This is a genomic window from Alteromonas genovensis (assembly GCF_010500895.1).
Classification (GTDB): Bacteria; Pseudomonadota; Gammaproteobacteria; order Enterobacterales; family Alteromonadaceae; genus Alteromonas; species Alteromonas genovensis.
Window position 1 is genome coordinate 1 of record NZ_JAAAWO010000001.1, and the last position, 230,686, is coordinate 230,686.

The 230,686-nt window shown below is 44.6% G+C and carries 184 protein-coding genes, 1 tRNA gene and 2 rRNA genes (1 of these 187 cut by a window edge); 76 read left to right on the forward strand and 111 right to left on the reverse strand.

What is annotated here, in order from left to right; all coding sequences use genetic code 11:
• Both GTQ48_RS00005 and rrf read left to right on the forward strand, forming a co-directional pair.
• Positions 1-116 (forward strand): 23S ribosomal RNA (locus GTQ48_RS00005); the annotation flags it as partial.
• A gap of 140 nt (positions 117-256) precedes the next feature.
• Positions 257-372 (forward strand): 5S ribosomal RNA (gene rrf / locus GTQ48_RS00010).
• A gap of 369 nt (positions 373-741) precedes the next feature.
• Here rrf and GTQ48_RS00015 read toward each other — a convergent pair.
• Complete coding sequence (locus GTQ48_RS00015) at positions 742-3,183, reverse strand: DNA polymerase II (RefSeq protein WP_163104251.1); 2,442 nt, start codon at positions 3,181-3,183, stop codon at positions 742-744.
• Between the two features lie 285 nt (positions 3,184-3,468).
• Between GTQ48_RS00015 and GTQ48_RS00020 the strand changes: the two genes are divergently transcribed.
• Positions 3,469-4,485 (forward strand): MBL fold metallo-hydrolase, encoded by a 1,017-nt coding sequence (locus tag GTQ48_RS00020; RefSeq protein WP_163104253.1) that lies wholly within the window; start codon positions 3,469-3,471, stop codon positions 4,483-4,485.
• A gap of 88 nt (positions 4,486-4,573) precedes the next feature.
• Here the strand turns inward: GTQ48_RS00020 and GTQ48_RS00025 are convergent, their stop codons facing one another.
• The 5 genes from GTQ48_RS00025 to GTQ48_RS00045 all read right to left on the reverse strand — a co-directional run bounded on the left by GTQ48_RS00025 (position 4,574) and on the right by GTQ48_RS00045 (position 9,133).
• Positions 4,574-5,884, reverse strand: a complete 1,311-nt coding sequence (locus GTQ48_RS00025) for a sensor histidine kinase (RefSeq protein WP_163104255.1) — start codon at positions 5,882-5,884, stop codon at positions 4,574-4,576.
• Complete coding sequence (locus GTQ48_RS00030) at positions 5,884-6,468, reverse strand: chemotaxis protein CheX (protein WP_163104257.1); 585 nt, start codon at positions 6,466-6,468, stop codon at positions 5,884-5,886. Before GTQ48_RS00030 ends, GTQ48_RS00025 begins: the two co-directional genes overlap by 1 nt.
• Positions 6,465-6,830, reverse strand: coding sequence for a response regulator (locus GTQ48_RS00035; RefSeq protein ID WP_163104259.1), 366 nt, complete (start codon positions 6,828-6,830; stop codon positions 6,465-6,467). The genes GTQ48_RS00030 and GTQ48_RS00035 overlap by 4 nt, the downstream gene beginning before the upstream one ends.
• 256 nt (positions 6,831-7,086) lie before the next feature.
• Positions 7,087-8,268: a pyridoxal phosphate-dependent aminotransferase gene (locus GTQ48_RS00040; protein ID WP_163104261.1), complete on the reverse strand. Its 1,182-nt coding sequence runs from the start codon at positions 8,266-8,268 to the stop codon at positions 7,087-7,089.
• 43 nt (positions 8,269-8,311) lie between these two features.
• The gene (locus GTQ48_RS00045; RefSeq protein ID WP_163104263.1) at positions 8,312-9,133 is read right to left on the reverse strand and encodes a sulfite exporter TauE/SafE family protein; all 822 of its coding nucleotides are present in this window, start codon (positions 9,131-9,133) and stop codon (positions 8,312-8,314) included.
• A gap of 698 nt (positions 9,134-9,831) precedes the next feature.
• Here GTQ48_RS00045 and GTQ48_RS00050 point away from each other — a divergent pair.
• The gene (locus GTQ48_RS00050; RefSeq protein WP_203565034.1) at positions 9,832-10,839 is read left to right on the forward strand and encodes a LysR family transcriptional regulator; all 1,008 of its coding nucleotides are present in this window, start codon (positions 9,832-9,834) and stop codon (positions 10,837-10,839) included.
• Positions 10,840-10,855: 16 nt separating this feature from the next.
• On the opposite strand, the gene GTQ48_RS00055 is transcribed toward GTQ48_RS00050, so the two are convergent.
• Both GTQ48_RS00055 and GTQ48_RS00060 read right to left on the reverse strand, forming a co-directional pair.
• Positions 10,856-11,566 (reverse strand): endonuclease/exonuclease/phosphatase family protein, encoded by a 711-nt coding sequence (locus GTQ48_RS00055; protein WP_163104265.1) that lies wholly within the window; start codon positions 11,564-11,566, stop codon positions 10,856-10,858.
• A complete protein-coding gene (locus GTQ48_RS00060) occupies positions 11,554-13,761 on the reverse strand; it encodes a VTT domain-containing protein (RefSeq protein ID WP_163104267.1) in 2,208 nt (735 codons plus the stop codon). Before GTQ48_RS00060 ends, GTQ48_RS00055 begins: the two co-directional genes overlap by 13 nt.
• A 251-nt stretch (positions 13,762-14,012) precedes the next feature.
• On the opposite strand from GTQ48_RS00060, the gene GTQ48_RS00065 reads away from it, so the two are divergent.
• From GTQ48_RS00065 to GTQ48_RS00075, 3 genes are all read left to right on the forward strand, one after another.
• Positions 14,013-15,755 (forward strand): PAS domain S-box protein, encoded by a 1,743-nt coding sequence (locus GTQ48_RS00065; RefSeq protein WP_163104269.1) that lies wholly within the window; start codon positions 14,013-14,015, stop codon positions 15,753-15,755.
• Between the two features lie 358 nt (positions 15,756-16,113).
• A complete protein-coding gene (gene katG, locus GTQ48_RS00070) occupies positions 16,114-18,414 on the forward strand; it encodes a catalase/peroxidase HPI (RefSeq protein WP_163104271.1) in 2,301 nt (766 codons plus the stop codon).
• A 256-nt stretch (positions 18,415-18,670) separates the two neighbouring features.
• The gene (locus GTQ48_RS00075; protein WP_163104273.1) at positions 18,671-19,156 is read left to right on the forward strand and encodes a hypothetical protein; all 486 of its coding nucleotides are present in this window, start codon (positions 18,671-18,673) and stop codon (positions 19,154-19,156) included.
• A 260-nt stretch (positions 19,157-19,416) separates the two neighbouring features.
• Here GTQ48_RS00075 and GTQ48_RS00080 read toward each other — a convergent pair whose 3' ends face one another.
• Entirely contained in the window at positions 19,417-20,661 is a 1,245-nt protein-coding gene (locus GTQ48_RS00080) for a mechanosensitive ion channel family protein (RefSeq protein ID WP_420837582.1), read from the reverse strand.
• Positions 20,662-21,311: 650 nt separating this feature from the next.
• Here GTQ48_RS00080 and GTQ48_RS00085 point away from each other — a divergent pair.
• Positions 21,312-22,736, forward strand: a complete 1,425-nt coding sequence (locus GTQ48_RS00085) for a DEAD/DEAH box helicase (protein ID WP_163104277.1) — start codon at positions 21,312-21,314, stop codon at positions 22,734-22,736.
• Between the two features lie 18 nt (positions 22,737-22,754).
• Here GTQ48_RS00085 and GTQ48_RS00090 read toward each other — a convergent pair whose 3' ends face one another.
• On the reverse strand, positions 22,755-23,615 hold the full coding sequence (locus tag GTQ48_RS00090) for a glutathione S-transferase family protein (RefSeq protein ID WP_163104279.1): 861 nt from the start codon (positions 23,613-23,615) through the stop codon (positions 22,755-22,757).
• A gap of 228 nt (positions 23,616-23,843) precedes the next feature.
• Between GTQ48_RS00090 and dld the strand changes: the two genes are divergently transcribed.
• A complete protein-coding gene (gene dld, locus GTQ48_RS00095) occupies positions 23,844-25,577 on the forward strand; it encodes a D-lactate dehydrogenase (protein WP_163104281.1) in 1,734 nt (577 codons plus the stop codon).
• Between the two features lie 212 nt (positions 25,578-25,789).
• Here the strand turns inward: dld and mmsB are convergent, their stop codons facing one another.
• Both mmsB and GTQ48_RS00105 read right to left on the reverse strand, forming a co-directional pair.
• Positions 25,790-26,665, reverse strand: coding sequence for a 3-hydroxyisobutyrate dehydrogenase (mmsB, locus tag GTQ48_RS00100; RefSeq protein ID WP_163104283.1), 876 nt, complete (start codon positions 26,663-26,665; stop codon positions 25,790-25,792).
• Positions 26,666-26,711: 46 nt separating this feature from the next.
• Positions 26,712-28,211, reverse strand: coding sequence for a CoA-acylating methylmalonate-semialdehyde dehydrogenase (locus GTQ48_RS00105; RefSeq protein WP_163104285.1), 1,500 nt, complete (start codon positions 28,209-28,211; stop codon positions 26,712-26,714).
• 98 nt (positions 28,212-28,309) lie between these two features.
• Between GTQ48_RS00105 and GTQ48_RS00110 the strand changes: the two genes are divergently transcribed.
• Positions 28,310-29,197 carry a LysR family transcriptional regulator gene (locus GTQ48_RS00110; RefSeq protein ID WP_163104287.1) on the forward strand — a complete coding sequence of 296 codons (888 nt, stop codon included), beginning with the start codon at positions 28,310-28,312 and terminating at the stop codon, positions 29,195-29,197.
• A gap of 66 nt (positions 29,198-29,263) precedes the next feature.
• On the opposite strand, the gene GTQ48_RS00115 is transcribed toward GTQ48_RS00110, so the two are convergent.
• Entirely contained in the window at positions 29,264-30,196 is a 933-nt protein-coding gene (locus GTQ48_RS00115) for an AEC family transporter (RefSeq protein ID WP_163104289.1), read from the reverse strand.
• 184 nt (positions 30,197-30,380) lie between these two features.
• Between GTQ48_RS00115 and GTQ48_RS00120 the strand changes: the two genes are divergently transcribed.
• Both GTQ48_RS00120 and GTQ48_RS00125 read left to right on the forward strand, forming a co-directional pair.
• Positions 30,381-32,201, forward strand: a complete 1,821-nt coding sequence (locus GTQ48_RS00120; RefSeq protein WP_239059936.1) for a diguanylate cyclase — start codon at positions 30,381-30,383, stop codon at positions 32,199-32,201.
• A gap of 106 nt (positions 32,202-32,307) precedes the next feature.
• Complete coding sequence (locus GTQ48_RS00125) at positions 32,308-33,426, forward strand: adenosylhomocysteinase (protein WP_163104291.1); 1,119 nt, start codon at positions 32,308-32,310, stop codon at positions 33,424-33,426.
• A gap of 156 nt (positions 33,427-33,582) precedes the next feature.
• Here GTQ48_RS00125 and GTQ48_RS00130 read toward each other — a convergent pair whose 3' ends face one another.
• Complete coding sequence (locus GTQ48_RS00130; protein ID WP_163104293.1) at positions 33,583-34,044, reverse strand: hypothetical protein; 462 nt, start codon at positions 34,042-34,044, stop codon at positions 33,583-33,585.
• A 317-nt stretch (positions 34,045-34,361) separates the two neighbouring features.
• Here GTQ48_RS00130 and GTQ48_RS00135 point away from each other — a divergent pair, with 317 nt between their 5' ends.
• Positions 34,362-36,575: a winged helix-turn-helix domain-containing protein gene (locus tag GTQ48_RS00135; RefSeq protein ID WP_338023266.1), complete on the forward strand. Its 2,214-nt coding sequence runs from the start codon at positions 34,362-34,364 to the stop codon at positions 36,573-36,575.
• Between the two features lie 32 nt (positions 36,576-36,607).
• Here GTQ48_RS00135 and GTQ48_RS00140 read toward each other — a convergent pair whose 3' ends face one another.
• Positions 36,608-36,973 (reverse strand): hypothetical protein, encoded by a 366-nt coding sequence (locus GTQ48_RS00140; protein ID WP_163104297.1) that lies wholly within the window; start codon positions 36,971-36,973, stop codon positions 36,608-36,610.
• A gap of 301 nt (positions 36,974-37,274) precedes the next feature.
• On the opposite strand from GTQ48_RS00140, the gene GTQ48_RS00145 reads away from it, so the two are divergent.
• The 3 genes from GTQ48_RS00145 to GTQ48_RS00155 all read left to right on the forward strand — a co-directional run bounded on the left by GTQ48_RS00145 (position 37,275) and on the right by GTQ48_RS00155 (position 40,499).
• Complete coding sequence (locus GTQ48_RS00145; RefSeq protein WP_163104299.1) at positions 37,275-37,808, forward strand: retroviral-like aspartic protease family protein; 534 nt, start codon at positions 37,275-37,277, stop codon at positions 37,806-37,808.
• A 156-nt stretch (positions 37,809-37,964) separates the two neighbouring features.
• Positions 37,965-39,173, forward strand: coding sequence for a M24 family metallopeptidase (locus GTQ48_RS00150; RefSeq protein WP_163104301.1), 1,209 nt, complete (start codon positions 37,965-37,967; stop codon positions 39,171-39,173).
• A 171-nt stretch (positions 39,174-39,344) separates the two neighbouring features.
• Entirely contained in the window at positions 39,345-40,499 is a 1,155-nt protein-coding gene (locus GTQ48_RS00155; protein WP_163104303.1) for an acyl-CoA dehydrogenase family protein, read from the forward strand.
• Positions 40,500-40,566: 67 nt separating this feature from the next.
• Here the strand turns inward: GTQ48_RS00155 and GTQ48_RS00160 are convergent, their stop codons facing one another.
• Positions 40,567-41,778 (reverse strand): saccharopine dehydrogenase family protein, encoded by a 1,212-nt coding sequence (locus GTQ48_RS00160; protein ID WP_163104305.1) that lies wholly within the window; start codon positions 41,776-41,778, stop codon positions 40,567-40,569.
• A 79-nt stretch (positions 41,779-41,857) separates the two neighbouring features.
• Positions 41,858-42,421, reverse strand: a complete 564-nt coding sequence (locus GTQ48_RS00165; protein WP_163104307.1) for a YceB family lipoprotein — start codon at positions 42,419-42,421, stop codon at positions 41,858-41,860.
• A gap of 170 nt (positions 42,422-42,591) precedes the next feature.
• On the opposite strand from GTQ48_RS00165, the gene GTQ48_RS17775 reads away from it, so the two are divergent.
• Positions 42,592-42,720, forward strand: a complete 129-nt coding sequence (locus GTQ48_RS17775) for a hypothetical protein (protein ID WP_275405581.1) — start codon at positions 42,592-42,594, stop codon at positions 42,718-42,720.
• A 40-nt stretch (positions 42,721-42,760) separates the two neighbouring features.
• On the opposite strand, the gene GTQ48_RS00170 is transcribed toward GTQ48_RS17775, so the two are convergent.
• Positions 42,761-43,195, reverse strand: coding sequence for a DUF3010 family protein (locus GTQ48_RS00170; protein WP_032097312.1), 435 nt, complete (start codon positions 43,193-43,195; stop codon positions 42,761-42,763).
• A gap of 381 nt (positions 43,196-43,576) precedes the next feature.
• Positions 43,577-43,975: a DUF3718 domain-containing protein gene (locus GTQ48_RS00175; protein ID WP_163104309.1), complete on the reverse strand. Its 399-nt coding sequence runs from the start codon at positions 43,973-43,975 to the stop codon at positions 43,577-43,579.
• A 310-nt stretch (positions 43,976-44,285) separates the two neighbouring features.
• On the opposite strand from GTQ48_RS00175, the gene GTQ48_RS00180 reads away from it, so the two are divergent.
• Complete coding sequence (locus GTQ48_RS00180; RefSeq protein ID WP_163104311.1) at positions 44,286-46,526, forward strand: penicillin acylase family protein; 2,241 nt, start codon at positions 44,286-44,288, stop codon at positions 46,524-46,526.
• Positions 46,527-46,777: 251 nt separating this feature from the next.
• Here the strand turns inward: GTQ48_RS00180 and GTQ48_RS00185 are convergent, their stop codons facing one another.
• The 5 genes from GTQ48_RS00185 to GTQ48_RS00205 all read right to left on the reverse strand — a co-directional run bounded on the left by GTQ48_RS00185 (position 46,778) and on the right by GTQ48_RS00205 (position 52,998).
• Complete coding sequence (locus GTQ48_RS00185) at positions 46,778-48,184, reverse strand: DsbA family protein (RefSeq protein WP_163104313.1); 1,407 nt, start codon at positions 48,182-48,184, stop codon at positions 46,778-46,780.
• 51 nt (positions 48,185-48,235) lie between these two features.
• The gene (locus GTQ48_RS00190; protein ID WP_203565035.1) at positions 48,236-49,147 is read right to left on the reverse strand and encodes a formylglycine-generating enzyme family protein; all 912 of its coding nucleotides are present in this window, start codon (positions 49,145-49,147) and stop codon (positions 48,236-48,238) included.
• A gap of 13 nt (positions 49,148-49,160) precedes the next feature.
• Positions 49,161-49,994, reverse strand: coding sequence for a type 1 glutamine amidotransferase domain-containing protein (locus GTQ48_RS00195; RefSeq protein ID WP_163104315.1), 834 nt, complete (start codon positions 49,992-49,994; stop codon positions 49,161-49,163).
• A gap of 77 nt (positions 49,995-50,071) precedes the next feature.
• On the reverse strand, positions 50,072-51,217 hold the full coding sequence (locus GTQ48_RS00200; RefSeq protein WP_163104317.1) for a glutathione S-transferase family protein: 1,146 nt from the start codon (positions 51,215-51,217) through the stop codon (positions 50,072-50,074).
• Positions 51,217-52,998 carry an arylsulfatase gene (locus GTQ48_RS00205; protein WP_163104319.1) on the reverse strand — a complete coding sequence of 594 codons (1,782 nt, stop codon included), beginning with the start codon at positions 52,996-52,998 and terminating at the stop codon, positions 51,217-51,219. Before GTQ48_RS00205 ends, GTQ48_RS00200 begins: the two co-directional genes overlap by 1 nt.
• A gap of 304 nt (positions 52,999-53,302) precedes the next feature.
• On the opposite strand from GTQ48_RS00205, the gene GTQ48_RS00210 reads away from it, so the two are divergent.
• The gene (locus GTQ48_RS00210; protein WP_163104321.1) at positions 53,303-54,328 is read left to right on the forward strand and encodes an AraC family transcriptional regulator; all 1,026 of its coding nucleotides are present in this window, start codon (positions 53,303-53,305) and stop codon (positions 54,326-54,328) included.
• Between the two features lie 300 nt (positions 54,329-54,628).
• Here the strand turns inward: GTQ48_RS00210 and GTQ48_RS00215 are convergent.
• A tRNA-Leu gene (locus GTQ48_RS00215) sits at positions 54,629-54,715 on the reverse strand.
• Positions 54,716-55,156: 441 nt separating this feature from the next.
• Here GTQ48_RS00215 and GTQ48_RS00220 point away from each other — a divergent pair.
• Complete coding sequence (locus GTQ48_RS00220) at positions 55,157-57,172, forward strand: GAF domain-containing hybrid sensor histidine kinase/response regulator (RefSeq protein ID WP_163104323.1); 2,016 nt, start codon at positions 55,157-55,159, stop codon at positions 57,170-57,172.
• Between the two features lie 3 nt (positions 57,173-57,175).
• On the opposite strand, the gene GTQ48_RS00225 is transcribed toward GTQ48_RS00220, so the two are convergent.
• The 4 genes from GTQ48_RS00225 to GTQ48_RS00240 all read right to left on the reverse strand — a co-directional run bounded on the left by GTQ48_RS00225 (position 57,176) and on the right by GTQ48_RS00240 (position 63,626).
• Positions 57,176-58,204, reverse strand: a complete 1,029-nt coding sequence (locus tag GTQ48_RS00225) for a methionine synthase (RefSeq protein WP_163104325.1) — start codon at positions 58,202-58,204, stop codon at positions 57,176-57,178.
• A gap of 135 nt (positions 58,205-58,339) precedes the next feature.
• Positions 58,340-59,317: a DUF1852 domain-containing protein gene (locus tag GTQ48_RS00230; protein WP_163104327.1), complete on the reverse strand. Its 978-nt coding sequence runs from the start codon at positions 59,315-59,317 to the stop codon at positions 58,340-58,342.
• Positions 59,318-59,560: 243 nt separating this feature from the next.
• Positions 59,561-62,158 (reverse strand): TonB-dependent receptor, encoded by a 2,598-nt coding sequence (locus tag GTQ48_RS00235; protein ID WP_163104329.1) that lies wholly within the window; start codon positions 62,156-62,158, stop codon positions 59,561-59,563.
• 256 nt (positions 62,159-62,414) lie between these two features.
• Positions 62,415-63,626, reverse strand: coding sequence for an ROK family transcriptional regulator (locus tag GTQ48_RS00240; protein WP_239059938.1), 1,212 nt, complete (start codon positions 63,624-63,626; stop codon positions 62,415-62,417).
• 183 nt (positions 63,627-63,809) lie between these two features.
• Between GTQ48_RS00240 and fucP the strand changes: the two genes are divergently transcribed.
• Together fucP and GTQ48_RS00250 are read left to right on the forward strand one after the other, a co-directional pair.
• Positions 63,810-65,084, forward strand: a complete 1,275-nt coding sequence (gene fucP / locus GTQ48_RS00245; protein ID WP_163104331.1) for an L-fucose:H+ symporter permease — start codon at positions 63,810-63,812, stop codon at positions 65,082-65,084.
• 240 nt (positions 65,085-65,324) lie between these two features.
• A complete protein-coding gene (locus tag GTQ48_RS00250) occupies positions 65,325-68,465 on the forward strand; it encodes a VPS10 domain-containing protein (protein ID WP_163104333.1) in 3,141 nt (1,046 codons plus the stop codon).
• 83 nt (positions 68,466-68,548) lie between these two features.
• On the opposite strand, the gene GTQ48_RS00255 is transcribed toward GTQ48_RS00250, so the two are convergent.
• From GTQ48_RS00255 to GTQ48_RS00280, 6 genes are all read right to left on the reverse strand, one after another.
• A complete protein-coding gene (locus GTQ48_RS00255; RefSeq protein WP_338023267.1) occupies positions 68,549-69,634 on the reverse strand; it encodes a HupE/UreJ family protein in 1,086 nt (361 codons plus the stop codon).
• 89 nt (positions 69,635-69,723) lie between these two features.
• Positions 69,724-70,917, reverse strand: a complete 1,194-nt coding sequence (locus tag GTQ48_RS00260; protein WP_163104337.1) for a hypothetical protein — start codon at positions 70,915-70,917, stop codon at positions 69,724-69,726.
• Positions 70,918-71,046: 129 nt separating this feature from the next.
• Positions 71,047-71,574 carry an Ig-like domain-containing protein gene (locus GTQ48_RS00265; RefSeq protein WP_163104339.1) on the reverse strand — a complete coding sequence of 176 codons (528 nt, stop codon included), beginning with the start codon at positions 71,572-71,574 and terminating at the stop codon, positions 71,047-71,049.
• An 11-nt stretch (positions 71,575-71,585) separates the two neighbouring features.
• Positions 71,586-73,178 (reverse strand): DUF4331 domain-containing protein, encoded by a 1,593-nt coding sequence (locus tag GTQ48_RS00270; RefSeq protein ID WP_163104341.1) that lies wholly within the window; start codon positions 73,176-73,178, stop codon positions 71,586-71,588.
• Between the two features lie 169 nt (positions 73,179-73,347).
• The gene (locus tag GTQ48_RS00275; protein ID WP_163104342.1) at positions 73,348-74,049 is read right to left on the reverse strand and encodes an anti-sigma factor; all 702 of its coding nucleotides are present in this window, start codon (positions 74,047-74,049) and stop codon (positions 73,348-73,350) included.
• Positions 74,046-74,579, reverse strand: coding sequence for an RNA polymerase sigma factor (locus GTQ48_RS00280; RefSeq protein WP_163104344.1), 534 nt, complete (start codon positions 74,577-74,579; stop codon positions 74,046-74,048). Before GTQ48_RS00280 ends, GTQ48_RS00275 begins: the two co-directional genes overlap by 4 nt.
• 632 nt (positions 74,580-75,211) lie before the next feature.
• On the opposite strand from GTQ48_RS00280, the gene GTQ48_RS00285 reads away from it, so the two are divergent.
• The gene (locus GTQ48_RS00285; RefSeq protein ID WP_203565055.1) at positions 75,212-75,655 is read left to right on the forward strand and encodes an RDD family protein; all 444 of its coding nucleotides are present in this window, start codon (positions 75,212-75,214) and stop codon (positions 75,653-75,655) included.
• Positions 75,656-75,723: 68 nt separating this feature from the next.
• Here GTQ48_RS00285 and lptG read toward each other — a convergent pair whose 3' ends face one another.
• Complete coding sequence (gene lptG, locus GTQ48_RS00290; RefSeq protein ID WP_163104348.1) at positions 75,724-76,785, reverse strand: LPS export ABC transporter permease LptG; 1,062 nt, start codon at positions 76,783-76,785, stop codon at positions 75,724-75,726.
• A complete protein-coding gene (gene lptF, locus GTQ48_RS00295; protein ID WP_163104350.1) occupies positions 76,786-77,886 on the reverse strand; it encodes an LPS export ABC transporter permease LptF in 1,101 nt (366 codons plus the stop codon). It abuts the gene before it with no gap.
• Positions 77,887-78,146: 260 nt separating this feature from the next.
• Between lptF and pepA the strand changes: the two genes are divergently transcribed.
• From pepA to GTQ48_RS00310, 3 genes are all read left to right on the forward strand, one after another.
• On the forward strand, positions 78,147-79,652 hold the full coding sequence (gene pepA, locus GTQ48_RS00300) for a leucyl aminopeptidase (protein WP_032097563.1): 1,506 nt from the start codon (positions 78,147-78,149) through the stop codon (positions 79,650-79,652).
• A 6-nt stretch (positions 79,653-79,658) separates the two neighbouring features.
• Entirely contained in the window at positions 79,659-80,081 is a 423-nt protein-coding gene (locus GTQ48_RS00305) for a DNA polymerase III subunit chi (RefSeq protein WP_163104352.1), read from the forward strand.
• A gap of 126 nt (positions 80,082-80,207) precedes the next feature.
• Entirely contained in the window at positions 80,208-82,982 is a 2,775-nt protein-coding gene (locus GTQ48_RS00310) for a valine--tRNA ligase (protein WP_163104354.1), read from the forward strand.
• 272 nt (positions 82,983-83,254) lie between these two features.
• On the opposite strand, the gene GTQ48_RS00315 is transcribed toward GTQ48_RS00310, so the two are convergent.
• The 5 genes from GTQ48_RS00315 to GTQ48_RS00335 all read right to left on the reverse strand — a co-directional run bounded on the left by GTQ48_RS00315 (position 83,255) and on the right by GTQ48_RS00335 (position 89,694).
• Positions 83,255-85,930, reverse strand: a complete 2,676-nt coding sequence (locus GTQ48_RS00315) for a hybrid sensor histidine kinase/response regulator (RefSeq protein ID WP_163104356.1) — start codon at positions 85,928-85,930, stop codon at positions 83,255-83,257.
• Positions 85,931-85,961: 31 nt separating this feature from the next.
• A complete protein-coding gene (locus tag GTQ48_RS00320; RefSeq protein WP_163104358.1) occupies positions 85,962-87,239 on the reverse strand; it encodes an ABC transporter substrate-binding protein in 1,278 nt (425 codons plus the stop codon).
• A 102-nt stretch (positions 87,240-87,341) separates the two neighbouring features.
• A complete protein-coding gene (locus GTQ48_RS00325; protein ID WP_203565036.1) occupies positions 87,342-88,361 on the reverse strand; it encodes a choice-of-anchor H family protein in 1,020 nt (339 codons plus the stop codon).
• A 157-nt stretch (positions 88,362-88,518) separates the two neighbouring features.
• Positions 88,519-88,929 (reverse strand): ribonuclease E inhibitor RraB, encoded by a 411-nt coding sequence (gene rraB, locus GTQ48_RS00330; protein ID WP_163104360.1) that lies wholly within the window; start codon positions 88,927-88,929, stop codon positions 88,519-88,521.
• A gap of 39 nt (positions 88,930-88,968) precedes the next feature.
• Positions 88,969-89,694, reverse strand: coding sequence for a 1-acylglycerol-3-phosphate O-acyltransferase (locus GTQ48_RS00335; protein ID WP_032097338.1), 726 nt, complete (start codon positions 89,692-89,694; stop codon positions 88,969-88,971).
• Positions 89,695-90,046: 352 nt separating this feature from the next.
• Here GTQ48_RS00335 and GTQ48_RS00340 point away from each other — a divergent pair, with 352 nt between their 5' ends.
• Complete coding sequence (locus GTQ48_RS00340; protein WP_163104362.1) at positions 90,047-91,189, forward strand: HD-GYP domain-containing protein; 1,143 nt, start codon at positions 90,047-90,049, stop codon at positions 91,187-91,189.
• A gap of 52 nt (positions 91,190-91,241) precedes the next feature.
• On the opposite strand, the gene glnG is transcribed toward GTQ48_RS00340, so the two are convergent.
• From glnG to glnA, 4 genes are all read right to left on the reverse strand, one after another.
• A complete protein-coding gene (glnG, locus tag GTQ48_RS00345; protein ID WP_163104364.1) occupies positions 91,242-92,651 on the reverse strand; it encodes a nitrogen regulation protein NR(I) in 1,410 nt (469 codons plus the stop codon).
• Entirely contained in the window at positions 92,641-93,726 is a 1,086-nt protein-coding gene (gene glnL, locus GTQ48_RS00350) for a nitrogen regulation protein NR(II) (protein ID WP_163104366.1), read from the reverse strand. The genes glnG and glnL overlap by 11 nt, the downstream gene beginning before the upstream one ends.
• Before the next feature lie 125 nt (positions 93,727-93,851).
• A complete protein-coding gene (locus GTQ48_RS00355) occupies positions 93,852-94,442 on the reverse strand; it encodes a DUF4124 domain-containing protein (RefSeq protein WP_163104368.1) in 591 nt (196 codons plus the stop codon).
• 116 nt (positions 94,443-94,558) lie between these two features.
• Positions 94,559-95,968, reverse strand: a complete 1,410-nt coding sequence (gene glnA / locus GTQ48_RS00360) for a glutamate--ammonia ligase (protein WP_032097343.1) — start codon at positions 95,966-95,968, stop codon at positions 94,559-94,561.
• A gap of 453 nt (positions 95,969-96,421) precedes the next feature.
• Between glnA and typA the strand changes: the two genes are divergently transcribed.
• The 3 genes from typA (at position 96,422) to GTQ48_RS00375 (ending at position 100,217) form a co-directional block, all read left to right on the forward strand.
• A complete protein-coding gene (gene typA / locus GTQ48_RS00365) occupies positions 96,422-98,251 on the forward strand; it encodes a translational GTPase TypA (RefSeq protein ID WP_163104370.1) in 1,830 nt (609 codons plus the stop codon).
• Between the two features lie 288 nt (positions 98,252-98,539).
• Positions 98,540-98,917: a response regulator gene (locus tag GTQ48_RS00370; RefSeq protein WP_163104372.1), complete on the forward strand. Its 378-nt coding sequence runs from the start codon at positions 98,540-98,542 to the stop codon at positions 98,915-98,917.
• 148 nt (positions 98,918-99,065) lie between these two features.
• Positions 99,066-100,217 (forward strand): MalY/PatB family protein, encoded by a 1,152-nt coding sequence (locus GTQ48_RS00375; RefSeq protein WP_163104374.1) that lies wholly within the window; start codon positions 99,066-99,068, stop codon positions 100,215-100,217.
• A 235-nt stretch (positions 100,218-100,452) separates the two neighbouring features.
• Here GTQ48_RS00375 and GTQ48_RS00380 read toward each other — a convergent pair whose 3' ends face one another.
• The gene (locus GTQ48_RS00380) at positions 100,453-101,649 is read right to left on the reverse strand and encodes an Nramp family divalent metal transporter (RefSeq protein WP_163104376.1); all 1,197 of its coding nucleotides are present in this window, start codon (positions 101,647-101,649) and stop codon (positions 100,453-100,455) included.
• 448 nt (positions 101,650-102,097) lie between these two features.
• Between GTQ48_RS00380 and GTQ48_RS00385 the strand changes: the two genes are divergently transcribed.
• Positions 102,098-102,796: a UPF0149 family protein gene (locus tag GTQ48_RS00385; RefSeq protein ID WP_163104378.1), complete on the forward strand. Its 699-nt coding sequence runs from the start codon at positions 102,098-102,100 to the stop codon at positions 102,794-102,796.
• Positions 102,797-102,832: 36 nt separating this feature from the next.
• On the opposite strand, the gene GTQ48_RS00390 is transcribed toward GTQ48_RS00385, so the two are convergent.
• The 3 genes from GTQ48_RS00390 to GTQ48_RS00400 form a co-directional block, all read right to left on the reverse strand.
• Complete coding sequence (locus GTQ48_RS00390) at positions 102,833-103,024, reverse strand: hypothetical protein (protein ID WP_163104380.1); 192 nt, start codon at positions 103,022-103,024, stop codon at positions 102,833-102,835.
• Positions 103,025-103,288: 264 nt separating this feature from the next.
• On the reverse strand, positions 103,289-103,717 hold the full coding sequence (locus GTQ48_RS00395) for a CopD family protein (RefSeq protein ID WP_163104382.1): 429 nt from the start codon (positions 103,715-103,717) through the stop codon (positions 103,289-103,291).
• Between the two features lies 1 nt (position 103,718).
• Complete coding sequence (locus GTQ48_RS00400; protein ID WP_163104384.1) at positions 103,719-105,395, reverse strand: chloride channel protein; 1,677 nt, start codon at positions 105,393-105,395, stop codon at positions 103,719-103,721.
• Positions 105,396-105,514: 119 nt separating this feature from the next.
• Here GTQ48_RS00400 and GTQ48_RS00405 point away from each other — a divergent pair, with 119 nt between their 5' ends.
• On the forward strand, positions 105,515-106,255 hold the full coding sequence (locus GTQ48_RS00405) for a DUF6776 family protein (RefSeq protein WP_163104386.1): 741 nt from the start codon (positions 105,515-105,517) through the stop codon (positions 106,253-106,255).
• 134 nt (positions 106,256-106,389) lie between these two features.
• On the opposite strand, the gene azu is transcribed toward GTQ48_RS00405, so the two are convergent.
• The gene (gene azu / locus GTQ48_RS00410; RefSeq protein WP_163104388.1) at positions 106,390-106,863 is read right to left on the reverse strand and encodes an azurin; all 474 of its coding nucleotides are present in this window, start codon (positions 106,861-106,863) and stop codon (positions 106,390-106,392) included.
• A 310-nt stretch (positions 106,864-107,173) separates the two neighbouring features.
• Here azu and GTQ48_RS00415 point away from each other — a divergent pair, with 310 nt between their 5' ends.
• From GTQ48_RS00415 to GTQ48_RS00440, 6 genes are all read left to right on the forward strand, one after another.
• On the forward strand, positions 107,174-108,568 hold the full coding sequence (locus GTQ48_RS00415) for a class II fumarate hydratase (protein WP_163104390.1): 1,395 nt from the start codon (positions 107,174-107,176) through the stop codon (positions 108,566-108,568).
• Positions 108,569-108,891: 323 nt separating this feature from the next.
• A complete protein-coding gene (gene minC, locus GTQ48_RS00420) occupies positions 108,892-109,662 on the forward strand; it encodes a septum site-determining protein MinC (protein WP_163104392.1) in 771 nt (256 codons plus the stop codon).
• 31 nt (positions 109,663-109,693) lie between these two features.
• Positions 109,694-110,503, forward strand: a complete 810-nt coding sequence (gene minD, locus GTQ48_RS00425) for a septum site-determining protein MinD (protein WP_032097355.1) — start codon at positions 109,694-109,696, stop codon at positions 110,501-110,503.
• The gene (gene minE / locus GTQ48_RS00430) at positions 110,503-110,754 is read left to right on the forward strand and encodes a cell division topological specificity factor MinE (protein WP_032097356.1); all 252 of its coding nucleotides are present in this window, start codon (positions 110,503-110,505) and stop codon (positions 110,752-110,754) included. The genes minD and minE overlap by 1 nt, the downstream gene beginning before the upstream one ends.
• Positions 110,755-110,865: 111 nt before the next feature.
• Entirely contained in the window at positions 110,866-111,210 is a 345-nt protein-coding gene (erpA, locus tag GTQ48_RS00435) for an iron-sulfur cluster insertion protein ErpA (protein ID WP_163104394.1), read from the forward strand.
• A gap of 143 nt (positions 111,211-111,353) precedes the next feature.
• Positions 111,354-111,926, forward strand: a complete 573-nt coding sequence (locus GTQ48_RS00440) for a glutathione S-transferase family protein (protein WP_163104396.1) — start codon at positions 111,354-111,356, stop codon at positions 111,924-111,926.
• 20 nt (positions 111,927-111,946) lie between these two features.
• On the opposite strand, the gene GTQ48_RS00445 is transcribed toward GTQ48_RS00440, so the two are convergent.
• On the reverse strand, positions 111,947-112,924 hold the full coding sequence (locus tag GTQ48_RS00445) for a D-2-hydroxyacid dehydrogenase (protein ID WP_163104397.1): 978 nt from the start codon (positions 112,922-112,924) through the stop codon (positions 111,947-111,949).
• A gap of 164 nt (positions 112,925-113,088) precedes the next feature.
• On the opposite strand from GTQ48_RS00445, the gene GTQ48_RS00450 reads away from it, so the two are divergent.
• On the forward strand, positions 113,089-114,891 hold the full coding sequence (locus GTQ48_RS00450; protein ID WP_163104398.1) for a trans-sulfuration enzyme family protein: 1,803 nt from the start codon (positions 113,089-113,091) through the stop codon (positions 114,889-114,891).
• A 344-nt stretch (positions 114,892-115,235) separates the two neighbouring features.
• Positions 115,236-115,682 (forward strand): SRPBCC family protein, encoded by a 447-nt coding sequence (locus tag GTQ48_RS00455; protein WP_163104399.1) that lies wholly within the window; start codon positions 115,236-115,238, stop codon positions 115,680-115,682.
• 182 nt (positions 115,683-115,864) lie between these two features.
• On the opposite strand, the gene GTQ48_RS00460 is transcribed toward GTQ48_RS00455, so the two are convergent.
• The 3 genes from GTQ48_RS00460 to GTQ48_RS00470 form a co-directional block, all read right to left on the reverse strand.
• On the reverse strand, positions 115,865-116,986 hold the full coding sequence (locus tag GTQ48_RS00460; RefSeq protein WP_163104400.1) for an alkene reductase: 1,122 nt from the start codon (positions 116,984-116,986) through the stop codon (positions 115,865-115,867).
• 180 nt (positions 116,987-117,166) lie between these two features.
• Positions 117,167-118,534 (reverse strand): anhydro-N-acetylmuramic acid kinase, encoded by a 1,368-nt coding sequence (locus tag GTQ48_RS00465; protein ID WP_163104402.1) that lies wholly within the window; start codon positions 118,532-118,534, stop codon positions 117,167-117,169.
• 46 nt (positions 118,535-118,580) lie between these two features.
• Positions 118,581-119,933, reverse strand: coding sequence for an OapA family protein (locus tag GTQ48_RS00470; protein WP_163105054.1), 1,353 nt, complete (start codon positions 119,931-119,933; stop codon positions 118,581-118,583).
• 356 nt (positions 119,934-120,289) lie between these two features.
• Here GTQ48_RS00470 and tyrS point away from each other — a divergent pair, with 356 nt between their 5' ends.
• Entirely contained in the window at positions 120,290-121,489 is a 1,200-nt protein-coding gene (gene tyrS, locus GTQ48_RS00475) for a tyrosine--tRNA ligase (RefSeq protein WP_163104404.1), read from the forward strand.
• A gap of 228 nt (positions 121,490-121,717) precedes the next feature.
• Here tyrS and GTQ48_RS00480 read toward each other — a convergent pair whose 3' ends face one another.
• The 12 genes from GTQ48_RS00480 to gltB form a co-directional block, all read right to left on the reverse strand.
• Positions 121,718-123,058 (reverse strand): NAD(P)/FAD-dependent oxidoreductase, encoded by a 1,341-nt coding sequence (locus tag GTQ48_RS00480; RefSeq protein WP_163104406.1) that lies wholly within the window; start codon positions 123,056-123,058, stop codon positions 121,718-121,720.
• A gap of 20 nt (positions 123,059-123,078) precedes the next feature.
• Complete coding sequence (locus GTQ48_RS00485) at positions 123,079-123,690, reverse strand: GNAT family N-acetyltransferase (protein WP_163104408.1); 612 nt, start codon at positions 123,688-123,690, stop codon at positions 123,079-123,081.
• Positions 123,690-124,073, reverse strand: coding sequence for a DUF2721 domain-containing protein (locus GTQ48_RS00490; protein WP_032097366.1), 384 nt, complete (start codon positions 124,071-124,073; stop codon positions 123,690-123,692). Before GTQ48_RS00490 ends, GTQ48_RS00485 begins: the two co-directional genes overlap by 1 nt.
• 164 nt (positions 124,074-124,237) lie before the next feature.
• On the reverse strand, positions 124,238-124,642 hold the full coding sequence (locus tag GTQ48_RS00495) for a rhodanese-like domain-containing protein (protein WP_032097367.1): 405 nt from the start codon (positions 124,640-124,642) through the stop codon (positions 124,238-124,240).
• 49 nt (positions 124,643-124,691) lie between these two features.
• Positions 124,692-125,717 carry a cobalamin-binding protein gene (locus GTQ48_RS00500; protein WP_163104409.1) on the reverse strand — a complete coding sequence of 342 codons (1,026 nt, stop codon included), beginning with the start codon at positions 125,715-125,717 and terminating at the stop codon, positions 124,692-124,694.
• Between the two features lie 5 nt (positions 125,718-125,722).
• Positions 125,723-126,664 carry a cobalamin biosynthesis protein CobD/CbiB gene (locus GTQ48_RS00505; protein WP_163104411.1) on the reverse strand — a complete coding sequence of 314 codons (942 nt, stop codon included), beginning with the start codon at positions 126,662-126,664 and terminating at the stop codon, positions 125,723-125,725.
• Positions 126,665-126,701: 37 nt separating this feature from the next.
• On the reverse strand, positions 126,702-127,400 hold the full coding sequence (locus GTQ48_RS00510) for a 5'-methylthioadenosine/adenosylhomocysteine nucleosidase (RefSeq protein ID WP_032097369.1): 699 nt from the start codon (positions 127,398-127,400) through the stop codon (positions 126,702-126,704).
• A gap of 226 nt (positions 127,401-127,626) precedes the next feature.
• On the reverse strand, positions 127,627-128,214 hold the full coding sequence (locus tag GTQ48_RS00515) for a DUF2726 domain-containing protein (RefSeq protein WP_163104413.1): 588 nt from the start codon (positions 128,212-128,214) through the stop codon (positions 127,627-127,629).
• A gap of 157 nt (positions 128,215-128,371) precedes the next feature.
• Complete coding sequence (locus GTQ48_RS00520) at positions 128,372-129,769, reverse strand: amidase (RefSeq protein WP_163104415.1); 1,398 nt, start codon at positions 129,767-129,769, stop codon at positions 128,372-128,374.
• A gap of 27 nt (positions 129,770-129,796) precedes the next feature.
• Positions 129,797-130,237, reverse strand: a complete 441-nt coding sequence (locus tag GTQ48_RS00525) for a hypothetical protein (protein ID WP_163104417.1) — start codon at positions 130,235-130,237, stop codon at positions 129,797-129,799.
• A 372-nt stretch (positions 130,238-130,609) separates the two neighbouring features.
• On the reverse strand, positions 130,610-132,025 hold the full coding sequence (locus tag GTQ48_RS00530) for an FAD-dependent oxidoreductase (RefSeq protein ID WP_163104419.1): 1,416 nt from the start codon (positions 132,023-132,025) through the stop codon (positions 130,610-130,612).
• Between the two features lie 13 nt (positions 132,026-132,038).
• Positions 132,039-136,505, reverse strand: a complete 4,467-nt coding sequence (gltB, locus tag GTQ48_RS00535) for a glutamate synthase large subunit (protein ID WP_163104421.1) — start codon at positions 136,503-136,505, stop codon at positions 132,039-132,041.
• A 651-nt stretch (positions 136,506-137,156) separates the two neighbouring features.
• Here gltB and GTQ48_RS00540 point away from each other — a divergent pair.
• The 4 genes from GTQ48_RS00540 (at position 137,157) to GTQ48_RS00555 (ending at position 143,255) form a co-directional block, all read left to right on the forward strand.
• Complete coding sequence (locus GTQ48_RS00540; RefSeq protein ID WP_163104423.1) at positions 137,157-138,179, forward strand: N-acetylmuramoyl-L-alanine amidase; 1,023 nt, start codon at positions 137,157-137,159, stop codon at positions 138,177-138,179.
• A 138-nt stretch (positions 138,180-138,317) separates the two neighbouring features.
• Entirely contained in the window at positions 138,318-140,672 is a 2,355-nt protein-coding gene (gene arcB, locus GTQ48_RS00545) for an aerobic respiration two-component sensor histidine kinase ArcB (RefSeq protein WP_163104424.1), read from the forward strand.
• Between the two features lie 316 nt (positions 140,673-140,988).
• Positions 140,989-141,540, forward strand: a complete 552-nt coding sequence (locus tag GTQ48_RS00550) for a PH domain-containing protein (protein WP_163104426.1) — start codon at positions 140,989-140,991, stop codon at positions 141,538-141,540.
• Positions 141,540-143,255: a PH domain-containing protein gene (locus tag GTQ48_RS00555; protein WP_338023268.1), complete on the forward strand. Its 1,716-nt coding sequence runs from the start codon at positions 141,540-141,542 to the stop codon at positions 143,253-143,255. The genes GTQ48_RS00550 and GTQ48_RS00555 overlap by 1 nt, the downstream gene beginning before the upstream one ends.
• A 47-nt stretch (positions 143,256-143,302) precedes the next feature.
• Here GTQ48_RS00555 and GTQ48_RS00560 read toward each other — a convergent pair whose 3' ends face one another.
• From GTQ48_RS00560 to GTQ48_RS00585, 6 genes are all read right to left on the reverse strand, one after another.
• Positions 143,303-144,553: a diguanylate cyclase gene (locus tag GTQ48_RS00560; RefSeq protein WP_163104428.1), complete on the reverse strand. Its 1,251-nt coding sequence runs from the start codon at positions 144,551-144,553 to the stop codon at positions 143,303-143,305.
• A gap of 98 nt (positions 144,554-144,651) precedes the next feature.
• Positions 144,652-145,833, reverse strand: coding sequence for a 2-methylaconitate cis-trans isomerase PrpF (gene prpF / locus GTQ48_RS00565; RefSeq protein WP_163104430.1), 1,182 nt, complete (start codon positions 145,831-145,833; stop codon positions 144,652-144,654).
• Between the two features lie 578 nt (positions 145,834-146,411).
• On the reverse strand, positions 146,412-149,003 hold the full coding sequence (acnD, locus tag GTQ48_RS00570; RefSeq protein ID WP_163104432.1) for a Fe/S-dependent 2-methylisocitrate dehydratase AcnD: 2,592 nt from the start codon (positions 149,001-149,003) through the stop codon (positions 146,412-146,414).
• A gap of 11 nt (positions 149,004-149,014) precedes the next feature.
• Entirely contained in the window at positions 149,015-150,139 is a 1,125-nt protein-coding gene (prpC, locus tag GTQ48_RS00575) for a bifunctional 2-methylcitrate synthase/citrate synthase (RefSeq protein WP_163104434.1), read from the reverse strand.
• Between the two features lie 273 nt (positions 150,140-150,412).
• A complete protein-coding gene (gene prpB / locus GTQ48_RS00580) occupies positions 150,413-151,288 on the reverse strand; it encodes a methylisocitrate lyase (protein ID WP_163104436.1) in 876 nt (291 codons plus the stop codon).
• Positions 151,289-151,353: 65 nt separating this feature from the next.
• Positions 151,354-152,016, reverse strand: coding sequence for an FCD domain-containing protein (locus GTQ48_RS00585; protein ID WP_163104438.1), 663 nt, complete (start codon positions 152,014-152,016; stop codon positions 151,354-151,356).
• A gap of 897 nt (positions 152,017-152,913) precedes the next feature.
• Between GTQ48_RS00585 and GTQ48_RS00590 the strand changes: the two genes are divergently transcribed.
• Together GTQ48_RS00590 and GTQ48_RS00595 are read left to right on the forward strand one after the other, a co-directional pair.
• The gene (locus tag GTQ48_RS00590; protein WP_163104440.1) at positions 152,914-155,178 is read left to right on the forward strand and encodes a TonB-dependent receptor; all 2,265 of its coding nucleotides are present in this window, start codon (positions 152,914-152,916) and stop codon (positions 155,176-155,178) included.
• A 272-nt stretch (positions 155,179-155,450) separates the two neighbouring features.
• On the forward strand, positions 155,451-155,774 hold the full coding sequence (locus GTQ48_RS00595) for a hypothetical protein (RefSeq protein WP_163104442.1): 324 nt from the start codon (positions 155,451-155,453) through the stop codon (positions 155,772-155,774).
• 27 nt (positions 155,775-155,801) lie between these two features.
• On the opposite strand, the gene GTQ48_RS00600 is transcribed toward GTQ48_RS00595, so the two are convergent.
• Genes GTQ48_RS00600 through GTQ48_RS00615 form a run of 4 tightly spaced genes read right to left on the reverse strand, consistent with a single transcriptional unit; the run spans position 155,802 to position 158,613 of the window.
• The gene (locus GTQ48_RS00600) at positions 155,802-156,407 is read right to left on the reverse strand and encodes a response regulator transcription factor (protein WP_163104444.1); all 606 of its coding nucleotides are present in this window, start codon (positions 156,405-156,407) and stop codon (positions 155,802-155,804) included.
• Between the two features lie 9 nt (positions 156,408-156,416).
• The gene (locus GTQ48_RS17850; RefSeq protein WP_163104446.1) at positions 156,417-157,595 is read right to left on the reverse strand and encodes a histidine kinase; all 1,179 of its coding nucleotides are present in this window, start codon (positions 157,593-157,595) and stop codon (positions 156,417-156,419) included.
• 13 nt (positions 157,596-157,608) lie between these two features.
• Positions 157,609-157,938, reverse strand: coding sequence for a DMT family transporter (locus GTQ48_RS00610; protein WP_163104448.1), 330 nt, complete (start codon positions 157,936-157,938; stop codon positions 157,609-157,611).
• Between the two features lie 24 nt (positions 157,939-157,962).
• Complete coding sequence (locus tag GTQ48_RS00615) at positions 157,963-158,613, reverse strand: DUF7010 family protein (RefSeq protein ID WP_239059939.1); 651 nt, start codon at positions 158,611-158,613, stop codon at positions 157,963-157,965.
• 302 nt (positions 158,614-158,915) lie between these two features.
• Here GTQ48_RS00615 and GTQ48_RS00620 point away from each other — a divergent pair, with 302 nt between their 5' ends.
• The 6 genes from GTQ48_RS00620 (at position 158,916) to GTQ48_RS00645 (ending at position 164,840) form a co-directional block, all read left to right on the forward strand.
• Complete coding sequence (locus GTQ48_RS00620) at positions 158,916-161,711, forward strand: monovalent cation/H+ antiporter subunit A (RefSeq protein WP_163104450.1); 2,796 nt, start codon at positions 158,916-158,918, stop codon at positions 161,709-161,711.
• Complete coding sequence (locus GTQ48_RS00625; RefSeq protein WP_032097389.1) at positions 161,711-162,079, forward strand: Na+/H+ antiporter subunit C; 369 nt, start codon at positions 161,711-161,713, stop codon at positions 162,077-162,079. Before GTQ48_RS00620 ends, GTQ48_RS00625 begins: the two co-directional genes overlap by 1 nt.
• On the forward strand, positions 162,076-163,602 hold the full coding sequence (locus GTQ48_RS00630) for a monovalent cation/H+ antiporter subunit D (RefSeq protein ID WP_163104452.1): 1,527 nt from the start codon (positions 162,076-162,078) through the stop codon (positions 163,600-163,602). The genes GTQ48_RS00625 and GTQ48_RS00630 overlap by 4 nt, the downstream gene beginning before the upstream one ends.
• Positions 163,599-164,099, forward strand: a complete 501-nt coding sequence (locus tag GTQ48_RS00635) for a Na+/H+ antiporter subunit E (protein ID WP_163104454.1) — start codon at positions 163,599-163,601, stop codon at positions 164,097-164,099. The genes GTQ48_RS00630 and GTQ48_RS00635 overlap by 4 nt, the downstream gene beginning before the upstream one ends.
• Positions 164,093-164,362, forward strand: coding sequence for a K+/H+ antiporter subunit F (locus GTQ48_RS00640; RefSeq protein ID WP_100972823.1), 270 nt, complete (start codon positions 164,093-164,095; stop codon positions 164,360-164,362). Before GTQ48_RS00635 ends, GTQ48_RS00640 begins: the two co-directional genes overlap by 7 nt.
• Positions 164,363-164,453: 91 nt before the next feature.
• Positions 164,454-164,840: a Na+/H+ antiporter subunit G gene (locus tag GTQ48_RS00645; protein ID WP_163104456.1), complete on the forward strand. Its 387-nt coding sequence runs from the start codon at positions 164,454-164,456 to the stop codon at positions 164,838-164,840.
• A gap of 423 nt (positions 164,841-165,263) precedes the next feature.
• Here the strand turns inward: GTQ48_RS00645 and GTQ48_RS00650 are convergent, their stop codons facing one another.
• A complete protein-coding gene (locus tag GTQ48_RS00650; RefSeq protein WP_163104458.1) occupies positions 165,264-165,869 on the reverse strand; it encodes a PEP-CTERM sorting domain-containing protein in 606 nt (201 codons plus the stop codon).
• A gap of 402 nt (positions 165,870-166,271) precedes the next feature.
• Here GTQ48_RS00650 and prsT point away from each other — a divergent pair, with 402 nt between their 5' ends.
• Positions 166,272-169,058, forward strand: a complete 2,787-nt coding sequence (prsT, locus tag GTQ48_RS00655) for an XrtA/PEP-CTERM system TPR-repeat protein PrsT (RefSeq protein ID WP_163104460.1) — start codon at positions 166,272-166,274, stop codon at positions 169,056-169,058.
• Between the two features lie 519 nt (positions 169,059-169,577).
• Here the strand turns inward: prsT and GTQ48_RS00660 are convergent.
• The 6 genes from GTQ48_RS00660 to GTQ48_RS00685 form a co-directional block, all read right to left on the reverse strand.
• Positions 169,578-171,314 carry a serine hydrolase gene (locus tag GTQ48_RS00660; RefSeq protein WP_163104462.1) on the reverse strand — a complete coding sequence of 579 codons (1,737 nt, stop codon included), beginning with the start codon at positions 171,312-171,314 and terminating at the stop codon, positions 169,578-169,580.
• 212 nt (positions 171,315-171,526) lie between these two features.
• A complete protein-coding gene (locus GTQ48_RS00665; protein ID WP_163104464.1) occupies positions 171,527-172,882 on the reverse strand; it encodes an MFS transporter in 1,356 nt (451 codons plus the stop codon).
• 40 nt (positions 172,883-172,922) lie between these two features.
• Entirely contained in the window at positions 172,923-173,495 is a 573-nt protein-coding gene (locus GTQ48_RS00670; RefSeq protein ID WP_239059940.1) for a BON domain-containing protein, read from the reverse strand.
• Between the two features lie 19 nt (positions 173,496-173,514).
• The gene (locus tag GTQ48_RS00675; RefSeq protein ID WP_032097399.1) at positions 173,515-174,111 is read right to left on the reverse strand and encodes a phosphoheptose isomerase; all 597 of its coding nucleotides are present in this window, start codon (positions 174,109-174,111) and stop codon (positions 173,515-173,517) included.
• An 87-nt stretch (positions 174,112-174,198) separates the two neighbouring features.
• Complete coding sequence (locus tag GTQ48_RS00680; protein WP_032097400.1) at positions 174,199-174,540, reverse strand: YraN family protein; 342 nt, start codon at positions 174,538-174,540, stop codon at positions 174,199-174,201.
• Between the two features lie 9 nt (positions 174,541-174,549).
• Positions 174,550-176,589: a penicillin-binding protein activator gene (locus GTQ48_RS00685; RefSeq protein ID WP_163104468.1), complete on the reverse strand. Its 2,040-nt coding sequence runs from the start codon at positions 176,587-176,589 to the stop codon at positions 174,550-174,552.
• A 149-nt stretch (positions 176,590-176,738) separates the two neighbouring features.
• Here GTQ48_RS00685 and rsmI point away from each other — a divergent pair, with 149 nt between their 5' ends.
• The 3 genes from rsmI (at position 176,739) to GTQ48_RS00700 (ending at position 179,029) form a co-directional block, all read left to right on the forward strand.
• Entirely contained in the window at positions 176,739-177,575 is an 837-nt protein-coding gene (rsmI, locus tag GTQ48_RS00690) for a 16S rRNA (cytidine(1402)-2'-O)-methyltransferase (protein ID WP_163104470.1), read from the forward strand.
• Between the two features lie 104 nt (positions 177,576-177,679).
• Positions 177,680-177,943, forward strand: coding sequence for a hypothetical protein (locus tag GTQ48_RS00695; RefSeq protein WP_163104474.1), 264 nt, complete (start codon positions 177,680-177,682; stop codon positions 177,941-177,943).
• Between the two features lie 93 nt (positions 177,944-178,036).
• Positions 178,037-179,029 carry an LLM class flavin-dependent oxidoreductase gene (locus GTQ48_RS00700; protein ID WP_163104476.1) on the forward strand — a complete coding sequence of 331 codons (993 nt, stop codon included), beginning with the start codon at positions 178,037-178,039 and terminating at the stop codon, positions 179,027-179,029.
• A gap of 137 nt (positions 179,030-179,166) precedes the next feature.
• Here GTQ48_RS00700 and nspC read toward each other — a convergent pair whose 3' ends face one another.
• The 4 genes from nspC to GTQ48_RS00720 form a co-directional block, all read right to left on the reverse strand.
• Positions 179,167-180,318: a carboxynorspermidine decarboxylase gene (gene nspC, locus GTQ48_RS00705; RefSeq protein ID WP_163105057.1), complete on the reverse strand. Its 1,152-nt coding sequence runs from the start codon at positions 180,316-180,318 to the stop codon at positions 179,167-179,169.
• Positions 180,319-180,385: 67 nt separating this feature from the next.
• The gene (locus GTQ48_RS00710) at positions 180,386-181,588 is read right to left on the reverse strand and encodes a saccharopine dehydrogenase family protein (protein WP_163104478.1); all 1,203 of its coding nucleotides are present in this window, start codon (positions 181,586-181,588) and stop codon (positions 180,386-180,388) included.
• A 174-nt stretch (positions 181,589-181,762) separates the two neighbouring features.
• Positions 181,763-182,173: a hypothetical protein gene (locus tag GTQ48_RS00715; protein ID WP_163104480.1), complete on the reverse strand. Its 411-nt coding sequence runs from the start codon at positions 182,171-182,173 to the stop codon at positions 181,763-181,765.
• A 182-nt stretch (positions 182,174-182,355) separates the two neighbouring features.
• Positions 182,356-183,525, reverse strand: a complete 1,170-nt coding sequence (locus tag GTQ48_RS00720) for a 1-aminocyclopropane-1-carboxylate deaminase/D-cysteine desulfhydrase (RefSeq protein ID WP_163104482.1) — start codon at positions 183,523-183,525, stop codon at positions 182,356-182,358.
• 224 nt (positions 183,526-183,749) lie between these two features.
• Between GTQ48_RS00720 and GTQ48_RS00725 the strand changes: the two genes are divergently transcribed.
• From GTQ48_RS00725 to GTQ48_RS00735, 3 genes are all read left to right on the forward strand, one after another.
• Entirely contained in the window at positions 183,750-184,319 is a 570-nt protein-coding gene (locus GTQ48_RS00725) for a chalcone isomerase family protein (protein WP_239059942.1), read from the forward strand.
• 60 nt (positions 184,320-184,379) lie between these two features.
• Complete coding sequence (locus GTQ48_RS00730) at positions 184,380-184,934, forward strand: DUF3833 domain-containing protein (RefSeq protein ID WP_163104484.1); 555 nt, start codon at positions 184,380-184,382, stop codon at positions 184,932-184,934.
• Positions 184,935-185,415: 481 nt separating this feature from the next.
• Positions 185,416-186,918: a catalase gene (locus tag GTQ48_RS00735; protein WP_163104486.1), complete on the forward strand. Its 1,503-nt coding sequence runs from the start codon at positions 185,416-185,418 to the stop codon at positions 186,916-186,918.
• 169 nt (positions 186,919-187,087) lie between these two features.
• Here the strand turns inward: GTQ48_RS00735 and GTQ48_RS00740 are convergent, their stop codons facing one another.
• The 4 genes from GTQ48_RS00740 to aceK all read right to left on the reverse strand — a co-directional run bounded on the left by GTQ48_RS00740 (position 187,088) and on the right by aceK (position 191,423).
• A complete protein-coding gene (locus GTQ48_RS00740) occupies positions 187,088-187,258 on the reverse strand; it encodes a DUF2986 domain-containing protein (protein ID WP_163104488.1) in 171 nt (56 codons plus the stop codon).
• 127 nt (positions 187,259-187,385) lie between these two features.
• Positions 187,386-188,810 (reverse strand): sensor histidine kinase, encoded by a 1,425-nt coding sequence (locus tag GTQ48_RS00745; protein ID WP_163104490.1) that lies wholly within the window; start codon positions 188,808-188,810, stop codon positions 187,386-187,388.
• On the reverse strand, positions 188,807-189,487 hold the full coding sequence (locus GTQ48_RS00750) for a response regulator transcription factor (RefSeq protein WP_032097411.1): 681 nt from the start codon (positions 189,485-189,487) through the stop codon (positions 188,807-188,809). Before GTQ48_RS00750 ends, GTQ48_RS00745 begins: the two co-directional genes overlap by 4 nt.
• Positions 189,488-189,692: 205 nt before the next feature.
• The gene (gene aceK, locus GTQ48_RS00755) at positions 189,693-191,423 is read right to left on the reverse strand and encodes a bifunctional isocitrate dehydrogenase kinase/phosphatase (RefSeq protein ID WP_163104492.1); all 1,731 of its coding nucleotides are present in this window, start codon (positions 191,421-191,423) and stop codon (positions 189,693-189,695) included.
• 296 nt (positions 191,424-191,719) lie between these two features.
• Here aceK and GTQ48_RS00760 point away from each other — a divergent pair, with 296 nt between their 5' ends.
• On the forward strand, positions 191,720-192,115 hold the full coding sequence (locus GTQ48_RS00760) for a response regulator (protein ID WP_163104494.1): 396 nt from the start codon (positions 191,720-191,722) through the stop codon (positions 192,113-192,115).
• Positions 192,116-192,257: 142 nt separating this feature from the next.
• Here the strand turns inward: GTQ48_RS00760 and arsB are convergent, their stop codons facing one another.
• The 6 genes from arsB to GTQ48_RS00790 all read right to left on the reverse strand — a co-directional run bounded on the left by arsB (position 192,258) and on the right by GTQ48_RS00790 (position 197,188).
• The gene (gene arsB, locus GTQ48_RS00765) at positions 192,258-193,280 is read right to left on the reverse strand and encodes an ACR3 family arsenite efflux transporter (protein WP_163104496.1); all 1,023 of its coding nucleotides are present in this window, start codon (positions 193,278-193,280) and stop codon (positions 192,258-192,260) included.
• A gap of 56 nt (positions 193,281-193,336) precedes the next feature.
• On the reverse strand, positions 193,337-194,008 hold the full coding sequence (gene arsH, locus GTQ48_RS00770; RefSeq protein WP_239059956.1) for an arsenical resistance protein ArsH: 672 nt from the start codon (positions 194,006-194,008) through the stop codon (positions 193,337-193,339).
• A 29-nt stretch (positions 194,009-194,037) separates the two neighbouring features.
• Complete coding sequence (locus GTQ48_RS00775; RefSeq protein ID WP_163104500.1) at positions 194,038-194,520, reverse strand: arsenate reductase ArsC; 483 nt, start codon at positions 194,518-194,520, stop codon at positions 194,038-194,040.
• 53 nt (positions 194,521-194,573) lie between these two features.
• On the reverse strand, positions 194,574-194,924 hold the full coding sequence (locus GTQ48_RS00780) for a metalloregulator ArsR/SmtB family transcription factor (RefSeq protein ID WP_163104502.1): 351 nt from the start codon (positions 194,922-194,924) through the stop codon (positions 194,574-194,576).
• A 185-nt stretch (positions 194,925-195,109) separates the two neighbouring features.
• Entirely contained in the window at positions 195,110-195,790 is a 681-nt protein-coding gene (locus GTQ48_RS00785; protein ID WP_239059943.1) for a protein-tyrosine phosphatase family protein, read from the reverse strand.
• A gap of 240 nt (positions 195,791-196,030) precedes the next feature.
• The gene (locus GTQ48_RS00790; RefSeq protein WP_163104504.1) at positions 196,031-197,188 is read right to left on the reverse strand and encodes an S-(hydroxymethyl)glutathione dehydrogenase/class III alcohol dehydrogenase; all 1,158 of its coding nucleotides are present in this window, start codon (positions 197,186-197,188) and stop codon (positions 196,031-196,033) included.
• 349 nt (positions 197,189-197,537) lie between these two features.
• Between GTQ48_RS00790 and GTQ48_RS00795 the strand changes: the two genes are divergently transcribed.
• From GTQ48_RS00795 to ung, 5 genes are all read left to right on the forward strand, one after another.
• On the forward strand, positions 197,538-198,416 hold the full coding sequence (locus GTQ48_RS00795) for a LysR substrate-binding domain-containing protein (protein WP_163104506.1): 879 nt from the start codon (positions 197,538-197,540) through the stop codon (positions 198,414-198,416).
• A 291-nt stretch (positions 198,417-198,707) separates the two neighbouring features.
• Positions 198,708-201,173, forward strand: a complete 2,466-nt coding sequence (gene thrA, locus GTQ48_RS00800) for a bifunctional aspartate kinase/homoserine dehydrogenase I (protein WP_163104508.1) — start codon at positions 198,708-198,710, stop codon at positions 201,171-201,173.
• A 33-nt stretch (positions 201,174-201,206) separates the two neighbouring features.
• Positions 201,207-202,157, forward strand: a complete 951-nt coding sequence (gene thrB, locus GTQ48_RS00805; protein ID WP_163104510.1) for a homoserine kinase — start codon at positions 201,207-201,209, stop codon at positions 202,155-202,157.
• Positions 202,158-202,257: 100 nt separating this feature from the next.
• The gene (thrC, locus tag GTQ48_RS00810; protein ID WP_163104512.1) at positions 202,258-203,544 is read left to right on the forward strand and encodes a threonine synthase; all 1,287 of its coding nucleotides are present in this window, start codon (positions 202,258-202,260) and stop codon (positions 203,542-203,544) included.
• Positions 203,541-204,200: a uracil-DNA glycosylase gene (ung, locus tag GTQ48_RS00815; RefSeq protein WP_163104514.1), complete on the forward strand. Its 660-nt coding sequence runs from the start codon at positions 203,541-203,543 to the stop codon at positions 204,198-204,200. The genes thrC and ung overlap by 4 nt, the downstream gene beginning before the upstream one ends.
• Positions 204,201-204,261: 61 nt before the next feature.
• On the opposite strand, the gene GTQ48_RS00820 is transcribed toward ung, so the two are convergent.
• The 3 genes from GTQ48_RS00820 to tal all read right to left on the reverse strand — a co-directional run bounded on the left by GTQ48_RS00820 (position 204,262) and on the right by tal (position 207,357).
• Positions 204,262-204,438 (reverse strand): DUF3545 family protein, encoded by a 177-nt coding sequence (locus GTQ48_RS00820; protein ID WP_012519516.1) that lies wholly within the window; start codon positions 204,436-204,438, stop codon positions 204,262-204,264.
• Positions 204,439-204,734: 296 nt separating this feature from the next.
• Positions 204,735-206,384, reverse strand: coding sequence for a glucose-6-phosphate isomerase (pgi, locus tag GTQ48_RS00825; protein WP_163104516.1), 1,650 nt, complete (start codon positions 206,382-206,384; stop codon positions 204,735-204,737).
• Positions 206,385-206,397: 13 nt separating this feature from the next.
• Positions 206,398-207,357 (reverse strand): transaldolase, encoded by a 960-nt coding sequence (gene tal, locus GTQ48_RS00830; protein WP_163104518.1) that lies wholly within the window; start codon positions 207,355-207,357, stop codon positions 206,398-206,400.
• A gap of 299 nt (positions 207,358-207,656) precedes the next feature.
• On the opposite strand from tal, the gene yaaA reads away from it, so the two are divergent.
• The 3 genes from yaaA (at position 207,657) to GTQ48_RS00845 (ending at position 211,977) form a co-directional block, all read left to right on the forward strand.
• Positions 207,657-208,433 (forward strand): peroxide stress protein YaaA, encoded by a 777-nt coding sequence (gene yaaA / locus GTQ48_RS00835; RefSeq protein ID WP_163104520.1) that lies wholly within the window; start codon positions 207,657-207,659, stop codon positions 208,431-208,433.
• Positions 208,434-208,780: 347 nt separating this feature from the next.
• Complete coding sequence (locus GTQ48_RS00840; protein WP_163104522.1) at positions 208,781-210,613, forward strand: DUF885 domain-containing protein; 1,833 nt, start codon at positions 208,781-208,783, stop codon at positions 210,611-210,613.
• Positions 210,614-210,765: 152 nt separating this feature from the next.
• Complete coding sequence (locus GTQ48_RS00845) at positions 210,766-211,977, forward strand: tetratricopeptide repeat protein (protein WP_163104523.1); 1,212 nt, start codon at positions 210,766-210,768, stop codon at positions 211,975-211,977.
• Between the two features lie 39 nt (positions 211,978-212,016).
• Here GTQ48_RS00845 and GTQ48_RS00850 read toward each other — a convergent pair whose 3' ends face one another.
• From GTQ48_RS00850 to GTQ48_RS00870, 5 genes are all read right to left on the reverse strand, one after another.
• Positions 212,017-214,044: an NADPH-dependent 2,4-dienoyl-CoA reductase gene (locus GTQ48_RS00850; protein ID WP_163104525.1), complete on the reverse strand. Its 2,028-nt coding sequence runs from the start codon at positions 214,042-214,044 to the stop codon at positions 212,017-212,019.
• 323 nt (positions 214,045-214,367) lie between these two features.
• Entirely contained in the window at positions 214,368-214,757 is a 390-nt protein-coding gene (locus GTQ48_RS00855) for a DUF4426 domain-containing protein (protein WP_239059958.1), read from the reverse strand.
• Positions 214,758-214,950: 193 nt separating this feature from the next.
• Complete coding sequence (locus GTQ48_RS00860; RefSeq protein WP_163104527.1) at positions 214,951-215,490, reverse strand: YggT family protein; 540 nt, start codon at positions 215,488-215,490, stop codon at positions 214,951-214,953.
• Positions 215,491-215,525: 35 nt separating this feature from the next.
• Positions 215,526-216,347 carry a pyrroline-5-carboxylate reductase gene (gene proC, locus GTQ48_RS00865; protein ID WP_032097431.1) on the reverse strand — a complete coding sequence of 274 codons (822 nt, stop codon included), beginning with the start codon at positions 216,345-216,347 and terminating at the stop codon, positions 215,526-215,528.
• A gap of 236 nt (positions 216,348-216,583) precedes the next feature.
• A complete protein-coding gene (locus tag GTQ48_RS00870) occupies positions 216,584-217,270 on the reverse strand; it encodes a YggS family pyridoxal phosphate-dependent enzyme (RefSeq protein ID WP_163104529.1) in 687 nt (228 codons plus the stop codon).
• 27 nt (positions 217,271-217,297) lie between these two features.
• Here GTQ48_RS00870 and GTQ48_RS00875 point away from each other — a divergent pair, with 27 nt between their 5' ends.
• From GTQ48_RS00875 to GTQ48_RS00885, 3 genes are all read left to right on the forward strand, one after another.
• Positions 217,298-218,341, forward strand: a complete 1,044-nt coding sequence (locus tag GTQ48_RS00875; RefSeq protein WP_163104530.1) for a type IV pilus twitching motility protein PilT — start codon at positions 217,298-217,300, stop codon at positions 218,339-218,341.
• Between the two features lie 61 nt (positions 218,342-218,402).
• On the forward strand, positions 218,403-219,515 hold the full coding sequence (locus GTQ48_RS00880; RefSeq protein ID WP_163104531.1) for a PilT/PilU family type 4a pilus ATPase: 1,113 nt from the start codon (positions 218,403-218,405) through the stop codon (positions 219,513-219,515).
• 33 nt (positions 219,516-219,548) lie between these two features.
• Complete coding sequence (locus tag GTQ48_RS00885) at positions 219,549-219,878, forward strand: putative signal transducing protein (protein ID WP_163104532.1); 330 nt, start codon at positions 219,549-219,551, stop codon at positions 219,876-219,878.
• Positions 219,879-219,953: 75 nt separating this feature from the next.
• Here the strand turns inward: GTQ48_RS00885 and ruvX are convergent, their stop codons facing one another.
• From ruvX to GTQ48_RS00905, 4 genes are all read right to left on the reverse strand, one after another.
• Complete coding sequence (gene ruvX / locus GTQ48_RS00890) at positions 219,954-220,397, reverse strand: Holliday junction resolvase RuvX (protein WP_163104533.1); 444 nt, start codon at positions 220,395-220,397, stop codon at positions 219,954-219,956.
• Positions 220,390-220,956, reverse strand: coding sequence for a YqgE/AlgH family protein (locus GTQ48_RS00895; RefSeq protein ID WP_163104535.1), 567 nt, complete (start codon positions 220,954-220,956; stop codon positions 220,390-220,392). Before GTQ48_RS00895 ends, ruvX begins: the two co-directional genes overlap by 8 nt.
• A gap of 117 nt (positions 220,957-221,073) precedes the next feature.
• A complete protein-coding gene (gene gshB / locus GTQ48_RS00900; protein ID WP_163104537.1) occupies positions 221,074-222,030 on the reverse strand; it encodes a glutathione synthase in 957 nt (318 codons plus the stop codon).
• A gap of 112 nt (positions 222,031-222,142) precedes the next feature.
• Positions 222,143-222,871, reverse strand: a complete 729-nt coding sequence (locus GTQ48_RS00905; protein WP_163104540.1) for a 16S rRNA (uracil(1498)-N(3))-methyltransferase — start codon at positions 222,869-222,871, stop codon at positions 222,143-222,145.
• Positions 222,872-223,865: 994 nt separating this feature from the next.
• Here GTQ48_RS00905 and GTQ48_RS00910 point away from each other — a divergent pair.
• A complete protein-coding gene (locus GTQ48_RS00910; RefSeq protein WP_163104542.1) occupies positions 223,866-224,708 on the forward strand; it encodes a mechanosensitive ion channel family protein in 843 nt (280 codons plus the stop codon).
• Positions 224,709-224,775: 67 nt separating this feature from the next.
• Here GTQ48_RS00910 and GTQ48_RS00915 read toward each other — a convergent pair whose 3' ends face one another.
• Positions 224,776-225,576, reverse strand: a complete 801-nt coding sequence (locus GTQ48_RS00915; RefSeq protein WP_163104544.1) for a M48 family metallopeptidase — start codon at positions 225,574-225,576, stop codon at positions 224,776-224,778.
• Between the two features lie 440 nt (positions 225,577-226,016).
• Here GTQ48_RS00915 and GTQ48_RS00920 point away from each other — a divergent pair, with 440 nt between their 5' ends.
• The 3 genes from GTQ48_RS00920 to prsK all read left to right on the forward strand — a co-directional run.
• On the forward strand, positions 226,017-227,819 hold the full coding sequence (locus GTQ48_RS00920; protein ID WP_163104546.1) for a choice-of-anchor I family protein: 1,803 nt from the start codon (positions 226,017-226,019) through the stop codon (positions 227,817-227,819).
• A 406-nt stretch (positions 227,820-228,225) separates the two neighbouring features.
• Entirely contained in the window at positions 228,226-229,350 is a 1,125-nt protein-coding gene (locus GTQ48_RS00925; RefSeq protein WP_163104548.1) for a beta-ketoacyl-ACP synthase III, read from the forward strand.
• Between the two features lie 172 nt (positions 229,351-229,522).
• Positions 229,523-230,686 carry the 5' portion of an XrtA/PEP-CTERM system histidine kinase PrsK gene (gene prsK, locus GTQ48_RS00930; RefSeq protein WP_163104550.1) on the forward strand. The gene runs 873 nt beyond the window's last position, so 1,164 of the gene's 2,037 nt are visible here — the first part of the coding sequence; it begins with the start codon at positions 229,523-229,525; its stop codon lies off the right edge, out of view.

A 230,686-nucleotide genomic window follows, 5' to 3' on the forward strand; every position in this document is an offset into this window, starting at 1 on the left:
CCCTGAACTTTAAGTTCTGGAAGGGTTGTTATAGACGATGACGTTGATAGGCAGGGTGTGGAAGCGTTGTAAGGCGTTAAGCTAACCTGTACTAATTGCCCGAGAGGCTTAACCATACAACACCCAAAAGGCTTTAGGCTGGTGTGTTGTAAAATGACAAGCACAAAACGAATAAAGCAAGTAGAGTGAAAAGTAAACATGATTACTCTTTGATTGCATTGATATCAGATTTTCCACAATTGTTAACCAGTTTATTCCTGGCAGCCATAGCGATACGGCACCACCTGACTCCATTTCGAACTCAGAAGTGAAACGTATTAGCGCCGATGGTAGTGTGGGGTTTCCCCATGTGAGAGTAGGACACTGCCAGGTCCCATTAAGAAAAACCCGCCTAACGGCGGGTTTTTTGCTTTCTGCCCCAAAAAATAAATGGGGGTCAGGTCCAGATTAATTCCGAACAACTTTCATCACATCCGACTCAATATTTAGGGTCAGATCCCTATTTATCATTATCCACACTGCTTACAGCAGACAAACGATAAAAGAATGCGGTTCTGACTCCCTTTTATCGTTTGATTCTTGCAGCGCATAATGATTAAGCGTGGTTGTCGAACAAAATAGATGGAAGCAGATCTCCACAATTATTTGCCATAACGCGTTAACCACACAAACGGTCAAAGAATGTGAGTCTGACTCCAACCATCGATTTATTGTCGAAGAATACGGACCTGATCCTAATTATTAAAAGAGCATGAGTTGGTCGTCGACGATGTCGCTAAAATCTATTCCGATTAAAGGCAGAATACTTTCTGCTATGGGACGGATTTGTTTTTCAATATAGTGGCTATGATCTAAGGGGGAGCTCACCATATCGCTGGTTTGAGGGCCGTTTAGTGTAATAACATAAGCGATGGTTCTATTACGTTGATATTGTAATGGTGCTTGGCGCTCTGCATTTAACTTATCGGCCAAAATAGCAGCCTTCACATGAGGTGGATGAGATTTTGTATAAGACGATAACGGTTTTCTTAAACGCTTCTTGTAGACCAGCTGTTGGTCTGCTTCTCCGCTGTTTATATTATCAATCGTATCTCGTATAAACTGTTTCACAGGCTGCTGTTTAAACACTTTACTATACAATTCATATTGAAAGTCTTTTGCTAATTGTGTCCAATCAGAGCGAACGTTTTCTAGTCCTTTAAAGACTAACTCCTCGTTTTCATTACTCTCACCGACGTTACTTTCAGAAAAAGTGGTACCGTCAACCTTATTAGCTGCACCTTGAGGCTCAGTATTTTCATTACCGGTATGTCGAATACCGGCGTAACGCTTTTTGCTACCTTCTGATGAACCTCTGATAGTGGGCATAAAGAACTTGGTAAAATGAGATTCAAATTCAATTTCTAGCTCACAGGTTAGGTTAAATTCCTCAGCGATGAGTGTCTGCCACCTCTGATTTATGATTGTAGCAAGCTGCTTACCTGTTTCCTTTGGCGTACCGAGAGAAACATTGTCATTTAAGTGAACAAAAGTTGAGTCTGTATCACCATAGATAACCGTATACCCTAACTCTTCAATCCATTTCGCCGTGGTCTGCATAATGTCATGTCCACGTAGGGTAATTGAACTAGCAAGCCTTGGATCGTAAAAGGGGCAACCGCCACTACCTAAAACGCCATAAAACGAGTTCATTATGATCTTGATAGCCTGAGAGCGGGGTTTGTCTTCTTGACGTTTTGCTTCGTCACGTTGGGCCCATAGACTTTTGATAATGTCGGGTAAGAAGTGTTTGGTACGGCTAAAAACAGCTCCTTTGAAGCCTGGTATGGCCTTTTCGGGAGATAGTAGGCCTTCAGCTAAACCTAAAGGGTCGATATTAAATGTGCGTATTATTGACGGATAAAGGCTTTTAAAATCTAAAACCAGTACATCATCATACAGTCCCGGTAAGGAACGCATTACGTATCCACCAGGGCTTGCAAGCCCGCCATTTGACGGTCGCACGCCAGCAACGTAATGCTCTCTATGCAGCTTTGGTAAATATACGTTTAAAAACGCGGCAACTGACCCACCGGGTCTACCTAACTCAAGTCCCGTCAACGTGCCTCGCAGCGTTAAGAAATCAATAAACTGGGTTTTTTGTTGGATACTGTTTACAAGTTCGCTGTCTTTAAAATTGTAGTTGGCAAGAGACAAGGGCTCGTGCAAATACTGATGCTTGATTGCCTTGAGTTTATCGTCTTCTTGAATAAGCTTATTTTCGTTTAAAAGCTGCTCGGCTACATTGTCTAAAGAAAACGAGTCAAAGTGATATGTCATTGTTTTTAGCGCTTCTATACCGTCGACAATGCAGCGGCCCGGTATATTAACCAGTACTTGGTCATCCCACTCTCTTGCCGTGGCCTCTCTGCCTTGTCGGCCCATCAATAGCTTTTCGTTCTGGCGTTTTGCACGTCGCGCTATGACAGCAAAGTCAAACTGCTTCACATTCCAGCCCAAAATAATATCTGGATCAATGCTGCAAATACGGGAGAAAAACAGGTTGAGAAGTTTTTTCTCGCTATCAACCACCGTCAACGTGTAACACTGATTAGTTGATTCTATGATTTTATTTTCGAAAGTTGGGGGCCTAACTAAGATGACTTCGTTATGACTTTTGCCTGCGATAGAAATGCTAAATAGTGATTCGTTCTCATCACATTCAATATCAATACTCACCCACGTAAATGCCGGCAAATAATTAGATGCTCTAATTCGAGCGTTAATTATTTCATTGTCGTTGTTAGGAGAAACAAACTCTATAGCACCATAAATGAAACGTTCCATAAGGTATCGGTCGGCTAACCGAATATCGGCTTCATAGAGCGTAATACTATTTTCGGTCGCGATTTTTCTAAGCTTGTGCATTTGGCTTTCGGTGTTTGTTTTTACAGTAACGACCGGTATTTGCTCTAGCGTTTTAAAGTGGTCAGAGGGAAAGGACACATCTCGGCGCAATACACCTGAGGCGGCTAAGGCACTAATAAGTTTGTCTTTATTATCCATAGCAACAAAACAAGTGGGCTGCTGAGGCGAAGACACTAACTTTATCGTCTTTTCGTGCGTTTTCACCCATAGCTCAACAAACGCTTTCCCCTTTTCGGTAAACGTACTTTTATTGAGAATATAACCTTGTTTAATCACGCCATGTTTTTCTTTTGTTTATCAACGTTAAGTAATTAGCTACCAGCACTTTTTAAAACCTATTGGTGCTAATTAGGTATTAAAAACCAGGTGCTCAGCCAGAAAAAGCTAAGTATACCGCACCTCGCTGTTGGTTATCCTCATTCCATTAACTACAAAGTCAGCACATTGTTATAACTTACTACTATAGATGTCCATTCGAGAGATACGTTTGTTTTTACGTTTAAGCCGCGTTAGAAGTAACGTCCCGTATAATCAATTTTGTATCTTTAAAAGAGGTATGCCATGCAATATCTAGCAGACAAACAGCCACAGCCTGGTGAACTTGTTGAAATTGCGAACGGTGTTATGTGGCTAACTATGCCTTTGCCGTTTGAACTTGACCACATTAATCTCTATCTCATTAAAGATGGAGACAACTGGGTAGTTGTTGATACGGGTATTGGTACGTCGACAACGAAAGTGTTGTGGCAACAGATATTTGAAAAGCTCAATGGCAATATATCTGCCGTTATCGTCACCCATCTTCATCCCGACCACATTGGGTTAGCGGGTTGGATTGCCGACGAATTTGATGTTCCTTTTTATATGTCACAAACTGAGTACTTCACTGCTAGAGCGTTTTGTGCGGGTAAAAATGGTGCGCCGAATAAAAGAGATGTCCGTTATTTTAGTCAAGCTGGACTAGACAGTGAGTTAGTTGAAAAGCTTACGCAGGGAGATGGCAAGGGGTTTAGCCAGGTTGTATCGCCCATTCCAGTGAGTTATACGCGGTTGAAGCACAACGATGTGCTGTCATTTGATAATAATGAGTGGAAAGTATTGGTTGGAAGGGGACATTCTCCAGAGCACGCTTGTCTGTACTGCGAAAGTAAAGGGGTGTTGATTTCAGGCGATCACATACTACCTATGATAACGCCAAACATAGGCGCTTACTCTACCGAGCCTGACGCGCTTACTTTGAATGACTACCTTACCACGCTCCCTCCGTTCAAGGCGCTCCCAGAAGATACAGTTGTATTACCCGCTCACAAGCTCCCATTTGTAGGCTTGCACCAACGGGTTGATGAATTACTTGCTCATCATCATCAACATCTTAGTGCATTAAAAAGTGCGTGTGCTACCCCTCAAACAGTGGCTGAGCTACTGCCCGTGATGTTCAAGCGAAAGCTCTCAAGCAGAAATATGGTGTTTGCCGTGGCAGAGTGTTACGCCCATTTAAATTATTTGGTTGCCGAGGGAGAGCTAACAAAAACACTAGTAGGTGACAGTGTATTAGTTTACTCAGTGCTCGGCCGCTAAACTGACAGCAACTCACTGAGAGCGGCTAAACTAACCGGCGAATGTATAATAAGAAAATTGCTTATTGCGTGTTTGTTTTTCGTTAGCGCTATTTTGAAAACGCTTCAGTCGCGGGCTCTGAATTATCAGTAGAGAAAGATTGCGGGGGGCTTTTGGGGATCGTAATTTGCACAACGGTGCCTTTTCCTTCTTTACTGCTTATAGACACTTTTCCCTGGTGTTTCTCTATTGCGGTATAGGCAACGGATAAACCCAACCCCTGGCCTTGCCCTTCCGGTTTTGTAGTAAAGAAAGGTTCAAATATACGCTTTAGATTTTGTTCGGCAATACCACATCCACTGTCTAAAATTTTAAACGCGATATCATTGTCATTTTCGATAATGCTTAGCTTTATAAAGCCTTTATCTTCAATGGCTTGGGCTGCGTTAACCATCACGTTCATCAGTGCTTGCTTAAGCGTGCCAGGGTCGCCGATGACTTCTAGCTTTTCCTTAGCACATTCAAACTTATACTCAGGCTTTGCATACTGCGCCGATATTAACGTAATAAGCTGTTTTGCCACGCTGCATACTTCAATGTTTTGATAGCCATCAGCGGTCTCTAAAGAAAAGTTCTTAAGGTTCTCAACGATGTCTCGCACACGACTTAAGCCTTCGCTCGACTCATCAATAAGCTCAGTAATATCGTCTTTTAGCAGAGCATAGTGATTACTTTCAAACAGAGATTGCATCTGCTCTTGCATCTCTTCAGTAAAGTGGGTGATTTGCGATTCTACACCATCACATATCGCTAAAAGGTGAGAGGCATATTGAGACAAGGTATCTAAGTTTGCCGTAACAAAGCCAATAGGATTATTGATTTCATGAGCGATACCTGCAGCTAGCTGTCCCGTAGAGGCCATTTTTTCAGCTTGAATAAGCTGGCTTTGTGCGGTGTCCAGTTTTCTGATGAGTTTGCGCTGTTCAGCGTGTTCTTTTTTAAGCGCTTGAGAAAGCTTTTGCTGGGCACGAAAATAGCTGGCTTGGGCCGTCACATCTTGAAGGAATATACAGGCTAACTTTCTATCAGATGTATTATCTTTTATAGGAATAATTTCCATATTTTGATACATCTGGGTTTCTTCACCCGTAATAGGGCGGCTACTTTTAAACGGGAAAATGTGGGGCCGTTGTTCCCAATAACTAAAGCTGGGGTGTTGCAATACAAACACCGACTTAAGTCGCCGTTTAAGGAACTTTCCTTGGCCTTTGAATAATTCAGTAACAGGCTGTTCTTTGTAATCTTTTCGCAACTCGTGTGGCAAGCGGTCTAAAAAAAAGTCATTCAAGTAAACCACGTTGAATGCTTCGTCAACGATGCCGATCCCGACGGGAAGTTTACTAACGAGTTGCTCGAACATTACCCGAGTAACTCATCCAATGTGTCTTTCATTCTGATGAGAGATTCATCGTCTAAACAAAAAACAACGCGCATACTGAATGATGATATGGCAATGATAAATTGCACCTCCATCACTAAGGTATGCTGCCACTGCAGGTCGCTAAAGTTGGACTTTTCAGGTTGAAATAGGGTTGGCATATTTAAGTTAGTGGTCAGCTCTAGCTGATCAGACAGCCCCGCTAAGCAAGCACCTGCAAGAATGTTACAAAGCTCGAGTATGATTTCTTGAATGTCTTCTTTTGTAAGAGGCTCTTCGTAGTCCATCAACTTTGCCACTTCAACCAGACCAGACTGTGATAGCACCGACATGACTTCGCCATGGATATCACCCAAAAATGACTGGCGCGTATAAAAGGCGTCTTTTGTTTCAAACAGCAAACCATACAGTTCGTTTGGTGTCACCGTAGAAATTTTTGGGATAGAAATGTCAATTTTCGTTTCAATGAGTTGAGCCAGTGAATTTGCAGCTTGCCCCATTGATATATTGAGCAACTCTTGCAGCGCATCTCTTTGATCTTCGTCAAGTGGTAACACAATACTCATAAGTACCCCAATTCGAACATCGCCATAGCGAGCTCTTCTTTGTCTAGTGGTTTTCTCAAAAAGCGTTTTGCGCCAAGGGATATCACAATCTTCTGTTTCTCTGGCTGAAAATCAGCACTGATAACAATGACGTTAAGTGTACTTGCTCGATCATGAAGGTATTCCAACACGCCAACGCCATCTACCTCAGGCATAGTGAGGTCGAGCAATAGTAGATCAAACGTTGTTTCTGCTAGCAAGTTTATGGCCTCTTGGCCATTCGTTGCTTCACTAATGGTATAGTCTAAATCTTGTGGCAATGCACGAATAACACTGCGTCTAGACAGCTTAGAATCATCAGCAACTAAAACAGATATCGACATTAAAAAATCTCCCAGATGGCATCCATCGTGTCTGCACAGTAGTAAAGTATGTGCAAGATTAGCGTTACTGCAACAATCTATGAGAAAAAGTTTGCAGTTAGCCGTACTTTCAACAATTGAGATTATATGGCAAAAGTGACTTTTGTGCGTATTATACTTTAAGTCTAAAAGTGGGGACAAAGGGGCAAATGAAGATGCTTATAGGGGGGCGAATTTGTGCGCCGTGTTATTCAGCGCACATGAATAGGGTTAGTGGTTAAGCGTTTTGGGCTTTTTCCATCTTTTCTAGGGCTTCTGGTATTGCATCAATATACCTTTGCACATCGCTAATTGTGCCCATGCTAACCCGAGACCAATTGTTGTAGCTTCTGTAAATACCTCGGATCAATATGTCTTTTTCAGCCATTGCACGTCTGAAGTGTTCAGCATTTCCACTTCCTAAATTGACAAATACAAAATTAGTACTCGATGATGCGGCTGTCAAACCGTTAGCTTTCACAGCATCCATCACCATAGCGCGTCCCTGTAAAATTTTATCTTTAGAGAACGTGAGAAATGCATCATCGTTGTAGCTTGCAATCGCTGCCGCAAGACCGGCTTGGTTTAACGTGTAATTACCCATCCCGTATTGATTTACCCATTCAGTATTTTGTTCTGATGCTATTAGGTAACCCACCCGCATACCCGCAAGGCCATAAATTTTCGAGAAGGTACGAGCCACGACAATATTGTGGCCAGCTTTAACTAGTGGGATCATGGTGTGTGCCGATGGATCATCGGTAAGTTCGTTGTATGCTTCATCTACCAGCACCAGCGTTTTCTTAGAGGCTTTAATGCAAAACTCTTTCAGCGCTTTAGGGTCTAAAATTTTTCCAGTTGGGTTATTAGGATTACATATGTGCACCATACAAATAGAGCCATCGATAGCGTTGTAAATAGCGTCTAAATCAATATCTAGCGCGGGCGTATTAGCTACGCGGATAATTTCATGACCCCCTTGTTTTTCAGGTGCTTTGGATGTGGTGTCCCAAAATAGATCAGGCCCTAAAATATTGCCCTTTTGACTAGCCGCTAACGCGGTATAAGATAAAATTGGGCTTGAGCCTGCGCTCAACGATATGTTTGTTTTTTCAATGCCGTGTCGCTCTGCAATCATGTCTATTAATCTCATGGCTGCAGGGTAGGCATAGTATGCACCACCTTGCACTGCAGCATCCGATATAGCTTTAAGTGCAGCGGGGCTCGGTCCAAATGGATTTTCGTTGGCATTGAGCTTAGCTACGCCAGGCTTAGGGCCGTAGCGAAGTGGCGGTTGATTTTTTAATGCCTGAGCGGTAGCTGCTTGAGCGCCTAGGGTGGTAATAATGCCGCTTGCTCCTACAGCTGTGGCCGCGGCGCTTCCGCCAAGAAATAAACGTCTTGAGCGATTCATAGTCATGGTGTTATTCCTTTTTCTTCATCATTAATTTTTTGCTTCACGCCTACATTGCTTTATAGAACATAGCGCTAGACACAAGCACGAGATAGATACCAAATAAGCGATTCAGTCTTTTTTCACTAAAGTTATGAGCCATTTTTGCTCCTATAGGCGCGGTAAAAATAGCGCCAATGCTAATAGCCACAAGAGCAGGTAGATTAATGTAGCCTACGGTACCAAACGGCAGTGCGCCGGTTTGGGAATGCGTCATAAATAAAAAACCGATAGCACCGGGCAACCCAATTAAAAAGCCAACGCCTGCAGCGGTAGCTACAGCTTGCTGAATACTGCGTTTGCACATCACCATGGTGATTACGGTTGGTGTGCCGCCACCAATACCCAGCAATGCAGAAAAGCCTCCTAGTACGAAGGCAAGCAACGCTTTACCCTTTCCCGTGGGCATCGCGAATACAAGGCCTGGTCGAACGACGAATTCAGGAAATAAAAAATACACCGAGTACAATAATACTCCGGCCGCGAATACCACGGTGAGGCCGTTAGCGCTGGTATAACTTGCTATCGCCACTCCACCTATTACACCCAGCACAAGCCAAATGCTCCACGAGCGAAGTATGTCGAAGTCCACAGCGCCTTTAGCTTTATGGGCCATGACAGAACGAGCACTTGAAACAACAATAGAGGCTAACGAGGTTCCAATGGCCACTTTTACCAATGCCTCTGAAGGAGGAGTGAAGAAAGGAAATACGGCTAAAAGGGCAGGTACTACAACAAAGCCTCCACCATTGCCGAACAGGCCTGCAGTTATTCCCGCAATTGCACCTGTTGCACACAATGTAACTACAAACAACAGTAGTTCTATTTCCATTAACGCTTTTGCTCCATTGAAATTTGTTGCACTGATAAATTGATGAACTTGAGCGTTTAACAGTAGCCAGGCTTGGCGTTCTTGTATGCGTTCCTATTTGTGCTGTTATAAGTGTCGTTATTCACGTCGCTTATATGCACTGATTTTAAGCAATACATTGCACAACAAAGGCGCTATGCAAAGCGACTATTCCCGTCTACGCCCATTTTAAAAAAATGCGTTTCATGTTCGTAGGCTAAAAGCTCTTTTATCAGCGAGGAAGAAAGAACATTATTTAGGGGTATAAGGAAAGTATTGAGCCTGTCCTCGAACCATTGATTTTATTGGTCTGTAGCTAATTAAATCGATACTTTAAATTTTTAGGGATGAGACGCCAGAAAAAAAACACGTTGTATGTCGTAGTCGATAGATACGGCTGTACGTGAGAGACCTTGTGAAGAAATTTGGGAGCAAATCTGTGAGCCAATTTGGTGGCATATACTTTGCTGCTCTCATCTATACAAAGGAGCAATGCTAGGCATGCTTGCTGTAAACAGCCCTACTGTAAACAGTCTTGCTGTAAACAGCCCTACTGTAAACAGCCCTACTGTAAACAGTCTTGCTGAGAGCAGTCTCTGGCAATAACTGACTTAGCTATAAATTGCCGGCTTATTACTACCTATTCGACACAGCGGCCGCGTGAGCAAGTATGCATTGGTATGTTGATTCATAAATTTCACCGAGGTGGTGTTGTGCATTCAAAACAGTTGGAATATTTTGTTACCGCCGCGAAGAAAGGCAGTATTGCGTCTGCAGCACGAGCGCTCAGTATTGCTCAACCTGCGGTGAGTCAGCAATTGGCAAGCTTAGAAAGAGAGATTAAAGCCACCTTATTCAACCGCAGTTTTGCGGGTATAACTCTTACTGCTGCTGGCGAAATTTTCCTTACTCATGCAACGGCACTCTTAGAGCAAATGGATATTGCCAAAAATGCAGTAAGTGAGGAAAGTCACTCGCAAAATAGAGTGATTAAAATTGGCCTTATTCCCTCTATTGGAAATGTGGTCTCGCTGCCGCTGCTTACTGAAATGGGTAAATCGAGTGAGAGATTAAAAGTAGAAATAAGTACAGGTCCTTCCTACACCATCAAAGACTGGCTTGAATCAAAGCACATCGATATCGCGTTAACTTATCGAGAAGCTGTCGATGAAAAAAGCACACATGCTACCCCTTTGATTCAAGAAGAAATGCACCTGGTGTTTTCTGCATCTACTGAAAAGCGAGAATTTGAGTTTCTTCGTCATCGAGCAGAAGTTTCGTTTTGTGAGTTGCGGCAGGTTCCACTGCTCTCGCCGGGAAAAAAAGATTCACTAGGGCAGTTAATTGCGTATTACGAACAAAAAACAGGTGTAATGTTAAATCATGATCACGCTTATTCCGGACAATTAATGACAGGCTTGCGACAAGTTATTAATGGTGAAGGCGTAATGATTCTGCCTACATCCGCTATTTTTCATCTTAAAGAGTCTGGCCTAGTCGAGTCAGTTAAAATAGTAGAGCCAGATATGCACCGCACGGTGTTCGCATTTACAGACAAAAATGCAGTTAAACAACGGCATATTCAACAAGCCTTGGGTACTATCAAAAAGGTGGTTAGCGCCGAATATGACCTTCAGCACTGGTGCGGCAAGCTTGAATTTGCCACATCAGTTACTAAGTGCAGATAGTGATGATAATTGGTTATTAACCTTGTTCCGGTAATTCGATATCGATAAGCACAGGAAGATGATCTGACATTACAGCGGTTTTCTTGTCCTTAACTTTGCCGTACTTCTGCACGCGAATATCACTTGATACCCATACTCTGTCGAGTGAAAAAACAGGGAAGCTACTAGGAAATGTCGCCCCCATTTTTTGCTGGTGTAGCAATGAATTTAAAGACGTAAACGCTTTTGAGAAAAACTGCCATTCGTTGAAGTCGCCGGCCAGCACCATAGGCGTTGGGTGGCGCTCTAACCGCTGTTCTAAATAGGTATGCAACAGCGAGAACTGAGATTTTCTCTCTTTTGTTTTAAGCCCTTTGTGCGTATTTACCACTGTTAACGGGCCTTTTTCCGTTTGAAGTTCAACTAACTGAACATTTCGCGGTTGCCTACCGTCCTGACTTACATCCAATGTTTCTGTAGACAAAACGTCAAAGCGACTCAACACTGCATTGCCGTACCACCCATCGGGCTCAGTAAGTGCCGGGGATGCAGTAAGACTAAACGCATTGTTGGCGCAGATATCGTTAATATCCTGCGCCGTATCCCTGTCACTTGGACGGGTATCCATTTCCTGCAATAACACAATGTCAGCACCAAGTTGTGTTAGATACTGCCCAATCCTTTTGTAGTCATGCTGCTTATCCGTTCCTATGCCACCGTGAATATTATAAGAAACTATGCGGCACATTCTTCACTCTCACTATTTTCCGATTGTTTATCAGACGCATCGGCCTGTTTCTTCTGTTGATAATAGCGTGCAAATTTTTGCGAACCCCATATCAGAAACGCCCAAAGTAATATGCCTGCTACAAGGTAGCTAATCGACTCAATAGAAGGGTTACGCCAAATCTGAGTAATCGAGTCTCCCACTAGGCCTTTTGCTATCATCGGTGGAAACATACCAAGAAAAGTCCCTACCAAGAATTGAAAGATACCGATGGATGAAATACCCGCCACCAGGTTCACTAAGCTGAAAGGGGCTACAGGCAACATACGTATAGCTGCAACACCTACTATGCCGCTGCGCTTAAGTTTTTCATCAACGGCAGCAACTTTCGGTCCACCCAGTTTTCGTAAGCCGGCATTGCCCGAAAGCTTACCAATACCAAACAGTATGGCCGAGCTTAACAATGCTCCCATCATCCCGTATACAGGGCCCCAAATAGGGCCAAAAATGGCTGCAACGGCGAGGGATAATACGGTCACAGGGAAAAAGAGAATGCCGCCTATTACATAAACAAGAAGCACAGTGGGTAGGGCAAAATAGGTGCCCCGACTTTCCTCTAAAAATGCATTGATGCTATCGGCACTTAGCCAAGAAATAGATTGGCTAGCCCAAAACATAAGACCGCCAAGTACCGCCAATACGGTTAAGCCGATGGCTATCATTATACTGCGGCGTCTTGGGTTTCTAGCAGGTGTTACAGCGCCGCCTAACGTGGGAATAGAAATAAGCGGCTCTTCGGGGTCTGACAATGATCGAAAAAGATTGTTACTCGACTGCTCAGTAAATATTTCATCTCGCACTTCAGTTAAAACGTACCCGTGTGCGATTTGGCCGCGCATAAGGGCGTCAACAGGCTGTGACTCTTTAAGAATCGTTTCCATGTCTTCTATCGTTCTGCCCGTATGCTCTGCTAAAAGGTCATTTCTCACATGGGCAATGCTTTGTCTATTTTGAGGTGTGTTGCCAAACAGTATGGTGTCAATTTCAGTATCTAAGGTCATTGAGCGGTTGCTCAAATTTGATGAGCCAATAACGAGATACTTATCATCAATGGTCATTACCTTTGAATGAATACGCTTGTATGCTCTGCGGCCTTGCATATCTTCAATAGACGAGTAGGTAACTTTTACTCGCTCAGGAGCGATACCTTTTTCTAAGATAGATTTAAACTGTATTCTACTGGCCCAGAACGCTTCACATTCAAACTTTCCCTTTGGCTCGTAAGAACTCACAATACATACGCTCAAGTCAGGCTTTAATTTTAGCTGCTTATTTAATGCTTCTGCAATTTCTTGGCGGGTGGTGAACTGATTCTCAATATAGATAATCGATTCAGCTTCGTTGATGAGGTCGAGCAGCATGTTGCGCACTTCTTGCGCGGGCTCTACTTCATCCATAAATGGGATGGTTCTAGCAAGTGCACACTCAACATTCTCAAAAATCGGCGGATAATCTTGCGGCCACGATGGTGGGATAGGCGCATCTATACTTACATTTGCATCTTCTCTCACCATAATGGGCGTTTCGTTTGCTACTCGCTGCCATCTCCAACGAACGAGTTTAGAGAAGTCGGCCACTACAGGGCCACTTGATACCATTTGAACGTCATGCAGGGGGCCATACTCGCCATCTGGTCCGTCACGCTCTTCAGACACAACAGGATGATCCCTTGTATCCCAACGGTTGGTTGAAACATCCATTCCGCCAGAAAAAACCAACTCATCATCAACAAGTACAATTTTTTGATGCTGACTTCCGCCCATTGGAATGGTGTCGTCGAGTTCGGTTTTTACATTGTCAGGGGTTTTTTCATCCCACGCCTCTTTTGCCCACATTTCTCGTTGAGCAAAAAATGCCAATGAAGAGTCCCAGCGAAGCAAGTAAATCTTCATGTCGGGGTTTTGTTCAGCTTTCCATTTTAGCAAGTCGCTTATTCTACTTGGCGCTTCGCTTTGTTCTTCATCTTCACCACGCAGGAGGCGAATTCGACTATCGATGTCCCAGCCAACGATAAAAATGCTGTGCTTTGCTTTGACAATCGCACTGTGCAACGCTTTGTAATAATTCCCGCAGTCAATCAAGGGCGCAGCAAAAGTGGCATTGCTTTTTACCCAACAGTTTTCACCCGGTTCAAATATATTATTTTGCGATGTCATTGCGTTACCCTCTGACTAATTACTTTTTCTAACAAGTGACGGTTGCAGAAATCATTCCGTTTACTGTTAGTCTAAAATAATTAAACAAATGACTGTTTTTATTGAAATTAATATTATTCCTAGGTGTTTAGGTGATCTGCGTTTACGGTAAAGTTTTGTAATAATTTCACGCTGTTGAGCGTATTTTCGTTCGCGCAAACCAATTTCTTCGTCTATAAACTTCTTTGGTCAAATATCGGAGATTTACAGAGATGGCGTTTTTTTCCCGTGAAAATGCGGCTAAACAAGCATTATCCCAGTCAATACTTGCGGTTGTAACGATAGATGAAAATAATAATATAACGTTTTACAACGACGCTGCGTCGCAGTTATGGGGGTACGCTCCCTCTGAAGTACTGGGCAAAAACATTAAAATGCTCGTACCAAGAGAGCATCAGTCAAATCACGACAGCTATGTGAATACCCACCGTAATACGAATGTGAACAAGATAGTTGGTAGCTCTCGAGAAGTAGAGCTTGAGACTAAGTCTGGGCAGCGGATATGGGTGCAATTAGCACTTTCCCAGGTCATCGTTGGTGGAAAGAAACACTACACCGCATTCGTACGGGACGTTACAGAAGAACGCGAAGCTCGAGAAATTGTAGAGCAAACCCTAGAGCAGGCCCTTGATGCTGTGGTGTGTATTAATGAACGCAACGAGGTGACGTTGTTTAACGCATCGGCTGAAAAGTTTTGGGGATATCGTCGTGAGGAAGTGATTGGGAAAAACGTCAAAATGTTGGTTCCCCAAGCCATTCAGGCAAACCACGACAACTATGTGAACGCAAACAGAGAGACCGGACAGGATAAAATTGTTGGTACTAGTCGTGAAGTACGGGTAGAGCGAAAAGACGGTAAAGAATTATGGGGCAGACTGTCTCTTTCTAAGGTTCGGCTAGCAGATAGAACGCTGTATACCGCATTTGTGAGAGACGTTACTGAAGAAGTAGAGCAACGTGAATTACAGCGCATGCTATCTTTAGTTGCTAATGAAACGGATAACGCGGTTATTATTTCAAACGCCGATGGGCTAATTGAGTATGTTAACAACGGCTTCTATCGTCTTACAGGCTGGAGCTTAGACGAGGTTAAGGGTAAAAAACCAGGTTCGTTCTTACAGGGCGAAGAGACCGACCACAGAACCGTAGACGTTATTCGGCAGAAGCTTAAAAATCGCGAGGCGTTTTACGATGAAATCCTCAACTATCGCAAAGACGGCTCACCTTACTGGACGTCACTGTCTATCAATCCGGTTTTTAACGAAGGCCAGTTAGTTAACTTTATTGCCGTTCAGGCCGACATCACTCGCGTTAAACAAATGGCCCTCGACTTCACGAATAAACTCAATGCTATTGGTAGTGCGCTAGTGCTATTAGAAATGGAACCAGATGGTAAATTAATAGAAGCTAATAAATTACTCAAAGAGACTATTAAAGGTGCTTACGATTCTAAAGATTTTGCACGAGAGCTCATGTCTCGCCTTACCACTGAGGATTTATCGCAGCTGAATTCAACCGGCTTTGTATCTAAGATTTTAGAGTTTAAGAACAATGACAAATACTTAGCGTTTGACGCCAGAGTAAGTGCATTGAAAAACTTTAATGGGCAAATTACCCGTTATGTATTTTTTGCCATCAATGTGTCTTCTCGCAAACAAGCGGTTAACGATACACAAGGGGCAATGCAAGAACTACTCACTACAAGTCAGACCATAAGCACTATTGTCGGTACCATTAACTCTATATCGGAACAGACAAATCTACTGGCGCTGAACGCAGCTATTGAAGCAGCGCGCGCCGGTGAGATGGGAAGGGGCTTTGCAGTGGTTGCTGATGAAGTAAGAACCTTAGCCGGTAATTCTCAATCCTCATCAAATGAAATCGATAATCTTGTTAAAACGACGGTGTCAAAAATTGAGGAACTCGCTAAATTAATTAAAGGCATTGACGGATAAGACCCGCCGCGGCGTGTTAAGCACGCCGTTTTTGTTTTTACTTCTTTTAACAGGTAAGCAAGGAAAAGCAAATCACATTCATGCGTAACCCAGTCGTACTAATCTGTAAACGATAATCTCGATTAAAATGTGAGAATGATGCGAGTCATTGCGTTGGTTTAACTGTAACTTCATGATATTTAATAATAAATTTATTGATTGGAAAATACTATTAGGTGAATCCAATTTATTAACTATCGCAAGCGGAAACTTCTGACTATCTTTATCGTCGTTGAAAGTAAATGATTTGTTAATTGAATTTCGAAAGAAGAATTGTCTTCATTCGTTTTGATACAACTAGCACCAACGGGATGAAAATATGACCATGATAAGGTTTAAAAAAACAACGCTATCTGCACTAGTAGCATTATCGTTAAGTGCAACAGGCGCCATTGCTAATCAAGAAATCAGCAAGCCAGCAGGCGCTAAAGGCACTGGAATGTCCAAACCATTCCAAGCTAAGACCAACCAATTCTGGTGGCCAGATCAACTAGACTTATCTGCGCTTAGAGACCACGACAGCCGGTCAAACCCCCTTGGTGATGATTTTAACTACGCAGAAGCGTTTTCAAAATTGGACTTAGACCAAGTAAAAGCAGACGTTAACGAATTGCTGACCACGTCTCAAGACTGGTGGCCAGCAGATTACGGTAACTATGGTCCGTTCTTTATTCGTCTTTCTTGGCACAGCGCAGGTACCTACCGCACATTAGACGGGAGAGGCGGCGGTGATGGCGGTCAAATGCGCTTCAACCCGCTTAACAGCTGGCCAGATAACGGTAACCTCGATAAAGCACGTCGCTTACTATGGCCAATTAAGCAAAAGTACGGTGAAAGCCTTTCATGGGGTGACCTAATGATACTTGCTGGTACCGTAGGTATGGAAAACATGGGCTTTGACACATACGGGTTTGCAGCCGGTCGTACAGACGACTGGGAGCCGGACATGGTGTACTGGGGTCCAGAAGTGGAAATGCTGGCAAGTGATCGTGAAGAGCGCGATGGCGAGCTAAAACGTCCTTTAGGCGCAACGCACATGGGCCTAATTTATGTAAACCCAGAAGGCCCTAAAGGCGTTCCTGATCCTATGGGCTCGGCGAAAAACATTCGAACTGCGTTTAAACGTATGGCGATGAACGACGAAGAAACTGTAGCGCTAATCGCCGGTGGTCACACCTTCGGTAAAATGCACGGTGCACACAAACCTGCCGATTGCCTAGAAGGCGAGCCGGGTGCTGCGGGTTTAGAAGAGCAAGGTTTAGGTTGGAAAAACAACTGTGGCAAAGGGCATTCGGAAGATACAGTAACCAGTGGTTTGGAAGGAGCTTGGACACAGGCGCCAACTCGCTGGACTAGTTTGTATCTGTCAAACTTGATGGGCTTTGAGTGGAAGCAAACGCGCAGCCCAGCAGGTGCAGTGCAGTGGATCCCTAAAGACGAATCTGCCCATCAATCTGTTCCAGATGCACACGTTGAAGGCAAAAAGCACGCGCCAGTGATGACCACTGCCGACCTTGCATTAAAATACGACCCTGAGTACCGCAAAATTGTGGAACGCTTTTTAGCAGACCCTAAAGAGTATCAAACTGCATTTGCGAAAGCCTGGTTTAAACTTACGCACCGCGATATGGGGCCGAAGGCTCGCTACTTGGGTAACGATATTCCAGAAGAAAACTTCACTTGGCAAGACCCGGTGCCAGTTGCAGATTACAAAGCCATTTCAGCGGATGATGTGAAAGAGTTGAAAGGCGAAATTTTAGATACGGGTCTTTCAATCCAAGAGCTTGTTAAAACAGCATGGGCTTCTGCAGCTAGCTTCAGAGCTTCAGATTACCGTGGTGGTGCAAACGGTGCACGCCTAGCGCTTGCGCCTCAAGCAAGTTGGGAAGCGAACGAGCCAGAATTGGTGAAGTCGGTTATCGCTAAGCTTAAAGAAGTGCAAGACGACTTTAATTCTCAAATGTTTTCGAAAAAGAAAGTATCGTTAGCCGATTTGATTGTTATCGGTGGCGCTGCCGCTATAGAGAAAGCAGCATCGAATGCAGGTGTTAGTGTAGAAGTGCCTGTTGTTGTAGGCCGTACCGACGCCACGCAAGAGCAAACAGATGTGAATGCTTTCTCATTGCTTGAGCCAACAGCAGATGCATTTAGAAACTACTACGATGCAGAAGCAAGCTATCGCTCGCCAACTGAAATGCTAGTAGACAAAGCAGATCAGCTAAGCTTGACTGTGCCAGAGATGACGGCACTTATCGGTGGAATGCGTACACTTGGCGCTAACACTGGAAGTAGCAAGCACGGCGTATTTACGGACAACGTTGGCGCGTTAAGCAACGACTTCTTTGTTAACTTGCTCGATATGTCGACTAAGTGGAGAAAGACCGATGATCCTGCTGTTTACGAAGGCGTAGATCGCAGCTCAGGTGAAGTGGTATACACAGGTACGCCAGTTGATCTTGTGTTTGGTTCAAACAGTGAATTACGCGCAGTTGCAGAAGCTTATGCTTATGACAATGCCAAAGAGCGCTTTGTTACTGACTTTGTCGATGCATGGACAAAGGTGATGACGTTAGACAGATTTGACTTGCGTCACGATGTCACCGCAAAGCTAGAAATGTAATTAAACACTAAGCAGTAAAAAACGGGGCGTTAGCCCCGTTTTCCTTTTCTAGAACAATATAATTTTTCTAAAACCTATGTTCTTTCTAAAACACAGTGCTGCTTTTCAAACGGTGTATTCTGGTTTCAGTTGACCCGCTTTACAGCTAAATGCATGATAGTTACGATTATCATCAATTTATTTAAGGCCTGTGTTATTAATAGGTCGAAGATAGCACTGCATCCGGTGCGTTTGGTAGTTAACAGGCAATAAATTTATGACAAGCCCACAGCGTACGCTCGTCGCGCTAGACATGTTGAGTGACGATATAAATCTACTGAACGACTCACAAGTTAACAGTGAACTTCATTTCAAATTACTCAGCGATTTCTTAGTACAGCTCAATCAATTAAACGATAGTGTGCAGCTAGAATCGGAAGCTGCAATGAAACGCCTCTTTGTCGGCTCTCTTTTTGAACAAGCCATTGGCCGTAAATCCATGGTCACGGTATACATGAAACTGTTGAATTATGTACTTACCGCATGGGACGCAACCCTCAAAGCCGATGCAATTATTAACGATAACTTTGATAACAATGCGGATGTTCGCTTAGAGCTTTTGCAAGTGAAGGCAATAAAGGCTAAATCACAACTAAAAACAGTGGCCTCGGCTATGGGCAAGCAAGACTATGAGGCGTTTTGCAGCTTACTAGGGCTTACTGCTGATAAGTGGCAGTGGGACACACTGCGCGCCCGCTTTTAAGTCTGTAGCGCGCAGGTAACAATGTTATAAACCAGATCTATATAAATAACCTGAATCCTGTTTAAGAAACGGCGCTCAGCACCACTAGAAACGCGAATTGCTGCGTTGCAAAAGCAAGTAATAGAACAACTATTACGTGACTTTTGCGCCTTGCACTTCGCATTTCGAGCAGTACTGAGTTTGAAATTTTAATTTATATTTTATAGAACAAATGCTTGCACCATTCTTTAAACAGGATTCAGATTACCTAGAGCCAAGCGTTATTCAGACGTTTTTATACTCATCTTAGACACTTCGTCACTTTCATTGAGTACACGTACTTCACGTTGAGGGAAAGGTATCTCAATATTGTGTTCTCTCAAGGTTTCAAAAACCGTCAACAGCAAGTCGCCACCCACGCGGTTTTTACCATCGTCTACCCCTTCCATCCAAAACTCAATGAACATATTAACCCCTGAGTCTCCAAAACTATCAATTTCACAGTCTGGCTGTTCTTCAAATGGAATGCCTTCACCGCCTATCACCTGCGGGTGGTCAGCGACAGCAGATTTCACAATTTCAACCATAGAGCGGATATCGGTTTTGTACGCCACTGAAAAATCGATGCGATAGCGCTGTTTTGAATCTTTGTGCGTCCAGTTGATAAGCAGTGAGCTGATGAATTTTTCGTTGGGCACTAAAATATCTTTGCCATCAAAGGTTTCTAATACTGCGTAACGCATCTTAAATTCGCGGACTATCCCTTTTCGTCCGTCCTCTAGCTCTACGTAGTCGCCAACAGTTAATGAGCGGTCGAGTAGAATAATAATGCCCGAGATAAAGTTTGAGGCGATAGACTGTAAACCTAAGCCTAGTCCAACACCCAAGGCTCCACCAAATACGGCTAATGCGGTTAGGTTTATGCCCATCACATTGAGCAACAAAATAAACGCTACGCAAAATAGCGCCACTTCAAAAAGCTTTGCAAACACTTCTTTTGTCGATAAATCTAGCGACTTATGGTTTCTGATAATGTCTTGGCCAATGGCATTGGAGCTTCGGCCTAACCAGAAGAGCAGCCCGCCGAAAATAACAACTCGGGCAACGCCATAGGCAGAAATTTGAACATTGCCTACTGAAATTGCGATAGATGCCAAGGCTTCATTAATTATAGGAAGTAGCCCAATAAGGTGTAAAAACAAAATAGGTAAACCCACAACTCGCATAAGCCGCGCGGTGGATTTATTTTCTACAAAACCGTTAATAATCGAATTCACAAAAATGAGCACGGCAACTACAACGGCGATATCTAATAGCCATGCGTCAAACTGAAACCTTTCTCCAAGTACTGTAGAAAACTTGAGTAAACTAATGGTAATGATAGGGAATAGGGCGCGGCCGACGTTGTACAAAAAACCGTGCAGTGTATGGGCGCCGTGCTGTGGTTCGTTTTTAGTCAATCTAAGAGACTTTTCAATCTGTCTGGAAAACAAAAACGCGCTTAAATAGATAAAAGCAATAATCATCAGCTGAATATAAAAGCTAGTCGACAGCAACGACGACTCAATAATGAGTAGCTTACTTTCTACCGCTTGATAAAAGTGCTCTATGTTCATTCTGTTTATTTCTCCAAAAGCATACGACTATGTATGCAGCAAACGCGTTTTATACTGTATCTTTGATTTGGTAAAGGTTTATTTTTACAGTAGCTGTTTATTTTTATTGCATGCTATTAATACAGAATCATTGCACCTGTGAATACGTAGCGAGAACGCAAAGTATTTAGTTGCCAAAAATGGTTGCCAAAAATAGCTACCAAAATCCGTACAGCACAGATAACAGCCCTTAGTCTAGCACAGTCAATTAATTGCCGAAAAAGCGCTAAATAACGATGCGCAGAAATGCCATGATTAAAAAGTGTGCTGGTTATCACATGCTATAAATGATAGACTCCGCGCGCGCTTTGACAGGATAGTAGCGTGCGTTTATTCCATCTTGTACTATAAATCAAAAGAGCTTTTTAAGTCGCTTCGGTGCCTTGGTCATCCCCTTTATATTTTAAACCCATCGGTTAGCAAAATAGCCCATCGGTTAGCAAAACGGCATTCTCGCTTCACCCACAGGTACCTACTGCTTTATCAGACAAAGCAACAATTTTTCAGGAGTTAGTTAATTAATGTCATTTTCCCATCTAGGGCTTGCCGAGCCGTTGTTGAAAGCAATCGAAAAACAAGGGTTTAGCAAACCATCACCTATTCAAGAAAAAGCAATTCCCGTCGTGATGGAAGGGAAAGATGTACTTGCTGCTGCGCAAACCGGGACCGGAAAAACGGCAGGATTTGGCCTGCCTATATTGCACAATCTATTAGAGGGTAAAAAAGCGTCGGGCAACAACATTAGAGCCTTAGTGCTAACGCCTACTCGAGAGCTCGCCGCCCAAGTTGAAGAAAGTATTCGTTCGTTTAGCACTTTTGTGCCGTTAACGACGGCAGTTGTATTTGGTGGTGTAGGTATAAACCCACAAATGATGAAGTTGAGAAAAGGTGTTGATGTGCTTATCGCCACCCCGGGTCGTCTTCTCGATTTATATCAACAAAATGCTGTGAAATTTTCTCAGCTAGAAGTACTTGTGTTAGATGAAGCAGATAGAATGTTGGACATGGGTTTTATCCATGACATTAAAAAAGTACTTAAGCTGTTGCCTTCCCAGCGTCAAAGTTTACTTTTCTCTGCGACATTTTCGCCAGAAATTACGGCATTAGCGCAAACGATTACTCGCGATCCAGTTCACATTTCTACGGCGCCAGCAAACACTACCGTAGACTCAGTGAAGCAACATTTGATTGCAGTCGATAAGTCTAAAAAGACGTCAGCGCTTATTAGCCTTATAAAGCAGGAAAAGTGGAGTCAGGTACTCGTATTTAGCCGTACCAAGCATGGTGCCAATCGCGTTGCCGACAAACTGTCGAAAGCGAAGATTCCAGCGGCCGCTATTCATGGCAATAAAAGCCAGGGTGCGAGAACCAAAGCACTATCAGATTTTAAATCAGGCGACATTAACGTATTGGTAGCAACCGACATCGCCGCTCGAGGCATCGACATCAGTGAGTTGCCCATTGTTGTGAATCTTGATTTGCCAAATACGCCTGCAGATTACGTTCATCGAATTGGTAGAACAGGACGCGCAGGTTCAAGCGGACAAGCATGGTCTTTTGTGAGTGTGGATGAACTTCAAAGTCTTAAAGATATTGAAACCCTCATTCAAAAACTGCTTCCAAGAGAGACATTAGAAGGGTTTGCTCCTCAGGTGCCGGTTCCAGCCACCACACTGTCTGCGCCGAAAAAGCCTAAGAAGCCTAAAGCGGCAAAAACGTCCGGTAGTGCAAATCGATCTCAGGGTTCTGAGAATGGACGAAGCGCAAATCGAGGCGGTGCTAATAAGAGCGGTGCAAATAAAACTGGGGCTCAGTTTAAAAACAAGAGACGCAGCTCATCAAATACGGAAGGTGGAAATCGCGGTAATTCTGCGGGCCAAAGTCAGTCTAAAGGTAACGGCAGCAGTCATTCTGCCGCCAGACGTTCAAAGCCCCAAAACGCTTAGGGCGCTATTTAGGACGGGTCACTGCCATGAAAAAGGGCCATGCTCAGTGAGTGTGGCCTTTTTGGTTTCTATTGACCCTTCACTTGGGTTTAGCTGTGCTTGAGTTCGCTCCATTAGCTCCTTTTGCAAAGTCGCACGAAACTGGCGAACTTCTCTCCACATAGCGTAAAAATTGTCAGCTGTGTCACCTTCTAATTCACCATTGATATCATCCTTTAACAAAGGCGATAGCGCCTTGTAGGCCGCCTGTAAGCGAGCAGCATACTGCGCGTTATAAGACATCTCTTCAGACGTAGGAGTATAAGACTGCAATACAGCAATCTCTTGCTCACTTAATTCGCCATGAGCGGTAAAATATTCAACATAATCAATAAGCGGAATGCTATCGGCATGTGCCCACCTCGCCATACTGGCGCGGTTAAGTAAGGTTCCTGTGTTAGGTTCAACAATCATCACCGAGGGGGTAGCGTAATAAATGGGGTAATCAAACCGTTCAGTGATGCTGCGTCTATCCTCCAGTAAACCTACATCCACAAGTAGGGTTGTGTAGTACTTTTCTAAGATAGGTTGAAGTGCTTCTGATTCAAAGTGTGAAGCAAGACCTGTGCTGTCATGACACCACTTTGCACCTAACACTACCAACAAAAGCGTGTCGTTATTTTTTGCTTTTTCTTGTGCATCAATCACATCCTGTAAAGGAGATTCACTAGGCGCATAAGAGAGCGTACTTTTATCACTACTTTTGCTATTGGCCGCCATCGTTGATGTAGCAAATAGCAGTGAAGATAGGACGGTTATCACCATTACGGTTAACAGGCGTGCGCTTAATAGGCGTGCGGTTAAAAGGAATAGTACAGGGGGCTGAGCTGTTGATTTCATTTTCTGGTGTCATATGAATATGTTGTCTGCATTCAATGTATCACAACTCAACTAGGAACCGCATATTCAACGCTACGCTTTAAAAAAGCTCATGGGTTTACCGGTTTTAGTCTCATTAAATATAAGTAAATTGTATTAAGAACCTAACGGTTCCCTCTTTGTTCTATTTCGCATTCGTGTATAGTTCCTCACCAGCAAGAAATTCCTGTTTTTAACGTAGAGAGACCCATGGCCGTGCACCTTGATACCCAGTCGTTGATTACGTCTATGCAAAATGTTGTTGGACAATCTTATTTACTAACCGACTCAGCCAAAAAGCAACCTTACTGTAAAGGCATTCGCTTTGGCTCTGGGGAAGCGTTAGCAGTGGTAAGACCGGGTTCGCTGGTAGAAATTTGGCGAGTGTTAAAGCTATGTGTCGATGCAGACGTAGCAGTCATTATGCAGGCAGCAAATACAGGCCTTACTGGTGGTTCTACGCCTGATGGAAAAGAATACGATAGACCCCTTGTTATCATCAGCACCATGCGTATTGACGATATTCAGTTAGTGAACGAGGGCAAGCAAATAGTTGGCCTTGCAGGCAGTACGTTATTCGGTTTAGAAGAGCAGCTAGCGCCTTATGGTCGAGAGCCTCATTCAGTGATTGGTTCTTCATGCATCGGCGCATCAATAGTGGGCGGCATTTGTAATAATTCCGGCGGGGCGCTTGTTAAGCGCGGACCAGCTTATACAGAGCTTGCTTTATTTGCACAAATTGACGCAGACGGCACGCTCTCACTGGTGAATAACCTCGGCATCAAATTGGGCAATGATCCTGAAGAAATCCTTGAGAATCTAGAAAACAAACGTTGGACGGATTCTGATGTAGAGCAGCCTGATGCAAGGGCGTCGGACAATGAATACGATGCTAGGGTGCGAGACGTCGATTCAGACACACCATCGCGCTATAACAACGATGGTCGCAGACTGCATGATGCCTCTGGATGTGCGGGAAAACTTGCTGTATTTGCCGTTCGTTTAGACACCTTCCCCATACCGGATAAAAAGCAGGTGTTTTATGTGGGGTCAAACGATGCGAACGTTTTTACATCAGTACGTAGAGACATTCTTTCTAGCTTTAAGCACTTGCCTGACTCTGGTGAGTATTTGCATCGCGACTGTTACGACGTGTCGAAGAAATACGGTAAAGACATGTTTATTGTTATCAATAAACTGGGTGCAAAGTTTATCCCTCAACTGTTTGCTTTTAAACGTAAGTTCGATGCGTTCGCGGATAAATTAGGTTTTTTACCGAATAAAATGTCAGACCGTGTTATGCAGGCTTTTAGCTATTTATTTCCGAATCATTTGCCTAAACGCATGGATGAATTCAGAGATAAATACCAGCATCACTGGATTTTAGAAATGAGTAATGATGGTGTTGATGAAGCTCGCCAATACCTCAATGAATTTTTCAAAACCAACGAAGGTGGCTATTTCGAATGTACCGAAGATGAAGCCGATAAGGCAATACTTCATCGTTTCGTAGCGGGTGGTGCAATTGGTCGTTATCATATTATGCACGGCAAGGAAGTGGGCGCTATGATGACAATAGATGTGGCCCTTCGTCGTAACGACCCTGCATGGTTTGAAGTACTCCCTAAAGACATTGATGAACAGATAGACACTAAATTGTATTACGGTCATCTGTTTTGCCACGTGATGCATCAAAATTACATCGTCAAAAAAGGCGCTGATGCAAAAGTGCTAAAAAATAAAATATTAACCACCTTTGACGAGCGCAAGGCCGAATACCCAGCAGAACACAATGTGGGGCATGAGTACGCAGCTAAAGAAACACTGCGTAACTTCTATCGAGAGCTCGACCCAACGAATAGCTTTAACCCGGGTATCGGTAAAACCACGAAGTTTAAAAACTGGGCTGACCAAGCTGGTGGCTGTTGTGGCGGTCACGACTAAGCAGCTACAAAGAAGCAGTTTTAAAAGAGCGTTATAAAGAAGCAGGTTTAGCTAAGCGGTGTTAACCAAAAGCCTTAACAACAGACTTCAAACCGTTAAAAATAAAAAAAAGCCGATATTGATATGTCCACAACGTGACACTCAATATCGGCTTTTTTGTGGCCTAGTTTTTCAATATTTCAAACTTTGAAGCGTGAAGTTTACACGTTAGCTTAGGCAAGCTTATTGATAATCGATGAAAAATCGAGTGAGCCATTGCCTTCATCGCAGTGTTGCTCAAACCACTTGGCCGCAAGTTCGCCCATAGGCACTTGAGCATCCACTCCTTCAGCGCCCTGCATGGCTAGCGTTAAGTCCTTAAGCATAAGTGCTGAGGCAAAGCCGCCAGCAAAATCGTTATCAGCTGGACTTTGCGGGCCTACACCTTTTACCGGGCAGTAAGTGGTTAATGACCACGTTTGACCGGAGGCATTAGACGCAATATCAAAAAACACTTGAGGGTCTAAGCCTAGCTTTTGCGCTAGCTGCAGGCTTTCACAAGTGGCTATCATTGAGGCACCTAACAACATGTTGTTGCAAATTTTAGCTGCCTGACCTGCGCCATGGCCTCCTGCATGGACAATTTTCTTGCCCATTGCACCGAGTACGCCCTGCGCTTTTTCAAACGCATCGGCATCACCGCCCACCATAAAGGTAAGCGTTCCCGCCGCTGCCGCCGCTGTTCCACCAGAAACAGGGGCATCCAGCATTTTCAGTCCGCGGCTTTCGGCTAATTCAGATACTGTCTTTGCTGTGCCCACATCAATGGTTGAGCAGTCTACTAGCAACGTATTTTTATCCACATTAGCCAGTATTTGATTGGCGTAGATATCGTGCACATGCTTTCCGGCAGGCAGCATGGTCACCACGATTTCAGCGCCTTTCACAGCGTCAACCGCAGAGGCTGCGACCTTACAGCCAAACCCTTTCGCTTTGTCTAGCGCGGCCTCGCTAAGGTCGAACGCCGTTACATCAAAATTGCCTTTTACCAGGTTGTCGGCCATGCCAGAACCCATGTTACCTAGGCCAATAATTGCAACTGTAGTCATCTTTTACATTCCTTATCCTACGTGTTACCGAGGGCGTGTTATCTCATTAGCCCATGGTAGGGATGACAAACGCGTTATCGTTGGTGTCAGAACCATCAGGCCAACGCTGCGTAATAGTTTTCACTTTTGTCCAGAACTTAACGCCCTCCATACCGTGCTGGTTAGTGTCTCCAAATGAAGAGCGCTTCCAACCACCAAAGGTGTGATAAGCAACAGGCACTGGGATAGGTACATTAATACCCACCATGCCCACGTTGACTCGCTGGGCAAATTCACGGGCCGCGTGACCGTTACGGGTGTACATGGCTACCCCGTTACCGTATTGATGGTCGCTGGCAAGATTAACCGCTTCATTAAAGTCGTTAGCTCGCACAATTTGCAGTACCGGGCCAAAAATCTCTTCTTGGTAAGAACGCATGTCTTTAGTTACATGGTCAAACAACGTAGGTCCGATGAAAAAGCCTTTGCTGTCAGTGGGGATTTGCGAGTGACGACCGTCGTAAACAAGCTCAGCGCCTTCCTCAATAGCAAGGTCGATGTAGCCTTCAATACGCGCTTTGTGCTCACCGGTAACAACAGGTCCGTAATGGGCATTAGGATCTTCAGAATGGCTTACCATAATGTCTTTGATTGCTGGAATGAGTTTTGCCTTAAGCTTCTCAGCCGTTTCTTCACCCACAGGCACTACTACCGGCAGTGCCATACAGCGTTCGCCCGCAGATCCATATGCCGCGCCAACAAGATCAGCGACAACTTGGTCAAGGTCGGCATCGGGCATAATAATGCCGTGGTTTTTAGCGCCGCCCATAGCCTGAACTCGTTTGCCCGCTCGTGCTCCACGCTCGTAAACGTAGTTTGCAATGTCGCTTGAGCCTACAAAGCTCACTGCTTTAATATCTTTGTGGTCTAAAATGCCGTCTACGGCTTCTTTGTTGCCGTGAACCACATTGAGTACGCCGTCGGGTAAGCCAGCTTCTGTCATTAGCTTAGCTAACTCTACCGGTACCGATGGATCGCGCTCAGACGGCTTTAAAATAAACGAGTTACCGCACGCTATTGCCACACCAAACATCCACATTGGGATCATGGCAGGGAAGTTAAACGGTGTTATACCCGCTACCACGCCTAAGGCCTGACGCATAGAGTACACATCAATGCCTGGCCCTGCGCCTTCGGTATATTCACCTTTTTGAGCATGAGGGATGCCGCAAGCAAATTCGATAACTTCTAAACCGCGCTGAATGTCGCCTTGCGCATCGCTCAATACTTTTCCGTGTTCGCTTGATAATAACTGCGCTAGTCTGTCGCGGTTAGCTTCAAGAAGCTCTTTAAACTTAAACATTACCCGTGCGCGGCGCTGCGGGTTAGTCGCTGCCCATTCAGTTTGAGCTGCTAGCGCAGAATCGACAGCTTTTTGTAAGGTATTTTGATTGGCTAAGAATACTTCAGCTTGAACATCGCCTGTGTTTGGTGCGAAAACCGACGCAGTGCTTTCTGACTCGTCGATGTATGATTTACCTGCGATATAATGATTAATTTGTCTCACGTAATTACTCCTAGATTTTTTTACAATATTGAAACCTTGTGTTTGCAAGATCAATACATATACTTACAGCTTGGTGCTGTAAAAATGCAGGTGTATTGATGAATTGGGATGACATGAGGCTGTTTCTCGGGCTGGCGAGAAACGGTCGGGTAGCAATTGCAGCTAAAGGACTTGAGTTAGATCCCACTACACTTATACGCCGTGTAAAAAAGCTTGAGGATTCTCTAAACTGCAAATTATTTGAGTTAACGAACAAGGGTTATGTCTTAACGTCCCATGGCGTTAAGCTAGTTAACTACATTGAGAAAGCGGAGCATTATTTTCTTGAGGCGCAAAATGAGCTGCATGATGAGCGTTCACACCTAGCGGGTACTATTCGAGTCAGTGTATCAGAAGGGTTTGGCAATTGGTTTTTAGCCCCGCGGCTTCCCGAATTTAAGCGTCTGTTTCCTGGTATTTGTATTGAGCTTGTGGCAACGAGCGGTTTTTTGAACTTGAATAAAAGAGAAGCGGATATTGCCATTCTTCTTGAGAAGCCGAGCAAAGGATTACTCGTTACTCAAAAGCTTACTGAATACTGTCTATATTTGTACACCAAAGCGCCTCTAGTCGAAGAGGGGAAGCCAGAGTCTCTTAGTGAACTCGCCCAATTTAACCTAGTTAGTTACGTGCCTGACTTGGTATTTGCCCCACAGCTCAAATTTATCGAGGAAACCGCACTATCTCAACTAAGCGCGTTAAGAAGCACAAGTATTCATGCTCAATACCAAATGTTAATTAACGGCGCTGGGGTAGGCATATTGCCTAAATTCATTGCAGAGCATCAGCAAGGGCTTACTCGACTTTTAGAAAAAGATATCCATATTAAACGCACGTTTTGGTTAGCTACCCACAAAGAAACCCACTCTCAAGCTCGTTTTCAAGCCTTTATTAATTGGCTTACTGACGAGGTGGAAAAGGAAAGTAAACGTTTCTGCGACGGCTAGAAAAACTCGCATTTGTTTTCCCCAAAAGGAGCGAGGAAGAGAGTAAGCGGGCAAACAAATCAAGGGCTACACCAGCCCAAGCGCTGATAAAGTGCCGAATCCCAATGCCGTAATAGGTAAAGAGGCTAGGGTGCTTACTGCAATAATACTTGCGGCTAAACGGTGATCGCCACCTAAATTTCGCACCATGATATAGCTGGCCGCTGCCGTAGGAGCGATAGAAAGTAACAGCAACACGCCCAAACTCATCCCCCTTATGCCCGCCATATATGCCATTCCAACTAACAGCGCAGGGTAGACAATACATTTACTTATTGTCGTCACGACAATGTTGTACCAATCACTAGAGAAAGACCGAAATTGCAACGAAGCCCCAGTACAGATTAACGCGAGCGGTAATGTCAACTGGGCAAAGTATTCCCCAGTTTTAAGCACCACTTCGGGTAACTGCCATTGATAGTACGAAAATGGCAGGGCCATAACGATAGACAAAATGAGCGGGTTTTTCGCAATTCCCTTTATTTGGTTAATTGGCGCACTCAAGCCTATTTGATAAAAATTGAGAATAAAAACCGATAACACGTTGTACAAAATAGTAATACAACCCATGTATACCGAGGCAGTCGCTAGCCCCTCCTGCCCGTAGGTATTAGCCGCATACGCAAGGCCAATAATGCCCATATTTGCCCTAAATCCGCCCTGCACAACAACGCCTTTTGCATTGGTATCGGTAACGGTGAAGTGAGCAAGAACCACAAGGGCAGCAAACATGGCCACTGTACCCACAAGACCGATAGCAACCAATGGAAGATTCGCCGCTTTTGAAAAATCAGACTGACTAATAGAGAGAAACAGCAGCGCGGGTAGGGCTAAGTTAAAAACCAACTTAGACCCAGATTCTACAAAGCCATCGTTAAGCCATTTGATGCGTACAAAGTACCAGCCTAAAAGTAATAGGATGAGAACGGGAAATAAGGTGCTGGTAATGAATGAGAGCATTGGAAAAATTAAGTGGTCGACAGGAATAATCAGAGTACCAAAATTTTGACTTGCACGGAGGTTTTCTCGATAAAAGTGAGTGAGCCCGCACTTAATTTTCTTTTAAATTAACTTAGAGATTAAAAAATATTCACAAATTATTATAAAAAGAGTAAATTTCATTCATCGGCTGTTTTAGGGAAATATGGTGAGCCAGCAAAATAGGTTGAAGGGTGTTCGCGCCTTTTTCACGATGATGATGTATTTTGTTTGTGGGTTTATCTCGTGGTATGCCTCTGCTCAGCCTAATAGTATCAATAGTGATACTAGCTCTAGTTTTAACTCTAACTTAAACACCGATACCGATCCCAAAGGTAGCGTCGACAGTCAGTTCGTAGTTATTTCATCCTCCGACGATCACCGCTCTCTGGTGAACAATAAGCTCTTTTTAAGTAAGCCTGACAATACTATTACTACCGCTCAACAAGCGCTGATGGTATTCAATGAAGGTGAATTCATTGAAAACACCGCTAATCGAGTGAGTTTTGGTTTTACTGAAGAGGTGCTGTGGGCTGTATTACCTATTCAAGCGGATACAACCACGGATGGCGGGCTATCTAGCGTTATCGAAATTGACAATGCGTGGCTAGATGTTGTCGATATCTTTTTTATTTCCGGTAATGAAATAGTGAGGCAGGAGTCGCTAGGCGACACTGAGGCGATAAGCGGGCGTACATACAACGCTAGAATGCCCTCGGTAAGTCATGTCTTTGCACCAGGCAGCACGTATGTGGTGTTTCGCTTCATCTCTCAAGATCCAATGACAATTCCAATCTACCTCTGTAGTGAAAAATCAAAGCAAAGTGTCATGCTTGAAAATGCTTATTTTTATGGCTTTTTGTACGGCGCACTGCTTATTTTGTTGGTGTATAACTTGGTGCTTTACACCTACCTCAAAGAGCGTCGATACTTACTTTATTCCTGCTATTTACTCGCTTTTACTGCCTTTAATTTCACTTATACCGGTCATGGTTACTGGTGGCTTTGGGGTGAAATGCCATCGGTGCAGCAGTGGCTCATGCCCACTCTTATGCTGTGTTACATAACCGCTGGCGTAACTTTCACTATTGAGTTCTTAAATGTTAAGAAATACTTACCTTCATTATTTGCCAGACGCAAATTCATATACGCAGGGTTGCTTGCCTTAGCTGTGGTTATGCTGGCCTATGGTAGTCAGCAATTTGCGATTATGGCGCAGCTGGTTATTTTAACCACACTGTCGTTGTGGATGCTGCTTATTGGCGTGATGTGTTACAAAAACGGTAATGTGTTAGCGGCGTTTTTTGTGCCAGCAATTGTACTTGGCACTGGCGGTGCAACGGTATCGAGCTTGGCAACATGGGGCGTTGTGCCCTACTCACAGTGGGCATTTAGAGGTATAGAGCTTGGTATGTTGCTGGAAATGTCGCTACTGTCAGTTTCCTTAGGGTTTAATTTTAAAGAAGTATATAAAGCTCGGTTAAGCGCAGAATTTACGTCTAGAATCGATCCACTCACTAACCTATATAACCGCAGAGCATTTACGCAATTGGTTTATCCCATCTGGGAGCTGGGCGTTCGTAAAAAGCAGCGTATGTCGATTGTATTAATCGACTTAGATTGGTTTAAACAAATTAACGACGAATTTGGACATGACGCAGGTGACGGTGTTCTAGAGTTAGTTGCTAAAACTATCAAGGCGAGAGCACGCAGTTCTGATTTGGTTTTTCGTTGGGGCGGCGAAGAGTTCTTATTATTCCTGCCAGACACCAGTGTGAGTGATGCCAAAGCACTCGCAGAAACCCTGCGTTTGAGTGTAAAAGAGATAACAAGTGAATCCATTACTACAGTGACTACCAGTATTGGTGTTGCGGCGTTTAACGCTCAAGAATCGGGCGGTACCAAAATTGAAGGGCTTATTAAAGTTGCCGACAAAGCGCTCTATGTAGCAAAGCAGAAAGGAAGAAATTGCGTGGTAGTAGGCTGATAATCGCTTGTAGCGCAAAGTTTTTAGCGCTTTTTATATGTTTGCTCATTGTTGAGCATTGGCGTTCTAGCGTATGCTTTCTTTTTTCTTTCGGTGGCCATCATCCATGTATCAAAATTTTCAAGCCGAGCTAGACTGGGCAAGCCTTCACATGCCTCGTACCAAGCGAGCTGTTTCTTCATTACCCGATTTAAGCAATGTAAAACTAGCCTGTAATATGCATCTTGACTTAAAAATGGCTCCATTAGTTGATGGGCTGTTATCGCAAGGGTGCGAGATATTTTTAACAACCTGTAATCCCACTACCGTTCAAGACGACGTGGTGGATTACTTAGTTGAAAAGGGTGCAAAAGCACATGCATGGCGTGATATGAGCGAGGCTGAGTGGTCGGCGTCCTTTGATAAAGCGTTAAACTGGCAGCCAACGCATTTGTGCGAGATGGGCGCAGATCTCACCACTCGCTTACATGACAATGCCGACAAAGGAAAGTCTACACCCACTATAAAAGCGGGTTTGGAAGCCACAGGCTCTGGTATTAGTCGTTTAAACGGTATGGCACCACGCTACCCTATATTTAACTGGGACGACTTACCCGTGAAAGAGGGGCTACATAATCGGCACATGGTAGGGCTTAGCGCCTGGCAAACCTTTTTTCAAACCACACACCTAACGCTGCACGAAAAAGTAGTGGTAGTGGTCGGTTACGGTTTAGTTGGCCAAGGTGTGGCGGCGTCAGCTAAAGCATTTGGGGCGCAAGTTCAGGTTGCAGAGTTAGATCAAGCTCGAGCGCTGCAGGCAAAATATGACGGCTGGCCGGTGGTAGATTTAACAGAAGCGGTTAAAGACGCTGACATCATTGCCACGGCAACGGGCGCAGAAGGGGTTATTGGCGCTAGGCATTTAGATACCATGAAAGATAACTCATTTATCTTAAATGTGGGGCATGTGGCTAAAGAGATTGACGTTGCCTATCTAAAAAACAATAGCAGTCACAGCGAGCCCATGCCTTATGTCAATGCGTATAAGCTCAAAGACAAAACCATCTTCTTATTAGCAGATGGCTCTATGTTTAACTTAACGGCAGGTTACGGCGACAGCCTGAATGCGTTCGATGTTACACTGGCCGTGATGGCGTCAGGCATAGGGCATATTGTGGGTGAGGGTTCGACACATCAAAGCGGGCTTTACTTATTGCCTGAGAAAGCCTGGAAGTCTGCACTGTAGGCCTTTACTTTAATGCTGCATTTTAAGAGTGTATGTTAAGTTGGTATTTTAACGCATGGCTAGTACAAAAAAGGCAATGACTTACGCCGTTGCCTTATGCTGTTGCTTCACGCCTTTTTTTAAAAAAGCTTCTCAAGCGAAATACAAAACCTTGTGTTAGTTTTTAGAAATTTGAAGACGAGTATTCGCAAGCGTTAGGTTATTTGATGAGAAGCGGTTGAGCTTATTGGCTGCAACCGAACGCTCGAAATTCTCAACACACAGCGTGGCTTTGTTTTCTAAGCAATTCAACACTGCTAGGTTGTTTAGGGCGATACTCTTATTACCTGACTGGTCAACGGCCTTTGCACAATGGGTTTGGGCTGCTTCTAAATTGCCTATTGCGATGTGCGCCACACAAAGGTTTGTGTGCAGTGGAGCCTGCTTGGTCATTACCGTAGTGCGCGCTAGTTGCGCATTTAATTTGCGAATGCCATCTGTATAATTGCCGTTCTCTATTTCCTGAACGCCGTACACATTTTCCACGGTAGTACGAAGCTTATAAACGTTATTGTTATTTTGCGCTAACGCAGTAGTCGCAAAAAGAAGTGTGGCTGCTAGGGTTAAAAGTTTAGTCATGATAATTTTCCACTTGTCGCGCTAGTTGAATTGCTTATAGTCTAATCGCGTTGCCGTGAGTCAGACGCTGGTTAACGTTTTGTTAAACGATGAGTGGAGAATAGTGAAATTCGATTTAATTACATGATGAAAAGATAATTACGAACACATTTCTTTCTAATGAAAACCTAATGTTCATTATTTTTCTGTTTTAGTTCAAACAATTCAATTATTTACGTTTGTTGAAATGAGGTCGCTTGGTGCCGTCTACGCTATTTAGTATTGAAAATTATATTGTTAATACCGCGGATAATACGATCTCCCGCGACGATAGCACTGTGAAAATTGAGCCGAAATGTATAAAAGTGTTAAAAGTTTTGGCAGAACATGCACCTGAGGCAGTGAGTAGAGAGCACATGCACAAGATGGTGTGGGGAGAACGAATTGTTGTTGATGAAGCTCTGTCACGGGTTATTTCTCAGTTGCGTCATGCGCTAAACGATAATAAATCGAAGCGGCTTATTAAAACCATTCCCAAACTAGGCTATAAGCTTGCGGTAACGCCTGTTGAGCTATCAGTCGCTATGAACTCTTCAAATAATCAGCTTTCAAATATGCCGTCTGCAAATAAGTCCTCTTTGAGTACCCCAACGACCCAAGCAGCAGTTAACATGAATGCTGAAACCGGTGGCAACACCGAGGAGCAAAGCCTGGGCCAAAACCGAGCCCTAAACAGAAACCAAAACCAAAAGTCTGCAACTACATCTATCGAAGGCAGCGCTTCACTTATAAATGAAGATGCAAATAAAGACTCAAGCAGAGACTCCAACACTGGCTCCAGTCAGAAGAGCACATTAAAAAAGAACCAGAGTCTTTGGTTGCTAGCTGGTGTGCTGGTGGTTGCTGTTATCGCAATCGCTATCACATGGGTATTCACAGGGAGTGATAACCCGTTGGTAGACAGCACCAAGCAATCGTCGCTTGAGAGCAATTCTATTGCAATACTGCCTTTTAGTCAGATTTCAGACGATACCGACTCGTCATATATTTCACTTGGGCTTACCGAGGAAATAATTTCGAGCTTGTCGACGACTCCTGGCTTTAACGTACCTTCGCGATATTCTACTTTGGCGCTGACCAAGAAAGGACTTTCTCTTGCTGACATTGCCACGGCCTTAAACGTAAATTATGCCCTTGAGGGAAGCGTCAGACGTATTAATCAAAGCTTTAGAATATCCGTTCGACTGATTGCCCCATTTGAAGACAAAGCCCTGTGGACTGCTCAGTTTGATGTCACCAACAATGACTTATTAAAAGTGCAGCTTGAAATTTCCAATGCAATTATTGCGCAGGTTTCCAGCAGCCACTCTTCATCTAAGAGGCCAATAAAGGCAGGGATCACCGACAATGCTGCCGCTTACCAAGCGTATCTAAAAGGCACTTATTGGTGGATGAATGGCACTACCAGCGAGTGGTTTAGCAAAGCCGAAGCTGCGTTTTTAGATGCCGTTAATTACGACCCTGCGTTTTCTGCTGCCTATGGCAGTCTTGCGTACATTTATGCGCGGTATAATTTTTATGATTTATATATACCCCAAGAGCAAGCGGTGCCTAAGGCAAGGGCTGCTATTGATAATGCACTGCGTTTAAACCCAAACGACGCTAATGCGCATAATGCCACAGCTATTTTGGCAACCTTAAGTTTTGACTTTAAAAAAGCAACAGCATCGCTAAATCGTGTTCTGAGCAAGGATGCAAATAATGCAACGAGTCTTTACTTACATTCAGAGTTGGCACTAGCGCAGCTATCACCCGATAGAGCACTGTCATTTGCACAACAAGCGCGTGAGATAGAACCTCTATCACCATGGGTGAATGTTAACCTTGCTATCGTTCATTATTGGCGAGGTGAAACGACGCAAGCGCTGGCCGCGCTTGATAACGCATTGGAATTAGATAGTGCTTACACATGGGCTTATGTGTGGAAGGCTAGGGTGCTAGCGTTACAGGGCAACAATAATGACGCCATCGATGTTATGGAAGCCTGTTTGACCATCGATCCATTTTCAACGATTAACGCTGCATACCTTGGCACGCTTTATTCATTAAAGGGCAACGCAAATAAAGCGAACCAGTGGTTTACCCATACCGCTTCATTGCTAGGGGATACCACTACGGCTAGGTTCTGGAAAACTCATGGAGACAGGCTAGAGAGGGAAGCGATTAGCAATACAGATATCGCGCTTATGGAGCCGCTTCTTCAAAAGCAGACGCAAGCATTCAGTGTTATTCCCATGCTCACCGAGGGATACATAGCGACACAGCAAGAAAATGTTGGCTTTGATGTCATTCGCGCCCATTTCCCATCGCTCAACACAGTTAACCCAATGGTAAATAGCCACAACGCGGAGGCTGCGTTGGCACTACTTCAGCTTTCTTCTCAATCAGTGCCTAATATTAGCAAAGCGCTGACTACATTTATTAATGCTTACCCGGTATGGGCAAAGCGGACTGGGTTTAAAGACAGATTTGAAAAAGCGGTGTCAGATTAACACCGCTTCAAATTAACCTAGCCGATAGGCTATTAATGGCGTTTGAATGGAGGATGACCGCTAAAGTTGGTTGAGTTGCTGTTTTCTTCAATGGTTTCAAATTGAGCAACGTCAATAACTGGGATGCACTCGACTGAGCGTTTAAATGGCGGCTTACCACGCATGTCCACGCTCATTCTATTTTCACATTCAGTGGCGGCACCTAGCAGCTCAAACTGAGCCACATCATGCTCCTGTACTTCAACAAGTTTGCGCTTAAAAGGCGGCTTGCCTGTACGATCCACAATAATCATTTTCGTTACGCTAGTATTGTCTGCGCCTTCGTTGGCAACAGCAGTAGCGAACGGTACAGCGGCTATCGAAGATAGCAATAAAAGAGGTAGTACAAGTTTCTTCATGGTAAACCCTCATTTTGCGAATAATCACTGGTTTCTACGTCTAAAGTCTAACTTTTGATGACAAAAAAATAACCCTATCTCGTGATAGGTAAAAGCTATCAGTTAAGAGGGTAATAGCAAAAAGGCTTTATCAATAAACAGGGGGCTGCACGTTTTATGTGCTGCTTTGCACGCTGCTGGTGCGAAGTGCTGCTGAAAAATAAAGTAACTATTGCAAAATCATAGGCTTATTATTTGGCTTCGTTATTGCTGTGTTTATCTTCATACAATTCATTGCTGCGAATGAAGCTAATTACGATATATGAAAACACACACTAAGCGCCTTTCAATAAGCACCTTGTTGACGATATTTATTGCAGTATTTACTGGCAATGTATTGAGCAGTAGTGTGGCTAACGCAAATTCGTTTTCGTTAACAAGCAGCAGTGGCGGAACCTTGTACTTACAAAGCTTTGATGCGGACAAGCGCGAATTCAACTACCTCATTGATACTGGCTCTTCCCTAACTATTTTGAATAAAGCCACCTTTAAGGTTTTTGCAGCTCAGCAAAATGTGACTGAAGAGGGCGTGGTGATTGCAAAACTAGCGAACGGTAAAAAGCACAAAGTGAAGCTTTACATCATACCTACATTGGCGTTAAGTGCAGACTGTCATTTTGATAATGTGAAGGTGGCCGTAATGGACAATCAGCACAATATCCTCGGAATGGAAGTGTTGGGCAGAGCAGCACCGTTTGGTATCCAAATGTCGCCACCCACATTAACCCTGCACCAATGCGACGATGATATAAGCTCAGAATTACTCGCAAAAAGCCCTGCAAAACCTGCTTTATAGCCGCTTTTATAACCAGCGCAATAAAAACGTGTTGTAAAAACCAGTTTCCATTGCTCTATCTTTTTCATTCTGTCCTCTATAGCGTTTTCCTATCGGCACCGTTACCAATCATGTAGATTAGCCACACTGCATTTGACGTAACGAGGCAAACATTTCATGCAAATTGGTGGAAAAACTCAGCAAGAAGCACTAGCAACACTGCGCGACATGACAACAGATATGTCCCAACCTTCTGTTTCAGAGCACACAAGCAGAATAGAAAAAGCGCAGCGCTACATGCAGGCCAATAATATAGCTGCACTGTATCTCAATGCGGGTACTAATTTAGCCTATTTTACGGGAATGCAGTGGTACGCCAGCGAGCGCTTAGTTGGCGCCATATTGCCAGCTCGTGGAGACGTTGTTTATATTGCCCCGACCTTTGAGATTGATTCCTTAGAAGAACGTAAGCTTATTGCTGGACACATAGAAGGTTGGCAAGAGCACGAGAGCCCTTACGCCTTATTCGCAAAGTTACTGAGCGACATTGATACCGCGAATGGCAGCAAGGTTGCAGTCGACGAATCAACACAGTTTTTCATTGTGGATGGATTTAGTAAAACCTTGCCTAAAACCATTGAAATAATCAATGGTAGCGAAGTGACTGCCCATTGCCGTATGCACAAATCGCCTCATGAGCTAGCACTTATTCAGCGAGCCATGGATATGACGTTAGCGGTTCATAAGGCAACCGCAAGTATGCTCAAAGAAGGAATGACAACTACGGAAGTAGAAGCATTCATTAACGAAGCGCACAGGAAAGTGGGTGCAAGTGGAAGTTATTTCTGTATCGTTTTGTTTGGCAAGGCCACCTCATTTCCACACGGGGTGAAAGATCCGCAGGTTTTAAAAGCCAACGATCTTGTTTTAATCGATACTGGCTGCAAGCTGCATGGATACCTATCAGATATTACACGAACCTATTGTTTTGGCGAGCCAACTTCAAAGCAAAGGCAGCTGTGGAGTAGTGAGAAACAAGCGCAAATAGCGGCGTTTAATGCGGCAACGGTGGGAAGCACGTGCGGCGACGTAGATGCAGCTGCAAGACACAGCTTAGAAGCTGAAGGCTTAGGGCCAGATTATACGCTGCCTGGACTACCTCATCGTACAGGTCATGGCATTGGGATGGACATTCATGAATGGCCGTACTTAGTTAAAGACAATCCTCATCAATTAGCGCCCGGTATGTGTTTTAGCAACGAGCCTATGATTGTTGTGCCCGGCGAGTTTGGCATTCGTTTAGAAGATCATTTTTATGTCACTGACGCCGGCCCAGTATGGTTTACCGAGCCAAGTAAATCAATCACTGAGCCGTTTAATGACTAAAGCGGCTTTTAAACCTTATCTCATACCGGTCAATAAATAGTAGTGATTACGCATACTAGATAAACATCATTCGAACCCTTCAGTGGGATCCTCTACACTCATCGCAATGTAAAAAAGTTGTAAATTTAAAAGGGCGAATTGCCGCCCGACTAAGTCTCATGAGGTAAAGTGATGTCTGACAATAATGCTGCAATCAATGAAGAGCTTACTATGTTCAAAGACATGGTATTGCGTTTTATGGACCAAGAAATACTGCCCCATTATTCAAAATGGGAAGACGACCATCATATGCCTCGGGAAGTGTGGCATACCATGGGACGAGCGGGAATGTTGCTTGTTGATATGCCTGAAAAGTATGGGGCAGCTGATGCTAGTTTTGATGTTTGTCAGATGATTCAAGAAGAAATGTGTCGTCTCGGTCTGCACAGTTTAGCAACAGGCTATAATATTCACGCCAATATTGTTGCGCCCTATTTGTTAAACATCGGTACCGAAGAACAAAAAGACTACTGGTTGCCGAAAATGGCCACAGGGGAAGTGCTTACCGCATTAGCAATGACAGAGCCTAATGCAGGCAGCGATGTGGCAGGCATGAAAACCAATGCTGTGAAAGAGGGTGATAGCTACATTCTCAATGGCTCAAAGGTGTTTATCACCAATGGCAACCAGGCCAATATGATCATTGTTTGCGCCAAGACCGACCCAAAAGCAGGTGCTAAAGGGGTGTCGTTGTTTTTGGTCGACACCAGTCTTCCTGGGTTTTCTACCGGAAAACCCATTCACAAAATAGGTCAGCACAGCAGCGATACTGGCGAACTCTTTTTTGAAAATATGAAAATTCCAGCTAACGCACTATTAGGCGAAGAGGGACGTGGGTTTGCCTATTTAATGCAAGAGCTACCAAGAGAGCGCTTGGGTTGCGCAGTGCAAGCTATTGGTCATGCACAAGGTGCACTCGATCTTACCATCGATTACGTAACTCAACGCAAGGCGTTTGGTCAAACAGTAGGTCAATTTCAAAATACGCGGTTTAAATTAGCCGAATGTCAGACTGAACTTGAAATGTGTAAAGCGCTATTAGAAAAACACATGGACAAGTTCAGTCGTGACGAAATGACGGTAACCGATGCAGCGATGCTTAAATTGGCAGCCACCGAGATGCAGCTGAAAATGGTGAATGAATGTCTGCAATTATTCGGCGGCTACGGCTATACCGATGAATATCCTATTTCACGTTTTTATCGAGATGCACGGGTGCAAACCATTTATGCAGGCAGCTCCGAAATTATGAAAGAAGTCATTGCCCGCGGAATGCTCGGGCGTTAACTCGTGTCATTAATGATCCCGCTTATTGTGCGGGCTCTATTTCTTTTACGATTCTTTTATGGTTTTTTTATAATTCTTTTATAAAAACACCGGCATGCTTCCCCAAACGATGTATCAAGGCATCACCGAGTGCTGAGGCGGGAGTCCAAAAGCCGCCTTTTACATCGGGGATATCTTTTGCCAAGCAAAGCGCGGCCTGCGAAAGCATTTTTGCAGTACTGCCATATCCTGGGTCTTTGTCACCGGTAACTTGTACTACCTGTCTCTTGCCATTGTTTAATTCAGCATAAAAGCGCATGTCGAACATGCCGTTTTCTTGGTCATCAACCGATGGACCTTCACCAGGTTTTGGTAAAATGTGATTTGCGAGTAAATTCCTCACTGGCGCAAAACTGGCCGCCCCTACAAATGCACCTAAACCAAGGGTAGTTATCCATGCCGTGCTAGCGGTTTTGCTCGACATAGCTTCATCGTATTTGAAGTCTTTTCCATACATAGTACCAAGCAGTTGATTACTGCGATGAACAATACGTTCGTTAATGGCTGCCATAACAAAGGGCATTGTCCAAATGCTAAGGTCGTTGTCGTATTCTGCTTTTTTATGATTTTTTTGCCGTAAATGAAAAGGGTGTCCAGCATTACAAAGCATATAAGGGTTTACTAAAAGCTTTCTCAAACTCGGGTTGTCACTGGCCTCTTTAAGCACGTTTAACATGCTGGCGATAGTGCCCCCAGATGCTGCGCCTTTAATCTTATATACCCGCATCTTTATTTGCTTGGCAGGGCTTCCCGTTTTTTCAATGGCGCTTTGCTGTGAAAAATAAACCCCTAAATCTGATGGAATTGAGTCGAATCCTGAACAGTTAATAATACGAGCTCCTGAGGCTTGTGCCTGAGGCTCATATTTATCGAGCATCGCTTTTATCCATTGAGGCTCACCGGTTAAGTCGCAGTAATCCGTGCCGGTGTTTGCACATACTTTTACCAGAGTCTCACCGTATAGCGCATAAGGCCCCACAGTGGAGATAATAACGTTGGTTTTCTCGCACAACGCAGTAAGCGCGGTTTCGTCGCTGGCATCAGCAACAAAGTGAGGGACTGATGTTAAGCCATGCTCTTTTTTTAATGCGAGAAGCTTTTGCTCGTCTCTTCCTGCTATAGCCCAAGAAAAGGTTTCTTCAGCGTAGGTAGCAAGATACGAAATCATGATTTTGCCAACGAAGGAGGTGGCGCCATATAACAGTATGTCGAATTCTTTTGTGGGCGTAGTCGTGTTCATATTCTTCTTATAATAATGTGGTGGTAAAATCTAGGTACGAATATCTAAGCTAGGTCAATTTTTTACTTTTCTATCTATTCTACTTGCCCTGCTGAGGGCGAAGAGCCAGCTTTCCTTGTTCAACAGATAATGTGATGGGAATACTAGAGAGAAGGTTAACCGTTTTATTTGTTGTGTCTAATTTATACACGGGGTTAGACACTAAGTAGCCATTGATAAGCTGCATCACTTCTTTGCTTAAAGGTGCGAGGTTGCCTTTATATCCCGCCGCATCCACAGTGCTATCAAGCAACGACAATGAGTGAACAAAAATCGCTTTTTTCTCACTGTCATAATAAGGGGTGCCTTCTAAAGACAAGCGTATTTTGGCGGGATAGCTAAATCCAAACGCGTTTATGCTGGCTGTGGCGTCGGTGCCTAACTGAACAACATCTCTTCCTTCGGGGCCAATGTTTACCGATATGTCATTTACCTCTAGCAGCAAAGGAATACCAGCAAGCGACGCTTTTTGCTGAAGTTTATCTAGCTGACTTCCTAATACCTGCTCTACATCTGCATTTGAAACCGTATACGCAGATATCTGAGACAGTGCTGCGCAGCCATTTAAAAATACAATGGCGGCCAATAGGGATAAAAACTTCATTACGTTTACTCTCTTCTTACATTCATGTTGTCACATAGTAGACAATAAAGGGTGTGTGAGGTCTACCTTTTAACGTCATAAGGCTTTTTCCTATTAGCTACTAGTTTCAGCTGTGATTCAAAATCTGCCAACTTCGCACCACCTTGCCGTCTGGCTCTGCTGAGTACCCGTTGACAATAGGTGGTGATGTTGAAATTTTAGTGGCTCAAGTGTGGGTTGTTGAAGAGGGATCGGTGCCGATGAACTTCTATTGGTCGGCGTCAGAAGATGATACGAACTGGGCAATAGTCGTCAATTAACCAGTAAAGCGCCTGTAATAATTGCAGGCGCTTAATGCTGTTACTCTTGGTGAGCACGTTTCATTAACCAAGCATAGGCCGTGGTGAAAGCAGGTTCTTGAAATTGTTTTAACCCTGTATCTGAAAATGGCACTGCAACCGGGTTTCTGCGCAACGATTCTTTAATTTCGGTGGGACCAAATACAACAACCTCTAACCCATCAATTAATTCAATAGCCGCTTCAAGCTTAAACCCAATAGCACTGCCAGCAAATTTGCCCTTACTCTGGCGTTGACGAATGACGACAGCATCAATTTTGTAGTCGGCCATTAATTTTTCAAACGTACTTTGAAAACTTTTAAGACCTTTCGCACTGGTATCGGCCAGCGTTAAACGGCGGGTTCGGCAGTCGGGTACATGAAACAAACCGTCTATTAATGACAAAAGACATACTGTCGCTTCATTACCTTTTAAATCTACACCACAAACTTTCATACTATTTCCTATTTATATTTGCGTTAAGTATACCGTTTTTTATCAAAGTTAAAGAACCACTATTTTGGTTTCTCTGCGTGAACTCATGTTGTAAGAGCGGTCGTGTTTAAAAAGGTAGCAGTGAAGGAAAGAAAGTGCATGGCTCCGCTTGGCATGCCGAAGACGGAAAACAGAAAATACCGATAATGCTGAGGAATACTGATAGTAAATTGAACTCAAAGAGCCAAGGCTACATCGACAGTAGAAAAAGAATAATAAGGAATATTGCAATTGAAGCAGAAAAGGCGAGGCCCCATAAAAGGGGCCTCTAGTGCGGCCCGGAGCCGCTACCATGTTGAAACTGTTACTCACATGGTGTGATGTATTAGGTTCGGTTAGAAATTAAATTCTTCCGTTAAGCTCAGCCGAAATGGGTGAGTCTTGTAGACCTTGCTCAGCAATCCACGCTTGAAGTGTTTTGCCGTCTGCTTCTGGCGCCTGTAGGTCTTTGCTTGGCATTTTCTTAACCAATAACGTGCCAACTTCAACCGCGTTGCTCGTTACCGCTGTGCGGATAAGGCTTTGTCCGTTACATGAAACACCTGCGTAATAATCGCGAAGTTTCAAACGGTAATCTGACTGTACACTACGCATCTTTTTACGAAGCTCACCTTTGTCGTCAGCCTGTACGATAGTACAGATGTTAGCTAGTGCATCGTTGATGCCGTCTGCTTGTGCTGCGTTAGAGAAAGCAAGTGTAGATGCTGCAATAATGATAGAGGTTTTAACTATTTTCAACATGGTTAAAGTTCCTGTGGTTAATTGTTTAATGTTTTTTGCAACTCACTCGTCGTTGCTTGAGTTGTATTAAACGCCACCTTCGCAAAAACAAAAACATGTTGGGTAATATATAGGTATTTAAAGTTATACTTTTGGTTAAGGTTTTTCCTCAAACCCACAAATCCTCAAAAAAAGTCGTCCGCTATAGACTGTAGCGTTTACCTCTTTACTTTCTGTCTTTCTATTCCTAAATCGGAATCGAAGGTGCTTCCTTTACAGTTGAATTAATGAGGAGTAGGTTTTGCTTACAACTAAAAATAAGGAAAAGCACATGAAGTGCCTGTCGGTTTGTTTTGCTGTATTTGTGACTATGTTTATTTCCGCGTGCTCGTCGGATCATAAAACGCCCGCAGTTGACCAAGCAACTGATAATCCATCAAAGGATGTTTTGCGCTGGGAAGCAACGGCAAAGAACGTGACTATTACCCGCGATAACTGGGGCATTCCCCATATTAAAGGGAAAACTGATGCTGATGCCGTGTTTGGAATGCTGTATGCCCAGGCCGAAGATGACTTTAATCGAATAGAGCGCAATTATATTAATGCCATGGGCCGTTTAGCTGAAGATCTCGGCGAGGATGAACTATACCGAGATCTTCGCATGAAGCTGTTTATTCAGCCTAAGCAAATTAAAAAGCAGTATGAAGAAAGCCCACAGTGGCTTAGAAAATTGATGGTGGCATTTGCCGATGGTTTGAACTATTACCTTTACACGCATCCTGAAGTACAACCTAAAGTCATTACCCGCTTTGAGCCTTGGATGGCGCTCACCTTTAGTGAGGGCAGTATAGGTGGCGATATTGAACGCGGCGTAAACATGGCTCGATTGGCCGAGTTCTACGGTAATGATATGGCAAATGTTTCCTTTAATAATGATTTATTGACTACAGCCAATCAATTAAACGCTGAGCCGGGTGGTTCGAACGGTTTTGCCATTGCTCCTAGTCGTACGAAAAACGGTAATGCGCTTCTTTTAGTAAATCCTCATACCAGCTTTTATTTTAGACACGAAGCTCACGTGCAATCAGAGGAAGGGTTAAATGCCTACGGGGCATCTACGTGGGGACAATTCTTTATCTACCAAGGCTTCAACGAGCGTGTGGGTTGGATGCACACATCAACCTACGTGGATGTAATAGACGAATACATAGAAACCGTTATCGAAAAAGAGGATGGTTTGCACTATGTATATGGCGATGAGCATCGCAAGCTCAAAACGCGACTTATCGAATTACCTTACAAAGCAAAAGACGGCACTATGCAGCAAAAGCAAGTGACTGCTTACTTCACCCACCGTGGTCCAATAGTACGTTCACATAACGGCAAGTGGGTGTCGGTGCGCTTGATGGAAGAGCCAGTTAAAGCGTTGATACAGTCTTATTCGCGCACAAAAGCGCAAAATTACGATGAGTTTTATTCAGCAATGAAAGGCCTAACAAACTCGTCGAACAACACCGTATACGCCGATGCCGATGGCACTATTGCCTACTTCCACGGTAATTTTGTACCTCGTCGTAATACGGCTTTCGATTATACCCAGCCAGTAGATGGAAGTAACCCCGCGACAGATTGGCAAGGCATTCATCCATTAGAAGAGCATATTCATATTAAAAACCCAGGGAATGGCTGGATTCAAAATACCAATAACTGGCCTTACAGCGCGGCAGCAGAGTTCAGCCCTAAAAAGGAGGATTACCCAGCGTACTATTCGGGTACCACTGAAAACTATCGCGGTATTCACGCCATTAATTTACTTAAAAATACGACTGACTTTGACGTCGATAGTCTTATTAATGCCGCTTACGATAGCCATTTAACTGGGTTTGATGTATTGCTTGTGCCCCTGTTTAAAGCTTTTGAGTCCTTGCCTGATTCTGACCCTAGAAAAGCGTCATTACGGGAGCCTATTGCAACGCTTCAAGCGTGGGACAAACGCAGCGGCGAAGACAGCGTGCCTACCTCTATTGCTGTTTTCTGGGGCATGGATTTGATGCAGTCCGTTCGCAATAAAGCGCGAGCTGCTGATGTAAGTGTTTATACCTATATGGAGAGCATGGCTTCTAATGATGAGCGCCTTATTTCTCTAAAGTCGGCTGTTGATAAGCTAGCTCGTGACTTTGGAACCTGGCAGACCCCATGGGGAGAAATTAATCGCTTCCAACGCATTAGCCCCGATATTCGACAGCATTTCGATGATGATGCACCAAGCTTGCCCGTTGGTTTTGCGTCTGGCCGGTGGGGAGCTCTTGCGGCCTACGGCCAAAATTATGGCCAGGGTGAAACAAAGCGAATTTATGGCACGCGTGGAAATAGCTTTGTGGCAGCAGTTGAATTTGGCGAAAAGCTAAAAGCTAAGGCAATTACCGCTGGTGGTTTGAGTAACGATCCGAGTTCTCCACATTATAACGATCAAGCGGCAGTCTATGTCTCAGGTAAATTGCGTGATGTGTATTTTTATGCTGACGATATTGCGGCGAACGCAGAAGAGACTTATCAACCAGGGCAGCGTTGAGTTGCCCTCTAAAGTAATTGAGGCGGGTATAAAAAGAGTTCTCTGTATTATTAATGTGGCATCAATGCAGCAGACGATTAGAAGTTGTCTCAAAAATCTAAACCAGCTAAGCCGCAAGAGCGTTGAAGCTGGAATGAAAAAAAGCAGCTGTATTTCAAAGTGTGCCTCAAATAAGTGAATATACCTGCACCTATAACAATGCGCGATTCAGTTATTGGTGCAGGTTGTCATATTTAATGATACCTATCTCGCTATTCACTTAATTCCTTAACCTTTTGCGCGACCAACCAAAGCCTGTCTTGCCCCCACACGGCCAATACTTCGTTTTCATTCTGGTCTAATAATCGATAACTTGGCACGCCCCAGCTGCCAAACTCATACATACTCAGACGGTTATCTTCTAACAGCTGCTGCCAATTGTCATCGTGAAGATGAAGGCGCGCCTCTCTCCAATCAAGCCCCGCATTCTCTGCAACCTGCTGAATACCTTGGTGCTTATTGCAATTTACTCCTCTAGCAAATGCAGCTTTTAAAAACGCGCAAAGTAAATCGTTGCCTTTATTTTGCGTTAAGGCCCACATATAAAGGCTGTAACCTCTTAATACAGGTTCGCCGATAGGATCGTAGAAGTTCCCATATTCAACGTTTAACGCCCGCGCTTCTCTGGCTACATCGGTTGCTATGTATATCTTTTTCTCTTTAGTTGCCGGCACGCCGCGCATAACCATGGGCAGCACAGGTTTAACAACTAGGTTAATGCCTGATTGTTTGGCAAATTTGATGGTTGGATCCCAAGCAATAGCGGTGTAAGGGCTTCGAAGCGATACAAAAAACTCTAGCGTGAGTGTTGATGCATTTTCACCAAACTGAGACGCAACTTCTGGGCGGGGCGCAATTAACGGTATCTTGTCTAACGGTACCTTGTCTAACGGTACCTTGCCTAAAGGTACCATGTCGTTTGTTGTTGCGCCTAAAGCGTTAAGCCTATTTTCGAGATGATATAATCGGTCTACCCCCCAGTACCATTCACCTTCGTAGTGAAACATGGCTGGGTTGTAGTGCTTTAACTCGCTTCGACGCGCGGTTGCTAATTCATACTTGGCGTGCAATTCATCAAGTGACGCACTGCCATACTGATGCGCTAACCGCGCCAGCGCTTCTTTGTCACCTCGCCATAAATAGGCGCTAATCTCAGCACCTATATCTATGACTTCTTCGCTGTTTAAATTACAAAAAATGGCGGCTGCCATTTGAACAAGGCTCTGTTCGGGAGGTGTGTTTTGGCTATCAAACTCGAGCCCGTAAAAGGGCGCGATACGCTTAGCATCGGCTACTGACATTTGTTTCCAAAGCTCTGGCTCTGGAAAATTGTCATCGCTGGCTGGGGGAACAAGGTGAACCACAAGCTTAATATCATACTGGGCTTTAAGTTTTGAAAGAGTTTGTATGGCAAGGTGAGAGTATCCATCATCCACTTGATGGAAATATTCAACCACGTGCTTTCGTCCCTCTTTTATGCGCTTTGCTTCGCGCTTGTTCCTGAGCTTTGTTTGTCGTTTCTCACTGCTGATATAGTTCATCAATTTGGACGTAAGCCAACGCATAAATGGGGAAGGGGTGCTGCTTGAAGCACCTTTTTGTTTTGTTATTTCACTCATTTGTTAGCCTTATCCAATTAATATTTGATTGCTAGTTTTTATTTTTCAATTTTATTTGGCAATTTTTTTAGCAATGCGAAAGCCTATATGCACCGTGCTAAAGTCTTGTTCCATGCCTTGACGCGCAGAAGCGCGATACCTTCTACAATAATTGCTACCGCAAAGGAATGAGCCGCCTTTAATGGTAAACCTTGGGTTAGCCTTACCATAACGGCTTTCTGTCCACTCCCAAACATTACCAATCATATCGTAGGCACCGATAAGGTTTTGTTCAAAACAGCCTACGGGGGCTGTGCCTGTAAATCCGTCTTCCTCGGTGTTGTTGTCGGGAAAAGTGCCTGTCCAAACATTTGCGCGGGGCGTACCGTCAGGCGCTTGCATACCAGACTCTGGCTCAAGCGGGTCGAAAAGCCCTAAACTCGCTGCGTACTCCCACTCAATTTCGGTTGGAATTCTACCGCCCGCCCACTCAGCGTAGGCGCGCGCATCATTAAGAGTGACATGTACAACGGGGTGCAAAGCTCGTCCTTCAAGGTTGCTACCTGCACCGTCTGGTGTTTTCCAGGTCGCGCCACTATCTAAGCTCCACCATGATGAAGTTATCCAAGGAGTTTCAGATTCTAAGAACTGCGCCGAGCCAGTACCCTTTTCAGCGTCGGTAACATAGCCAGTTTGCGCAACAAACTTTGCGAATTGCTTATTGGTCACTTCTGTTGTCTGTAGCTTAAACGAAGAAACAAACACCTTCTGAGGCGGACCCTCTTCAGGATATACGGCATCCTTGCCTTGGATGAACCCACCACCTTTTACCAGTACAAAGCTATCGATAACGTATTCAGGCAAACGGCACGGCTGGTAGTTTGTCGTCGATTTCTTGTTAAAAAGAGCAATGAAAATTCCAGCAGCTACAATGCAAGTGAGTGTCAGTAGAATAAGCGGTAATGTGCGTTGGAAAGCCATCATGATGCTCGCTTTTTTATAACTGCTTCTTATCAGCAAGTAACGCTAAAATACGGTGTGATGTTTCATAGCCACTGTTCTGGTTTTGTCCCGTTACAATATTGCCATCTACGGCCACATGCGTTGCCAACATTTCAATGGTGGCAGTTTGAAGTTCAAACTTTGCGCCTGCTTTTCGCATTTCGGTTTCAGGATGTTTTGGTGTTACCTCAATTCCCAATTGCTTGATTTGTCGGTTCGTAACGCCGGTAACGTTTCGCCCTTCAAGTAACGGCCTGCCATCGACGTTTTTTGCACTAACTAAACCAAGCGCCCCGTGGCAAACCGACCCCAGCACTTTATTATTTGCATTGGCTTTTGTTATCAGTTCCGCTAACGCTCTTGATTGCGCAAGGTCGTAGGCCGCACCCCATCCGCCAGCCATGTAGTAGACATCGTACTCATCAGGTGATATTTCATTAATAGGAATGGAATGCTTAAGTTTGCTCATTGCGGTGGCGTCTTGCTTAAAGCGCTTATCTTCAGGTGTAGCCAGTGGCCAGCCCATAGAAAATGGCTCTACTGGAATCTCGCCCCCTTTGATAGAAGCGATATCAACGTCTAAACCGGCATCTAAGAAAGCATAATAGGGCACGGTCATTTCTGAACCAAACACCCCCGTTGCTTTACCCGTTTCACCCAACGTGTCGTGACTGGTAGTGATCACCAAGGCCCGTTTCCCCTTGAGATTATAGCTCGGCATGTCGTAACTTGGGTGTAAACCCATCGCGTGCAGTAGTTTAGGAAGGCCCAGCCAAACAATAATACCTAGAATTGGAATACTTATTAACGCTACTTTCCACCAAACCATTTCTTAATTCCTCGTTGTCGTCATTTTGCTGTTTTCAATTATTTGTGCATAGCCATTTATTAATAGTCGACCGTTATTTAATTTCTGGGTTGACCGTAGTAACGGGCGAATAAACCTGGCTTTTGCTTCACATTGTTTGGGTTTATAGGTAGCTGAAACTGCTGACTTAACCCAGAGTCGATGAGACCATCTGTATGCAAAGAGAAAAGGCCTCCAGCAGCCTGAAATAAATTATTGACTCGGTCTTTATCGTCTTGTGACAAAAGGGAGAATTCTCGCTGTAGCTCTTGCCTGCACCATACTCGATAGTGCGTTGTGACAGTGCGGTTGAATTGAAAATGCTTCCCTCGATAGTTAAACCGTTTTTTACCATCGCGGTATGCAAGCGCGTTTTGGTGTAAATAAGGTAGATAATCAAGAGCAATGCGTTCAAGCAATGGCTGCCAAAATGCCGCAGACGGCCATTCCCACTTAATATTTTGATTTAATTTACTGTGTTTGACGTTCCATAGCCGGGCAACCCATTCGTAAGTATTCGGGCCTTTACGCCTCATCACTTCTGCTGAAATAGGGTCGTTGCTAAAATGGCGAAAAAACGAGCCAAAATAACCGAAGTCGGCAATGCTTGGATGATCACCTAATATAAACGGCTGTTGTTCAAATAAAGGCTCAAGAAATTCGAGTTCTCGAAACAACATGTCTCGCACATCACCGTTGTTGTTTTTGTCAACTCCATCATTCCACAGCCACTCACGCAATTGACGATGACCAAAGTAAAAGCCCAAAGGAATGGCAAGACGCTTTGAATAGACTTTGGTAATTCTTCGTCCCAATGTAACGCGAGATACCTTGGGGACCCAACGCCACCACATGGCAGGACGCCAAAGCCACTCATCGCCATAATCTTCGATTAACAAGGCAATAAATCGCAAGGCAGGGTCGGAGGGGAGCACCGGCTTTTCGGTATGCCTACTCTCTAGCCATTGAATTGTGGGCGTTGTATCAAATAACCATTTTCCATCATCCATCTCAATGGCGGGGACTTTTTGAATACCAGTCTTACGCCCTACTTTATGAAGCGCTTTCAAAGTGTCACATTCAATAACGCGATGCGGAATTTCTTTGTACCGTAAGTATGCTTCTAGCTTTCCTGAAAAGTAGGAAATGTCCATTTTATAGAGCGTGTAACTTTGGTGTTGGTTTGGTTTTAGTTTCGCAGTCATCAGCTATTTCCCATTCGCTTAATCAAGCGTGTAGCGAAAACAAACAACAGATAAACGGCTAATAATAAGGTCGCTGCTAAACCGGCAAATAGGTACCAATAATTGCCTGCTGTTCCTTTAATCGCATTAATAACGAGCTGTTTTCGCGAACTTTCTCCAGGGGGAAGCTCAAATACACCCACATCCGTGGCATAGGCGTTGTATTCATCAAGCATGTCTTGAAAAAGGCTAGGGTGTTTAAGGGCAACGTCGGTAGTTTCCCCCGGGTCGACGGCTAAATCGTACAGGTGCCAATTCCCATCCCCATGAGGAGGCGGGGTTTTGGTTATTTTCCAGTTTCCCCTGTAAAGCGCTGCGGTTCCGCTTACCTCAAACACAAAGGCATCATTTTCGCCATAAACGTTGTCAGACTGCCCCGTTAGTAGTGGCTTTAAGCTTCGCCCGTAAAACTCATCAGGGTTGTAATTTATGCCGGCAAAGTCGAGTAATGTTGGAGTAATGTCGGCAACTTGCGCACGGCTGTCGACAAAGCCTTTATTTGCTTCAACACCCGGGCCCGATACGACTAAAGGCACGCGCATGCCGCCCTCCGAGGCATTAAATTTGAACAAATGAAACGGCGCTGCAGAAACTGACGCCCACTCATGGCCTATGGCCGCAAGACTGCCTTCTTGCCCCAGGTTTTCATAACTGACGTCCCAGTCCTCAATGGCCATCCAAAACTTTTCAAACGCCTTAACTGCAGGCTTTGATGTTTTCCCAAGGGTATTGTATTCGGGGCCGTTATCTGAGGTGACAATCACAATGGTATTATCTAACTGACCTTTTGCTTCTAGGTGGCTTATCAGCCTGCCAAGGTGAAAGTCTGCCGATTCAAGCATGCCTGCGTTAACTTGCATCACGCGAGCCCAGTACGCTTTCTCGCGATCTGAAAGACTGTTCCATTCGCGGTCGTTATGGGCACCATCAGACAGTGTTGTCGTTTCAGGAACCAGACCAAGTGCAATCGCTTTTTGTAAGCGTTCTTGACGCATTATGTTCCAGCCTCTATCAAAGACGCCGTTATATTTATTGATAAACTCGGGCGAAACCTGAAGGGGAATATGTATTGCTTGAAAAGCTAAATATCCAAAATACGGCTTGGAAGGGTCGGCTTCATCCACATACTCAATCATTTTGTCGACGATATTACGAGACGAGTAAAAGTCCTCAGGCAGAGAAATTCGCTTTCCATCTTCGTACCATTCCACTTCCAAATAGTGTGGCAAATATGATTTAGCCCGATAGTTACTAGAGCCAGTGGAGTCTAATACCCAAGACCTATCAAAACCGAAGCGATGAGGCAGGTTTGCACCAATATCGCCAATTCCCCACTTGCCAGCTACGAAGGTTTGGTATCCAGCCGATTTGAGCCTTGAAGCGATAGTTTGCTGTTGGTCTGCCCACGTCATGTTATAAGCGGGCAGGGCTCGCATTTCGTCTGTAAGTACTTCTGCGAGTGTTGCAGCACCAACCTGGTGTGGGCTTTGACCTGTCATAAGTGACGCGCGACTTGGGCCACATAAGGGGGAGGAATAGTAACGTGTGAACATAGCACCGGCTTTGCCGAGTTTATCAATATTAGGCGTAGCGGTATCACTGCCGTATGCACCAAAATCCATAAAGCCAACATCGTCGAGAAGCACCAAAAGTATGTTTGGTTTGGTACGGTGCTGTTTCGCTTCTACAGAAACAACTAGAGCAATAAACAGCATTATCGATACAATGAGTTTTTTATACATGTAATTACCGCCTGCCTGTTCTAATCATGATCATTTTGCCAATCACTCACCGTTTTTAGCGCCTAAGACACACCTTCAATACTTTCTGCGTTTAACCTAACGGGCGTGTGTCAGACTTGATAGGCAGCAATGCATATTCACCAATACATATCGACCTATGAAGATGGCGCAGCGTTACACGTTAGAACGTTAGGTGGCATGAAGAAATAGCATTTCAGGTCAAAATGTGGTCATATGTGGCCACGCGATGTACTGTAAAGTGATAAGAGAGTCAGTTACTCAGCGCCGCTTTTGGGAGACTTTAATGGGCAAAAAATATCTCAACGCTAAAGATTCGGTGATCCCCACGCATTTTCAAAGGGTGCTGTTTCGTGAACTCGTTAATAAGGGTATTAGCTCTGCTTTGTTGCTAGAAGGTTTGGCGCTTCAAGAAGAACAGTTTCTAGACGATGAATTAAGACTCACCTTCGACCAGCACCGTCAATTCATAAAAAATGCACTGAGTGCTACCGGCGATCCCCATTTGGGATGGCGATTCGGTCAGCACATCAATATTACCACTCTGGGGTTGCTTGGTTATGCCATTATGGCCTCTGAAAATGGAGCCGCGGCGGTAAGAACACTTACCCGCTTTTTCAAACTCAGGGCGCCATCTTACGATTTGAAGTTGCTAAACGTGGCGCAAAACGCTGAGTCTGCCATATTGCAAATTAACGAAACCTTCGATTTTGGTGAAGTGCGTTACTTTATGCTGTCATGCATTGTGAGTGCATTTGACCATGTTTTCATGTCTTTCAATCAAGAATCTAGCGTTATCGAACGAGTTGAATTTGGTTGCGTAGAGCCCATCGAATGGTATCAAGAGTCGGCTACTGTGAAATACCCCGTTGTTTTCGGTGGGCAAACAGCCAAATTGTTTTTAGACGTTAGCTTTCTGACCAAGCCGCTTGCAACCGCAGATCCTGATACTGAAAAAACAACAACGCAAATATGCCAAGAAATGCTGAGCAGGGTAGAGGATCAAAACGGGATAATAAGGGAAGTAAATGAACTTCTTCTTAACATTTCTGGGAACTACCCCTCTTTGACAGACGCGGCAAATTATCTGTGTATATCACCCAGGACACTGCGTCGAGAGCTTAAGAAGTCAAATACAACTTATCAGCAAATGCTCGACAATACTCGCTCAACTATTGCTAAAGAATTGCTGTTAAATACCACCAAAACCACATCTGAAATAGGCTATGAGCTTGGGTTTAAGGATACGTCTAATTTTAACCGCGCTTTCAAAAAATGGACCGGCGTTAGCCCAGGGCAGTTTCGTAAATAAGACGATGGAACGACACTCGGACGGTACGCTTTGAGCGTGCCGTTTATTCAAATCGCAGGCACAAAAAAACCAACTAAATAGTTGGTTTAGAGATGGTACCAGAGGCCGGACTTTGACTGGGCCGACACTCGGACGGTACGCCAGCGTGCCGTTTATTCAAATCGCAGGCACAAAAAAACCAACTATATAGTTGGTTTAGAAGTGGTACCAGAGGCCGGACTTCGACTGGGCCGACACGCCAGCGTGCCGTTTATTCAAATCGCAGGCACAAAAAAACCAACTAAATAGTTGGTTTAGAGGTGGTACCAGAGGCCGGACTTGAACCGGCACGCTATTTCTAGCAACGGATTTTGAATCCGTCATGTCTACCAATTTCATCACTCTGGCATCACATTGTAATGGCTATGCGCCAATGCGATGCATTATAGCGATGCAGCGCGCGCATACAACACTTTTTTTCGTGAATTACCTTCAAGTGTTGAAAGTTTATACACTGGGTGCGAATAACCTCACACTTAAACGAGGGTCCATCAATGTGGTCTTATGAGTGACTATAAAGGCAATACCTATACTTATTGGGAATAGGGAAGCGGGTAGGCAGGTGTTAAGCTCATATTTTAAACACTACACCAGTGCTGGTACATCAAGTTTGCTGTCTGAGCCAATCAGCTCGTTTAAAACGCCGTAGGTCTGTTATGGACACTGGAACTTTTATTTACGATGTATCGCACGGTAGCTAGTATCAACTATGAACAATTTCCAGCCAGAAAAGCACACACTCGACATAGTATTGCACCCGCGTGAAGCTCAAATCAATGGATGGACTCTATGAGAGCGGAAAATGTGAACCCACTGCGAAATTTCCACAATATTGTATCTAATCAGTCGTTAGATTTTGACTCGAAAGTGGATGAACTCCTGCGCTTTGGCCTTGACTTGTTTGGCTTGGAAGTCGGTATTGTGAGTCAAATTGTGGGTAATGACTACAAGGTGTTTAGAACCGTCAATAATATTGACGGCCTGGACGCCGGAATGCATTTCGACCTTGGCTTAACCTATTGTCATTACACAATTAATAGAAACAAAGTGGTTGGGTTTAACCACGTAGGCTTTTCAGAAATTGCTAACCACCCCTGCTATGAAGCACAGAAGCTTGAGGCGTATCTCGCTGCCCCTATAATTATTGATAAGAGGGTGTTTGGCACGATTAATTTTTCTGCAGCCAAGCCCGTCAACATCTTTGAACCCGAAAGCTATGAATTTATTGAATTGTTTGCTCAGTGGTTGGGTTCAGAAATCGCCAAAAGACAAGTACTTGAACAGTTAAGAACAAAAGCATCTACTCTTGCAAAATTAGAAAAAGTGGCAAAGGTAGGCTCTTGGTCAGTAGATTTAGAGACTAGTCATGTTCTTTGGAGCGCTCAAACTAAACAGATACACGAAGCTCCCCCTGGGTATCAACCCTCATTCGAGTCGGCGGTAGATTTTTATGTAGTTGGTACGAGTCGTGACAGCATATTGCATGCTGTAGAGTTAGCGATAAAGACTGGTCAGTCATGGGATCTCAAGACACAAATAACAACGATGAAAGGACATCGACGATGGGTGGTTTCTAAGGGCGAGGCCGAGTTTTTTGAAAATAAATGCATTAAATTGTTTGGCACGTTTCAAGATGTAACAGATAGCGAAGAAGCGTCAAGAAAGCTGCAAGAAGCAAAGTATAAAGCCGAGCAGGCCACTAAAGCTAAAAGCGACTTTCTGGCCAATATGAGTCACGAAATAAGAACTCCCATGAATGGTGTACTTGGGACTCTACAGCTCTTAGAACGCTCAAACCTAGACTCTGAATCAAAGACGCTTATTTCAAGAGCGAGCTTTTCTGCGACGAGTCTGCTTACAATCATCAACGATATTCTGGATTATTCGAAGATAGAAGCTAACCAGCTGACGTTAGAACAGCAGCCTTTTTCAATGTGTGATGTGATGGAGCATGTTCACTCGGAATTAAGCCTAGAAGCCACTGAAAAACAAATAGCGTTAAAATCTAGGATAAGCGAAGGTTTTGTTGATGGGTGGAAAGGCGATGTAGTGAGGGTGAGGCAAATCCTTCTTAACCTGTGCGCCAATGCCGTTAAATTCACCAAGTCAGGACAAGTCAGTATAGCGTTGATGAACGATAGCTCTTATTCGTCAGGCGCGTTACGTTTCACCGTAAAAGATACGGGTATTGGCATGTCTGAAGAAGCGCAGGCACGGATATTTGAACGTTTCACTCAGGCTGACTCATCTACAACTCGTAAATTTGGTGGCACTGGATTGGGTATGTCAATCACGGTTAGTTTGGTTCAAATGATGGGGGGCAAAATTGAAGTTGATAGCGTCCCCAATCAGGGTACAACAATTACGGTAACCTTACCCCTTGAGCACGCAAACTTAGAAGGCAAAAAAACTGCTTCCCAAATGGACGATGTTCCTTACTTTTCAGGCAAGACAATTCTTATTGCCGAAGATAACGATATAAACACCCTTGTTATCGAATCTATGCTAGCACCGACCCAGGCAGACTTACATTTTGCTAAAAATGGCGTTGAGGCACTTGAGCAGTTCTCAAAAAATACACCTGATTTAGTGTTAATGGATATCCAAATGCCTGAAATGGACGGACTTCAGGCATTTGCTGAAATACAAAAGTTAAATCAGAGTGTTCCCGTTATAGCGCTAACTGCAAATGTTATGAGCACTGACATTGAGCATTATGCTCGGGTTGGGTTTAATGCTTATTTGGCTAAACCTGTAAAACTTACGGTATTGTATGATTTACTTCGCAGTGTACTGACCGCTTAGCTGTTATTGTACAAGCTCTTGCCGCACGAGTTCGGCGCCAGCTGCCAGTGCGCTTAACTTTGCGCGAGCTACATGACGAGGTAACGGGGCCATTCCACAATTGGTGCAGGGATACAATTTGTCTGCATCCACAAATTTCAGTGCCTTTCTTAACGTAGTGGCTACTTCCTCAGGGGTTTCAATATCATGGTTGGCTACATCTATTGCGCCGACCATCACTTTTTTACCGCGGATAAGCTCCATCAGCTCCAGTGGAACCTTAGAGTTGTGGCACTCCAGTGAAATGATATCGATGTTTGATTTTTGAAGCTTTGGAAAAATGGTTTCGTACTGACGCCATTCTTCTCCCAAAGTTTTTTTCCAATCTGTATTCGCTTTTATGCCATAGCCGTAGCATATGTGCACGGCGGTTTCGCATTTTAGTCCTTTAATTGCGCGCTCTAAAGCAGCCACGCCCCATTCGTTAACGTCATCAAAGAACACATTGAAAGCAGGTTCATCAAATTGAATGATATCGACGCCTGCCGCTTCTAATTCTTTGGCCTCTTGGTTCAGAATTTTAGCGAACTCCCATGCCAGCTTTTCCCGGCTTTTGTAGTGAGCGTCATATAACGTATCAATCATAGTCATTGGGCCGGGTAGGGCCCATTTAATGGGTTGAGATGTTTGGCTTCTAAGAAACTTGGCATCTTCCACAAACACGGGGCGAGTGCGTTTAACGGCACCAATCACCCTTGGTACGCTGGCTTCATAGCGATTGCGAATTGTCACCGTTTCTCGATTCTCAAAATCTACACCGCTTAAATGTTCGATAAAGGCGGTAACAAAGTGCTGACGAGTTTGCTCTCCGTCACACACGATATCAATGCCGGCGCACTGCTGTTCGTGTAGCGACAGCTTCAACGCATCGTGCTTGCCCTCAGGCAAAATATCTTGCGCTAGTTTCCACGGTGACCAAAGTTGTTCAGGCTGCGCCAGCCATGCGGGTTTAGGAAGACTGCCTGAGGTGGAAGTGGGTAATAGTGTTTTCATAATGTATTTTTGAATAATAACCTAGTTGAGCTATTCCCATAGAAGAGTAAAACCTTTAGAAGACTAAAAGGGCTACAGAAATAGTGAAAATGAGAAAATCGACAGCGAGCTAGCTGGCTCAAGGCAGCTTGGCCTTTACCAAGCGCATTGTCGTGACCATTGGGTCAGTGCACTTTGATAAGGTTTAATAAACTTTTCCTCAACAAACTTGCCTTGCTCCACTGCCAGTTGAGAACGTTCATCTCTATCGTAAACAATTCGGGTAATTGAATGATCTTTGTGATTGAGGTTCGGTTGATAGTGTTTACCCGCGACAGCGTTCGCGTTATAAATTTCAGGCCGATAAATCTTTTGAAACGTCTCCATTGTGCTAATAGTGCTAATAAGTTCTAAATTGGTGTAGTCGTTTAGTAAGTCGCCAAAGAAATAAAAGGCAAAGGGGGCAACGCTATTAGGCGGCATAAAATAGCGCACGTTCAGTCCCATCTTTTTAAAATAGCTTTCGGTTAATGAGGTCTCGTTAGGCGTGTATTCTACGCCTAAAACGGGATGCTCATTTTCTGTTCTGTGATACACCTTGTTGTCTGACACGCTGATGCATATTACTGGTGACTTCGTAAACTGCGCTTTGTAGGCTTTAGAGTGTACGAAGTGCTGGAACAGCTTTCCGTGCAGCTCGCCAAAGTCATCAGGCACACTGAAATGCGACTGTCCTTCGTTGTGATTAGACAGCACCACACTGAAGTCATAGTCGCGTATATACGATGAGAAGTTGTTGCCAACAATACCTTGCGAGCGTTTGCCCGTTTTAGTGTCAACAATATTGGTTTGAAGAATTTCAATGGTTGGAAAGCTCATCCCGTTGCCCTCGACATCCACATCAACCGATATGATATCAAGCTCAACAGTGTATCTATCTGCAGCAGCATTATCCCAAGTAGCAAGTGCGTTAAATCGATTGTCTATCATTTGCAGTGCATTGCGCAGGTTGGCTTTTCGTTGCTTACCTCTTGCTAAATTAGCAAAGTTTGTGGTTACCCGAGTATGGTCAGAAGGCTGATAGTCTTCATCAAAACGAGTACGAGTAATAGTAAATTCAAATTCCTTAGTCATCGCGGTGTTGGCTCTATGTTTGGTGCTGAAAACAATAAACATGTTATACGCAATTGAAACCATGAATAAAAATGACTTAATTTCATTTTTGTATGAATTTAATTCATTATTTTGTGGTTGGTTGGAAAGTAGCGCTGGCCATAAGGGCGATAATAAGAGGGGATATTAAGAAGGAACATTAACGGGAATATAAAGATGAGAAGCCTGCCTAACAGGCAGGCTACTATTTTTGCGAAACTTGCTTTAGAAACGCTTACCCACGCTCACTGTAAAGGTACGAGGAAGCACTACTCGTGCGTTAAATGTTGTACTTTGGCCTGCAACTGTTTCGCCTGCTCGAGGATCACCTTCAGATAAGCCTTCAGAATTATTAATATTTTTCACATCAGCTCGAACGTAGTAGCCATCTTCATTTTCAATAGCGAAGCCTAAGTTTAGCATTCCGTAAAATGGCAGTTCTGCAGTATTCGCGTCGTCCGCATAGCGTTTACCACTCCATGAGTAAGTCGCGTTGATACTTGCTACGCCCCAAGCAAAATCTTCGAATTCATAGCTACTAGTAAGCTGTCCAAAATGCTTGGGAACTCGCACTGGCATATTGCCATTAATATTTACTGTATCAACATTACCATCGCTATTAATAAACTCGGCTGCAGGGGTATTAACAAATTCTGGATCTTGATACGTGGCAGATAAGCCAACGCTCCATCCTTCTGTTACTTGCAAGTTGAATTCAGCCTCAAGACCCAATGTTTCGGTATTGCGGAATGCTTGGCGTTGTACAACCTGATTATCTACCACCGTAGGAACGTTAAAGAATAGGTCGTCTGCCGCAGCATAATAACCTGTTAAGAACGCTGCAACGTCGCCCGAGTTATATTTGAAGCCCAGCTCGGCCATTACTGTGGATGCAGGCTGTGTTTCCCGACGTTCAGAGCGATTAAACTCGTCTATCTCCTCTTGACTCGAAAGGTCTGTAATCGCCATATATTTGTCTACATCTGGCATACGGAAGCCATCTGCATATCGCGTAAATACAGCAAAATCTTCATTTACTATATAGTTTGCGGCAACTGTCCACGCTAATTCGTTGTATTCAACATCAAAGTTTCTGTATGTCCCAGCACCAAAGGGAAGAATGATATTGCCATTCACTGCATCCGAGTCGGTTGTAAAGCTGCTAATTTCATAATTACCCGGATCTTCCGCTTCACCATTGGCTCTCAATGTTTCATATCGCGCACCAAGGTTTAAGGTTAAATCATCTATCTCATATTCAAAGTCTGCATAAGGAGCAATGGTTGACTCATTATAAACAATGTTAGCGAAACCATGAGAACCGGCTTGTATGCCTTTATAGGTGCCACTTGCAATATCATTTCCCTCGGCATCTATGAAGGCGATATCGAGGCGTTGCGGTAACGGCTCAACAGATTGCAGCGTGTTAATGCGATAGTCAGTTACATGTCCATTTATATTTGATACGAACAAACCGAATGTAGAATAGAAAGTACCCTCATCAAAACCTTCATAAATATGGCGCATTTTTGTTTCGTTTTGTAAGTTGTCTCCTTCAAAACGGCGATGCCAGAATCCAGCATTAATACCAAAACCATTGGTGTTAAAGCTATCTACATTACTGTTGTTCGCTAACTCAAATCCGGTACCAGCGTCGACGACTCGGTAATTTAATTCACCACCAAATACCGCGTCGGCAAGTGCCTGCTCGTTGGTATCAAAAATAGCCTGTGCTTTTCCAGAAAGTGATTCAGCATTGCCTACGTTTATTATGCCTGTAAAGGTTGTCAGCATATCCGTGTAGCGAACTTGGTTTGAGAACGTCCAAGCATCATTAAGCTCTACTTCCGTCGTATTACCGAAATAGGTAACGTCGGCGAAGTTACCGTCGGTAACATCTAAGTCTATATCGCCACTAGGCGTGTTCGCCAAGCGCAGCAGGCGCGCACCTGCAGAGTTACCTGTTGTGCCGTCACGAATATCCATACCACCAGGGATCGTTTGAGCATCAGTTGTAGAGCCTGTAAGTGGTTGGGGAATGAAGAAAAACGACTTATCGTTTTGTTTATTAAACTCGAACCGAGTAAAGCCGCTCGCGTCTTCGAAAAAGTATTTTACATTAGCGTTTAGTTCTCCACCTTGGTTGGCGGTATAGCCTGGGTCGCGAGCAGAATCACCTTTTCGATACCACCCGCCAATGGCATAAACGGTTTGGTCGTTAATTGAGCCACTCACCCATGCTTGCGCACCTAAGCGGTTGTTACTGTTAGTTTCAAAAAATACATCGCCTTCTGTATCGTCACCGCCTTCACGAGATAAAAAGTTAATAAAACCAGCAGGTGCACTACCTACGAAAATGGAGGATGCACCGCCTCTAATGGCTTCAACATTACCTATAAAATTAGAAAGGCGAGTAAAGCGGTCGTTTTGTGAAAATAAAACATCTTGGTTATAAAAGACCGTCATGCCATCGCGAAGTAGAGCGGTAAATTCAGTTTGCGTTGAAAGAGGAAAACCACGAGGAGCCACGTTGTTACCTGTTTCACCACCTGTGTCTTCAGCATGAAATCCAGGAATGCTGCGAACTAATTCACCCACACTATAAGGTGCTAAACGCTCAAGTTTTTCTTCGCCAAACGTTGTCATAGCGTTTGTCGATTCAATTTTTTCTTTTGGTCGAGACGTACCCGTAACAATGATTTGCTCAAAATCTAAGCTGCTAGGTTTACTGGCTTCTTCCTCGGCGGTTTGTGCTATGGATGATTGTGAAATAGACGCAGTGACGGCGGCCGCGATAAGTGTAATTTTGGTTGAGCATTTCATAGTGTGTCCCTCTTAAGATTAATTTCTTAGTGTTAGTAAATCCTGTTAATTGAAAATATGTCTTTGTGTTAACAGTGGTAACAAGATTGTTAACGAAATGTAGATTAATGAAATTAATAAATCAACTAATATTATTTAATATTTTTTGGACTAATTTATTTACCGTTATCGCAACAGTTTTGACATCGGTGGAAAATACAAAGAAAACAAGCCGCGTTATGCGGCTTGCCGGTGGTAAATAAGAGAAGGTAAAGGCTTAGTTAAATAAGTTTTGGCTGTCTTGAGAAAAGTTGACTAATAACGGTAGGTTAGCGCATCCGATGGACTGAGCTTTACCGCCGATAGTACCATTCACTATTTGGCAAGGAGATAGGCCTCTAGTATCGGCTAAACTGATCTTCTCGGCGGTAGCCCTAATTATCTTTTCTCGAACTGAGACCGGGATCGCGCCGTCAATCACAATAGCTTCAAAATCAAAAATAGCCATAGAGCACAATGCTGCATAAGCGAGACCATCAGCCACTTTGTCTATCCAGTCGTCAAGGGTTGGGCCTAGCTCTCCCCAATATTCACTGGATTGCCAAAGTGCTTTTCCATCGTAGCCGGCATCGGCTAACATCTTTTCAAGAATATACAACGATGATTGCATGATAAGTTGCTGTGAGGAGAGTTGCCCTTGTTTGTTTAGTATTGGCTGGGGCAACGAACCAATCGCACCAGCGTTACCCCTTGTACCTGTGAGGAGAGAGCCGTTAATAACCACTCCTCCTCCAATGAAGGTGCCAATAAAAACGTACATAAAATCATTAAAATGACCAGGGTTGCCGAAACTCAACTCTGCAGAGCAGGCTGCAGTGTCATCGTTGCATACATATACTGGCAAGTTGATAATACTCTTGATTCCTTTTGTGAAATCAAAATCTCGCCATTCATCAAGAATATTAGAAGGCGCACCAGCCTCTTCAGCCCAGCTCCATATTTCATAGGGGGTTGCCACACCTACACCCATTATTCTCTCTCGTAGCTTGTCGCTTAAACCCAGTGTTAAGGCCTCAATGCCCTTTTCTAAAAACGATAATAATTTTGTAACGCTGGGGTATTGGAAGTTTTCATGAAGCGTGGCGCGAACATTGCCATTTAAGTCAATTAATGTCAGATCGAAGCTTCGTCTTCCTACCTTTAGTCCAATACCAAAAGCACCCTCTGAATTCAGCGAAAAGGGCACTAGAGGTTGACCTACCCGGCCCCGCTGTGGCGTTTTTCGAACTAAAAGTTCTTCTTCTTCTAAGCGCTTAATTATTACCGTGACTGCTTGTGCAGAAAGTCCAGTTCTATTGGCGATTTCGGCTTTTGGCAATGCGTTGTGTTGACGAATCAGAGACATGATTTTGCGCTCATTTTGCATTCTGAGACCAGATTGGCCTCGGCTGTTGCGAGACGATTGCTGAGATTTTATTTTATCGGTCATTATGCTTACTTCAACGGTAGGGAGATTGAAAATACCACACACAAGGTAAGTACTGCTCTATGAAAATAGGCTCGTTAGGTTAATCCGGAGCTAATCAATTAAATAAATAAAGTTGATTTATTGACACGGTATTTTTTTGTTGTTTAAATGCGTTAACCAAAAATTAACATGCGACCGTAACCCATGCAACAAAAAGCCCCCTTAGTTTCCCGTGATATGTTACTGCCTTTTATTCTCCTTACGGTGTGTTTTGCAGCGTGGGGGACTGCAGCAAATATGACCGATCCGCTGGTTAAAGTGTTCAGTAAAATTTTTACTATGTCGTCACTTCAATCGGCTCTCGTTCAATTTTCTTATTATGGTGCTTACTTTTGTTTGGCGATCCCTGCTGCATTCATCAACAAGCGTTTTTCCTATAAAACAGGGGTACTGACAGGCTTGGGGTGTGCCATCGTTGGTGCATTTATGTTTTACCCTGCAAGCCAGATGATGACGTATGGCTTTTTTCTCGCTGCGCTTTTTATTTTAGCGGGTGGGTTATCGATATTAGAGACCTCAGCAAACCCTTATGTTATGCGTATGGGAAGCGAAGTCACGGCAACGCGCCGTTTAAACTTTGCTCAATCATTCAATCCCGTTGGTACTAACTTAGGAGTGTTTTTAGCAGCAACGCTCATTCTTCCCCAATTAAACCAAGCAACAGCCGATGAGCGAAGTAACATGAGTGCTGATCAACTCGTTGCGGTAATGAGTGCTGAACTTGAGGCCGTTATGGTGCCCTATGTGGGGTTTGCATGCGTGTTGGTGGTTATTTGGATAGCCATTGCCATGATGAAAACGCCCGCAGTTTGTCAGGCTCAAGAGACGAGTAATAAGGTCGATTTTAGGGCCACAATGGGAAGGCTTTTCAAAAATCGCCACTATCGCTTTGGTGTAGTGGCGCAGTTTTTTAATGTAGCAGCACAAACTTGTGTGTGGACCTTTACTATTCAATACGTAATGGAAGCGAAAGGCGGAGATGAAATATCTGGTGGGACTGTGTTGCAATACAGTATGTTGGTTTTCCTTGTTTCGCGTTTTGTAATGACATGGATCATGGGCTTTATTAGGCCTGCGGCTCTGTTAACCGTTATGTCTACTGTGGCTACGTTACTGTGTCTTTGCATGATTGCCATGCCTAATGATACAGGCGTTTGGGCGCTTATTGGTATTTCGGCTTGCCTATCACTCATGTTCCCAACTATCTATGCCATTGCATTACACGGATTAAAAGATGACGCTAAATTTGGTGCGGCAGGATTGGTAATGGCTATTCTTGGTGGGGCACTTATTCCACTTATTCAAGCGGCACTGATTGATAACTACAGCACAGCGCTATCCTACATTGTCCCCGCGGGTTGCTTTTTAATCGTTGCTTCTTATGCCGTTTTCGATCTTAGGTCAAAGCAAAGAGCGTAACACGTTGCCGTGCTGGTACGTTGAAGGTCCAAGGGGGCTTCAACGTGCCGCGCATTAAAACTCTATAGCCCAATACATATTCACATCTTAACATTATTGTATATTTGCTTATTCAAATTCCTCACCAAAGTCATTGCCTTAACGCTACGCTGGCTGCAATATAAAAGCTCATCGTTACAAAACATCAAAAAATAAGCATTTCCACTTTTGAAAATAATAACCAAAATAAGGCGTTCAGCAATGATATTACGGCGAACATTAGCTGCTTTAATTGTGTCTATTACCACACTGCTAAGTACATCATTTTCAACCAGTGCATTAGAAGAAACCGTCAGCGCAGAGCTTTTCGACAACATGGAGTACCGATTTATTGGTCCATACCGCGGCGGTCGCTCTGTCGCTGTTGCCGGAGTTGATGGGAAACCTCAACTTTATTACATGGGCACAGCAGGTGGAGGGGTTTGGAAAACCACTAATGCGGGATTGTCGTGGAAGCCAATTTCGGATGAACATTTCGCTGTAGGGAGCATTGGTTCTATTGCCGTGGCACCTTCCGACCCCAACGTAATTTATGTTGGCACTGGCGAAGGGCCTATTCGAGGCGTTACCACAAGTCATGGCAAAGGCATCTATAAATCTACCGACGCAGGTGAAACATGGAAGCTGGTTGGATTAGACAATCGGGGTCAAATTCCAAAAATACGCATACACCCTTCGAATCCAGACGTTGCTTGGGCTGCGGTTCAAGGCAATATTTGGGCTCCCAACGAACAGCGCGGTATTTTCAAAACCACTGATGGTGGTAAAACCTGGCAACACGTATTAAAAGTGAATGGCGAAACAGGGGCCGCGGATTTAGCCTTAGATCCGTCTAACCCTAGAGTGCTGTACGCCAGTATGTGGCATCATGGCAGAACCCCTTGGTTTATAAAATCTGGCGGCGATGGGGGCGGCATTTATAAGTCTATTGATGGCGGTGAAACCTGGGAGCAGCTTGAAAAAGGCTTGCCTACGCTCATTGGCAAAGTGGGAATTGATGTATCACCATCAAACCCCAAACGACTCTACGCCATTATTGAAGCCGATGAGGGTGGCTTGTATCGCAGTGATGATGCTGGGGCTACATGGGAGTTAATGAATGGCGACAATATTCTTAAAGCCAGGGCGTGGTATTACAATCATATCAAAGTAGACCCTAACGACGACAACACGCTTTATGTGATGAACGTTCAGCTACACAAATCCATCGACGGTGGCAAAACCTTTGAAATAAGGTCGCTGCCTCACGGTGATACCCATGACATGTGGATTAACCCAGAAGATAGCTTAAACATGATCAATGCTAACGATGGCGGCGCAACCATCACCTTTGATGGCGGAGAGTCGTGGTCGAGCATTTACAATCAACCTACCGCACAATTTTACCGTGTGATCACAGATAACCTTAAACCCTACTATGTGTATGGTGGCCAGCAAGACAATACCACCATGGCGACGCCCTCTGCTACCTTCGATAGCGGCATTGGTATAGAGGAACAGTTTGCCGTTGGCGGTGGTGAGAGCGCTCATATTGCGTTTAATGCTGACGATCCTTCGCTTATATACGCGACTACCATTAACGGTACGCTTACTGAATTTGATAGAAGCAGTGGGTTAACCCGTCCTATCATGCCTTACCCTGAATACGTGTTTGGTCGTAATGCAAAAGACCAAAAGTATCGCACTAATTGGAATGCGCCGGTTTTAGTATCAACACACAACCCTGATACGGTGTATTACGGAACACAGATGATATTAAAAACCACTGACAGAGGCGTAAATTGGCAAGAGATTAGCCCCGATCTTACCCGTAACGATGCTGAAAAGCAGGGGCTAAATGGCGGTCCTATTACTAACGAGCAGGCGGGCGCTGAATATTATAATACGGTTTTCTATATTGCTGAATCGCCAACAAACGCGGGAGAGCTTTGGGTAGGTGCCGATGATGGTAAGCTGCATCTCACTAACGATGAAGGCAAAAACTGGACAGATATTACGCCCCATAAAAAAGAAGCGCAGGTAAATGCCATAGAGCTAAGCCCTCACGCTGAAGGAAAAGCCTACGTAGCAGTGACTGGTTACAAGCTTAACGACTACAGCCCATATATTTATAAAACGACAAATTATGGTAAACGCTGGACGCGCATAGACAAAGGCTTACCCGAAGACGCTTTTGTGAGAGTGGTTCGTGAAGATAGTCAGCAAGAAGGTATGCTGTTTGCCGGCACAGAAAGCGGAATGTTTATAAGCTTTGATGATGGTAAAAATTGGCAAAAGCTGTCGCTCAACTTACCGCCGGTGGCAATAACCGATCTTAAGGTAAAAGGCGATGACTTGGTGGTTGCTACTCAAGGGCGGGGCTTTTGGATATTGGACGACATAGCGCCACTTCGCGAGGCTAACAATACATTGGTTGATGAAGTGCTGTTCCAGTTTAGCCCTGTTGATGGGGTACGCCTTTTAGCTGGAGGCAATATCAGTGGTCAATTAGAAGCAGAAAACCCTGCGAGAGGGGCTACATTTCGCTACTTCTTAAATGAGGCATTAGATGAAGATGAAACCCTTCGTATCGATATATTTGATGCCAATAACCAACTGGTGCGCACGTTATCTTCTTCAGCGAGTGCGTTTGAAAAATGCGCTAAAGGTAATGAAGATATTCGTAGCCCGCTGAAATTTACATATCCATCTACCGATGCTGGCTTTAACACTTTTGAGTGGGACTTACGTCGTCAGCCCCTTAATTGTATTGATAACGTAACGTTATTCGGTGGTTGGAATGGCGCGAGAGTAATGCCAGGGGAATACAAAGCAACCATCACGGTTGGCGATGTGTCGCAAACCCGCCCCTTTAATGTGTTGCCCGACCCAAGGGAGAATACTCAGCCTGCGGAATTACAAAAAGTAGAGCAGAGTATTCAGGCGAGTGAAGATGTGCTCAATGAATTATTCGCCCACCTTCAAAAAGCGCGTGATGTCCGTGACCGGCTTAAGCATGTGGCAACGTCTAACGTCATGCTAGCGAACGATGTGTCAACATCCATCAAAAGCATTGTGAGTGAAATAGATGAATGGGAATCGTTAGTTATTCAGCCCAAACATCAAACCTTCGAAGACGACATTAATTGGCCAAATATGCTCGACAGACAAGTACGATTTTTAATGGATAACTTTGATAGAACGGGGGCGCCAGCGCAAGCCGGCGCGCTTAAGCGGTTAGACGACCTTGAAACAAAATGGCAGCAATATAAGTTGAAGCTGCAAACCTTATTTAACGAGCGAATTGCGCCTTTAAATGAAAAGCTTTCTAAGCAAGGCGTGTACGATTTAGAGAGTTTGTAAAAGCGTCTAAGTTGCACAAGGCTAAAAAGAGAGAAACGCCCCCGTTTGAAATAAATATCAAACGAGGGCGTTTTCTTTTAACGCTACCAGCGCTGTAACGTCCAGTTTAATGCAATAATCGCGATGACTGATGAGGCGATAGGCATGATGGTTTTGGCATACACATGCCAGTTTCGCACTAACACCAGGAGGGGCAGCAGTAGGGATACGATGGCGAGCTGCCCAACTTCAACGCCAATATTAAATGCGGCCACGCTCATTACTAGGCTGTTCGATTGTGCGTTTAATTCTGCAAACACGCTTGCGAAACCCATGCCGTGAAGAAGACCAAAACCAAAGGTTAAAAAGCCGAGCCTAAATACCACTGGGAATATATTGTTCAGTGCCGTTAGCATAACGGAAATTGCAATGCCCAGCTCTACCCACCTGCTATTTAGCGTAATGATATCAAGGGCAGTCGCGGTAAGCGTTATAGAGTGGGCTAGGGTGAAGGCACTCACTAAAATTACCGTGCTTTTAACAATATCGCGCTTCTTGTCCTCTTTTTTCCACGTGCGTTGATGTCGAGCTAGGTTCACAGTAAGCAAGGTCGCCACGAGAAAAAGAATATGATCCAGGCCAATAAAAATATGCCAAATGCCTTGGTAAACCATTTCAAAAAATTGCGACGCGGTAGACAGTGCTTTAGGCGACAGGGTAAGTATGCGTTTGTCTTCGGCAATCACCGATGTCAGGGTTTCATCTTGCACATTTACCGTAGTAAGAAGCTTATGGGTTGGCGATATGTCGAAAATGCCCTCGTAGCTAATGCTGATTTCTCTGCTATCTTGACTGCTGTCTTCACTGCTTTCTTCAGTATTGCGCGCTTGGCAATTAACTGACAAAGGATAAACGATAAGAGATTCGGCGGAGATAGAGCGCATGGTAGGAGTTGCAGCAGAAACAGGGCACTTGCCGCTTCCCTGTTTTATCTGTAGCGCGTTGGCAATATAAGCGGCAGCCTGTTGTTGATTGGCTAACACTTCACTCCACAATAGCTTGCCGTCATTATTGGTGTCTAAATTGGCGGCTTGGCCGATGTCTTCAGGCTTGAGTAATAACTCACCCTGAAACACGCCAGCTTCCTGCTGGTTCAGTGTAAGATAGCCACTGCTCAATTCATGAGACACGCATTGTGTGCTAAAAAAAATGAAGAAAAATAATACTACTCGTTGCATAACCTAGCTTTAACTCCGTTAGCTTAACTGTAAAAAACGCCCTAGCTCTCAGTGATTTGAGATGTCTGAGAGACCTGAAAGATCTGAGAAGCCTGAGAGCCATGTGTGGCTTGGGCAGCTTCTGCGTCCTTCGCGCTCAGGGCCTTTTCCGCTCGTTTCAATAAATGTTCATCGTGTTTGGTTTGGGCATATTCCCAGTTAAGACGAGCAAACTTTAGCGCTAGCTGTGGCTGATAATCTACATCGAGGTAATAGCTTGCCACTTGGGCAGCATGTGATGTGTCCTCTCGCCATGCCCTTATTTGCATACGCTTGCTTAACAGGCGCATCTCTTTTGTGTCATCGAGGTTAAGGGCCTTTTGCGCTTTTACCCATCTTAGTAAAAGTGCATCGTCTAAGCGGGATATATTACTGACTTCTTGGCCAAGCACTGTCGTTATAGTGTCATATTGCCCCGTCGCATAATGGGCATCGGCCCATGTTATCAAAGCACTTACTGGCAGCGTTGATAAAGTAAATTCTGATAGCTGCTGAACGGCAAGATTTGGCTTCTCAAGTGCTAGCGCCATGCTTGCTAGAGTTTCTCTAAACCATATATATTCAGCTTCATTAATCGATTCAGCATTCGTAAGTGATGAGTATCGCTCAAACTTTTGCAGCTTGTTATATACATCTTCTGAAGGCGCTATGGAAAAATCGGCATTTAACACACAACCAAAAGCAAGAAGAAAGCTGGTTTTGCCCATTAGCTGTTCGCAGTGTTGTTTAGCCTTGTCGCCTTGACCTCGCTGAATGTTGATATCTGCCAGTAGTAACTGCGCAGCTCCAGAGTGCGTGGTATCAATGGTATTAAGATGTTGAAGGGCGTCATCGAATTTATGTACGCCTTGCATCAACCTGGCTTCGAGAATTACCAGACGCTGTCGCTGCTCGTAACTAAGCTTTGTCTGTGATGAACGAAGTCTACTTACGAACTGGGTAACTTGCTGGCGCTCATTTCCCGATGCTGATAAGAAACGACTTGCGGTCAAAAGTTTCTCTGCATCAGAAATAGTAGAAAGTGTTGTGGTAGTAGGTTGCCAAGTGGCAATGATGGTGTCTTTAGATACTTCTTGTGTAGCGTTGTTAATTACAGGTTCTGCATTCACTATTGTTGGCATTGAAAGCAGTAATGAAGCGCTTGCAGTAATTAAAAAACAACAGAAAGTGACACATGAAGGTAGAGGATTGAACATGAAATTTCCCTAAAAAAAAAGGCCATCCTTGGCCTTGCGGTTATGCTCTTTTACAACGATTTATTAATCAGTCTTTTTGTTACGTGCTATCAATTAGATTATTGTTTAATCTAATTGATAAAAGACTATTTAATCGATTAATAAGTCGTCAAATGCTGCATCATCAGCATCCTGAGTAAACTCCCGTCCATTGACTGGAAGAGGCTCATCAGTTGGCGCTTGATTAAACGCCGCTCTGGTATAGCTTGTCACTGATAGTTGCTGAGCTTCAATGGTCACAGTGACCGTTCCAGTCACCTTCTGATTAAAGCTATCGCTAACACTAAAGGTAAAGCTGTCTGAGCCTGTTACCTGAGCGTTAGGCGTGTAGGTGAAACTACCGTCTGCGTTTACAGCGGCTGAACCTAACGAACCATCTTCTTCCAATGCAAACGAAAGCGGATCGTTTTCAGGGTCCGACGCGCTAAGCATCCCTTCAAATGCAATGTCTGCCTGCGTTGTAAGCATGTCATCTACTGCAACAGGTGCTTCATTGATTTCGGGCGCGTTGTCATCATCATCACTATCAAAACAACCTGATAGGGCTAGTGCTAAAGATGTAGCGATCCAAATTCGATGAATGCTTCTATTTGATTTTTTCTCAATAGGTTTATTCATAGTTGTGCTCCTTACTCAGAGCCAGCAATAGGCGTTCTTAGGTATGGGAATGATGAATCAATCATGCTTGCATCCACAGGTGCACCGTCAGTAAATGGCACTGTACCTACGCTTGCATCTTCAGGTGCACAAAGTTCTAGGTCTGTATCTTCACCTGCTACTGGAATTGGGTGGCACAGACGACCCATCACTACGCGAAGCGCAATATCCACAACATCATCACCTGGACGACGACCGTTCGGGAAGCCTGCCAAATCATCGCCTGCTACACCAAATGCCGATTGTGACTCTGCTGGCGTGGCTGGAATACCCGTGTTTAAACGAAGCATTTCAGAAGGTGTTACTGTTGCTTGCTGGTTAACACCAGGGAAGCCAGTAAGGAAGGCTGTTACCAAGTCGGTTCTCGGGAAGTTTGTTGGCGCTAGCGTCTCAATATCCGTTCCTAGCGTGGTGTTAACCGCGTCTTTAAACAAGATGTTGAGTAGTTCTGGCAGCGACGGGTGAGTAACGTAATCAGCGAACTGAGCGTCATCGCTTGGGTGCGCACTTGAGAACGTATCTTTATCACCAATACCGATAACTAACTCATTCACTAGCGGGCTGCCTAAACGAGATACCTGTGTCATTGCACCACCAGTTACTGATGGTTTTGCGAAGGTCGCATCTGGGTTTAGGATTGTTGCTTGTGGCAAGCTTGCTGTAGTCCAGCTGCCGATTACACCGTTGCCATCACCGGTTACGCACGCTGCAGGTACTTCAACAGACAGTGACGTTACGTTTTTATCTAGTAAGTCATCATTGTTTTCGCTTTGTGTAATACCGCCTGGGAAACCTTCTCCATCGCCAGCACCCGGCGCACTATCTCCTTCAACAGGTACATAGTTTACCAAGTCGAATGTTTTACCAAGGTTAACTACAAATGGGTCTTTACGCTGACCTACAAATACGCGAGCCATATCGTCACAGCCAGGAATAGCAAACGAATAGATGAAGCTTTCTGCATAACGGGCATATTCAGCTTCACTGGTGAAGGTTTTATTACCGATATAATCAAGCGGCTTCTTAAACATATCGCCCATAGAAGGCGTTAATGTAGTGCGCTCGCCGCTCTGCATGTCGCCAGAAACCATCGTTAGCGAGTACATTTCAGAGAAGTTTGCCGCGCTTGAATCATCAGCGCTAATACCACCGATGTTTTTAAGCGGTACTTTCACCATTTTTTGGTCGCCTTCTGGACCAATCGGAAGGGCAATGCCTTCGTTATCAGCAGCAAGCATGTTAGTGAAATTAAATACAAAGCTTACGTCTTCCACTGCGTCGCCATCACTATCGATGTGTATGGCGTAGTGCGCGTTAGGATCCATTGCGAAGTAATTTGGTCCGCCATACGCATCTTGTAATGGAATGTAGTTGGCAATAAAGGTTACGTAGCCGTCACGGCCTTCTTCGTAACTGTTAAAAGCGTAAAAATCTGTACTGTCTACCGCTGGAGCGCGGGTAATGTTTGGCGCTTCTCTATGACTTGATGCAATGGCACCTGCTGTAACTGCAGCGCAAGTGAGAGCAATTGCAACCGATAGTGTTTTACGTTTGAAGATTGTCATTATGTATCTCTCTGTTTGATGAGTTCATAGAGTTAAACGAGTGAGATGCGCTACTAGATGCAAAAAAAACAAAAAAAATTAAAATAAATGTTTAAAAAAGGTAAATAAAAAGAAAAAGGCCGCATTTTTATGAGTAAAAATGCGGCCTTTAGAGCAGTTGAAAAATATTCTATACCGACAAAATTGGCGCGATATAAAGTACTTCGGTTGGCGAACCAGTTTTAGAGCCGCCTGGCTCTTCTAAACTAATCGCAAGGGCTGCTATGCTGCTATCAAGTAAAATGTCCGGCGTGTTTCTACTATCACTGCCCAGTTCAGGCATAAGTCCAAGTGATATCGGCGCTTCACCATTCGCAGGAACCATCCATAGTTCGTAATCTTTATTAGCAAGTGCAGTGAAGGCATCGGTCACTTTCACGTCCAACGTGCTCGGTGATACCTCAATCACCCACAATGGGGTGTTATCCACGTTATTCACCACAGCAATATGCGACACTTCTTCAACAGGAGAAGGCTGCATAACCACAAGCAACACAGCAAGGACTAATGCAGCTGCGGTAGACAGTGCAGACAAACCTCTCCAGCGATTGCGTTTTGCACGCTCAAAATCAACAATTTGCGCTGATGTATCTTTAGAATCTGAATGTCCCAAACGCTGTTGAATCACATCCCAAACCCGTTCAGGCGGTTGAACGGGGGTAACCGCATCGTTGAAACCCGCTAAATACTGTTCCCATTGCGCAGTGGCGTCGCTCACCGCTTGATACTGCATCATCAATTTTTGATAGCGAACGCGGGCCTTTCCTCGTAGTGTCCCTACCACATATTCCGCCGCAAGCGCGTTAAGCGTTTCTTCTTTTAAATAATTCATAGTGATAAGCACCTTTGAAGGCTTTGTAATCCTCTTCGAATCCAGCTTTTTATTGTGCCTAACGGCGACGATAAATAATTCACCACCTCCTGGTGAGATAAGCCATTAATGTAAGCAAGGTGAATAGCTTGCCGTTGTGGTCCGTCGAGTTCATCTAGGCAAGCGGCGAGTTTCTCCTGCTCGCCGCCTAACTTAAAAGCCTGTGGAGTGTCTGGAATAGCGGTAGCATCTTCAGTTAGCTCAACTTCATTGCGAACATTATGGTAGCGCATCAAATCGAGTGCTCGATAGCGCACAATACTCACCATCCACGTTAATACCGTACCTTTAGTTCGCTGATAGCTTCCTGCATTGTGCCAAATTTTTATGTAGGCATCTTGCGTTGCTTCATCCGCAAGTTCTGGCCGCTTAAGCATTTTAAGTGCTACTGCGTAAAGTTGTGAACTGGTTGTTTTATAAAGCTCGGCAAAGGCGGTTTTATTACCTTCAGCAGTTTTACATAACAGCGGAAACAGGATTTCGTGTTCCATTTTGGCTCCTTGAGTACAGCTATGTGAGCTAGGCTCGCTGCCGCACGTTTATTTATTGTTGTTAGCCGTGTTTGTCACAATAAGACTTACACGTTTTTAATATATAACGATCGTCGCGTACATCTAGATGCGCAGAAAGATGCAAAAAACAGATTATTGTCATTCAAAGATAAACACGCCCTTTGAATGACAATAGCATGCTTTGCCCATTTGTCATTACTTCCTGATACTTGCCAACAACGTGTTGTTTGTCGGGCCTGAGTTCCTGTACTTGTCTCTTTTATTCGGTGCACTTTTATTTATTTCTTAGTCATTTTTAATTCAAAAATTCGAAGTGATTTTATGGTTAGCCTGTTTTTCAATAAAAATAGGTAGCTCTAAAAGCTAATAAATATGAAAAGCACGTAATTGAGCGGTGTGCGTGTTTATGCAAACTCAAGCTTGTGTCACACTACACCGTGATAACGACAGTACCGAAGTAGTGAAAAGAGAATACCGTGGCGAAAAACAAAACGAGAGCTCAACAACGAGTTCGAAATAAAAGTGAGAAAAGTGCAAACACTGAGCCGAATACGGCCCAGCCTGCCAATGACTTTGGTGAGAGGGCAGGTTTTTTTAGACGCCTTGCTGCCATGGTATATGACGTACTCGTCGCGGTTGCGGTAGGTATGTGTGCAGCAATGGTGATGATAGTGACGCTAATCGTCATGCTTAAAAATGGCGGGCTCGATATGCAGGGCTTTGCTGAGCCAGCAGACCTCATTCAAGCTTCTACGGGGTATAAGCTATTAATTCAAAGCTGGGTAGGGCTTTGGGTAGCGGGTTTTTTCTTGTGGTTTTGGAAACGAGGTGGCCAAACTTTGGGTATGCGAGCATGGCGTTTACGCATATTCAGCACGGTAGAAGAACCGGTAACAATGACCCGACTGATAACGCGCTTGGTTGGTTCGCTTTTCGGGCTAGGTACGTTACTGGTTTTATTTGATGTGAAAGAAAAGCAGTCACTTCAAGACAGGCTAGCAAAAACTGAAGTGTTAAAGCTGTCAAAAGAAGCTAACGATCATAAAAGTTGGTAGAACATTTAAATAAACGAAAAACGGAAAATAAAAAGGGCAGTAACACTGCCCTGATTAAGTGAAACGTTTTAGCGCCTGAGCATAATGCCTGCCACGGCAGCGAACAGTAGACTTGGTAAAATAGCGCCCAAGAATGGCGGCAGCTGATAAACTAAACTCACCGGGCCGAACACTTCATTTAAAATAAAGAATCCAAAGCCTGTCAGCACGCCCATAATAACCCGCGCACCCATGGTCACGCTTCTCAGTGGACCAAAGATAAAAGACAGCGCCATGAGCAACATAACACCCACAGACACCGGTTGAAGTATTTTGCGCCATAGGGCCAGTTCGTAGCGAGCAGGGTCTTGGTCGTTACTTTCTAAGTAATTGACGTAATCAACAAGCCCGGTAATAGACAAAGCCTCTGGTTTTACAGCAACAATGCCCAATTTGTCTGGTGTAAGTGTTGAATTCCAACGCTTCCTTTCAAAGCTTTCGCTGGTAATTTGTTGCTCGGTAAACGACGTGATATCTACATTATTTAGCCACCATCCGTCATCATCAAATGCCCCTGAATTTGCATAGCTGATGCTTTGTAAGGAGAGGTCTGGGTTGAACGTATAAATGCGAATGTTCTTTAATGCGTCTTGGCTGAGTACTTGGCCAATGCTGACAAAACGCTCTCCATCTTTCGCCCATACCAGCTTATCAGACGAAAACAAGCTTCCCCCGGAAATAGCTTCTGTGCGAATTTGTTTGGCTTTTGTTTCGCTCACGGGGGTTACCCATTCACCCACTGCCATTACCACAAGGATCATCACGAGAGTGGATTTCATGGCAGAGTTAATGATATTCCACCGGCTTAATCCTGCAGCTTGCATCACTACCAATTCGCTGTTGCTGGCAAGTACCCCCATGCCTATTAAACCACCGAGTAGGGTAGCCATAGGAAAAAACTGCTCTAGGTCACGAGGTAGGCTCAGTATCACATAGAGAAAGGCAACGAGCATGTCGTAGTCGCCCTCGCCAATTTTTCTCAGCTGTTCTACAAATTTGATGAGGGCGCTCAGGCCAATCAGCACGCTTAAGGTGACGGTTACGGTGCCTAATAATGTGCGAGCGACGTATAGATCGAGGATTTTAAACATTTACTTTTTCCCCAGTACCCAAGCGCGCAGCTGCGTGCCGGTTTTCCTATCGCGCACAATTAACACAAACCCAATAACCAACATGACAGCATGCACCCACCACAAACCCAATTGAGGAGGCATTTTTCCATCTTCTAATACACGGCGGCTAGCCAGTAACAATAAGAAGTAGCCTAGATAAAGAAGAATGGCAGGGAACATTTTTCCAAAGCGACCTTGTCTTGGGTCAACGGCACTTAACGGCACAGCAATAAGCACTAGAAACGGGATCGACAGTGGAATAGCAATGCGCCACTGCAACTCTGCTCGCGCTTCAATACTGGTCTCGTTCCATAACTCTACCGTGGGCAAAACGCTGACCTTTTTACGGGGCTCTTCAGCGGGCTTATCTGCAATCTGAATCTGGTATTCGTCAAATTCTACTTTTCGATAAGCTTTGCCAGATTGAGCACCTTCGTACTGCACGCCTTGTTTGAGAATAAGGTTTCGGGTGCCGTCGGCATTGGTTGCCACGTCGCCGCTTTGGGCGTAAACCACACGAACTTGTTCTTTGCTATCGTCACTCTGATTTTGCGATAAAAATACTCGTTGAAGCTTATCGTTTTCATCTACGTCGTGAGCAAAAATAACCGCCTTTTCGTTTCCGGTTTGTTGAAAACGGCCGGGCATTAGGGCGGAAATGCCTGCTTCATTGCGCGCTTTTTCTCTTAGCTGGTATTCGTTTTCCGCAGCTAAGGGGGCAAAGTATAGCGTGATTGCACCGGTCACTATCATGATCAGCACCGATAGGAACAGCATCACTCTGGTAATGTACCATTCACTGATACCACAGGCGCGCATGACGGTCATTTCACTATCGACGTATAAACGACCGTGAGCCAGCATTATTCCAAGATAAGCGCTTATTGGAAGAACAAGAGATGATAGTATGGGGGCATAAAGCGCTAGAAAGCCTAAAACGAGCCCGGCTGGGATATCGCCATCAGAAGCGTCACCTAAAACGCGAACAAAGCGTAAAGTGACAAAAATGGCCATTAAGATAAAGAAAATCGCTAGCTGAGATTTAAGCGTTTCCTTAAGTAAATAGCGGAATATCAGCATCTCAGTCTGCCCGGATAATTAGGAATTTTAGTGAAAGAAAGCACAATTTTGTTTAAACTTACCGTTTTTACAAGTTTTGCCTGCAATCATAAACCGTTTGCATGATGTTTAGACGCAAAATTGGCCTATATTTATGGGCAAACGCGTTAATTGCAGTGAACTAAAAAGTTATGCTGCGTATTAAAACATAAAGCAGCGCGAAACGTTACGTGATTTTAGTCATCGTGCAAACTATAAACGACGAAAAGCGAGGTAATATCGTGGAGTTTAGTGTAAAAAGTGGCAGCCCCGAAAAACAACGTAGTGCCTGTATCGTTGTAGGTGTCTTTGAACCACGCCGATTAACGGCAGTAGCAGAGCAGCTTGACGAAATTAGCAATGGCTATATTAGCAACCTGTTGCGCCGCGGCGACCTTGAAGGTAAAGCCGGGCAAATGTTGCTACTGCATAACGTACCAAATGTATTAAGCGAGCGTGTGCTTCTTGTCGGTTGTGGTAAAGAGCGAGAGCTAGACGAGCGCCAGTACAAAAACATTATCGCTAAAACAATTCAAACACTGAATGAAACGGGTTCAATGGAAGCGGTGTGCTTCTTAACCGAGCTTCACGTAAAAGGTCGTGATACCTACTGGAAAGTGCGTCAAGCAGTAGAAGCTACTGAAGACTCTCTTTACACTTTTCTACAGTTAAAAACCAAAAAAGGCGAGCCTCGTCGGCCACTGCGTAAAATCGTGTTCAATGTGCCTACACGTCGTGAATTGACAGTAGGTGAGCGCGCCGTCGATCACGGTCTAGCTATCTCTCGCGGTGCTAAGGTGACCAAAGACGTGGCCAATATGCCGCCAAATATTTGTAATCCAGACTATTTGTGGAAACAAGCCCAAGAGCTCGCGAGTCGTTATGACAGCGTCACGGCTGAAGTGGTGGATGAAACGCAAATGGCCGAACTAGGCATGCAGGCGTATTTGGCTGTAGGTCGCGGTTCAGAAAATGAAAGCATGATGAGTATTATGCATCATCGCGGCGGTCCTGCAGATCAAGCGCCTATTGTACTGGTAGGTAAAGGCCTGACTTTTGATTCCGGTGGTATTTCAATTAAGCCAGGCGAAGCCATGGATGAAATGAAATACGACATGGGCGGCGCTGCCGGTGTATTGGGAACCATGCACACCATTGCTGCGCTGAATTTGCCAATCAATATTATTGGCGTGTTGGCTGGCTGTGAAAATATGCCTAGTGGCAACGCCTATCGCCCTGGCGACATACTGACTACTATGTCGGGACAAACCGTTGAAGTACTTAACACCGACGCCGAAGGTAGGTTGGTATTGTGCGACGCGCTTACCTACGTAGAGCGTTATGAGCCAGAGTTAGTGATTGATGTGGCAACGCTCACTGGCGCGGCAATTATTGCGCTAGGTCATCATGCTACGGCGGTAATGAGTACGCATAACCCACTTGCACACGAATTGTTGAATGCTTCTGAGCAAAGTTCAGATCGTGCGTGGAGACTACCGCTATGGGACGACTATCAAGAGCAGCTAGAAAGCCCGTTTGCTGATATGACAAACTTAGGTGGACGACCTGCAGGTAGTATTACTGCTGGGTGCTTCTTGTCCCGCTTTACTAAAAAGTACAACTGGGCCCACCTGGATATTGCAGGAACAGCATGGCGCAGTGGCAAGAACAAGGGCGCAACCGGACGCCCAGTACCTATGTTGTCACAATTCTTGATGAATCGTGCCGACATTAAGCTAGAGGATTAATCTTCTATGCCACAGGTTATTTTTTATCAACTCAGTGCTAGCGACAACGGCGTAACGGGTAAGGCCAGTGAAGTCGTTGCTAACGCGTTTGCTAATAAACAAAAAATTAGCGTGCTGTGTGATACACAAGCACAAGCAGAAGAAGTTGATGAATTGTTGTGGCAACTACCGGCGAACCGTTTTGTTCCTCACAACCTTTATGGTGAAGGACCGCAAGCGGGCACGCCGGTAGAAATATGCTGGCAGCCTGAGCAGGTTGCCAGACGACAAATGGTGGTTAACGTGGGTTCAGGGATGGTGTCATCGCCTAACCAGCACCGCCAAATCATCGATTTTGTGCCCGTGGATGAAAATGCTAAGCAAGCAGCGCGGGTGAGATACAAAAACTATCAGCAAGCTGGATGTAATATGCAGTTTAAGTCTGCGTGACTTAGCGTACTTGGCACCGCTTATTCAACGCAAATCTTTATAGAGCATGGTTAGATTTGAGCGAAACAACAAAAATCGCCTACAGTCGTCAACTTTTTTACATCAGCTTTTAAACGAGAGTCAGTAATGGATAAAACCTTCGAACCGCAGTCTATTGAGCAGCAATGCTACCAAAAATGGGAAGAGGCGGGTTTATTTAAAGCATCTGGTAGCGGCGACCCCTACTGTATTCTTCTTCCTCCACCAAATGTGACGGGTAGCCTTCACATGGGTCATGGTTTCCAGCAAACCATTATGGATGCACTTACTCGCTATCACCGCATGAAGGGTGACAATACCCTATGGCAGGTGGGTACCGACCATGCTGGTATTGCTACGCAAATGGTGGTTGAACGCCAGCTAAACGCTCAGGGCAAAACTCGCCACGATCTAGGCCGAGAAGACTTTATTAAAAAGATCTGGGAATGGAAAGAACACAGTGGCGGCACAATCACTAGCCAAATGCGTCGATTGGGCACCTCGCCAGACTGGTCTCGCGAAGTCTTTACTATGGACGATGACCTTTCAACAGCAGTAACCGAAGTGTTTGTAAAACTGCACGAAGAAGGGCTTATCTATCGCGGTAAACGCTTAGTTAACTGGGACCCTGTTCTTCACACCGCCGTTTCTGACCTAGAAGTGCTAAACGAAGAAGAAGACGGCCATATGTGGCACATGCGTTATCCTCTTGCCGATGGCAGTGGTGAGCTTGTGGTTGCCACAACCCGTCCAGAAACAATGTTAGGTGACACCGCAGTAGCCGTTCACCCTGACGATGAGCGTTATCAAGATTTCATCGGCAAAGATATTAAGCTGCCTATTACGGGCCGTTTAATTCCTATTATTGCTGATGATTATGTAGATATGGAATTTGGAACTGGTTGCGTAAAAATAACGCCAGCGCACGATTTCAACGACTATGACATGGGTAAGCGCCACGACTTACTTATGATCAATATCTTAACCGACGATGCCAAAATTAACGATGAGGCGCCAGAGGCGTATCGCGGTTTAGATCGCTTCGATGCGCGCAAGCAAATTGTTGCCGACCTAGACAGCCAAGGTGTATTGGTTAAGATTGAACCGCATAAACTTAAAGTGCCTCGTGGGGATCGCACCGGCGCGGTAATCGAACCGTATCTGACCGACCAGTGGTATGTAGCGGTAGAGTCACTTGCTAAGCCAGCTATTGAAGCTGTTGAAAGTGGAGAGATTCGTTTTGTACCAGAGAATTGGAACAAAACTTACTTCCAGTGGATGAACAACATCCAAGACTGGTGCATATCAAGGCAGCTTTGGTGGGGACACCGAATTCCTGCATGGTATGACGATAGCGGCAAGGTATATGTAGGACGCACAGAGGAAGAAGTGCGTGCAAAACACAGCCTTGGCAATGATGTGACGCTTTCACAAGATAACGATGTACTTGATACCTGGTTCTCAAGCGCATTATGGCCATTTGCAACAATGGGATGGCCTAAAGAAACCCCTGATTTAGAAACGTTTGTTCCCTCGTCAGTGTTGGTAACAGGCTTTGACATTATTTTCTTCTGGGTAGCCAGAATGATCATGATGACGAAGAAGTTTACCGGTAAAATTCCATTTAAAGACATTTATATTACGGGTCTTATTCGCGATGAAAGCGGAGATAAAATGTCGAAGTCGAAAGGCAATGTACTTGACCCTATCGACCTGATTGACGGCATCGACCTCGAGTCGCTTGTTGAAAAACGCACCGCCGGAATGATGCAGCCTCAGCTAGCAGAAAAAATTGTGAAGCGCACCCGCAAACAGTTCCCTGACGGTATTCATGCCTACGGTACAGATGCACTTCGTTTCACGTTTGCTGCAATGGCATCCACCAGCCGTGACATCAACTTTGATATGTCTCGCGTTGAAGGCTATCGCAACTTCTGTAATAAAATCTGGAACGCCTCGCGCTTTGTATTAATGAATACAGAAGAGCACGATACCGGCGCTAACGGCGGCGAGATGGTACTGAGTCTGGCTGATCGTTGGATTTGGGCGAAGTTCCAGCAAACACTCGTTGAGTTTGAAAAGGCATTGTCTGACTACCGTTTTGATATTGCAGCACAAACAATTTACGAGTTTACGTGGAATCAGTTCTGCGACTGGTATTTAGAATTAACTAAGCCAGTACTGAGCAACGACGCGAGTAGCGAAGCTGAAAAGCGCGGAACTCGCCATACGCTCATCAACGTGCTAGAAAGTCTTTTGCGTTTAATGCACCCAATAATGCCATTTATCACTGACACTATTTGGCAGCGTGTAGTGCCATTAAGTGCGCTTAAAATAGAAGACCGCGCTAGCATCATGGTGCAACCTTTCCCAGAAGTAGACAGCGCTAAGCAAGACGACGCGGTTCTCGCTGATATTGAATGGGTGAAGAAGTTTATTGTCGGTATTCGCAACATTCGAGGGGAAATGGATATTTCACCGAATAAGCCGCTAAATGCGTTGCTGAAGAATGTCAGTGATTCTGATGCGCTGCGATTAGACGCTGCGAAAGGCTTCTTAGACAAACTGTCTAAGCTTGAGAGCGTGACTATTTTAACCAAAGACGATACCGCGCCAGCGAGCGCTACCGCGTTAGTGGGCGAGATGGAAATTCTTATTCCCATGGCTGGGTTGATTGATAAAGATGCAGAGCTTGCTCGTATCACTAAAGCCATGGAGAAAGTAGAAAAAGACGTGTCTCGAACTCGCGGAAAGCTGGGTAATGAAAAGTTTGTTAGTAATGCGCCTGAAGCGGTTATTGAAAAAGAGCGCGCAAAATTAGACGAAGGTGAAAAGGCACTGGCCAAGCTTAAAGAGCAGTACGATACTATTGCTGCACTTTAAGTGAATGACTCAGATAACGAATATTCAGGTTAGCTAAAGGACGTTTGTTAACGCTAAGCCTTTTTAAGGCTTAGCTCCTTTCAACGCTTAGCTTCTGTCAACGCCAATGTAACGTTTACCTTTGCTTTAAAGGCTCAGTATTCGAGTTGGTCAGTCTGCTAAATAAACCATAAAAAACGGGGGTTACTGTGCTCTATGCGCGTACAGTCAGCCCCGTTTTTATATATATAAGCTTAATTGTGATACTCGTTTTTGCTATTCCCGTCGTAAACTCAATTCGTTAGGAATTGCGCAAGTTTCCCGGTTAGCGCCTTTTGTTTGATAGGCTTAGTAAGATAGTCATTCATCCCTGCATCAATGGCATTTTGTTTATCTTCTTTCATCGCATTGGCAGAGAGGCCAATGATGACAATGTCGGTAAAGCCTTTCGCTCTAAGTGCTTTTGTCGCCTCGTAACCGTCCATAACCGGCATTTGAACATCCATTAGAATAAGGTCGTATTCCGAAGAGTTTTCAATTTTGCGAATGGCTTGTTGACCATCTTCGGCCACGTCAAAGGTTAGCCCCAGGTTGGTCAGCATTTCACCCGTCACAAGTTGATTGATATTGTTATCCTCTACAAGAAGAACATGCCCTTCAAAAAGAACGTTTTTCTCTCCACTCTCTTCGTCTTTTACAATCTGAGGCTCCTCAGATGTGTCTTTTGCTATCACCTGCTTAATAAACCGCTCAAATTGAATCGGTGTAAACGGGTGCATAATGAGCGGATTGTGCCAAAGGGAGGCATATTTTGCTTGCAGCGCACTACCTGCACTTTCCATCACTAGGCCTACAGATTTGCCTTCTTCGACCAGCGTTTTAAACCAGCTTAAATTTTGCCTGAAGGTAGCAAAGTCGGGGACATCAATAAGGAGATGCGCGGGTAGGTCAGCCTTATCTTTCCCTTGCTCAATCGTCACAATCGACTGTGACGGAAGCTGAAGATGTTGAATATAAGCTTGAGGCAGCAGTGCGCAGTCAGTCACATATAGACTGTCATGAGGTAGCGCTGGGGTTTGATGCAACACGCCTTTCTGCGGATTAATCACTTTAAGCGGAAGGGTGATAACAAATTCGCTGCCTTTACCTAAGGCTGATGTGGCGTGTAGTTCGCCATGCATGAGCTGGACAAGTTGGCTCACAATGGCTAAGCCTAGGCCCGTCCCGCCATAGGTTCTATTTGTTGAGCCGTCTGCTTGCGTAAAGGGTTTAAATATTCGGCTAAGCTGGGATTGGCTCATTCCTATGCCAGTATCAGACACTCGCATAGTCAGATTGAATACGTCACCAGAATCACTTAAAGCGCCGTCAAAATCTATTTCAATGCGTCCTTGTTCGGTGAACTTAACCGCATTATTACCTATATTCATGATGATTTGAGCAATGCGTAAAGGGTCGCCGACAATTTGTGAATACAGAGAAGGGTTGACTGAAAAACGAACTGAAAGGTTTTTTTCTTTCGCCCTAAGCGCAATGACGGCAATTAAATTATCAAACAGTGAATGGAGGGAGAAATTCACTTCCTCAATTTTTAATTCGCCCGCTTCAATTTTTGAAAAGTCTAAAATATCGTTAATCACGCTTAGTAAAATTTGACCGGAATAGGCGGCTTTATCAAGATAGTCTTTCACCGTATTGCTGAGAGGCTGCTTTTGAGCAAGTTCTATTAAGCCAATAATGCCATTCATAGGGGTACGAATTTCATGGCTCATGTTAGCTAAAAAGATGCTTTTTGATGCGGTGGCCTGTTCCGCTTTAAGTTTTGATACTCTCAGTTCGTGATTTAGACGCTCTTGTTCAACATTTAAATTTTGTGCATCTTCTAGTAGCTTTTGGGTTTGCCTGTTCTTATCGCGAAACACCATAGCGGCTCTCGACAGCTTGCCGATTTCATCAATGCGTTTGCTACCGGGAATATTTTCAATTTGCACATCTTGCGAGAGCTTGTTAAACACACTGGTGATAGATCTTATAGGCCCTAAAATTCTCACTATGGTGAAGATAGCGGCTAAAAGAGCCAATAAAATAGAAAATAGCGAAAAGAGTTCACCGTTTTTCTGCGTTTTTGCTGCAAGTTCATAAGTTTTCATAGTGATCGCATCAGACTGCGCCGATACGTTATTTGCTAACTCGCCACTTAAGTACAGAAACTCTCTCGCCGAGCCAGCCATCACAACATTAACTAAAAACAAATTTCCTTGAGTAATTTGAGTCAGGGTTAAAAAGTCGGCTTTAAGTCTATCCACTCTCGCCGTAATACGCTCAGCTGAGCTATCACTCTCTCCATTCACAATTGATGTAAACGGGCGCAGTGCCTGGTTAAAGGCGTTAACAAAGATGATATCTGGTTTTTGCAGGTATTTAAGCGTGGCGTTTTCGGCAAGAATAAGCTGGTTTTCAATCTTATCAAAAGTAGTCGCGCTTATTTCGCCTTGCTCTACAAGCCGGGTGATGAGGTTTTGTAAGGCAATAATGTTGGCAAGGGTGCCCTCAGAAACTAAGTTATCGCGCTTTGCTCGAGCGTCAACAACTTGAGAAAAGTTATCCTCGTAAGCATCGAGATGCTCACGCATTCGAGTCAGCACATGGTTCTCATCGGACTCTGAATAGACGATGTTTGATTGCGCTAACGTGTCGAGCTTTACATCTATCGAAGCCATTAAACGAGTGAAACGGGTAATGGCTGAGGAGCTCGCATTTTCTTTAAAAATCAGCACATTTCGCTGTAGGTCGACTACATCACGTTCTAGTTCTTTTACAGTGCCTACCGCAGTAATTGCAGCGCTGGCAGAGTCTACCCCCCGATTTAATACTGCCTGGTTCTCATGGGCGATATAACTTTGAACAAGTATCAGTGCAATAAGTGCAGCAAGAACGATAACAAGCTGAGTTCGTATTGAGGATAGCATGTAGCGCGAAAGCCTTATTTTTGTTTATCGACTAAGAGGTAATAAATTCGTACCACTTTTGTAGGCTATATTCATAGGTTGGCATTACTGTATTCCAAACTGCCACATTACTAAAGCGGTTTTCGTAACTGCCACCGGTTCGTTGGGCCCCTTTTAAAACGCTTACCTTACCGTCTGTCCCGGTGAGGTTAGAGGATGCGGGTTTACCTTCATACCAATAATCCCACTCAGCACGAGATAGGTATTTTGCTGAGCGCTGAGGATTAGAGATATAGTACCCCTGTCTGGCGATAAATGCGCCAGGCCAGCCCGACAACCACCAGTTCATATATTCATAGGCTACGTCTTTACTGCGCCCTGTGGAGGCAGAGGAGAGGCACATCACGCCATGCCATCCGCGATACCCTTCTTTAGGCGTAGCAAAGGTGACTGGTATATCTTGCCCGTTGAGTGCTGACACCGCAGGCGAAAACATACTTTCAATAGCCACTCTGCCACTTTTCATAAACTGCACCGATTCCGGTACGGAAGTCCAAAAACCGTTGAAATGGTTAAGCTGCATCAGCTCAATTAACACGCTAAACAAGTTATCAAGTTCCTGCTCAGTCATGGCGCCCATATCGTTGAATGTCACAAAGCCCTTAGCTTGGGCGGCTAACGCTAAGTCGAAAAGACCGATAGTGGGGTCATTGACAATAGCAACGCTTCCCGAGTAACGGCTATCTAGCAGCCATCCCCAGCTTTCAGCTTCGCCCTGCATATCTTTAGGTAAACGTCTTCTATCGTAACCAAAAGAATCGACGTTGTGCACGTAGGGCAGAAAGCTGACTTCATCCGTAGAGTTAGCACCTAAAGTACCATCATTTTGAATATTTAAAATTTTATGAGGGGCATCTCCTGCACCCATTCGCGCATTCGCGGTGAGTTTACCGGTTTTAGACAGATTGTTAATTTCTTCCCAATATCCAATGCGTTTTTTCTCAATAGGCTGAATAGCACCTGCACGCCACAGTACGCCTATACTATTAGACCATTGCTCGTACAAATCGAAAGAAGTAGGGTCCATCGATGCTTTTTGCAGCACGGTTGCACTGCCGCCGGGCTTAAACTGAATATTAATACCCAAATCTTCCATTGCCTGCTGTCTTATGGCCTCCTGAAGCGTTACGTGGGTTCCCATTACCTTAAGCGTGGGTTTAGGCTTACCAATGGCAAACGGAGTAACCCCGGCCGTGATACCAAGCGCGAGGCTTCCTTTGATCACGCTGCGGCGAGTGAAGACAGATGGTGTACTTTTCTTTTGTGTCATGTCCCTACTATCACTTTCAAAGCATTAACTTTTTATAGTGTGGCACTGATTTATTAAAGTTACCAATAGGTTTTGAAACGAGGGCGTGTCCTAGCGTTTAAGTCAATTTCGCAACGCACCCGCTGCAAAAATTCTCAGCCCTGCTGCGCTAATAATAAAACAAAGCGCGAGCCACGACATGGAACCACCGTGTTCTTCAACAATTACGACTGTGTCTTCTACAATATACTCGTTGGTTTCACTTTCTAGCGGTACGAAAGCAAACTCAGCGTTGTCGTAACCGTCAGAGAACGCTACAAACTGCTCAGTTTGCGCATCGTACAGTTCTAGTAAAATGTCGTAATCGTAAGAGGGAAATCCCGACACTAAGGTACTTTCTATCACAAAGCTGTCGCTTGAGTCTTCGCCAAAAATAAAGAATTCTGATGACACATGTATTGCGTCATAGACGCCGTTTTGACCCAAATAAAGCACTGCGTAGACAGGCGCGTCGACAAAAATTGTGTCGGCATCAAATTCCACCGAAAACGTAGAGAAGTAGCCGTCGTAATCTAAATCATGCTGCAGGCTTACCCAGCTATCGTAAATCCAAAACTCATTCACACTGCTAATAACAATATCACTTGATGATTTTGTTGTATTTGCATGCTGCTCAACACGGGCAGCTTGTTTTGAGCCAATGAGTGAGGTGTTTGGAATACTCATTGTAGAGACGGCGTTAGCTTCAGCGTCGCTTTCATACTTGCCAGACTGAGTTGGCAACGCTTCAGCGTTAGCTTGGCTTGGAGCTTGAGGCGCTTCTTTCCCGCTTGCATGCTCGCTATTCTCGTTTACGGCGGCTTGCTCTGTTCCAATATAAGGCTGGTTATAGCGGTACTCTTTAGACGTTACCGTTTTTTTAGCAGAGGTGCTTGCTGCAGCACTCTCTTCAGTATTTTCCGCATTGGCGTATGTCACAGGTAGTGCTAAAAATGTGAGTGCCGATAATACTTTAAAAAGGGGAGTGCTAACGCCTGGCTTGCTTCTTCTATTAATGGCGCTGCTATGAGAACTGTTGCTGCATGGGTTACGTCTACAAGAAGCAGCTTTGGGTAGTGCGGTGACAACAGATAATAATTTCATGTGTACATCCTTTTCCAATCAATAATGACATTGTCATTGTTGACGGAAAAAGATGAACCAAAGCTGAAGCGAAACTTAATAGCTGGATTTTACGGCTAGCTAGCGCTTTTTTTACCTATTAACGCTAGCGAGTTACCGTGGGTAAATAGAAAGGGTGCTAGTCGTTTAAGTGGTGGTATTCTTCTTCACCTTCACCATCCATTACGCCGTCTTCTCGAGGCTCAAAATAGGTGCCCCAACCGTCGTAGGTAACATCGTGCTTGTCGGCTATCTTTAACAGCTTATCAATGTCTTCGTTAAGCAGGTTGATATCGAGTTTGCGTTCCACCACAGCGTCGAAGCAAAACACTTCCTCGCCATCGTCTAGCACTAATTCTTCGGCATCAGAAACCTCAAAGCCCGCTTTAAAAGCATCTACGGCTGCTTTTTCTAGCACATCGAAGTCGGTACTCGCAAAATGATGTTCAATGGCGTAATCGGCATCGGCTTGGCTGCCATCTTCTAGCAGTGCATCAATCGTTTCTTGATTGAATTCATACCACTCTTCTCTTTCGTCAAATTGATTCATTTTTTCGGCCTAACCTATGCATTGAAATTGGCTGCAAGTTTACCTGCTTTTCTCTAAATCATCGACCTGCTCATTCAACTGTTCGAACTTTTCTTTCATTTGCTCGTTAAATATTCCCATCCACTCTTTAATAGAGTGCTCTTCGGTTAAAGGCTGGGGAGCGCTAATGTCGATAAGAACGATGCCGTTGTTCCACTTATTCCAGCGAACCTTCTTGTGTAGGTTGCTCGCCGTCACCATCACCACTGGCTCATTGGTGGTTTTTGCCAAACGAAACGCGCCTTGTTTAAAAGGCAAGATTCCTCGCCCATTACTGCGGGTGCCCTCTGGAAACAGCCACACTGAGGTTTTCTTTTTGGCAATGCGGTTTGCAGCGATATCGAGGGTGTTTCTGGCTGCGCCAGAGTTTTTGCGGTCTATCATGATGTTGCCTGATAGCCAGTATATTTGACCGAAAATAGGGATCCACTTGAGGCTTTTCTTACCAATGGTGACAACCCCGGGGAGTGCGGCTTTGCAAATGGTCATTATGTCAAAACTATTTTGATGATTCGCGATAAACACATAGGGCTCATTCAGTTTCACCGCTGGATCTCGTTTGATAATAATTGTTAAGCCCACAACCTTGGCCATTTGAGAATACAGTGCACCAGCGGCCTGAACGTTATCTTTGTGAAACGGGCGTAAAATACAGACGAATAGCAGCACTAGGTTAATAACCAAGAATGCGATAAGAAGAATGGGAATACGAAACAATGCTATCAAAACAACTCCTAGCGAATAATTGTGCGCGCAGTATAGAAGAAATTTCAGCGTACACTTGTCCGATGAGTTTTTATAGTGAAGTTTATAATGTAGTCTACACTTAACGGCTGCGCCTCGTGACTTTGTGCGTTACACAGGTTTAGCTCAACATGGGTGTGTTTCAATGTGTTTTTAAAGCAATCAAGGTGGCAAACCGCTTAAATTCAAAATCATGCTGTCAGCAAAAGTAAACACGGCCTAAGCGAATTGCGTTAAAACGATGTTTTATCACCTTTAGTATGAAGCATTTTTATCGATAGCCCATTACAATAGAGAAGATCGTGCATCCTAACCGTAGTTGGTACCAATAAGTATGTTGACATTTACCCCTGACGAACTAGAAGAAGATATTCTTGCAGATCTCATGGAAGAAATTAACGAACTCTATGAGTCAAGTGAGCAAACGTTAATCGAACTTGAGCTACGCCCTGCAGACAACGAATTGCAACGGGCTCTGTTTCGCTCAATCCACACTATTAAGGGCGACTTAGGGCTAGTTAACTTTTCTCCTATGATCCCACTTCTGCAGCACGTAGAAGACTTACTCGACTTTCTTCGCAAAGGCCAAGTTGATTACACCAGCACCATGAGCGATCTAGTTCTGTTAACCATGGACAGGGTGAAAGCGTTTGTTGAAGAAGTGATGCAGCGGGGTAAAGCTGACTATGACAACACGCTTCACGAGCAGTTAGTGCTTGCGATAAGTCGAGTGTCACCCGAAAACTCAACTGAACACGAGCGCCTGCTTACCGACGCAGTATTACTGTTAAATCCGGCTCTCGATGTAGCAAAAAATGACAGCACTGCGACTACCGCAGGCCAAGTAAAAGCCCCCGTACTGGCATCCACGGGTATTCCAAAAGACATTAGCAGTGAAAAGAAGCAAGATGTCTTGTTCTTTAGAGAACTAATGCAAACGGTAGAGCGCCGTTCAAACTTCTGGGCGGGTAAGGGCGATCGCATCGCTAAACTGGCTATGTATATCAACGACGTTGCCGATAATATCATTGATGAAGACCAGCTCGCGGTGGCCAGCTATGTTCACGACTTTGGCATGGCGTTTATGCCCATGAAGTTGCTCACCAAGGGCGATACCTTGAGTGAAAACGAGTTTAATTTGATGCGTTCTCACGTTTACAAAAGTGCCCGATTGCTGGAGCATTTAGACGAATGGGATTTAGCGAGAAAGATTGTTATGCAGCACCATGAGCGTACTGATGGTTCAGGATACCCTCTGGGCTTAAAAGAAGACGATATTTGTGAAGGCGCAAAGCTGTTAGCAATTATTGATACGTATGATGCCCTAACGCATGCCAGAGCGCACAGTGAAGACAAAGTAATGTCGAAAAAAGACGCGGTTATTCATATCAATAAACAAGCGAAAGGCCAGTTCAGTATGAAGTGGGTACGCTTATTTAATCAAGGCATGACGGGCTTATTAACAAAAGGGCATTAAGCCCTTTTGTTACTCTTGTGTAGAATATAAGAAAACTTTTGAGCAATACGCCCTAGTTAATCCCAAGCTCTTTTAATTTACGAGTAAGAGTATTGCGCCCCCATCCCAATCGCTTGGCCGCCTCTTGTTTGTGACCGTGGGTGTGCTGAAGAGCACGCTCTAGCATCACTTTTTCAAATGTCAGCATGGCGTCGTTTAGTATGTCATTGCGGCCATCTCTTAGCTGTTTGTCTGTCCAATTAGCAAGAAGCTCGGGCCAGTCGCCCACGGTTGCGGCAGCGGTTTCGACACTACCATCGCTGTGAATTTCAGGGGGCAAATCGCTCGGTATGACTTCCTGCCCGCTTGCCATTACGGTAAGCCAGCGACATACGTTCTCTAGTTGCCTAACGTTACCGGGCCACGGTAATTGCGACATAACTCGCTCAGCGTTTTTGCTAATGCTTTTGGCGTCAACATCGAGCTCTTTTGCAGCGCGACGCAAAAAGTGACGAGTCAGCAGCGGAATATCTTCCCGGCGCTCAGAAAGTGAGGGCAGGTGCACACGAATTACGTTGAGACGGTGAAATAAATCTTCGCGAAACTTACCTTCAGCAACCCTAATTTCTAAATTTTGATGGGTTGCTGCAATAATTCTTACATCAACGCTCACCGATTGATGACCACCGACTCGGTAAAACTGGCCATCAGCAAGCACCCTTAAAAGCCGGGTTTGCACGTCTAACGGCATGTCGCCAATTTCATCGAGAAACAGAGTTCCACCATCGGCCTGTTCAAATCTTCCTTGGCGGGCTGCTTGTGCACCGGTAAACGCCCCTTTTTCGTGCCCGAATAATTCAGACTCTACGAGGTCAGCGGGAATGGCTGCCATGTTTAATGCAATAAACGGCTTGTGTGAGCGTGGACTGTGTCTGTGAAGGGCATGAGCAACAAGTTCCTTACCTGTTCCAGATTGCCCGTTTATGAGCACACTGATTGATGAGCGCGAAAGTCGGCCAATAGCGCGAAAGACTTCCTGCATTGCAGGGGCTTCACCAATGATTTCAGTGACCACTTCATCAGGCTGTACCTTAGTGGCTGAAGACTGCTCTCTGGAATGATCTAATGCACGTTGGGTCAGTGTTACGGCTTCATCTATATCGAAGGGTTTCGGTAAATACTCAAACGCACCTTTTTGATAAGCGTTCACAGCGCTGTCTAAATCTGAATGCGCAGTCATAATAATAACCGGAAGCAACGGATGAGAGCTGTGTACTTCATTTAATAACGTCATGCCATCCATCTGCGGCATACGTATATCCGATATAATCACTTCAGGGGCTTGACCGCTTTGGATTTGACGTAGCAAGTCTTCAGGGTTTTCAAAACTTAAGCAGCTGATATCTGCTGCCTGTAAGGCTTTTTGCAGCACCCAACGAATTGAACTGTCGTCATCGACAATCCATACCGATTCATTCGTCATCGCCTGTCTCCTTGCTGTTAATTGGAATGTATATCACGAATTTTGTATAACCCGGGTGGCTATCCACATCTATCTTGCCGCCGTGATGGTTAATAAGGGTTTGCGATATTGATAACCCTAAGCCTGATCCATTCTGCTTACTGGTTACCATGGGATAAAATAACGTGTCCTTGATATCTGCTGGAATACCCGGCCCGTTATCGATAATCTTAACTTTAGCCACTAATGCATGGCGCTCTGACTGAATGGTCATCTGGCGCTCGATACGCGTGATCAATTGAATTTCTGGGTTTGGCGTATTGTGCTCGTTTAACGCCTGAATGCTGTTTCTGACGATGTTCAACACTGCCTGCTGAATCATATCCGGATCGATTCTTAGATCGGGAATACTCGGATCGTAATCTCTAACAATTGATATTGGATTTACAGAGTCTACCAACATCAGGCTTCGAACTTTCTCTAGCGCTTGATGCACGTTACTCATCTCGAAGCGGGGAAGGGAATTCGGGCCTAACAATCTGTCAACTAATGTTCGCAAGCGATCAGATTGCTCAATAATCATGCGGGTGAATTCTTTATGCTGCTCGGGTAGCTCTTTTTCTAGAAGCTGGGCTGCGCCGCGAATGCCCCCTAACGGGTTTTTGATTTCATGAGCTAGGCCTCGCACAAGTTCTCGCGCCGCATAATGTTGGGCGTTTTGCAGGTTTTCTCGGGTAATTCGCTTTTGCTGATCAATTCTTTTAACTTCAAAAAGTAGGCCGGGCCCATTTGCCGTAGTGATATTTGTTACGGTTAAATCAACAGACACATAGCGGTTATCTTTAAACGCGAGCTTTATTTCGTTTTCAGTAAAGTCTTCGCCTTTTCTTATAGCCGCTTTAAGTCGTGTGGTTTCAATAGTATCAGGCAAAAAGAAGTCTGGCAGAAAGTGCCCTTGAAGTTGTTTCATCCCTGTTTCAAATAGCGCCTCACCAGCATGGTTGGCGTAAACAATGCGCAGGCTCCTATCAACGGTAACGAGCGCTGTGTTTAAACTATTTAATAGCAGCTGTGTCTCTGACTCGGTAGATACCATCCGAGCATGTCTCCTTTGCACCAAGTTTGTGCATTGTAGCGTACAGCTAAGAAGACCGCCTCGAATTCTCTCAAAAAATATTTTGAATGAACCGCCGTGGTGCGCTTGTTTGCAAGGACTGCACGCTAGTTGTTATTAATAAACACCGATGCCTGATGTAGATAAAGGGTTTGTATAGGAGACGATGCAAGAGTCTTGCCCGTATTGTTAGTAAGTTCAACTTTATAATCGTGTGCTCCACGATTGATACCTTCTAGCTTAAATATACCCGAAGAGTTGCGCTGAATTGGGGCGCCATCAAACACTAAGCGATACAAAGGCGCCTTTGATGCACTGTTTTGCGACGCTTTTATTACAAAGTCTCCCGCATTGTTTCTAATCGTGGCTTCGGGAGCGGGGCTGGTAATACTGACGCTGTAGTCTGGCTTTTTCTTTGTAATTTTACTTTTTTGTGGTTTAGGTACTTTCATCGCAGACACCACATTGCGGGTTTTTACATCGAGTTCAACGATATCTGCATTAGGTGGTGGCGTATCGGTATAGGTCACTGAGCCGTCTTCGTTAACCACCTTATATATTTGTGGGGCGCTCTTGGCGGGTGGCTGTTCTGGTGCATTTTGAGCATCTTGCCATGCTAGTGCGCTTTGCGTACTCAGGAGCAAACAGCATGACGACAACGATAAAAGCTGCAAAGCGCGTTTTGTTAGATGAGTCATGATAGTTATTCCTGAAAGTAGTGTGTCTTCATAATAGATAATGTTTGGACAATAAAAAAGCCCGCATAAGCGGGCTTTAATAGTTGTTCTAATAAAATATCTGTGTAGATACGATATTAAACGCTGTAGTACATGTCGAACTCGATAGGGTGAGTTGTCATGTTAAGCGTTGTGACTTCTTCTGACTTAAGGTCGATATACGCATCAATCATGTCATCTGTCATTACGCCGCCAGCAGTAAGGAACTCACGGTCACTATCCAGTGCGTCTAGCGCCATTTCTAGTGAACTCGCCACTGTTGGAATTTCAGCTGCTTCTTCTGCCGGTAGGTCGTACAAGTCTTTATCCATAGCATCGCCAGGGTGGATCTTGTTTTTGATACCGTCAAGGCCAGCCATAAGCATTGCAGTAAATGCAAGGTACGGGTTACCTGTTGGGTCAGGGAAACGAACTTCGATACGGCGTGCTTTGTCACTTGTTACATAAGGAATACGAATAGATGCAGAACGGTTACGTGCAGAGTAAGCAAGCATTACCGGTGCTTCGAATCCAGGTACAAGACGCTTGTACGAGTTAGTTGATGCATTAGCAAACGCGTTAATTGCACGAGCGTGCTTAATGATACCGCCAATGTAGTAAAGCGCTTCTTCAGAAAGACCAGCATACTTGTCGCCCGCAAAAATGTTTTTGCCATCTTTAGAGATAGACTGGTGGCAGTGCATACCAGAACCGTTGTCGCCAACAAGTGGCTTAGGCATAAAGGTCGCTGTTTGGCCGTATGCGTGTGCCACATTGTGAACTACGTATTTGTACACTTGAATTTCGTCGGCTTTCTTAACAAGAGTGTTAAATTCACACGCGATTTCGTTTTGACCAGCTGTCGCTACTTCGTGGTGATGCGCTTCAATAACAAGGCCCATCTCTTCCATAACCATACACATTGCAGCGCGGATATCGTGTGCTGAATCTACTGGAGGCACTGGGAAGTAACCGCCTTTCACACCTGGGCGGTGGCCCATGTTTCCGCCTTCAAACTCTTCGCCTGAATTCCACTTTGCTTCTGATGAATCAATTTTGTAGAACGAACCCGCCATGTCAGTATGGAAGCGAACGTCGTCAAACAAGAAAAACTCCGGCTCTGGACCAAAGAATACCGTGTCACCGATACCTGTTGATTTAAGGTACTCTTCTGCGCGGCGAGCAACAGAACGTGGGTCGCGCTCGTAACCTTCCATAGTAGTAGGCTCTACGATATCGCAACGAATGTTAACTTGCGTTTCTTCTGCGAAAGGGTCAACTACGCAGCTGTCTGCGTCTGGAAGAAGAACCATGTCAGATTCGTTGATACCTTTCCATCCGGCGATTGAAGAACCGTCGAACATTTTTCCTTCTTCAAAGAAATCGTCATTAACTTGGCTCGCAGGAATAGATACGTGTTGTTCTTTACCTTTAGTATCGGTAAAACGTAAATCGATAAACTTCGCTTCGCTTTCTTTAATCAGCTCTAATGCCTTTTCTATTGACATCGTGTCCTCCAGGTTTAATGTAAAAATGCAGAGCGATCAGGCTCGCTCCAACAGTGAAAATGTGAAAGCGATAATCATGCCATCTATCCAACCGCCGTATTTTGTGACGTGAGAAAGGATAAATACGGAATTTATGATTCCTTCTGCACTATTTTGGTGCCAAATGGCTACTTTTTGGTGCAGCGTGCAGGCGCCTAGAGATTTAGACTAGAATACTTTTTCATCCCTTTCCACCGTTTTTCTAGTGCGCGCGGAGTTATGGTGCGAGGTAAATCGGGCTAAAGGCCTTTAAAACCATAAGGTAACTGTAAACATTCACTGCAAAGTAAAAAAAGATGCGCAAACGGCGCGTTTTTTCTGTACAATCCGCGCAAAATTTCCATCTGCATTTTTGCACGAAATCTCATGCATACCGTGTTGGTATGTATCGATTTATACAGGCTCTATATAAGCATGAATACCACTGATATAAGTAAGTTGCGTAATATCGCAATCATCGCCCACGTTGACCACGGTAAAACTACCTTGGTAGATAAGCTTCTTCAGCAATCTGGAACGTTGGAATCTCGCGGCGTACAAGAAGAGCGCGTTATGGACTCGAACGACATCGAGAAAGAACGTGGTATCACCATCTTGGCGAAAAATACTGCAATTAACTGGCAAGATTACCGTATCAACATTGTTGATACTCCTGGACACGCTGATTTCGGTGGTGAAGTAGAGCGTGTAATGTCAATGGCTGACTCAGTGCTGCTGCTTGTTGACGCCCAAGAAGGTCCAATGCCGCAAACGCGCTTTGTTACTCAAAAAGCGTTTGCTCAAGGCCTTAAGCCTATTGTTGTTATCAACAAAATCGACAAGCCAGGCGCTCGTCCTGATTGGGTAATGGATCAAGTATTTGATTTGTTCGATAACCTTGGCGCTACTGACGAGCAGCTTGATTTCCAAGTTGTTTATGCTTCTGCACTAAACGGTTGGGCGTCTAACGATGCTGACACACCGTCAGAAGATATGACTCCGCTTTTCCAAACTATTGTTGACCAAGTTGCTGCACCAGATGCTGATGCCAACGGTGGTTTCCAAATGCAGATTTCACAGCTAGATTACAACTCGTATGTGGGTGTAATCGGTGTAGGTCGTATCAGCCGCGGATCAGTTAAAACTAACCAACAGGTAACTATCGTTACTGCTGATGGTAAAACGCGCAACGGAAAAGTTGGCCTAGTATATGGCTACCTTGGTCTAGACCGTCACGAAGTAGACAGCGCGAATGCGGGCGATATCATCGCTATCTCTGGTCTTGGTGAACTGAAAATCTCTGACACAATTTGTGACGTTAATGCCGTTGAAGCACTTCCACCACTATCGGTAGATGAGCCAACAGTAACCATGACGTTCCAAGTAAATACATCACCTTTTGCTGGTAAAGAAGGTAAGTATGTAACGTCGCGTAACATTCTTGAGCGTTTGAACGACGAGCTTGTTCACAACGTTGCACTACGTGTTGAAGAAACGGCTGATCCGGATAAATTCCGCGTATCAGGTCGTGGTGAACTTCACTTAGGCATATTGATTGAAAATATGCGTCGTGAAGGCTACGAGCTAGCTGTTTCTCGCCCAGAAGTAATTCTGAAAGAAGAAGACGGTAAAACAACTGAACCGTTTGAAACACTGACCGTTGACTGTGAAGAACAGCATCAGGGTTCTATTATGGAGCAGCTTGGTCTTCGTAAAGCAGAAATGACTGATATGTCTCCAGATGGAAAAGGTCGTGTTCGTATCGACTTCATTATTCCAAGTCGTGGTCTTATCGGTTTCCAAACAGAATTTATGACCATGACCTCTGGTTCTGGTTTGCTATACCATTCATTCGACCACTACGGCCCTTACAAAGGCGGCATTATTGGTAAGCGTAAAAACGGTGTTCTAATTGCCAACGCTAACGGTAAAGCACTAACTAACGCATTGTTTAACCTTCAAGAACGTGGTCGTTTGTTCATCGGTCATGGTGTTGAAGTTTACGAAGGTATGGTTATCGGTATTCACAGCCGTGACAATGACCTAACGGTAAACGCCTTGAAAGGTAAGCAGCTTACTAACGTTCGTGCCTCTGGTACTGATGAAGCGCAAACACTTGTACCACCAATCAAAATGTCTCTAGAGCAAGCTTTAGAGTTCATCGATGAAGATGAATTGGTAGAAGTTACGCCTGTATCTATTCGTATTCGTAAGAAGTTGCTTACAGAAAACGAACGTAAGCGTGCATCACGAGCGCCAAAATAGTTAACGCGATAACCTCATCGCTTAAATGTTAAAAAATGCCAACCTCGTGTTGGCATTTTTGTTTTTGCTTCTCTGATATTTGAATGCAGGGTGCTTAAAACGATAACGTTTAAAGCTATGATGTTTGAAAGCATGGCGTTTGACAGTACGATATTTAAAAGCGCAGTGGTTGAAAGAATTGGCAAACTTCTACCAAAGGCGAGTAGCCATTTTGGCTATTTGACCTTACACTTTAAGCTATTGTTGCTATGGACTGCCTAACTAAAGGGCATTTTTGAGAGGTTTGTAATGCTATCTGTCGCCGTTATTGAAGATGATCTCGTCACTCTCGATTTAATCACTGTCACTCTTGAAACTGAACTTAATGCGACGGTTTATCCATTTAGCAGAAGCAAATTAGCCCGAGATTTTCTGTTACAGCAAACCCCCGATTCTCTCAATCTGGTTATAAGCGACCAGGTCATGCCTGATTATGACGGGTTAAGCCTGTTAAAGGTATGCCGTGCGAAAGGGTTAGATATTCCTTTTCTGCTGATAAGCGCCGACCCGAATAAGGCGCTTGTGTTAGCGGCTGTAAAACTAAAGGTCGCTGGCTTCCTCGCTAAACCAATTAGAATGGAAGAACTTGTGGCAACCTCTAGCAAAGTGACAGCAGCGTTAAATTGAGCAATTGCTAACCTCGATTCTCTCCATTACTTGCCAGCTAGTCCTAATTAAGTACAAATTGTTATAGGGAAACTTGGTGTTTGCCCTAGTTTCTCATGATGCAAAAATTTACACTCAACGCATAACTTTCTCGGCAACAGGATGTAGTGTGAGCGCATTATTTGATAATACTCCTTCTCGTAAAGATACCCATTCATTTAAATGGCAGAAATATAAGGGCAAAGACATTATTCCGGCTTGGGTAGCGGATACTGAGTTTTCTTGTGCCCAGCCCATACTCGATGCCATTTCGGCGCAAGTTGCACATGGCAACATGGGTTACATGCTTCCTGCACAACACACCAGTGCTATTAATGCAGTAATCCGTTGGTTAAAAGAAAAACACGATTGGCATATTGAACCTGAATGGTTGGTATGGACGCCAGGTGTGGTGCCGGCGTTTAACACAGCGTGTAAAGCATACTGCAATGCGGGTGACAAAGTACTCATTCAAACCCCTAACTACCCGCCGCTTTTAGCTGCTCCCAAGCTCAACGGATTAGAGAGGGTGGATATTGGTACGGTTATCGACTCTACAAGTGATGGTGATAATCCCCGTCACACACTCGATTTTGATGCCCTTGAACGCGAAGCTGCCGATCCAAAATGTACGCTCTTTATTTTGTGTAACCCCATGAACCCTGTAGGTACGGTGTTAACACAAGCGGAAATAGACCGAATAGCTGATATTTGCAGCAAAAATAATGTGAAACTGTGTTCTGATGAGATTCATTGCGATCTCATTTTAGAGGAAGGGAGGAAGCATATTCCAGCCGGTCGCGAAGCGTCACTCGCTGACAACAGCGTTACCCTTATGGCGGCAAGTAAAACGTTCAACATTGCAGGTCTTGGAACGTCTTTCGCCATCATTCCAAGTAGAGCCCTTAGACAGTCATTCACTAACGCGGCAGCAGGCATTGTCCCGTGGGTCAATGTGATGGGCTTAGCCGCCACTGAAGCAGCTTTCACACAATGTGACGACTGGCATGAGCAAGAACTTGACTACCTTCGTGGCAATCGAGACAGAGTGTTTGAGGCTATCAATAATATCGACGGGCTTAGCATGCTCAAAGCGGATGCTACTTTTTTGGCATGGGTCGATGCAAGTGGGCTAGGCGTTGACAATGTGCAAACGTGGGCAGAACAAAAAGGGGTGGGTCCATCTCCGGGCATAGACTTTCACAAGGCTGACCATTTTCGAATAAACTTTGGCTGTAGTCGTGCCATGTTAGAGGATATATTGGCTCGTCTGGGCGCTTAGAAGATTATATAAAAGAGCATTTAGAAAGAACGTCTAAATTAGCCCTTGCGCTATAAGTTAAACGAAGAGAGCCTTGTTAACAAAGCCTTGTCATCACGACAAGGCTTTGTTTTTTGGTGATACTGAGTTGCGTGAAATTGTGTTGATATCACGTTGGTATAACTCGCTGCGCCTGTTTCGTCCATGGTGCAGCTAAACCTTTTATAAAGCTCAAAGTGCTTTTATAAAAAGTAGACTAGCTAAAAACATTGATCAATTTATAGCAGCCCAACCCTACAACGGTGCTCACCACAATAATACCGGCAGCATTGCTCTTCCATGAGTTCTTAAACGCGCCTAAAGCCTGACTTTTATTCATAACTACCAGTAGAAAAATAGCGATAACAGGAAGTAACAGCGCGTTAGTCGCCTGGGCGAACAATATGGCTGGTAAAGGTTTAAAGCCAAGAGCGGCCACACTTACCCCAACCAAAATAATCACCATCCACACCGCTTTGAAGCTTTTGCTCTTCATGTCATCGCTTAAGCCTAATGCACCTGTTACAGCATAGGCCGCAGCTAACGGTGCGGTAATCGCGCTAGTTAAACCCGCTGAGAATAAACCTAAGGCAAAGAACCACTGCGCTTTATCACCTAGAACCGGCTTTAGCTGCTCACCCATATTACTAGCATCCATGGTGGCGGCTTGATTGAAAAATGCCATCATAGCGGTTGCCATTACAATAAGCGTAATAAGGCCGCCCATGCTAATGGCTCTTGCTGACTGGCTTCGACAGGCCACAACCGCCTGTTGCTTATCTTGTCCCTTAGAGGATTTAGCGACCAGGCTAGCGTGCAAAAATAAATTGTAGGGGACAATGGTTGTACCGATTAACGCCAGCACGGTAGTAATGGCGTCGCTATTAAGTTTTGGTGATGTTAACTGGCTGAACATAGCCGATAGGTCGGGTTTGGCTACGAGTAGGGTTATTAAAAATACCCCAGCCATAATAAAGACCAAATAGACCAACACGGTTTCTATCCACTGGTAGCTACCAGAGTACAGTAGAATAATGGCAATAGCGCCTAAAATACTGGCCCAGGGGCCAATACCAATACTGACAAATGCATCAAGACCAATAGCGGCTCCTGTTAAGTTTCCAGATTCGTAAGCGGCATTTCCAATACCAATGGCACTCACAATAAGCACAACAAACAAGGTTTTCAGCCACGGCTTATAGGCCATGTCTTTCATAGCACCGGCAAGGCCTTGACCCGTTGCAACACCGAGTCGAGCGGCCATATCTTGCAAAACAATTGTTGCGAAAACAGAAAAAATCAGCGCCCATACAAGGTGAAAACCAAAGTTTGCGCCTGCTAAGCTGGCGGTGGTAACAGTGCCGGGGCCAATAAAGGCGGCTGCGATGATATATCCTGATTTATCTTTTGCCATTTGCAACGACTCTTAGTTATGTTTTGCCAGGGCGTGTTTATCTTTGTTGTACGAGTTTTGGGCTAAATGGAAGCATTTTAATCCCGAAACAGTCCTGTAGGCCTAGTGGGCTAAGTCAAAGGGCCCAAATAAAAAAGCGGCGACAAAGAGTAAAATGCTTCCACAACGCCCCCTTCGGGCAGCGCCTGTGAGCTATTTATCCTGCGTTAAATGGTTTCGATTTAGCCCGCTAGACCTTCAACCATTCGCCTTGTCTAAATAGCTCACAGACCGCTGCGAAAATGTACAGCAAAGTTCAACACGCCCTAGTATGATAACAGCTAGACAGACAATAGGTAGACAGGGCCGAAACATAAAAAGCAGTCTGCGCTATTTGATATCAATGTTAAAAAAGGCGCGCAGCCTAACGTTTCAAAAATCATAACGCAAACGAAAATGAGAAGACGCCGTGAATGAGCCATTACCGATAGAATTTATAAAACCTGTAATAGAACAAGACAGTTTTTGCAGCGTGTTACCTTGCGTAGAGAAGGTGGATGGAATGATCTTTGCCGTTGCTGCATGTCCTGAAATTCCGATGCCAGAACAATGGATGCCTTGGCTTATTCAAAGTGGCTCTAGTCGATTAGTAGACAGCGATGTGGATATTTTGGCCGATACACTGATGAATGGCTTGCGTTCTCATTTAGACTATATGCGCCAAGGCCGTATTGCACTGCCGCCTTATTGTGTGGATGGTGTTGAGTCTAAAGGTGACACCAAACGGCCAAGCTATGCACTATCACAATGGCTAACCGGTTTATTGTTCGTTCACAAAAACGTGGAATCAGTATGGCAAAACGCGTGGCAACAAGCAGAAAAAAAGGAGAGTAATGCTGAAACGGGCTCAGGTGAACCACCGGAAGCACGACTTACGCGGTGTTTGAAGATGTTTTCAACGCTGGCCAACATAGAGTTAGCGTATCAGCAAAGACGTGCAGATCAAGTCGCTCAACTTAGTGAGAACTTGCCTTTACTTATGCAGCAATTACCTGCATTACTTAAAGACTACACCAACCTTGCCGGTGATTTGGCGTGCGCTCTGCCCAATCAGTTCGAGACCTTTAGTAAGTCGACGGAGAATACGTCAACTGACAATCAGTCTTAGGTCATAAGTCTTAGGGCTCAGCCCTTGTAGTGACAGCTAGCGATGTCGTTGTTGAAGGCATTTGTCACTCAGAGTTTGTTTGAGTGACGTAGTGTAGGTATCGAGCGCTATTTTCGCCTCTTCATACTGCTGATTAAGTGATATCGAGTTGGGCTCACGCATGAGGGCTTTAAATGCAATGTCGGTTTGCTTCAATAACTCTTTCAAGTGTTGATTACTGTCGTCCATGGTCTTCCCTGTATTTTAGCGTTACGTACGAACGTGAAGCTCGTGTTCCTAAGCATTGCTGCAAATAATGTAGTACTAGGGCAACGTGCCCTAGTCACTGTCAGCCTCTTTATCATAGACCCAGGATTTGAGTATGACACTGTAATTGAACGCATTAAGCTGCAATAAGTCGAACTTTCTTCATCCCATCTTTCTCGCCGCTTATTGTCTTAATCATTTACCTTGCTCTCTGTGTAGGGTGAGGTGCCTATGCAGGGTTAGATGTTAAAAAGGTTTCAAAATAGCAAGGCATACCACTGCGAAGATAATTAATACCGGCGCTTCATTTAAAATGCGATAAAAGCGTGGCGTGTGAATATTTTCATCGCGAGCAAATTGCTTCATTAATTTAAATAAATAGAAGTGATAGCCATAAATGGCAAGTAAAAGAAGAATTTTTATATGTAGCCATCCCGACGCTTTAAACCATGCGCCGCCATAACTTACGATAAGCGCAATGCCAAAGGCCAGTGTGAGTAGCGCAAAGGGGGTGACAAAATACCAAAGGCGTCGTTCCATGACTTTAAATTCGTCTTTCACTAACTGCGACGTCGTCGTGGCGTGATACACGAAAAGGCGAGGCAGATAAAAAAGGCCAGCCATCCACGCCAACATAAAAAAGAGATGAAGCGCCTTAAACCATAAAATGTGCATACTAGTAATTTGCCTTCTGTAAAAAGCTTTGGAGAATATTCCAGGTAATAACGCCAATGATATCGTTATAGTCTTGGTCGTAAATATAAACTGCGCCAGAACGCGATTTTTTAAGATGTTCATACACTTCATGCAGTGTCGACTGTGCGCTGAGGCCTTCCATTTGGTAATAGCTAAGCGCTGTAGCGTCGTGTTCCAAGCTCACATTGTATTGTACTAGCTTGTACTGAACATCAATTTCAAATTTAGACTGCTGAACCACTATTTTGGTTGGCTCTTTTTCCAAATGATCGGTCAGCGCTTTCTCTGGCGCATCGTTAAACAGTTTATAGTCTGTATTCATGGCTGCCAGTACACCGGTTTTCTCTAATGCTTCTCTAATGGAGGAGATGGCATAAGGCAAGTTTTGATAGTCGAGCTGGAGAATGAAAATAGAGCGATTTTTAAAAAATTGGGTTGAGGTAACGTATGCCGGCACAATCACCAGCATTGCTGGAAGTATAATTTGAGGGCTATAAGACAGCTCCATTACGGCAGAAAGTGCAGCTAACGGTGCATGCAATACAGCGGTTAGCATGCCTGCTATTCCTAAGAGAGCAAAACTATTGGTAAATTCGGGCACGTCGATAAAGTATGACAGCGGCAATAGCAGCACTGCGCCAGCGAGCATGCCAATCACCATCACCGGGCCAATAATACCGCCTGGGATCCCAAGCCCAATGGCAAAAACCGCAAGAATGACTTTAAACACCAGCACCGACACTAACAAGAGTGTGCCGGGGTCACTGTCAAACAGGTGCTCTACATCAATAAAGTTAGCGCCTAGCGCCTCTGGTAGTAGTGCACCAACGGTTCCGGTGATACAGGCGGCAAGGATTAAACGCCACACCATAGACACCGGTCTGAACCACGTCATCACCCGCATTAGCTGTCGGTTGAACAAGGTAGCTAACATGCCAAGTAGTATACCTAGTACCACTAGGTACAAGTACATCCACTGACTAAACGCGGTGAATGAGAGAAAGGAGAGTTCATTGACCTCACCAAACACGCTGCGCGCAAGCACCGAGCCGCAGGCCGCCGCAAGCATAATAGGTACAAAGATGTGAATTTTGTACTCTCTTAATACCACTTCCATGACGAAAATAACGGCGGCAAAAGGGGTATTAAATGATGCGGAAATACCCGCTGCGATACCACAGCCGGCAAGTATCCTCACGCTGTTGTAGGGCAAGCGTAGCCACTGTCCCAATAGCCCGCTGCTAGACGCTCCCATATGAACAGAAGGGCCTTCTCTGCCAACTACAAAGCCGCCGGCCAGCGCGAGCATGCCACCAAAAAATTGGTTTATTGTGGTACGAAAAGGAATGTTGCCGTAAAAATATTTTACTCGGTGAATAACGAATGGAATACCAAGCCGGTAATGCTTAAAACCGGTTAAAAAGGCAATGAAAAGAATAATCGCTACACTGATAAGCGGCATGAGTAGTAACACTAGCCAATCGTGAACCAGCCAGGATGTTAGCGTAGCCACGCCACTTTCGCGTATCCATTCAACGCAAAGGCGAAACAGAATAATGATAAGCGCAGCAAGGGTTCCTCCAACAATGCCCAAAAGGCATAATTGAACCGATGTGCGTGGGTGAGCCACTTCCTGTCGTAAAGCCTGAAAGCGCATGATGTGGTACAGTAAAGTAATTGTGTTATAAAGCTTACCACAACCACTTAAATTTCATAATGTTAAGAATATAGTCTTAGCAGTAATCAGCATTGAACAAGATTTACATACAGCCAACCATGACAACAGACCAACTCAAAACACTTCTTGGCAACCACAAATTCGCTTTGTTAGTCGCGTTTCTAATGCTGATAATGCTTGGCTTCGGCTTTCAGTTAGCGCGTTATATAGACAAAGGCGATGGGTTAATTGTGAAAGCGCAAAAAGAAACTATCGCCATCCTGTCTACTGACAATAATAAGCTGACCACGCGTGTGAATCAGTTAGATGTAGAAATGGAACTCACGCAACTCGAAAATGAGTCTCTTACAAAAACACTTGTCGAGATTAAGCAGCAGCTTGAAGAGCAGCAGCAGCTACTGACTTTTTACGAGAGGGTAGTTGCGCCAGAGAAGTCTGACAGCATATTCGTTGCCGACGATATCGAACTGTTTTCACTTGGCGATAATAACTATCAGTTGCGAATGGTATTGCTGCAGCCTACTCAGCAGAAATCTGTCATCAACGGCTCGCTTAAGCTGAGCATAAAAGGGGAGTTGGCGGGGGATGCCGTGGCGTATAAGTCAAACGATGATAACTTTATTGGCGATGACATTACGTTTCGCTTCCGCTATTTCCAAGCAGTGAGCATAGACTTTTCGCTCCCTAAAACCTTTGAGCCCGAATCTCTTTTGCTCTCCACCACAGTGTATCGATATAAAACAAACAAAGGTAAATATGAGCGAACGCTGCTTTGGAGCGATATCGAAACAGAAGTTAACATGAATGGCCTTTCACTAAGCCCAGTTAGCACGCTTTAATAAAGCCAGCCGCTTGGGGCGAACTGGCTTTTAGGTTTTCCAGCGTCAGGCTAATTACCTCTACTGCGCTTCGCTAATACGTCTACTGCGCTAGGCTAATACCTTTACTGCGCTAGGCTAATACCTTTACTGCACTACGCTTTGACCGTCACAGTGCCTTTCATAATGCCGATGTGGCCTGGGAAAGAGCAGAAGAACATGTATTCTTCGTTAGCATTTAGCCCTTTTACTGAAAAGGTTGCTGTTGCTTCTTCGCCACCACCAATGACATCTGTAGCGCCAATCACTCTTGCATCGTTTGGCTTTAAGTAATTATTCGCTAGACCAGCACTCATGCCGTCAGTGGCGACTGCTTGGCCGTCTGCTTTCGTCGTCATTACCCAGTTGTGCCCCATGGCTTGCTTAGGCAACTGTCCCGTATGCTTTAACGTGACGGTAAAATCGTCACAGGTTGCAGGAACGACCACATTGGCTGTGTTGAATTTCATTGCATCATTGCTTTCAACCGTTATGGCGCATTCGTCTGCCGCCGCCGCGTTAGTTGTTCCTAATAATGCTGCAATAGCCAATGAACACGATAGTGCTGTACTGAACAATAATTTTCTCATCACATTTTCCTTTTTTTACTACATGAGGCGGCACTTGCCAGCCTACTAATTTTGTTACTTTTTTTACGCGGTGGGTTAATGAGAGATCACCTTATTGATAATAGTTATCATTAATTTCTTGTTGGCTTTGTTATACAGTTGTTTCAAAGATAAAGTGATCAAAACCGTCAAATAGCATTACAAACTTGTAAGGTTAGAGGTAGGGCAAACATACCTCGATGAATTGCGTTTTTTAATGCACCTATTTAGCCCTACTTGTTTAACCCCATTTATTTGACGAGATGTTTGAATTGCAAAAAGGATTAATGCTATGACTAAAACGCGAGTGGAAAAAGATAGTATGGGCGAATTAAACGTACCCCATGAAGCTTTGTATGGCGCGCAAACACAGCGTGCTATTAATAACTTTCCAGTTAGTGGTCAGCGATTACCCGAACCTTTTATCCGCGCACTCATCACCGTAAAAAAAGCAGCCGCGCTAGCTAATATGAAACTTGAAGCCCTCGACGAATCAAGAGGGAAGGTAATTGTAAGTGCCTGCGATGAGCTACTTAATAGCGATGATGTCATGGCGCATTTCCCGGTTGATGTCTTTCAAACGGGTTCGGGAACCAGTTCAAACATGAACGCCAACGAAGTGATAGCTACTGTAGCGAGTCGCTATTTAAAAGAGACTATTCACCCTAACGAGACTATCCATCCAAACGATCATGTCAATTATGGTCAAAGTTCGAATGACGTTATACCCACCACTATTCACGTCAGTGCGGCCTTAGAATTAGAAAAGCACCTCATTCCCGCTGTTGAGACACTGATTGCGCAAATAGAAGAAAAAGCGGGTTCAGTATCGCAGTACTGCAAAACAGGTCGCACACACTTAATGGATGCCATGCCAATAAGGATGGATCAAAGTTTGTTGTCATGGTCGGCGCAACTTAAACAACAGGTAAGTACACTTCGCTCCCATCAACCTGCGATTCAATCTCTTGCCCAAGGCGGCACCGCCGTAGGTACAGGTATCAACGCCCACCCAGATTTCGCCGCTACATTTGCAGATACCATCAGCGAGTTAACAGAGCTAAAATTTACCCCAGCAGAAAATTTCTTTGCTGTCATTGGCTCTCAAGATACCGCGGTTAGCTTGTCAGGCGCAGTAAAATCCCTTGCCGTCACCATGATGAAAATTTCCAATGATTTACGCTGGATGAACTCAGGGCCTCTTGCCGGTTTAGGTGAAATAGCGCTAGAAGCATTACAACCAGGCTCTTCGATTATGCCTGGAAAAGTCAACCCGGTTATACCTGAAGCTGTTGCCATGGCCAGTGCGCAGGTTATTGGTAATGATGGGGCAATTACCGTTGGCGGTCAGTCTGGCAATTTCGAACTCAATGTTATGCTGCCGATGATAGCGAGTAACTTACTTTCCTCTATCACCTTAATGACGAACAGCGTCTCGCTTATTGGTGAAAAGGCAATTAAAACATTTTCTGTTAACAAAGAGGCTTTAGAAGAAGTGCTTTACCGAAACCCGGTGTTAGTGACCGCGTTAAACCCTGTGATTGGTTATGCCAAAGCGGCCGAAATAGCCAAGGTGGCCTACAAAGAAAATAAGCCTATTTTAGAGGTGGCAGAAGCAATGACGGATATACCGAAAGACGAGCTGACTGCATTGCTCGACCCCAAAAAGCTAACGTCAAACCGTTAGTGAAATAGTTGATATATGGGGCAATCGGTTTACTCGCAGTCTACCAAAATACTGCCTTTATAATCGTTTTTGCGAAGGTTTCTACCACTATTTTCTATAAGGCTTTTCTTATCGATTATATTTATTGAAGTCTGCCTTTCGATGCAATTGCACAGCCTTTCGTTTTTATTTGCATTTATTGGCTATTAAGTAGACGTTTATGGGAATGATGTTCGCTTTATAGTTGCTGTAAAGGGGATTTTTGATACAGTTAACATACAAGTGTGACGCAGCGTTTTATGGCCTTTACAGCCAGCGTTCTATAAGTCTTTCGGGAAAAATAAATGACAGCAACGTGCTTTCGCATGAAGGGTACTACGCTCACCAGCATAGTACTGGAAGTAATCGACTTTGATCCAGATGCATTTACATCGCAATTAGAGAGTAAAGTCGCTAGTGCACCTCAGTTTTTTACGCGTTCCTCGCTGATAATACACCTAATGAAGCCACTCTCTGCAACGGAGTTTGAACTACTTATTGCACTTTGCCGACGCTTGCAGTTGCAACCGATGGCAGTGAAAGGTGAGGTGGGAGCGCTAAAAGCTGTTATTAACGACCTTGGGCTTGCTGATGTTAGTCAAAGTAAGTTTAGTGACAGCGAAGTAAACGCGTCTAAAGGCGAACCCGCAAAGAAAGGGACTGCAGACAGCGAAAAGCAGAATTCACATTCAAAAGTTAATTACCAAGCGCCGGAACCCGAGCCAACACCTGTAGCCGCTGCTCTAAAACCGGCAAAAGTCATTATGCGCCCAGTGCGCTCAGGTCAGCAAGTTTATGCCGAAGGCAGCGATTTGGTAGTGACAGCGTCGGTCAGCGAAGGGGCTGAGCTATTGGCCGATGGTAATATTCACGTTTACGGTACGCTGCGAGGCAGGGCGCTTGCGGGTGTAAAAGGAAATAGTAGCGCACGGGTTTTTTGCCAGTCTCTTGATGCAGAACTCGTTTCAATTGCAGGGCAGTTTATTATGCACGACACCGTGAAAGGTGAATGTTGGAAAAAACCTGCTCAAATATATTTAGAAGAAGATACATTACGCATAGAGGCGTTGGTTTAACGGTTTGTGCGCGTACAAAGGAAAACAGTAAATGGCTAAGATTATAGTAGTAACATCGGGCAAAGGCGGTGTGGGTAAAACCACGTCAAGTGCAGCAATTAGCACAGGTTTGGCGTTGGCAGGTCACAAAACCGTGGTTATCGACTTCGATGTAGGCTTGAGAAACCTCGACCTTATCATGGGATGTGAGCGTCGCGTCGTATATGACTTCGTTAATGTTATCAACAAAGAGGCGTCGCTTAAACAGGCTCTTATTAAAGATAAGCGCACCAGCAATCTATTTATACTGCCTGCGTCGCAAACCAGAGACAAGGACGCGCTTACTATTGAAGGCGTACAAGCGGTATTAGACGAACTGAAAGAAAGCTTCGACTTTATTATCTGTGACTCACCAGCAGGAATTGAGCAAGGTGCACAGATGGCGCTCTATTTTGCCGATGAAGCCATTGTAGTGACAAATCCTGAGGTATCGTCGGTACGAGACTCAGACCGTATTCTGGGTATACTACAAAGTAAATCGATGCGCGCAGAGCAAGGCAAAGCAGTAAAAGAGCATTTGCTGCTTACTCGCTATAACCCGGCTCGAGTAGCAACAGCAGAAATGCTTAGCGTTGCAGATGTAGAGGAAATCTTAGCTATTCCGCTACTCGGTGTAATCCCAGAGTCAGAGTCTGTGCTTAAAGCATCTAACCAAGGCCAACCTGTTATTCTTGATGAAGAAGCCAATGCGGGGCAAGCCTATACCGACGCCGTAAAACGCCTGCTTGGTGAAACTGTTGAACATCGTTTCCTTGATGCTGAGAAAAAAGGATTCTTCAAGCGTCTACTAGGAGGTAAGTAATGGGCATTTTCGATTTACTAAAGAAAAAGCAAAAGCCAAGTACAGCGGCGGTGGCAAAAGAGCGCTTACAGATTATTGTTGCTCATGAGCGCAGAAAACGCACTGAACCCGATTATTTACCTATGATGCAGCAAGAGATTATCCAAGTTATTCGCAAATACGTGGCAATAGCGGATGACCAAGTGTCTGTACAGCTAGATAACAACGATGACTGCAGTGTTTTAGAGCTAAACGTCACCTTGCCAGAGTAGCGGGCATATACTTATACCGAATTAAACTCATGTTATTTGCTACATGCACTGGTGTATTCAACATCAAGGCATAGTAAAATGTGTGAAAAGTAATTAACGTTAGGGGTAAATATGTCAGTCGAAACGGCGTTGCCAATAGAGTTTTCTGATGCGGCGGCACATAAAGTTAAAGCGCTGATTACCGAAGAAGAGAACACAGAGCTTAAGTTGCGTGTTTACGTTACCGGTGGCGGCTGCTCAGGGTTTCAGTATGGTTTCACTTTCGATGAGAAAGTCAATGAAGGCGATATGACCATTGAGAAAGACAGCGTTACTCTGGTTGTAGACCCAATGAGCTTACAATATTTAGTCGGCGGTGTTGTCGATTATGTTGATGGCTTAGAAGGCTCTCGATTCTTAGTACAAAACCCAAACGCCACAACAACTTGTGGATGCGGTGCTAGCTTTAGCGTATAACGCGCGTAGTTCAAAATAGGGCAGGTACACGTTACTCTCTTTATGGTATCTGCTCTATGAATCCTTTCAACAAATTCTATTTTCAACCCGTACGTTTTGTGTCTACACTTACCCATATAATGGATTTGCTGTAGGACGTTTTTATGAAACTGTATGGCTCTACTACGTCACCTTTCGTTAGGCGTATTCGTATTGTACTTGCTTCAATAGATCACGAGTTTTTAAACTTACAGATTTTCTCTGGTGCAGATAGGGAGCTATTAGCCTCTCGTAACCCCACGCTGAAAGTACCTTGCCTTGAAGACGGCAGCGAAATAATTTTTGATTCCCGAATTATCTACAACTATCTCGCGGATAAATATCAATACGAGCCTTTAACATGGGAGGCTGAAAATCAATTAACCCTTATTGATGCTGCGAACGATTCATTTGTACAACTGCTTTTGTTGAAGCGATCTGATTTCGATATCGCGCAGGAGAAACTTTACTTCAATTTGCAGAGCGAACGTATAGAGGGAGTGTTAACGTCGTTATCAAACCAGATAAATAGGGGCCTTTTTAGCGGGTGGAATTACCCCGAAATATGCCTTTACTCATTAGTCGATTGGGTACTGTTCCGAGAGCTACACGATATGCAAGATTACCCCGAGCTATTGTGGTTTTACGAAAAGCATCAAAACAAAATTGAAGTGACGGCTACCGATCCTCGCACATAAATTTGCACTGCTGATAACCTCTAATAGCCCTTAGTGAAGTCGAGTTTATAGCGTAGCGGTTGATGGTTGAGATAGCGCTCGGCATTGTCTAAAAACACCTGTGCCACATCTTCAGGTTGAGACTCTGCCGCGGTGTGCGCAGTTACCGTTATTTTTGGATGATGCCAAAATGGATGAGTAGCTGGCAATGGTTCAAGGTCAAAAACATCTAAAACAGCGTGGGCCAGCCGGCTTTCGTCTAACGCATTAATTAATGCGTCATCGTCTATAGCGCTTCCTCGCCCTGCATTGATTAAAATAGAATGGGGCTTTAGGTGAGCAAAGAAGACTTTAGAGAGCAACTGCTGGGTGTGCGAGGTGTCGGGCATAAGATTAACAACGTGATCGACATTCTCTGCAAATTGGGTAATTTGCGAAGGCATATACATGGCGTCTGCACCTTCGACTGGCTTAGCGCTTCTCGACACGCCAACTACTTTCATTCCAAAACTATGTGCTACAGGAATAAGCGCACGGCCAATATTACCTAAACCAATAATACCCAGTGTTAACCCGTTGAGGGGAAAGCGTGTCTCAGCGCGCCACACCGGTGGCTCAGCGTTTTGGTTCGCGGCAAATGCGGGTATGTTTCGCGCAAACTGCAGTAAGTAGGCAAACACATACTCACGCATTAATTCCCCAAATACGCCTTTTAGCCCCGTTAATTCATAGTCAGTTTTTTCAAGGTTGAGAAGTGGAGCATTGCCAGCCCAGGTAGATTGGCACCATTTCAAATGCTGGCAGCGCGGAATAACCCTAGCCGCTAGATTGGGATCTGCAAGCAGCACTTCGGTGTTATCACAGTCGATATCCTCGGAGCTCGCAGTGGCGATGCCTATATCAATGTACTGAAAAGTATCGGGTAATAATGCCGCTTTTGCGCGAATAGCGTCGGCAATTTGCTCTGCCTCGTTGCTTAAAATTGCGACTTTTAATGGTTTTTGAGCGCTTTCATTCATTCAGATTTTACTCTTAAGTAAACTTTTCTTTCCTAGTGCATGTTCATCTATCGCACGTCTGTTTGTTCTCAAATTGTAAATATAGTTTTAAGTTTTAGTTAATAGCTTGCTTTTTAGCTTAGCCAACAGTCCTAATCCAATTTCACTATTTTAATGGAACTATCATGCAGTCGGATAATACCCACAATCATTCTATCTCGGTTGAACACGCTAAAGTACTTTCACCTAAACGCAATACCACTGAGGCCAATACCACAGAGGATTTAGTTAGCGAACAGCTAAGCCATTTTGGCATCGATGCGTCTAGCGATTACGGCAAGGCTTTAGCACAAACCGCGCACCACCTATATGGCGCACAATCAAGTGTAATGGAGCTATGGAATATTACTACCAACACATTGCAAACATTGGACAAAGAAGACAGGGTCGCCTATTTCAATGCTAAAAAGTTTTTGTCTTTTCAAATTGCCAAGGTGCTAGATACATTACAAAACCCATTTCGCGCAACTTATCAAAGTTTGTCTAGCGGCAATGGCTCTCAGGGTCATTACCCAATGTTTGATAACGTTACTGCGCTATTTTCAGCGACACCGGTGGTGGTGAGAACAGCAACTTACGTGTATGCCTGCACAGAGTGGGTAGACGATGCATTTCAAGGCAAAGAGTTTACTCACCAAATATATTCTCGCCTACTGAACCCAACAAACATTTCCCTGGCGAATGCCATTGTGGACATGGAGGCTGGGCCCTATGCTTCTGAATACCTTGCTTGGAATTTTAACTCTGGAATGGCAGCCATTGATGCCATGCTGTCGAACGTGTTAAGTCATGGCGACGTGTTAATTGTGTCTAGAAATGTATATGGGGGCGTTTATCAGCTTCTTCACGATTTCTTCGCCAGAGAAAATAGGATGGATATTCAAATTGCGTGGTTCGACGGGTATGACAAAGAGAGCTTTGCAGATTTTATGGCACACACTAAGCATCAGCACTCTGAGCGTTTAAACAATGGCGCTTCAATGCATGTTTACATGGAGTCTCCGTGTAACCCCCATGGCTATGTTCTCGATGTGCCTGGTATTTGTGAGCTTGCGCATGCTGAAGGTGCGCTGGTAATGCTTGATTCTACGCTTGCCACGCCAGTACTGCATCAGCCGCTACAGCATAAAAACAAAGCTGCACGGCCAGACTATGTTGTCCACAGCTATACCAAGGACTTATGTGGCAGTGGCGCAACAACTGCGGGTGTGGTGATAGGTGAAGGCCACCGCATGTTTCAGCCTAAGGGAAGTAGTGTAGATGGTGTAGATTGGTCGCAAACCATGTTCTGGGACGTGTATTACATCAAGGGCGCTTTCTTAGACTCTGAAAAAGCGTTTGATGTATTAAATGGAATGAAAACGTTAGAGCAGAGAATGATGACAAAGGTAATCAATACACAAGTGTTTACTTCATTTCTAAGCTCTCATCCGCTCATTAGAGTGAATTGCCATGGGCTGGCAGAGCACGAAAATGCAGGACTTAGGGAGAAACAGCATGCTCATGGCTGGCCATGCACCTTATTTACTATCGATATGGCACCCGCTGGTTTAGCGAAAGACGTATTTACTCGCTTTTTCGATGCCCTAGAGCCTGCGTTTAGTCATCAAGTGAGTATTGGTCAGAACAACACGATTGTGCTGTGCCCTGCGTTAACCTCGCATTCTGAGTTAAGCAAAGACGAGCAGTCGAAAGCGGGTATTGAGCTTACTACCATGCGTATTGCGATGGGCACCGATAACGTAAAACAGCTTATTGCACATTTCATACTGGCTTCTCGTCATTTCATTGATGCCAGCACGCCAGGGTTTAGTCATAAATTTATGGGTAATGAGGCAATTGATGCGCTGTATTTAACGGTAAGCGAAAGAGTCTGCGCACAACATTTTGGCAGTAAGCCTAATATGCAGTCGCTTATGGGCGAGTAAGTTTACTCTGTGTCATTTATGGTGTGTATTTTGTTATATGCATTTTGTAATACTAAAGATACAGAGCTGGGCTAGCGTCGCTAATATAAGGTTAATAACGAAGTGTCGCCAACACAGAGTTAACAGCATAATAGAAATTGCGGCGCTAGTTCATAAAGGCGCTAGTTTATTGAGGCGCTAGTATGAAGTAACAATATGAGTGGAAAAAGGGTAGGCGAATGCGCGGGTTAAAGATTTAAGCATTTAAAGATGCTGGTCGATAACGACAGTAAGAGAAAAGCAGAACCCTTAACGCTTACGCCAGGTGTTTAAGGGAGTTAAAAATAAATGACAAAGGCCATTTTATGCATCAGTTCACCATAGATGTCACATTCAACGCGTCGCTACCTTTTATTTATGCATCGTTTCATGAAGTTGAGTACCTCTCGCAGTGGTTTGCTCCGGGTAATTGTTCGGTTACTCAAGTGATGAACGATTTTAAAGAGGGCGGGCGATACCGCATTAAAATGATGGAGCCTAACGGAGTCGAAATGTCGCTAACCGGGGAATACGTTACGCTGTTAGCTAACGAGCAACTGGTATTCTCTTGGGCTTGGGAAGATAACCTAGAAGACTCTGTAATGACTTCAGTAAACATTCATTTTAATGAAGTTGAGGAAGGCCATGTTAATGTTGTATTAGAGCAAAGTGGTTTTATGACTCAAGAAGAATGCCAGCAACACGAGTATGCGTGGATGTCATGCTTAGAAAAATTGGCCGTGTTGGCGAGTAAACAAAAAGCGCTTAGCTAAAGCTGCATGCCCAAGGGCTACGTCAAATTACACGCTAACAAAAAACGCCTAATCGTTGTTAAACGATAGGCGTTTTTTATTTTTACTGGCGCTTACTTAATTCTGCGCTAATTACTTTGTAATTCGTAATTCGTAATTCGTAATTCGTAATTCGTACTTAGGCTGTGGTTACGCAACCCCTGTTAAGTTAACGAAGACATAGCGTCTTTACCGCTTGATTCGCGATAGGTTTCATAATCGGTGTAGCCTTCTTCGTCGCCGCCATACCATGTAGATGGATCATCAAAGGGGGTTAGCGGGTAATTGTGCTTAAAGCGGGTCACAAGGTCAGGGTTGGTAATCCACGGTCTGCCAAAAGCAATCATGTCACCGTCTCCATCGCTAATGCGTTTTTCTGCTTCTTCTTTCGTGTATCCGCAGTTCCCAATAATAATGCCGTCGAACAGCGCTCTAAACTCTGCAAGAGTCATTGGCTCGCCACGCTCGTGGAAACCAAAAGCCAGTCCGTCCATTACATGCAAATAACCAACTTTCAGCTTGTTAAGCTGCTGTGCTACGTACGTAAAGGTTTCTCTGTAGTCGTCGGCACCCATGTCGTTGAAAACACCATTAGGCGATAAACGAACGCCTACATCTTCTGCAGGCCAAACGCTTAGCACTGCGTCCATCACTTCAGAAAGAAAACGATAGCGGTTTTCTAAACTGCCGCCATAGTTGTCGTCACGCTGATTGCTGCGGCTATCTAAAAATTGATTAAGCAGGTAACCATTGGCAGCGTGAACTTCGATACCGTCAAAACCAGCAGCTTTTGCATTTATCGCCGCTTTTTTGAAATCTTCTACCGTGCGCTGAATATCATCAGCGGTCATAGCTCGGGGGACTTCGTAAGGCTTTTTACCTTTAGGCGTATGAATTTCGTCGCCTTCAATTTTGATAGCCGATGCTGAAAAAGGTAGCTCGCCGTTGTGAAAGTCGCTGTGCGATGCGCGGCCTGTATGCCATAGCTGCAGCACAATTTTCCCGCCTGCTTGGTGCACGCGATCAATAACTGAACGCCAGCCTTCTACCATTTCATCGTTATAGATACCGGGAGCATTAACCCAGCCCACACCTTCTGGAGAAATTGATGTGGCTTCAGAAATGATAAGGCCTGCATCGGCCCGCTGTACGTATTGATCGCCCATGATTTTATTCGGAATGCTTTCGTTTCCAGCGCGTCCGCGGGTCATTGGTGCAAGCACCATTCTATTTTGTAAAGTCTTTCCTGCCCACTCTATGGGTTGGAACAATGCTGAATCTGTCATTAAGTATCCTTTATGGTTTCTACTTTAGTCGTAGTGAATACATAAGTGGATGTAACTTGGATTGATTCAATAGGCGATATTAGTGCGAAATTATATATTAAAGATGTTTTGAATCTTTAAAGGCTCGCTTTTTAACTGAGGAAACCGATGAAATGTTCGTATTGATGCAAAATTAGTACGCTAGTTCTTTTTGTAAAGCGCTCCAAGAACAGCAGCTCTGCTTGCTCCGGTAACTTGCGGCACATTGCCTGTAATATCATGAAGGTAAGCAAACGCTAGCCAAGCAAATGCGGCCCCTTCAACATGCTGGGGGTGAATACCCACATGATCAGAACTCAGTACGGTGTAGCCCGATGGCTGACTAGAAGAGTCAGTGAGTGAGTTAGCAGAAGAGTCGGAGAGTGAATTAGCAGCCAAATTAGCAAAAGATTCAGCAGGTGCCTTGCAAGCTAAGTTGGAAGCTAACTGATTCATCAACACGCTATTGAAGGTGCCGCCGCCACAAACAATCACTTCGATATCGTTTTGTTCGAAAGCGCTTTCAACATGGTTTGTATGCTGATTACTTACCACTTGCTGTATTGCATGGGTAATAGTCTTAGCCGTAAGTTGCAACAGCGTGGCTTGAATATCGACTGGGCGAAAAGCGTTGTCTTTACTGCTCTCGTCAATGTGCCCGGTCCTCTCAGAGAAGAAGCTTGATAAATAATTACTTAGCCAGTCAATATTAAAATACTCTCTGCCGGTACTTTTAGGGAAAGGTGAAGAGAAGTAGGTGTCACTTAACATGTGATTTAACAGCGACTGATTCACGCGTCCTTGGGCTGCCCAACTGCCGTTGCTATCGAACGGTCGGTTTAAATGTAGGCGGATCCAATTGTCCATTAGCGTATTGCCAGGCCCAGTGTCAAAGCCTAAAGGTAGACGTTGCTGATAAGCGGGTGGAACAACCGTTATATTGGCAATGCCACCAATATTAACCAGAATCCGGTATTTTGAAGGATGGGCGAATACCGCGTTATGGTAGGCTGGCACAAGAGGAGCGCCTTGACCTCCAAGGGCAATATCTTTTTTCCTAAAGTCGGCAACCACGTCAATGCCGGTGAGTACGGCAAGGGTATTGGCATCGCCAATTTGACAGGTAAACGTGCGCAGATTGTCTTTGCTAAAGCTTAATGAAAGCACGTTGCAGTCTGGGTGATGTCTTATGGTTTGTCCGTGGGATCCGATTGCTGTGATATCACTAGCAGATAGGTTTTCTTGCGCCAAGAGGGCATGCACAGCCTCGGCAAATACTTCTGCGACTAATCTGTCGGCCACCGCTAATGTATTAAGCTCATTAGCAGTCTCTACACATAATGCGTTAAGGGCGTTAAGTAATTCATCCGGGTAGGGAAGTGAGTAAGCGGCTATTGTTTTGCAAACGGTTTCTTTTTTGTTATTTCTGCCTTTATTATCTGAGACAGAAGTGCCATGGGAAATATCACAAAGGACGGCGTCCACGCCGTCCATACTCGTCCCTGACATCAATCCAATGTATTTAGCCATTTAGTTAATATTCACATAACCGTTTATACCGACTGGTATTATATTATTATCGCATAGCAAGCATAATGCGCTTGTTATTATCCAGTTGCTGTTGTCTAGCCGACGCAATTTCCATAAATCGCGCTTTTTCTTCTTTTGCAATAGGCAGGGCTTTGGGTAACTGAACCGTTCTTGGGTTTCGGTGCACGCCATCTACCAAAAACTCATAGTGAACGTGTGGACCCGAAGCAAGGCCCGTGCTGCCTAAATAACCCACCGTTTGTCCTTGCTTAACGGTATCGCCAACTTTTACCGCCCGCTTTCTAAAGTGAAGGTATTTTGTGGTGTACTTCTCACCGTGCTTAATGAACACGTGGTGGCCGTTGTATTTGTCATATGCTGATTTAACTACTTTGCCATCGCCTGCTGCCATAACTGGCGTTCCCACTTTCGCCACATAGTCGGTGCCTCTGTGAGCCTTCCATCTTTTTTGAACAGGGTGAAAGCGGGCTTTAGAGAAGTTAGAGCTAACATATCGAAAGTTAATAGGTGCACGTAAAAAGCTCTTACGCATACTACGGCCTTCAGGCGTATAGTATCTGCCATCTTCATGTAAAATAGCGCTAAACTGCTCGCCTTGGTTGGTAAACTCAGCGGCAACGATATCGCCATAGCCAACAAACTCACCGTCGATGTACTGTTCTTCAAATACCACGTTGAAGGTATCTCCAGCGCGTATTTCTAACGCAAAGTCGATGTCCCAACCAAAGATCCCCGCCAGGTTCATAATTTGGTTGCTACTCATGCCTGCTTCGCGAGCGGCATTCCAAAAGCTAGACGTTATTTCGCCCTGAGCAAAATTATAGCGAATGTCTACACTGCGTTTTTCAAGCTCTGCGACTAGTGCGTCTGAATGAACGCTGGTGTGTTCACTTGTATCGTTTTGAGGTTTATTTCGGCGTACCAGCAATGTCTCGGTTGCCGATAAAGCGTATTTTAATTCGCTAAAACGACCTTCGCGGTCAGCTTTAAAGGACAGTTCGTCGCCAGGGAGTAACGTTACTAAGGTTTTCGCTAACTCTCCCGCATTGGTAACGTTATAAACGTCACGTGCAGTAAAGCCTGCGCGCTTAAATATTTTTGCTAACGTGTCGCCACTTCTTACTTTATATGTCTGCCAAGGTGATTCTTCTTCACCAATGAAAACGTCGGAAGACGAAGTAAGTTGAAGTGCAACGGGGTAACGTATGCCCGCATCAAGGGATAATGCCTCTTGATGGCGACTCGCTTCTACCGGCTCAGATGGTAAAAGGATAAGCGCACCTAAGAACATGCTGGCTATTGCGAGGCTTGTTCTGTGCTGCTTTGGTAACTTTTTAATTAAATTGACAGCCTTAGAAGTGTCTATTTTTTTCGCCATTTCTTTTCTCATTTCTTTTCTCTTTTTACTGCTTTCTAGAGAAATACTGCTTACATAGTACTATTCATCAAATACGATGTCACATAGGTTGCTTAAAAAAGCAACTTTTCTTGCTGTTTATGAAGCAAAAGCTGCTATTTTATGCGTGTTCAGCACCGTGAAGTAGGCCAAGTTGGTTATTCAAAAGCTTCCCAAAAGAAAGACAAAAAGAATATAAACTCAATGTTGAAATCCTACTTGATAAAACAGCAACAGCTTATAACTCAATTTTGACGAGTAAACCTTTTAATGGTTCCGTTGTATGCGTAAAATGCCGCACAAAATGAATTAGTGTTATCAAAGAGTGTGAATAACAAATGAATGATTGGCAAACAGCTCTCGCTGAAATTAAACGGGGCGTTGATGAGATTCTCCCTGAAGACGATTTAATAGAGAAACTTAAATCTGGTAAAACCCTAACAATCAAAGCTGGGTTTGATCCAACTGCGCCTGATCTTCACCTTGGTCACACTGTTTTGATCAATAAGCTTCGCACTTTTCAGCAGCTAGGTCATAAGGTTGTTTTTCTTATTGGTGACTTTACCGGTCTTATTGGTGACCCAACAGGTAAAAACGTCACGCGTAAGCCATTAAGCAAAGAGCAAGTTTTGGAAAATGCAAAAACCTACCAAGAGCAGGTTTTTAAAATTCTAGATAAAGAAAAAACGGAAATACGTTTTAACTCACAGTGGATGGATAACCTCGGTGCAGCTGGCATGATCAAGCTGGCGGCAAGTCAGACAGTGGCCCGCATGCTAGAGCGTGACGACTTTAAAAAGCGTTACAACGGCGGTCAGCCTATCGCAATTCACGAGTTTCTTTACCCACTGGTTCAGGGATGGGATTCTGTTGCACTTAAATCGGATGTGGAGCTTGGCGGAACAGACCAACGTTTTAACCTGCTTATGGGGCGTGAGCTTCAAAAAGAGCAGGGCTTAAGCCAGCAGTCTATTGTAATGGTGCCGCTGCTTGAAGGCCTTGATGGCGTTCAAAAAATGTCGAAGTCGCTAAATAACTATATTGGTATTACCGATGCACCAAACGATATGTTCGGTAAAGTGATGTCAATCTCTGATGATTTAATGTGGCGCTACTACGACTTACTCAGTTTCAGGCCGTTAGAAGAGATTGCCAGCCTTAAAACCCGTGTTGCTGATGGTGAAAATCCTCGCGACATTAAAATTCTGCTAGCGAAAGAAATCATTGCTCGCTTCCATGACGAAGCGGCTGCCGAAGGCGCCCATCAAGACTTTATTCAGCGTTTCCAAAAAAACGCAATTCCAGATGATATGCCTGAGCTAGAAATTGCCCTGCCTGCCGATGGCGTAGCTATTGGTAACTTGCTAAAAGAAGCAAAGCTTGTGGGCTCAACTTCAGATGCAATGAGAATGATTAAGCAGGGTGCGGTTAAAATTAACGGCGACAAAGTAGAAGATACACGCCTTGTGCTTGTTGAAAAGGGCGAAAATGTTTACCAAGTGGGTAAACGTAAATTTGCTCGTATCACTCTTTCTTAATTCGAAGGTTTTTACGGTAAAGTTACGAGCGCTTACGGCGAGAGATAAGCGCTTTATCGGCAACGCTGTGCAATCGTTGCGTAAACCCTGATGCGAATTATCAAAAGCCTGCCACCGCTATTTACATAAATAGCTATTTACTTAAAAAGCGGTGGTAGGCTTTTTTATGTGCTCAGATACCGCTTTCATTTTTTCTATCACTTCCAATACTGCTATCGCTATCGACCACTATCGCTCAAATATTTTTGCCCACTGATAAAGTCCTTGTAAGGCCAGTCGGCGCAGTTGAGGTAATGGGTATGTGGGTAACGGCGTGTCGTAAAGAGGAAGGGATAGATTTATGCTGTTATCACCCAGCATTCGCTGCGCTAACCTCATTCCCGCAAATGCAGAAAACGACACACCAGAACCGCAATACCCCATGGCATAGCCGATACGCCCCTCGTCGGTAGTAAAAATTCTTGGCATGCTATCCATCGATACGCTTACCCAGCCACTCCAAAAATGGTCTACGGCAATGTGACGTAATGACGGGAAAGAGGCCGCCATCGCGTTAAATAAACGCTGCTTTTCTTTTTCATTATCCGCATCTTTTCCCGTTACAGCGCCCCGTCCTCCGAACAAAAGCCTGCCGTCAGGAAGTACGCGATAATAGTATTTCATGGTACGAGTATCCATAAAGCTGGCTGCATGATTAAGACCAGTCTCTTGCTGCATCTCTTTGTTCAATGGAGCGGTAACCAAAATGCTGGATTGGACAGGAAAGTGCTTTGTATCAATGCTTGAATGAAATTGCTTAGGCGTATAGGCATTAGTCGCCAGCAGTATGTGTTTTGCGCGAATAGGGCCTTTTTCAGTAATTACATTAAAATAAGATTTTTTGTCTTCAATACGCAGTGCTGGCGTTTGATATAGCAGTTGCGCTCCTTTTGCGAGAGCTACACGGGCATATTCATCTACCAGTTTTAGTGGGTTTACACAGGCACCGGGTGTCTGCACTCCACCATGCACGCTGCGTATAGAAAAGCGAGATGCAATGTCGTCTTGACTCAGCAGTTCTGCATTGCCGTTAAATTGACGATTCATTGCATTGGCCGATGCATGTAAAAGTGCGGCCTGTTTTTGGGTGTGTGCTAGTTTGTAGTAAGGGCCTTTAACTAAATCCACCTGCATGTTGTATCGCTCAATACGCTCAAACAATAAAGCAACGGCGCTATCAAACTCTTGCTGCATTCCAGTAGCGGTTTCAGGCCCCCATTTATCCTGTATTGCGGATAAGGACAAGCGCCCGCTACCTGATAAGACAAACCCCGCGTTTCGGCCCGAACAGCCAAATCCTAACGCGTGAGCATCTATGACCGTTACGCTTTTACCTGCCTCAGATAAGCTTATCGCCGCAGACAGACCGGTGTAACCTCCGCCAATAACCAGGTAGTCGGTTTGCTTTTCTGTGAATGGGTAGACAGAGGAGGACGGTAGTGTTTGGCATTGATAATCAGCATGCCAATAGCTGTTGGGCTTTGTGTGTAATGGCGATACTGAAGTAGAAACGAGGGGGTCGTAGATCATAGTTGGATTTGCGACTTATTTTAAGAAAACGAAAGCATCATTTCGGCACCTTCGCAGTAACAGTGCTCGTCGCAAACAGGACAATCGTAACCTTCGTAGATTGACGCGTACTGCCATTTATTAGGATGTTTTTTGATAAGTACACCGCCATTTTTCGAGAAATATTTATACGCACTATTCCCTGGACTGGCTAGCCATATATGAGCGAGTCCAGCAATAGCGCCTTGTATTGATGCGCTTTCAATCGACTTGGCCAACAGTTTGCTGCCGATCCCCAAGCCTTGTTTGCCAGGAACAACCGTATTGCATTTAAAATAACAGACTTTGTCTTTGTCGACGGTCCATAGGTTTGTTGAACACCATTTATCCGGCGTCCATTGAGTGTGCGCAAACGTAAGCCTGAATCCTACGACGACGTCATTGTGTAATGCTAGCCAGCTAGCATTAACATTATTGTGAAAGCTACGCGTGTAATAATCAGATATAAGCTCGGGAGTTAAGTAGTTATCGCCATGAACGTGATTTCCCAATGCAATTACGCCCTCAAAATATTGCGGGGCTAGCTGAACATAGTGTATGTCATGGCGAGTTGTTCCTTCGCGTGTGGCGTCTTTGGAGGCAGTGTTGTGCATCAGTCACCCTTCATACCGTCTAAATGAACGTCAAGAGCTTCAACAGAAATTAAGATTTCTCGTACAGACATCCAGAGTGAGTAAAGTAATGACACCAAGCTTGCAGCAAATATCCAATTTCCGACTTTTTGATACGTCAGGTAAATGGCAAGCATAGAAACCACGCATAAAAAGAAGCTACCTACGCCGGCTATTTGCATACGCTTTATCAGTGAAATACGCTGACGCAGGTTTGTGATTTGCGCAACCGTATTGTCGTTGCGTTCTTCTTTCGCAAAGTTCCTAATGATAGTCGCAAGGGTGAGAAATCTATTCGTATAGGCCAGTAACAGTAACGAAATAGCAGGAAACAACATAGCGGGAGTAGCAATATCTATTTGCATTTGGTTTTCTTGAGGTTGCGTGTGTGAAAACGTGTAGTGAAAAAAGTGTACCACACAGTTGTACAGCTTCGCACGGCCCGCGTTATGGTATCACCGTGAACTAGATAGGGGCTTAGTTAGGGCATGGGGAGACCATCTCTAGGTAATAGCTGAGTGCCGAGCTGTTACATTTTTTCCACAGCGTATCCAGCTTCATTCCAGCCCAATATATCGCCTTCCAAATGCATAACGTCGGTAAAGTCTTGCTCTTGCAGCACTTTCATTGCGAGTTTTGCTCGTCTACCTGAGCGGCAGTAAAGGATGATGGGCTTGTCTTTATATTCCTGCAATTCGCTTATGTACTCATCAATGCTTTTGTGGGGCATGTTGATGGCACCAGGAATGTGACCGTCGGCGTATTCTTCAGGAGAGCGAACATCGATTAGCAGCCAATCGTTACTGGCCACTCTTTCAAGCAGAAAAGGTGACGCTTCAATATTTCGATAAGTGGTGGCTTTAGCGGTAAATTGCAAAGATAAGAACAATGCAACGCCCACAGCAATTAAGAAACCTGTCACAACAAATCGCATGATGACCTTTCCCGTTGCGATAATCCAATGAACAATATACTACAAAAGTTTAATTAACACCGCTGCAAAGTCGTTTTAGTTCATCTGCAAGACGCAGTGAGAATCGACTGGTGATGTCGGGGTTCACAGTGACTATTTCCGCATCTAAAAAGTCTGAATGAGGTTCCCAGAATGATGACAATGACGCTTTGCTTTCGTTACTTGCCGCAATAATTACATCAACCTGACGGATTAGCACTTCTGAAACGGATACTTGAGGGTAATCGATGGGGCTGTCATAAAATGCCGTTTGCGCGCCGCATACGTTCAGTAGTTTGTTTGGCCATGCTTTAGGGCCTACTGTCATCAAGGGTGTGGACCACGAGTAATAGAACACGCTTTTGGGCGTCTCCCTTGAATAAGCACTTTTTAACGCCGCTATGTTCTCATTAAATGCTTCAGCCAGGGTTTTCGCCTTTAAACTAGTATGCGTTAACGTACCTAAACGAATGAGTTCTGATGGGATATCATCTATTTGCGTTATTGCGCTATCAAACACGTTAAGCCCCAAAGACGACAACTTTTGTATATCTTGTGGCTTATTCCCTCCTTTCCACGCCAACACCAAATCGGGCTTAAAAGCGAGAATGGCGGCCATATCTACGCCTTGGTAGTCAGCAACTCGAGGCAGCGCTTTCGCTGCCTCGGGGTAATCGCTGTAATCACTGACTGCCACAAGGTTAGGGCCTAACCCCAAACTGTACGCCCATTCGGTAAGGTGTGGAGCCAGGCTAACTATTCGCAGGCTGTCTCTGTTAGGAGCCTGTTGCCCCTCATGTAATGCAGGGCTTTCTGTTCGATGATATTCAGTGTTGAAGTTATTGGGTGAGCCCTTATTTTGCCCTTGTGGCAATAGGCTGGCAGAAACAGTTACGTTTGCAACAAGTAAGAAACTAAAGATAGCACTACCTATTAAACCTTTAGCCAGGAACACACCACAAAAAGCAGAAGGGCGACAAGCAAAGCGGGACAAGAGATGAGAAAAAAGCCGAGAAAAAAGAGATGCGCGTTGAATACGGAGCTTTAGTGAAGTCATTATATCTACATGCCTATAACAATGAGTAACAGTGTGGCTATCGCAGTGACACCAATCATGGCGCTGGTGATTGTTCTTTTAACATAAACCATACTTGAAAATTTAACCTCGTGTTCTCCACCTACCCGTGGGTAGCGTATTTTTCTATTGGCATAAATGGCAGGCCCGCCCAGCTTGATATTATGTATACCGCCAAGGGTTGCCAATAGCAGCGAGGTTATATCCTTAGCAGAACAGCGTTTAACTGCTTTTAAACCGCGAATAGGTCTGCTGCTTATTAACGTGATGAGCGCGCCTAGTAAAGCGGGCGGAAGCACTAATACGCTAACAATTTTTTTTATGGGTTTAGCAAATAGCGCCATTTTGGGGTCTCGATAGTGCCACTGCCATGAGGTTAACAGCATCAGTCGATACACTAATGCGCCAATGGGCCCAAAGACGACATAGTAGAAAATAACGCCACAGAAGAGATAAAGAAACTTTAGCCATAGCGACTCTATTGCCGCTTTTGCAATACCTATATCAGTTAGCGTATCGCATTGACGCGCTGTGATGCTCGACACTAACTCACGAGCGAGAGATTTTTTGTTTCTGCCCACAGTCGCCAACACTTTTTTGTACTGCTGGCGCTGATAGCCGTAATCAAGCAGCACTATCATAATGACAGCATCAAAAAAAACAGGGTATTGCGCCATTGAAACTAAAATGACAAGGCAGGCAACGAGAGGGCTAAGTAATACAATGGCGGCCAGTGTACCTGAAATGTAGTGCTGGCTGGGTGCAAACGATGAGGACGGTAACACTTTACGCCCCATCTGAGTGACCAAATAGCGCATAAGTGTTAGTGGGTGAGTACGCTGCGGCCATCGCCAAGAGGCGTCGATAGCGATGGCCAACCAAAGTATCAGTAGTGGTTGAAAATCAATGCCACTAATCAGTGAATTCATTGGTGTGGTACGTCTTTATTTTCGCTTAGACAATCAGTTATGCAAAGTTTTTTACCATTGCCATTACCAGCTGTGCAGAGTGCTTTGCGGCGGTCTCTAAATACTCTTTAAAACTTACTGACGAGGTTTTCCCGGCAATATCTGACAAAGAGCGTATAACAAGAAATGGCGTATTCAGCATGTAGCAAACTTGGCCGATTGCGGCCCCTTCCATCTCAACCGCCTTCATTTCTGGGAAGTCTTCTCTTAATTTTGCTACGGCTTCATCGCTACCAATAAATGCGTCGCCGGTGCAAATTAAGCCGCTAGTAGATTGTATTTCTGCAATGTGTGATGTGGCATTTTTAGCCGTTTCAATGAGAGCTTCATCACAGCGAAAATCTTCTGGCATACCGGCGCATTGGCCAAGTTTGTAGCCAAAGTGAGTAAGATTGGCATCGTGATGAATAACGTGGCTGGCTATAACCACATCACCAATATTTAGGTTTTTATCAAAACCACCCGCCGAGCCAGTGTTCACTACCGCATCGGGAGCGTACTGCTCAATTAGCACCGTTGTTGCGATAGCGGCCGCTACTTTACCTATGCCGCATTTTACTAATATCACTTCAATGCCGCTGAGTGTGCCTTCGTAAAACGTTAAATGTTTCCACTTCGTTTCTTTCAAGTCGTCGAGTGACGCTTTAAGTAGCGCAACTTCTTCATCCATTGCACCTAAAATACCAATTCGTTTCATAATTGTACCGACAAGTTAACGTTTTAAATTGTGCTGTTGCACTGCTTTAACCGCAATATTATAAGCTGTTACGCAAGCAGTTATAAAAGCTGTTGTATTGCTAATTGTATAAGGAATGTGGTGAAACTGACAGAAAAATGCCTTTGTTACCGTCACTCTGTGTAAGTTTGAGCTGTAACAAAGGCAGGGGGAAGGGGTAATTGTCTATGCCCACTAGTACAAATGATTAAGCAGCAGCAGGGCGGCTTGATCTAATAGGTCGTGTTGGACGTTTTGTAGGCTCTGGATTCAGCGTGGGCTGTTGCGCCATCTTTTGCTGTAGACGACGATATGACACAAGTTTGTTTTCAAGACATTCTCGAATATCTTCAATACTGTAGCCTGACTTCACTTTAATGCGAACATGAGGAATTCCAGCAGCGTCCAAAGCACCAGTAACAAACCAATCTTTTTGGGTTTTGTAGCCCTCTTTACCCTGGTTGTGAACTAGGTCGATGGCTAACACTGGGCTCATGGTATCTTTTTCTACAAGCACAAAATCAAGTTGACGACTTGATGCACGTGAGAGTGCCTGTGATGCCGTTTTCTTTTTAGTCGATTGACGAACGGCCACCATGTCGTTCAAACGAACTCGGCACATAACTCTAAATTCACGGCCTACCGCTTGTTCAATTAACGTTAAAAATGAGTATTCCACTTGGGTAAACAGCTGCGGCTTACGTCGAAATGGAAATGCCATTCCTCCATCAGACAATTTTATGGCGCCTAGAGCAACGACAATAAGTAACATCATCAAAATAATTGCCAATTCCATCTTTATCCTCACATATATCAATCAATATTAGCGTCAAAAAGGTGACGCTTAATTAAGGTAGACCTTTGGTATTAAAGACTTTGCAATGCAGATGCCAATAATGAAAGTTAGCCGTGAAAGTGAGTAATGAGAGGTAAGAAAGCGTAAACGGTAGTTGCTATCGCAAAGCATTTTCAAGTGCTGCTGCAACATCCAGCAGCGCGCCTTCGTTACCTGGAGCAGATGCGAGCATGATGCCAGGCAGTAAACCTGTTTTCTTATCAGCAAATCCGCGAGCAGGTACGGTAATGCTTGATAAGTCGAGTATGTTAATTAGTGTGTGAGCGGTAATCTGTTTGTTCAGGCCTGGCTTCATTAATGTCGCTTTATTCATTGCGCCATGCTTAGGAGCAAGCATACCTAGGGTGGGTAAGCAAAGTATTCCGTCGAGGCCAAGTAGCTGTCGGTAGTGCTCTCGCGCCTGTTCATAGGTTTTTATAACACTGGCTAACTGAGCCTGTTTACGAGGCCGGTATAGGCAATTAATAAGCGAAAGCCATAGGAAAAAGCCAGGCTGTACAGTAGGGCGCCCCGTTATTTGGCGCAGCGCTTCGCTCATGGTAGAGAAGGGCTTACCTTCGTTAGATAGCCATTCTTTCCATGTGGAATTCATTTCACCAGTAACCAGTTTTGGTACATTCATAAATAGCGTCTTAATATCGCTAAAAACCGGTTCATGCTTGGTCATTCCTGCTATTTGCAATTCTCTAAGCGCAGCTTCGTAGGCCGAGTTTATGCACTGGTCTTTTGCCTCAAATGGATAATTGCGCGGAGCGATTAGTTTTAAGCCAATAACGCTTGCTGGCGTTGGTAAAGGAGTGTCGGCTATTACCGAATACGCTAGGCGGGCATCTCGAACACTCCTGGTAAATGGGCCTATTCCATTGAATGTTTCAAAATACGGCCCCGACTCGGGGTACACAAAGCTTTTATTAACGGCGGCCGAATGAGGTCTAAAACCCACTAAGCCGCAAAACCCAGCAGGAATGCGTATAGAGCCTAAAATGTCAGTACCAAAGCCCATAGGTGATACGCCGCTTGCAACTAGTGCGCCTTCGCCACCGGTAGAGCCTCCTGGCACAAGACGTTGATCTTTCGGATGATTGGTGCGCCCAAAGCGCAAATTATCCGTTTCTGCTGTCATCACAAATTCAGGAACATTACTTCGCGCAATAATGATGGCGCCCGCTGATTTGAGTCGCTCGACAACGGGGGCATCTTTTAAACATTGAATAGGCTGCATACGCTGGCTACCAATAGTAATTTGCTCACCTGCTAGGGCATACGTTTCCTTGAGGGTTATTGGTAAGCCTGATAACGGCCCGGAAACGGGGTTTTCAGCGGCGGCTAATGCCTGTTCGGCAAACACTTGAGTTGCCGCGTTTAATATTGGATTTACAAAACGCAGCCTGCCTAGACTCGCTTTGACAAGTTGCTTGCTGGTGCACTCACCTGTGCGCATTTGAGCATGCATCGCGGTGGCGTCGGGCTGATTGTGGAGAGTTAAATCTGTCATTTTATAACGCTCTCCTTAAAAGGCTGGCTATTTCGCTATCACCAAAATATCTACTTGGGCGCCCTTGTTATCTGGGGAAACTACAATTTTGGTATGACGTTCTTTTGATGTAATCAGCGTGCGCTGATTAACGACTGGGTGGGTTTTGAACATCGGTAGCTGCTCTTTGTAAAAGCCAATTACCTGAGAAGGAGACATAGCTGTGTGGTAAACCATAGCCGCCGGAATTTTGCTTTCAAACTGTTGGCACTGCGTGGCATCTGATGACAATACGATTGAATGGAACTCGCTCGGGCACGCTACTGTACTTGGCGTACCCATAGCGTCACCGCTTTGTGATTTTTCCTGCTGCGCCACCGATAGTTTATCAGCATGTGTAACCCCACTCACCAACAATGTGAGGGTAACCGTACCAGTTTTCAGCAATAGCTGTGCAGTGGGGAAAAAGCTTAACTTATTGTTATTCATGGTGAACACATTCTCATTATAGGTATATGTTGTTGCGCCAGGTTCATATCTCATATGCAGACTATGTGGAATAGCGCTGATTTGATAGTAAAAAGAATAGCGAAGAACTTCAACTGAACCTTTGCCCTTTCAGGTATATCAAAATCGAAAAGGGTATATCGCATATCTATCCAATTAACATTTGACTTACTTGTTTGATAAGCACATTTCCTCTAATGCGGACTAATGGTATTAACCTGAGCAGAAGTTGTAGCCTGTAAAAAAGTACTCATAAAAAAGGCTTAAATGCGATGTGCGTTTAAGCCTTTTTTGGGGGGCAATGAACTAACTTGTTAATTTAATTCGTTGAGTTAACTTGTTGAACCAGATAGGTCACACACCCATAAAGTCCATAATGCCCTCAGCAGCTTTACGGCCTTCATCGATGGCAGTAACTACCAAGTCACTACCTCGAACCATATCACCACCGGCGAATATTTTCGGGTTAGACGTTTGATAAGCAAATTTACCCGCTCGCGGAGCGCGCACTCGGCCTTTTTCATCAAGCATAATGCCGTACTCGCCAAACCATGGCGCAGGACTTGGCTGGAAACCAAAGGCAATAATAACCACGTCTGCTTCAAGAACGTGTTCTGAACCTTCTACTTCGATAGGGCGACGACGACCGTTTGAATCTGGCGGGCCCATCTCAGTTTTAACCAGCTTAACGCCTACCGCATTGCCGTTATCATCTACAGCAATATCCAGTGGCTGAAGGTTAAACCTAAACTCTACGCCCTCTTCTTTGGCATTAACCACTTCGCGACGTGAACCAGGCATGCTCTCTTCATCACGACGATAGGCACAGGTTACGCTTTTAGCGCCTTGACGAATAGACGTGCGCAAGCAGTCCATAGTGGTATCACCACCGCCGAGCACTACAACGCGTTTATCTTTCATGTCGATAAAGTCAGCAGGGTCTTTTTCTAACCCCATTACGCGGTTGGTGTTGGCAATCAAAAACGGTAGCGCTTCATGAACACCATGTACGTGTTCATTGTCAAAACCACCCTGCATCGACTTGTACGTACCCATACCTAAAAATACGGCATCGTACTTGTTGAGCAGATCATCAAACTGGACGTCTTTACCAATTTCAGTGTTTAGTACAAACTCAATACCCATATCTGAAAAGATTTGGCGACGCAGTTTAATCACGTCTTTTTCAAGTTTGAATGACGGAATACCGAAGGTCAGTAGCCCGCCAATTTCTTCGTACTTGTCGTACACCACCGGCTTAACGCCGTTTCTTATAAGAATGTCAGCACAAGCTAGACCAGCAGGTCCGGCTCCAACAATAGCCACTTTCTTATCTGTCCACTCAACATCGGACATGTCTGGGCGCCAGCCCATTTCAAAGGCTTTGTCGGTGATGTATTTCTCAATACTACCAATGGTAACAGCGCCAAAATCGTCGTTTAGCGTACATGCACCTTCACAAAGTCTGTCCTGTGGACACACTCGCCCGCACACTTCAGGCAAGCTATTGGTTTTATGTGAAAGTTCAGCGGCTTCAATAATTCTGCCTTCGTTAGCCAAATCCAACCATTGAGGAATGTAGTTGTGCACGGGGCACTTCCATTCGCAATATGGGTTACCGCAGTCCAGGCAGCGATCTGCCTGACCTTCGGTTTGTGACTGGCTCAGCGGCTGATAAATTTCCGCAAACTCTTCCTTACGCACCATGATCGGCTTTTTAGGCGGATCGATACGTTCAACATCGACAAATTGATATACGTTCTTTGCCATTAAGTAAATCCTCCTATTGAGCCTGAATGCGCAGTTCAGCGCTTGAACGACTGATGTGACCAAGCAAGTTTTTCACATCACTTGTTTTAGGCTTAATAAGTTTGAAGCGTGCTAGCGTTGCATTGAAGTCGGTAAGCAGTGACAAAGAGTGCTCGCTGCCTGTTTCTTCGTAATGCTGATTAATAAGACCTCGTAGATGCTCAATAAGAATGGCTTTGTCACCAATTGGCATAATATCGACTAAGTCAGCATTCACGCGGTTATCAATGTCATCGCCATCGTCCATTATGTAAGCGAAACCACCTGTCATACCGGCGCCAAAGTTAACGCCCACAGGGCCAAGCACAGCAACAATACCACCGGTCATGTATTCACAACCGTTGTCACCAATACCTTCAACAACGGCTATTGCGCCAGAGTTACGAACGCCAAAGCGCTCACCCGCACGGCCAGCAGCAAATAACTTACCGCCCGTTGCGCCATACAAACAGGTATTACCCATTATTGCGCTTTCGTGTGCATCAAACTCGATGTTTTTCGTAGGGTGGATAACTAGCTTACCGCCCGTCATGCCTTTACCCACGTAATCGTTAGCGTCGCCTTCCAAGTGCATGTGTAAGCCACCCGCATTCCACACGCCAAAACTTTGACCCGCAGTACCGGTAAGCTCAACTTTAATAGGTGTATCTTCAAAGTCTTGATTACCGTGGTGCTTAGCAATTTCACCAGAAAGCAGGGCACCCACAGAACGGTCTGTGTTGCGAATAGGGTACTTCAGAGTGATTGATTTGCTACTCACTACAGCGCTTTGTGCATCGGTAAGCATCTTAGCGTTAAGCTCGCCCTTATCCATTGGCGCATTGGTCGTTTGCGAACAGAATAGACGGGTGTGCTCACCAGCCACAGGCTGTGCCAATAGCGGCGACAAATCAAGACGGTTTTGCTTGGCAGTAATACCATCAATTACTTTAAGAAGCTCAGTACGGCCTACTAAATCGTCGAACTTGCTAACACCAATAGACGCCATGATCTCGCGCACTTCTTGAGCAATAAACTTAAAGTAGTTCATTACCATGTCAGGAAGACCAATAAAGTGATCGTCACGCAGTTTCTGATCTTGGGTTGCAACACCGGTGGCGCAGTTGTTTAGGTGGCAAATTCGAAGGTATTTACAGCCTAACGCTACCATAGGGCCAGTACCAAAGCCGAAGCTCTCAGCACCTAAAATACCCGCTTTGACTACGTCTAAACCGGTTTTTAAACCGCCGTCAGTTTGTACGCGCACTTTATGGCGTAAGCCATTTTCAATAAGTGCTTGCTGTGTTTCAGAAAGACCAAGCTCAAATGGGCTACCAGCGTATTTCACCGAGGTTAACGGGCTTGCACCTGTTCCACCGTCGTAACCAGAAATGGTAATAAGGTCTGCATAAGCCTTTGCCACACCGGTTGCGATAGTACCTACACCCGGTTCAGAAACCAGCTTCACAGAAATTAGCGCTGTTGGGTTTACCTGTTTTAAATCGAAAATAAGCTGGGCTAAATCTTCAATAGAGTAAATGTCGTGATGAGGTGGTGGAGAAATAAGCGTTACACCTGGCACAGAGAAGCGCAGCTGCGCAATGTACTTGTTAACCTTATCACCCGGTAACTGACCACCTTCACCAGGCTTCGCGCCCTGAGCAACTTTTATCTGTATAACGTTAGCATTGACTAAGTAATGCGGCGTTACACCAAAGCGACCAGAAGCGACTTGTTTAATTTTTGAGTTCTTTTCAGTACCGAAGCGAGATGGATGTTCACCACCTTCACCCGAGTTAGACTGACCGCCTAAGCGGTTCATCGCAATCGCAAGGGCCTCGTGGGCTTCAGGACTTAATGCCCCAATTGACATGGCCGCAGTATCGAAGCGAGGGAAAAGATTTTCCGGCCCTTCTACATCGCTTATATCAATAGGATCGCATTCTGGGTTTAGCGCAAGCAGGTCGCGAATGTGCGATGGCGCACGCTCGTTAACCAGCTTAGCGTATTCTTGATAGTCGGTGTATTCACCCGATACCACCGCTTTTTGCAGTGTGCTAACCACGTCTGGGTTATACGCGTGATATTCGCCATCGTGTACATATTTCAGTAAACCACCGTGAGAAACAGGTTTGCGCTTTAACCACGCAATACGGTTCAAATTGATGTGGTCTTGATGAAAATCATCAAAGCCTGCACCCTGAATACGTGAGGTAACACCCTTAAAGCAAAGCTGCATGACTTCATTATTAATACCAATAGCTTCAAACAACTTAGAGCTACGGTAACTGGCTACTGTGCTAATGCCCATTTTAGACATTATTTTGTACAAGCCCTTATTGATACCTTTGCGGTAGTTCAATGTTGCCTGCATGGGCGAAATATCAAGTTCGCCTTTTTCGCACAGCTGTTCGATCGTTTCGTAAGCTAGGAACGGATAAACCGCCGTTGCACCTAAACCAATAAGCACGGCAAAGTGATGTGGGTCACGCGCACTTGCTGTTTCTACCACAACGTTTGCATCGCAACGCAGCGACTTTTCAACCAAGCGTTTTTGAACTGCGCCTACTGCCATTGCCGCAGGAATAACTAAGCGATTTTTCTTGATGTTGCGATCTGAGAGTATAACAAACGCTGCGCGCTTGTTTTTAACCAGCATTTCAACTTCGTTACACACTCGCTCGACGGCTTTTTTCAAGCCTTCTTGCGGTAGGTACTGAAGTTCTATTACCTCAGAATAATAGTATTCTGGGTTGAACTCGCGAAGCTGTTTAAGATCTGTGTACATCAATATAGGCGAGTCGAACAATACGCGGTCAGCGTAACCGGACGTTTCGCTAAATACATTCTGCTCTCGACCAATACAGGTTGCCAACGACATCACGTGATTCTCACGCAGTGGATCGATGGGTGGGTTTGTCACCTGTGCAAATTGCTGACGGAAGTAATCGTAAATGGTGCGCTGACGAGATGACATAACCGCCATCGGCGTATCATCACCCATAGAGCCAACGGCTTCTTGACCGTCTTTTGCCAATACTTTCACGACTTGCTGAATTTCTTCGTAGCTGTATGCGTGAAGCTTGTGATAAACCGCCATGGCATCGTCGTCAAACACTCGTTTGCCGATAAGCGATGCATCTAGCTCTTCAATAGGCGTTAGGCGACGGATGTGCTTTTGTAGCCACTCTTTATAAGGGTGTCTCGCTTTTAGCTCGTCATCAATTTCGGTAGAACGCCAGATTTTGCCTGTATACGTATCTACAGCAAGCATTTCGCCGGGACCCACACGTCCTTTTTCAATGACGTCGGCTTCTTGGTAATCCCAAATGCCTACTTCTGAGGCTAGGGTAATAAAACCATTTTTGGTAATGACGTAGCGCGCTGGACGCAAGCCGTTTCTATCAAGGTTACAGGCAACGTGGCGACCGTTGGTTAAAACGATACCCGCTGGGCCGTCCCACGGCTCCATGTGCATGGAGTTAAACTCGTAGAATGCACGAAGGTCATCGTCCATTGTTTTATTGTTTTGATAGGCTGGCGGCACCAATAAGCGCATGGCACGGAATAAGTCCATACCACCTGCTAGAAACAGCTCAAGCATGTTATCTAGTGAAGAAGAGTCAGAACCTTCGGTATTGACGAAAGGTGCTGCATCTTTCAGGTCTGGAATAAGCGGTGTTGAGAATTTTGCCGCTCTTGCCATTGCCCAATCGCGGTTGCCTTTAATCGTGTTAATTTCACCATTATGAGCAAGAAAGCGAAACGGCTGCGCAAGTGGCCAGCGAGGTAATGTATTCGTTGAGAAACGCTGGTGGAATACGCAAATAGCGCTTTTCATGCGTTCGTCAGCAAGGTCGAGGTAGAAGGTTGGTAAGTCTTTCGGCATTACCAAGCCTTTATAAATAGTGACCAAACCTGATAGACACGCCACATAAAAATCTGGATCGTCTTCTAGGCGTTTTTCCGCACGGCGTCTAATCATATAAAGACGTCGTTCTAGGTCGCGCTTTCTCCATCCTGCAGGGGCGTTGACAAATACCTGTTCTATTAGAGGAACACCAGTAAGGGCAAGCTCGCCAAGTACTGATTTATCAACAGGCACTTCTCGCCATCCAACAACCGAAAGCGTTTCTTTTTCTAACTCTTCATTGAGTACTTCACGGGCAGCTTGTGCAAGCACGGGGTCCTGATTCAAAAAAATCATCCCTACGCCGTACTTTTTACCCAGCTTCCAGCCATTTTCGTCGGCAATTGAATGGAAGAAGGCATCTGGCTTTTGTAGCAATAAACCACAGCCATCACCGGTTTTTCCATCAGCGGCGATACCGCCTCGATGTTGCATTCGGTCTAAACCGTGGATTGCAGTGGATACCAATTCGTGACTGGCTTCCCCGTGAGTGTGGGCTATTAAGCCAAACCCACAATTATCCCGGGAATCGTTGGGATTGTATAAACTCATCTATTAACTCCTTCAACCTTATTGACTGGGCAAGGTATGCGTTGCGTGCAGATGCGCCTAGGTTTGCGTATCGAAACATAATTAGACATCTTTTCGCGCTTGGGCCATTTAGCTCAGCGCATGCGTCTTTCTTGTCGTTAATTATTATTAGAGGATTCCAGCCGTTCCGCATTTTTATGCATTGATGCGATGCGGGCCGTACAAAATACCCACATTGAAAACTAAAATCAAACGCAAAAAAAGCCTCATCCCTAATGAATTAGTATAACGTTTAAAAAAATCATTAAAATCAATAGGATGAAATTCAAATTTTAGATTTGTAATAATAATGTTATAAAAATTTTAGAGGGGAAAACAAACAAGCTGAAGATGATAATACTTCTCATTTGCTAATTGTTTTTGAATAAATATTCATTGAAGTGGTTGTTTTATCTAGTCAAGAGGGGGTTTTTGGTATTTTTATTTATTTGTAAATAAACTATTCCACTCATATTAGTAAACTGCTATGTTAGGTAAAATTTGAGTGAAAAATGAACAGTTTTTTTTGTTGGTTTTCGTGCTTTGGTTGGTAACCGTGCTTTGGTTGGTTATCAAGATAGTAAGTAGAGTTCATAGTCGCCGCTCATAGGAATAAGCCAAATGGACACGGTTATGACAAATACATACTCAGCACCCTTAAACGCAGTTCGCATTGAAAACAATAGGTTACACGCAAGTGAAATTGAACATGTCACCTCTCCAAACACCTCTGGCGAGTTTCCTCGCAATTTTCCCGATACCTTAGTTATTCATTTTACTGGCGGCAGCAGTGCGTCCTCGTCAGTAAATTATATGTTGAACCCAAAAAGTAAAGTATCAGCCCACCTTGTTATAGGACGAAACGGGGAGGTAACACAATTACTCCCGTTTAACGCCATTGCGTGGCATGCGGGGCAGAGCAGCTTTGCTGGCAGAAAGCAGTTCAACAACTACGCCATAGGTATCGAGTTAGATAATGCGGGTCAACTTGATATGGATGCAAATGGCGAATATGTAAGCTGGTTTGGAAAACGCTACCACCCTAACGACGTGTTTGTCGAAAGTTCGCATTCCAACTCTACAGGCCGCTCTGGCATTAAAAATAACAGCGATTTGCAAGAGAGCCCAAACGCACATTCTCCTACGTATTGGCATCGCTACAGCGAGGTGCAGCTTCAACGTACTTTTGATTTATGCAGGCTGTTGTGTAACACCTACCATATTAATTACGTACTAGGGCACGAAGAAATCTCACCAGGAAGAAAGTTTGACCCTGGCCCTGCATTTCCACTTCGCCAACTTCGCCGCTATCTGACTCAACACTCTTTCAACGCTCAACCCTCTGATGTCACCGTAGATGAACTGTCCCGAGAGCTCCCCCCTTCTTTGCAATATACGAATGAGAAACAGCTATCTGTCTCGAGAAAGTCCATAACAGCGTCACAAGACTTTCCTTACACATCTGCCATTGTTAGCGTGAAACGTTTAAATGTGAGGTTTGGGCCTGGTACCGAATTTACGAAGGCGAGTAGTCAATTAACCTCTGGGCAGGTAGTAAGGGTATTAGAGCGCGGCGATACATGGTCCCGCGTTGCGTACACCGCAGAAGGCTGGGTAAGTAATGAATACCTCACTTTTGTTAAACAGAAACGGTAAAAGTATACGAAGCTGTGGTTTGTGTGTTTGAATTTTGAACAGCAAAGTGAGGCGCGTTTTTGCATGCGTTGACTAGTGGATTCCAGAACACCAGAAAGACTGTTAGGATAGGGCAAAATGGTTATAGACTAGACGTACATGCATTCAGACTCTCCAAACGATTCATGGGCTATCCGCTTTGCCCAATTTGTGCAGCGATTTGGCACACTAAAATTAAGCATATTATTCGTTGTATTCTCACTGGTATTTACCCTTGGTGGCTCGTATGTCATACGCGTAAGCCTAGGAAGTCAGGTGCAGCCTGACGACTTTATCAGCGCAGTAATCTTAACAATGTTGTCAGCACCTTGGGTGTTGTACTTTTTTAGTGAACTGATTAAGCAACTCGAAAATTCTCGGACAAACTTAAAAGAGGTGGTGAGTCAACTAGAGAGCCTTCGCGAAGAAGATGTGTTTTTGAATCGCGAGCTGCAAAGCAATATTCGACAGCTGAATCATGAAATTGAACAGCGAAAAATTGCTCAAGAAGAGCGTGAAGGGCTGTTTAAAGACTTAGAACAAGAAATAAAAAATAAGTCTGAACAAGAATCTCAGGCACGCAGGCTGTCTACCTTATTACGCTCTATCATTGATGCTTCTCCAGATCTTATCTATTACCGCAATGAAGAAGGGCAGTTTGCAGGATGTAATCGCATTGCCGAGCTAATGACTGGGAAGACTGAGCTAGAACTACTCGGGTTGACTCCAGAAGATGTGTACGAAGAAGAGTTGGCACAACAAATTGTGGCCAGTGATAACGAAGTACTTGAGACAAACGCCAGCATTACCGAAGAGTTGTGGCTTAAGTTTGCCGATGGCCGACGTCGCTATTTCGAAATGAAGCGAGTTCCTTTCTTCGATAAGGAAGGCAATCGACTTGGCTTGTTATCGTTTGGACGAGACATGACCGAGCGTAAACAAGCGGAAAATGCGGCGGCAAAAGCCAATACAGATAAAACCCGCTTCATCGCCACAATAAGTCATGAGCTGCGCACGCCGCTAAACGGCATTGTGGGTTTAAGCCGCATGCTTCGCGATACAGAGCTTTCCGAAGAGCAGTTTAGTTGGGTGAGTACGATTTACGCCAGCGCTATTACATTAGGTAATATATTTAACGATATTATCGACCTCGATAAGCTGGGCCGAGACAAACTAGAACTCAGCTTGAAAACCATATCGCTGAAAGATTTTACGGAAGAACTTAGCAGTATTATTCGCTTATTGGCTGGCGATAAACAGCTTGAGTTTAAAACCGCAATTAAAGATCCATTGCCTCGTTTAGTTGAAATAGACGGCACGCGATTGCGCCAGATACTCTGGAACATTCTTTTCAACGCGGTGAAGTTTACTCAAAAAGGTCACGTGAGCTTGTCGGTATCTGCTACCAAGCCAGAGAATGACAAAGCCTTTGTCACCTTTATTGTAGAAGACACGGGGGTAGGGATTCCAGAAAGCGAAATAAACAAAATTTTTGCGATGTATTATCAAGTTGATCACCCCGATCACCAGTCGGCCACAGGTACCGGCATTGGCTTGGCAATTTGTAAGCAGATGGTCGATTTGATGAGCGGTGAAATTAACGTGACCAGTAGCGTAGGCAAAGGTACTCGCTTTGAAATTATCCTGCCGGTGCAAATTTCAAACAGCCCAATGAAAGTGGCTGAGCTTGAAGTGACGGGGTTAAATATTCTTCTTGTGGAAGATATAGAGCTTAATGTGATGGTGGCCAAAGCGCTGCTTGAAAAACTTGGTCAGCGTGTTGATGTTGCAATGACAGGTCAAGAGGCATTAGATAAAGCCAGAGAAACCCAATACGACCTGATTTTACTCGATATTCAGCTACCGGATATGACGGGGTTTGATGTGGCCAACACGCTAATAGAAGAAGATTTAGTGATGCAAACCCCCATCGTTGCATTAACCGCTAACGTTATTAAAAAGCGTGATGAATACTTAGAGAACGGCATGGACGATGTTATAGCCAAGCCAATCAAAAAATCTCGAGTTATTGAAGTATTTAATGACCTATTCCATGCGCCGCCAGCGCCGCTAGAAATAGAGGGTCAGGTAGAACGCGTGCAGCCCAACAAAACATTAAGTAACATTTTAGATATGGACTTGTTGGAGATGTTAGTAGATACCATAGGGGATGACATGGTTCGGGCGAGTGTGAAAGTTTTCCAAGAGAAAATGCCTGAATACATGGAAATACTGCAACTGAGCTTAACTGCTGATGAAAAGTCTGAGGTGTGTTCTCAAGCCCATAAAATAAAAGGCGCTGCGGGCTCGGTTGGTTTAGCGAGAGTGCAGCGTATTGCTAACCAAATTCAGCAGGGTGATCATCCTACATGGTGGGAGAACGTTCATGACTGGGTTGAAGAGCTACAAATGGCAGTGCAGCACGATATGAAAGGGCTGAATAGCTGGCTCAACGAACAGCAGTTTGACGACTAGTGCATTGCTATGACTATGTAGCATATCAACTGTCTAGGCTTATTTGAGTAGGCTTAGCTGAGCGGGCTTCGCTGAGTGGGCTTCGCTGAGTGGGCTTCGCTGTGTAGGCATAGCTGTGTAGGCATAGCTGTGTAGGCATAGCTGTGTAGGTTTAGCTGAGTGGTTCGATTACAGTGGCTGACGAATAGTGACTACTAGAAATGATGAGGGGGCTGATGCTCCCTTTTTATTTTAGAATTACTGGTTGGGGCATTTGGCCGTTCTGGGAGTAACACTATATAGTGAGCTTGCGTAAATTTTTACAAGGATAAGGTGTATGTTTTCAGCGTCAAAGGCGGCCGAGTTTTCTAACGAACCGCTTTCTCAGCAGGATTTACCCGCGTTAGATTTACTGGCGCTAACGCCAGTGTCGAAAAAGTATCGCACCATTAATTTAGGCGTATGTTCTACCGTCACTGTGCTTTTGCTTGGCGCGCTATCCGCAGCAAAATATCAACCTTGGTTTCGTGTGCCAGACGACCTTCACAATGCCTACCCCTATGCGTGCCTAGTCATTTTTACGTTGGGCTTTTTGTGGTTTATCTATCATTTTTTTGCCGACAAGAAGGTGAAGTTTGCTGTTAGAGAGCAAGATGTCAGTAAGGAGTCGGGCCTTTTCTTTCGGCAGTTATCTTGTCAGCCTATCCTTCGTGTACAGCATGTTGAGTTAAAGCGAGGCCCACTTGATAGATGGGCTGGACTGGCCTCGTTACAGGTTTTTTCTGCTGGCGGTGAAATGCATACCTTTGAAATTCCTGGGCTTGAAATTGATGAGGCCAATCAAATTAGGCAGTTTATTCTCGATCATAAAGATGTGAGCGCCCGATAGTGGAAGAGCAAGAGATTACATCATTGACTGCCGAGAGCTCAGTCAACGTAGAAACCGGTGATGCGTGGCAGCGCTTAGCCATCATCGCTATCTTATATTTCTCGGCACGCAACATTAAAAATTCTGCCCAAGGGCTTATTTATATTATTCCCGCGTTGGCCATAGGCTCTAACGTGCTCTCCAAGCTAAACTCGCCAGAGGCATATATTGCTATCGGCACCCTGCTATCCCTGGCGGTGGGCAGTGGCCTGATAAGCTTTTTTATGTACACCTTTCGCGTGCACAATCAGCATGTTGAGATTCAAACGGGTGTATTTCAACGTCGCTATACTAATTTACCATTTTGGCGCATTCAGAACGTAAAAATAGAGCACCCCTTTTATTATCGTCCGTTTGGCTATGCATTAGTGGTGTTGGATACCGCAGGAAGCGGTAAAGAAGAAGCTAATATAGTAGCGGTGCCGGTTTCCTACGCCAATGCGCTTAGGAAGCAAGTACTGGCTGAAAAGAAGAAAGAAGAGTATTCCTCTGCCCAATCATCTTCAAACTTAAATGACAGTTCAGTTCAAAGCCCAGTTAAAAGCCCAGATAAAAGCTCAAATCAGAGCGCTTCCGAGCATCTTTCTAGTGATAATGGGGCGGCTCGCTTTGGCGTGCTAGCAGGGGACATGCAAAAAGGGGACATGCTAGAAAACGATAGTGTAGAGAGCGACGAGGAGGTACTCAACACCCGCTCGATTGGCGATATCGTTATTCACGGAATTACCAATAACAGGGTGTGGATAATACTCGGTGCCGCAGCCCCTTTTTACGATGACGCTATAGGTTTAGTCTCCGACTGGTTAGCGGATAAAGGCCTACAGCTTAACCAAATCGTGGGGGAGCAAACCGTCGCATGGTGGCAGTTTGGGCTTTACGCGTTTGTGATCCTTATGATGATAATGGCTGCCATGGCGCTACTTAGCGTGGGTGGAGCACTATTCACGTTTTATGGGTATACCCTCTCGCGCTCTGACGACAGGTACATTCGCCGCAGCGGTCTTTTGAATAAACAAGAAGTCAGCATGCGTGCGTCGCGCATTCAAATGATTACCGCAAAACAAGACTGGCTCGACAAAATACTCAAACGAGTCAATTTGTACTTTGAGCAAAATTCCACGGCAGGTCAGCAAGTTCAAGAACTGATGTCGCCCAATAAACTTATTGTGCCATCGGTTACCGAACAGGAGGCGGTTGAGCTTAGCCAAGAAGTCATGCCTGATTGCCAACTTCACCGCGATGATTATCTAGGCGTTAGCAAACGCTTTATTCTGCACTGGTTGATAGTAGCGTGGAGTGTACCCATTTTAGCGCTCTTTATTGTTGGTATTGTCTCATCTCAGCTCGACATTTTTCTTGGCTCTATCGGGCTTTTGGTTGCAGGGAGTCTGTTGCTAACCCTGCGCTGGTGGCGATGGGGTATAGCGGCCGATGGCAAATACGTATACGTTAGGCGAGGGCGGATTGGCGTTGATTACCTATGTTTTGAGCCATACAAAATACAACAAGTGATTGTTAAACAAAGTGTGTTTATGCGACGACATCAACTTGCGTCCATCAAGTTCGTATTAGCGTCAGGGTCGGTTACCGTTCCTTTCTTGCCAGAGCATTACGTTAAAGCTCTTGCTGACAGCGTGCTTTATGAGGTGGAGTCTACGCGTAAGTCATGGATGTAAATGGCGTTTTAAAAGTAACGACTAACGCAGGTTGCTGCCTCAAGTTGCTATTCTGAAATAGTTTTTTCATCGCGAAGAATTATTTGGTCCTTGCCCGCGTTTTTAGCGTGGTATAAGCGCGCGTCGGCAATATCTAGCTGCAATTCGAAACTGCTATGGTCCTCCACACATACGCCTACGCTGCACGTAATATTGAATTTGTGAAGGGTGAATTTCGTTTGCCTTACTGCATTCATAAATGTTGATAGTGCGGATAAGTAGGTTTTGGCAGAGCGCTGAGACAAAACGGTGAATTCTTCACCCCCATAGCGAATAATGAGATCTTCGGGAAAGTGGAGTTTAATGAGCGCAGCAAATTCTTGTAGCAGCGTATCTCCCGTTTTGTGGCCATAAGTATCGTTTACGTTCTTAAAATTATCAGCGTCGATCATCGAAACAATAATGGTATCACCAGGCCCTTTGTTGGCATACAGTTCTTCAGCTTTTTCGTGTAAATAACGGCGATTGTAAACTTGAGTAAGAGGGTCGAGGTTAGCGTTATCACGAATGGTTTGAATCATTTCCTGCGACTCTAAATTTTGCATAACGCGGCAAAGAAACTCCTCGTGATAAAAGGGTTTTGATAAAAAATCATTGGCGCCGCTTTTTATAAACTTAGAGGTCAGCACGCTATCACCTGTAGAAGATAATCCGATAAATATCGTGTCCTGCATCCTTCGTTCTTGACGAATGGCCTTGATGAGCTCGTATCCGTCCATCTTAGGCATTCTATGATCAGATATCACCATCTTAATATTTTTGTGGTTGTCCAGTTGCACTAAGGCTTCTATTCCATTTCCGGCTTCATGAACTCGAAATTTGAATTTTTTGAGAAGCTTACAAATGTGATTACGGCTGGTTATCGAGTCTTCAACTACAAGGACATCGGTATAGAGATTCTTGCGAAGCCTATCAATAAGCTTTGCCACTTGCAGGTAAGAATAACGCGATTCTTTGGTTATGTAATCAAGCACGCCCTTGTCGAGGAGTTGTGAACGGGTAAACTCATCGAAGTTTCCGGTAAGCACAAGTGTCGGTAGATCATAAGAAAGCGCCAAGTCTACGCTTTCTCCATTTGGTGCATCGGGCAAATTAAGGTCAACAATAGCGGCAAGATAATCACTCGAAGCCTGCAGGGCCACTTCGGCCTGTGCTAAGTTTTCACACAAATCACAGGATAAAAGGGGATTATCTTCGATCAATTTATAGACTATTTTTCGAACCGTAACACTATCTTCTACCACAAGAACTTTATACATTGGCGATACTCAAATGACCTTGTGGATAATCATATGCAATTATTCACAAAAAAGCCCTTATAAAAAGGGCGTTTTAGACTTATGTATAGCGCTTATGTTCATGTGTGTGATGGCGGAACCCGAACATTTCCTTCCATCAGTACTCGAGCACTTCTACTCATGGTTGCTTGCGCAATATGCCAACGATCATTTGAAAACTCAGCTTTTGCACCGACGCGTAATGTGCCAGAGGGATGGCCGAAGACAACGGCATCACGGTCAACACCACCCGCACTCAAATTAACTAGTGTGCCCGGAATTGCTGCGGCAGCTGCTATGGCTACGGCGGCAGTGCCCATCATGGCGTGATGCAGTTTCCCCATGGACATGGCACGAACCAAAACATCAATATCAGAGCCTAAGATATCTTTTCCACTAGACGCTTTATAAGGTGAAGGAGGGGCAACCATAGCAACCTTAGGAGTATGCTGGCGGCTGGCCGCTTCACCAATGTCGGTGATCAAGCCCATTTTTACTGCGCCATGGGCTCTAATTGCTTCAAACTTTGCCAACGCATCAGGGTTGCTATTAATATCGTCTTGAAGCTCGGTACCTGTATAACCAATGTCTTCTGCATTGATAAAAATAGTGGGAATGCCAGCGTTGATCATAGTGGCATGCAGCGAACCCACCCCCGGGACTTCAAGGGTATCTACCAGTCTTCCCGTAGGAAAAATAGCACCCTCGCCATCGGCTGGGTCCACAAAAGCGACTTCCACTTCTGCTGCGGGAAACGTTACGCCATCAAGCTCGAAGTCACCGGTTTCCTGCACTTCGCCATTGGTGATGGGAACGTTCGCGATAATAGCTTTGTTGATATTTGCTTGCCAAATTTGCACAACAGCAATGCCATTGTCTGGAATTTTACTTTTATCAACAAGACCATTATTAATGGCAAACGCGCCAACTGCGGCGGTTAAGTTTCCGCAGTTTCCGCTCCAATCTACGAAGGGTTTGTCGATGGCAACCTGGCCGAAAAGATAATCAACGTCGTAGCCTTCTCGTTCACTCTTGCTAATTATCACGGTTTTACTGGTGCTTGAGGTAGCTCCGCCCATACCATCGGTGTGTTTACCGTAAGGATCTGGACTTCCGATTACTCTAAGTAATAGGGCGTCTCGCGCTGCCCCTGGTTTTTGAGCTTCTTCTGGCAAATCCGTTAAATTAAAAAATACACCCTTACTCGTACCGCCACGCATATAGGTAGCGGGTACTCGAAGCTGTGGCGCATACTGTGTCATGTTTATTCCTTTTTCATTGTTTTATTCAGAGAGAGCGAGTACTTAGGTGAAACACGCCGTAAATACTTCCTTGTAGGCTCTCGGGGCGCATCCATGCGCCCCGAAGGTTTCACCTGAGCACTCGTTCTCTCTTCAAAATTTCCACATTTATGTACGTTAGAGGAAAAGGGTTTCAAATCGCAGTCAAACTCCCTCTTAAATAACTAAGCTTCGTTATAGGAGAGAGGTATTTTGGGTGCGTAAAAGTTTTCACCAAAGGACTCACTTCTCTCTTCACATTTTTGCATCTAAAAGTACCTTAGAGAGGGGGCCAAATCGCGACTACATCCTATGCAAAAACTACGGCCTCCATTAAAGAAGGCTAGTGAGTTACGTTCAGGGCCCTCAATTCGCATGGATGCGAATTGGGAGCCTACAGGGACGTATTTACGGCGTGCCCTGCACCTAACTCACTTGCCTTCCTATTGCACGATGGCTGACTTGACTCGATCCACATGGATGCGAATTGGGAGCCTACAAGGATGTATTTACGGCGTGTCCCAAACCCGGCTTAGTGCTCGCTCGCCAATCAGGGCCAATTAGCCAACCTCGGCCTCTAAGAAGTCTTTTGCAAAGCGTTGTAATACGCCGCCAGCGCTGTAAATAGAGACTTCTTCCATGGTGTCTAATCGACACGTCACTGGAACATCTAATTTTTCGCCGTTAGTGCGGTTTATCACAAGAGTAAGCGTCGCACCTGGTGACGGCTCGCCCTTAACATCGTAGGTTTCAGTGCCATCTAGCTCGAGCGTTTTGCGGGTAGTGCCCGGTTTAAACTCAAGCGGTAGCACGCCCATTCCAATTAAGTTGGTGCGGTGAATACGCTCAAAACCTTCCGCCGCAATCACTTCAACACCCGCCAAACGAACGCCTTTAGCTGCCCAGTCTCGTGACGAGCCTTGGCCGTAATCAGCACCGGCAACAATAATCAAAGGCTGTCTGCGAGTCATGTAGGTTTCAATCGCTTCCCACATGCGCACAACTTTGCCTTCGGGTTCAACGCGCGCCAGAGAGCCTTGCTTGGCTTCGCCATTTTCCTGCACCATTTCGTTATACACTTTTGGGTTAGCAAGCGTGGCACGCTGAGCAGTTAAATGATCCCCTCGGTGGGTTGCATAAGAGTTAAAGTCTTCTTCAGGTAATCCCATTTTTGTCAAATACTCGCCCGCCGCGCTGTCTGCCATAATGGCATTAGAGGGAGATAAATGATCGGTAGTAATGTTATCGCCTAATATGGCAAGGGGACGCATGCCAGTCATGGTGCGTTCTGCATCCATAGCGCCTTCCCAATAGGGCGGGCGTCTTATGTAGGTGCTTTGTTCGCGCCATTCATAGAGCGGGTCAATATGACTGCCATAATCTACGCTTAAGTCGAACATTGGCTCGTACACTTTTCTGAAGTGTTCAGGCTTAACACTTTTGGCAACAATGGCATCAATTTCTTCGTCACTTGGCCAAATGTCTTTTAATGTTACTGGGTTGCCGTCGTTATCAATACCCAATACATCTTTTTCAATATCAAAACGAACGGTACCGGCAATCGCGTAAGCAACCACTAAAGGCGGCGATGCTAAGAAGGCTTGTTTGGCATAGGGATGAATACGACCATCAAAATTTCGGTTGCCCGATAGTACTGCGGTGGCGTAAAGGTCGCGGTCGATGATTTCCTGTTGAATTTTAGGGTCTAGTGCACCGCTCATGCCGTTACAGGTAGTACACGCAAAAGCCACTACGCCAAAGCCAAGGGCTTCAAGTTCGCTCATCAGGTTGGCTTCTTCAAGGTAAAGCTTAACTGCTTTCGACCCAGGCGCTAACGAGCTTTTTACCCATGGTTTGCGGGTGAGGCCGCGTTCGTTTGCGTTTCGAGCAATAAGACCAGCAGCAATCACATTGCGTGGGTTAGACGTATTGGTACAGCTTGTAATGGCAGCGATGATAACCGCGCCGTCAGGCATTTTATCGTCTTCTTGTTCCCACTTAGCCGCAATGCCGCGACTGCCAAGGTCGCTAGTTGCCAAGCGAGCATGTGGATTAGATGGTCCTGCCATGTTACGACCTACTGACGATAAATCGAAAGTGAGTACGCGCTCGTATTCAGCGGTTTTTAAATCATCAGCCCATAAGCCCGTATGCTTCGCGTAGTTCTCTACCAAGGCTATTTGGTCTTCTTCACGACCGGTAAGGCGCAAATAATCGATGGTTTGCTGATCGATATAGAACATAGCGGCAGTGGCGCCGTATTCTGGCGTCATATTCGAAATGGTAGCACGATCGCCAAGGGTAAGGTGTGAAGCACCTTCGCCATAAAACTCTAAGAAGGCAGACACTACTCGCTGCTTACGCAAGAACTCAGTAAGTGCCAGTACGATATCAGTTGCAGTAATACCAGGCTGTGGCTTACCGGTTAACTCGACACCTACAATGTCAGGCAGACGCATGTAAGACGCACGACCAAGCATGACGCTTTCAGCTTCAAGTCCACCCACACCAATAGCAATAACACCAAGAGCATCTACATGAGGAGTATGGCTGTCTGTTCCTACTAAGGTGTCGGGGAACGCCACGCCATCGCGAGATTCAATAACAGGCGACATACGCTCCAAATTGATTTGGTGCATAATGCCGTTACCTGGAGGTATGACGTCCACATTTTTAAACGCTGTTTTTGTCCAGTTAATAAAGTGAAAACGGTCGTCGTTACGTCTGTCTTCAATAGCGCGATTTTTTTCAAAAGCGTCTTCTTCAAAACCAGCGTGCTCTACCGCTAAAGAGTGGTCGACAATTAGCTGGGTAGGAACCACTGGGTTCACTTTGGCCGGATCGCCGCCTTTTGCCGCTATCGCATCGCGCAAGCCTGCTAAATCAACCAATGCGGTTTGGCCAAGAATATCATGACATACAACACGCGCTGGAAACCAAGGAAAGTCGAGGTCGCGCTTGCGATAAATGAGCTGCTCTAGCGCTTTGTTAAGTTGCTCAGGTGCACAGCGGCGCACCAAGTTTTCAGCAAATACCCGAGAAGAGTAGGGCAGCTTTTCATAAGCCCCTGGTTCTATCGTATTTACCGCTTCGCGAGTATCGAAGTAATCGATACCCGCGTTGGGTAATGGTTTACGGTAATCAATATTCATAAATGATTACCTTATGCTCTATCAGCAATAGCTGGCACTGGACGAAGCTCTTCACCGGTATAGTCAGCTGATGGACGAATAATGCGGTTATCAGAACGCTGTTCCATTACGTGAGCTGCCCAGCCTGTTAAACGAGACATTACAAAAATAGGTGTAAATAGTTTTGTAGGAATACCCATGAAGTTGTAGGCAGAAGCATGGAAAAAATCTGCGTTACAGAACAGTTTCTTTTCACGCCACATGACTTCTTCACAGCGCACTGAAACTGGGTAAAGCACTGTATCGCCCACATCGGCAGATAGCTTTTCAGACCATTCTTTAATAATGCCGTTACGCGGGTCTGAATCAGCATACACTGCGTGACCAAAGCCCATGATTTTTTCTTTGCGCTCTAACATGCCCATCATCTTTTCTTCGGCATCGTCGGCAGAGGTAAAGCCTTCAATCATTTCCATGGCGGCTTCGTTTGCGCCGCCGTGAAGAGGGCCACGAAGTGAGCCAATGGCACCCGTTACACAAGAATGCATATCAGAAAGGGTTGACGCGCATACACGGGCTGTGAACGTTGAGGCGTTAAATTCGTGCTCTGCATAAAGAATGAGTGATACATGCATCACTTGCTCGTGTAGTTCGCGTGGCTTTTCGCCGTGAAGCATATGCAGGAAGTGGGCGCCAATGGAGTCGTCATCGGTTTCCACTTCAATGCGCACGCCGTCGTGAGAAAAGCGATACCAGTAACAAATGATGCTAGGGAAACACGCTAACATGCGATCAGTGGCTTCTTGCTGCTCGTCAAAGCTCTTTTCCATTTCAAGGTTACCTAACATTGAGCAACCAGTGCGAAGCACGTCCATTGGGTGAGCATCTTTTGGAATGCGCTCAAGCACTTCTTTAAGTGCGTCAGGTAAGCCGCGCATGCCACGAAGCTTTACTTTATAGCCATCTAGCTCTGCTTGAGTAGGCAATTTGCCCTTTAAGATAAGATAGGCCACTTCTTCGAACTGACATTTATTGGCAAGATCTTTTACGTCATAGCCGCGATACGTTAAACCCGAGCCTGATTTGCCTACGGTTGATAATGCTGTTTTACCTGCAACTTGGCCGCGTAATCCCGCGCCACTTAATTGTTTAGCCATCTTGTAATCTCCGGTCTTTTAAATTTGTAAGGTACGTTAGTAAAAAAATCTATTATGAAAAAGGAACGGATTCCTTAGTCGCTGTTAAATGTAAACTTTCATAAGCGGGCTCAATGCATTGAAAAGTGGGGGCGGTACTTAGGTCGTTACCCCTGCGAGGCATGGATGCCGAGCCGGAGCCCCCATGGATGGGTTCACGGCGTGGTAACGACCTAAGTACCGCTCCTGCTTCAATAGTACATTGCGTCCCAGTTACTGTTTAATGTGTTTAATTTAGTTTTTACCTTTAGCGAAAAGCTCATCTAGCTTTTGCTCGTAATCGTGGTAACCAAGGTAATCGTATAGTTCCATGCGGGTTTGCATGCTGTCGACAACAGCTTTTTGATCGCCATTCTCAAGAATAGACGTGTAAACCATTTCTGCAGCTTTATTCATGGCTCTAAAGGCGCTTAATGGGTAAAGCACCATACTGGCTCCCCATTCACCAAGCTGTTCTTTGTTCCATAGTTCGGTTTGGCCAAATTCGGTAATATTGGCAAGAATAGGCACATCTAGTGCGTCGGCAAAGGCGCGATAGTGTTCTTCTGTTTTTACCGCTTCAGCGAAAATGCCGTCTGCACCCGCTGCCACATACGCTTTGGCTCGTTCGATAGCACTTTCTAGGCCTTCCTGAGCAAAAGAGTCGGTGCGAGCCATAATGAAAAAGTCAGGATCGGTGCGGGCATCTACCGCCGCTTTAATGCGATCAACCATTTCTTCAGTGCTGACAATTTCTTTGTTTGGACGGTGACCACAGCGCTTTTGCGCAACCTGATCTTCCATATGCACTGCGGCTGCGCCCGCTTTTTCCATATCGCGAATGGTTTTGGCTATATTGAAAGCTCCGCCCCAACCAGTGTCGATATCGACTAATAAAGGAAGATCGCATGCTGACGTAATACGCTGCACATCCACAATAACATCGTTAAGCGATGTCATGCCTAAATCTGGCAAACCGTATGATGCATTGGCAACGCCTCCGCCAGAAAGATAGATAGCTTGGTGACCAATGGATTTTGCCATCATGGCTGAATAGGCATTAATAGTGCCTACAATTTGTAGTGGTTTGTTCTTAGAAAGGGCGTCTCTAAATTTTTTTCCTGCACTCATTTTAGTTACTCGCTTAATTAGAAGTAGGGTAGAGGTGAATGAAAAATGCCGAAGCGTCGCTGCATTTATGCATGATTGAGCTTCTTTTCTATATTATTTTTTGAATAAAGAATGTGTCTGCGCATGAGTATTTCTGCTAACTCTTCATCTCGGTTAGCAATGGCGTTTACAATGTGTCTGTGTTCATCAAATGCTGTAGTGACGCGAGGTCCTGCCATGCCAAGCTGAACGCGATACATTCGTACTAAGTGATACAAGCCATCTATTAATACGCTGATGAGATGGCTGTTTTTGCTACCAGTGACAATACGATAGTGAAAATCCACGTCACCGGCCTCTTGATAGTAGCTCTCGCCGCCTTTCACTTTGTTGAAGTGACTGTCTAGTAAACCTTGCATCGCGGCTATTTCACCATCGCTCATATAACGTGCCGCGAGCCTAGCTGCCATACCTTCTAAGGCTTCTCTCACTTGATACAGCTGCACTAAGCCTTCTGGAGAAAGTGCGACTACACGAGCGCCCACGTTGGCCTTACGTTCAACAAGATGGCAGGTTGCGAGACGATTGATTGCTTCGCGCACTACGGCGCGAGACACTTCATATTTTGTCGACAATTCGGTTTCGCTTAACTTACAGCCGGACGGGATAACGCCCTCGACGATATCGTTTCGAAGCTGAAAAAATGTTTTGTCTGCGCTAGTTATGGCTTGCTCGTTATTTGGCGTCACAATAAGCTGCTTTTTTTCTCATAATGTCGACAATATAGGCTTTTTGAAACTCAATATCAAATTTTAAGGCCTCCATTGTCGACAAATTAATATTATTGTCATATTGCGATGGTCGGTAGTAGATGTATTGAAATGCGCTTCAGTGTGGAATAACAAAGCGCGTGGCTTGGGTTTGTAATTTACACTCGTAAACTCATCTTGTGACTCAAGCTCATTATCCGAGTTCGTGATTTAAGCTAATTATCTAAGTTCATGATTTAAAATCACTACCCAAGCTCGAGGTATTAGCCGGTTTTAAAGAACGGATGCTGATCTTTCTTGTGATGAAGCTGGTTTACTAGGGTCTTAAAATAGGGGCTTAAAAGAACTTCTGTTTAAAGTGCATTTGGTTTTTAGTCTTAATTCTTACGACTAAAGGCTAAAAATTATGTAAGGAAGACCAAGGGTTATTAAGGATCAGATAAGTTGATAATGGCAGGGAGCAGAGTTGTCTATATGGTCAGCTAGAGGTGTGGATTTCACAATCAAAAAGACTTATTTAGTGCATGTTTATCCTATTGAATTATAAGGCCATTGTGCAATTTATTTTTATTCTTAAAAGGTCGTACCAGCTAACCAATTAGTCTGTTTTTGGTTTTTTAGTTTGATGAAAAAATGATAATTAACTTTCCAAACAAGCAAACTGTCGGTATCATATCCATCCAGTTTTCAAGCCTAAGTTAGACACTCAAACGGCGAAGACTGGTGCACGCATTCATGCATGCTGTCAGTAAAATACATTTCAACATGTACTTCTTTGCCTTCAAGGTCCTTAGGTTGTAAGAGTTCCGCAGAAGAACTTGAAACACAAACGATAAGCCGTAAATACCAAACACTCACGCAAAGGGGTTTCACCAAATGACCACTCACACTGACGTGTCTAAGACACTAGCCAGTAAGCTTTCGCCTGTCGCTTTAGCAGTAGCGATGACCGTTCCAGCACTTACCAATGTGGCTGTTGCACAAGAAGCAGAAGCAACAGAAGAGCAACAATTCGAAGCAATTACCGTCACCGCGACGAAGCGTCCGCAGGTTATTTACGAAGTGCCAATTGCACTGAGTGCTTTTGACGGTGACAAGCTCGCTGCACAGGGTATTACTGACCTAACTGACGTGGGTAAATTTGTACCAAACCTAAACGTTACTGGTTTTTCAGCAGGCCATACCTCATCAGTTAACCCGTTTATTCGCGGCATTGGTTTACAAGATCACTTGATTACAACCGATCCAGGCGTAAGCGTATACGTTGACGGTGTTTATTTAGGTCGTCAGGTTGGTCAAAACTGGAGCTTAAACAACATTCAGCGTATTGAAGTACTGCGTGGTCCACAGGGTACACTGTACGGTCGTAACTCTATTGGTGGTGCTATCAACATCATTACTAAAGAGCCAGACCAAGGCGATGTGACCAAAATCAACACAGAATTTGGTACACGCGGTCGTGTAAAGGCAGATTTGTTCCTTAACCATGCGCTTTCTGACACTGTAGCATTCAATGCAAACTTATCGTTTAACAAGCGTGATGGCTTAGGTGAGTTTATCAATGTTCCGAATGCAGAATACGACGTGGGTGAAACCGAAGACGTTTCTGGACGTGTATCAGTTAAGTGGGAACCCTCTAATGATTTTCGTATGGTGCTAACGGCTGACGCAAACAACGGCGACGGCGGCCTTCGTCCATACACTGTACTCATCGATGAAGTTGGTTCTGCACGTTATTTTGGTGGCGGAAACGGCCTAGGTGTTGAGCTACGAAACACCGATGTTACCCCAGCGGGTGCGGATCGCTACGACAACGCTACTGGCACTGAAGCGGTAACCGGCGTATCAAACGAAGCTCGCGGTATTGCACTGACTACCGAATGGGATATTAACGAAGACTACACGGCTAAAGTAGTGGCGAGTCAGCGTACTTCAAAATATAAAGCGGGCCTAGACGACGACGGTACTGTTTTCTCACTAGACCAATTCCCAGAGCGCGGCGAAGCAGATCAAACCTCTATTGAACTTCAGTTAAATGGTTACATTAACGAGTATACCGACTTTGTTGCTGGCCTTTACTACTTCAACGAAGAAGGTAGTAACCGCCAAGGTGAAGATTCGAGTTTCGACGGCGGTGGAAACCTACTTGAACTAGACCAAGAAACTACGTCTAAAGCAGCTTACATCAACCTTCGTCACGATATTAACGACGAGCTATCTGTATCAGGTGGTTTGCGTTACACGAAAGATGAAAAAGACGCTTCTGCTAACGTATTCTCTGCACTAGGTACTATTTTTGATTCGAACGACTGGAACGAATTGACGTGGGAATTAGCGACTAACTATACGTTTGATAACGGTATGACGGGTTACGCTACCATTCAGTCGGGCTATCAGTCTGGTCAATATCCAGCGCGTCCATACTGCCTAATTGGTCAGTTCTTTGGTGCCGGTGGCTTTGACGACATCGACGGTGCACAAGCCGCAGTGCGTGCCAATAACTGTTTTACTGCCTCTGACAACATCACTGCGACAAACTACGAAGTGGGAATTAAAGGCCGTATTAACGAATATATGGATATGAGTGTTGCAGTATTCAATACTGAATTTGATGACCTACCTTACCAAGTAAGCCGTGTAAGTGAAGGTGGTTTCGACACTGCTAACTTAGTAGTTGAACAGACTTCTCGCGGTATCGAACTAGATACAACGCTTAATTACGGTAACTTCAGCATGATGACCAGCATTGGTTACATGGATGTTGATGTAGAAGAGCAGGCAGGATTTAGTCCAGTGGCTCCACTTACACCTGATTTAACCCTTGCGATTGGTCCACAGTATACCTTCGAACTAGATGGCGGTGATTCAATTCGCGTACGTGCCGATTATTCATATCGTTCAGAGATGTATGGCGAGCCAACATCTGCACCAGAGCGTATGACAGAGCTTGATAGTCGTGAGCTTGTAAATTTTGATATTGCTTACACGCCAGCAGACGAAGCGTACACAGTGGCATTATACGGTCGTAACATTTTTGATGAGCGTTATGACAATGCTCGCTTAAATACTGGCGACTATATTCTGCAAATACTCAGCAACGATGCGAGTGAGTTTGGTGTGAGATTCTCAACCGAGTTCTAAAAAGCGCGCTTAAATAAGCATGCGATAGCGCACAAACATAAAAGCCGGTCCTTTGTAATGAAGAGACCGGCTTTTTTATACCTATAAGCTGGAGAGAGACTGCAAAAAGTAGCTATAACTCAGTTTGTATACGTAATATGTAACTAAATACATCGGTAATCTTGTTTTACTGACGATATTAGAATAGTTTTATTACATCGACCTTGTGTAACTAACGCTACATTAACAAACATCGGTTAGTGACAATCAAATGGACAAGAGGATTAGCAGGGGTGGGGATACTATCTAAGTTACAACGTTCTTGGACAGAACGAAAATTCAAAAAGCATGACTGGCGTATCATTCAGCAGATCCCCTTTGACGCCTTTGAACAGCTTATCGTTTCACATGTTGATGACGGTTGGGAAATTGAAGAAGATTACCTTCCGCTTAAAGAATCCACCAAAAAGTGGGAGTGTGAGCTAAAAAAAGGCACCAGCATTTTGGTGTGTACATGGTCTAGCGACAAACTAGGGCAGGTAGTAGGGCCTGAGAGAGTGGTGACTGGGCTTGCATCAAAATTGAATTTGCCGGCACACACGTCTCCCCAATATTAACTAAAACCAGCGGGAATAGGGTGTAATTTAAAGCCATCCTTTTTGCTGCGCTATTCGAGCAGCATCAATGCGGTTGGTTGCGTTTAGCTTTGAGATAGCCTCTGAAAGATAATTTCTTACCGTACCTTCAGATAAAAACAACGCGCTAGCAATATCATGAGTTTTCATCCCCTCTGATGCGAGTTTTAGCGCTGACATTTCCTTTTCGGACAGTGGGTTGTTATCATCTAACGCCATTAGCGCAAGTTCAGTAGATATAACGACTTTCCCAGCAATTACGTCCTTAATAGATGCAATTAAGTAATCGCTATCGGCTTCTTTTAAGACAAAACCTTTTACGCCAACACTCATGGCTCGCTTTATATAACCAGGCTTGGCAAACGTCGTCATTAACACCACGTGACTAGCAATATGATGACTTGCCACATGTACTGCTAAATCTAGTCCACTCATTTGAGGCATTTCAATGTCGCTTAAAATGATATCTGGCGCGGGGTTATTTTCTAAAAAGTGAATAGCCTCTTGTCCATGGCTGCATTTTCCTTTCACATCGAGCTCGTCTTCTAAAGACAACAGCATGGCAATAGCGTCGCGCACGAGTGATTGATCTTCAACAACGAGAATGGTGGTCATCTGCTTCCTTTATCGTTTAGTAAACAAGGGCGTCTTGTGCGTGTTAGGTGCAAGCGTAAACGTGAAACCAGGGTGAGAGGAAAATGTCATAGTGGCTTGGGCGTTTATCGACGCGGCCCTCTCTCTCATTCCTTTTAAGCCATTGCCTTCTTTTATTTTATTGACGTTATCCAGATGACCAAAGTCGTGGTATTCCAGTGTATATGAAGGGTGGGGCGTATCAACTTGCAATAGTTTCAAACTCAAGGTTACGTAGGTAGCATTTGAGTAGCGAAGTGTATTGGTAAAGAGTTCTTTAACAATAAGCGCCAACTGGGTTTCTTCCATCGCGCTAATATGTTGATTGATATCATCATCAATATACAAGTTAACACTGACGTCTTTTTCCATGAGTAAGGCTTTGTTTTTGGTAATTTCATCAGTTAATGAAAGTTGTTTTATGTCAGATACTGCATGGCGTATTTCACTTAGGAGTGACTGCGATAACTCTGCTAGAGCCCTCACTTCTTGTTGTGCTAATTCAACGTTGCTTTTGCTCAACAGCTTATCGGCAAGTTGTGCTTTTAAAGAAATAGAGCTTAGCGTGTGGCCCGCAACGTCGTGTAAATCTCGCCCAATGCGCTCACGTTCTGCAATGGCTGACAGTGTGCGTAACGACGCGGCGTGCTGAGATTCTTTTATCTGATGAAGGGTTTCTTTGCGCTCCATAATGCCAAAGCCAAGAAGTACGACACTGTTTATACCTGCCGCAAGCAAAAAGTAGTCGTTTGTTTTGATGAAATATAATTGAAGTGCGGCAAGTGAAACAAGCACAAAAAACATAATGAGCAGTGAGCGTCTCATCACATAGTAGTAGCCGCAAATAAAAGCGACAAAGCCAAAGAGCACTGCACCACCTGGATTACTGTAGGTTGTGATATAGCCGAGTGCCGATATAAAGGCTATGTAAAACGGAAGCTGATGCTGTGGTTTATTAATCGCGACAAGGTAAGTTATTACAAACAGCGTATAGGCTAAAACGTTAAACGATATTACAGCGTTGCCCAGAGGCAGTGAAAGTATAAGCGGCACAAAAAAGAACAAGGAAAAAAATAGGCTGCTGTACGACCATCGCTTCTTGCGCCCACTAGCAAGTAACGGCATGGTGGGCGATTGTTCTAACTGGGTATCAGTATTGTGTTTAAACACAAGTATTTCTTCCTTATTGAAATACGACGGCAGACTTACTCGTAATAAGCACTGTACCAGACACAATCAGTATAATACCTATCACGGCAAACATGTCGAAGGTTTGTTTATAGAAAACGACTGATGCCGCTGTAATAAGCGCGATACCCAAACCAGACCAAATGGCATAAGCAACCCCAATACCCATGTGCTTTAATACAACCGCAAATAAACCTCCAGAGATAGCATAAAATGCAATAGCGGCGTACCCAAATGCCCATCTCTCCCATCCATCAGATGCCTTTAGGAGCATGGTTGCAGTAACTTCGGTAACAATGGCGAGGGCTAACAATAGATAAATCATAAATAACTTCCTTTTCGTGTAGTGTTAAAGAGACTGGTAACGACGTTCTAATGCATAAAGAGACACAATGTAGACAGCAACAATCACCGCTGATATTGCCTCTACCCGTGCATCGGGAAATAAGTACCACACTGCTACAATACCTGCAGTGCGGGTGCTAGTATGAAAGTAGCCCACCCAATGCTCGATAGACCAAGACAGGGGCATCCACATCAATCCAGCTAATATGCCTAAGGTTAACGGTACGGTCGTGTGGTCAATGGCAGCTACGGGCATAGCTATCCCGAATACCATAAGGCTCATTATCATGCCCACGAAAAAGAGTGTATCGAAACTGGTTTTAGGCTTATCTTTTGAGAAAAAGCGTTCGCCAGTAAGATAAGACAAACCTGCGCCGAGATAAAAAATAGCGCCTGTACCAATGTATAGCATCCAAGTGATAGTAACCTCAGAAACAAAAGGCGCCGCAATACCTAGCAAAGCCCATACGATGGTGCCGGCCAAAGGCATGGCAATAAATCGATTTTGCTTAAATAGCGTGCGCTGCTCATCAAGTGATAAATCACGAGCTGATAGAGGTTGATTTTGGGCTTTATCGAGTGAGCCGCCTTCTATTTGGCTGTTCGAGTGGTTGTGTGCACTTTGGTGCAACGGACGCTCAATAACATCGTTCATGTTCATTTCCTTTAATGGTGTGTTGAGAGTGCTGAGAAGGTTGAAGTATGAAGATGCGACTGCACTTAAGTAAGTCACAAATATCACCAATGTAGTATGACAATTGTCATCAATACGGCGGACAACGAACACGCGCTAGCAAGGCTCTTTTTAAACCAAATAGGCCTAGTTTCAGTATTCTACTGTCTTAGTAATACACTTTTTAGTATCGTGTTGCTTTGCCTGAGCGTGTTGGATGCACCAAAGAAAAATACCAAGGCCTTTGTGAAGGTAATGAAAACTAGAAAGGAAAGTTTCATCTAATGAGCCTATTTTGGATCCCGATTTTATTACTCATCGGCACCCTTGTACCCAAAGCTACCGAAAAGCTCGGTAGAAATGTATGCACAGCGATGACTATGCTCGCCCCTGCGGCATCATTGGCTATCATCGCGAGTTTTGCCCCCGCTATATTTGCTGGCGACGTTATTACCGACTATATCGAATGGATCCCAGCCATAGGTCTGACACTGTCGATGAGACTCAACGGCCTAGCGCTGCTTTTTGCTTTTCTTATCCTAGGTATTGGCCTTCTTGTTATCTTTTATGCGCGCTACTACCTCTCTGCAAAAGAGCCGGTAGGGCGGTTTTATGGTTTTTTAATTTTATTTATGACCGCCATGCTCTCCATTGTGCTGGCAAATAATTTGCTGCAGTTTTGGATGGCATGGGAAATAACCAGTATAAGCTCGTTTTTATTAATAGGATTTTGGTCTCATAAGTCGGCGTCTCGAAAAGGGGCGCGTATGGCCCTTACCGTTACTGGTGCTGGTGGATTGGCTCTGCTTGCAGGGTTTCTGTTAATAGGCGATATTGTAGGAACTTACGATATCGGTGTAATCGTAGATAGCGCCAACACCATCAGAGATCATAACCTCTACCCAGTGGTCTTGGTATTAGTACTTATTGGTGCATTTACCAAATCGGCCCAATTTCCTTTTCATTTTTGGCTACCCCATGCCATGGCAGCACCTACGCCAGTAAGTGCCTACTTGCACTCTGCTACTATGGTAAAAGCAGGGATATTTCTTTTAGCGCTACTTTACCCCGTATTAGCAGGCACCGAACTATGGTTTTTATTAGTCAGTTTGGCGGGGCTAATGACGTTTTTACTCGGCGCCTATGTGGCTATGTTCAAACACGATTTAAAAGGCGTGCTCGCGTATTCCACTATTAGCCATCTAGGACTTATTACGCTATTGCTAGGTTTGAATACCGAGTTAGCTGCGGTGGCAGCGCTTTTTCATATTATGAATCACGCTGTGTTTAAAGCCTCGCTATTTATGGCTGCGGGTATCATCGACCATGAAACCGGTACACGAGATATGCGTGAGCTCAGCGGGCTGTGGCGTTTTATGCCCTATACCGCCACGCTAACAATGGTGTCTGCTTTATCAATGGCAGGTATTCCTTTGTTCAATGGTTTTCTGTCAAAAGAAATGTTTTTTGCAGAAACACTAGAACAAGCGGTGTTTGGCTCGCTATCGTGGATGGTGCCACTTCTTGCCACCGTAGGCGGGGTATTATCGGTTGCTTACTCATTACGCTTCATCAAGGACGTATTCTTTAAAGGTGAGCCAGAGGCACTGCCTAAAACACCGAAAGAGCCTCCTGTATTCATGATGCTGCCTATAGCGCTGTTGGCTGTGCTGTGTATTTTAGTCGGCGTCTTCCCTGGCTTTATGGCAGGCGATTTACTCGCTATTTCAGCTTCTACGCTATTCCCTGCATCATCTTTACCCTACTACAGCTTATCGATATGGCACGGGCTCAATATTCCCTTGTTAATGAGTGTCATCGCTATTGTGGGTGGGGCAGTGCTTTATATCAACCGCCATCCTCTTTACCGTTTTCAGTTTCAGTTTAACGACCCCGATGCAAAGCAAATCTTCGAACAGGCCATGCAAAAGCTCGTAAAGTACGCTCAACGAATGCATAACAGCTTAGACAATGAATCACTGCAGCGGTATATAGGGTTACTGTTCCTGTTAGTGATAGTGATGACCGCACCACCTTTAATTATGCTTAAAAGTGCTGCGGGAAGCTCACCGCTTCAATCTGTCAACGGTATTGAAATTACATTGGCGGTAATACTGTGTATTGGCGCCATTGCCACCGCTATTTTGCATAAACAGCGCATGACCGCACTCATTGCCATTTCGGTAGTGGGGCTTGTGGTCTCTATTACTTTTGCGCGTTTTTCAGCGCCGGATCTTGCGTTAACCCAGTTAGCGGTAGAAATTGTCACGGTAATTTTGCTGATGTTAGCACTGTTCTTTTTACCCCAAAAAACCTCTGCCGATTCAGCGCCAAAAAGGGTGGTTCGCGACTTAAGCATTGCCGCCGTTATCGGCGGAATAGTGGCTACCATTAACTATGCAATTATCACCCGTCCCTTCGAGACTATTTCTGATTTCTTCGTAGAAAACAGTAAAACAGGCGGCGGTGGGACTAACGTTGTCAATGTGATTTTGGTGGACTTTCGTGGCTTCGATACCATGGGCGAAATCACTGTGTTAGGCATTGCCGCGCTGGGTATCTTCAAATTATTGACGAGAATTCCACTTGCCATGCCCTCGGCCGATGATAAGGGCATTCCATGGACGAAGGATATTCACCCGCCTATTTTAGTGATGATTTCTCAGTCGTTGCTTCCTCTTGCGCTACTAGTGTCGGCCTACATTTTTGTGCGAGGTCATAATATGCCCGGCGGTGGGTTTATTGCAGGCTTAGTTACCTCCGTAGCGTTAATTCAGCAATACATTGCCCACGGCGTTAAGTGGGTAACACCACGTATACCTGTTAATTATCAAAGTGTGATTGCATGGGGCGTTTTGCTGGCGGTACTCACCGGTGTGGGCAGCTGGGCTTTCGGAAAGCCATTTTTAACATCGTGGTTTGATTACTTCGATATTCCTTTCATCGGAAAGACAGAGTTGGCTAGCGCACTGGTATTCGATTTAGGTGTTTATCTCACGGTAGTTGGGGCAACGTTATTAATACTGGCAAACCTTGGTAAGCTTACCACCGAGCATCGCCCTACGATGGAGGAAAACTAATGGAATTACTGTATTCACTTTGTGTAGGCGTGATGACATTTAGCGGCGTATTCCTATGTTTGCGAGGCCGCACATTTCCAGTGGTAATGGGGTTAATGATGCTTGGTTATGCAGTTAACTTATTTCTGTTTTCAACTGGACGACTAAGTTTAGACGGCGCCGCTATTTTAGGTAAATCAGAAACTTACGCGGACCCACTTCCTCAGGCCTTAGTATTAACGGCAATTGTAATTGGCTTCGCCATGACAGCCTTTGCGGTTATTTTGTCTATGCGGGCAAGGGCCGACCTTGGTAACGATTTTGTAGACGGTAAAGAGCCACCTGGCAGACCAAAGCAGTCGGTGTCTCGCTGGAGTAGTAAGCAATGATGGACCATATACCCATACTACCCATTCTCGTTCCTCTGATAGGCGGGTTACTTCTTTTACTGCCGCCTTTTGCTGGCATTGAGCGCTATGTGAATCGAAGGGTTGCAGCATTATTTTTATGCTTACTGCAAATAGCCGTTGCAATAGCGCTAATGGCAAGAGTCATTGATGCTGGGCCTATCATGTATGCGGTGGGTAACTGGCAGGCGCCTTTTGGCATCATATTGTATGCAGATTCTCTAGCCGCACTTTTGGTTTTTCTCACTGGCTTCCTGGGGCTAGCATCAACGCTTTATTCATTCGCTGGCACCGACCGCGAGGGGCGTTATTTTCACCCCATAATGCAGTTTCAGTTGATGGGTATAACGGGAGCGTTTTTAACTCACGACCTGTTTAACCTATTCGTATTTTTTGAAGTGTTATTGATTGCCTCTTATGTATTGCTTGTTCACGGTGGAGGAAAACAAAGAACCCAAGCCAACGTGCATTACGTGATATTAAATTTAGTGGGCTCGGCCATATTCTTGATTGCCTTGGGGACTTTGTATGGCACCACCGGAACACTCAATATTACAGATATGTCGCTTAAAATAAGCACTTTATCAGGGGGAGAGCAAGTACTGGCCAAAGTCGGCGGCATGATGCTATTGGTGGTGTTTGGACTTAAAGCCGCCATGCTGCCATTACATTTTTGGTTGCCCAATACCTACAGCGCTGCCAGCGCGCCCGTGGCTGCCCTATTCGCCATAATGACAAAGGTGGGCATTTACAGCATATTTCGGGTGTTCACTGTCATCTTTGGTGATGGAGCGGGGGCGCTTAGCGTCATGGTTGTACCTTGGGTATGGCCGCTGGCTATTTTAACGGTAATCGTTGGAACAATTGGCGTGTTAGCTAGCCCTAACTTACGCAATATTGCTGCTAATACCGTGCTTATATCAGTAGGCACCTTGCTGATGGCTTTTTCCATAAGAAGCCCAGATGCAAGTGGGGCTGCGTTTTACTATGCACTTCACAGCACATTAATTTCAGCGGTACTCTTTATGCTTGCCGATATGATAGGGCAGCAGAGAGGGAAAGCTTTCGACCGCTTTGTCATCGCCAAAAAGGTGACTCAGCCAACACTGCTAGGCGCACTCTTTTTCGTAGCTGCCATGGTGGTGGTTGGCCTGCCGCCTTTTTCAGGCTTTATCGGCAAGGTGGTGGTTTTACAATCTGCCGCAACGGGATTAGATAAGGCTCTAGTGTGGTCTACGGTCCTTATCTCTACGCTACTCACTATTATCGCGCTAGCACGAGCCGGTACAACCCTATTTTGGCGGCATGCTGGCGAGAGCGCTAACTCAGAAGATGAGTCTGCTTCTATGTGGCAGGTAGTGGGTGTTGTATTACTGTTGGTGGCGTCTCCAATAATGGCAATTTTTGCTGGGCCCATTACCGAATACACTGCAATGGCTGCTGCGCAACTTCATGACATACGACTTCCCATGAGTGTGCTGCAGTTACAGGGAGGTTCGCAATGAGTTTGTTGTCACGCCTGCTGCCTACGCCTGGTCGCAGCGCTATATTACTTGCTATTTGGCTTATGCTGAATGCGACCGTAAGCCTGGGCCACATTATTTTGGGGGCTGTGTTTGCTATAGCAATCCCCTTATTGTGTGCACCTTTACAAATTTCACAGCCGAGAATTAAAAAGCCTTTTAAAGCACTTAAATATTTCTTTATGGTCCTTGGCGATGTGGTAGTGGCAAATGTGCAGGTGGCGATTTTAGTGCTTGGGCCCATGAGCAGAATAAAACCTGGCTTTGTTGCCGTACCGCTAGATATTAAAGAAATTCGCCCTATTACCATACTGGCAAGTACAGTAACTATGACGCCAGGAACGGTTACCGCCGAGCTCTCAAAAGATAAGCGCTATTTGTATGTGCATGTGCTGCAAATGCCGGATGACGAGCAGGAAGTGATACGGCTCATCAAAGACCGATACGAGTCGGCCATTAAGGAGATGTTTCAATGTTAGCATTTACTCTGCTTTGTGTAGGGATCATGATTTCTATAGGGTTAGTCCTTAATCTATGGCGCTTATTAGTCGGGCCAGATGTGGTAGACCGCATATTGGCACTCGATACTATGTTTATTAATAGCATTGCGTTAATCATGGTGTACGGCATACACAAAGGCACGTCGCTGTATTTTGAGGCGGCACTACTTATTGCCATGCTAGGTTTTGTGAGTAGCGTTGCATTCGGAAAATATATTCTTCGCGGCGATATTATTGAATAAAAAATGAGTAAAAACTGAATAAAAGACTGATAGCTAAGCGTAAGTAATCGAATGAGTAATAAAATGAATAGACTGCGGATAAGGATAGGTAATGAATTTTTGGCTTGAGTTAACCGTGTCAGCTCTACTTATGATTGGCGGTATATTTGTGCTCGTGGGCTCAATAGGCTTGTTTCGCTTGAAAGACGCCTACACACGCCTTCATGCCCCTACTAAAGCGACTACAGTGGGCTTAGGTGGCATTTTACTGAGCTCGGTTATTTATATGTCGCACCTTCAAGGCTACATCAATGTTCACGCATTACTGATCACACTGTTTTTGGTGATTACTGCGCCAGTAACCGCGCACATACTGGCCAAAGTTGCCATGCATCATAAAGTAAAAACTATGGAGTCGACACAAAACGAAGGATTAGTTGATAAGGCGAGAGAGCAAAAAACTGCGGACGATGAGGCTAGCTCGAGTAGCAATAAATAGGGAAGTGCATATTGGCGAGTATTTATAATTTATGGTTAGACAACCTTGTCTTGTTTTGAGCTTGATATTTGATTGATTAGTTTAGCTATATTGGAATAATTAGGCGATTGAAGCTGCTGCTTTAACATGCCTTGCTCACTCTTGACATATGGTTAAGGCTAAAAGTACTGTTAGTTTTATGTGACTGGCACAGTAGAAGGTTCCCTCAATATTGATGTCACACAATTTGAGCGTCTCGGGTAAACCAATACTTTCTTTGAGTCTAGTTAATAGACATACTCAATTCGCGCTATTCAAAAATGTTGCATGAAGAATAGAAAGCGACAGAGACCCGATTTTATAACATGTGCATGATTGTGCGGGTCGCACAAAAACGGAGCGTTAATTTGCTCCGTTTCTAACGTTCTTTTTAGCTTAGAAGAATTACGATTTTTTGCGTCTTCTCATAAATGCTGCACCGAATAGAGACATAGCAACAAGCGCCAATGTACCTGGTTCGTTAACCGACGAAGGTGGTGTAACCGAGCTGCCAGCGACCAACAATGAACCAGTCCAATTTGACTCAAATGTCATGATGTTTTCCCAATTCGCTGTGAACATCCCAGAGATTGTGTAATCGTACAAACCAGCCGTTGAAAGTCCTGTCACCAACGCTGATTGCCAATGAGTAACCGCTGCCAGAGTACTGCCGTAATTAGATACGAGCCAAGTTGAGTCTGAACCATCGAAATCACCTGATGCTGATGCCCAGAATAGGTTATCACCCACAACAAGTGACGGATCAGGAAACGCACCCGCTGCAGTCATCGCCATGCCAGTGAATGCTGTAGTGCTCCCATTAATCGTAATAGACCCTTCTGCTGGATGCGAAGTTCCGTGTGTGTATGTTCCCATCCAAAAGATGACTGAACCCGCTGCTCCACCATTTGATGTGCCGAACATTACGGTGTGTGCTTGAACTGTAAAACTACAAGTTACCATTATCGCAAGTGACGCTATAAATTTATTCACTAAACTTTTTATAAGCATGATGCTTCCCTATGTGTCTATTTAATTGCTATTTTGACTGCCGAACCCATCATACTGCAAAAAACCTACCAATTTATTTAATTAATGTATTCAGAAGCTTAAAAAATATACATCATGCCTTTCAGGAAAATGTAAAATTTACTGACAAATTTACACCGATTCAGGGAATATAGGTTTCATGTACTGTTGATATTTTGAGACATTAGCAATTTAACGTCTAAAAAGAGCTTGGTTAGGGCAGAAAGCTGAGAAAAATTTATTTAAAGTCAAATTCCAGAAAGTTGCTTAACTATTGATATATGTTTACTCTACAGATGATTGAAACTGCGCTTAGTGATTTATACATATAGCAGCGAGGGTCAAAAACTGTAATTGTAAAATTAAATTTTGGACTTCTTAAATATGATGAACGCAAAATGCTTAAGTCTATTCAACCATATGACCCTTTTACGAGTAATACTTGGTATCGCTGCTCTTTTGTCTATTATGGCGTGTACTGAGAAGTCTTCGCAGCAGGCACTAGTGGAAGCTAAATCTTATAATCTAGAAGGTGACCGGAAAGCTGCTATTATCGTATTAAAAACAGCTATTCAAAAGCAACCAACCGATGCTGAATTACGATTTCAATTAGGCAAAATTTATATTGAGCAATCAGACTTTGTCTCAGCAGAAAAAGAGCTATCTCGGGCGTTATCTCTAGGCTTTCCATCTGCAAAAGTCATTCCTTTACTAGCTGAAGCGATGGAGCGTTCGGGTGCTAATGTGGCTTTATCAGAGCTTGAAGTTGAAACTCTACAGCTAACCAACATAGATAGATTGGAAGTAGGTTTTCGACAAGTGTCATCATTAATCTCTTTAAGCAAAAAAGAACAAGCGTTAGTTCAACTTAATTCACTTCAAAAAATAAATTCTGATTCTATATATAAAAGTCTACTGTCAGCGCTCAAAGCAGTTATAGAAGATGACGCTGTTGATGCAATGGTCATTGCCGAAAAGGCCTACTCTCGCTCACCACTAAACAGGGATGTGTTGAAATTAAATGCCAACCTTAATCTTGCTCAAAAAAACTTAAGTAAGGCTGCAGCCTTTTTCTCCGAATATGAAAAGCAAGCTCCTGAAGATCTGCAAAGCAAGCTTCTTCTTGCTGATTTATTGCTACAAACTCAGCAGCCTCAAAAAGCAGAAAAGCATATTGATGAATTGCTAAATCAATTTTCAAATTCTCCGTTATTGCATCAACTTAAAAGTGTTACTCGCTTAGCAGCCGAAGACTTCGATAAAGCATTATATCATGCTGAAAAAGCAATTATTTCTAAACGCAATGAGCCTGTAATAAGGTTTGTAGCAGGGATATCATCATTTGAATTAGGAGCGTATGCTAATGCCATAGCGCATCTTTCTGTGATTGCACCTCAATTACCCGATAACCACCCAGTGCTAAGAGTTTTAGTGGCCAGTCAAGTTCAATTGAGAAGAGCCGAAGCTGCGGAGGAATCCTTATCACGCATTTCTCAACCTGAAAAAAATGACGCTAGGTTGTTTACAGAAACTAGTTCCGTGCTGTCAAAAGCGGGTGATATTGATGCAGCAAAAAGTATATTAGCTCAGGCAGAAATAATTACGGAGACACCACAAGACCTAACCCGTTTAGGGCAAATAAAAATGTCTATAAACGACGTTACGGGGCTTGCAGATTTAGAAAAATCAGCAGCCCTAGCACCCACTTCGTTGAATAGTCTATCAGTCTTGGCAGAAGCGTATCTGAGCCTCGATGAATTAGATAAGGCTAACAAAGTCTCTCAAATATTGATACAAGCGGAAGGTACCTTGGTGCAAGGATTGTTAGTTGGCGCAGAAATTAAACAAAAGAAAGGGGATTATGGGAAGGCACAATTATTGTTATCAAAAGCACTTGAACTTGACAGCTCTAATATCGACGCGAGAATTGCTGACTTAAGGCTGGCAATGAGAACTGAAGATTTTGATTTAGCAATTCAAAAAGCTGAGGCATTGTTAGCGATAGAACCGACAAATATTCAAGGCTTATCGGCGATGTTCGCCATTACAGGATACTTGGGAAGTATCGATACTGCTTTCAGTTATGTCGATAAAATTGAGCTTACTAATGAAACTGAAGTTCCTGTTAAAGTATTACTTGCTGAATATCAATTGGTGTATCAAGGAGCGGTAACTGCACTAAAAACATTAAGAGCGATCGACGCAGACCAAACTGTACCGAATTCATATTGGCATATTAAGGCAAATGCACTGGTTCAATTAGGCAAAATTGAACAAGCAAAATCACATTATTTGCTTTGGGAACAAACTTACCCTTATCAACAATTGGCTATATTGGGACAGCTAAGCTTGTATGACCGAGAGCGGAAGTATGCTGCGGGGGTAGGTAAAGCGCAAGCATTCTTAGAGCGCAAAGAGAGTGCCGATATACGTTTATATCACGCCTATTTTAGTGCAATGACTGGTAATTCTGAAGTGGCAAAAGAGTCTTTGCTTAGGGTCCCATCAGCTTTGTTAGACCAGCCTTTTTCTAAAGGCGTTTTAGCTAGAATTGCACTGTTAGATGGCCGCGCTGAAGAAGCGGTTAAAAATGCAAAAATAGCGTATCAAGATGCTGATACCATTACCAACCTATTTTTATATGTGCAATCACTCGACCAAACTCAACAAAGCGAACTAGCCTATAACGTCATCATTGCACATACAGAAAAGTATCCTTCTGACATTCCTGCCAGAATACTTTTGGGTGAGCGGCAAATCGTAAATGATACTAAAGCAGCTATTGCCAATTACACTGACTTATTGAATATTACTCCTGACAATTGGATTGTATTGAATAATTTATCGTACCTTCAAATGCAGGCCGGTAATTTAGTCAGTGCAGAGAAAAACGCCAAAACGGCTTATGAACTTGATCCAACTAATGTTGCAGTTTCAGATACCTACGCGCAAATACTAATGTTAGACAAACGTTACAACGAAGCCTTAAAAGTATTTGAAAAAATCATGTCAACTAATATTAAAAACGAAGAGGTATTAGTACGGCATGTGGAGGCATTATTAAGAAATGGTGATACCGCTGTGGCTCAAAGAAGAATGGAACAGCTCAGCATAAGACAGCCAAAATTTAAGGAACAATTAGCTTCATTAAAAAATGAATTCAACCTTTGAAAGAAGGATGACTTAACCCGGTTGTTCAATAACGCTCCACTAAATCTTTACAAACAAATAAATTATTCAGAAAGTTATATCAAGGATCGATAAACGGGAAAGAATAGAATTAGACGTGGTGGAATTAAATGGGATAAGATCCACATTAAGCGATGTAGGCTCAGTTAAAGAACCAAACGCACCGATTTCAAAGCCTAGATAAATGTGTTTAGTACAACTCAAGGGTCCCCAGGCTAGACAGCCTTAGTTTTTCTAATCTTTCCTGATTGTTTTTAGCATGCTCGCTAACGCGGAAATGTCCAAAAACGTGTTCGAGCGAACCTGCGCTAAACGCTTGTTGCAGTCCATCGAATTGTCTGGAAGCGAAGGAGCAGCTTCACGCCCTAAGCTGCCATACGTCGTAAAAATTACAATCGCAGCATTGCTACTTTTTTAACGCTTTGAAATTAGCGTGTTAGTGCAAGTAAAAAGCCCTAATTGGCAAGAGTAGAAAGTGGAAATGGTCCCATCGTTCGTTACCTATCGCTTTCTAAAATAAAGATTCCGTACCCGACCGTTAGATATTCTAAAGCCATTCACTGCGCCACTATCATCGCGTTCAAACAAGATATCGCCAACCTGTGATCTGAAAAAGTCACCTTTAACTGGCGCAATATGATGATCGCTAAGGCGATAATGAGAAATTTTGAGCTGATCGTTGTCTGGTGAAAAATGATAAGTAGAAGAGAGTTCAGGGCTGTAGTAACTGCCTGCAAACTGAGATAGCCAGGATTCGGTTACCTCGATTGGCATATAGGCAACCGATACATATGTGTCCATATTATCTACTCGCACTGTCATTGAGCTCTGCTCGCCATCTTCAGTAAACTCAACGAAGATTTCTCCCTCTACATTTAGCATTTTGAATGTGTTTTCATTCACGGCAGCGAGGGGGCTTACATCGTTTTTACCTCGTGAATACATGAGTCTACCCTTGTCTAAATATATCTCTCTTGAGTAAGCGTCTGGCTCATTCCAGTAGTGACCTACATAAGCATTCAGTATGTCTGCGCTTAATTTATTTTTGCTGAGATCGAAGGCGCTAGGTGTTTGTTTCGGTGACATTGACTCCATAAACGCATCAGCAATAGCGTTTTGAGGGGGAGGGGTATTTGATTCTAGAAAGCGTTCAGCAATTTGCAGAGCCAACTCCCAAGGTCTTCCATCCGCGCCGTTATTCAATATAGCAATTGCCAAATTCTGTTCAGGAAATCGGGCTAAATATGAACGAAAACCTGCATCTCCGCCGCTGTGCTGAATATACTTGATGCCGTTGTAATGACTAATAAACTGCCCGTATGCCCCCCCAAATGTGTCTCCATTATTTAATGTCGCAAGCGTATTCATTTGTTTGATGATTGAAGGGCTACCTACAGTAGGTTCGGTGAAGTTTTCCGACCATTTAAGAAGGTCTTCTGCGGTAGTAAACAAACTGGTTGCGCCGACATTTGCATAGTTCAACACACTTTTCTGATAGCCATTGTCAATTGGCTCGTAGGAATAAGCCCTGTTACTAACGATTTTTTGATGATCGTCATAAAATAAACTGTTGCTCATATTTAATGGCGTGAACAGTCTTTCTTGTGTGAATTTCGCAAAGGACTTACCGCTAACTCTAGCAACAACCTCTGCTAATAGTGTGAACCCGGTATTCGAATAAAGGAATTCTTCTCCCGGTTTAAAGTTTAACTCTTTTTGTTTCGCTACCATTTTTAATACATGTTCGGTAGTGATCACATCATCTAAACGCCACCCAGCCATACGCAACAAGTTCCACTGATCACGCATGCCGCTGGTGTGAGAGGCTAAGTGTCGTAAGGTTATGGTTTCGCCAAAATCTGGTACTTCGGGAATGTATTGGCGAATGTCATCGTCAAAATTTAACTTACTTTCTTCGGCGAGTAATAAAATGGCGAAAACGGTAAATTGCTTCGATACAGATGCAACGTGAAACATGGTGTCTGGCGTAACCGGTATATCGTATTCAAGGTTTGCACTGCCATAACCTTTTGAGAAGACAACCTCTCCATCTTGTAATACCGCAACCGAGGCTCCTGGCTTGTTAATATCATCAAATTGGGCGAACAGTTTATCGAACTCTGTGGTTTGCTTCGCGACAGCATCATCAGGCACTGTAGAGTTTGAAGAAGGTTGGCAGCCAGATATACAGGTGAGCAGTGATAAGCCAATAACTATTCTAGCAGCAAGATGAGACACAATAACGATTCCTTGTTAATACTTGTTTTTCGATGTTCTCAGGCGACGAGCCTAGAAAAAGTGAAAACCGTTTAAAAGCAAATAGTAGAGTAAAACTGTTTTGGGCTATCGGCAATTTTATTTTCTATGGCCGTATTACCTGATGTACTCACTTCCCCAAAACTTCTGCGTTCTATGGAAAGTGTTTAGCTAAGTTCAACACGGGCCAGTTTTCAGAATGACTTTTTGCGCTTGCGTTTATTTAATACCGCATCGCCGTCTTCCTTTGAAAGCAAGATGCTGTCTGTAATACTAACCAATGCCAGTATTGCCATAAATACCATGGCGATAGTGAATGTTGTTATATCTGGTGTATCGGCAGATTGACCGAGTATTAACGAAGCCACTGCTATGGCCAGTGCTGAAAGTGTTATCCCCAGCCCGCGATTCATTTGCATCAATATTGCCCCAAGGGTATTTGCATCGCGCATCTTATCTGGTGGAACGTCAGCAAAAGCGATGGTATTTAGCAATGTGAGGTGCATTGAACGGGTAATGCCGTTGATGAAAAGCAGGGCTGCAATGGTAAAAGACGAGGTGTTAACATCAATCATTGCCAAGGCGATAAAACCTAGCGCAATAAGTACTCCGTTAACAATCAATACCGGTTTAAAGCCAAAGGTATTCATAATCCATGTTGTGGCAGGTTTAATAGCAAGGTTACCTGCAAACAGCCACAGCAAGATAGAGCCTGCTTCAACAGGTGTGTAACCTAAGCCCAGTTGCAGCATCAGAGGAATAAGAAAAGGCGCGCTGCCTAGCGCGATACGCACGACAGAACCGCCATACACCGATAATCGAAAGGTGCGATGTTGCATTGCATCAAATGAGAAGAGCGGATTCTTTGCCCTTTTTATGTGCCACATGGCAAATAGCATACCGGCAAAACCCACTGAAATAATGGTGGCACTTTCAAATAGCCTTTCAGCGTTACTCGCAAGAAGCTCAATGCCAGCCATAAAAAGCGCAAACCCAACGCCAGTGAGCAGAAAGCCTTTTACATCGAATGTGCTTACTTTGCCTTTTGTATTTTGAAGTAAATATGCCGAGGCAATAATAGCAATCAAGCCCAAAGGAATATTCATATAGAATATCCATTGCCAGCTGAAGTGGGTGGCAATGTAGCCGCCTAATACAGGGCCGAGCAAAGGTGCACTCAGCGCTGGCCAAGTAATGATGGCCACTGTTTTCACTAACTTTTCTTTTGGTAGGTCACGAAGTACCACTAACCGACCAACGGGCACCATCATTGCCCCGCCAATTCCTTGCAGTATTCTCGATAGGGTAAATTCAACCAAAGTGGTGCTTAAGCCACATAACACAGAGGCGAGGGTAAATACCCCAATGGCAGCAATAAAGATGGTTCTAGCGCCAAAGCGATCGGCCACATAGCCACTGAGGGGAATAAATAGGGTAACCGCAACAAGGTAGGCCGATACACCAATTGAAAGATGCGCAGCGGGGATCCCAAAATCTGCAGCAATAACTGGGAGCGCCGTGGTAATAACCGTGGCGTCCAGAATTTCCATAAAGAGCGCCCCCGCCACGAGAAGAGCAGTGGCAGCGTCTTTACTGATTAATTTCAAAGGCGCGCACAACTCTAGCTACACCAGTCACATTGCGAGCAATGTCTACTGCTGCGGTGGCTTCTAGGCTGGATAATCTGCCCATAAGAAATACTTCAGAGTCTTGTACTACTACCCTTACTTGCAACGCAGGTACACGCTCGTCAGCAACTAGCTTTGTTCTCACTTTGGATGCGAGCCAAATGTCGTTAGCTTGAGTACCTGCACCTATTGGACTAGCAACGCGCACTTGGTTGTGTATTTTCTTTAAATAATCCACGTTTTGGGCGCGTTCAACCGCTTCATCTATAAGCGCTTGATTTGGCGCTTGACCAGTGAGCAGTGCTACACCGTTATAAACATCAACCTGTAGGTTAGCTTGCTCTTTCAACGCATCGCTTTTAGACCATTGAAATGCTACCGCACTGTCGGCATTTTGGTCGTCAAGCTGGGTGCCCACGGTTCGCCGGTCGTTAGCTACCTTTGCTGCAACAGCACCTGCAGCGCCAACCGCCACTACACAACCTTGTAAGGTCATGGCAAAAGTAATCGCTAGAATGCTTACGCATTTTGTCATTGGCTTCATAAATTAATAATTACTCGTCACCGTGATCAGCTGGGAATAAGCTATCGTCAATGCACTCGCATAAATTGTGAATGACCAGCAAATGCACTTCTTGAATTCGTGCTGTACGGTTTGACGGTACGCGAATTTCTACATCGTGCTCACTAAGAAATCCGGCCATTTCTCCACCGTCTTTACCCGTCAATGCAACTATCGTCATGTCGCGCGACAGTGCGGCTTCCATGGCGGCGGTAACGTTGCGCGAGTTTCCGCTGGTAGAAATAGCAAGAAGGATATCGCCGGGTTGGCCTAGCGCGCGTACTTGCTTGGCAAAAATTTCATCATAGCTGTAATCGTTGGCAATAGACGTAATTGTTGAGGTATCGGTACTCAATGCTATAGCAGGCAGGCTAGGGCGGTCTCTTTCGTAACGATTTAGCATTTCAGAAGAAAAGTGCTGTGCATCGCCAGCCGAACCGCCATTACCGCAGCTAAGCACTTTATTTCCACGAATAAGCGCTTCAACCATCATGCTCGCTGCTTTTTCAATCGACTCTGGCAAAATTTCAGAGGCAGCAATTTTGGTTTGAATACTCTCAGTAAAGTTAGCTTTAATTTGTTCAATCATACTTCTTCTCTTTTTAAGCGAGCTGCTGATAGAAAATCTTCAGCGCTGGTGGGCGCGTATGAGGCGCTTCGAATGCTAAGGCTGGCATTAGCCAATATTTTTTAGCCATTGAAGACGGTTACCGTCGATAGCAATAACGTCGATCCGCAATGAGGTAGACGTCGAATTGAGGCTATTATCTAACAAATAGAACTCAAACGCAGCTTGAATTCGCTGCAGTTTTTGTGCGGTAACGAATTCTGCTGCATTGCCAAATTTCGTATTCTTACGATATTTCACCTCAACACACACTATGGTGTCGCCGTCTTGCATAACAATATCTAATTCGCCTCGGCGGGTGCGATAATTTTGACAGCGTAAGGTTAGACCTTGTTCCAACAAAAATTGACAAGCTTGTTGCTCTGCTGCATTCCCTTGCACTAGCGACATACTAATTCTCTATTCTGTGAGTATTTCCACTTTCTCATTGCGAATAATAGCTCTGGGTTGCTGTCGTTCTACTTCGCCATTTTCGTTAAGTGACAGCGAGCCTGTAAGCCCATCGTGATTTAAATATTGTAGCGTGTTTAATATACCAAGCTGAGGAAGCAGCTCATAGGCGTCATACCCAAAGGCGAATAAACGCTTTTGCATGGTACTTTGTGCTGCAAAGGCTTGGTCTACGGTTTGGGCTAAACCTTGCCATTTATGCTGCGGCATTAACCAAGGCATATCGATAAAGTGAATGTTTTTCAAATCTCGCCACTGGTTTTTTCCGCTGTCGTAATCCATAGAGCGAGATGAGGCATAAACGGGTATGGGCTGCCCATCAAGAGGGTTAAGACTTGCTTCAATGATAGGATTAAGTAATTCAGTGTCTTGTGGTGAAGCAAACGCGATAATCGCGTCTATGTCTCGTCTGCTACGAGGCATGTTGTACACTTCGTCATTAGTCATGTACTCAATTTGATTAATTCGCTCGTTGCTTTGCGCCACATCTAGCGCTGAAGTAATGCCTTCTCTCAGCGAGTTACTGTCATTGAACGTTACCGACGTGATGTTGGTGCGGCGTTTGCCTTCCGCCTTGTTCAGCGTTTCCCAATGCGCTTTAAATGTATCATCCATGCGCATGTAAAGAGAGCTCTGCTCTGCAATAACAATAGGGGCCCTGAAACCTTTGTTAAATATAAGCTCTGCAAGCTGTTTGGCCTCATCTTCTGGTGCTAGACCAAAGAAGTTAGCTGCGATAGGTTGCGCAACAGACGTTTTCTCAGATAAACCTTGCTCTGCAGATAAGGGGGGTATCGCGCTTTTTTGCTCTGATAGCGAGCCGGCTTCAGCGTTCCCCGAAGAATCCTGCTGTGCAAGCAACTCAATGGACCTATCAAGCTCGCCCATTGCCTGCTGAAAATTATCAAACCGATTTAGGGCTAATACATTTACCCCAGTAGGTAGGGCAGGCACTATGCGTTCAACGTTATCTTTAAGTAGCGGGCCAATAACAAATTTTGCTTCTCCGATGGCACTTATAATTCCCTCGGCATCTTTATCTGTGGTATCCACAAAACTAAGCTGAGGCAGGTTGCGCTCGCTCTGATTATCTTCAATGCTCTGATAATACGCTGCCATGATGCCGTTTTTGATGGTATTTCCCGTTGCGCCAAGACGGCCAGATAGTGGAAGTAATACAGCAATACTGTCGATGCTTGGACGAGAAAGCTGGGTAGCGCTATCTACATTTTTAGGGAAAGCCTTGCCTAGGCTATGACCTGCATAGACACGTTTGAAATTGCGTAGGTTAGCGGCAAGTTGCTCAGGGTTAGAACGATATTCTTGTGTTAACTTTCTAAGTGAAATAAAAGGAGAAAGATTGGGATACTGCGAGCTTACGTCGTCAAGTGATGAGAGGGACATAGACGTTACCCATGTCCAAACTTGCTCTACTTTTTGTTCGTCAGTGAGGTCGGTTTTCAATAGGCTGTTTGCCGCCGCGCCATAATTGCCCTCGCGAATAAATAACTGTGTCTGAAGGTGTGCTTTTTCGACACCAAATTGGCTTTGGTCAGGCACTGTCTCAAGCATGGTCAGTAGAGTTTGGGGCGACGCGTCAGGGCTGTTCACATACACTTTTGCCATAAGCAGTGCGTAGGCAGATTGGTTAGCAGTAGATACGCCGTCTTGCTTCACTTCATAAAGCACTTGTTGGGCTAACAGGGGCTTTTGATTTGCGATATACAGCTCAGCAGCCTCTAGAAGTAAGGTGTCTCTTCGCTCTTTATTGCGAGTTTCAAGCCACGCCTTTTTTGCCTCAACAAGCTTGTGTTCAGGTGTAATCTCTTCCTGGGTAACAGGCTGCTCAACGGGGGATTTTACGTTTGTTGGAACGTTAACCGCTTTTTTGGGCGTACTCGTGCAGCCAACTAACAATAACGGTGAAAGCAGTAATGAGGTTACCGCAAAACGCGTGATGTGTTTTCCAGTGGTTCCGGTATGGCGCACAGTTTCATTCCTTTTACTTCGATATGGGCTCAGTTTATCTCAACCAGTGTGAAAATCTACGCTTGGCGGCATAAACTGGACTATTGGCATGTTACACTTACCGCATTATCACGTTTCTATTATTATTTATGACTAACTCTGCCAATTCTATGAATGACGTTGCTACGCTGTACATTGTACCCACCCCCATCGGAAACTTAAACGACATAAGCGCTCGTGCTATAGAGGTACTTGGCAGTGTGAGTTGGATTGCGGCAGAAGACACCCGCCATAGCTCAAGATTACTTCAGCACTTGAATATTTCTACCAAAACATTATCGCTGCACGATCATAACGAAGATAAGCGTGCAGCCATGTTATGCGAGCGACTGAAGGGTGGCGAAGCGGTTGCGTTGATCAGTGATGCAGGAACGCCGCTAATAAGCGACCCTGGTTTTATCTTGGTACGTCGCTGCCGCGAGCAGGGCATCCCGGTTTGCGCTCTGCCAGGCCCCTGCGCAGCCATTACAGCATTAAGCGCGTCAGGCTTACCGACAGACAAGTTTATTTTTGAAGGGTTTTTGCCAGTAAAATCACAGGCCAGAGAGAGTGCGGTTTCTGCGCTACTAGATAGACCTTACACGAGTGTATTTTACGAAGCGCCACGCAGAATTTTAGACACAGTAACGCTTATTCAGCGCGTGCTCGGTGAAAGGCATATTGTGGTGGCGAAAGAGCTGACTAAAACTTTCGAAACCTATGTAAGTGGCAGCGCCCAAGATGTTATTGATTACCTAACATCCGAAGCGGCCCACCAAAAAGGTGAATTTGTGGTGATGATTGGTCCAGCCCATATTAGTGAGCAAGAAATACCTTTTGAGGCAATGTCATTGCTGCACACCCTTTGTGAGCATATTCCACTGAAAAAAGCCGCTGCGGTAGTTGCAGGCCACTATGGCTTAAAGAAAAATGCGCTTTATCAAGCAGGATTGGACGCAAAAGAATAAACCAGAGGTGATAGGGGCTAGCACTGATCTTAACTGCCTTTTAGTTGTTACCAATTACTAGGTGTTATTAAGACAATGTTGAACAGCAAAAAATGGAGGCGTAAATGAAAAAAACACTGAAAATCACCATGGGAGAAGGCAAGTGGCTGGTAGATGTTTTCTCAAAGGCCAATGATTCGGGAGTGTTCGATTTAATTCACCCCAATACCAGCGCTGAGATATCGTTTAATGAAGGCGAGATGTATGGTTTTCGTTATAGCGTAAGCGGAAAAAAAGGTACCTCATTTACCATCGAGCTGGATGATATCGTGTTAGTAGAAGGTGAAATAGATGACAGCGAAACCGCAAAGGGTAGCGGTGTTATTTAAGTTCTATCGATGAAGTCCAGCAAACGTGTCGGTAGTGAACACAGACACGTTTGCTGGCTTTTGACTCACGACAATAAAACCATGAGGTATGCAATGCCGTTACCCCTTTCGCTTCTTGATTTGGCGCCTATATCAGAAGGCCAGAGTATAAGTAATGCACTTAGTAATTCGCGAGAGCTAGCTCAGCAAGCAGAGTGCAGTGGATATCAACGGGTTTGGTTGGCAGAACATCACGGTATGTTTGGCGTGGCAAGTTCCGCTACTGCGGTAGTACTAGGGAATATTGCTAATGCGACCAATCATATTCGAGTTGGAGCGGGTGGTGTGATGTTGCCCAACCATTCACCTCTTGTCATTGCTGAGCAATTTGGCACATTAGAAACTTTGTATCCCGGGCGTATTGATTTAGGGCTTGGGCGAGCTCCAGGTACCGATATGGTTACCGCTAAAGCATTACGTAGAAACCTCAGTAATTCAAATGCTATAGACACCTACCCTGACGATATAAAAGAGCTGCAGCGTTATTTGGGGACTCCTGAGCCCGCGCAAAACATTGTTGCAGTGCCAGGCGCTAATACGCATATTCCTTTGTGGTTATTAGGCTCTAGTTTATACAGTGCGCAGCTTGCCGCATCGTTTGGGCTTCGCTATTCATTTGCCTCACATTTTGCACCAGACCAACTTTTTGATGCTTTGCACGTTTATCGTTCCACGTTTACTCCGTCCGAAAAATTAGAAAAGCCTTATGTTATGGCAGGGGTAATGGCGGTGGTCGCTGATACTGATGAGGAAGCGCAATATCTTTTCACTTCGGTTCAGCAACAGTTTATGAATATGCGCCGAGGGCTTAATAAGCCTTTTGCTAAACCTACAGACGACTTAACTACAATGTGTACGCCTACTGACCATGCAATGCTGTCTCATGTATTGCAGTATGCGCTGGTCGGCTCTAAAGCCACAGTGACTGAACAGCTAGCACAGTTTGTCGGGAAAACTGAAGTCGATGAGCTAATTGTTTCTATGCCCATTCATAACTTAGAAGCAAGGTTAAAGAGTGTATCGCTGCTAGCCGAGATAGTGCACTAGGGATAAGGGATTGAGGAGTTATTAAAAAGGTTTCGGTTACATTGAAACTCGTACAAAAAAGGTCAGCATGGCAGAACACAAATAACACTAAGAAAAAGTCGGCTGATGTACGCCGACTGTTTCTCAGATTTGTTGGTTTAAGACAAGCGCCCTTTAAAGTCTTCGTACGTGAAACGTCGCACTAATTCAAACTCACCGTTTAAGCGCAATATGCCAATGGACGGATGATCAACCCCATTAAAAAACGTGGTTTTTACCATGGTGTAGTGCATCATATCTTCAAACTGGATACGGCTTCCTGCCACCAGAGGTTCATCGAACGAGTAGGTGTCTATAACATCTCCAGCAAGACATGAGTTGCCGCCAAGTTTGTAATTGTGTGACTTTTCATTTGGTAATGCCGCATTAAATACGGTAGGTCGATAGGGCATTTCAAGCACATCTGGCATGTGCGCCGTGGCCGAGATATCCAATATGGCAATATCACCTTCGTTATTCACCACATCCACCACTTCCGATATTAAAGGGCCTGTTTGCCACGCTACCGCAGAGCCCGGCTCTAAGATAATATCAAGGTGAGGGTAGCGCTCTTTAAATGCCGACAGTGTGTTGATCAAGTGCTCAACGTCATAGCCTTCGCTTGTCATTAAATGACCACCGCCTAAATTCAGCCATTTCAATTGATGTAGCCATTTGCCAAATCGTTTCTCAATGGCCTGCAAAGTACGCTCTGTGGCAAAAGAGTCGCACTCGCATAAATTGTGGCAGTGAAAACCTTCAATGCCGTCTAAGCTTATACCTTCTAGCTCATCCGCTCTTATCCCTAATCGCGAACCGGGTGCAGCTGGGTCGTAAAGTGGTGTATCTGCTTCTTGATGCTCTGGGTTAATTCTCAGCCCTAGTGATACGTCTTTTAGCGCCTCACGGTGAGTATGCCATTGGCTGAGGCTGTTAAACGATAAATGATGTACCAGTGAAGCCAGTGCTTTTGCATCCTCCGCTTTATACGCAGGGGAATAGGCATGAACCTCTTTGCCCATTTCGGCTGCTAACTTTGCCTCCCACACTGAGCTTGCGGTGGCACCTTGAAGATATTGTTTGACGATATCGAAGCAAGACCACATGGAAAAGCCTTTAAGGGCTAAAATAATTCGCACGCCAGACTCGTCTTGAACCCGCTTCATCAGCGTTAGGTTACGAATTAATTTTGCCTCCTCAAGAACATAGCAGGGTGAGGGAATATCAGTGCGTTGGGTAAGATCGGTCAAGGTGTTCAAGCTCCGGTCAATAACGTAAAAAAGGGGCACTTAACATAGCGCCCCTCGTAAATATCTATAAGTATTTGTTCAAAGCAATCTATTTAGTGAAAGGGCTACTATCGCACTCTAGTACATGCCATGGCAGTCCGTGTTCATTAAGCATATCCATGAACGGGTCTGGATCAAACTGTTCCATATTCCACACGCCAGCTTCTTTCCACGTGCCGTTTAGCATAAGTGCAGCACCAATCATCGCAGGAACGCCTGTGGTGTAAGATACCGCCTGAGCACCTACTTCCTCATTACACTTGGCGTGTTCGCAGTTATTGTAGATAAAGATGGTTTTTTCTTTGCCATCTTTTACACCTGTAATGTAAGTACCAATACAGGTCATCCCTACATAACCTTCTGCAAGCGAGCCTGGGTTAGGTAATACGGCTTTTAGAAACTCTAAAGGTACAACTTGTTGGCCTTGAAATTCTATAGGCTCAATGCTCGTCATACCGATACCTTCAAGCACGCGAAGGTGGTTAAGGTAAGCCTCGCCAAATGTCATCCAAAAACGGGCACGTTTAAGTGTTGGGAAGTGTTTCACCAACGACTCAAGCTCTTCATGGAACATAAGATACGAAGCGCGCTCGCCAATATTTTGATAGTCAACGTCTTCTCTAACACTAAGCGGATCAGTTTCTTTCCACTCACCATTTTCCCAAAATTTACCACGCTGAGTAATTTCGCGGATATTGATTTCTGGGTTGAAGTTAGTCGCGAATGCTTGACCGTGGTCGCCCCCATTACAATCGACAATATCAAGGTAGTGAATTTCATCAAAGTAGTGTTTTGCTGCATACGCAGTAAAGACGTTAGTGACACCTGGATCAAAACCACTTCCAAGTAGTGCCATGATACCGGCATCTTTAAACTTGTCTTGGTATGCCCACTGCCATGAGTATTCAAATTTTGCTACGTCTTTTGGCTCGTAGTTTGCGGTATCAAGATAATGCGTGTTGGTTGCTAAACACGCATCCATGATAGGTAAGTCTTGATATGGCAATGCCAAATTAATCACTAGGTCAGGCTGCACTTCGTTGATTAACGCTTCCACTTCTTTAGCATTATCAGCATCTAAAGCAAATACGCCTTTCACGCGGTCTTCACCAACTTCTTGCTGAAGAGCTTCACATTTAGACACCGTTCGGCTTGCTAAGAATATTTCATCGAAATGTTGTGGTAAACGAGCACACTTTTTAACCGTCACTGAGGCAACGCCGCCAGCACCAATAATGAGAACGCGAGACATAGTATTAATCCCTAAATTTTGCGAGTAAATTTTTGCTGAATGCTAGCAGACACCGACGATTTGGCAAGCAAAGTCAGTGTCTGCAAGTATAAATAGTATAAATTTTCCTGCTAACGATAGAAAACGTTATGAGCGTTTTAACTATTAATGCGTTAACAGGGGCTTAGGTCGAGCTTAGGGCGCCGCAGTATTAATTGGCGGCGATACCACCACAGAACCGTCAACCTTGTAATAAGGATATAGGAGCAATCGCTCTTCCTGGTCAGGCGACGATGTCACTACCGCTATGGCATCCAAATTTTTGCTGTTCTGTGTATTGATAGTAGCAGCATAGACTAAAACGCTGTAACTGTTGGTGTCTGTGGTTGTGTCGATGATCCTCCACTGGAGTTGCTCTATAAGCTGCGACTCACGTTTGCTCTCAGTGGTTTCATCTGCAAATATACAACCGTTTTTACCGTCTTGGTTTATAGCCGCAAAAGGGTAAAATACATCGCTGTTTAGCAGCATTATTTTACATATGGAAAGTGATTTGGAAACAAGTTCTTTTAAAGGGGTTGGCAATGTAACTGGTCGGTCGATCATGTTGTATCTCCTCAAAGTTAGCGTTGCTTGCGATGCTATAGTTAAGACTCTATAGGTCATCGCTACTATTTTACGATTGCTGTTTTTAGATACCCTGTACTTTTTTTCCTTTCATCATTACTTACGGTGTATTGGACTCATAGGTTTACTATCACTATAGAAATGAGCAATGTGCAATCCCTTTAGCGAGCACCCTGAAGTCCGCCGGTGTGTAAGACAATAATCTTACTACCTGATTTAAATGTGCCCTTTTTAAGCATATCTTTCAATGCGAAAAATACTTTTCCGGAATAAACAGGCTCAACCTTAAAGGGCATGGCGTTGTTAAAGTTCTCACAAAACGTCTTTAGGTAGGGCGGCGCTTTTGCATATCCACCGCAATGGTATTTATGGTTAATATGCCAGTTACTGATTGCCTTATTTTCTTCCACATTGATCGCAGGCGCTTTTGCTGCCAGTTCTTTTGTCATAAGTTCTTTTGTCACAATTTTTTTTGTCAAAATGGCGGGGGGTAAGAACTGATTAACTAAGGATTCCAAGTAATCTTGGCCTTTAAGGACGCCAATACCAATAGCGTGCTGATTTGGCGTTAACGCACTGACAATACCTCCCATTGTGGCACCACTGGCTACGGGGGCAATAATAGTGTCGAACTCGGTATTGTGATTGGTAGCGAGCGCTTCAGCAATTTCACTAACTAACTCTGCAACCCCTTCGATTGCCTGTTTTTGGCTTCCCCCTTCTGGGATGATAATGGCAGGGGAGAAGCGCTCTTTTAGTGAGTTGAGGTATTCGGCAGAGTCCCGTTTTTTATAGGTTATTCGGTCAACATATTCAATATCGACGTTCCATGAAGTTAGGTCGCTAATCATTGCTGTTGGTGTAGCAGAATAGTCACCACGAATAATGGCTGAAAGCGGAATGCCGAGGGTATGACACACATATCCGAGTGCATGTAGGTGATTTGAAAAGCCACCACCAAAACTGATGAGTCTGACAGAGCCTTTGGCGGTGAATGAAGAGCCCTCAGCGGTGAGCGAAGAGCCCTCAGCAATAATTGAAGACTCTTCAGCGTCAGGAGAGTCCTCATCAGCATTTTGAGGTAGTTCTTCCTCAAATTCAGCGCCGTCTAGGTATTGCTCTGCGTAGTCATAAATAAACTGCTTTAGTTTTCGCCACTTATTACCAGACACTACGGGGTGTATTTTGTCGTCGCGCTTTACATAAATAGTCACATCCTCGGCACCAGGCCAGTCAGGTGTGAACAATTCTAAAGGTGAAGGCTGGGTGAGTGTCTGCTCAAGCGTTGTTAGTTTATTCACAGGAGGAAGTTGCCACAATTGATCATTCATTATCTGCTCGCAGTATAACTAATACGACCACAAATCAAAAAGTATAGAAATGTTGAAGGCGTCAGTTCGTCAAATAGGGCGACTAAAATCGACGCTGGAGAGTCATACAGGGAAAAATGATGAAACCTAAATTAATCACGAAAGTTAACTTAACGACAAGAGCTAAATTAGTGTGTATTAAACATGCAACCTCAACTAAATCGCAGATAGAGCAGAGCTCGCTCATGAATTCTCTAGCAAATAAGCTTGGTACTGTCGTGAAACGGGCTGCTTTTTTAAGTTTAACAATGATGAGTATTTCTCTGATGAGCGTATCTTTTGCATCAAATGCTGCTTTACCTTCGCCAGTATACGACAGTGTCCCCAATGCAGAAGTTGTAGGCAAAGATATGTTTACTTATTACCTATTCGACGTTTACGAGGCTACTTTGTTCGCTCCCAAGGGAGAATATGAGAAAGGAAAGCCTATTGCCTTAACGCTAAAATACCAACGCTCGCTAGACGGTAAGAAAATAGCTGAGCGTTCTATTGATGAGATGAAAAAGCAGGCAAAGCTTGATTCAGAGAAAGCCAAGCGCTGGTTACAAGACATGGTAGATATTTTCCCGGATGTAAAAGAGGGAGATGTATTAACAGGCGTAGCCACTGAAGAGGGCAACGCCTTATTCTATTTTAACGGCGAAAATGCCGGGGAAGTTAAAGACCCAGAGTTTACGCAAAAATTCTTTGATATTTGGTTGGGTGAGAATACCTCAGAGCCTAAGTTTAGAAGAGCGCTACTAGGCATCAAATAATTAGCGTAGCTTAAATACTATTTTTTTAATTTTAGCATTAGAGTAAAGAACAGGATAATTATGAAATCATTGAAACGCGCTGCCTATGCACTAGCAGGATTGGGAATAAGTGCAGTAACACTGAGTGGTTGTTCGGTGTCGGTTGAAGGTAAAGACTATACCTCTGTGCAACCAGCATTTAACATTGAGCAGTTTTTTGATGGTGATGTCAAAGCGTGGGGCATCGTTCAAAATCGCTCTGGTGAAGTTGTGCAGCGTTTTAAAGTGGATATTGATGGTTCTATAGACGGTGACACGTTAACACTCGATGAACGCTTCGATTATGGTGTTGGTGAAGGTCCAATGTCCCGCACGTGGAAAATTGTTAAACAAAGCGATGGTACATTCGTTGGAAACGCTGGCGACATAGACGGCCCTGCTGCAGGTACATCTTACGGTAATGCTTTCAACTTCCATTACCAAATGGATTTACCCGTAGACGACACCAGTTACTCTGTGACGTTTGACGATTGGTTTTGGGCTTTTGATGAAACAACCATGATGAATCGCTCTTATATCCGCAAATTCGGGATTGTTATGGCCGAAGTGACCATATTCATGCAAAAGCAGGAGTAGCACTGCAAGCTATTTAATAATTTAATTTTTCGTGGATGGTGTTGCTTTGATGCTAGTGGAGTGTCGGCGCAAGGCTTCTACCTTTGTCAGTATTATTTGGCGTTGCCGCTCAGGTCTCGGTGCAAGCGTAAACACTCATGCTTGAAAAACAACTTTGTGCTTATTGTCCCCGAACTGGTTTACTTTCTGCCCTAATTATCTCAATAACATACTGCCTATCACTCATCGTCGATGAGTAGCTTCTTGTTGAAGGAGGTAACTAGCTTGCACTTTTTCGTTCCGCTCCCTAATTCAAAAAGTGAGTTGTGGAAAAGCGATTGTTTTGCCTCAAATTCTCCTTAACTCTTCCTCACTGCTTAATATAAAGATTAAAAAAATTTAAACCTTTTGATTTCGCCATCGTAGCAATTATATGTCGTAGGTGTCGTGCCCTACATGCAATGGAATTGAGTCTATTAAAGGCTCATCAAAGGAGATTTTTATGTCAAAGAAGCCACAGTTAACTACATCAGCGGGCGCCCCAGTAGTCAGCAATGAAACGACTAAAACAGCGGGAGAACGCGGTCCAGCATTACTTCAAGATTACCAGCTTCTCGAAAAGCTAGCTCATCAAAATCGTGAGCGTATTCCCGAACGTGTTGTTCATGCAAAAGGGTGGGGAGCACAGGGTACATTCACCGTAACTCATGATATAACTGACTACTCGTGTGCTGATATCTTCTCTCAGGTAGGAAAGCAAACAGAGGTGTTGAGCCGATGGTCCACTGTCGCTGGAGAGTCAGGAGCAGCCGACACCGAACGTGATGTTCGCGGCTTTAGCTTGAAGTTTTATACCGAGCAAGGTAACTGGGACATGGTAGGGAATAACACTCCCGTATTTTTCGTTCGCGACGGTTATAAGTTTCCCGACTTCATTCGTACTCAAAAGCGCCATCCAAAAACTAACTTGCGCTCGCCAGAGGCTATGTTCGACTTTTGGGCCGCTCAGCCAGAAAGCGTACACCAAGTTACTATCTTAATGTCAGATAGAGGTATTCCTGTTTCGCCTATGCATATGAATGGGTATGGAAGCCATACTTTCAGCATGTGGAATAAAGAGGGCAAGCGTCACTGGGTGAAATTTCACTTTAAAACCCAACAAGGTATTAAGAATTACACCAATGAAACATCAGAGAAGATTATCGGCAGCACGCGCGAAAAGTATCAAGAGGAACTTTACAGCGCGATAGATGAGGGCAATTTCCCTAAGTGGACAATGTACATACAAGCGATGCCAGAAGAGGAGGCGGGAGAGCAGAGCTTTAACCCGTTTGATCTCACCAAGGTGTGGCCACATGATGATTACCCGCTTATCGAGGTGGGTGAATTAGAAATGAACCGCAACCCAGATAACTATTTTCAAATGATTGAAAATGCCGCATTTAGTCCATCAAATGTTGTACCGGGGATCGGGTTTAGCCCAGATAAAATGCTGCAAGCCAGGATCTTTTCTTACGCCGATGCTCACAGGTATAGATTAGGCACGCACTACGAAGCGCTTCCTGCAAACGCGCCAAAAAACAGCGATGTAAATCATTACCATAAAGATGGAGCAATGCGATTCTTTACTAATGATTTCGGGAATCCAGATGCTTATTATGAACCAAATCAACATGATGGGCCGGTTGCAGACTTTTCAGTAAAAGAGCCGCCTCTGCGTATCAATGGGGATGCAGATAGGTATCATCAAGATGATGCAGACGTTGATTATGTTCAGCCCCGAAAGCTTTATGAAATGTTTTCAGATGAGCAGAAAGAACGGATGTATAAGAACTATGCCGCTGCTATGGGGCCATGTTCAGATGAGGTGAAATCGAGATGGTATGCCGTTCTTGAAAGGGTGCACCCTGATTACGCTGCTGGCGTGAAAAACGCGGTAGAAAGCCTTGATACTGATGTGAACACAGTACCGATTACTGAGAACACACCGCTTGAAGACAACTAGAGCAAAAGCAGCTAATTAGCTGTGAATAAGTAAACGCCAGTCATTCGCTAGATTTATCGTGTGACTGGCGTTTTTTTAATTCAGGTTTGAGGTCAATACTTGCTACGGCTTTTGACGTCGTGGTTTCTTCTTCGTAAATGTTTTTTAAACCACTTTTAGTCACGGTTATTTACTCGCTTTCTAGCTGTTCTTTATCCTTCTGAACGCTATCGGTCTGCTCAGCTAACTTTTCCCTCTCAGCTTTAGAAACATAAACTGGCTTACTACTTTTATGAAGTTTAGCATTCGCCTTTTTGTCTTTTTTCTGAAGTTTCTTGATGATTTTTTTGCGACGGTTCAAAACCAATTCCCTCAAACGGACAACTGAATTTGCGCATTATATCGTGTTAATAAGCACTCGTGCCAGACGCATGTGGCCAGTCACGGTTTATTGAGGGGCGAGAGTTGTATATGAATAGTCTAATCGCCTAGCGCTTGAAACTAAGCACCACGCCCAAGCCCGTTCCGTTCATGAGTGGGTCGTGTACAAACCACACACGGCCTTCGTGTAGCTTAACAATGGCAGAGACAAGAGACAGCCCCAAGCCGTTGCCTTTACTTGTTCTGCTGCCATCTGCTCGATAAAAACGACGTTCTAAGCTTTCCAGCTCATGCTCTCCTACGCCCATCCCTGCGTCGTTGATGGATATGACGTGGTGTGTTTTTGTCGACGTTAATTGCACTACCACACGGCTTCCATCGGGAGAGTACTTTAAGGCATTATCAAGCACGTTCGCTACAGCTTGAAACAGCAGGTTGGGGTCTGCAATCATGGTGATTGGCTGCAAGGAGCTAGTCAGGGTTATATTCCTGTCCTCCGCTAGCGGGTGGTAAAGGTCTACAACATCTTCAACGATTGCAAGAACATCGGTTTCGCAAAACCCTTCTTTTTTGTTGGTGGTTTCTAGCCCGCTTATTCTAAGCAAACTATTGAACATATTGAGCAGGTTATCTGCTTCGTGGGTTGTTTCATCACGCAGCTTTTCGTCGTCTATTTGCTCTAATGTGTTGCGTAATCGTGCTAAAGGGGTACGAAGATCGTGAGCAATACTGTCAGTTACGGTTTTTATATTGTTCACTGAGCTTTCTATGGTATCTAACATCTGGTTGAATACGGCTGACAAGCTGCTTAAATCATCCCAGTTACTATCAATTTCTAGACGTTCTTCTAAATTTCCAGTTTTTATTATTTTGTCTGCGGTTTGGGACATTCGATTAATACGATTAACCACGTAAACAGCAATGGCAAAACTGAGCACACTTAACATCGAAAGCAGCACCACTATAATCCAGCTAAACGCTCTGCCAAACCATTGGGCGCTGTATAAGTCGTCAATTCCACGCCCTACAATTAACGTATAGTTGCCTAATGAGACTTCTCTAACTAACGCCTGTCGAAGGGTTTTGCGTTCGCCGCTATCAGGCAGCGAGATAACAATTTCAGCCGTGTTAAAATTTGCGTGCTCATGACGCTCTAAAATAAGCGGAATACTGGCAAGGTTTCCAGTAACAAACTGTTCGTTTTGACTTAATACGACAAAAGAGCGAACGGACTTGGGTAGTTCGCCGGATGAGGCGTTGGGCGTCGATGCAGAATTATTGGCCATTGTGGAACGTGAAAACTCTCCACTGTCGATAGCCTCTTTAACTGCATCAATGCCTAATGAATTATGTATCTGAGAAAGAGCGGCAATTTTTGCATTAATTGCCGCCGTAGATTCTGTTATAAAAAGGTCACTGCTTGTTAATCGCCAAAAGTAAACAATGAGAATAATTGCTACGCTGGCCAGTGTGGTAAGCAGCGCGCCAACACGAAAACTAGAACTTCTCGTGAAGTCGCGAATTGCTATCATGTAGCGCTATCGGCGATACGGTAGCCCGTACCTCTTACCGTTTCAATCAGTGGAACATTAAATGCCTTGTCCACTTTTTGGCGCAGTCGGCTAATGTGCACGTCAATCACGTTGGTCTGAGGATCGAAGTGATAATTCCACACTTGCTCAAGCAGCATGCTGCGCGTAACTACTTTACCCTTATGGCGAAGTAGGCACTCAAGTAATTGAAACTCTTTCGACTGCAAATCAATTTCTTGCTCGCCGCACAATACTTTGCGGTTAACGAGGTCGAGGGTTAAATCTCCAACTTTGATAAGTGTTTTGTCATCACCTTCTTTGCCGCGCCCGGCTAGACCCTCAATGCGGGCAAGCAGCTCCTCGAACGCAAACGGCTTGGTTAAATAGTCGTTTGCACCCGTGCGCAGGCCGCGCACCTTATCCTCTACTTGGCTTTTGGCGCTAAGTAACAAAACTGGGGTGTTGTTGTCAGCTTCTCTCAGTTTTTCTAAAACAGTGAAGCCGTCGTACTCTGGAAGCATTACGTCGAGTATCACAACATCGAGTTCATTTGATGTTGCTTCCCTATAGCCAGATGCTCCGTCACCTGCAGTAATACATTCATGACCTTCGCCCAACAGTCCGTTTGCGATGTGCGAGGCAACCTTTGGATCATCTTCTACAAGTAACACTCTCATGATTACACTTCTACTTTTAGGTTAAAACGAAACGTAAGGCCGCTATTGGCTTACGGTTTCTTTTACGTGTCAGTAGACAAAAAGCGATCACTTTTACCCCACGTGCGTGATAAATAACCCGCGAAATACAGCCCTTTTTGTAAAGGCGGTGTGTGAGCGGCTTACTCCCCAGTTTTTACTGCAAAATTATGCTCTGCAGTGTGCGTTAGTCGCGTTTGAAACGCTTATTCGCTGCATAGGGGGTGAAGTGTTGTACATCGCCTCGCTCGCATTTTATCTGCACATTGCGCCAATATTCTTGGGTCATTAGGTCGCCATGAAGGTTTTTTAAGATATCTTTAAACTTGCGCTTACCCACAATGAAGTGTTCAAACTGCTCTGGAAATACGTCGCTTGGCCCCACTGAAAGGGTATCAATAGCATACGGATCATCAGATTTAGGCAGCGCGCGGAAGTTTCGTTCATTCATGAGGCAAATTTCGTCGTAGTCATAAAATATGACGCGACCATGGCGGGTAATACCAAAGTTTTTATGCAGCATGTCGCCTGGAAAAATATTGGCCATCGCAATCTGTTTTATGCACATACCCAGTTCATCTAGTGCGTTTGTTACTTTATCTTCATCCGTTTCTTGTTGAAGATAAAGATTAAGTGGCGTCATTTTGCGCTCAATGTACATATGCTTTATTACAAGCTCGTTCTCAGTGAATTCCAAACTGGAAGCACACGTCTCTTTAAGCTCTTCAATCAATTCTGGCGCTATGCGGTCAAGTGGAAATCGAAAGTTCACGTATTCATGGGTATCGGCCATTCTGCCGATACGATCAGACATCTTCACGAGTTTGTAGCAGTCTTTCACGTGCTGGCGAGTGATTTTTTTACTCTCTGCAAATTCATCTTTTATAATTTTGAACACAACACCATACGAGGGAAGGTGAAATACCATCATCACTAAACCGCGTATCCCCGGCGCCGCTTCAAAGTGGTCTTCGGAGGTTTCTAAATGAGAAAGGAAGTTGCGATAAAATACCGTTTTACCGTGTTTGTAATGGCCTAGCGCCATATACAATTCAAAGTTCTTTTTATTCGGCAGCAGTTCTTGTAGGAAAGCGGCAACTTCTGCTGGGTTTTGAGTGTCGGCCATAAAATAACTGCGGGCAAAGCCGAAGATAACGCTTAAATCTTTTCTATCCGTAAGCAGAGCATCTACAAACATATTTGGCGCATTGTAACGGCGCATAGCAATGACAAAGGGCAGCGTCTCGTCCGGCATACAAATTCGGCCAATTAAATAGGCTGCTTTTCCTCTAAAGAAGGTAGGCTTGAGTATTTCTACGGCCTGCACACTGGCAAGCTGCGATGTGCTAAGACGAGCGCGAAGTGCGTCTTCCAAATTCTGCAAATCCCGTTCGTAATCTTCAAAAGGAATGTTGTATCGGTAGGTCTTGAAGATAGCTTCGTACATCTCTCTCACCGTGGTAGTTGTATCGAAGCTATTAATCACTTTGTCTCTATCCTGACCCGGTAAAAAGCAGCGGCTAGGATGCACAAACATCATGTCATCATCTATTTTTCGATGTTTAAATATACGGCCAATTACCGAGTTGAAGAAGGTTTCTGCAAGTTCAAACTGAGGGTGACCTTCTAGTTGAAGGGCGAAGATTTTCTTTAGTTCTTGCCAAAACACATCATCTTTTTTGTGCACCGATGTTAAGTGGTAAATCTCAGCAACGGCATCGGATAAACTTTGTTCATATATATTGATGCGCTCTCTCGATGCTAATTGGGTTTCTTTCCAGTTGCCTTTTTCAAACCTCTGTTGCGCACCTCGAGTAATTCGAGTGAACCACCGGTAGCTTTTGTCAAAATGAGATAACACCAAATAGGCAGCCTTTTTGGCTAAGCTTGTTTCTTGGGGCGATAGGATATTTTGCATGACTAGGTTCCTTAGAAATAACAAGCATCACTTGCCTATTTCGACGTCTTCGAACTCCTCAATTGATGTGCACTTACAGCGCGCTATCTGTTAGAAGTCAACGTTGATAACATAGCGCAGGCAACAGGTTGAGGCGCGAAATACATCGCATGTTTATTAACAAAATAATGCAGATGATACACAGATGCCACTTGTTTCAACGGTAAGTTGCCGATAATCAGCGACTTATTTTGTTTTCTTATACTTTAGTTTAGGGTAAATTAGTTGGGTCAAAACTAAGCAGTAAAGAGTTCTTAATGAGTTTCAATGTCCTAATTTGCGATGATTCAGCGTTGGCGCGTAAAATGATGAGAAAAAGTCTGCCTGCTGGTTTTGTTGAAAATGCTTACGAGGTGTCAAACGGGGTTGATGCCCTTGAGGTATTGGCCCATCATTCTATCGATTTGATGTTACTCGACCTGACTATGCCTGTGCTTGGCGGAATAAGTGTTTTAGGAGAGATAAAACGCAGAGGTCTTGAGACTTTCGTCATTGTTGTGTCAGGCGATATTCAGCCGTTGATACACAGAAAAGTCGCTTCGTTAGGTGCATTGGATTTTGTTCAAAAGCCGCTACAGCCTAACCGCCTGCAATCAGTGCTGAAGAAGTTTGGCTTCGTCATTACTGCTGAAGAAAAAGCCCTCGCTAGCTAGCTTATTAAGATTTTGCTGGGCCTCCCTCAGCGCTAACGACTAATCAATACACTTTCTAAAACTGCTTTACACTTTTTGCATGTTTTAACATCGTAAAGCAGGGCGCTTTTTACTAGGGTGAGCGCCCGCTAAAATTGTTTATTTACGATGGGTTATCAAACCAGTGTCGTGTTCTATTTGCAAACCATACCAGTGACAGCATCACGGGAACCTCTACCAACACGCCTACCACCGTAGCTAGCGCTGCACCACTGTGTAAACCAAACATGGAAATGGCCACTGCTACTGCCAGTTCAAAAAAATTCGACGTTCCAATCATACACGCCGGAGCAGCGACGTTATGGGGAAGCTTAATCTTCTTCGCGGCAAAGTAGGCAATCGCGAAAATGCCATAAGTTTGGATAAGCAGTGGTACGGCAATAAGCGCGATATCCTGAGGCTGAGATAGTATGGTTTTAGCCTGCAGGCCAAACAATATTATGATGGTGAGCAGTAAGCCGCAGACGGAGAATGGCTTAAAGTTATTCACCAGCTTGGTAACAGCCTCCGGCCCCTTCGTTTCGATACGCTTTCGAGTGAGAAAGCCTGCTATGAGTGGCAGTACTACGTATAACGCCACCGAGAGTAATAGAGTATTCCACGGAACAGTAATATCAGTAACACCAAGCAGCAAGGCGGTCAGCGGTGCAAACGCAATCACCATAATCAAATCATTAATAGACACTTGCACTAGCGTATAATTAGCATCACCTTTAGTGAGGTGGCTCCACACAAAAACCATAGCGGTACAGGGCGCAACACCCAATAAAATCATACCTGCAATGTATTCAGTTGCCGTTTGAGGGTCTACCATATCGGCAAAAATAACTCTAAAAAACAGCCAGCCAAGTATGGCCATGCTAAAGGGCTTTATTAGCCAATTAATCGCTAGCGTTAATACTAAGCCTTTGGGCTTTTTACCCACGTCTTTGATTGAGCTAAAGTCGATTTGTACCATCATTGGGTAAATCATTAACCAAATAAGCACTGCTACCACTAAATTTACATGGGCATATTCTAATGCTGCTACTGACTCAAAAAATTGCGGCACGGCGTAGCCAAATCCCACGCCAAGAGCAATGCATAGCCCAACCCATACAGAAAGGTATCGTTCAAAGAAACCCATCGTTAACCCCTATTAAATTTGATTAGATGTGGCTCAACCACATGTTTGTACCATCATTACGATTTTTGATTTACGCGCTTACTTACTTCTTCGGCACTCTCCACTCGCTCAGAGTATCGGTCCACAAGAAACTCACTATTATCTCTAGTAAGAAGGGTAAATTTGACCAGTTCCTCGACGACATCCACAATGCGGTTGTAGTAAGGGGAAGGCTTCATTCGTCCGTTCTCTTCAAATTCAAGAAACGCTTTGGCAACAGATGATTGGTTTGGGATGGTGAGCATACGCATCCAACGCCCTAAAATACGCATTTGATTAACCGCGTTGAAAGACTGAGAGCCGCCGCTTACTTGCATTACTGCCAAGGTCTTTCCTTGGGTTGGTCGCACACCGCCCATGTTAAGGGGCACCCAATCTATAATACTTTTCATAATGCCAGTAATACTGCCGTGACGTTCGGGTGAGCACCAAATTTGCCCTTCTGACCACACCATAAGCTCGCGAAGTTCTTTCACTTTAGGGTGTGTGTCGTCTTCGGTATCTGGTTGAGGCAGCCCTTTAGGGTCGAATATTTTCGCTTCAGCGCCAAAAAACGCTAATAGTCTTGCAGCTTCTTCAATGACTAAGCGACTGTAAGAGCGCTCGCGAAGCGAGCCATAAAGCAGCAAGATACGAGGCTTATGTGAAGACGGGCTTTGTGCAAAGTCAGACGCAGAAGGTTTGTGCATTTCACTCTCGTTGAAAAGGTGCTCAGTCATTAGCGTGCACCTAATTTAACGAGTGCATCTTTGAGTTGCTCTCGTGAAAACGATTCGTCGGATAATGACCGCTTAGCGAGCTCAGCAAGTGCGGCAACGCGTTGCTCAATGATATCGATAGTGTCATAGAACGCTAAGGCTTTATCTTTATCACTGCCTTCTAACTTCGATGGATCTTCAAGACCCCAATGCATTTTCAATGACTTGCCGAAATATACTGGGCAGCTTTCGCCGGCAGCAGAGTCGCATACAGTAATAACAAGGTCTGCTTCATAATCTTCAAACTCATCCCAAGACTGGCTTTTAAGCCCCTCTGTGCGATAACCTTTTTCGGCCAAATATTGTAACGATAGAGGGTGAACTTCACCAACGGGCTGGCTGCCTGCACTTTGCGCTTGAAGAGGACCTGAAGAGGCGTTGGTAATCGCTTCACATAGGACGCTGCGGCAGCGATTGTGAGTACATATATACAGAATTTTCATGATAAACCTTCTAATGTGTGGGAAATAAATGAGAAATTAAACGTGCTGTAAGATTAGGCGTCGCATCCGACTGACTGGCAGCACGCTAGATTTTCCTTGGCTTCGCTAATGTAATCTTCGTTTTCTTGCGCGGTGTTGGTAATGATGTTTTTTGCCCACACCGGTAGGGCAGGATTGAGCCTGTAATAGACCCACTTACCTCTGCGCTCATCAACCACAAGCTCACACTTGCGTAAATCGGCAAGGTGCCGAGATATCTTGGGTTGACTCAGTTTTAGTGCATCGGTTAAGTCACACACACACAGTTCATCTGCAAAGCTCAGTAGAAGCAGTGTTTTAAGACGGGTGTCCTCCGATAGGCATTTGAAAAAGCTGAGCGGTGAGAAGTCACATGTTGCTGCCATAATTGTTCACATACGTTATTTCATATGTTTATTATGGTATATGGAATTTCGTATATGTCAAAACATATTTGAAATTTCATATGTGATGATGCAGTGGATGGGGAGAGTGGGTTATTTTGCTCGAAGCCAGCTGAATGGCTAAGCCGAATATGCGGCGAAGCCATTCAGCTGGCTAAAGGTGGTTATTAGCTTTCGGTTTTTGGAATGGCCGCATCAAAAGACATCGCGTTATCTGTGCTATTTATTGCATTGTAGTGAGCAATTACGCCTTCCATAAAGGCATACCAAGTTGGGTTAGGTTGCCAAATGGCTAATAAGTCCTTTTTGGCCATATTTTCGTCCTCACCGAGCACGTTCACTCTGTAAAGGTAAGTAAATGAGGCGCCGCGCCAGTTTAATTTGCAGTGGGTTAGCACTTTTTCAGAGCCTCTATCTACCCGTTGCATAAACGCAGAGTAGTTTAAAAAATCAGTGAGCACGGGCTTTTCCCATTCAACGGGTACGTTGAAATAGTTCAATCCCAATTCAGCAGTATTCATAATCTCTTGGGAGCGATCGCCTGGGATCAAGTCGACAACATAGGCAACGCCCTCTTCTTTTAGCAGCGCTAAATGGGCTTTCGCAGGTAATCCAGAGGAGACCATAAAATCATTATTGTTTTGTAAGTTGGTCAACGACGTTAAACTATTAACTTGCTGAGTTTCTTCACTCTGCTGTTGAGCTTTAGCCATGGCGGGTGAGGCAGCCCCTAACGACCCCAAAGCAAATAAAGTCATTGCCAACATCGACACTTTTTGAAACGGTAGCCTCTGCTGAGATGAAGCTGATAAATAAGACATCGTTTTTATAACTGTAACCAAGTTCATAAACCTTCCTACACGATTAATGCGTTATCAATACTATGGCATGAATACGCAGTAACAGCTAAAAACGTGATTAAAATCTCTTTTTCAATGCGTAACACATTGTGAAAATCAGTGTTTCTTTGACTAGTGTTTTGCAATAAAAAAGCCCGTCTTGTTAGCAAGACGGGCTTTTTTAGCGGTTATTTAACAAGCATTTGTTCATATGAGCTATTTATCTATATGAACTGCTTATTCCTATACCTACTTATCCATATGAACGACTGAGCGAATGCTTTCGCCTTTATGCATAAGGTCAAACGCTTCATTGATTTCGTCTAGCCCCATAGTGTGAGTGATAAACTCCTGTAGACCGAACTCGCCGTTTAGGTACTGTTCTACAATACCTGGTAGTTGCGAACGACCTTTTACGCCACCGAAAGCAGAGCCACGCCAAACACGACCGGTAACAAGTTGGAACGGTCTGGTTGAAATTTCTTGTCCAGCACCCGCAACCCCAATAATGACCGACTCTCCCCAGCCTTTGTGACAGCACTCAAGTGCAGAGCGCATTACATCCACATTACCGATACATTCAAATGAGTAGTCTACACCGCCATCGGTAATCTCAACGATAACGTCTTGAATGGGTTTGTCGTAATCTTTCGGGTTCACCATGTCGGTGGCGCCAAGTTGTTTCGCCAACTCGAACTTGCTCTCGTTAATATCAATGCCAATAATTCGTTTCGCACCCGCCATACGCGCGCCGATTATTGCTGACAATCCAATACCACCTAATCCGAAAATAGCTACCGTGTCGCCTTCTTGTACTTTTGCTGTATTTAACACCGCGCCCATGCCAGTAGTAACACCACAACCTAGTAGGCATACCTCTTCAAGTGGAGCACTCTTGTTGACTTTTGCCAAAGAGATATCGGGCAAAACAGTGAATTCAGAAAATGTAGAGCAACCCATGTAGTGATAAATTGGCTCGCCGTCTTTTGAGAAGCGGCTAGTGCCGTCAGGCATTAAGCCTTTGCCTTGCGTGGCGCGCACTGCTTGGCATAAGTTTGTTTTGCCAGAAGTACAAAATTTACATTCACCGCACTCTGCGGTGTAAAGAGGAATTACGTGGTCGCCCACTTCTACACTTGTTACTCCTTCGCCAACCATCTCTACAATACCGCCACCTTCATGACCAAGTACCGATGGAAAAACGCCTTCTGGATCTTCACCTGACAAGGTGAATGCGTCGGTGTGACATACGCCAGTCGCTTTTATACGAACCAATACTTCGCCTTTTTTAGGCAACTCGACATCTATTTCTTCCATCTTGAGTGGCTCGCCAGGTCCCCATGCCACTGCTGCTTTAGATTTTATATGCGTTTGACCTACTTTTAATGAATCTTTAAACGAGCTCATACTTTACTCCTGTCATTACAATTCGAGTTTGTGATGTTTGATAAGACGAGTATAGGAGAGGCAGAACGATTGATAAATACAGATTTAGTAAATCACTATTTCTTATTTGTAATAATGATGAATGCGTCTTAAGCTTTAAGCTGTATGGAAATTCATTTTGCCCAACCAAGGCTGGGCCAATCGAGCCAAAAGTGAGCGAGGGGTCAAGTTAGTCGCTGAGTAAGAGAATTATTGAAGTACATGGGAAACGCTCGATAGAACGTTTGCTTTCAAAGGAATGGTTTGAAAAGAGTATATTAATAAGAAATGGTTTTAAAAATTTGAATAGGTTGATACACGAGGCACAGCGGTGAAAAATCTAGATGGTATTGTTGAATTCTGTAATGTCGCTAACGTGGGTAATTTTACCGGCGCGGCAAACAAGCTAGATACTTCAGTGGCACAAATCAGTCGAAAAGTTGCTGCATTAGAAAAGCGACTTGGGGTAAAGCTACTGCACAGAACAACGCGCAGTGTATCGCTAACCGAGGCGGGTTCGCTTTATTTTGGGCAAACCAACCCGGCATTAACCATGCTCGAAAACGCACAGCTCACGGTAAGTGCGCTGCAACAATCTCCACAGGGGCTGATTAAGTTGACCGCGCCAGTAGCCTTTGGTGAAGCATTCATTGCGCCTTTATTGAATAAATTCCTAGCTACTTATTCCGGCATCAGTGTGCAGTGCTCGTTTTCCAATGATAAACTGGATATCGTTGAGCAGGGACTCGACTTGGCAATACGCATCGGCAAACTAGAGGACTCCTCATTGATTGCTAAAAAGTTGGCTACACGCCAGCTGTACGTGTGCGGCAGTCGAGAATACCTTAAAAGCACATCGATGCCAGAAACGCTTGAAGACTTAAAGCAACACAGTTTGCTGGTAGGTTCTCAGCCCCAATGGCGCTTTCTCATTAATCAACAGGTTCACACTCTGAATGTAAATGGTCGCGTGCGGTATAATAGTGGCAATGCACTTAAAGCTGCTGCACTTAACGGACTGGGCCTAACTCAACTTCCCGGCTTTTACGTGAGAGATGCCATCACCGAGGGTCATCTCATAGAGGTCTTACCAGATTATAAAGATAAGCAAGAAGCCATCTGGGCAGTGTTCCCCTCTAACCGCAATGTGGCACCTAAAATTAGACTTCTTGTTGATTTTTTGTCCGAAAACCTTACAGATGACCGATAACGTTACCCATAATCGGCTTTTCATATTCAAAAGAGAAACGTTTTTTCTAGAGTGTTGCATTATGTGCAATACAGTGTAGTGAAAACTGCGGTTGACAGATAGACGTCTATACGGCAAATTGAACCCATGAAACAGATTCTAGCGATTCGCACCATGACCATGTTAATTACCACCTCAAGAAGGGCGGTCGGTGACTAGTGCGAATAAGCAAAAGACAACGAAAGCCCGCCTCAAAAAGAGCGGGTTTTTTTTTATATACGTTTTAGCATGCGCAACCTCAAGGAGTAGCATATGAAAGTCTTAAAGTTTGGAGGGTCTTCTCTAGCCGATGCACCGCGATATTTACGCGTTACAGAGATTAGCATGGATACTCACCAAACCGACGGTGCTGCCGTTGTACTCTCGGCCCCTAAAGGCGTAACCAATGCGCTTTCACTATTGTGTGAACAAGCAGCCGGTGGCGAAGATTTTCAGCCGCTTCTTGATAAGCTAAACGACACAGTAAGTGGTATCGCTAACAGCTTAAATGATGAGCTAGAGGGGTTTGAATACAACCGAGTTATCGCTTTTATCGACAGTCAGCTTGCGGTATTAAAAAAACATCTACAGGGCATTAATTTGCTAAGTGTAGCGCCTGACAATGTGGCCGCAGGCATTTTAAGTATTGGTGAGTACATTTCGGTAACGCTTTTTGGTGCCATTCTTACTGCAAAGGGCGTGACTAATCGCATTATTGACCCCGTAAAATATATTCTTGCTGATGGCGAGTACTTAGATAGCATTGCCGATGTGTCGCTTAGCAAAGCGCGATTTACTGACGTACCTGTTGATGGCAGTGAATTTCTTATCATGCCAGGGTTTGTAGCCGCAAACGAAGAAGGGCAAAAAGTCACCCTAGGTCGAAATGGTTCCGATTACTCTGCGGCTATTCTAGCCGCGTGTATTGACGCAAGCTGCTGCGAAATTTGGACTGATGTAGATGGCGTTTACAATGCGGATCCGAATCAGGTTGAGGGCGCAGTACTACTTGATAAACTCACCTATCAAGAAGCGATGGAGTTATCCTATTTTGGCGCAAAAGTTCTGCACCCAAAAACAATAGGCCCAATTGCTCAGCATCATATACCGTGTCTTATTCGAAATACCCTTAATCCGGCGGCTCCTGGAACGCTTATCAGCAATGAGAAAAGCGAGAAATGGACATCGGTTAAAGGCATATCGCAGCTTGATAATGTCACTATGTTCAACGTGGCGGGGCCTGGCCTTAAAGGCATGGTGGGAATGGCAAGTCGCGTATTCGAAGTTATGTCGAACGCCAATATCTCAATCAGCCTTATTACTCAGTCGTCTTCTGAATACTCCATTAGCTTTTGTATACAGAGTAAAGACGCTAATAAAGCGCTAAACTTGCTTGAAGATGCGTTTGCGCTAGAGTTACAGAATCAATTACTCGACCCAATTGAAGTGCGCAACGACCTTGCCATCGTAACGCTAGTGGGCGACGGGATGCGTCAAACCAAGGGGCTTGCGGCTCGTTTCTTTAATTCACTAGCACAAGCACGAGTGAATAATGTAGCGATAGCGCAGGGATCTTCTGAACGTTCTATCTCTACTGTTATCGAGACTAAGCGGGCGAAAAAAGCGGTGAAGGTTATTCATCAAAACTTTTTCTCAGACAGACACACTATTGACGTATTCCTTGTAGGCTGCGGTAATGTAGGTAGCGAACTGTTAGCACAAATTGCGAAACAGCAGCCGGCCTTGCTTGCACGTAACATACAGCTGCGCGTATACGGTATGGCAAATAGCCGCAAGTTGTTACTTAATAGCCAAGGTATCGATTTAAGTGGCGACTGGAAAGCCGCACTAGAATCTGCCCGTGAAGGGTTGAGTGTTGAACGTCTAGACCAATTTGTGAATGACAATAGCTTAGTTAACCCAGTGATTGTGGATTGCACTAGCCATGAGGCCATTGCTAATCAATATGTAGACATGATGGAAAGCGGGTTTCACGTGGTAACGCCAAACAAAAAGGCAAATACCTCAGCCATGGAGTATTACCGTAAGCTGAGAAAAACGGCCCAAGCTACCAACCGTCAGTACCTTTATGAAACTACCGTTGGCGCTGGCCTACCGGTTATCGATAACCTTCAAAAGCTATTTAGCGCTGGCGATGTACTTCATCGTTTTGAGGGCATACTTTCTGGCAGTTTATCCTACGTTTTCGGAAAGCTGGACGAAGGAATGACGCTTTCTCAGGCGACCAAAACCGCTAAGCAAAACGGCTTTACTGAACCAGACCCCCGTGACGACCTAAGTGGTATGGATGTAGCGCGCAAGCTTTTAATCATGGCCCGTGAAGCAGATCTTGCGTTAGAACTGTCTGATATTGAAATTGAATCTGTATTGCCGCCAGGCTTTGCAGAAACCTGCTCGGTTGATGAGTTTATGACTCAACTGCCAGAGCTTGATGAGGCGTTTGCAGCGCGTGTTGAAGATGCTAAATCAGAAGGCAAAGTACTGCGTTACATTGGCAGCATAGAAGATGGCAAGTGCAAGGTAAGTATTCAAGCAGTACCTCCGAGCAATCCACTGTCTCAAGTGAAAGATGGCGAAAATGCATTGGCCATCAATAGCGATTATTACAACCCTATTCCTTATGTAATACGCGGCTACGGCGCCGGCGGTACAGTAACTGCGGCCGGTGTGTTTGCAGATATTTTGCGAACGATGCCTTGGAAACAAATGGCGTATTAAGCGTATAGAAAAGTGACAAGCAGGAATACGAATATGAAAGCAATACGTGCCTATGCGCCGGCCTCAATTGGTAATGTTAGTTTGGGCTTTGATGTCCTTGGTGCTGCACTTGCGCCGGTGGATGGCACTAGATTCGGTGATGAGGTAGAAGTTAAAGAAGCGGCGCATTTTTCACTAGAAACCATCGGTGCTTATGCGCACAAACTACCCGATGATGCCGACAGCAATATAGTGACAAAATGCTATCATTACTTTTGCGAAAAAATGTTGAATGACTATAAAGCGGTATCACCTGTCGCTATTACGCTGCATAAAAACCTGCCCATTGGCAGTGGCTTGGGCTCAAGTGCGAGTTCAATTGTGGCTGCTTTTGCCGCTTTAAATGCGTTGTTTGACAGCCCTTTCGACGACGATACTTTGTTAACGATGATGGGTGAGTTAGAAGGGCAGATTAGCGGCAGTATTCATTACGATAATGTGGCGCCGTGCTTTCTTGGCGGTATGACGTTAATGACCGGCTCACCATCGCCGGTAACGTTATCGCTACCGCTTAACGACCAGTGGTACTATGCTATTTGCTACTCTGGTATCAGTGTATCGACGGCGGCGGCTAGGGATATATTGCCCAAGCAGGTGGACATGGCTACAGCACTGACCTTCGGTCGTCAGCTAGGTGTGTTTGTTCACGCATTGCATTCAAAAGCATTCTCTCTGGCGGCCTCGGTAATGCAAGATGTTATTGCTGAACCGTACAGAAAATCACTGTTGCCAGGTTTCGATGAGGCGCGCGCATTCAGTGAGCGTGAAGGTGCACTGGCCTTCGGTATCTCAGGGTCTGGGCCTACTGTCTTTGCGGTATGTGATAGCCAAAATCAAGCTGAAAAAATTGCAGCTTATTTAGATAAAAATTATGTGCAAAATGACGATGGCTTTAGCCATGTATGTCAAATTCCAAAGCTCGGAACGCTCGTATCAAAGGCCTGATACAGCAGCACACAGCTTTAACTCAAGAGGGCAAACAGCCTTAAAAAGGCTGAACTAAAGCCTGCATGGGCGTGGTAAGAATTTAAGAAGGTAAATAAAAGTGGAATTGGTAAATTTAAAAGATTCATCAGATACGGCAAGTTTTGCAGAAGCGGTAAAGCGTGGCTTGGGCAAAAATCAGGGACTGTATTTTCCAGAGAAAATTCCAGCCTTACACGATATTGACGGTCTGCTGGAAAAGCCTTTTGTCGAGCGCAGCATCGAAGTACTTCGTACGCTAATTGGTGATGAATTAGCAGAAGGCGAGTTAAATGCCATCGTTGAAACGGCCTTCTCATTTGGCGCACCAGTTGAGCAAGTTAATGACAATGTGTATTCACTCGAGCTTTTCCACGGCCCAACGCTGGCATTTAAAGATTTCGGCGGGCGCTTTATGGCGCAAACATTATCTCGCATTAGCGAAGGTAAGCCGATAACTATTTTAACCGCAACCTCAGGTGACACTGGCGCTGCCGTAGCTCACGCATTCCATGGCATTGAAAATATCAACGTGGTTATTCTTTTTCCAAAGGGAAAAATCAGCAAGCTTCAAGAAAAGCTATTCACTACGTTAGGCGGCAATATCCACACGGTTGCCATTGAAGCCGATTTTGATGCCTGTCAATCGCTCGTTAAATCGGCATTTGACGACCCAGACGTGCGTGAAGGCCTGCACCTAAACTCTGCCAATTCAATCAACATCAGCCGTTTGTTGGCTCAAGTATGCTATTACTTCGAGGCGATAAGCCAGTTGCCAAAAGAGAAGCGCGACCAGGTGGTTATTTCAGTGCCTAGCGGTAACTTTGGTAACTTAACCGCGGGTATGATTGCTAAGGCAATGGGGCTGCCGATTAAGCGCTTTATTGCTGCGACAAATCTCAATGATACCGTTCCACGTTATTTAAAAACGGGAGAGTGGGATCCAAAGTCAACAGTGGCCACTATTTCAAATGCCATGGACGTGAGCCAGCCGAATAACTGGCCGCGTATCGAAGCCCTTATTGAGCGCGGGTATATCGACAAAGCGTGTTTAAAAGGTGAGATGGTTGACGAAGAGTACACTCAGCTTGCTATGCGCCAGTTAGCGCAGCAGGGCTACACTAGCGAACCTCATGCTGCTATTGCCTACCGCGCAGTGAGTCATGACTTGGAAGAAGGTGAAATTGGCCTGTTCCTTGGTACTGCTCATCCTGCAAAATTCCGCGAGACGGTAGAAAACGTGTTAGGAAACCCAATCAGCTTACCTAAGCCTCTTGCTGATGTGGCGGGAGAAGATAGTTTAGCCGTCGATTTGCCTGCAACTTATGAGGCACTGAAGCAACACATGATGAGTCTTTTGAAGCCATGATGACGTGGACAGAAGCATTAGCACCAGAGAAGGCAACTCCTTATTTCCGAGAGCTAATGTTGCATGTTCAGGCAGAAAGGGAAGCGGGTAAGGTTATTTACCCGCCAAAAGAAGACGTGTTCAATGCCTTTGCCATGACAGCGTTAGAGGATATTCGCGTCGTTATACTAGGACAAGATCCCTATCATGGGCCACATCAAGCCCATGGTCTCTGCTTTTCTGTTCTGCCAGGCGTTAAAATTCCACCGTCTCTTAGAAATATCTATAAAGAGTTGGCCGACGATATAGACGGTTTCTCTATTCCAAACCACGGCACATTGTCGCCCTGGGCTGAACAAGGCGTATTGTTATTAAACACGGTACTTACGGTTGAGCAGGGCAAAGCGCATAGCCATGCAAAGCTAGGGTGGGAGACCTTTACCGATAAAGTTATAGAGGTTGTAAACCAGCATTGTTCGAATGTGGTCTTTTTGCTGTGGGGCAGTCACGCTCAAAAGAAAGGCAATACTATTAACCGTGAAAAACATCATGTTTTACACGCGCCACATCCTTCTCCGCTGTCGGCACACAGAGGATTTTTTGGTAGCAAACCTTTCAGCCAAACAAACCAGTTACTTATTGAATCGGGCAAGGCACCTATTCAATGGCAGGTCTGAATACAAAAAAGCTAGCTATGTAGAAAGAAAAAAGCCGCCTGAAAATTCAGGCGGCTTTTTGTTATCTTTCTAAAGTTTCGAGTTCGTACTCAAAACCACAATCTAACTCAGCGAGTTCTTTTTCTAACTTGTAGCGATCTTGCAGCGCCTCGATTTCTCTCCATTTTCTTTTTTTACTTTTTGTTTTTGCTGGACTTGCTTCGATGTCTAACATGGCAAATAGATCTGATTTATCCATTGGGATCTCCTTTTTACACCACTACAACTAATACAGAGCAACTGAGTAACTTCCCTCTGTACATTTTTTATCACAGCCGCATTTAAAATAAAACACTTATATTTACTTTTTATTAACAAGATGTGGCATTTTCATGACATTGTTCAGGGCGAGCAAAATCTATTTGCAGCGAGTAAACCTATGGTGAGCGTTAGACATTGCCTTAAACGCTGGCCAAAAAAAACGGCCGGGGGTAAGCCGACCGTTCAGTTTATTATTTGCACCAAGGCGGGGTGTGTTACTATCCCATACTTTCCTTATTTTGGTGCATTCGCTGCTCTGAAGCGGGCAATCAATTGTTGGGTTGAAGCGTCAAAGTTGTCTTTGTCTGCTTCGCCTTGAATGCCTGCAAGCACTTGGTTTCCAAGTGCTTTACCTAACTCCACGCCCCATTGGTCGAAAGAATTAAGGTTCCAGATAACGCCCTGAACGAATACCTTATGTTCATACATTGCAACCAACGAGCCAAGTGTTTTAGGCGTAAGGCTATCAAACAAAAAAGTATTGCTTGGTTTATTACCCGGCATGGTTTTATGAGCAGCTAGACGCTTGCGCTCTGCGTCGTCAAGGCCCTGACCTTCAAGGTCTGCATAACATGCTTCAAAAGATTTGCCCTGCATCAGTGCTTGGGTTTGGCCAAAGCAGTTTGAGGCCAACATTGCATGATGCGTGTCATCTTGATTGGGCACGTTAAGCGGCAACATAAAATCAGCTGGAATGATGCCAGAGCCTTGGTGGATAAGCTGGTGGAAACTGTGCTGACCGTTAGTACCTTCACTTCCCCAAATAATTGGCCCTGTAGGGTAGTCTACGCTTTCACCTGTTTGCGTCACCTCTTTACCATTACTTTCCATGTCCAGCTGTTGTACATAGGCTGGAAGGCCACGCAAGTAATGATAATAAGGAAGAAGAACGTGAGACTGTGCATCAAAGAAGTTGCGATACCAAACGCCAAGAAGGCCTAATAGTACCGGCATGTTCTCTTCAAGAGGCGCGGTGGTGAAATGGGTATCCATTTCAAAAGCACCTTCAAGCAGTGCTTTGTAGTTATCAAACCCAAGTGCTAATGAAATAGGAAGGCCGATAGCAGACCACAATGAATAGCGCCCGCCAACCCAGTCCCACATTGGGAAGATGTTATCTTCGCTAATTCCGAAGTCAGTGGCCGCTTTAACATTTGAAGATACCGCAACGAAATGTTTAGCTATGTCTTGCTGCGTGCCGCCTGATTTTAAGAACCAATCTTTTGCAGTGAGTGTATTTTGTAGCGTTTCTTGTGTCGTGAATGACTTGGAAGACATAACAACAAGGGTTTCTTCAAAATCTACACTTGAGAGCACGTCGTGAATGTGACAGCCATCAACGTTAGCAACGAAGTGTACTTTAACGGCGTCAACAGTGTGAGGCTTAAGCGCCTCAGTCATGATCTTAGGGCCTAAGAACGAGCCGCCGATACCAATTGCAACGATATGTTTAACGGGCTTGCCGGTGTAGCCTTTGTGCTCGCCGCTGTGAATAGACTCGGTAAAGCCTTTCATTTTTTCAAGCGTTGCATGCACTTCAGGCATGACATCTTCGCCATCAACCATTACTGGGCGGTCAGAAAAGTTGCGCAGTGCAGTATGCAATACCGCGCGGCCTTCGGTGGTATTAATATGTTCGCCTTCGAACATGCTTGTTCGAATTGTTTTTAAATTACATGCACGGGCTAAATCGAAAAGTGAAGAAAGCGCATCGTCGTTTACACGGTTTTTTGAATAATCTAAATAAATACCGCATGCGTTAAGCGTCATCTTTTCAGCGCGTTCATTGTCAGACGCAAACCAGTCTCGCATGTGTGCGCTTTTAACCGTCTCGGCTATCTTACTTAACTTTTTCCACTCGGGCAGTGATGTTAATACGCTCATTTACTCATAGTCCTTATGCGTTTAGCTTTTCGCGAAGTAAGGTTTCAAGCTTATCTTGGTCAGCAGCGAAATTACGGATCCCCTCTGACAGCTTTTCTGTTGCCATTGCGTCTTGATTCATATCCCAGCGGAATTCGCTTTCAGTTAAGCGCGGACCAGGAGTTTGTGTTGCGCCATTGTCTTTAAGCATCACCTCAAGCTCACCGGGTTCATTGGCAAGTTCTTCGAGTAAAGCAGGGCTAATGGTTAAGCGGTCGCACCCTGCCAACGCCTGAATTTCGCCAATATTACGGAAGCTAGCACCCATTACTACGGTGTTGTAGCCGTGGTCTTTATAATAGTTATAAATACTGGTGACCGACACTACGCCTGGGTCTTCGCTGGCAGCGTAAGATTCTTTGCCCGTAGATTTCTTGTACCAATCTAGAATACGGCCCACAAAAGGAGAAATGAGATAGGCGCCTGCTTCAGCACATGCTCTTGCCTGGGCGAAACTAAATAACAAAGTAAGGTTGCACTGAATTCCTTGTTTTTCTAAAACCTCTGCCGCTTGAATGCCTTCCCAAGTCGATGCAATTTTAATAAGAATGCGTGACTTATCGATACCCGCGTCTTTATAAAGCTGAACTAGGCGTTCTGCTTTTTCGATAGTGGCCGCAGTGTCGAAAGATAATCGAGCATCCACTTCGGTAGAAATGCGACCAGGAATAGTGCCTGAAATTTCTTTACCAATAGCGACAGCGAGTTTGTCTGAGGCATCAATAAGCTGCTGGTCAGCGTCGTTCGACTGCAATTTAGCCCAGGCTACGGCGTCGTCAATCAAGCTTGCATACTGTGGTAAGCCAGCCGCTTTTAACAATAAAGACGGATTAGTAGTAGCGTCGACAGGCTGGTATTTTTTTATAGCGTCAATGTCACCGGTGTCGGCAACAACGGTAGTGATATCACGTAACGATGCTAGCTGATTGCTCATAATTCTCTCTATTAGTCATTCAAAATTTGTACAACTTGTCAGAGAGACAAGTTGAATAAAATGGTTCGTTTTTCTGCGAGTAGGGAATTAACGTTTGATTACGTTAATGAAATTCTTATAGAACATAGTTATACCAAAATCATGTGACAAATTATAGCTTACAGGCGCTAATTTACTGCTAATCGGATTTCTCTGTTAAGCCAATTTGTATGTTTGTTGCAGGGTGTTATTTTTTCACTATCAGGTGGTGATATACTCGAGTTTATAAGAGCTAGTCTGTAGAAACCTAAGGAGTTGACATGTTAGTTGTAGTTTCCCCAGCAAAGAATCTTGATTTCGAAACTGAAATTCCAGTGAGTACGTTTACTCAGCCAACCATGATGGACGATACAAAGCGTCTTATGGAAGTGTGTCGAACGTTGTCGCCAGCAGACTTATCGTCACTAATGAAAATTAGCGATAAGCTAGCAACCCTAAACGCCAATCGTTTCGCTGAATTTTCTACTCCTTTTGATAAAGACAATGCTCGTCAGGCCATGTATGCCTTTAATGGTGACGTTTATACCGGGCTTGATGCATATACCCTCAGCGATGAATCGGTAGCTTTTGCACAAGATCACTTAAGAATCTTATCTGGGCTGTATGGTCTTTTACGTCCGCTTGATCTAATGCAAGCCTACCGCTTGGAAATGGGGACAAAACTGTCAAACCCAGAGGGAAAAGACCTGTACGAATTTTGGGGCGACCGCATTACGAAAGTACTCAATGAAGCCCTTAGTGCTCAAGGTGACAATGTGCTTATTAATTTGGCGTCTAATGAATATTTCAAAGCAGTAAAGAAAAAAGAATTAGACGGCATGGTTATTACGCCTACGTTCAAAGACTGCAAAAACGGGCAGTATAAGATCATCAGCTTTTTCGCTAAAAAAGCGCGAGGCCTCATGGCCCGTTATATTATTGAGAATAAAGTGGCTGATGTAGACGGGTTAAAAGCGTTTGACACTGATGGTTACCAGTTTAGTGAAGAACAAAGCTCCTCAACTGAGCTTGTCTTTTTGCGCAACCAAGAAGCGTAAGCCAAAAAGAATAACCTTGAAGCGATACCAGAAGACGTAATACTTAGCCGGCACGCAAGATGGCGTGTCGGTCTTGCTGTCTGCATACTTCAAAGGTACTTTTTACTGATATCTCTACTAGAAGACTCCCTTTCGAACAGATACCTACTTTTATAAGCCAACTTCTCTTTTAATCAGCACCTCTTGTATATATTGCGTAACAATTGATATGCACACATACATAGCACTTTGTGTTGATAAGGCCTAAAGTAGGCGTTAATCAATTAGGTTTGTAGTCTACGGGGGCAGGGGCCAGATGTACTGTTCTAGACAAAACCTATTAAAAATAAAACGACAAGGGAAAAGGTATGATTATAAGAAAAATGTTGTTGATTAGCAGTGCAGTCGCACTAGCACTAGGTACATCAGTTGCTATCGCAAATTCTCATAATGACGCTCTAAAAGAGCCAACCGTTATGCAAAAAGCTCAAAATGAGCATGAAAAACTCTTTGCGCTTTTTGCAGCATCGGACGAGCGTAATTTAGCGCTAAACCCTGTAATGGCTATATTCCGCGGTGATATGCGACGTGCAGATCGCTTGGGCGATTTTTTAACTGATGCTCATGATTTAGCAAGCAGGACTAATACACAGCTCAATTTATCGGAACTTGCGCAGATTGATAGAAGCAAGTTAGATGATACTGACAAATTGGCTTATGACGTATTTAAATACAATCAAGAGCGCGCACTTGAGATGTCCTCTCCTGAGATAAGCGCCTTAACCCGCGTGCGTCCTGTTAATCACTTTAGCGGGTTCCATACTTTCTATCCATCATTTGCAAGCGGTAAGGGCGCAGCTCCTTTTAAAACCGTTGAAGACTACGAGAACAACTTATCACGCCACAAAGACTATATTGCTATTTCAGACCGAGCTATAGAGCGTTTTAAAGAGGGAATGGAATCTGGCGTGTTAGAAACTACTCTAACCATAGACCGCGTTATAAAGCAGTTTGATACACAGCTAGCAATACCGCTGAAAGAATCTCAGTTTTGGGGGCCTATGACCATGCTTCCAGAATCATTTTCTGGTGAAGAAAAGGCTCGCTTAACGAGTGAATATGAGCAGGCTACGCAAGACATTTACGATGCAACCACACGTATGCGCGATTTTCTTCAAACTGAGTACTTGCCTGTTGCTCGTGAAACCATCGGTTTGAGCGACATGAAAGGCGGAGCAAAGCTTTATGAGCTGATGGTAGAGGGCTCGACTACATTACCTTTGACTCCTGACGAACTGCATGAACTTGGGCTTAGAGAAGTTAAGCGCGTTAAAAACGACATGCTAGCAATAAAAGACGAAGTTGAATTTGACGGCACGTTAAACGAATTGTTTGATTTCGTGCGCACAGACCCGCAGTTTAAGCCTGAAAGTCGTGAAGCACTGACCCAAAGTTATTATCGTATTGGCAAAGAGGTAGACAAGAAAATTGGTGAGTATTTCTCATTATTGCCAAAGTCAGAGCTAGAGATAAAGCCTTACGATCCGGCTATTGAGCAGTTTAGCGCCGGTGGTTCTTATCAACCGGGTACGCCTGATGGGTCACGTCCAGGAACGTTTTTCTTTAATGCCTATGATCTACCTAGCCGTTTAACTACGGGGAACGTGACGCTATATCTTCACGAGGGCGCACCGGGCCATCATTTTCAAATAAGCCTTGCTCAAGAAAATGACTCACTGCCTTCGTTTATGCGCTTTAGCTTTTTACCCGCTTTCGGCGAGGGATGGGCGCTTTACTCTGAAACGCTAGGGTACGAAATGGGCTTCTTCGACGATCCGTGGAACCGTTACGGTACATTGCAAGATGAGCAGTTAAGAGCCATGCGCTTGGTGGTTGATACCGGTATTCACGCCAAGGGCTGGAGCAGAGAAAAAGCCATCGACTTTATGCTCGATAACTCAGGCATGACGCGCACTGAGGTAGTGGCAGAGGTTGAGCGTTATATTGCTATTCCCTCACAAGCCTTATCTTACAAGGTTGGTGCATTAAAAATACAAGAGTTACGCGCGCGGGCTGAACAAGCCCTTGGCAAGAATTTTGATATTCGAGAATTCCATGCGCAGGTATTAAACTCAGGTGGCATTCCGCTGGCTATTCTTGAACAAAAAATAGACCGCTGGATAGCCAGTCAAAAAAGCTAGTCAAAAAAGTTAGCCTCTTTAAAAAGTACGCACAAAGCCAGCTTTTGCTATCTCCAGCTTTTGCTATTAAGTGAAAGCTGGTTTTTTGATCTCACTTCCTCTACTCTAAAATTCAGCCCGTCGGGACTGGAAAGTAAAGTATGGGGAACGCAATGGAGCAACATAATGGATTTTTCGCGACTTTAGCCGCTATTGGCTTTGTCTGTGTAGCGTTAAGCCTTTCTGGCTGCCAAAGCACCTCACAGCAGGTGAGTAGCAGCGATGATGTTTCCGACGACCTGTCTTCTACACTCAACTGGCAAAGCGACAAATTTAGCCAAATCAAGGTTATTAAGCCCCATGAGATATTGGTGCTCACACCCCACCAAAAAGCGGAATTTTTATCCTTTTTCAATAGCGACGAACAGCAAAATGTGTCCCCCAATTTTCGTATATCCAACTTTTTAGAGAAATGGGCTACAGATTTTAGTTACGCAGGAGACACATTTACTGCAACAGAAGCCTTTGAAAAAAGGTCGGGAAACTGCCTGACGCTGGCAATACTAACCACTGCACTCGCTAACGTTGTTGGGTTAGATGTATATTACAAAAAGGTGTTCACACCGCCTATTTATAGGCGCCATAATCATGTTTTGACCACCTCTGCCCATGTTAAAACCATTGTGCTTGACCCTGAGGCGGAAGAGAAAAAGCTTGGTGTTGTATTTTTTCGCAGCCGAACCGTTATTGATTACTTCCCCTCATCGCTTAACGACACAGGGGAATACGTAGCCTTTAACGATTTTATTTCTATGTATTATCAAAACAAAGCGGCAAAGGCGATGGCAGTGAATAACTCGTCGCTAGTCTACAGTTTACTGGCTACCACTATGCGCCAAAGCCCGCTTAATTCAGAAACCCTTAACGCTTTGGCGGTGTTTTATCGTCAGAACATGCTGCATAAAAAAGCGCGTGACATATATGAATTTGCGATTGAGAATAACGTTGAATCTATACACACCTTATCGAACTACGCTGTGCTGTTATCCGATGTAGGAGATAGTGCAACATTAGCGAAAATAGGAAGTAAGCTATTGGACGTGGAAGAAAGCAACCCCTATCAATGGTACGACCAAGGCGTTAAATATCTGAATCAAGGTGAAACAAGAAGGGCGGTTGCCTTTTTCAACAAGTCGGTAAAAACTGGCCCGTACCTGAGTGAAGGTTATATGGGGTTAGCAAAAGCATACTTTTTACTTGGCGATATAGAACGATCAGAGTCGAAGCTTAAAAAAGCAAAGGAACTCGCCTTTGGTGAAAAGGAACGAGGATTATACGCTGCAAAGCTTGATGCCCTGCAGCGTGTTAATAGATTTACCGATTAATTAGCAAAGTAACTTTATTATTTAGACAACCAAAAACGCTTAGATTTTCGCAGCCAATTCGGCGCCCTGACGAATGGCTCTTTTAGCATCTAGTTCTGCTGCTACGTCGGCGCCACCTATGATGTTTACCTTAAACCCAGCTTCTTCAAGAGGCGCTTTTAATGGCGTATATGGCTCTTGGCCTGCACATACGATCACGTTATCGACTTCCAGTAGTTTTGGTTTGTCGTTAATAACAACATGAAGCCCTTTGTCATCAATTTTCTCGTAAGATACGCCATTGATCATTTGCACGTTGTGAAGTTTGAGAGACTGACGGTGGATCCAACCCGTTGTTTTGCCCAAGCCCTTACCCACTTTTGTGGTTTTACGCTGAAGTAAAAACACCTCGCGCGTGGTGGATGTGAGCTCTTTTTCCTTAAGTGCGCCGCCGGCGGCATAGCTTTTATCAATTCCCCAATGCTGCAGCCACTTGTCTCTATTTTCAGTAAGATCTGCATCTTCAACTAGGTATTCAGCGACATCAAACCCAATGCCTCCGGCACCGATCACCGCTACACGCTGGCCTACTTCAACATGATCCCGCAATACGTCTAGGTAACCTAATACTTTCGGGTGGTCGTGACCTTCAATAGCTAAGCTTCTAGGTTTAATACCGCTAGCTAATATAACCTCATCGAAGCTTCCATCTTTTAATGTCTCTGTGGTTGCAAGAGTATTTAAATGAATAGTGACATTGGCTCGCGCTAATTGATGGGTAAAGTAACGAAGGGTTTCATAAAATTCTTCTTTTCCCGGTATTTGCTTTGCGTAATTAAATTGACCACCAATCTCGCTAGCCTGGTCGAATAGATGCACATCGTGCCCGCGGTCGGCGGCGTACATCGCAAAAGACAGGCCTGCTGGTCCTGCACCAATAACCGCCAGTTTTTTCTTGTTCGAGGTTGGCGAGAAAGTGAGTTCGGTTTCATAACAGGCCTGGGGATTCACTAAACAGCTTGCACGCTTTTGCTCAAAGGCATGATCTAAGCAGGCTTGGTTACAGGCTATACAAGTGTTGATAAGCTTCGATTCATTCTGCATCGCTTTGGCTACAAAGTGAGCGTCGGCAAGAAAAGGGCGCGCCATGGAAACCATGTCTGCGTGCCCCTCTGCCAAGACTGACTCAGCAACTTCTGGCGTATTTATTCGGTTAGTTGTCACTAGCGGCAGCGATACCTCTGCCTTCATCCGCTTGGTTATCCAAGTAAAAGCCGCGCGCGGAACCGAGGTTGATATGGTTGGCACTCTCGCTTCATGCCACCCAATGCCTGTATTGATAAGCGTCGCGCCTGCCTTTTCTATCTCTTTAGCTAAATAAACCACTTCATCCCATTGGGCTCCGCCTTCCACTAAATCCAGCATTGAAAGGCGGTAAATAATAATAAACTCAGCCCCTACTTTTTCACGCACACTTCTCACTACCTCGATAGCCAGTCGCGCTCTATTTTCGAGACTGCCGCCCCATTCATCGTCCCGCTGATTAGTGCGTTCACAGAAAAATTGGTTAATGAGATAGCCCTCTGACCCCATTATTTCTACGCCGTCATACCCAGCCTTTTGAGCTAAACCTGCGCAATTTGCATAGTCTTTTATTGTGCTTTTGATACCACTAGATGACAGTGCCCTGGGTTTAAAGGGGGTAATGGGCGATTTCACGGGTGAGGCTGAGACCGCTAGAGGATGGTAGCCATAGCGCCCAGAATGAAGAATCTGCATGCATATCTTACCGCCTTCAGCGTGAACGGCGTCGGTAATAACTTTGTGTTTCTTAGCGTGTCTCTTACTGGTCATTCTCCCTGCAAATGGGGCTACCCACCCAGAAATGTTAGGGCTTATTCCTCCCGTTACGATGAGGCCAACGCCGCCTTTTGCTCGCTCTGCATAGAATGCAGCTAATTTATCAAACCCGCCTTTTTCCTCCTCTAAGCCTAAATGCATAGAGCCCATCAATGTTCGGTTTCGCAGTGTGGTAAAGCCTAAATCGAGAGGCTCGAGAAGGTGAGGGTAGGGGGTAGTCATAGTCATTTCTCTTTTTATAATTTTAGTGGTTTGCCTCACGTTTTCTGAAGCGCTTTATTTAAAGCAAAACGTGTTGAGGTGGATAATCTTAATTGCACAGGTCGCAAAGCAAGCGTTACAACATATAAGTCACAGTTTACCAGCCGCACCTAACAAGCCTCTTTTATGCCTAATACAACATAATAATATGTGAATACATAAAATAGTGCTGCTCTGATTATTTACTAGGAACAGCATATCGTAAAGAGAGTTTATTAAAATATAGAGGACATAAAAAAACGAGGTCAAAGACCTCGTTTTTAAAAAGTAGTCAATAAGGGCAGGGCGCCTTAGTCCACGTACATTTTTTGTTTAAACTTAAGGGTTTGCTTTTCAGCGGCTCTTTGAGCGGTGACTTCAAAGCGATAAGTTTCTTGGTCGCGAAACGGCAATACTGCCAAATAATAAATAGCGTCACCGTCTTCCACTTTCTTAAACGTCAGCTGCTTTTTACTACCAAGCAAGTTCGTTGCGTTGCCAGTCACTGATACTCGCTGAGCCTCGCCAGAGTCTTTATTTAACACCGAAATATTCACTAGCGCATTGTATTTACTGCGAACGATACCGTAGCTAGCTGCCACCTCAGGTGTTAAAAACGGCGTATTCACTACCATGTAGTGCACATCCCACTCGCCGAGAGTTTCTTTTTGCTCCGCATGAGCCTGTACGCTTAGGCACATGAGTAGTGCACCTATAAACACTGATGACACTTTTTTAACTATATTCACCGCTATTCCTCGCATTGACATTATCCGCACCGTTTTCTTTCGATTTGGTGGACAGCGTTAGCGTTAATCCTCACCTACGTAAATCTGCACCTACGTAAATCTTCACCTATAAAGAGAGAGGATTGCCCATCCATCATTTATACACTCATAGCACTCTGAGCGCGTCTTGGATCAGCAGCTGTAAAAACTGTAATCCAATAATTGCGATAAGCACCGATAAATCAAGGCCGCCCAAGGGAGGAATAATTTTGCGAATAGGCGCTAAAAAGGGCTCGGTAAGCTGATGAAGCACATAGTCTATAGGAGACTGACCCTGTGAGACCCAGCTTAAAATTGCCCGCAATAACAGCACCCAGAACATAAGCGATAAGGTTTCTTTTATCACACCCATGACTGACATAATGGCAATCCCGATAGGGTTTAGATTGCCACCAGATATCAGTATTAAGGTAATGATTTTAAGCGCACAAACAGCAATCGCTAATACAAAGGTGGCCGTATCAAATCGACCTATGGACGGGATAACGCGTCGCAACGGTCCTACAATCGGATGTGTGGCCTTCACGATAAATTGGCTCATGGGGTTGTAAAAGTCTGCTTGTACCATCTGCAGCCACAACCTCAAGATGACAATCATCAGATAAAGGTTAAATAATGTATCGACTAAAAATACCGTTGCGTTCATCTACTGTTTTTCCTAAAAAACGATTTCTAAAAACGTTAAAGCTGTTTTGCCATTTCTTCGGCTCGAGCGACGGCAGCGCGCATAGACTTGCTGACAATATCTTTTAAGCCTTCGTCAATGAACGTATTTACCGCTTGTGCGGTAGTGCCGCCTTTAGAGGTAACTTGGGCACGAAGCTCACTTAATTCAAGGTCTGGGTTATTGCACACCATTTCGGCTGCACCTAGCATAGCTTGCTGTACCATAAGACGAGACTGGTCTTTATCAAACCCCATGTTCATGGCTTCTTCTTGCATGTTCTGAAGGAATAGGAAGAAGTACGCAGGACTACTGCCGGCAGCGGCAATGACACCGTTGATACCATCTTCTTCATTAACCCAAACGGTTTCACCTACGCTGTTCATTACATCGTCAACATAGGTTCTGTCTTCTTGCGTCACTGTGTCATCGGCATACATACCCGACATGCCTTTACCTAATAAACTTGGCGTATTAGGCATGATACGAACAACTGGGTAGTCACCACCTAACATCTCTTGCAGGCGAGATACTGGAAGGCCTGCTGCAATACTCAAAAAGAGCTTACCTGCTAGGTCATTGTTTTTCTGTAAGTCGGCGCACATGTCGCCCATAATCTGTGGTTTTACTGCAAGCACAATGGCATCGGCAAACTGGCAGGCTTCATCGTTCGATTGGGTAGTTTGTATGCCGAACTCTTCTTTTAGCTTGTCTAATTTCGGCGTAGACGGGTTAGCTGCAAGTATATTTTCTTTTGCATAGCCAGACTGAATTAATCCACTAATGATGCTGCGGCTCATGTTGCCTGCGCCAATAAATGCCAATTTTTTCTGTTGCATGTAAATCCTATTTGTTGTCTGTTTAATGCTTAATTCAACACGCATAATCGCATAAAGGTAACGTCGCAATTGCGTATTGCTGAATAAGTAGTTAAATCGTGCGTTTCAACGTTGTCGCTTCGTTTTTTGAACGTCAACGTTCAACTTTTCAACGCTGATGGCTCATTTTCAACGCTGATGGCTCATTTTAAAACGCTCACGTTTCAGTGTTCAACGCTTACGCTTGGGGAGACGACTCAACCACGTTTACCAAAAATAGCTGTGCCTATTCGCACCATTGTAGAACCATTTTTGATGGCAGCGTTCATATCGCTGCTCATTCCTACCGATAGGGTATCAAAATTGGCCAGCGATTTGTGGTAATGGTCATATAATTCTTTCAGTTTACCGAGAGTAAGGGCTTGTTCTTCCTCGCTTGGATTGGCTTTTGGAATAGCCATGATCCCGCGAAGACATAATTTTTCTTGTGATTCGATAAACTGAACTAAGCCGTCAAGTTCGCCAGATTTAACGCCAGACTTGCTGTCTTCATCATCAATGTTGAGTTGAATGCATACATTTAGTGCGGGTAAGTTGTCGGGGCGTTGATCATTTAATCTTCGCGCCACTTTTTCTCTATCAACCGACTGTACCCAGTGAAAGTGCTCGGCTACGACCTTGGTTTTATTCGATTGAATGGGGCCAATCATGTGCCACTCTATATCGGTGAGGTGAGCAAGTTCCTGAACTTTTTCAACACCTTCCTGAACATAGTTCTCTGCGAACATTTGTTGTCCCGCTTCATACGCTTCAATAATATCTGATACGGGTTTAGTTTTGCTTACCGCTAGTAATTTGACTGAATTTGGTGGACGATGTACTGACGTAGCGACTTGTGTAATTCCCTCTAGTGCGGAATTTATTCTTTCTGCTATTGTTTGCATTATTCACCTTGTTATGGAGAAGTGGTTGTGGATATTACCGAACTTTTAGCGTTTAGTGTTAAGAATAACGCCTCAGATTTACATTTGTCAGCCGGACTTCCGCCGCTTATTCGCGTAGATGGCGAAATGCGTAAGCTCAATGTTCCAGCCCTTGATCACAAGCAGGTTCATGGCCTTGTTTATGAAATCATGAACGACATGCAACGCAAAGAATACGAGGAAAACTTAGAAACCGATTTTTCTTTTGAAGTAAAAGGGCTATCGCGATTTCGTGTAAACGCGTTTGTGCAAAATCGCGGCGCCGCAGCGGTACTTCGTACAATCCCAAGCGATGTGCTTACTCTAGACGACTTAGGTGCACCGGATATTTTCAAAGAAATTATCAATCAGCCAACTGGAATTGTGTTAGTGACTGGCGCTACCGGCTCGGGTAAAAGTACCACATTGGCGGCAATGGTTGATCACATTAATACTCACAAACGAGAGCATATTCTTACCATAGAAGACCCCATTGAATTTGTGCACGACAATAAGCTTAGCTTAGTTAATCAGCGTGAAGTGCATCGGGACACACACTCGTTTAACAATGCGCTGCGCTCTGCGTTACGTGAAGATCCCGATGTCATTCTTGTAGGCGAGCTACGTGATTTAGAAACTATACGCCTTGCTATCTCCGCCGCGGAAACTGGTCACTTGGTATTTGGTACCTTGCATACCAACTCAGCGCCAAAAACTATCGACCGTATTATTGACGTGTTTCCGGCAGAGGAAAAGTCTATGGTGCGTTCCATGTTATCTGAATCCTTACGAGCGGTAATATCGCAAACCCTATTGAAAAAAGTTGGCGGCGGACGAATAGCTGCCCATGAGATTATGGTGGGAATCCCGGCCATTAGAAACCTTATCCGCGAAGATAAAGTGCCGCAGATGTACTCGGTTATTCAGACCGGTCAGGCTCATGGCATGCAAACCATGGATCAGTGTTTGCAGCGCTTGGTGGCAATGGGCGTGATTACAAAACAAGATGCTGCGGCTAAGTCTGTTGATAAACAATCGATGAATAACTTCTAAAACGTTTGCTAAACATCCATATTCAGATTTAATTTTTCAGGTTTAAAACCCAGGAACCATAATGCTAGATTCGCTTTTACAAAAAATGATCGACGGTAATGCCTCAGATTTATTCGTCACGGCCAACTTTCCAATTAGTGCAAAAATTAACGGCAAGCTAACGCCCATCTCCGAATCAGACACTTCTGAAGAATTAGCGTTGTCTTTGGTTCATGAAGCGATGACAGAAAAGCAGCAACACGAGTTTCATACATCAAAAGAATGTAACTTTGCTATCGTTAGAGAGGGAATTGGGCGTTTTCGTTGCTCTGCTTTTTGGCAGCGTGACCAAGCGGGAATGGTTATTAGGCGTATTGTGACTCAAATCCCCAAAGCCGATGATTTAGGGCTGCCGAGAGTCTTAAAAGAAATAATTATGGCAAAACGCGGGCTCGTGCTATTTGTTGGGGGAACCGGCACCGGTAAATCAACATCATTAGCCGCGCTAATTGGCCACAGAAATGAAAACTCTCATGGCCATATTCTTACCATTGAAGACCCAATTGAATTTGTGCACGAACACAACAACTGCGTTATTACCCAGCGTGAAGTGGGTATAGACACCCAGTCTTTTGACGATGCGTTAAAAAGCTCCTTGCGCCAAGCGCCGGATGTCATTCTTATTGGTGAAATTCGCTCTATGGAGACAATGGAGTATGCCATGTCGTTTGCCGATACAGGTCATTTATGTGTCGCTACGTTGCACGCAAACAATGCCAATCAGGCCATTGAGCGAATAATGCATCTTGCGCCAAAAGATATGCATGACAAGCTGCGTTTCGATTTAAGCCTAAACATCCGCGCCATTGTTGCGCAGCAATTAGTGCCTACGCCAGACGGGAAAGGCCGAGTAGCGGCAATAGAAGTGCTACTCAATACGCCGCTGGTAAGCGACCTTATTCAACGCAACGAGATTGGCAGCCTAAAAGAAGCGATGAAAAAGGGGAAAGAGCAGGGCATGCAGAGCTTTGATATGGCCCTATACGACCTGTATAAGCAAGGGCGAATTGAAATGGACCAAGCGCTGCATCACGCTGACTCACCAAATGACCTTCGCCTTATGATTAAGCTAGATGCCAGTGATAACTCAAGTTTGGGAACGCTATCGAATGTGTCTTTTGATATGGATGAATAGCCACATGACATGGAGCGCCGCGGGAGTGACTGCTTGAAAAAACTGTTTTCTTCTGAGCATGCGTTTGAACTTCAGGCAGTGCGCAGCGAGCTTGATGCGCTTAGTATTCCCTACATGGTAAAAAATGAGTTTGCTAGCGGAGCACTTGGGGAACTGCCATGGCAAGAAGCACAGCAAGAGCTGTGGCTGGTTGATGATACGTGGTTTCATCGCGCTTCAAAGGTAGTGGACGGCATTAAAGCTAATTTTGCATCTAGCCAAGGTGGGAAGGGCCAAGAGGGGCGCGAATGGGTATGCAGCAGTTGCGGTGAAGAAAATGGCAGTGCGTTTGAAGTTTGCTGGCAATGCGGCGATGCTCTATAGGGCTACGAGAATCAACAGGGCCAGTAGTAAAGGAGAAGTTCTCAGGCGCCGACGCTTAAAAACCGTTTTAAAGCCTTACTCGTAGGCGTTTTCTATCCAGCTAGTAAAAATAACGCACGCCGACACACTATCAACTTTCTCTTTAGTCAGTTTTTTATACCCACCTAGCTCGAACAGCATGGCTTTAGCGTCGGTGGTAGTTAGCCGCTCGTCGCACACTTCTACCTTAATCTTAAAGCGATTGTGCAAGCGGTTAGCAAACTTACGAGCCCGCTGGGTCATCTGCTGCTCGGTCCCGTCCATATTTAGCGGTAGCCCAACAACGACCACATCAGGAAGCCAATCCTTATATAAGGTTTCGATAAGGTCCCAATCGGGAATGCCGTCTCTGGCTTTCAAAGCGGGAAGGGGCGATGCGGTACCTGTGACTTCTTGGCCTACGGCAACGCCAATGCTTTTGGTACCAAAATCGAAGGAAAGTATGGTTCTGTTGCCAAGTTTATTTCCCATTTTAGGCATGACCAGAGCCTGGCGCTAATTGCCACACATCTACGCCGAGCTTGTTGACAGTAGCTTGCCATTTCTTATGGATGGGAGTGTGAAATAAGATTTCCTCATCAGCTTCAATCGTTAGCCATGCGTTATCTTGCATTTCCTGCTCCAACTGCCCTTTAGACCAACCGGCAAACCCCAGAGCGATAATGGCATCATCAGGACCTTCATCGTTACCGATGGCGGTTAAAATGTCTTTTGACGTTGTAACCATTACCCTTGGTGCTAAGGCCAAACTCGAGGCCCAGCCTTTTTGCGTAGAGTGCAATACAAATCCTCGTTCCTGACTTATTGGGCCGCCAGCGAGTACGATTTCTTCGGCTTTATCGTCTGACACCGTGAGTTCTTTATCGGTTTGCTCTAGAAGTTGCTTCACATTCATTGTGGAGGGTTGATTCACCACAATTCCCATGGCGCCTTCTGAATCATGTTCACAAACATAAATCAAAGAGCGAGAAAAATAAGGGTCGTCTAAGCTTGGCATTGCTACCAAAAAGTGATTTTTTAAACTCGTTAACTCTGTCATATTTTTTTCACTTTCAGTGTATTTCTCTCAAAATTTATCGCGTTCAGTTTTTATAAAGGCTGAGTTTCGTCAAGCCTAGCTTTTACTAGGCCTGGGTTTTACCAAGCCTAGGTTGCACTAAGCCTTCAGTGCCAAGCGATTCTCTATTGCCTCAAACAGCTTCGCCATAATGTTGATACCGAAATGACGTTCAATTTCTCGTACGCATGTGGGGCTAGTAATGTTTATTTCCGTTATTTTATTGCCAATCACATCAAGCCCAACAAAAAGAATGTGGTTCTCTTTCAGCGTTGGTGCAATGGCTTCTGCTAACGCTCTGTCTGATTCAGAAATGGGTTGGGGCCGTCCGGTACCGCCGGCGGCTAAATTACCCCGAGTTTCTCCCTTGGTAGGTAAGCGAGCCAAGCAATAAGGAATAACTTCACCGTCTACAATGAGTACGCGCTTGTCACCGTCTTTTATTTGCGGCAAATATTCTTGAACCATCATATAGCGCGTGCCTAAGTGAGTCAGTGTTTCAATGATGACCCCAAGGTTATTGCCGTCAGGCTTCACACGAAATATGGAAGCTCCGCCCATGCCGTCAAGAGGTTTACAAATAATATCTTGGTACTTAGCGTGAAATTCACGAATTGGCACTTGGTTATTAGCAACAAGCGTAGCGGGAATATGTTCAGGGAAGTATGAAGTAAACAGCTTTTCGTTGTAATCTCGCAACGCCTGAGGGTTATTTACAACAAGAGCGCCTGCATCTTGTGCCAGAGACAGCATTTGAGTGGCATAGAGAAATTCGCTGTCAAATGGCGGATCTTTACGCATAAGCAATACGTCGATATCACCAAGGTGAACCGCATTGGTTTCTGTAATCTCGTAGAAGTCTGCGGGCTGATCTTTCACTGTTACCGTTTTCGCCAATCCCATTGGCTTACCGTTTTCTAAGTAAAGGTCCTTAAGTTCAAAATACACTACAGTTGCACCGCGGCGCTGAGCTTCTAGCATCATTGCGAGGCTGGTATCTTTGTATGGTGTGATGGCCTCAATGGGGTCCATGATTACGCCGACAGTATATTGCATTAGGTTCTCGCTTTAAAATTAACGGTAGTCACTATGACCTTATACCCCTTTATGTTGGGGCGCTCTACCACAGTTCAAGACAGCGGCGTTCCTTTAACAGGATTCAGGCTACTCAGAAATCGCCATGTTGAGCTTGCAGTATGCTTAACGACGTGAGGGCTGCAGTTTCTGTTCTTAAAATTCGTGGACCTAAGCTTACCGATAAGTATCCATTTTCATTGGCTTGATGGATTTCTGTCTCAGAAAGGCCGCCCTCCGGTCCCACTAGTAATCTGTATCCTTGGGTATTGTAGGGTTGCTTAGCAAGAGGCTGTGACGCACCCGGTGCAAGGACGATACGAGAACTAGAAGTAGATTGAGACAACCACTGAACAAGAGAAACTGGCTCATTAAGCGTAGGCACTCTGTTTCGACCGCTTTGCTCACAGGCACCCAGGATAATTTTTTGCCATTGTTGCAGCTTTTTCTCCCAGCGTGATGGCTCTAATTTCACTACACACCGCTCAGTGATGATTGGGGTGATTTCACTTACGCCCAATTCAACGCTCTTTTGCAACACCATATCCATTCGGTCACCTTTAGAAACGCCTTGACCTAAATGCAGGTGCAGAGGTGACTCATTAGAGACAGACAAGCAGGCATCAATCTCAACGATAACGTTTTTCCGCTGAACACTGATGATTATTCCACTGTACTCATTGCCATCGCCGTTAAACAAAACAATCGGTCGATTAGGTTTCAGGCGTAAAACCGTTGCAACATGATGTCCTGCTTCTTGGGTAAGCTCAAATTCTTGTTCTAAGGCGATAGGATCGGGGTAATAAACTCTAGGTATACGCATGAAAAATTTGCAGTTGTCGTTTTTGCGTATAATACGTGGGGAGGGGGGCGACATGCAACGCCGACATCAGCGAAATCGGCGATAACACGTTTAAACACGTTCTTTCTTTAGCTACTTTACTGTAAACATTTGCAATTGAGTTAAGCCAACGAGCGACGCAATAAAGTGAGAAAGCGTGGCAGAAACCGTGCGAATGTTAAACAGAGGCGACTACGCAGCGCGAGCTGAATCTGTGGAATCCGACTGTAGAGAGTGAGTAGACGCCGGCACTGCATTTTCGCTTTTATTGCGGTTCATGTCCCGTTGAGCTCGTGCGTGTTTGGTATGTTTGCCGGTGTCTGATCGCAAAGAATAAAGAAAAATTCCAGCAACGACAGTGAATAACGTGGTTAAGAGCAACATACGATAATCCTTTTTTATAATAATCTACTAAAGCATCAGTGTGGCTGTGGGTTTTATACAACAGCGTACTTAATGTCTTTGCATTAGGAGTCCAATGAACCGACTTTCATTTAAAAGTCGACGCAATTTCCTAATGCACCATCCGTGAAGCCCTAGTGTAAACTTTTTTGATTAAAAAAACATCAGCATTTTTCTTCTTATACTGTCTAAAAAGCTATCTATGTGATCAATATGAAGATTTAAAATGAAGTATTTAAATTAATACGTAAACCAAGGCGTGTTGCTCTTTGTTGTACAGCAAAGAACAACACGCCCTCAGACAATGCCTAGAGCTTAGGTGAGAAATGTGACAGGTGAGTGAACACAAAATTAAGTTCGAAATGAAATCAAAATTTATTTGCAACGATACCAGAAATCGTAAATTTATAACCATAAAACTTACTACTTTTGGATAATGAATGCCCTCTATAAGCTGCGTCAGCGTTAGACTTTAGCTTAGTTTTGAAGATTAACTTAGTTTAACTATTGGTGATGTTAGTTTTTACTGATACCGTGAGTTGCATAGTTACTACAAACTCAACAAGGAATAATTATGGAAGAACAACTCTCGCTCTTTTCTGCAAGTGACGTTGAAAGGTATATAAATGACTACGCAATTCCATGGGGCATTAATATCGCCATGGCAATCGCAATTTATGTAATTGGTAAAATTGTCGTCGGTCTGTTGCTGTCAGTTTTCCGACGCGTAATGGCCAAATCTAAATACGACGACATGCTCGTTGATTTCTTAGAAGCAATCATTAGCGCCATATTAATGCTTTTCGTTATTGTGGCATCGCTAGACCAACTTGGTGTTGATACCACATCGCTTGTCGCTATTTTAGGTGCAGCTGGCCTAGCCATTGGTTTGTCATTACAAGACTCGCTCAAGAACTTCGCTGCGGGCGTAATGCTTCTTTTATTCAAACCATTTAAAGCGGGTGATTTTGTTGAAGCGGGTGGTACTGCGGGCTCAATTAAAAAGATTGGCATTTTCACAACGACAATGACAACGCCTGACAATAAAGAAATTATCGTACCAAACGGTAATATCTACAGTGGTAATATTACCAATTACTCGGCTAAGGAAACTCGTCGTGTAGATATGGTTGTAGGTATTGGCTACGACGCTGATTTATTGAAAGCGAAGCAAATACTTCAAGAAATGGTTTCAGCTGATGAACGAATTTTAGCAGAGCCAGCGCCTACGGTTGCAGTATCTGAACTTGCCGATAGCAGTGTGAACTTTGTGGTTCGCCCATGGGTTAATGCAGCGGATTTCTGGGGCGTTAAGTTCGACTTTACTGAAGCGGTTAAATTGCGTTTCGATCAAGAAGGCATCTCTATTCCGTTTCCGCAAATGGATGTGCATTTGCATAAAACAGATGGCGAATAAGACTGCGCCAGCTAGATAAACAAAAACGCCGCTTTTAAGCGGCGTTTTTTATTACTGATATTTTTGATTACTGCTTACAATTGGGACGATTGTTCGTGGCTTGATAATCAGCAAGCGCTGGACTCATATTTGCTCTTAAATCTGCAATACGCGTTTGCGGAGCCGGGTGAGTAGATAAAAACTCCATTGGGCTATTTCCTCCACTCGCTGCCTCCATGTTCTGCCAAAGGTTGACAGACTGACGAGGGTCAAAGCCAGACTTTGCCATTAGCTGAAGACCTATTTCATCGGCCTCTGATTCGTGAGTTCTGCTGAAAGGTAATTGAACGCCAACCTGCATACCTAACCCGATAGCCGCCATAATAGGGCCCGACTGAGGCACTTCATTCGCTGCTAGTACTTGGCCTGCTGCCTGAGTACCCATATTAATTAAGGTAGATTGAGACATGCGCTCGTTACCGTGTTCAGCGATTACGTGTCCTACTTCATGGCCTATTACCGCTGCAAGCTGGTGCTGGTTTTGTGCAACGCCAAGAAGGCCAGTATAAACTCCTATTTTACCGCCAGGTAAGGCAAATGCATTGACTTGCTCGTCATCAAAAACAACCACTTCCCATTGCCCATCGAATACAGAAGCTGGCACCTGTGCAGTAATTGCATTGGCAATACATTCTACGTAGGTATTTTGCACAGGCTTTGTAGAAACTTTGAGTTCTTCTTTCATGCCTGAAAACGCTTGTGCTCCCATCTCAGATAACTGGGAGTCAGAAAAAAGCAGCACTTGGTTTCTGCCAGTTGGGGAGGTAGCACAGGCTGATAGTGCGAGCGCTGCGGCCACCGCCGCTGATAAGGTGAATTTCAATTTCATTTTGAGTCCTTTGTGTCTTTAACATCGTTTGGTTTTGAGCCTGATGATCTTTGGTTTGCAGTTTTTAAGCACTACTAGGTCAACGCGGCCTAATATAAACGCAAAACGTGCAGACCAAAGGCCAAAAGGCTATTGCCAAGCATACATCTATTTTTGATACATCAATAGTAGCTAAATAACTTAGTCGTTACCGCGACATGTAATGAGAAAAATATCATCGCTAAATAAGTAGTTGATAGCCCTTGGTAAAGCCTTTGCCAAATTAATATTTGTGTCATAAACTGACTTTAATTTATACATAGAAGTTACATGATATTTCTGTTGTACTGGAATAATGTTGAACAGATACCTACACCTGCTGATTGTACTAGTGCGCAGGAAGCGATACCTATTTCAACAGTTCAACACTGAATAACACACTAATAAAAAAGGAAATAAAAATGGCAGTGCGTAATAAATTCAAGTACGGATTACTCGCCCTTCTTGTGTCTGCATCGTTAACGGGTTGTGGTCTAGACGGCGACGATGGCGAGCAAGGCGAAACGGGTGCTCAAGGGCCTCAGGGTGAACAGGGAACTCCTGGCGCAGATGGTTCTGACGGTACTGATGCTTCAATTGGTATTGCCTTAGATGTTGTTGGTCGTGCATTTTTAGGTAATCAAGGCGCTGCGGAAATTGTTCAATATCACGCTGATACCCAAACGATTTACGCGACTAACACCTCAACCAATACTATAGCGGTTATTCCTGCAGGCACTGTCACTACAGCGGCATTGGGCGACCCGATAAACACAATTAACCTAACGCCTTCTACTGTTGATTTACCAGCAGACATCAATGGTGTTGCCCTAGGCGGTGTTAATAGCATTGCGGTCAGCGGTGATCTTATGGCTGTTGCCGTATCCGCAGCAGTGAAAACTGACAATGGCTATGTGCTTTTCTACAACGGCTTAGATAGCGCAACGCCGGCATTTTTAGATTCGGTAGAAGTGGGCGCGCTACCAGATATGGTTACGTTCACTCCCGATGGCGGTAAAGTGTTAGTGGCTAACGAAGGCGAGCCTTCAGACGATTACACGGTAGACCCGGTTGGTTCGATTTCAGTTATTAATGTACTTGCCAGTGGCGAACCAGAAGAAACGGGAACCACCGTTGGGTTCACCGCATTCAACGGTTCACAAGCCGAGCTTATGGCACAGGGCATGATGTTCCCCAACCCATCTGGTCGCACAATCAATGGGACTGCCATTGCAACGACAGTGGCGCAAGATTTAGAGCCTGAGTACATTGCAGCAACGAATGACGTAGCGTACGTCAGCTTGCAAGAAAATAATGGCCTAGCGGTGCTTGATTTAGAAGAGTTGACCGTTGATGTTGTTGGGTTAGGTACTAAAGCATGGGCTGATTTGAATATCGATATTCAAGAAGACAGTTCAGTGAGCTTCGGTCAGTACACTGGTCTATACGGCGTATATCAGCCTGACAGCCTTGCTACTTTTACTTGGAAAGACGCTACCTTCATTGTGACAGCTAACGAAGGTGATGCTCGTGAATACTTCTTTGATGCTGCTGATGATGCTGCATGTACCGCTGCAGGTGGCGTTTCGTTTGATGAAGACGATGGCTGTTTAGCGTACACCGATGAAGTACAAGTGGGCGATTTAGTTGCAGAAGCAAACTCCGAATTAGCGATGTTGCAAGCCACTGGTGAAGCGGATGATTTACGTGTTACAACAGCCATGGGTGATGCTGACAACGACGGTGAGTACGACGCTGCATTTACCTACGGTGCACGTTCATTCACAATCTGGGACCAAAACGGTTTAGTTGTTTTCGATTCGGGTGATGATTTTGAACGCATCACGGCGTCGGTGCACGGAGCGCAGTTTAATAACGACAATGATGTAAACGAAGGCGATTCACGCTCTGAAAACAAAGGGCCTGAGCCGGAAGCCATTACTGTTGGTCAAATTGGCGATCGTACTTACGCCTTTATTGGTCTAGAGCGCATGGGCGGCATTTTCGTTTACGATGTGACTAATCCGTATGATGCGCAATTTACCGAATACGTCATTAACCGTGACCTAACTGAAGGCTTAACTTCTGACGATGTGATTGGCGACTTAGCGCCTGAGAGTTTAGTGTTTGTTAGTGCAGAAGACAGCCCAAGCGGTGAAGCGTTATTAGTTGTCGGAAACGAAGTAAGTGGTACCGTTTCGGTATGGCAAATTAGCCAGTTGTAATAAAATGTGACAGCAACCTAGTGTTTTGCATTAGTGACAAAAACCCGCTTAAAAGCGGGTTTTTTTGTATCAGGGGTTTGCGAGTCACTCTAGAGCATTAATATACTGCGGACTCACTGAGTAATGTAAGAGCGCCTCGATGTTGGAGAATAGTTACAGAGCGACTTGATTGAGGTAAGCTATGGTAAAAGAAGTGGCGTTTTATAGGATGCCCGCGAGCAAAGATATCGAAGGTTTGCCTAATTCAAATACACAGACTGTGTATTAATGCCTTTAATATTGATGCGTAGGTGATTCAGCCGTAAATCAAGGCGCAAGCGATTGCTTAAATAATAGGGTTTGTGCCCCTGTATTTACCATCTAGGCTCACCAAATAATAGAAGCGTATAATTAGAAGAGAGTAACTATGTCTCAGCAAGTCGTGATAAGTGGCGTGGGTGTCTGGCACCCTGAAGAAAGCATCACCAACGAAGAATTGGTAGCAAGTTACAATGCGTATGTAGACAGTTTCAACGAAAAGAATAAACAGGACATCGAAAGCGGCGACGTTGCGCCAATGCCTTATTCAAGTGCTGAATTCATCGAAAAAGCATCAGGAATTAAAAGCCGATATATCTATCAGAAAGAAGGTGCTTTGAATATCGAGCGAATGAAGCCCAAAATTTCTCCTCGCAGTGATGACGCCTTGTCCCATCAGGCTGAAATCGCTGTTGAAGCTGCGCGCTTGGCGCTTGATTCAGCGAACGTAAATGCAGAAGAGATAGATGCCGTTATTGTTTCGTGTGCTTATACGCAACGGGCATATCCCGCAATTGCCATTGAAGTACAAGAAGCACTGAACATAGAAGGGTTTGGCTTTGACATGCTTGTAGCATGTTCAGCTGCAACGTTTGGAATGCACAGAGCATTTGAAATGTTAAGTGCCGGCAACGCTTCTCGAGTGTTGGTGATAAACCCCGAGCTAGTATCGCCGCAAATAAACTATACCGACCGTGATAGCCATTTCATATTTGGCGACGTAGCCACAGCAACCGTTATGGAATTAGCTGATACTGCAAAAAGCGAGCATGTATATGACGTGCTGAGCACAAAAGCGGTAACCAAGTTTTCAAACAATATACGTTCAAACTTTGGTTATTTAACGAGAGCCGAAGACGTTGAACCCTACGGTGTCGACAAGTTGTTCCATCAGGCAGGGCGCAAAGTGTTCAAAGAAGTTTGCCCCATGGCGGCCTCACACATAGAAGCGCATTTAGAAAGACACAATATTACGCCTGCGCAAGTGAAACGATGGTGGCTCCATCAGGCGAATATCAACATGAATACATTGATCTGTAAGCGCCTGCTTGGCAGAGACGCCACGCAACAAGAAGCGCCAATTGTGCTAGATGAGTATGCTAACACAGCGTCAGCAGGGTCAGTGATTGCGTTTGGATTGCATCATCAAGACCTAGTCTCTGGTGATGTGGGCGTGCTATGTTCATTTGGTGCTGGTTACTCAATTGGCTCATTGGTCGTTAAAAAACGCTGAGCATTTAAAAACAGACACTTGAAGACAAGAACTCGAAAATAAGTGTTTCAAGCCAAGTACGTAAAAATAAGTACGTATAGATGGTTACAAGAACAGCGCTTTAAAAGAGCGCTTAAGAGAAATAGCCTATCGGCACCCAAATAATAAGACTTACTAGGATGACAGCGAAGGGATGGTTTCAGATTTAGGTTATGGGCTAAATAGCCTAGCGCATTTAGCACTGCTACTTTTATTGCTAACGGTAAGGAAGCCAGGTGTAGCGAAGCATTTGCTCGTACTCGCTACTGCCACCACATTCGTTTGGTCGACAAGTTTAATTACGGTGTTGTTTGGGCCTATTTCGCTAAACTGGTTACTCACTGTCGACATAGTCAAACAGCTGGCGTGGCTTCTTTTCCTTGCTGGCTGTATTCAAACTAATTTTCAAAATCTTCATCACGTGCTTCGTCGCCCTGCGACATTAATGATCATAGCGCCTGCCATAGTCGCACTTGTTGCTCCCTACCTATTTGCTATTGACCCTACGTGGCGTTTTCTAACCCTCATTGTGCTGTCGCTGGAGGTGTTAGTACTACTCGAGGTTGTCTATCGCCAAGCTGGGCGAGAACAGTGGGCGTTTAAACCCCTCATCATTTACCTTGGCGCGGCAAATGTATTTGAATTTGTCACCTATGCGAATGCAACCATGGTGAACCAGGTCGAAGTCGGGTACATCGCAGCGCGCGGTTATATCTATTTCCTTCTCATGCCGCTCCTCGTTATCTCTATTCGTCGTATCCATCACTGGGGTATCGACATTTTTATATCCAGAGATGTGGTACTTCATAGCTCGCTGTTACTTGTGGCTGGTGGCTATTTATTTGTCATGGCCGTTGTTGGCTATGCGATTAACTTCGTAGGGGGGAGCTGGGGCGCCACAGTACAAATTATTTTGGTGGTTATGTCTTTCGCCTTGTTAGCCACTGTCTTTTTATCAAATGCATTTCGAACAAAAATCAAAATTTTCATCACCAAGCACTTTTTTGCTAATCAATACGATTATCGAGTGGAGTGGGTAAAGCTTACTAAATGGTTAACCCGCTCAGGGGATAGCACGGCAGACGTTTATCATTCGGGGTTAACCGGTCTATTAAATGCAGTTCAATACGACTCAGGTTTGTTGTTCAAAGTATCAAAAAGGGGCCTCGATTGCGTCGCCGCGGCCTCACCGTCTGGCGATACAAGTCTGAATGAAAAGCAGCACGCTATGCTCACGCAACTAATTGAATATAGTGGCGAAAAAGGGTGGGTAATCGATACGGATGCTTATTTGGTAAAACCCTTTGACTATGAAGGG

Excerpts from the sequence above, each read along its gene's own strand:
- GTQ48_RS00020 (WP_163104253.1), top strand. The coding sequence starts at position 3,469 with ATGCAATATCTAGCAGACAAACAGCCACAGCCTGGTGAACTTGTTGAA.
- GTQ48_RS00025 (WP_163104255.1), bottom strand. The coding sequence starts at position 5,884 with ATGTTCGAGCAACTCGTTAGTAAACTTCCCGTCGGGATCGGCATCGTT.
- GTQ48_RS00030 (WP_163104257.1), bottom strand. The coding sequence starts at position 6,468 with ATGAGTATTGTGTTACCACTTGACGAAGATCAAAGAGATGCGCTGCAA.
- GTQ48_RS00035 (WP_163104259.1), bottom strand. The coding sequence starts at position 6,830 with ATGTCGATATCTGTTTTAGTTGCTGATGATTCTAAGCTGTCTAGACGC.
- GTQ48_RS00040 (WP_163104261.1), bottom strand. The coding sequence starts at position 8,268 with ATGACTATGAATCGCTCAAGACGTTTATTTCTTGGCGGAAGCGCCGCG.
- GTQ48_RS00045 (WP_163104263.1), bottom strand. The coding sequence starts at position 9,133 with ATGGAAATAGAACTACTGTTGTTTGTAGTTACATTGTGTGCAACAGGT.
- GTQ48_RS00050 (WP_203565034.1), top strand. The coding sequence starts at position 9,832 with ATGTTGATTCATAAATTTCACCGAGGTGGTGTTGTGCATTCAAAACAG.
- GTQ48_RS00055 (WP_163104265.1), bottom strand. The coding sequence starts at position 11,566 with ATGTGCCGCATAGTTTCTTATAATATTCACGGTGGCATAGGAACGGAT.
- GTQ48_RS00060 (WP_163104267.1), bottom strand. The coding sequence starts at position 13,761 with ATGACATCGCAAAATAATATATTTGAACCGGGTGAAAACTGTTGGGTA.
- GTQ48_RS00065 (WP_163104269.1), top strand. The coding sequence starts at position 14,013 with ATGGCGTTTTTTTCCCGTGAAAATGCGGCTAAACAAGCATTATCCCAG.
- katG (WP_163104271.1), top strand. The coding sequence starts at position 16,114 with ATGACCATGATAAGGTTTAAAAAAACAACGCTATCTGCACTAGTAGCA.
- GTQ48_RS00075 (WP_163104273.1), top strand. The coding sequence starts at position 18,671 with ATGACAAGCCCACAGCGTACGCTCGTCGCGCTAGACATGTTGAGTGAC.
- GTQ48_RS00080 (WP_420837582.1), bottom strand. The coding sequence starts at position 20,661 with ATGATTATTGCTTTTATCTATTTAAGCGCGTTTTTGTTTTCCAGACAG.
- GTQ48_RS00085 (WP_163104277.1), top strand. The coding sequence starts at position 21,312 with ATGTCATTTTCCCATCTAGGGCTTGCCGAGCCGTTGTTGAAAGCAATC.
- GTQ48_RS00090 (WP_163104279.1), bottom strand. The coding sequence starts at position 23,615 with ATGAAATCAACAGCTCAGCCCCCTGTACTATTCCTTTTAACCGCACGC.
- dld (WP_163104281.1), top strand. The coding sequence starts at position 23,844 with ATGGCCGTGCACCTTGATACCCAGTCGTTGATTACGTCTATGCAAAAT.
- mmsB (WP_163104283.1), bottom strand. The coding sequence starts at position 26,665 with ATGACTACAGTTGCAATTATTGGCCTAGGTAACATGGGTTCTGGCATG.
- GTQ48_RS00110 (WP_163104287.1), top strand. The coding sequence starts at position 28,310 with ATGAATTGGGATGACATGAGGCTGTTTCTCGGGCTGGCGAGAAACGGT.
- GTQ48_RS00115 (WP_163104289.1), bottom strand. The coding sequence starts at position 30,196 with ATGCTCTCATTCATTACCAGCACCTTATTTCCCGTTCTCATCCTATTA.
- GTQ48_RS00120 (WP_239059936.1), top strand. The coding sequence starts at position 30,381 with ATGGTGAGCCAGCAAAATAGGTTGAAGGGTGTTCGCGCCTTTTTCACG.
- GTQ48_RS00125 (WP_163104291.1), top strand. The coding sequence starts at position 32,308 with ATGTATCAAAATTTTCAAGCCGAGCTAGACTGGGCAAGCCTTCACATG.
- GTQ48_RS00130 (WP_163104293.1), bottom strand. The coding sequence starts at position 34,044 with ATGACTAAACTTTTAACCCTAGCAGCCACACTTCTTTTTGCGACTACT.
- GTQ48_RS00140 (WP_163104297.1), bottom strand. The coding sequence starts at position 36,973 with ATGAAGAAACTTGTACTACCTCTTTTATTGCTATCTTCGATAGCCGCT.
- GTQ48_RS00145 (WP_163104299.1), top strand. The coding sequence starts at position 37,275 with ATGAAAACACACACTAAGCGCCTTTCAATAAGCACCTTGTTGACGATA.
- GTQ48_RS00150 (WP_163104301.1), top strand. The coding sequence starts at position 37,965 with ATGCAAATTGGTGGAAAAACTCAGCAAGAAGCACTAGCAACACTGCGC.
- GTQ48_RS00155 (WP_163104303.1), top strand. The coding sequence starts at position 39,345 with ATGTCTGACAATAATGCTGCAATCAATGAAGAGCTTACTATGTTCAAA.
- GTQ48_RS00160 (WP_163104305.1), bottom strand. The coding sequence starts at position 41,778 with ATGAACACGACTACGCCCACAAAAGAATTCGACATACTGTTATATGGC.
- GTQ48_RS00165 (WP_163104307.1), bottom strand. The coding sequence starts at position 42,421 with ATGAAGTTTTTATCCCTATTGGCCGCCATTGTATTTTTAAATGGCTGC.
- GTQ48_RS00170 (WP_032097312.1), bottom strand. The coding sequence starts at position 43,195 with ATGAAAGTTTGTGGTGTAGATTTAAAAGGTAATGAAGCGACAGTATGT.
- GTQ48_RS00175 (WP_163104309.1), bottom strand. The coding sequence starts at position 43,975 with ATGTTGAAAATAGTTAAAACCTCTATCATTATTGCAGCATCTACACTT.
- GTQ48_RS00180 (WP_163104311.1), top strand. The coding sequence starts at position 44,286 with ATGAAGTGCCTGTCGGTTTGTTTTGCTGTATTTGTGACTATGTTTATT.
- GTQ48_RS00185 (WP_163104313.1), bottom strand. The coding sequence starts at position 48,184 with ATGAGTGAAATAACAAAACAAAAAGGTGCTTCAAGCAGCACCCCTTCC.
- GTQ48_RS00190 (WP_203565035.1), bottom strand. The coding sequence starts at position 49,147 with ATGATGGCTTTCCAACGCACATTACCGCTTATTCTACTGACACTCACT.
- GTQ48_RS00195 (WP_163104315.1), bottom strand. The coding sequence starts at position 49,994 with ATGGTTTGGTGGAAAGTAGCGTTAATAAGTATTCCAATTCTAGGTATT.
- GTQ48_RS00200 (WP_163104317.1), bottom strand. The coding sequence starts at position 51,217 with ATGACTGCGAAACTAAAACCAAACCAACACCAAAGTTACACGCTCTAT.
- GTQ48_RS00205 (WP_163104319.1), bottom strand. The coding sequence starts at position 52,998 with ATGTATAAAAAACTCATTGTATCGATAATGCTGTTTATTGCTCTAGTT.
- GTQ48_RS00210 (WP_163104321.1), top strand. The coding sequence starts at position 53,303 with ATGGGCAAAAAATATCTCAACGCTAAAGATTCGGTGATCCCCACGCAT.
- GTQ48_RS00220 (WP_163104323.1), top strand. The coding sequence starts at position 55,157 with ATGAGAGCGGAAAATGTGAACCCACTGCGAAATTTCCACAATATTGTA.
- GTQ48_RS00225 (WP_163104325.1), bottom strand. The coding sequence starts at position 58,204 with ATGAAAACACTATTACCCACTTCCACCTCAGGCAGTCTTCCTAAACCC.
- GTQ48_RS00230 (WP_163104327.1), bottom strand. The coding sequence starts at position 59,317 with ATGACTAAGGAATTTGAATTTACTATTACTCGTACTCGTTTTGATGAA.
- GTQ48_RS00235 (WP_163104329.1), bottom strand. The coding sequence starts at position 62,158 with ATGAAATGCTCAACCAAAATTACACTTATCGCGGCCGCCGTCACTGCG.
- GTQ48_RS00240 (WP_239059938.1), bottom strand. The coding sequence starts at position 63,626 with ATGACCGATAAAATAAAATCTCAGCAATCGTCTCGCAACAGCCGAGGC.
- fucP (WP_163104331.1), top strand. The coding sequence starts at position 63,810 with ATGCAACAAAAAGCCCCCTTAGTTTCCCGTGATATGTTACTGCCTTTT.
- GTQ48_RS00250 (WP_163104333.1), top strand. The coding sequence starts at position 65,325 with ATGATATTACGGCGAACATTAGCTGCTTTAATTGTGTCTATTACCACA.
- GTQ48_RS00260 (WP_163104337.1), bottom strand. The coding sequence starts at position 70,917 with ATGTTCAATCCTCTACCTTCATGTGTCACTTTCTGTTGTTTTTTAATT.
- GTQ48_RS00265 (WP_163104339.1), bottom strand. The coding sequence starts at position 71,574 with ATGAATAAACCTATTGAGAAAAAATCAAATAGAAGCATTCATCGAATT.
- GTQ48_RS00270 (WP_163104341.1), bottom strand. The coding sequence starts at position 73,178 with ATGACAATCTTCAAACGTAAAACACTATCGGTTGCAATTGCTCTCACT.
- GTQ48_RS00275 (WP_163104342.1), bottom strand. The coding sequence starts at position 74,049 with ATGAATTATTTAAAAGAAGAAACGCTTAACGCGCTTGCGGCGGAATAT.
- GTQ48_RS00280 (WP_163104344.1), bottom strand. The coding sequence starts at position 74,579 with ATGGAACACGAAATCCTGTTTCCGCTGTTATGTAAAACTGCTGAAGGT.
- GTQ48_RS00285 (WP_203565055.1), top strand. The coding sequence starts at position 75,212 with ATGGTATATGACGTACTCGTCGCGGTTGCGGTAGGTATGTGTGCAGCA.
- lptG (WP_163104348.1), bottom strand. The coding sequence starts at position 76,785 with ATGTTTAAAATCCTCGATCTATACGTCGCTCGCACATTATTAGGCACC.
- lptF (WP_163104350.1), bottom strand. The coding sequence starts at position 77,886 with ATGCTGATATTCCGCTATTTACTTAAGGAAACGCTTAAATCTCAGCTA.
- GTQ48_RS00305 (WP_163104352.1), top strand. The coding sequence starts at position 79,659 with ATGCCACAGGTTATTTTTTATCAACTCAGTGCTAGCGACAACGGCGTA.
- GTQ48_RS00310 (WP_163104354.1), top strand. The coding sequence starts at position 80,208 with ATGGATAAAACCTTCGAACCGCAGTCTATTGAGCAGCAATGCTACCAA.
- GTQ48_RS00315 (WP_163104356.1), bottom strand. The coding sequence starts at position 85,930 with ATGCTATCCTCAATACGAACTCAGCTTGTTATCGTTCTTGCTGCACTT.
- GTQ48_RS00320 (WP_163104358.1), bottom strand. The coding sequence starts at position 87,239 with ATGACACAAAAGAAAAGTACACCATCTGTCTTCACTCGCCGCAGCGTG.
- GTQ48_RS00325 (WP_203565036.1), bottom strand. The coding sequence starts at position 88,361 with ATGAAATTATTATCTGTTGTCACCGCACTACCCAAAGCTGCTTCTTGT.
- rraB (WP_163104360.1), bottom strand. The coding sequence starts at position 88,929 with ATGAATCAATTTGACGAAAGAGAAGAGTGGTATGAATTCAATCAAGAA.
- GTQ48_RS00340 (WP_163104362.1), top strand. The coding sequence starts at position 90,047 with ATGTTGACATTTACCCCTGACGAACTAGAAGAAGATATTCTTGCAGAT.
- glnG (WP_163104364.1), bottom strand. The coding sequence starts at position 92,651 with ATGACGAATGAATCGGTATGGATTGTCGATGACGACAGTTCAATTCGT.
- glnL (WP_163104366.1), bottom strand. The coding sequence starts at position 93,726 with ATGGTATCTACCGAGTCAGAGACACAGCTGCTATTAAATAGTTTAAAC.
- GTQ48_RS00355 (WP_163104368.1), bottom strand. The coding sequence starts at position 94,442 with ATGACTCATCTAACAAAACGCGCTTTGCAGCTTTTATCGTTGTCGTCA.
- glnA (WP_032097343.1), bottom strand. The coding sequence starts at position 95,968 with ATGTCAATAGAAAAGGCATTAGAGCTGATTAAAGAAAGCGAAGCGAAG.
- typA (WP_163104370.1), top strand. The coding sequence starts at position 96,422 with ATGAATACCACTGATATAAGTAAGTTGCGTAATATCGCAATCATCGCC.
- GTQ48_RS00370 (WP_163104372.1), top strand. The coding sequence starts at position 98,540 with ATGCTATCTGTCGCCGTTATTGAAGATGATCTCGTCACTCTCGATTTA.
- GTQ48_RS00380 (WP_163104376.1), bottom strand. The coding sequence starts at position 101,649 with ATGGCAAAAGATAAATCAGGATATATCATCGCAGCCGCCTTTATTGGC.
- GTQ48_RS00390 (WP_163104380.1), bottom strand. The coding sequence starts at position 103,024 with ATGGACGACAGTAATCAACACTTGAAAGAGTTATTGAAGCAAACCGAC.
- GTQ48_RS00395 (WP_163104382.1), bottom strand. The coding sequence starts at position 103,717 with ATGCACATTTTATGGTTTAAGGCGCTTCATCTCTTTTTTATGTTGGCG.
- GTQ48_RS00400 (WP_163104384.1), bottom strand. The coding sequence starts at position 105,395 with ATGCGCTTTCAGGCTTTACGACAGGAAGTGGCTCACCCACGCACATCG.
- GTQ48_RS00405 (WP_163104386.1), top strand. The coding sequence starts at position 105,515 with ATGACAACAGACCAACTCAAAACACTTCTTGGCAACCACAAATTCGCT.
- azu (WP_163104388.1), bottom strand. The coding sequence starts at position 106,863 with ATGAGAAAATTATTGTTCAGTACAGCACTATCGTGTTCATTGGCTATT.
- GTQ48_RS00415 (WP_163104390.1), top strand. The coding sequence starts at position 107,174 with ATGACTAAAACGCGAGTGGAAAAAGATAGTATGGGCGAATTAAACGTA.
- minC (WP_163104392.1), top strand. The coding sequence starts at position 108,892 with ATGACAGCAACGTGCTTTCGCATGAAGGGTACTACGCTCACCAGCATA.
- minD (WP_032097355.1), top strand. The coding sequence starts at position 109,694 with ATGGCTAAGATTATAGTAGTAACATCGGGCAAAGGCGGTGTGGGTAAA.
- minE (WP_032097356.1), top strand. The coding sequence starts at position 110,503 with ATGGGCATTTTCGATTTACTAAAGAAAAAGCAAAAGCCAAGTACAGCG.
- erpA (WP_163104394.1), top strand. The coding sequence starts at position 110,866 with ATGTCAGTCGAAACGGCGTTGCCAATAGAGTTTTCTGATGCGGCGGCA.
- GTQ48_RS00440 (WP_163104396.1), top strand. The coding sequence starts at position 111,354 with ATGAAACTGTATGGCTCTACTACGTCACCTTTCGTTAGGCGTATTCGT.
- GTQ48_RS00445 (WP_163104397.1), bottom strand. The coding sequence starts at position 112,924 with ATGAATGAAAGCGCTCAAAAACCATTAAAAGTCGCAATTTTAAGCAAC.
- GTQ48_RS00450 (WP_163104398.1), top strand. The coding sequence starts at position 113,089 with ATGCAGTCGGATAATACCCACAATCATTCTATCTCGGTTGAACACGCT.
- GTQ48_RS00455 (WP_163104399.1), top strand. The coding sequence starts at position 115,236 with ATGCATCAGTTCACCATAGATGTCACATTCAACGCGTCGCTACCTTTT.
- GTQ48_RS00460 (WP_163104400.1), bottom strand. The coding sequence starts at position 116,986 with ATGACAGATTCAGCATTGTTCCAACCCATAGAGTGGGCAGGAAAGACT.
- GTQ48_RS00465 (WP_163104402.1), bottom strand. The coding sequence starts at position 118,534 with ATGGCTAAATACATTGGATTGATGTCAGGGACGAGTATGGACGGCGTG.
- GTQ48_RS00470 (WP_163105054.1), bottom strand. The coding sequence starts at position 119,933 with ATGGCGAAAAAAATAGACACTTCTAAGGCTGTCAATTTAATTAAAAAG.
- tyrS (WP_163104404.1), top strand. The coding sequence starts at position 120,290 with ATGAATGATTGGCAAACAGCTCTCGCTGAAATTAAACGGGGCGTTGAT.
- GTQ48_RS00480 (WP_163104406.1), bottom strand. The coding sequence starts at position 123,058 with ATGATCTACGACCCCCTCGTTTCTACTTCAGTATCGCCATTACACACA.
- GTQ48_RS00485 (WP_163104408.1), bottom strand. The coding sequence starts at position 123,690 with ATGCACAACACTGCCTCCAAAGACGCCACACGCGAAGGAACAACTCGC.
- GTQ48_RS00490 (WP_032097366.1), bottom strand. The coding sequence starts at position 124,073 with ATGCAAATAGATATTGCTACTCCCGCTATGTTGTTTCCTGCTATTTCG.
- GTQ48_RS00495 (WP_032097367.1), bottom strand. The coding sequence starts at position 124,642 with ATGCGATTTGTTGTGACAGGTTTCTTAATTGCTGTGGGCGTTGCATTG.
- GTQ48_RS00500 (WP_163104409.1), bottom strand. The coding sequence starts at position 125,717 with ATGACTTCACTAAAGCTCCGTATTCAACGCGCATCTCTTTTTTCTCGG.
- GTQ48_RS00505 (WP_163104411.1), bottom strand. The coding sequence starts at position 126,664 with ATGAATTCACTGATTAGTGGCATTGATTTTCAACCACTACTGATACTT.
- GTQ48_RS00510 (WP_032097369.1), bottom strand. The coding sequence starts at position 127,400 with ATGAAACGAATTGGTATTTTAGGTGCAATGGATGAAGAAGTTGCGCTA.
- GTQ48_RS00515 (WP_163104413.1), bottom strand. The coding sequence starts at position 128,214 with ATGGAATTGGCAATTATTTTGATGATGTTACTTATTGTCGTTGCTCTA.
- GTQ48_RS00520 (WP_163104415.1), bottom strand. The coding sequence starts at position 129,769 with ATGACAGATTTAACTCTCCACAATCAGCCCGACGCCACCGCGATGCAT.
- GTQ48_RS00525 (WP_163104417.1), bottom strand. The coding sequence starts at position 130,237 with ATGAATAACAATAAGTTAAGCTTTTTCCCCACTGCACAGCTATTGCTG.
- GTQ48_RS00530 (WP_163104419.1), bottom strand. The coding sequence starts at position 132,025 with ATGGCAAAGAACGTATATCAATTTGTCGATGTTGAACGTATCGATCCG.
- gltB (WP_163104421.1), bottom strand. The coding sequence starts at position 136,505 with ATGAGTTTATACAATCCCAACGATTCCCGGGATAATTGTGGGTTTGGC.
- GTQ48_RS00540 (WP_163104423.1), top strand. The coding sequence starts at position 137,157 with ATGACAAATACATACTCAGCACCCTTAAACGCAGTTCGCATTGAAAAC.
- arcB (WP_163104424.1), top strand. The coding sequence starts at position 138,318 with ATGCATTCAGACTCTCCAAACGATTCATGGGCTATCCGCTTTGCCCAA.
- GTQ48_RS00550 (WP_163104426.1), top strand. The coding sequence starts at position 140,989 with ATGTTTTCAGCGTCAAAGGCGGCCGAGTTTTCTAACGAACCGCTTTCT.
- GTQ48_RS00560 (WP_163104428.1), bottom strand. The coding sequence starts at position 144,553 with ATGTATAAAGTTCTTGTGGTAGAAGATAGTGTTACGGTTCGAAAAATA.
- prpF (WP_163104430.1), bottom strand. The coding sequence starts at position 145,833 with ATGACACAGTATGCGCCACAGCTTCGAGTACCCGCTACCTATATGCGT.
- acnD (WP_163104432.1), bottom strand. The coding sequence starts at position 149,003 with ATGAATATTGATTACCGTAAACCATTACCCAACGCGGGTATCGATTAC.
- prpC (WP_163104434.1), bottom strand. The coding sequence starts at position 150,139 with ATGGCTAAACAATTAAGTGGCGCGGGATTACGCGGCCAAGTTGCAGGT.
- prpB (WP_163104436.1), bottom strand. The coding sequence starts at position 151,288 with ATGAGTGCAGGAAAAAAATTTAGAGACGCCCTTTCTAAGAACAAACCA.
- GTQ48_RS00590 (WP_163104440.1), top strand. The coding sequence starts at position 152,914 with ATGACCACTCACACTGACGTGTCTAAGACACTAGCCAGTAAGCTTTCG.
- GTQ48_RS00600 (WP_163104444.1), bottom strand. The coding sequence starts at position 156,407 with ATGACCACCATTCTCGTTGTTGAAGATCAATCACTCGTGCGCGACGCT.
- GTQ48_RS00610 (WP_163104448.1), bottom strand. The coding sequence starts at position 157,938 with ATGATTTATCTATTGTTAGCCCTCGCCATTGTTACCGAAGTTACTGCA.
- GTQ48_RS00615 (WP_239059939.1), bottom strand. The coding sequence starts at position 158,613 with ATGAACGATGTTATTGAGCGTCCGTTGCACCAAAGTGCACACAACCAC.
- GTQ48_RS00620 (WP_163104450.1), top strand. The coding sequence starts at position 158,916 with ATGAGCCTATTTTGGATCCCGATTTTATTACTCATCGGCACCCTTGTA.
- GTQ48_RS00625 (WP_032097389.1), top strand. The coding sequence starts at position 161,711 with ATGGAATTACTGTATTCACTTTGTGTAGGCGTGATGACATTTAGCGGC.
- GTQ48_RS00630 (WP_163104452.1), top strand. The coding sequence starts at position 162,076 with ATGATGGACCATATACCCATACTACCCATTCTCGTTCCTCTGATAGGC.
- GTQ48_RS00635 (WP_163104454.1), top strand. The coding sequence starts at position 163,599 with ATGAGTTTGTTGTCACGCCTGCTGCCTACGCCTGGTCGCAGCGCTATA.
- GTQ48_RS00640 (WP_100972823.1), top strand. The coding sequence starts at position 164,093 with ATGTTAGCATTTACTCTGCTTTGTGTAGGGATCATGATTTCTATAGGG.
- GTQ48_RS00645 (WP_163104456.1), top strand. The coding sequence starts at position 164,454 with ATGAATTTTTGGCTTGAGTTAACCGTGTCAGCTCTACTTATGATTGGC.
- GTQ48_RS00650 (WP_163104458.1), bottom strand. The coding sequence starts at position 165,869 with ATGCTTATAAAAAGTTTAGTGAATAAATTTATAGCGTCACTTGCGATA.
- prsT (WP_163104460.1), top strand. The coding sequence starts at position 166,272 with ATGATGAACGCAAAATGCTTAAGTCTATTCAACCATATGACCCTTTTA.
- GTQ48_RS00665 (WP_163104464.1), bottom strand. The coding sequence starts at position 172,882 with ATGGAAATTCTGGACGCCACGGTTATTACCACGGCGCTCCCAGTTATT.
- GTQ48_RS00670 (WP_239059940.1), bottom strand. The coding sequence starts at position 173,495 with ATGACAAAATGCGTAAGCATTCTAGCGATTACTTTTGCCATGACCTTA.
- GTQ48_RS00675 (WP_032097399.1), bottom strand. The coding sequence starts at position 174,111 with ATGATTGAACAAATTAAAGCTAACTTTACTGAGAGTATTCAAACCAAA.
- GTQ48_RS00680 (WP_032097400.1), bottom strand. The coding sequence starts at position 174,540 with ATGTCGCTAGTGCAAGGGAATGCAGCAGAGCAACAAGCTTGTCAATTT.
- rsmI (WP_163104470.1), top strand. The coding sequence starts at position 176,739 with ATGAATGACGTTGCTACGCTGTACATTGTACCCACCCCCATCGGAAAC.
- GTQ48_RS00695 (WP_163104474.1), top strand. The coding sequence starts at position 177,680 with ATGAAAAAAACACTGAAAATCACCATGGGAGAAGGCAAGTGGCTGGTA.
- GTQ48_RS00700 (WP_163104476.1), top strand. The coding sequence starts at position 178,037 with ATGCCGTTACCCCTTTCGCTTCTTGATTTGGCGCCTATATCAGAAGGC.
- GTQ48_RS00710 (WP_163104478.1), bottom strand. The coding sequence starts at position 181,588 with ATGTCTCGCGTTCTCATTATTGGTGCTGGCGGCGTTGCCTCAGTGACG.
- GTQ48_RS00715 (WP_163104480.1), bottom strand. The coding sequence starts at position 182,173 with ATGATCGACCGACCAGTTACATTGCCAACCCCTTTAAAAGAACTTGTT.
- GTQ48_RS00720 (WP_163104482.1), bottom strand. The coding sequence starts at position 183,525 with ATGAATGATCAATTGTGGCAACTTCCTCCTGTGAATAAACTAACAACG.
- GTQ48_RS00725 (WP_239059942.1), top strand. The coding sequence starts at position 183,750 with ATGAATTCTCTAGCAAATAAGCTTGGTACTGTCGTGAAACGGGCTGCT.
- GTQ48_RS00730 (WP_163104484.1), top strand. The coding sequence starts at position 184,380 with ATGAAATCATTGAAACGCGCTGCCTATGCACTAGCAGGATTGGGAATA.
- GTQ48_RS00735 (WP_163104486.1), top strand. The coding sequence starts at position 185,416 with ATGTCAAAGAAGCCACAGTTAACTACATCAGCGGGCGCCCCAGTAGTC.
- GTQ48_RS00745 (WP_163104490.1), bottom strand. The coding sequence starts at position 188,810 with ATGATAGCAATTCGCGACTTCACGAGAAGTTCTAGTTTTCGTGTTGGC.
- GTQ48_RS00750 (WP_032097411.1), bottom strand. The coding sequence starts at position 189,487 with ATGAGAGTGTTACTTGTAGAAGATGATCCAAAGGTTGCCTCGCACATC.
- aceK (WP_163104492.1), bottom strand. The coding sequence starts at position 191,423 with ATGCAAAATATCCTATCGCCCCAAGAAACAAGCTTAGCCAAAAAGGCT.
- GTQ48_RS00760 (WP_163104494.1), top strand. The coding sequence starts at position 191,720 with ATGAGTTTCAATGTCCTAATTTGCGATGATTCAGCGTTGGCGCGTAAA.
- arsB (WP_163104496.1), bottom strand. The coding sequence starts at position 193,280 with ATGGGTTTCTTTGAACGATACCTTTCTGTATGGGTTGGGCTATGCATT.
- arsH (WP_239059956.1), bottom strand. The coding sequence starts at position 194,008 with ATGCACAAACCTTCTGCGTCTGACTTTGCACAAAGCCCGTCTTCACAT.
- GTQ48_RS00775 (WP_163104500.1), bottom strand. The coding sequence starts at position 194,520 with ATGAAAATTCTGTATATATGTACTCACAATCGCTGCCGCAGCGTCCTA.
- GTQ48_RS00780 (WP_163104502.1), bottom strand. The coding sequence starts at position 194,924 with ATGGCAGCAACATGTGACTTCTCACCGCTCAGCTTTTTCAAATGCCTA.
- GTQ48_RS00785 (WP_239059943.1), bottom strand. The coding sequence starts at position 195,790 with ATGAACTTGGTTACAGTTATAAAAACGATGTCTTATTTATCAGCTTCA.
- GTQ48_RS00790 (WP_163104504.1), bottom strand. The coding sequence starts at position 197,188 with ATGAGCTCGTTTAAAGATTCATTAAAAGTAGGTCAAACGCATATAAAA.
- thrA (WP_163104508.1), top strand. The coding sequence starts at position 198,708 with ATGAAAGTCTTAAAGTTTGGAGGGTCTTCTCTAGCCGATGCACCGCGA.
- thrB (WP_163104510.1), top strand. The coding sequence starts at position 201,207 with ATGAAAGCAATACGTGCCTATGCGCCGGCCTCAATTGGTAATGTTAGT.
- ung (WP_163104514.1), top strand. The coding sequence starts at position 203,541 with ATGATGACGTGGACAGAAGCATTAGCACCAGAGAAGGCAACTCCTTAT.
- GTQ48_RS00820 (WP_012519516.1), bottom strand. The coding sequence starts at position 204,438 with ATGGATAAATCAGATCTATTTGCCATGTTAGACATCGAAGCAAGTCCA.
- pgi (WP_163104516.1), bottom strand. The coding sequence starts at position 206,384 with ATGAGCGTATTAACATCACTGCCCGAGTGGAAAAAGTTAAGTAAGATA.
- tal (WP_163104518.1), bottom strand. The coding sequence starts at position 207,357 with ATGAGCAATCAGCTAGCATCGTTACGTGATATCACTACCGTTGTTGCC.
- yaaA (WP_163104520.1), top strand. The coding sequence starts at position 207,657 with ATGTTAGTTGTAGTTTCCCCAGCAAAGAATCTTGATTTCGAAACTGAA.
- GTQ48_RS00840 (WP_163104522.1), top strand. The coding sequence starts at position 208,781 with ATGATTATAAGAAAAATGTTGTTGATTAGCAGTGCAGTCGCACTAGCA.
- GTQ48_RS00845 (WP_163104523.1), top strand. The coding sequence starts at position 210,766 with ATGGAGCAACATAATGGATTTTTCGCGACTTTAGCCGCTATTGGCTTT.
- GTQ48_RS00850 (WP_163104525.1), bottom strand. The coding sequence starts at position 214,044 with ATGACTATGACTACCCCCTACCCTCACCTTCTCGAGCCTCTCGATTTA.
- GTQ48_RS00855 (WP_239059958.1), bottom strand. The coding sequence starts at position 214,757 with ATGTGCCTAAGCGTACAGGCTCATGCGGAGCAAAAAGAAACTCTCGGC.
- GTQ48_RS00860 (WP_163104527.1), bottom strand. The coding sequence starts at position 215,490 with ATGAACGCAACGGTATTTTTAGTCGATACATTATTTAACCTTTATCTG.
- proC (WP_032097431.1), bottom strand. The coding sequence starts at position 216,347 with ATGCAACAGAAAAAATTGGCATTTATTGGCGCAGGCAACATGAGCCGC.
- GTQ48_RS00870 (WP_163104529.1), bottom strand. The coding sequence starts at position 217,270 with ATGCAAACAATAGCAGAAAGAATAAATTCCGCACTAGAGGGAATTACA.
- GTQ48_RS00880 (WP_163104531.1), top strand. The coding sequence starts at position 218,403 with ATGCTAGATTCGCTTTTACAAAAAATGATCGACGGTAATGCCTCAGAT.
- ruvX (WP_163104533.1), bottom strand. The coding sequence starts at position 220,397 with ATGCCTAAAATGGGAAATAAACTTGGCAACAGAACCATACTTTCCTTC.
- GTQ48_RS00895 (WP_163104535.1), bottom strand. The coding sequence starts at position 220,956 with ATGACAGAGTTAACGAGTTTAAAAAATCACTTTTTGGTAGCAATGCCA.
- gshB (WP_163104537.1), bottom strand. The coding sequence starts at position 222,030 with ATGCAATATACTGTCGGCGTAATCATGGACCCCATTGAGGCCATCACA.
- GTQ48_RS00905 (WP_163104540.1), bottom strand. The coding sequence starts at position 222,871 with ATGCGTATACCTAGAGTTTATTACCCCGATCCTATCGCCTTAGAACAA.
- GTQ48_RS00910 (WP_163104542.1), top strand. The coding sequence starts at position 223,866 with ATGGAAGAACAACTCTCGCTCTTTTCTGCAAGTGACGTTGAAAGGTAT.
- GTQ48_RS00915 (WP_163104544.1), bottom strand. The coding sequence starts at position 225,576 with ATGAAATTGAAATTCACCTTATCAGCGGCGGTGGCCGCAGCGCTCGCA.
- GTQ48_RS00920 (WP_163104546.1), top strand. The coding sequence starts at position 226,017 with ATGGCAGTGCGTAATAAATTCAAGTACGGATTACTCGCCCTTCTTGTG.
- GTQ48_RS00925 (WP_163104548.1), top strand. The coding sequence starts at position 228,226 with ATGTCTCAGCAAGTCGTGATAAGTGGCGTGGGTGTCTGGCACCCTGAA.